Origin of the sequence: Plantactinospora soyae, from assembly GCF_014874095.1 — a bacterium.
GTDB lineage: Bacteria > Actinomycetota > Actinomycetes > Mycobacteriales > Micromonosporaceae > Plantactinospora > Plantactinospora soyae.
On record NZ_JADBEB010000001.1, the window covers coordinates 1091604 to 1322289 of the forward strand.

At 71.4% G+C, this 230686-nt stretch carries 198 protein-coding genes, 1 tRNA gene, 5 pseudogenes and 2 riboswitches (2 of these 206 only partly in view); of the genes and pseudogenes, 84 read left to right on the plus strand and 120 right to left on the minus strand.

Translation table 11 applies throughout. From position 1 onward, the window contains the following. The 6 genes in view from H4W31_RS04875 to H4W31_RS04900 are tightly spaced (at most 4 nt apart) and all read right to left on the minus strand, a layout consistent with a single transcriptional unit that may run on beyond the window. Window positions 1-200: the 5' end (the start) of a sugar phosphate isomerase/epimerase family protein gene (locus H4W31_RS04875; RefSeq protein WP_192765544.1), read on the minus strand. It extends 835 nt beyond the left edge of the window; 200 of the gene's 1035 nt are visible here — the first part of the coding sequence; the start codon lies at window positions 198-200; the stop codon falls past the left edge of the window. Then, on the minus strand, window positions 197-1207 hold the full coding sequence (locus H4W31_RS04880) for a Gfo/Idh/MocA family protein (RefSeq protein ID WP_192765545.1): 1011 nt from the start codon (window positions 1205-1207) through the stop codon (window positions 197-199). Before H4W31_RS04880 ends, H4W31_RS04875 begins: the two co-directional genes overlap by 4 nt. After that, window positions 1204-2787: a phosphoheptose isomerase family protein gene (locus H4W31_RS04885; protein WP_192765546.1), complete on the minus strand. Its 1584-nt coding sequence runs from the start codon at window positions 2785-2787 to the stop codon at window positions 1204-1206. Before H4W31_RS04885 ends, H4W31_RS04880 begins: the two co-directional genes overlap by 4 nt. Continuing rightward, on the minus strand, window positions 2784-5135 hold the full coding sequence (locus tag H4W31_RS04890) for an ROK family protein (protein ID WP_192765547.1): 2352 nt from the start codon (window positions 5133-5135) through the stop codon (window positions 2784-2786). Before H4W31_RS04890 ends, H4W31_RS04885 begins: the two co-directional genes overlap by 4 nt. Then, the gene (locus tag H4W31_RS04895) at window positions 5120-7192 is read right to left on the minus strand and encodes a 3-dehydroquinate synthase family protein (RefSeq protein WP_192765548.1); all 2073 of its coding nucleotides are present in this window, start codon (window positions 7190-7192) and stop codon (window positions 5120-5122) included. Before H4W31_RS04895 ends, H4W31_RS04890 begins: the two co-directional genes overlap by 16 nt. A gap of 4 nt (window positions 7193-7196) precedes the next feature. Next, window positions 7197-8555: a glycoside hydrolase family 5 protein gene (locus H4W31_RS04900; protein WP_225945394.1), complete on the minus strand. Its 1359-nt coding sequence runs from the start codon at window positions 8553-8555 to the stop codon at window positions 7197-7199. A 611-nt stretch (window positions 8556-9166) separates the two neighbouring features. On the opposite strand from H4W31_RS04900, the gene H4W31_RS04905 reads away from it, so the two are divergent. Then, complete coding sequence (locus H4W31_RS04905) at window positions 9167-10321, plus strand: sensor histidine kinase (protein ID WP_318783030.1); 1155 nt, start codon at window positions 9167-9169, stop codon at window positions 10319-10321. Beyond that, window positions 10318-10923, plus strand: a complete 606-nt coding sequence (locus tag H4W31_RS04910) for a response regulator transcription factor (protein WP_192765550.1) — start codon at window positions 10318-10320, stop codon at window positions 10921-10923. The genes H4W31_RS04905 and H4W31_RS04910 overlap by 4 nt, the downstream gene beginning before the upstream one ends. 28 nt (window positions 10924-10951) lie before the next feature. Here the strand turns inward: H4W31_RS04910 and H4W31_RS04915 are convergent, their stop codons facing one another. Then, window positions 10952-11395, minus strand: coding sequence for a pyridoxamine 5'-phosphate oxidase family protein (locus H4W31_RS04915; protein WP_192765551.1), 444 nt, complete (start codon window positions 11393-11395; stop codon window positions 10952-10954). Window positions 11396-11458: 63 nt separating this feature from the next. Here H4W31_RS04915 and H4W31_RS04920 point away from each other — a divergent pair, with 63 nt between their 5' ends. The 5 genes from H4W31_RS04920 (at window position 11459) to H4W31_RS04940 (ending at window position 15815) form a co-directional block, all read left to right on the plus strand. Continuing rightward, on the plus strand, window positions 11459-13312 hold the full coding sequence (locus tag H4W31_RS04920) for an Hsp70 family protein (RefSeq protein ID WP_192765552.1): 1854 nt from the start codon (window positions 11459-11461) through the stop codon (window positions 13310-13312). Between the two features lie 183 nt (window positions 13313-13495). Continuing rightward, on the plus strand, window positions 13496-13654 hold the full coding sequence (locus tag H4W31_RS04925; RefSeq protein WP_192765553.1) for a hypothetical protein: 159 nt from the start codon (window positions 13496-13498) through the stop codon (window positions 13652-13654). A 63-nt stretch (window positions 13655-13717) separates the two neighbouring features. Next, window positions 13718-14359 (plus strand): hypothetical protein, encoded by a 642-nt coding sequence (locus tag H4W31_RS04930; RefSeq protein ID WP_192765554.1) that lies wholly within the window; start codon window positions 13718-13720, stop codon window positions 14357-14359. Beyond that, window positions 14356-14877: a hypothetical protein gene (locus H4W31_RS04935; RefSeq protein WP_192765555.1), complete on the plus strand. Its 522-nt coding sequence runs from the start codon at window positions 14356-14358 to the stop codon at window positions 14875-14877. The genes H4W31_RS04930 and H4W31_RS04935 overlap by 4 nt, the downstream gene beginning before the upstream one ends. 107 nt (window positions 14878-14984) lie before the next feature. Next, window positions 14985-15815 (plus strand): tautomerase family protein, encoded by an 831-nt coding sequence (locus H4W31_RS04940; protein WP_192765556.1) that lies wholly within the window; start codon window positions 14985-14987, stop codon window positions 15813-15815. A gap of 32 nt (window positions 15816-15847) precedes the next feature. On the opposite strand, the gene H4W31_RS04945 is transcribed toward H4W31_RS04940, so the two are convergent. Then, the gene (locus H4W31_RS04945) at window positions 15848-17254 is read right to left on the minus strand and encodes an amidase (RefSeq protein WP_192765557.1); all 1407 of its coding nucleotides are present in this window, start codon (window positions 17252-17254) and stop codon (window positions 15848-15850) included. A 228-nt stretch (window positions 17255-17482) separates the two neighbouring features. Here H4W31_RS04945 and H4W31_RS04950 point away from each other — a divergent pair, with 228 nt between their 5' ends. Further along, window positions 17483-17782, plus strand: coding sequence for a hypothetical protein (locus H4W31_RS04950; protein ID WP_192765558.1), 300 nt, complete (start codon window positions 17483-17485; stop codon window positions 17780-17782). A 273-nt stretch (window positions 17783-18055) separates the two neighbouring features. Here the strand turns inward: H4W31_RS04950 and H4W31_RS04955 are convergent, their stop codons facing one another. The 5 genes from H4W31_RS04955 to H4W31_RS04975 all read right to left on the minus strand — a co-directional run bounded on the left by H4W31_RS04955 (window position 18056) and on the right by H4W31_RS04975 (window position 24377). Further along, on the minus strand, window positions 18056-19957 hold the full coding sequence (locus H4W31_RS04955) for an FtsX-like permease family protein (RefSeq protein ID WP_192765559.1): 1902 nt from the start codon (window positions 19955-19957) through the stop codon (window positions 18056-18058). A 1-nt stretch (window position 19958) separates the two neighbouring features. Next, window positions 19959-20705 carry an ABC transporter ATP-binding protein gene (locus tag H4W31_RS04960; protein ID WP_192765560.1) on the minus strand — a complete coding sequence of 249 codons (747 nt, stop codon included), beginning with the start codon at window positions 20703-20705 and terminating at the stop codon, window positions 19959-19961. A 243-nt stretch (window positions 20706-20948) separates the two neighbouring features. Beyond that, a complete protein-coding gene (locus H4W31_RS04965) occupies window positions 20949-21305 on the minus strand; it encodes a hypothetical protein (protein WP_192765561.1) in 357 nt (118 codons plus the stop codon). 471 nt (window positions 21306-21776) lie between these two features. After that, window positions 21777-22949, minus strand: a complete 1173-nt coding sequence (locus H4W31_RS04970; RefSeq protein WP_192765562.1) for a winged helix DNA-binding domain-containing protein — start codon at window positions 22947-22949, stop codon at window positions 21777-21779. A gap of 273 nt (window positions 22950-23222) precedes the next feature. Further along, a complete protein-coding gene (locus H4W31_RS04975) occupies window positions 23223-24377 on the minus strand; it encodes an epoxide hydrolase family protein (RefSeq protein WP_192765563.1) in 1155 nt (384 codons plus the stop codon). 63 nt (window positions 24378-24440) lie between these two features. Between H4W31_RS04975 and H4W31_RS04980 the strand changes: the two genes are divergently transcribed. Then, entirely contained in the window at window positions 24441-25391 is a 951-nt protein-coding gene (locus H4W31_RS04980; protein WP_192765564.1) for a helix-turn-helix transcriptional regulator, read from the plus strand. Between the two features lie 356 nt (window positions 25392-25747). Here the strand turns inward: H4W31_RS04980 and H4W31_RS04985 are convergent, their stop codons facing one another. Together H4W31_RS04985 and H4W31_RS04990 are read right to left on the minus strand one after the other, a co-directional pair. Further along, window positions 25748-27199 (minus strand): carboxylesterase/lipase family protein, encoded by a 1452-nt coding sequence (locus H4W31_RS04985; protein ID WP_192765565.1) that lies wholly within the window; start codon window positions 27197-27199, stop codon window positions 25748-25750. Window positions 27200-27429: 230 nt separating this feature from the next. Continuing rightward, window positions 27430-28191 carry an SDR family oxidoreductase gene (locus H4W31_RS04990; RefSeq protein WP_192765566.1) on the minus strand — a complete coding sequence of 254 codons (762 nt, stop codon included), beginning with the start codon at window positions 28189-28191 and terminating at the stop codon, window positions 27430-27432. 128 nt (window positions 28192-28319) lie between these two features. Between H4W31_RS04990 and H4W31_RS04995 the strand changes: the two genes are divergently transcribed. After that, window positions 28320-31490 carry a BTAD domain-containing putative transcriptional regulator gene (locus H4W31_RS04995; RefSeq protein ID WP_192765567.1) on the plus strand — a complete coding sequence of 1057 codons (3171 nt, stop codon included), beginning with the start codon at window positions 28320-28322 and terminating at the stop codon, window positions 31488-31490. A 935-nt stretch (window positions 31491-32425) separates the two neighbouring features. Here H4W31_RS04995 and H4W31_RS05000 read toward each other — a convergent pair. The 4 genes from H4W31_RS05000 to H4W31_RS05015 all read right to left on the minus strand — a co-directional run bounded on the left by H4W31_RS05000 (window position 32426) and on the right by H4W31_RS05015 (window position 36342). After that, complete coding sequence (locus H4W31_RS05000; protein ID WP_192765568.1) at window positions 32426-34282, minus strand: CocE/NonD family hydrolase; 1857 nt, start codon at window positions 34280-34282, stop codon at window positions 32426-32428. 134 nt (window positions 34283-34416) lie between these two features. After that, window positions 34417-34641: a DUF3224 domain-containing protein gene (locus H4W31_RS44675; protein WP_404825692.1), complete on the minus strand. Its 225-nt coding sequence runs from the start codon at window positions 34639-34641 to the stop codon at window positions 34417-34419. 48 nt (window positions 34642-34689) lie between these two features. Continuing rightward, on the minus strand, window positions 34690-35412 hold the full coding sequence (locus H4W31_RS05010; RefSeq protein ID WP_192765569.1) for a GNAT family N-acetyltransferase: 723 nt from the start codon (window positions 35410-35412) through the stop codon (window positions 34690-34692). A 66-nt stretch (window positions 35413-35478) separates the two neighbouring features. After that, window positions 35479-36342 (minus strand): SDR family oxidoreductase, encoded by an 864-nt coding sequence (locus H4W31_RS05015; RefSeq protein WP_192765570.1) that lies wholly within the window; start codon window positions 36340-36342, stop codon window positions 35479-35481. A gap of 172 nt (window positions 36343-36514) precedes the next feature. On the opposite strand from H4W31_RS05015, the pseudogene H4W31_RS05020 reads away from it, so the two are divergent. Continuing rightward, a pseudogene (locus H4W31_RS05020) lies at window positions 36515-37055 on the plus strand (TetR/AcrR family transcriptional regulator). A gap of 197 nt (window positions 37056-37252) precedes the next feature. Here H4W31_RS05020 and H4W31_RS05025 read toward each other — a convergent pair. Continuing rightward, window positions 37253-38845, minus strand: coding sequence for an FAD-dependent monooxygenase (locus H4W31_RS05025; RefSeq protein ID WP_192765571.1), 1593 nt, complete (start codon window positions 38843-38845; stop codon window positions 37253-37255). 280 nt (window positions 38846-39125) lie between these two features. On the opposite strand from H4W31_RS05025, the gene H4W31_RS43640 reads away from it, so the two are divergent. Continuing rightward, the gene (locus H4W31_RS43640; RefSeq protein ID WP_264084060.1) at window positions 39126-39251 is read left to right on the plus strand and encodes a hypothetical protein; all 126 of its coding nucleotides are present in this window, start codon (window positions 39126-39128) and stop codon (window positions 39249-39251) included. A gap of 513 nt (window positions 39252-39764) precedes the next feature. Here the strand turns inward: H4W31_RS43640 and H4W31_RS05030 are convergent. Continuing rightward, window positions 39765-40730, minus strand: coding sequence for a LysR family transcriptional regulator (locus tag H4W31_RS05030; protein ID WP_225945395.1), 966 nt, complete (start codon window positions 40728-40730; stop codon window positions 39765-39767). A gap of 161 nt (window positions 40731-40891) precedes the next feature. Between H4W31_RS05030 and H4W31_RS42500 the strand changes: the two genes are divergently transcribed. Together H4W31_RS42500 and H4W31_RS42505 are read left to right on the plus strand one after the other, a co-directional pair. Beyond that, window positions 40892-41590: an epoxide hydrolase family protein gene (locus H4W31_RS42500; RefSeq protein ID WP_264084061.1), complete on the plus strand. Its 699-nt coding sequence runs from the start codon at window positions 40892-40894 to the stop codon at window positions 41588-41590. Further along, window positions 41583-41978 (plus strand): hypothetical protein, encoded by a 396-nt coding sequence (locus H4W31_RS42505; protein ID WP_225945396.1) that lies wholly within the window; start codon window positions 41583-41585, stop codon window positions 41976-41978. The genes H4W31_RS42500 and H4W31_RS42505 overlap by 8 nt, the downstream gene beginning before the upstream one ends. 341 nt (window positions 41979-42319) lie before the next feature. Here the strand turns inward: H4W31_RS42505 and H4W31_RS05040 are convergent. The 4 genes from H4W31_RS05040 to H4W31_RS05055 all read right to left on the minus strand — a co-directional run bounded on the left by H4W31_RS05040 (window position 42320) and on the right by H4W31_RS05055 (window position 44805). Next, window positions 42320-42395 (minus strand) — tRNA-Arg (locus H4W31_RS05040). Window positions 42396-43213: 818 nt separating this feature from the next. Further along, complete coding sequence (locus H4W31_RS05045; RefSeq protein ID WP_192765572.1) at window positions 43214-43666, minus strand: SitI3 family protein; 453 nt, start codon at window positions 43664-43666, stop codon at window positions 43214-43216. A 15-nt stretch (window positions 43667-43681) separates the two neighbouring features. Next, window positions 43682-44068, minus strand: a complete 387-nt coding sequence (locus H4W31_RS05050) for a CdiA C-terminal domain-containing protein (RefSeq protein WP_225945397.1) — start codon at window positions 44066-44068, stop codon at window positions 43682-43684. Between the two features lie 209 nt (window positions 44069-44277). Next, entirely contained in the window at window positions 44278-44805 is a 528-nt protein-coding gene (locus H4W31_RS05055) for a DUF6244 family protein (RefSeq protein ID WP_192765574.1), read from the minus strand. Between the two features lie 288 nt (window positions 44806-45093). On the opposite strand from H4W31_RS05055, the gene pyrE reads away from it, so the two are divergent. Next, a complete protein-coding gene (pyrE, locus tag H4W31_RS05060) occupies window positions 45094-45618 on the plus strand; it encodes an orotate phosphoribosyltransferase (protein ID WP_192765575.1) in 525 nt (174 codons plus the stop codon). 146 nt (window positions 45619-45764) lie between these two features. Here the strand turns inward: pyrE and H4W31_RS05065 are convergent, their stop codons facing one another. The 3 genes from H4W31_RS05065 to H4W31_RS05075 all read right to left on the minus strand — a co-directional run bounded on the left by H4W31_RS05065 (window position 45765) and on the right by H4W31_RS05075 (window position 48895). Continuing rightward, on the minus strand, window positions 45765-46751 hold the full coding sequence (locus H4W31_RS05065; RefSeq protein WP_318783032.1) for an NAD(P)/FAD-dependent oxidoreductase: 987 nt from the start codon (window positions 46749-46751) through the stop codon (window positions 45765-45767). Window positions 46752-46937: 186 nt separating this feature from the next. Further along, on the minus strand, window positions 46938-47579 hold the full coding sequence (locus H4W31_RS05070) for a response regulator (protein WP_404825562.1): 642 nt from the start codon (window positions 47577-47579) through the stop codon (window positions 46938-46940). Next, on the minus strand, window positions 47576-48895 hold the full coding sequence (locus tag H4W31_RS05075) for a sensor histidine kinase (RefSeq protein ID WP_192765577.1): 1320 nt from the start codon (window positions 48893-48895) through the stop codon (window positions 47576-47578). Before H4W31_RS05075 ends, H4W31_RS05070 begins: the two co-directional genes overlap by 4 nt. A 109-nt stretch (window positions 48896-49004) precedes the next feature. Here H4W31_RS05075 and H4W31_RS05080 point away from each other — a divergent pair, with 109 nt between their 5' ends. The 3 genes from H4W31_RS05080 (at window position 49005) to H4W31_RS05090 (ending at window position 54268) form a co-directional block, all read left to right on the plus strand. After that, window positions 49005-49790, plus strand: coding sequence for an ABC transporter ATP-binding protein (locus H4W31_RS05080; RefSeq protein ID WP_192765578.1), 786 nt, complete (start codon window positions 49005-49007; stop codon window positions 49788-49790). Beyond that, entirely contained in the window at window positions 49787-52327 is a 2541-nt protein-coding gene (locus H4W31_RS05085) for an ABC transporter permease (RefSeq protein ID WP_192765579.1), read from the plus strand. Before H4W31_RS05080 ends, H4W31_RS05085 begins: the two co-directional genes overlap by 4 nt. 393 nt (window positions 52328-52720) lie before the next feature. Continuing rightward, a complete protein-coding gene (locus tag H4W31_RS05090) occupies window positions 52721-54268 on the plus strand; it encodes an FG-GAP-like repeat-containing protein (protein WP_192765580.1) in 1548 nt (515 codons plus the stop codon). Between the two features lie 42 nt (window positions 54269-54310). On the opposite strand, the gene H4W31_RS05095 is transcribed toward H4W31_RS05090, so the two are convergent. Continuing rightward, entirely contained in the window at window positions 54311-55285 is a 975-nt protein-coding gene (locus tag H4W31_RS05095) for an SDR family NAD(P)-dependent oxidoreductase (protein WP_192765581.1), read from the minus strand. 55 nt (window positions 55286-55340) lie between these two features. On the opposite strand from H4W31_RS05095, the gene H4W31_RS05100 reads away from it, so the two are divergent. After that, window positions 55341-55775, plus strand: coding sequence for a MerR family transcriptional regulator (locus H4W31_RS05100; RefSeq protein WP_192765582.1), 435 nt, complete (start codon window positions 55341-55343; stop codon window positions 55773-55775). Window positions 55776-55893: 118 nt separating this feature from the next. Here H4W31_RS05100 and H4W31_RS05105 read toward each other — a convergent pair whose 3' ends face one another. The 5 genes from H4W31_RS05105 to H4W31_RS05125 all read right to left on the minus strand — a co-directional run bounded on the left by H4W31_RS05105 (window position 55894) and on the right by H4W31_RS05125 (window position 60315). After that, window positions 55894-56652, minus strand: a complete 759-nt coding sequence (locus H4W31_RS05105; protein ID WP_318783033.1) for an SRPBCC family protein — start codon at window positions 56650-56652, stop codon at window positions 55894-55896. A 171-nt stretch (window positions 56653-56823) separates the two neighbouring features. Next, entirely contained in the window at window positions 56824-57432 is a 609-nt protein-coding gene (locus tag H4W31_RS05110; protein ID WP_192765583.1) for an ArsR/SmtB family transcription factor, read from the minus strand. A gap of 154 nt (window positions 57433-57586) precedes the next feature. Continuing rightward, window positions 57587-58432, minus strand: coding sequence for an NAD-dependent epimerase/dehydratase family protein (locus H4W31_RS05115; RefSeq protein WP_192765584.1), 846 nt, complete (start codon window positions 58430-58432; stop codon window positions 57587-57589). A gap of 1 nt (window position 58433) precedes the next feature. Next, window positions 58434-59438, minus strand: coding sequence for a mannonate dehydratase (locus H4W31_RS05120; RefSeq protein ID WP_192765585.1), 1005 nt, complete (start codon window positions 59436-59438; stop codon window positions 58434-58436). A gap of 52 nt (window positions 59439-59490) precedes the next feature. Then, window positions 59491-60315, minus strand: a complete 825-nt coding sequence (locus H4W31_RS05125) for an RraA family protein (RefSeq protein ID WP_192765586.1) — start codon at window positions 60313-60315, stop codon at window positions 59491-59493. A 481-nt stretch (window positions 60316-60796) separates the two neighbouring features. Between H4W31_RS05125 and H4W31_RS05130 the strand changes: the two genes are divergently transcribed. The 6 genes from H4W31_RS05130 to H4W31_RS05155 all read left to right on the plus strand — a co-directional run bounded on the left by H4W31_RS05130 (window position 60797) and on the right by H4W31_RS05155 (window position 67491). Then, window positions 60797-61141: a YciI family protein gene (locus H4W31_RS05130; RefSeq protein WP_192765587.1), complete on the plus strand. Its 345-nt coding sequence runs from the start codon at window positions 60797-60799 to the stop codon at window positions 61139-61141. Beyond that, window positions 61138-62436, plus strand: a complete 1299-nt coding sequence (locus tag H4W31_RS05135) for an RNA polymerase sigma factor (protein ID WP_192765588.1) — start codon at window positions 61138-61140, stop codon at window positions 62434-62436. Before H4W31_RS05130 ends, H4W31_RS05135 begins: the two co-directional genes overlap by 4 nt. Before the next feature lie 636 nt (window positions 62437-63072). Then, complete coding sequence (locus H4W31_RS05140; RefSeq protein ID WP_192765589.1) at window positions 63073-64476, plus strand: endo-1,4-beta-xylanase; 1404 nt, start codon at window positions 63073-63075, stop codon at window positions 64474-64476. 239 nt (window positions 64477-64715) lie between these two features. Further along, window positions 64716-65054, plus strand: coding sequence for a hypothetical protein (locus H4W31_RS05145; RefSeq protein ID WP_192765590.1), 339 nt, complete (start codon window positions 64716-64718; stop codon window positions 65052-65054). Window positions 65055-65504: 450 nt separating this feature from the next. Next, window positions 65505-66884 carry an alpha/beta hydrolase gene (locus H4W31_RS05150; RefSeq protein ID WP_192765591.1) on the plus strand — a complete coding sequence of 460 codons (1380 nt, stop codon included), beginning with the start codon at window positions 65505-65507 and terminating at the stop codon, window positions 66882-66884. 145 nt (window positions 66885-67029) lie between these two features. Further along, window positions 67030-67491: a hypothetical protein gene (locus H4W31_RS05155; protein WP_192765592.1), complete on the plus strand. Its 462-nt coding sequence runs from the start codon at window positions 67030-67032 to the stop codon at window positions 67489-67491. A gap of 43 nt (window positions 67492-67534) precedes the next feature. On the opposite strand, the gene H4W31_RS05160 is transcribed toward H4W31_RS05155, so the two are convergent. From H4W31_RS05160 to H4W31_RS05170, 3 genes are all read right to left on the minus strand, one after another. After that, window positions 67535-68155 carry a DedA family protein gene (locus H4W31_RS05160; RefSeq protein WP_192765593.1) on the minus strand — a complete coding sequence of 207 codons (621 nt, stop codon included), beginning with the start codon at window positions 68153-68155 and terminating at the stop codon, window positions 67535-67537. Window positions 68156-68381: 226 nt separating this feature from the next. Continuing rightward, on the minus strand, window positions 68382-68867 hold the full coding sequence (locus H4W31_RS05165) for an NUDIX domain-containing protein (RefSeq protein WP_192765594.1): 486 nt from the start codon (window positions 68865-68867) through the stop codon (window positions 68382-68384). 35 nt (window positions 68868-68902) lie between these two features. Further along, entirely contained in the window at window positions 68903-70294 is a 1392-nt protein-coding gene (locus tag H4W31_RS05170) for an MFS transporter (protein ID WP_192765595.1), read from the minus strand. Window positions 70295-70377: 83 nt separating this feature from the next. On the opposite strand from H4W31_RS05170, the gene H4W31_RS05175 reads away from it, so the two are divergent. The 7 genes from H4W31_RS05175 (at window position 70378) to H4W31_RS05205 (ending at window position 77975) form a co-directional block, all read left to right on the plus strand. Next, window positions 70378-70899, plus strand: coding sequence for a winged helix-turn-helix transcriptional regulator (locus tag H4W31_RS05175; protein WP_192765596.1), 522 nt, complete (start codon window positions 70378-70380; stop codon window positions 70897-70899). A 111-nt stretch (window positions 70900-71010) separates the two neighbouring features. Next, entirely contained in the window at window positions 71011-72057 is a 1047-nt protein-coding gene (locus H4W31_RS05180) for an L-dopachrome tautomerase-related protein (protein ID WP_192765597.1), read from the plus strand. Window positions 72058-72382: 325 nt separating this feature from the next. Then, the gene (locus H4W31_RS05185; protein WP_192771857.1) at window positions 72383-73549 is read left to right on the plus strand and encodes a sensor histidine kinase; all 1167 of its coding nucleotides are present in this window, start codon (window positions 72383-72385) and stop codon (window positions 73547-73549) included. Next, complete coding sequence (locus H4W31_RS05190; protein WP_225945398.1) at window positions 73539-74693, plus strand: hypothetical protein; 1155 nt, start codon at window positions 73539-73541, stop codon at window positions 74691-74693. Before H4W31_RS05185 ends, H4W31_RS05190 begins: the two co-directional genes overlap by 11 nt. Continuing rightward, window positions 74666-75349 (plus strand): response regulator transcription factor, encoded by a 684-nt coding sequence (locus tag H4W31_RS05195; RefSeq protein WP_192765598.1) that lies wholly within the window; start codon window positions 74666-74668, stop codon window positions 75347-75349. The genes H4W31_RS05190 and H4W31_RS05195 overlap by 28 nt, the downstream gene beginning before the upstream one ends. Before the next feature lie 162 nt (window positions 75350-75511). Continuing rightward, on the plus strand, window positions 75512-76465 hold the full coding sequence (locus tag H4W31_RS05200) for a hypothetical protein (protein ID WP_192765599.1): 954 nt from the start codon (window positions 75512-75514) through the stop codon (window positions 76463-76465). 208 nt (window positions 76466-76673) lie between these two features. Continuing rightward, the gene (locus H4W31_RS05205; RefSeq protein ID WP_192765600.1) at window positions 76674-77975 is read left to right on the plus strand and encodes an AI-2E family transporter; all 1302 of its coding nucleotides are present in this window, start codon (window positions 76674-76676) and stop codon (window positions 77973-77975) included. A gap of 10 nt (window positions 77976-77985) precedes the next feature. Here H4W31_RS05205 and H4W31_RS05210 read toward each other — a convergent pair whose 3' ends face one another. Next, a complete protein-coding gene (locus H4W31_RS05210; protein ID WP_192765601.1) occupies window positions 77986-78612 on the minus strand; it encodes an NADPH-dependent F420 reductase in 627 nt (208 codons plus the stop codon). A gap of 140 nt (window positions 78613-78752) precedes the next feature. Between H4W31_RS05210 and H4W31_RS05215 the strand changes: the two genes are divergently transcribed. Together H4W31_RS05215 and H4W31_RS05220 are read left to right on the plus strand one after the other, a co-directional pair. After that, window positions 78753-79688 (plus strand): helix-turn-helix domain-containing protein, encoded by a 936-nt coding sequence (locus tag H4W31_RS05215; RefSeq protein ID WP_192765602.1) that lies wholly within the window; start codon window positions 78753-78755, stop codon window positions 79686-79688. Between the two features lie 54 nt (window positions 79689-79742). After that, entirely contained in the window at window positions 79743-80153 is a 411-nt protein-coding gene (locus H4W31_RS05220; RefSeq protein WP_192765603.1) for a VOC family protein, read from the plus strand. A gap of 112 nt (window positions 80154-80265) precedes the next feature. On the opposite strand, the gene H4W31_RS05225 is transcribed toward H4W31_RS05220, so the two are convergent. Both H4W31_RS05225 and H4W31_RS05230 read right to left on the minus strand, forming a co-directional pair. Continuing rightward, window positions 80266-80721, minus strand: a complete 456-nt coding sequence (locus H4W31_RS05225) for a nuclear transport factor 2 family protein (RefSeq protein WP_192765604.1) — start codon at window positions 80719-80721, stop codon at window positions 80266-80268. A gap of 93 nt (window positions 80722-80814) precedes the next feature. After that, window positions 80815-81564 (minus strand): helix-turn-helix transcriptional regulator, encoded by a 750-nt coding sequence (locus H4W31_RS05230; protein WP_192765605.1) that lies wholly within the window; start codon window positions 81562-81564, stop codon window positions 80815-80817. A gap of 266 nt (window positions 81565-81830) precedes the next feature. Here H4W31_RS05230 and H4W31_RS05235 point away from each other — a divergent pair, with 266 nt between their 5' ends. The 3 genes from H4W31_RS05235 to H4W31_RS05245 all read left to right on the plus strand — a co-directional run bounded on the left by H4W31_RS05235 (window position 81831) and on the right by H4W31_RS05245 (window position 83894). Further along, window positions 81831-82232 (plus strand): DUF805 domain-containing protein, encoded by a 402-nt coding sequence (locus H4W31_RS05235; protein ID WP_192771859.1) that lies wholly within the window; start codon window positions 81831-81833, stop codon window positions 82230-82232. A 107-nt stretch (window positions 82233-82339) separates the two neighbouring features. Continuing rightward, window positions 82340-82822 carry a YfbM family protein gene (locus H4W31_RS05240; RefSeq protein WP_192765606.1) on the plus strand — a complete coding sequence of 161 codons (483 nt, stop codon included), beginning with the start codon at window positions 82340-82342 and terminating at the stop codon, window positions 82820-82822. Between the two features lie 367 nt (window positions 82823-83189). Beyond that, window positions 83190-83894, plus strand: a complete 705-nt coding sequence (locus H4W31_RS05245; protein WP_192765607.1) for a cytidylate kinase family protein — start codon at window positions 83190-83192, stop codon at window positions 83892-83894. Window positions 83895-83993: 99 nt separating this feature from the next. Here H4W31_RS05245 and H4W31_RS05250 read toward each other — a convergent pair whose 3' ends face one another. Both H4W31_RS05250 and H4W31_RS05255 read right to left on the minus strand, forming a co-directional pair. Next, the gene (locus tag H4W31_RS05250) at window positions 83994-84386 is read right to left on the minus strand and encodes a hypothetical protein (protein ID WP_192765608.1); all 393 of its coding nucleotides are present in this window, start codon (window positions 84384-84386) and stop codon (window positions 83994-83996) included. Window positions 84387-84423: 37 nt separating this feature from the next. Next, complete coding sequence (locus H4W31_RS05255) at window positions 84424-87603, minus strand: AfsR/SARP family transcriptional regulator (RefSeq protein ID WP_192765609.1); 3180 nt, start codon at window positions 87601-87603, stop codon at window positions 84424-84426. An 810-nt stretch (window positions 87604-88413) separates the two neighbouring features. Here H4W31_RS05255 and H4W31_RS05260 point away from each other — a divergent pair. From H4W31_RS05260 to H4W31_RS05270, 3 genes are read left to right on the plus strand one after another with little or no spacing between them, the layout of a single operon-like run. Continuing rightward, the gene (locus H4W31_RS05260) at window positions 88414-89739 is read left to right on the plus strand and encodes a ferredoxin reductase family protein (protein ID WP_318783034.1); all 1326 of its coding nucleotides are present in this window, start codon (window positions 88414-88416) and stop codon (window positions 89737-89739) included. Window positions 89740-89773: 34 nt separating this feature from the next. After that, window positions 89774-90268, plus strand: coding sequence for an FMN-binding protein (locus H4W31_RS44130; RefSeq protein ID WP_192765611.1), 495 nt, complete (start codon window positions 89774-89776; stop codon window positions 90266-90268). A 40-nt stretch (window positions 90269-90308) separates the two neighbouring features. Continuing rightward, entirely contained in the window at window positions 90309-91103 is a 795-nt protein-coding gene (locus tag H4W31_RS05270) for an FAD:protein FMN transferase (protein WP_192771860.1), read from the plus strand. A gap of 5 nt (window positions 91104-91108) precedes the next feature. Here H4W31_RS05270 and H4W31_RS05275 read toward each other — a convergent pair whose 3' ends face one another. Beyond that, window positions 91109-91801, minus strand: a complete 693-nt coding sequence (locus H4W31_RS05275) for a TIGR04222 domain-containing membrane protein (protein ID WP_192765612.1) — start codon at window positions 91799-91801, stop codon at window positions 91109-91111. Between the two features lie 39 nt (window positions 91802-91840). Next, window positions 91841-92506, minus strand: a complete 666-nt coding sequence (locus H4W31_RS05280) for a dienelactone hydrolase family protein (RefSeq protein WP_192765613.1) — start codon at window positions 92504-92506, stop codon at window positions 91841-91843. Window positions 92507-92746: 240 nt separating this feature from the next. On the opposite strand from H4W31_RS05280, the gene H4W31_RS05285 reads away from it, so the two are divergent. Next, window positions 92747-92950, plus strand: a complete 204-nt coding sequence (locus tag H4W31_RS05285) for a hypothetical protein (RefSeq protein ID WP_192765614.1) — start codon at window positions 92747-92749, stop codon at window positions 92948-92950. A 99-nt stretch (window positions 92951-93049) separates the two neighbouring features. Then, a riboswitch (cyclic di-AMP (ydaO/yuaA leader) is annotated at window positions 93050-93180 on the plus strand. Window positions 93181-93183: 3 nt separating this feature from the next. Then, window positions 93184-94209 (plus strand): coiled-coil domain-containing protein, encoded by a 1026-nt coding sequence (locus H4W31_RS05290; RefSeq protein ID WP_192765615.1) that lies wholly within the window; start codon window positions 93184-93186, stop codon window positions 94207-94209. Window positions 94210-94246: 37 nt separating this feature from the next. Here the strand turns inward: H4W31_RS05290 and H4W31_RS05295 are convergent, their stop codons facing one another. The 6 genes from H4W31_RS05295 to H4W31_RS05320 all read right to left on the minus strand — a co-directional run bounded on the left by H4W31_RS05295 (window position 94247) and on the right by H4W31_RS05320 (window position 103671). After that, complete coding sequence (locus H4W31_RS05295; protein ID WP_192765616.1) at window positions 94247-96619, minus strand: glycoside hydrolase family 65 protein; 2373 nt, start codon at window positions 96617-96619, stop codon at window positions 94247-94249. Then, window positions 96616-97380, minus strand: coding sequence for a beta-phosphoglucomutase family hydrolase (locus H4W31_RS05300; protein ID WP_192765617.1), 765 nt, complete (start codon window positions 97378-97380; stop codon window positions 96616-96618). Before H4W31_RS05300 ends, H4W31_RS05295 begins: the two co-directional genes overlap by 4 nt. Before the next feature lie 126 nt (window positions 97381-97506). Next, a complete protein-coding gene (locus H4W31_RS05305; protein ID WP_192765618.1) occupies window positions 97507-99033 on the minus strand; it encodes a multicopper oxidase family protein in 1527 nt (508 codons plus the stop codon). 302 nt (window positions 99034-99335) lie between these two features. Further along, entirely contained in the window at window positions 99336-99800 is a 465-nt protein-coding gene (locus tag H4W31_RS05310) for a DUF4442 domain-containing protein (protein ID WP_192765619.1), read from the minus strand. A gap of 165 nt (window positions 99801-99965) precedes the next feature. Further along, complete coding sequence (locus tag H4W31_RS05315; RefSeq protein ID WP_192771861.1) at window positions 99966-101279, minus strand: ABC transporter ATP-binding protein; 1314 nt, start codon at window positions 101277-101279, stop codon at window positions 99966-99968. A gap of 157 nt (window positions 101280-101436) precedes the next feature. Further along, a complete protein-coding gene (locus H4W31_RS05320; protein WP_192765620.1) occupies window positions 101437-103671 on the minus strand; it encodes a glycosyltransferase family 2 protein in 2235 nt (744 codons plus the stop codon). Between the two features lie 156 nt (window positions 103672-103827). Between H4W31_RS05320 and H4W31_RS05325 the strand changes: the two genes are divergently transcribed. After that, window positions 103828-105480 (plus strand): glycosyltransferase, encoded by a 1653-nt coding sequence (locus H4W31_RS05325; RefSeq protein WP_192765621.1) that lies wholly within the window; start codon window positions 103828-103830, stop codon window positions 105478-105480. Window positions 105481-105561: 81 nt separating this feature from the next. Here the strand turns inward: H4W31_RS05325 and H4W31_RS05330 are convergent, their stop codons facing one another. After that, entirely contained in the window at window positions 105562-106677 is a 1116-nt protein-coding gene (locus tag H4W31_RS05330; RefSeq protein WP_192765622.1) for an NAD(P)/FAD-dependent oxidoreductase, read from the minus strand. Between the two features lie 126 nt (window positions 106678-106803). On the opposite strand from H4W31_RS05330, the gene H4W31_RS05335 reads away from it, so the two are divergent. Then, on the plus strand, window positions 106804-107157 hold the full coding sequence (locus tag H4W31_RS05335; RefSeq protein WP_192765623.1) for a winged helix-turn-helix transcriptional regulator: 354 nt from the start codon (window positions 106804-106806) through the stop codon (window positions 107155-107157). A 13-nt stretch (window positions 107158-107170) separates the two neighbouring features. Here H4W31_RS05335 and H4W31_RS05340 read toward each other — a convergent pair whose 3' ends face one another. The 5 genes and pseudogenes from H4W31_RS05340 to H4W31_RS05360 all read right to left on the minus strand — a co-directional run bounded on the left by H4W31_RS05340 (window position 107171) and on the right by H4W31_RS05360 (window position 114954). Beyond that, window positions 107171-109480, minus strand: coding sequence for a bifunctional glycosyltransferase/CDP-glycerol:glycerophosphate glycerophosphotransferase (locus H4W31_RS05340; RefSeq protein WP_192765624.1), 2310 nt, complete (start codon window positions 109478-109480; stop codon window positions 107171-107173). 248 nt (window positions 109481-109728) lie between these two features. Next, window positions 109729-111723, minus strand: a pseudogene (locus H4W31_RS05345) (DUF5941 domain-containing protein); the annotation flags it as partial. Beyond that, window positions 111723-112457: an ABC transporter ATP-binding protein gene (locus H4W31_RS05350; RefSeq protein ID WP_225946175.1), complete on the minus strand. Its 735-nt coding sequence runs from the start codon at window positions 112455-112457 to the stop codon at window positions 111723-111725. The pseudogene H4W31_RS05345 and the gene H4W31_RS05350, both read right to left, overlap by 1 nt. Window positions 112458-112468: 11 nt before the next feature. After that, a complete protein-coding gene (locus tag H4W31_RS05355; RefSeq protein ID WP_192765626.1) occupies window positions 112469-113296 on the minus strand; it encodes an ABC transporter permease in 828 nt (275 codons plus the stop codon). A gap of 287 nt (window positions 113297-113583) precedes the next feature. Then, entirely contained in the window at window positions 113584-114954 is a 1371-nt protein-coding gene (locus H4W31_RS05360) for an L-serine ammonia-lyase (protein WP_192765627.1), read from the minus strand. A 274-nt stretch (window positions 114955-115228) separates the two neighbouring features. Here H4W31_RS05360 and H4W31_RS05365 point away from each other — a divergent pair, with 274 nt between their 5' ends. Next, window positions 115229-115435, plus strand: coding sequence for a PspC domain-containing protein (locus H4W31_RS05365; RefSeq protein WP_192765628.1), 207 nt, complete (start codon window positions 115229-115231; stop codon window positions 115433-115435). A 73-nt stretch (window positions 115436-115508) separates the two neighbouring features. Here H4W31_RS05365 and H4W31_RS05370 read toward each other — a convergent pair whose 3' ends face one another. The 3 genes from H4W31_RS05370 to H4W31_RS05380 form a co-directional block, all read right to left on the minus strand. Continuing rightward, window positions 115509-116324 carry a DUF4230 domain-containing protein gene (locus H4W31_RS05370; RefSeq protein WP_192765629.1) on the minus strand — a complete coding sequence of 272 codons (816 nt, stop codon included), beginning with the start codon at window positions 116322-116324 and terminating at the stop codon, window positions 115509-115511. Between the two features lie 134 nt (window positions 116325-116458). Then, window positions 116459-116653: a DUF397 domain-containing protein gene (locus tag H4W31_RS05375; protein ID WP_192765630.1), complete on the minus strand. Its 195-nt coding sequence runs from the start codon at window positions 116651-116653 to the stop codon at window positions 116459-116461. Then, window positions 116650-117426, minus strand: a complete 777-nt coding sequence (locus tag H4W31_RS05380; RefSeq protein WP_225945400.1) for a helix-turn-helix domain-containing protein — start codon at window positions 117424-117426, stop codon at window positions 116650-116652. Before H4W31_RS05380 ends, H4W31_RS05375 begins: the two co-directional genes overlap by 4 nt. A 474-nt stretch (window positions 117427-117900) precedes the next feature. Here H4W31_RS05380 and H4W31_RS05385 point away from each other — a divergent pair, with 474 nt between their 5' ends. The 5 genes from H4W31_RS05385 (at window position 117901) to H4W31_RS05405 (ending at window position 122698) form a co-directional block, all read left to right on the plus strand. Then, window positions 117901-118260 carry a hypothetical protein gene (locus H4W31_RS05385; protein ID WP_225945401.1) on the plus strand — a complete coding sequence of 120 codons (360 nt, stop codon included), beginning with the start codon at window positions 117901-117903 and terminating at the stop codon, window positions 118258-118260. Between the two features lie 8 nt (window positions 118261-118268). After that, window positions 118269-118357: riboswitch (ZMP/ZTP riboswitch) on the plus strand. Between the two features lie 28 nt (window positions 118358-118385). Further along, complete coding sequence (locus tag H4W31_RS05390; RefSeq protein ID WP_192765632.1) at window positions 118386-119279, plus strand: bifunctional 5,10-methylenetetrahydrofolate dehydrogenase/5,10-methenyltetrahydrofolate cyclohydrolase; 894 nt, start codon at window positions 118386-118388, stop codon at window positions 119277-119279. A gap of 107 nt (window positions 119280-119386) precedes the next feature. Beyond that, entirely contained in the window at window positions 119387-119890 is a 504-nt protein-coding gene (locus tag H4W31_RS05395) for a sigma-70 family RNA polymerase sigma factor (protein WP_192765633.1), read from the plus strand. Between the two features lie 13 nt (window positions 119891-119903). After that, a complete protein-coding gene (locus H4W31_RS05400) occupies window positions 119904-121325 on the plus strand; it encodes an ABC transporter substrate-binding protein (RefSeq protein ID WP_192765634.1) in 1422 nt (473 codons plus the stop codon). A 206-nt stretch (window positions 121326-121531) separates the two neighbouring features. Continuing rightward, complete coding sequence (locus H4W31_RS05405) at window positions 121532-122698, plus strand: endo-1,4-beta-xylanase (RefSeq protein ID WP_192765635.1); 1167 nt, start codon at window positions 121532-121534, stop codon at window positions 122696-122698. A 97-nt stretch (window positions 122699-122795) separates the two neighbouring features. On the opposite strand, the gene H4W31_RS05410 is transcribed toward H4W31_RS05405, so the two are convergent. From H4W31_RS05410 to H4W31_RS05425, 4 genes are all read right to left on the minus strand, one after another. Then, the gene (locus tag H4W31_RS05410; protein WP_192765636.1) at window positions 122796-123044 is read right to left on the minus strand and encodes a hypothetical protein; all 249 of its coding nucleotides are present in this window, start codon (window positions 123042-123044) and stop codon (window positions 122796-122798) included. Then, complete coding sequence (locus H4W31_RS05415) at window positions 123041-123481, minus strand: DUF1622 domain-containing protein (protein ID WP_192765637.1); 441 nt, start codon at window positions 123479-123481, stop codon at window positions 123041-123043. The genes H4W31_RS05410 and H4W31_RS05415 overlap by 4 nt, the downstream gene beginning before the upstream one ends. An 11-nt stretch (window positions 123482-123492) precedes the next feature. Further along, a complete protein-coding gene (locus H4W31_RS44135; protein WP_192765638.1) occupies window positions 123493-124260 on the minus strand; it encodes a DUF427 domain-containing protein in 768 nt (255 codons plus the stop codon). A gap of 76 nt (window positions 124261-124336) precedes the next feature. Next, window positions 124337-126121 (minus strand): glycoside hydrolase family 15 protein, encoded by a 1785-nt coding sequence (locus H4W31_RS05425; RefSeq protein ID WP_192765639.1) that lies wholly within the window; start codon window positions 126119-126121, stop codon window positions 124337-124339. 247 nt (window positions 126122-126368) lie between these two features. Here H4W31_RS05425 and H4W31_RS05430 point away from each other — a divergent pair, with 247 nt between their 5' ends. Next, window positions 126369-127385, plus strand: coding sequence for an ABC transporter substrate-binding protein (locus H4W31_RS05430; RefSeq protein ID WP_192765640.1), 1017 nt, complete (start codon window positions 126369-126371; stop codon window positions 127383-127385). Between the two features lie 33 nt (window positions 127386-127418). On the opposite strand, the gene H4W31_RS05435 is transcribed toward H4W31_RS05430, so the two are convergent. From H4W31_RS05435 to pdxH, 6 genes and pseudogenes are all read right to left on the minus strand, one after another. Continuing rightward, a complete protein-coding gene (locus H4W31_RS05435; protein WP_192771864.1) occupies window positions 127419-128582 on the minus strand; it encodes an acyl-CoA dehydrogenase family protein in 1164 nt (387 codons plus the stop codon). Window positions 128583-128670: 88 nt separating this feature from the next. Further along, the gene (locus tag H4W31_RS05440) at window positions 128671-128970 is read right to left on the minus strand and encodes a type II toxin-antitoxin system VapB family antitoxin (RefSeq protein WP_192765641.1); all 300 of its coding nucleotides are present in this window, start codon (window positions 128968-128970) and stop codon (window positions 128671-128673) included. Window positions 128971-129165: 195 nt separating this feature from the next. Beyond that, a complete protein-coding gene (locus H4W31_RS05445) occupies window positions 129166-129789 on the minus strand; it encodes a nitroreductase family protein (RefSeq protein WP_192765642.1) in 624 nt (207 codons plus the stop codon). Window positions 129790-129806: 17 nt separating this feature from the next. Then, a complete protein-coding gene (locus H4W31_RS05450) occupies window positions 129807-130748 on the minus strand; it encodes an aldose 1-epimerase family protein (protein WP_192765643.1) in 942 nt (313 codons plus the stop codon). Between the two features lie 211 nt (window positions 130749-130959). Beyond that, window positions 130960-132195: pseudogene (locus H4W31_RS05455) on the minus strand (MFS transporter); the annotation flags it as partial. A gap of 110 nt (window positions 132196-132305) precedes the next feature. After that, entirely contained in the window at window positions 132306-132962 is a 657-nt protein-coding gene (pdxH, locus tag H4W31_RS05460; RefSeq protein WP_192765644.1) for a pyridoxamine 5'-phosphate oxidase, read from the minus strand. A gap of 247 nt (window positions 132963-133209) precedes the next feature. Between pdxH and H4W31_RS05465 the strand changes: the two genes are divergently transcribed. The 4 genes from H4W31_RS05465 to H4W31_RS05480 all read left to right on the plus strand — a co-directional run bounded on the left by H4W31_RS05465 (window position 133210) and on the right by H4W31_RS05480 (window position 138028). Beyond that, window positions 133210-134316: a citrate synthase 2 gene (locus H4W31_RS05465; protein WP_192765645.1), complete on the plus strand. Its 1107-nt coding sequence runs from the start codon at window positions 133210-133212 to the stop codon at window positions 134314-134316. Window positions 134317-134525: 209 nt separating this feature from the next. Then, the gene (gene serC / locus H4W31_RS05470) at window positions 134526-135653 is read left to right on the plus strand and encodes a phosphoserine transaminase (protein ID WP_192765646.1); all 1128 of its coding nucleotides are present in this window, start codon (window positions 134526-134528) and stop codon (window positions 135651-135653) included. A 189-nt stretch (window positions 135654-135842) separates the two neighbouring features. Then, complete coding sequence (sepH, locus tag H4W31_RS05475) at window positions 135843-136910, plus strand: septation protein SepH (protein ID WP_192765647.1); 1068 nt, start codon at window positions 135843-135845, stop codon at window positions 136908-136910. A 131-nt stretch (window positions 136911-137041) separates the two neighbouring features. Then, a complete protein-coding gene (locus H4W31_RS05480; RefSeq protein WP_192765648.1) occupies window positions 137042-138028 on the plus strand; it encodes an aldo/keto reductase in 987 nt (328 codons plus the stop codon). Window positions 138029-138065: 37 nt separating this feature from the next. Here H4W31_RS05480 and H4W31_RS05485 read toward each other — a convergent pair whose 3' ends face one another. The 6 genes from H4W31_RS05485 to H4W31_RS05510 all read right to left on the minus strand — a co-directional run bounded on the left by H4W31_RS05485 (window position 138066) and on the right by H4W31_RS05510 (window position 143915). Further along, the gene (locus H4W31_RS05485; protein WP_192765649.1) at window positions 138066-138833 is read right to left on the minus strand and encodes a 2'-5' RNA ligase family protein; all 768 of its coding nucleotides are present in this window, start codon (window positions 138831-138833) and stop codon (window positions 138066-138068) included. 69 nt (window positions 138834-138902) lie between these two features. Beyond that, on the minus strand, window positions 138903-139412 hold the full coding sequence (locus H4W31_RS05490; RefSeq protein WP_318783035.1) for a hypothetical protein: 510 nt from the start codon (window positions 139410-139412) through the stop codon (window positions 138903-138905). A 135-nt stretch (window positions 139413-139547) separates the two neighbouring features. Then, complete coding sequence (locus H4W31_RS05495) at window positions 139548-140399, minus strand: maleylpyruvate isomerase N-terminal domain-containing protein (protein WP_192765650.1); 852 nt, start codon at window positions 140397-140399, stop codon at window positions 139548-139550. 114 nt (window positions 140400-140513) lie between these two features. After that, window positions 140514-141800 (minus strand): MFS transporter, encoded by a 1287-nt coding sequence (locus H4W31_RS05500; RefSeq protein ID WP_192765651.1) that lies wholly within the window; start codon window positions 141798-141800, stop codon window positions 140514-140516. A gap of 105 nt (window positions 141801-141905) precedes the next feature. Continuing rightward, complete coding sequence (locus H4W31_RS05505) at window positions 141906-142355, minus strand: MarR family winged helix-turn-helix transcriptional regulator (protein WP_192765652.1); 450 nt, start codon at window positions 142353-142355, stop codon at window positions 141906-141908. A gap of 81 nt (window positions 142356-142436) precedes the next feature. Beyond that, window positions 142437-143915 (minus strand): NCS2 family permease, encoded by a 1479-nt coding sequence (locus H4W31_RS05510; protein ID WP_225945403.1) that lies wholly within the window; start codon window positions 143913-143915, stop codon window positions 142437-142439. A gap of 153 nt (window positions 143916-144068) precedes the next feature. Between H4W31_RS05510 and H4W31_RS05515 the strand changes: the two genes are divergently transcribed. Then, window positions 144069-144272: a DUF2530 domain-containing protein gene (locus H4W31_RS05515; protein WP_225946186.1), complete on the plus strand. Its 204-nt coding sequence runs from the start codon at window positions 144069-144071 to the stop codon at window positions 144270-144272. A 36-nt stretch (window positions 144273-144308) separates the two neighbouring features. On the opposite strand, the gene H4W31_RS05520 is transcribed toward H4W31_RS05515, so the two are convergent. Continuing rightward, window positions 144309-145148: a DUF3027 domain-containing protein gene (locus H4W31_RS05520; protein ID WP_192771867.1), complete on the minus strand. Its 840-nt coding sequence runs from the start codon at window positions 145146-145148 to the stop codon at window positions 144309-144311. Between the two features lie 99 nt (window positions 145149-145247). Between H4W31_RS05520 and H4W31_RS05525 the strand changes: the two genes are divergently transcribed. Both H4W31_RS05525 and H4W31_RS05530 read left to right on the plus strand, forming a co-directional pair. After that, entirely contained in the window at window positions 145248-146963 is a 1716-nt protein-coding gene (locus H4W31_RS05525) for an MFS transporter (protein WP_192765655.1), read from the plus strand. Then, window positions 146963-147613: a futalosine hydrolase gene (locus H4W31_RS05530; RefSeq protein ID WP_192765656.1), complete on the plus strand. Its 651-nt coding sequence runs from the start codon at window positions 146963-146965 to the stop codon at window positions 147611-147613. The genes H4W31_RS05525 and H4W31_RS05530 overlap by 1 nt, the downstream gene beginning before the upstream one ends. A 118-nt stretch (window positions 147614-147731) precedes the next feature. Here the strand turns inward: H4W31_RS05530 and H4W31_RS05535 are convergent, their stop codons facing one another. After that, window positions 147732-149630: a serine hydrolase domain-containing protein gene (locus tag H4W31_RS05535; protein WP_192765657.1), complete on the minus strand. Its 1899-nt coding sequence runs from the start codon at window positions 149628-149630 to the stop codon at window positions 147732-147734. Window positions 149631-149795: 165 nt separating this feature from the next. On the opposite strand from H4W31_RS05535, the gene H4W31_RS05540 reads away from it, so the two are divergent. Continuing rightward, window positions 149796-150635 carry a 1,4-dihydroxy-6-naphthoate synthase gene (locus H4W31_RS05540; protein ID WP_192765658.1) on the plus strand — a complete coding sequence of 280 codons (840 nt, stop codon included), beginning with the start codon at window positions 149796-149798 and terminating at the stop codon, window positions 150633-150635. On the opposite strand, the gene H4W31_RS05545 is transcribed toward H4W31_RS05540, so the two are convergent. After that, complete coding sequence (locus tag H4W31_RS05545) at window positions 150596-150982, minus strand: cold-shock protein (RefSeq protein WP_192765659.1); 387 nt, start codon at window positions 150980-150982, stop codon at window positions 150596-150598. The two genes, H4W31_RS05540 and H4W31_RS05545, sit on opposite strands and share 40 nt — an antisense overlap. 36 nt (window positions 150983-151018) lie before the next feature. Continuing rightward, the gene (locus tag H4W31_RS05550) at window positions 151019-151603 is read right to left on the minus strand and encodes an HAD family hydrolase (RefSeq protein ID WP_404825694.1); all 585 of its coding nucleotides are present in this window, start codon (window positions 151601-151603) and stop codon (window positions 151019-151021) included. A 128-nt stretch (window positions 151604-151731) separates the two neighbouring features. Here H4W31_RS05550 and H4W31_RS05555 point away from each other — a divergent pair, with 128 nt between their 5' ends. Next, on the plus strand, window positions 151732-154194 hold the full coding sequence (locus tag H4W31_RS05555; protein WP_192765661.1) for a helicase-associated domain-containing protein: 2463 nt from the start codon (window positions 151732-151734) through the stop codon (window positions 154192-154194). A 112-nt stretch (window positions 154195-154306) separates the two neighbouring features. Here the strand turns inward: H4W31_RS05555 and H4W31_RS05560 are convergent, their stop codons facing one another. Beyond that, on the minus strand, window positions 154307-154567 hold the full coding sequence (locus tag H4W31_RS05560) for a hypothetical protein (protein WP_192765662.1): 261 nt from the start codon (window positions 154565-154567) through the stop codon (window positions 154307-154309). Window positions 154568-154691: 124 nt separating this feature from the next. Then, window positions 154692-155552: a L,D-transpeptidase family protein gene (locus tag H4W31_RS05565; protein ID WP_192765663.1), complete on the minus strand. Its 861-nt coding sequence runs from the start codon at window positions 155550-155552 to the stop codon at window positions 154692-154694. A gap of 150 nt (window positions 155553-155702) precedes the next feature. Here H4W31_RS05565 and H4W31_RS05570 point away from each other — a divergent pair, with 150 nt between their 5' ends. Next, window positions 155703-157382 (plus strand): DNA repair helicase XPB, encoded by a 1680-nt coding sequence (locus H4W31_RS05570; protein ID WP_192765664.1) that lies wholly within the window; start codon window positions 155703-155705, stop codon window positions 157380-157382. Between the two features lie 47 nt (window positions 157383-157429). Here H4W31_RS05570 and H4W31_RS05575 read toward each other — a convergent pair whose 3' ends face one another. The 3 genes from H4W31_RS05575 to H4W31_RS05585 all read right to left on the minus strand — a co-directional run bounded on the left by H4W31_RS05575 (window position 157430) and on the right by H4W31_RS05585 (window position 158904). After that, window positions 157430-157795 carry a hypothetical protein gene (locus H4W31_RS05575; RefSeq protein WP_192765665.1) on the minus strand — a complete coding sequence of 122 codons (366 nt, stop codon included), beginning with the start codon at window positions 157793-157795 and terminating at the stop codon, window positions 157430-157432. A 1-nt stretch (window position 157796) separates the two neighbouring features. Continuing rightward, window positions 157797-158513 (minus strand): hypothetical protein, encoded by a 717-nt coding sequence (locus H4W31_RS05580; RefSeq protein ID WP_192765666.1) that lies wholly within the window; start codon window positions 158511-158513, stop codon window positions 157797-157799. A gap of 91 nt (window positions 158514-158604) precedes the next feature. Next, window positions 158605-158904: a type VII secretion target gene (locus tag H4W31_RS05585; protein WP_192765667.1), complete on the minus strand. Its 300-nt coding sequence runs from the start codon at window positions 158902-158904 to the stop codon at window positions 158605-158607. Between the two features lie 99 nt (window positions 158905-159003). Between H4W31_RS05585 and H4W31_RS05590 the strand changes: the two genes are divergently transcribed. After that, window positions 159004-159555 carry a hypothetical protein gene (locus H4W31_RS05590; RefSeq protein WP_192765668.1) on the plus strand — a complete coding sequence of 184 codons (552 nt, stop codon included), beginning with the start codon at window positions 159004-159006 and terminating at the stop codon, window positions 159553-159555. Window positions 159556-159614: 59 nt separating this feature from the next. Here the strand turns inward: H4W31_RS05590 and ligD (H4W31_RS05595) are convergent, their stop codons facing one another. Next, the gene (gene ligD / locus H4W31_RS05595; protein WP_192765669.1) at window positions 159615-160535 is read right to left on the minus strand and encodes a non-homologous end-joining DNA ligase; all 921 of its coding nucleotides are present in this window, start codon (window positions 160533-160535) and stop codon (window positions 159615-159617) included. 14 nt (window positions 160536-160549) lie between these two features. Then, complete coding sequence (gene ligD, locus H4W31_RS05600; protein ID WP_192765670.1) at window positions 160550-161500, minus strand: non-homologous end-joining DNA ligase; 951 nt, start codon at window positions 161498-161500, stop codon at window positions 160550-160552. 168 nt (window positions 161501-161668) lie between these two features. Here ligD (H4W31_RS05600) and ku point away from each other — a divergent pair, with 168 nt between their 5' ends. Further along, window positions 161669-162703, plus strand: a complete 1035-nt coding sequence (gene ku / locus H4W31_RS05605; protein WP_192765671.1) for a non-homologous end joining protein Ku — start codon at window positions 161669-161671, stop codon at window positions 162701-162703. 77 nt (window positions 162704-162780) lie between these two features. Here ku and helR read toward each other — a convergent pair whose 3' ends face one another. The 3 genes from helR to H4W31_RS05620 all read right to left on the minus strand — a co-directional run bounded on the left by helR (window position 162781) and on the right by H4W31_RS05620 (window position 168691). Continuing rightward, on the minus strand, window positions 162781-164964 hold the full coding sequence (gene helR, locus H4W31_RS05610; RefSeq protein ID WP_192765672.1) for an RNA polymerase recycling motor ATPase HelR: 2184 nt from the start codon (window positions 164962-164964) through the stop codon (window positions 162781-162783). Window positions 164965-165207: 243 nt separating this feature from the next. Further along, entirely contained in the window at window positions 165208-166131 is a 924-nt protein-coding gene (locus H4W31_RS05615; RefSeq protein WP_192765673.1) for a DUF5995 family protein, read from the minus strand. A gap of 229 nt (window positions 166132-166360) precedes the next feature. Beyond that, entirely contained in the window at window positions 166361-168691 is a 2331-nt protein-coding gene (locus tag H4W31_RS05620) for a discoidin domain-containing protein (protein WP_192765674.1), read from the minus strand. A 331-nt stretch (window positions 168692-169022) separates the two neighbouring features. On the opposite strand from H4W31_RS05620, the gene H4W31_RS05625 reads away from it, so the two are divergent. Together H4W31_RS05625 and H4W31_RS44680 are read left to right on the plus strand one after the other, a co-directional pair. After that, entirely contained in the window at window positions 169023-170159 is a 1137-nt protein-coding gene (locus H4W31_RS05625; RefSeq protein ID WP_192765675.1) for a glutathione-independent formaldehyde dehydrogenase, read from the plus strand. Between the two features lie 55 nt (window positions 170160-170214). Then, complete coding sequence (locus H4W31_RS44680) at window positions 170215-171219, plus strand: HAD-IA family hydrolase (protein ID WP_192765676.1); 1005 nt, start codon at window positions 170215-170217, stop codon at window positions 171217-171219. Window positions 171220-171246: 27 nt separating this feature from the next. Here H4W31_RS44680 and H4W31_RS05635 read toward each other — a convergent pair whose 3' ends face one another. After that, entirely contained in the window at window positions 171247-172218 is a 972-nt protein-coding gene (locus tag H4W31_RS05635; protein WP_192765677.1) for a quinone oxidoreductase family protein, read from the minus strand. A 111-nt stretch (window positions 172219-172329) separates the two neighbouring features. On the opposite strand from H4W31_RS05635, the gene H4W31_RS05640 reads away from it, so the two are divergent. Further along, window positions 172330-172833, plus strand: coding sequence for a hypothetical protein (locus H4W31_RS05640; RefSeq protein ID WP_192765678.1), 504 nt, complete (start codon window positions 172330-172332; stop codon window positions 172831-172833). Here the strand turns inward: H4W31_RS05640 and H4W31_RS05645 are convergent. Further along, the gene (locus tag H4W31_RS05645) at window positions 172823-173236 is read right to left on the minus strand and encodes a winged helix-turn-helix transcriptional regulator (protein WP_192765679.1); all 414 of its coding nucleotides are present in this window, start codon (window positions 173234-173236) and stop codon (window positions 172823-172825) included. The genes H4W31_RS05640 and H4W31_RS05645 overlap by 11 nt on opposite strands. A 674-nt stretch (window positions 173237-173910) precedes the next feature. On the opposite strand from H4W31_RS05645, the gene H4W31_RS05650 reads away from it, so the two are divergent. Beyond that, window positions 173911-174738 carry an FkbM family methyltransferase gene (locus tag H4W31_RS05650; protein WP_192765680.1) on the plus strand — a complete coding sequence of 276 codons (828 nt, stop codon included), beginning with the start codon at window positions 173911-173913 and terminating at the stop codon, window positions 174736-174738. A gap of 6 nt (window positions 174739-174744) precedes the next feature. On the opposite strand, the gene H4W31_RS05655 is transcribed toward H4W31_RS05650, so the two are convergent. Beyond that, entirely contained in the window at window positions 174745-176505 is a 1761-nt protein-coding gene (locus tag H4W31_RS05655; RefSeq protein ID WP_192765681.1) for an acyltransferase family protein, read from the minus strand. 492 nt (window positions 176506-176997) lie between these two features. Between H4W31_RS05655 and H4W31_RS05660 the strand changes: the two genes are divergently transcribed. Beyond that, the gene (locus H4W31_RS05660; RefSeq protein ID WP_192765682.1) at window positions 176998-178023 is read left to right on the plus strand and encodes an NADPH:quinone reductase; all 1026 of its coding nucleotides are present in this window, start codon (window positions 176998-177000) and stop codon (window positions 178021-178023) included. Here H4W31_RS05660 and H4W31_RS05665 read toward each other — a convergent pair. The 3 genes from H4W31_RS05665 to H4W31_RS05675 form a co-directional block, all read right to left on the minus strand. Further along, window positions 178007-179071 (minus strand): hypothetical protein, encoded by a 1065-nt coding sequence (locus H4W31_RS05665; protein ID WP_192765683.1) that lies wholly within the window; start codon window positions 179069-179071, stop codon window positions 178007-178009. The two genes, H4W31_RS05660 and H4W31_RS05665, sit on opposite strands and share 17 nt — an antisense overlap. A gap of 80 nt (window positions 179072-179151) precedes the next feature. Beyond that, a complete protein-coding gene (locus H4W31_RS05670; RefSeq protein WP_192765684.1) occupies window positions 179152-180066 on the minus strand; it encodes an NADP-dependent oxidoreductase in 915 nt (304 codons plus the stop codon). A 112-nt stretch (window positions 180067-180178) separates the two neighbouring features. Next, window positions 180179-180928 (minus strand): class I SAM-dependent methyltransferase, encoded by a 750-nt coding sequence (locus H4W31_RS05675; protein WP_192765685.1) that lies wholly within the window; start codon window positions 180926-180928, stop codon window positions 180179-180181. Between the two features lie 169 nt (window positions 180929-181097). Here H4W31_RS05675 and H4W31_RS05680 point away from each other — a divergent pair, with 169 nt between their 5' ends. The 3 genes from H4W31_RS05680 (at window position 181098) to H4W31_RS05690 (ending at window position 183906) form a co-directional block, all read left to right on the plus strand. Further along, entirely contained in the window at window positions 181098-182231 is a 1134-nt protein-coding gene (locus H4W31_RS05680; protein WP_318783037.1) for a sensor histidine kinase, read from the plus strand. Continuing rightward, window positions 182231-182917: a response regulator gene (locus tag H4W31_RS05685; RefSeq protein WP_192765687.1), complete on the plus strand. Its 687-nt coding sequence runs from the start codon at window positions 182231-182233 to the stop codon at window positions 182915-182917. Before H4W31_RS05680 ends, H4W31_RS05685 begins: the two co-directional genes overlap by 1 nt. Before the next feature lie 236 nt (window positions 182918-183153). After that, the gene (locus H4W31_RS05690; protein WP_192765688.1) at window positions 183154-183906 is read left to right on the plus strand and encodes a DUF2306 domain-containing protein; all 753 of its coding nucleotides are present in this window, start codon (window positions 183154-183156) and stop codon (window positions 183904-183906) included. On the opposite strand, the gene H4W31_RS05695 is transcribed toward H4W31_RS05690, so the two are convergent. Beyond that, window positions 183803-185449 (minus strand): long-chain fatty acid--CoA ligase, encoded by a 1647-nt coding sequence (locus H4W31_RS05695; protein ID WP_192765689.1) that lies wholly within the window; start codon window positions 185447-185449, stop codon window positions 183803-183805. The two genes, H4W31_RS05690 and H4W31_RS05695, sit on opposite strands and share 104 nt — an antisense overlap. A gap of 53 nt (window positions 185450-185502) precedes the next feature. On the opposite strand from H4W31_RS05695, the gene H4W31_RS05700 reads away from it, so the two are divergent. Beyond that, complete coding sequence (locus H4W31_RS05700; protein WP_225945405.1) at window positions 185503-185997, plus strand: NUDIX domain-containing protein; 495 nt, start codon at window positions 185503-185505, stop codon at window positions 185995-185997. A 51-nt stretch (window positions 185998-186048) separates the two neighbouring features. Here the strand turns inward: H4W31_RS05700 and H4W31_RS05705 are convergent, their stop codons facing one another. Further along, window positions 186049-187677 (minus strand): MDR family MFS transporter, encoded by a 1629-nt coding sequence (locus tag H4W31_RS05705; RefSeq protein ID WP_192765690.1) that lies wholly within the window; start codon window positions 187675-187677, stop codon window positions 186049-186051. A gap of 97 nt (window positions 187678-187774) precedes the next feature. Next, window positions 187775-187927 carry a hypothetical protein gene (locus H4W31_RS05710; RefSeq protein ID WP_192765691.1) on the minus strand — a complete coding sequence of 51 codons (153 nt, stop codon included), beginning with the start codon at window positions 187925-187927 and terminating at the stop codon, window positions 187775-187777. 111 nt (window positions 187928-188038) lie between these two features. Between H4W31_RS05710 and H4W31_RS44685 the strand changes: the two are divergent. The 3 genes and pseudogenes from H4W31_RS44685 to H4W31_RS05720 all read left to right on the plus strand — a co-directional run. After that, window positions 188039-188713: pseudogene (locus H4W31_RS44685) on the plus strand (bifunctional heptose 7-phosphate kinase/heptose 1-phosphate adenyltransferase); the annotation flags it as partial. 324 nt (window positions 188714-189037) lie between these two features. Then, window positions 189038-189979 (plus strand): annotated as a pseudogene (rfaE2, locus tag H4W31_RS44690) (D-glycero-beta-D-manno-heptose 1-phosphate adenylyltransferase); the annotation flags it as partial. Between the two features lie 14 nt (window positions 189980-189993). Next, complete coding sequence (locus H4W31_RS05720; RefSeq protein WP_192771869.1) at window positions 189994-190905, plus strand: glycosyltransferase family 2 protein; 912 nt, start codon at window positions 189994-189996, stop codon at window positions 190903-190905. 19 nt (window positions 190906-190924) lie between these two features. Here the strand turns inward: H4W31_RS05720 and H4W31_RS05725 are convergent, their stop codons facing one another. Then, window positions 190925-192034 carry a type VII secretion protein EccE gene (locus H4W31_RS05725; protein WP_192765693.1) on the minus strand — a complete coding sequence of 370 codons (1110 nt, stop codon included), beginning with the start codon at window positions 192032-192034 and terminating at the stop codon, window positions 190925-190927. A 110-nt stretch (window positions 192035-192144) separates the two neighbouring features. On the opposite strand from H4W31_RS05725, the gene eccB reads away from it, so the two are divergent. The 5 genes from eccB (at window position 192145) to H4W31_RS05750 (ending at window position 198417) form a co-directional block, all read left to right on the plus strand. After that, entirely contained in the window at window positions 192145-193530 is a 1386-nt protein-coding gene (gene eccB / locus H4W31_RS05730; protein WP_192765694.1) for a type VII secretion protein EccB, read from the plus strand. After that, complete coding sequence (locus tag H4W31_RS05735; RefSeq protein ID WP_192765695.1) at window positions 193530-195788, plus strand: sensor histidine kinase; 2259 nt, start codon at window positions 193530-193532, stop codon at window positions 195786-195788. Before eccB ends, H4W31_RS05735 begins: the two co-directional genes overlap by 1 nt. After that, window positions 195785-196426, plus strand: a complete 642-nt coding sequence (locus H4W31_RS05740) for a DNA-binding response regulator (protein WP_192765696.1) — start codon at window positions 195785-195787, stop codon at window positions 196424-196426. Before H4W31_RS05735 ends, H4W31_RS05740 begins: the two co-directional genes overlap by 4 nt. Window positions 196427-196584: 158 nt before the next feature. Beyond that, window positions 196585-197241, plus strand: a complete 657-nt coding sequence (locus H4W31_RS05745) for a response regulator transcription factor (protein WP_318783038.1) — start codon at window positions 196585-196587, stop codon at window positions 197239-197241. A gap of 15 nt (window positions 197242-197256) precedes the next feature. Beyond that, a complete protein-coding gene (locus H4W31_RS05750) occupies window positions 197257-198417 on the plus strand; it encodes a S8 family serine peptidase (protein WP_192765698.1) in 1161 nt (386 codons plus the stop codon). A 32-nt stretch (window positions 198418-198449) separates the two neighbouring features. Here H4W31_RS05750 and H4W31_RS05755 read toward each other — a convergent pair whose 3' ends face one another. The 6 genes from H4W31_RS05755 to eccCa all read right to left on the minus strand — a co-directional run bounded on the left by H4W31_RS05755 (window position 198450) and on the right by eccCa (window position 205590). Continuing rightward, window positions 198450-199190, minus strand: a complete 741-nt coding sequence (locus H4W31_RS05755) for a hypothetical protein (RefSeq protein ID WP_192765699.1) — start codon at window positions 199188-199190, stop codon at window positions 198450-198452. 11 nt (window positions 199191-199201) lie between these two features. Continuing rightward, window positions 199202-200410 carry a WXG100 family type VII secretion target gene (locus H4W31_RS05760; protein ID WP_192765700.1) on the minus strand — a complete coding sequence of 403 codons (1209 nt, stop codon included), beginning with the start codon at window positions 200408-200410 and terminating at the stop codon, window positions 199202-199204. A 2-nt stretch (window positions 200411-200412) separates the two neighbouring features. Then, on the minus strand, window positions 200413-200805 hold the full coding sequence (locus tag H4W31_RS05765; RefSeq protein ID WP_192765701.1) for a hypothetical protein: 393 nt from the start codon (window positions 200803-200805) through the stop codon (window positions 200413-200415). Between the two features lie 9 nt (window positions 200806-200814). After that, the gene (locus H4W31_RS05770) at window positions 200815-201144 is read right to left on the minus strand and encodes a WXG100 family type VII secretion target (RefSeq protein WP_192765702.1); all 330 of its coding nucleotides are present in this window, start codon (window positions 201142-201144) and stop codon (window positions 200815-200817) included. Window positions 201145-201172: 28 nt separating this feature from the next. Next, entirely contained in the window at window positions 201173-201523 is a 351-nt protein-coding gene (locus H4W31_RS05775; RefSeq protein ID WP_192765703.1) for a WXG100 family type VII secretion target, read from the minus strand. A 74-nt stretch (window positions 201524-201597) separates the two neighbouring features. Continuing rightward, a complete protein-coding gene (eccCa, locus tag H4W31_RS05780; protein ID WP_192765704.1) occupies window positions 201598-205590 on the minus strand; it encodes a type VII secretion protein EccCa in 3993 nt (1330 codons plus the stop codon). Window positions 205591-205693: 103 nt separating this feature from the next. On the opposite strand from eccCa, the gene H4W31_RS05785 reads away from it, so the two are divergent. From H4W31_RS05785 to eccD, 3 genes are read left to right on the plus strand one after another with little or no spacing between them, the layout of a single operon-like run. After that, the gene (locus H4W31_RS05785) at window positions 205694-206290 is read left to right on the plus strand and encodes a WXG100 family type VII secretion target (RefSeq protein ID WP_192765705.1); all 597 of its coding nucleotides are present in this window, start codon (window positions 205694-205696) and stop codon (window positions 206288-206290) included. A 17-nt stretch (window positions 206291-206307) separates the two neighbouring features. Beyond that, a complete protein-coding gene (locus tag H4W31_RS05790) occupies window positions 206308-206655 on the plus strand; it encodes a YbaB/EbfC family nucleoid-associated protein (RefSeq protein ID WP_192765706.1) in 348 nt (115 codons plus the stop codon). Next, window positions 206652-208055, plus strand: a complete 1404-nt coding sequence (gene eccD, locus H4W31_RS05795) for a type VII secretion integral membrane protein EccD (RefSeq protein WP_318783039.1) — start codon at window positions 206652-206654, stop codon at window positions 208053-208055. The genes H4W31_RS05790 and eccD overlap by 4 nt, the downstream gene beginning before the upstream one ends. Here eccD and H4W31_RS05800 read toward each other — a convergent pair. The 12 genes from H4W31_RS05800 to H4W31_RS05855 all read right to left on the minus strand — a co-directional run bounded on the left by H4W31_RS05800 (window position 208025) and on the right by H4W31_RS05855 (window position 223319). Then, window positions 208025-209173 (minus strand): glycosyltransferase family 9 protein, encoded by a 1149-nt coding sequence (locus H4W31_RS05800; RefSeq protein WP_192765707.1) that lies wholly within the window; start codon window positions 209171-209173, stop codon window positions 208025-208027. The two genes, eccD and H4W31_RS05800, sit on opposite strands and share 31 nt — an antisense overlap. Before the next feature lie 21 nt (window positions 209174-209194). Beyond that, window positions 209195-209773, minus strand: coding sequence for an Hsp20/alpha crystallin family protein (locus H4W31_RS05805; RefSeq protein WP_192765708.1), 579 nt, complete (start codon window positions 209771-209773; stop codon window positions 209195-209197). Window positions 209774-209899: 126 nt separating this feature from the next. Then, complete coding sequence (locus H4W31_RS05810; protein WP_192771871.1) at window positions 209900-210406, minus strand: DUF2231 domain-containing protein; 507 nt, start codon at window positions 210404-210406, stop codon at window positions 209900-209902. A gap of 235 nt (window positions 210407-210641) precedes the next feature. After that, window positions 210642-211841: a hypothetical protein gene (locus tag H4W31_RS05815; RefSeq protein WP_192765709.1), complete on the minus strand. Its 1200-nt coding sequence runs from the start codon at window positions 211839-211841 to the stop codon at window positions 210642-210644. Further along, window positions 211838-212380, minus strand: a complete 543-nt coding sequence (locus tag H4W31_RS05820; RefSeq protein WP_192765710.1) for a sigma-70 family RNA polymerase sigma factor — start codon at window positions 212378-212380, stop codon at window positions 211838-211840. The genes H4W31_RS05815 and H4W31_RS05820 overlap by 4 nt, the downstream gene beginning before the upstream one ends. A 344-nt stretch (window positions 212381-212724) precedes the next feature. Beyond that, window positions 212725-215706 carry a glycine--tRNA ligase gene (locus H4W31_RS05825; RefSeq protein WP_192765711.1) on the minus strand — a complete coding sequence of 994 codons (2982 nt, stop codon included), beginning with the start codon at window positions 215704-215706 and terminating at the stop codon, window positions 212725-212727. 147 nt (window positions 215707-215853) lie between these two features. Beyond that, complete coding sequence (locus tag H4W31_RS05830; RefSeq protein WP_192765712.1) at window positions 215854-216924, minus strand: glycosyltransferase; 1071 nt, start codon at window positions 216922-216924, stop codon at window positions 215854-215856. Then, on the minus strand, window positions 216921-218075 hold the full coding sequence (locus H4W31_RS05835) for a 3-dehydroquinate synthase family protein (protein WP_192765713.1): 1155 nt from the start codon (window positions 218073-218075) through the stop codon (window positions 216921-216923). Before H4W31_RS05835 ends, H4W31_RS05830 begins: the two co-directional genes overlap by 4 nt. Before the next feature lie 363 nt (window positions 218076-218438). Next, window positions 218439-219815, minus strand: a complete 1377-nt coding sequence (locus H4W31_RS05840; protein WP_192765714.1) for a condensation domain-containing protein — start codon at window positions 219813-219815, stop codon at window positions 218439-218441. Between the two features lie 440 nt (window positions 219816-220255). Next, complete coding sequence (locus H4W31_RS05845; protein WP_192765715.1) at window positions 220256-221512, minus strand: type III PLP-dependent enzyme domain-containing protein; 1257 nt, start codon at window positions 221510-221512, stop codon at window positions 220256-220258. Further along, the gene (locus H4W31_RS05850; protein WP_192765716.1) at window positions 221509-223065 is read right to left on the minus strand and encodes a class I adenylate-forming enzyme family protein; all 1557 of its coding nucleotides are present in this window, start codon (window positions 223063-223065) and stop codon (window positions 221509-221511) included. The genes H4W31_RS05845 and H4W31_RS05850 overlap by 4 nt, the downstream gene beginning before the upstream one ends. Next, a complete protein-coding gene (locus H4W31_RS05855) occupies window positions 223062-223319 on the minus strand; it encodes a phosphopantetheine-binding protein (protein ID WP_192765717.1) in 258 nt (85 codons plus the stop codon). Before H4W31_RS05855 ends, H4W31_RS05850 begins: the two co-directional genes overlap by 4 nt. A gap of 385 nt (window positions 223320-223704) precedes the next feature. Between H4W31_RS05855 and H4W31_RS05860 the strand changes: the two genes are divergently transcribed. Further along, window positions 223705-224625, plus strand: a complete 921-nt coding sequence (locus H4W31_RS05860; protein ID WP_192765718.1) for a transglutaminase domain-containing protein — start codon at window positions 223705-223707, stop codon at window positions 224623-224625. A gap of 38 nt (window positions 224626-224663) precedes the next feature. Here the strand turns inward: H4W31_RS05860 and H4W31_RS05865 are convergent, their stop codons facing one another. The 3 genes in view from H4W31_RS05865 to H4W31_RS05875 are tightly spaced (each overlapping or abutting the next) and all read right to left on the minus strand, a layout consistent with a single transcriptional unit that may run on beyond the window. Beyond that, window positions 224664-227093, minus strand: a complete 2430-nt coding sequence (locus H4W31_RS05865) for a M28 family peptidase (RefSeq protein ID WP_192765719.1) — start codon at window positions 227091-227093, stop codon at window positions 224664-224666. Beyond that, the gene (locus H4W31_RS05870) at window positions 227090-230242 is read right to left on the minus strand and encodes a non-ribosomal peptide synthetase (RefSeq protein ID WP_318783040.1); all 3153 of its coding nucleotides are present in this window, start codon (window positions 230240-230242) and stop codon (window positions 227090-227092) included. Before H4W31_RS05870 ends, H4W31_RS05865 begins: the two co-directional genes overlap by 4 nt. Next, a protein-coding gene (locus tag H4W31_RS05875; RefSeq protein ID WP_192765721.1) for a type I polyketide synthase crosses the window boundary here: on the minus strand, window positions 230239-230686 show its 3' portion. The gene runs 4964 nt beyond the window's last position; the window shows 448 of its 5412 coding nt (coding positions 4965-5412); its start codon lies beyond the right edge, outside the window; its stop codon occupies window positions 230239-230241. The genes H4W31_RS05870 and H4W31_RS05875 overlap by 4 nt, the downstream gene beginning before the upstream one ends.

The following is a 230686-nucleotide window of genomic DNA, read 5'->3' on the forward strand; positions in this document are numbered from 1 at the left end:
CCGGTGTAGCCCACGCAGTGGATCGGCACCCCGTACCGCCGGCCGAGCGTCACCGCCTTGGCGATCTCGTCCTCCACCCGGGCCGGATCGAAGTGGAAGTGGACCAGTTCGATGCCGTCCCAGCCGTACCGCCGGGCGACCGCGAAGACGTGTCGCAGGGGGTACCGGCGGAACGTGTAGCTGTGCAGGACGAGTTTCATGGGTTCTGCCCTCCGCTCAACGCCAACCGCACTCCGCCGTTGGCGACGCTGCGTTCAAGCGCGTGCAGCACCCGTAGGTCCCGTAACGCGCGGGGGATGCTCACCTCGGCCGGCACCGGGGCCCCCGCCGCGCTGGCGGCGAAGGTCCGGTACTGGGCGACGTACGGGTCCACCGGCTCCGGCCGCAGCCAACGCCGTCCCTGTTCGTCGCAGACCAGCACCGAGCCGCCGGAGTTCATCGCCCACGAGTCCCGGACCACCACCAGGCCCTGCTCGCAGACGACCGTGTACCGCGAGACGCCGACACCGGGCGGCTCGGTGAACGACGACTCCAACTGCAGCCGCAGTCCGTCGCCGAACCACAGGGTCGCCTCCACGTAGATGTCGGTCCGCTCAGGATCGCCGCCCGGGTAGCCGGTGGCGCGGCAGGCCGTCGGCGCCGCGCCGAACACGTCCGTCGCGGTCAGCAGCGGATAGATGGCCAGGTCGCCGAGGCAGCCGAGTCCGCTGTCCGCGCGCCGGTTGCGCCAGTCGCCCTGTCGGTGCCCCAGGTGGCTGGCCGTGATCGACCGGGGCGTGCCGAGTCGTCCGGACCGGACCAGTTCGACGACGGCCCGGTTGTAGGCGTTGTACCGGGACATGTAGCCGACCATCGCGGGCGCACCCGAGGCCATCGCGGCCCGGAGGATCCACTGCCCGCCGTCGACGGTGTCGGCCAACGGCTTCTCGACCAGGGTCGGGATGCCCCGGGCCAGGGCCCGGCAGGCGAACTCGGCGTGCCGCCGGTTCGGGGTGGCCACGTGCACCCCGTCCAGCGGCGTACGCAGGAACTCGCGGGAGTCGGTGCCGCACCAGACCCCCGGGAAGCCGGCTGCCACCGCGCGGAGCGTCTCGGGGTCCCGGTCCAGCACGGCGGCCAGGCTCAGGTCGCCGGCTTCGGCGATCGCGGGCAGCAGTGACTGGCGGGTCAGGAACCCGGCGCCCACGATGCCGATCCGAAAGGTCATCGGGCGTCTCCCGTTCGGCCGGATCCGATCGCCCCGGCCCCGGCGTCGCCGGACGCACCCGGGCACCACCGCAGCAACAGGCTGCGTGGGGCGAGCGAGACATAAGTGGCACCGGCGATGGCGTCCAGGGTGTGCCGCTGCGCGGTCAGGGCGGCGTCCAGCGCCGGGTCGCCGGTGACCACCGGCTGGACCGGGGCGAGCAGCACCGCGACGCCGACCGAGCGGGTGTGCCAGACGAGCTGGTACGAGTGGTGGTTCCAGCCACTGCCCTCGTGCACCTCGACCCGGCGGTCGAGCCGCTCGGTCAGCCGTCCGGCCCGTACCGCCCGGGCCAGGCCGGCGCCGTACCCGACGACGTGTACGGCGGTCAGCTCCGGCCGCTCCGCCAGCCAGCCCGCGAGTACCCCGGCCAACTCGTCGACGCTGCCCACCGCCCGGCCCCCACCGGGACGGTCGGTGGCGGTCGGCGCCAGGGGCATCAGCCGCTTGTAGCGGTTCACCGCGTCGTGGGTGGCGAAGCGGAGTCCATGCCGGACCGCCACGCAGGCGACCAGGGCGGCCACGGCGTAGCTCGTGGCCATCGCGGTGGCGACCGCTCCGGCGGGACTGCCGGCGGGCCGCAGCCCCGAGATGCCCTCGGCGATGTCGACGACCACCTCCCCGGCGGCCGTGCCGTTCCGGGCGGACTGCTCCGGCGACTCCCCGACGACGTCCGATCCGGGTTCCAGGTCCGGATCGGAACCCGGGACCGGGCCCGGGAACTGCGGCGCGGCCACGTCCGGCCACGGGCGGAACCGCTCGGACTTGCCGCCCCAGCCCTGCCGGGCGGCCTGCAGGGTCCAGAGTCGCAGTCCGGGGCCGGAGCCGTGCGGTAGCCGGAACACCACCCGGGGTCCTCCGGTGGCCGGGAGCCGGCGGGACTCCTCGCCGGCCCACTCCCCGATCGCCCGGGTCGCCGTCGCGAACTCCCGGTACGCGTCGGAGAACCGTGGCCAGCAGAGCATCCGCGCGGCGAGCAACGCCGGTCGGGAGAGCGGGGTGCCGTAGAGAGCCACCTGGTCGCGGGCGCCGGTCAGGGAGAGCGCTCCGTCGCGTTCGGACAGCCAGACCGGAGGCGCCGCGCCGCTACGCTGCCCGGCCACCGCGAGGGTGGCGGCGAGCAAGCTGGTCTCCCGGGTACGCCCCGACGCACTCACCGCGAAGCCGGCCGTGTCGCCCGACCGACCCGCCTCGGCGAGTACCCGTTGGGTGGCGGCCGGGTCGAGGCTGTCCAGCACCCGGACCGTGGACTGACCCGGCAGTGCCTCGCAGACGGCTCGCAGCCCGAAGGCCCAGCCCCCGGTGCCGACGAACACCGCCCGGTGACAGCCCCGCAGCGGCGCCCCACCGCTGCGCGGCCCGAGCAGGCGGGACACCACCGGCCAGGGTGGCGCGTGCACCCACCCGAGTCGGGGCACCCCGGCCAGGCTGGCCAGCGCGGCGACCGTACCCGCCGGTCCGTGTCGATCACCACGGGCCGCCGCCCGGACGTACGCCCACAGTTCGGCTCCGGTCGGCTCCGGCCGTCGTACCCCGGTCACGGCGAACCTCGACGGCCCGGCTCCGAAAAGGCCGGCGCCACCACGGTGCCGTCGAGCCGGAAGTCGACCACCACCCGCAGCGCCGAGGTACCCGCCACCGTGCCGTGGTCGAGGAGTTCCGTCGCTACGGCCGGCAGCGCGGGCAGCGATACGAGGTGGCTGACCAGTGGGGTCAGGTCGAGCGGTGCCGGCCCGGCGGTGATCCGGATACCGGACCCGCCGTCCTCGGCCGGGGTGCCCTCGTCGGAGTCGCCTCCGGTGAGCAGGTCGCGGGCGGCGGCGAAGTCGATGCCACGACCGCCCCGGGTACCGACCACTGTGCACCGGCCACCGGCCGGGTTGTCGACGACCCGGAATCCGGCGCTGGCCCGCAGCGGCCCCGGGTCCAGGGTCAGGCCGCCGATCCGGACCGGCCGGCCGGCGTGGAATCCGCCGAACAGGTGCAGTCCCGCCCCGTCCGCCAGCGCCGGCCAGACGAGTTCGGCCGCCGCCGGGCCGGCGGCACCCGCGACCGCGATCACGGCGAGTTCGGCGCCCCGGCCGGCGGTGGCGGACCGGACCCCGGCCGCCAGTCCCGGACCGAGCGGCAGAACGGCATCCGGGGTCGGCAGCCCGCGCCGCAACGCGACCTGGAGGCGCCGGTCGGACCGGGCCGCGACGGTCACCGTACGGGCACCCCGGGCCCGGGCCACGGCGACGTGCAGCAGGGCCAGTACGCCGGCGCCGAGCACGAGTACGTCCCGACCGGCCCAGTCCCCGGCCAACGCCCGGTGGGCGCGCAGCACCGCGGCCAGCGGCTCCAGCAGTACCCACTCCGGCCCACAGCCCGGCGGCAGCCCGACGACCTGCCCCTGGGCCAGCGCCCCCAGGTCACTCACGATCACGTCCCGGAACACTCCGGGCACGTTGTGGCCCAGCTTGAGATAGTCGTCGCCCGGATGGTTCGGATTGAGTGTCACCAGGTCACCGGGGAGCGGACCGGAGACGTCGGCGCCGACCTCGACCACCTCGGCCACGCACTCGTGTCCGAGCACCCCCGGTTCCAGGCCCCGCTCGCCGCGCAGGATCTGCAGGTCGGTCCCGCAGAATCCGGCGTACCTCGGGCGGAGCAGTAACTGTTCGCGGCCGCACCGGGGCCACGGCCGGACGGTCAGCACCAGACGCGCCTCGCCGACCGGCTTGACCACCTCCCGGGCCTGCGTCCCCCGGGCCGCGAGGTAGCCGGCCATCCCGGCCAGGGTGGCGTGCTCGGCGTCGTCCGGTACGTGCAGCAGCCCGTCCCGGTCGGCCACCGGCCAACCCTGGAACCAGCCGGCGTCGACGTACAGCTCCGTGAGCCAGCCGCGCAGCGCGGCGAACCAGGGCGCGCCCATCCCGTGCGCGAAGCCGCCGACCACGACCACCACGCGCAGCCCGAGCTGGGCGCAGACCTGCAACACGGCCACCGCGAGGTGCCGGGTGGCGGCGCGTACCACGGCGAGGACGAACGGGTCGTCGTCCCGGGCCGCGTCGGCGAGTGCCCGCGCGTCGATCCGCGCCGGGTCGCCGTCGACCAGGCGGTGCAGGCGCGAGCCGGCGAACTCGGCGCCGTCGCGCCGCGCCCGCCGGATCGCGGCGCGGACCACGGCCGGTCCGGAGCTGTACGCGCAGAGGTCGGCGACCGCGCCGCAGTCGCACCAGGGCAGGTCCCAGTCGGCGAGCCGGTCCTGGGCGGCCCGGTCCCCGGCGGCGGCGGCCCGGCCGAGTCGCGCGGCACCGGCCGGCCCACCGGGCACCGTGTCGAGCAGGGTCGGCTCCACCGGTACGTGACCGATCTCACCGCCCAGGCCGGCCGGATCGGCGAGCACCTTGTCGACGCCGACCAGCCGATCGTCGAAAATCTTGACCGCCACCCCGGTGCTCACGGTGACCAGGGCGAAGCGGCCCAGGCTCCGGTAGTGCCAGGCGGCGGCGGCCACGTCGTTGAGTACCGTCACCCGGGCCCACGGCAGCCGGCTCCGCAGCGCCGCCCGCAGGTCGAAGCCGGCCGACTGGGCCCGCCACAGCACGCTCGCGTCCCGGATCACCCCGTCGGCGCCGACCACCGCACCGAACGCGACGCCCAGGTCGCGGCGGCCGACCGGCCCGGCCGCACGGTGCAGCCGGTCGGCCTCCTCGGCCACCCGGTCGAGCAGGCCGTCCCGGGCGTCGGCGAGCGAGAGTTCCTGCCGGTCGCGACGGCTGGGCGTGGCGAACCGGACCACCTCGCCGACCAGCCGATCCCCCTGCGCCAGCGCCAACCGGGTCTGGGTCCCGCCGACATCGACCACGACACTGCTCTGCGGCACCGGACTCACGACCGGTCCCACGCCCACGGCGGTACGGCCGGCGCCGCCGCCGTCCGGGTACCGACCGCCCGGGCCCGCAGCGCCGTCCAGGCCCGGCGCAGGTCCCCCGCGCCGATCTCGTCGATCGAGTCGACGAACCCGCCCACCCCGATCCCGACCGGTACGGCCAGGTGCAGTTCGCCGCCCTTGTGCGGCAGTACGTGGGTCCGCAGCGCCCGCCACAACTCCCCGGCCGCACAGCAGTCGTCGTACGTCGGCAGCCCGATCCGGCGCAGCAGCGTCTCGGCGCGGTCGGCGACGGTCCGGGGCAGCCGGCCGGCGCTGACCCCGAGGCGACAGGAGAGCGCCATCCCGATCGCGACCGCCTCGCCGTGCCGGAGCCGGTAGTCGGACCGCTCCTCCAGCACGTGGCCGAACTCGTGGCCGAAGTCCGCCAACCGGCGCAGCCGCCGCTCCCAGGGGTTCTCCTCCAACTCGACCAGCATCGCCGCGACGGCCCGCCGGAGCACCTCGTCGAGCACCGGGGCGCCGCCCGGGGTTCGCAGTGCGCGGTGGTGCTCCTCGACGAGGCCGTACAGCCGGGCGTCCCGGACCAGTGCGATCTTGACGATCTCGGCCAGCCCGCAGCGGAACTCGACGTCCGGCAGGGTGGTGAGGAATCCGGCGTCGCAGAGGCAGGCCAGCGGTGCGTGGTACGCGCCGAGCAGGTTCTTCCGCCCGTCCAGGTCGACGCCCACCTTCAGGCCCACGCCCGCGTCGACCAGTCCGACCAGGGTGGTCGGGATCCGCAGGTAGGGCGTGCCGCCGGGATGGCAGGCGGCGACGTAGCCGACCAGGTCGAGCATGGTGCCACCGCCGACGGCGAGGATCCGGTCGTCCGGTCCCAGTCGCATCCGCCGGGCCGTCCGGAGCAGTTCCTCGGCGGCGTCGAGAGTCTTGCCCCGGGGCGTACTGCGAATCGGCAGCACCGTGAAGCCGCCCAGCCGGCCCTGGCGGAACCGCGCGTCCAGGGTGTCCCGGGCGGCGGCGGTGACCTTGCCGGAGTAGTCGTCCACCACCGCCAGTACCCGGGCGCCGGCCGGCAGGTAGGCCGAGAGGGCGGGGTTGCCGGGGTCGAGGACTCCGCTGGTGAAGGTGACCCGGTAGGACACCTCCCGGATCCGGTGCGCCCGGACCGACACCCGTACCGGCGTCGCCGCCTGCAACGAGATCGACGGCTGCAACAAGAACGACGCCCGGGGCGGAACCGACCCCCGGGCCCGGCTCGGCTCGGCCGCCCGCGTCGGCGGCGGCGGCCAGACGCGCGGGTCGCCGGGGGCGTACCGGTGCAGCAGCCGGGACACCGCGCCCAGCGCCGTCCGCCGGAGCAGGGACGGCGGCGGGCGGTCCGCACCCCGGTCCAGGTGCTCGGCGAGTACGTCGTCGAAGCCGGCGAGGTGACGCAGTGCCCACTCCTCGTCGGGGCGTACCGGGGTGGTGTCGGCGAGCAGGGTGTCCAGGTCGACGAGCACGAACGGGTCCCGCCCGGGAACGGCGATCGCGGGGTCGCCGGCCACCGTCCGGGCGTCCCAGTGCAGGGCGGCCAGCAGCGCCGGCAGGTCGTCGTGCACCCGTACCGCGTGGGCGTACCGGCGGTACATGGCGGCGGCCAGCGTGGTCGTGGCGGTCGCCCGGGTCCCGCCAACGGACAGGAACGCGTCCCGGCGGCCGAGCCGGGCCGTCACGGCGGCCCGGACCACCGCCCGGACCGGCGCGGCACCGGGCAACCCGGCCAACGTCCGGCCGTCGACCGTCTGGTGGTCGTCGAGCGCGCCCCGGTCCCGCCAGTGGTCGAGGTACGCGCCGAGCCGCCGGCCCTGCTCCGGGTGGTCGCAGACGGCGAGGATCCGCCGGGCCCCGCCGAACGCCCGGAGCAGGGTGGGATTGCCCGGGCTCCACAGGTTCCGCCGGATCCGCAGTTCGAAGGTGTCGACCAGCTCGGCCCGGAACGAGTCCTTGAGCCCGTACGCGGGGCGAGCGGCGGTACGGGAAACCTCGCGGGTGCGGCCCGGAACCGTGACCGGCGTCGTCGTCGGCATCGACTCAGACCGGAGTCGGCTGGGCGCAGGCCCGTCGCAGCAGGTCGACCAGCGGCTGGCGCGGTCGGCACTGGTCGAACCGGAACGAACGCATCATCTCGTCGATCGCCGACTCGTCCATGCCCCGGAACAGCCCACCGAACTCGGGCAGCAGGGCCTCGGCGAACAGGATCTGCGGCACCAGCCGTCCGATCAGGAACTCGCTGCCGAACGGGAACGGCAGGTAGTCGGGGAACTCGGCGGCGAAGAGTTCCGTGAGCGGCCGCATGACCTGCTGGATGTGATCGTGCCGGCCACCCCACAGGTCGACGCCGAGCCGGGCCTTCTTCTCCAGCACGGGTCGGATCCGGCGCATCCAGGCACTCTCCGGGTCGACGGTCAACGGCGCCGCCACCCCGATGTCCTTGTACGGCCAGAACGCCCAGTTGGCCCGGTGCCGGGTGTAGATCTCGAACTGGTCGGCGAGCAGGTCCAGCCGCATCCGGTCGCGCTCGGCGTCCCCGGTGAAGACCACGTTGAACTCGCCGACGTAGACCGGGGTGCCGGTGCGCAGCATGTACTCGCTGCGCTTGAGATAGGTCCGCTCCAGCACGTCCGCGTCGAAGTACTGGTCGCGGGACTGGTCCGGCAGCAGGATGCCGTGCTCGTAGCCGACCCCGTCCGGCGACTCCCAGACGTGGGTCAGGTGCGCCACGCCCGGGTACCGGCCGTCCGGTACGTACCCGGGCGGCGCGTAGTCGTGGTGCGAGTAGACGACGTTCGGCAGCGGGTCGCCGTACACCTCGAAGTCGTTGGAGTAGCGGTTCCCCTCCAGTACGACGATGTGCCGGGGGTCGATCTCGCGGATCGCCTCGACCAGCCGGCGCGAGTACGGCCCGATCACCTCGCCGGTCGGGTCCGCCGGCTCGTTGACCGGGTTGTACGCGGCCACCCACGGGTTGTCCCGGTAGCGGCGGGCGATCTCCCGCCAGAGGTGTACGACCCGGTCCTGGAAGTGCGGATGCTGCCAGAACTGGGCCACGTGGGTGGGGTTGTCGCTGTGCCAGTCCTGGTTCTGCCATCCGGGCAGCGCGTGCAGGTCGATGATGGTGCGTACGCCCTGCCCGGCGAGCAGTTCGATCGCCCGGTCCAGGTGGTGGAAGCCGGACTCCTTGAGCTCGAACGGCCGCTGGTCGTCCTCCAGGTGGCGGTAGTTGACCGGGATCCGAACCACGTTGCAGCCGAGCCCGGCGATGAACCGGGCGTCGTCGGCGGTGAAGAAGTGCTCCAGGAACCGGTCGAAGAAGAACTCCGCCCGCTCGGGGCCGAGCACGTCCCGTACGGCGCCCCGCATGCCCTGCTCGTACGCCGGGAAACCGGTCATCCAGTTCTCGAAGTTGAGCCAACCGGCGAGGCCAATCCCGCGCCAGATAACCGGGCGGCCGTCGTCGTCAACTATTTGATCGCCATTGGTCCGGAGAAATCCTCCGGGGCACGCCAAAGTAAACCGGGACACGGACATGCCACCCCCTGCCTTTCCCCTAGTCGGGTGCATTGCCCGTTCGGATCGATATTGACTCAATACGATTTAAGGACAATCGTCAAGAGGTGAACCATGATCAGATGGATGCGCTCCCACGGCGTACCGTAGGAGCCTGTGGGCCACCCCGGCGAGGCGCTGGATCTCGGCGAGGTCAACCGGTCCGCTGTTGCCCCCACTGATGGAGGGCGATATTTTGCCGTGGGATGTTAGCGATCCCACCCGCCGGTCCCAACCCAGGAGTCACGGGGGGAAAAATGGTTTGGCCGAGCATGTTGAGGTCCGCCCTATCCTTCGTCCGCCGCTTGATCCGGCGCCGTCGAAGGAGCAACCCGCGCGACCCCTTTCTCTACAAGTGAACGTCGACCCGAATCCGAAAATCGGCATGCCGTCCCGCCCCGGGTCCGAGCCGCGCGCCCGGCATCGCGGCGACCCGGCGGCATAACATCGGGCGGGTGGCCAGCGACCCCGATCCGCCCGGACCCGATCCCCGGCTGCACCGGCCCCGGATCGCCACCCTGGCCGCGCTGGTCGGCACCCTGCTGACCGGTCTGGCCATGCCGGCGATCGGGCTGGCCCGGGAGTCCGATCCGACCTGGATACTGCTCGGCACGCTCGGCGTCGTGGCCTTCGCCATGGCCCAACTGGCGGCGCTGTACGTGGTGGTCACGCCCTGGCTCACCGCCTCGACCCGACACCGGTTGCTGGTCGGTTTCGCCGCGACCGCCGTCGCCTCCGTACCCCTGGTCGGCCCGGTCGGCGACGACCGGTGGGCGACCTGGGCCTGGCTCGGCGCCTCGATCGTCGGGTCCGCGCCGCTGCTGCTCCGGCGCTGGCCGGCGCTCCTGGTGATGGCGGGCACCGTCGTCGTCGCGATCGGGGTGGCCGCCTGGACCGGCGGCTCCATCCGCGACTACGCCCTGGTCACCGGCACCGTCGGCCTCGGGGTCGCCGTCGTCGGCTGGCTCCAGGTGTGGTTCTGGGATCTCCTGGTGCACGCCCAGCGTGGCCGCACCGCCCAGGCCCGGCTGGTCGCCACGCAGGAGCGGCTACGGTTCGCCCGGGACGTACACGACCTGCTCGGACACAATCTCACCGTGATCGCGCTGAAGGCCGAACTCGCCTCCCGACTCGCGCCGGTGGACGCCGAACGCGCCGGCCGGGAGGCCGCCGAGGTGCAGCGGTTGGCGCTCTCGGCGCTCGCCGAGGTACGCGAGGCGGTGCACGGGTACCGGACAATCGACCTGCGTGACCAGCTCACCGCCACCGCGCAGGTGCTGCGCTCCTCCGGCGTACGGTGCACCGTGGACCAGCCGGAGGAGGAGCTGCCGCCGGAGGTCGCGAGCCAACTCGCCCCCGTACTGCGAGAGGCCAGCACCAACCTGCTGCGGCACAGCCGGGCCAGCTGGTGCACGATCGAGCTGCGGCGGGACGGCGGAAGGATCCGGATGACGGTGTCGAACGACGGGGCGGGACCGGCCGAGCCGGACCGGCACAGCTTCGGGCTGCGTGGCCTCGCCGACCGGCTGGCCGACGTCGACGGGACCCTCCGGACCGAGCACCACGACGGCGTGTTCACGGTCGAGGCCACCGTACGGGCCGCGCGATGATCCGGGTCCTGCTCGCCGACGACGAGGAACTGATCCGGGTCGCGGTGGCCGCCCTGCTCGACCTGGAGGCCGACCTCGAGGTCGTGGCGCAGGCGGCCGACGGTCGGGCCACGGTGCAGGCGGCCCTGGCGCACCGCCCGGACGTGGCCGTCGTCGACCTGGAGATGCCGTCGCTGGACGGCCTCGCGGTCACCGCCGAACTCGCCAAAGCACTGCCCTCCTGCGCGGTGGTGATCCTGACCGGCCGGGGAAGGCCGGCACACCTGCGCCGGGCACTCACCACGGGCGCCCGGGGATTCCTGGCCAAGGGCGCACCCGGCGGCGCGCTCGCCGACGTCATCCGGCGGGTGCACGGCGGTGCCCGGTACGTCGACCCGGCGCTGGCGGCGGAGGCCCTCGTCGCGCCCGAGTGCCCACTGACCCCACGCGAGCTGGAGGTACTGCGGCTGGCCGGCACCGACACACCCGTCGGAGTCGTCGCCCGGCGTGCGCAACTGTCCCAGGGGACCGTCCGCAACCACCTGGCCGCGGTAGTCGGCAAGCTCGGCGTGACCAGCCGCGCGGAGGCGTACCGGACCGCCCACGAGAACGGCTGGCTGTAACCGGGTAGGACCGGCCCCCCGCCGTCGGTCAGTAGGAGCGGACGCGGGTGGGCGTCACCCGGATCACGGTGGAGAAGTCCGCGAAGGTCTCCTCGGGCGTCACGCCCGCCCACCGCATCGACTCCAGGTGCTTCGCCACGTAGGCGGAGACCTCGTCCGGGCTCAACGGTGCCGACCCGCCCGGTGGTGCGGGATCCAGCTCGGCGACGCCCTCGATGGTGAGGACGCTGAACTCCTCCGCGTCGGCGTCGAGGTCCAGGTGCAGCGCCACCCGGGGGTTGTGCCGCAAATTGCGGACCTTCGCTATGCCGGGTTTGCTGATGACCAGGAATTTCGTCCCGTTCCACACGTACCCCACCGGCGACGTCTGCGGTTGCCCGTCGGGGTTGACCGTCGTCAGCCAGATGACCGACTGGTCCCGAAGTCGTTGCTCGGCACGGACACCTGCCTCGGCTCCGAGGTGAGGAAGCATCCGCGCAGTTTATGGGAGCCGGGCCGATTCTCGACAGCGTGCGGCTCCCGTACGGTGATGTCCGTGGGTGGCGCAGGTGCGAGACTCGGCATCGACTTCGGCACGTCCAACACGGTCGCGGTGCTGGCCCTACCGGGCCGGGAACCCCGACAGATGCTGTTCGACGGGTCGCCACTGCTGCGCTCGGCCGTCTGCGTCGACACCGGGGAACGGATGCTGGTCGGCCAGGACGCCCTGCACACCTCGATCTCCTTTCCGCAGTCCTTCGAGCCGTACCCGAAGCGGTGCGTCGACGACGGCACCGTGCTGCTCGGCGAGCGCGAGATAACCATCGAGGACCTGTTCGCCGCGCCCCTGCGACGAGTCGCGACCGAGGCCCGGCTGACCACCGGCGAACCGATCACCGAGGCGGTGCTCACCTTCCCCGCCGCCTGGGGAACCCACCGCCGGGCCACCCTGCTGGCCGCGGCGGAGCAGGTGCTGCCGACCGTTCGCCTGGTCGCCGAGCCGGTCGCCGCCGCCAACTTCTTCGTCGAGGTGGCCGGGCGCCAGCTACCGGTCGGGCGGTGCGCGGTGGTCTACGACTTCGGTGCCGGCACCTTCGACGTCACCGTCGTACGCCGTACCGGCGACGGGTTCGAGGTGCTCGCGACCGAGGGGTTGTCCGACTGTGGCGGGCTCGACATCGACGCCGCCATCGTGGAACGGCTCGGCAGCACGATCGGGTCCGGCGACGAGTCGATGTGGGCGCGGCTGACCAGTCCGGTCACCGCCTCCGACCGGCGGGCGAGCCAGCAACTGTGGGCCAACGCGCGGGCCGGCAAGGAGATGCTGGCGCGTACCACCAGGACGGTGATCCACGTACCGCTGTTCGATGTGGAGCTGCCGCTGGGCCGCGAGGAGCTGGAGGAACTGGCCGAACCGATCATCGCGCGGACCGTGGCGACCACCCGTACGGTGCTCGGCCGGATCGAGGACGCGGAGCAGACCCTTGCCGCGATCTTCCTCTCCGGCGGCTCCAGCCGGATGCCGGCGGTCGCCTCCGCGCTGCACCGGGCGCTGGACATCACCCCGAGCGTGGTGGAACAGCCGGAACTGGTCGTGGCCGAGGGCAGTCTGCGGATTCCCGCGACAGCCACCGGATCCAGCGCCGTACCCGCTGCCGAGTCGACCTCGGTGGATGCCGGTGGAACGGCGGTGATTGCCGGCGGAACGGCGGTGACTGCGGCTGGCACGGCGGTGATTGCCGGTGGCACGGCGGTGACTGCCGGCGGAACGGACGCTCCGGCCGGAGCGTGGACGACGAGACTGCGGTCCCGGCCGGCCCGGGTCGCCGGGGTGGCCGTGGCGGTCGTCGGCATCCTCGGCGCGGTCGCCGCCATCGCCGCCCTGTCCGGCAACGACGATCGGGATCAACCCGGAATCGGCGCGGCCGGTGCGGTGGCAAGCTCCTCCCCGACCGCCACGCCGACGCCGTCGGTCACGCCCACGGTGACGGCGAGCGGGGTGGACAGTTGCATGGTCGGCGTCTGGCGCGAGGTGAGCGATCAGTCGACGATCAAGATCAACGGTCGGGACGTGCAGTTCAGCGGTGCCGGCGGCACCCTGCAGACCTACACCGCCGGCGGCAAGGTGACGCTGGACTTCAACAAGAGCAAGGACCCGGCGGCGACCGTCAGCGGCGTCAAGTGGCGACAGCGGACCCGTGGCACCGCGTCGGCCAACGTGTACCACCGCAACGGCATCGAGTACGTCAGCAACGTGCGAGCCAAGGGATCGATAGCCCTCTACCGCGGCAGTAGCCGCAACAACAGCGTTCCGCTGACACTGATCCTGGAGCCGTCCGAATACATCTGCACCGGAAACACGATGCGGTTCTTCGGCAACGGCTCCAGCGAGTGGGTCCGGGTCCGCTGACCCCGGTCGCCGAACTCAGGTCCTGAATAGGAATTGACTGCGGCGGCACTTCGCCGGACACCCGTCGCGAGCCGACAGGATCGCGGCACTCCCGCGCGTCCGACGTCCGCAGGGGTACGGCGGATGGGATCCGGGGCCCGCTCGGGGACAGCGACCGCGACCCGGGTGTTCTAGCGTTCCACCATGGTTTCCACCGGCCAGCTTCCCGAGTTGGTGTTCTCCCTGTCGCTGTCCCTGGCCTTCGCGGTGTTGACGTTCGGGGCGCTCTACTGGGTGATCCGGTTGGCGGTCCGGCACGCGATCGAGGATGCCGACCGCCGCCGGACGGGCCAGCGGAGATAAGCCGCCGCGAGGGGTCGTACCCGAGATCCCGGGCCGGTGGTGGCGGCGGTTAACCTGCCGGATATGACGGACCTCGCGGGCGTGATCCGATCCCTGCTGTTCCGGCATCCGACGGAGTCGTCGCCGGTCCCCGGTTCCGTGGAGCTGCTCGACGACGGAACCTTCCACGTCGACTACCACGATCCCGAGTACGTCTACCTCGTGACGGTGCGCCAGGTCCCACGGGTCCGGTTGCCGCTCGATCGCAGCATGCCGGTGGGCGAGGTCGCCGGAGTACCGGCAGAGCTTGTGCAGGTCAGCATCGCGAACCACGTCGACGTACTGCTCGACGCCGGACCCGGCCCGTCCCGGGACGCGGCGTCGAACGACTTCGCGGCGGCGTACCGGCAGTGGGAACGACAGGCCGAGCCGGATACGCCGCCACCCTGGCCCGGGGAACAGCTCGGGGCCATCGCTCTCGCGGTCTCCGACGACGTCGGCACCTCCTACCGCCGGGTCTCCGGCCAGACCGGAGGCCCGGGAAAGGAGTGGCAGGTACGGTGGTCGTTCCGGCCGACGCCGCCGGCAACGGCAGGCAGGCTGACGCTCGACTTCACACCCCCGGCCGGCGCAGCCGTAAGGATCGACCTTCCGCTGCCGCCGGCCAGCGACCCCGGAACCGCCGGGGCGGTACACCAGATCAACCCAGTGGGAGACGAGACGTGACACAGCTGCGTCGCAGGTTCGAGGTGACCGACGACTCGGGGTTCCTTGCCCTGGTCGACCACCACGCGTACGACGGTTTTGTGGACAAGCAGTGGACGTATGACACCTTGTTCGCGCACTTCCGCGCCGCGATGGCGCAGCGTTCCCTGCTGCTCTGGGGAACGGGGCGGGAGGGCTTTTGGACGGTGGACGTCGTGGTCGGCGAGCCGGCCCCGCAGGCGGGCTTTCGTCGTACGTCCGGACCGATCCAGGTGACGAGTGGGCAGCTGCACGTCCTCAACTACGAGTCGCTGACGATGGCCGCCCAGTTCGCCGACGTACGCCTGCCCGAACCGTACATGCGGGACCTGGTCCTGGAACTACCGACAGGGAGTTACGGCTGCGAGATCGTCCAACTCGACGATCCGGATGGCGACATTGACGACGAGTCGGAGCGCGAACGCCCGCACTTCCTCGTCACGCTGACCGCCGGCCAACAGCCTGAGCCCTGGTCCCAGCCAGCCTGGCACGACGACTAGCCGTACGGCAGATTTTTCACTTTCTCGGACCGCCGCCTGGCACGCGCCTCGGCTCGACATGATTGACAGGACGCCGCCCAGGCCATTGGTCCCAGAGAGGAGCACAAATGCCGTTCGTCAACATCTCGCTGGCCCGTGGCAAGTCGGACCGGTATCTCGCCTCCGTCTCGCAGGCGGTGCACGACGCGCTGGTCGCCGAGCTGAACATGAAACCCGATGACAACTTCCAGCTCATCCACCAGTACGACCCCGGCGAGATGGTCTTCAACCGGGGCTTTCGCGGCGGCCCACGCTCCGATGACTGGATCGTGTTCACGATCACCGGCGATCTGGACCGTGGTGAGCGGGCCAAGCGCAGGTTCTACCAGACACTGGTCCGTCTGCTCGAAGAGCGTCCGGGTGTCCGTCCCGCCGACGTGTTCGTCACCATGACCGAACTCCCGCCGGAAGACTTCTCCTTCGCTGGCGGAGTGATCGGCACCGAGTTCGCGGCCGCCGAGTCACTCGAAGCGGCGGCAAAGGCTCCGGGCACGCGCGACACGTACACCAGGGCCGAAATGACGTACGCCGTCACCCAGCTCTTCCGGAACCGCGATCGTGGCCCGATCCTCCCGATGCTGCGCGACGACGTCGTCCTCACCCTGCCCACGACGCTGCCCTACGGCGGCGAGTTCACCGGCCCTGCGGCCTTCGGCGACTTCTTCGCGAAGACCCCGGGCGGCGGCGCCGTCTGGAAGTCGTTCGACAGCGTCGTCGATGACGTCCTCGCCGCCGACGACCACGTCATCGCCCGACTCACCAACACGGCCGTGCCCAAGGCGACCGGCAAGAAGGTCGTCTTCCAGAACCTCTGGTTCTTCGGAGTCGTGGCCGGCCGGATCACCAGTGCCCAGCTCTACGCCGACACCGCCGCCACGACCAGCGGCGCACCCGGTTGATCGTGCGTGCGCCCGGCGTGGGCTTCTGGCCGTCAGAGGGCGGGATGCTGGTCGCGGACCGGGCTCAGTGACTCCAGTAGCGAGGCGAGGTAGAGGATCGTCGACTCCGCGTGCCAGTTGGCCACGAGCTGGACACCGATCGGCATGCCGTCGTTGGTCGTGCCGAAGCGCATGGACAAGGCGGGAAGCCCGGTCAGGTTGAACGGGACGGTCGTCGACATTACGTGGAAGGCCTCCACCGTCTGGCCGTTGAGGGTGAACTGCTTGAGTCCGTGCGCGTGAGCGGGGATCGTCGTCACCGGGAGCAGCAGCGCGTCGTACTTCTGGAAGTACTCGGCGAACCCGTCCCGGAGCCGTTCGATGCCCTGCTCGGCCACGACGTAGTCCTGCACGGACGTGTCGGGTGTGGCGAGCATGGTCTTCGAGTACATGAACATCTGGTCCTCGTGACCGGCGGTGGCCTCGCGCATTGCCGGTTTCATCTCCATGACGTGTTGCCGGGTGAAGAGTTCGAGAGGGTTGTCCCGTTCGAGAGCCGGGATACTTACGGCATCGACCCGGATCCCCGCTCCCTGCAGGGCGTTGGCGGCCTCCTGCACAGTTGCCGCGACCTCTGCGTCGATCGGACCCAGTCCCGAGTCGACCAGCCAGCCGAGGCGGACGGGCCGGTCCGGCGAGGCGCCGAGGCCGGCGTCGAAGTCGCGCGGGACGGTGGCGAAGCCGTCGGCACCGTCAGAACCGGCCAGCAATGAGTACGCCAGTGCGAGGTCGCGGATCGTGCGGGCCATGGGACCGACGTGCCAGTCGCGACGCGGCTCCCGCGGCCAGGCTCCTGTCATCGGGATGCGCCCGCGCGTCGGCTTGATGGCCGCGATACCGGTGTCGGCCGCCGGCCCGCGCAACGAGATGGACAGGTCGCTCCCGATTCCGAGCGGCGACATCCCGGCCGCGATCGCCGCGGACTCCCCGCCGCTCGAACCGCCGGAGCTGCGGTTCAGGTCCCAGGGGTTGTTCGTCCGGCCCGTCAGAAGGTTGTCGGACTCGATCCAGTACGCGAATTCTGGGAGATTGGTCTTTGCCAGGAGGATCCCGCCGGCGCGCTTTATCCGCGCCACGCTGGTGGCGTCCGTGTCCGGGATGCGCCCTGCGAAGATCGGCGAACCGCGCTGGGTGAGGACCCCGGCGGTGTCGAACGAGTCCTTGACCGTGAAGGGCACGCCGTGGAGCGGTCCCACCTCCGCGCCCGCCGCGAGCGACTCGTCTGCTGCCCTCGCGGCGTCCAGCGCGCCGTCTACGAGCGTGACGACGGCGTTGATCTTCGGATTCACGGCCTTGATGCGGTCGAGGTGGGCCTGAACCACCTCGACCGAGGAAACCTCTCTGGTGCGGATCAGCTCGGCGAGTCCGGTTGCGTCGAGCTTGTTGAGGTCAGTGGCCATGATGAATTCCTTTCACGGTCCGGGCTACTGAACAGACAGCACTGACCGGGCCCGGTGCGCCGCAGGTAGCGGTGGCTCGTCAGACGTGAAGGACCTCGGCGACGGATTGAGGAACCCTCAAGCATTTTGCGCAGGAGCGAATCGCGGCAAGCACGTTGAGGCCAGATTTCGCCTATATGAGTGAATGCGAACGCCCTCCGGTAGCGATGTCAGGCATGCCTTCCCTGGGTGTTCGAGGGTGCATCGCTCGGCCGGACCCGCTGGCAACGCCGCCGCACCACAGGCGTCGTGTGCACCGCGGCCGGCTGGTTCGTGGCAACGATCGAGCCGGTGGTACTCGGCGGGTTGGGGCTACCTGTCGACCGTCAGTTGCTCGATTTCGGCAAGGGTGAGCCCGGCGTGATGTGCCTCGTACGCTGCCCCCTCGGCGGTGCCGGCTGGCTCCCCACACGCCTCCTCGATCGCGGCAGCGGCACGTGCGCGCCGAAAGGCAACCGAATACGCCTCTCCGCCGCCGTCGGCGGCTAGATCCCACGCGACGACATCCAGCTGGTGGACGATGCCGCCAACTGCTTCACGTCGCGACGTCGACGGCTGGCCCGATCGGATCTCCGCGATGGCCTCACGGAGCCCCGGATGTGTGACGCCAGTATGAGAGAGCGCAGCCTCACAAACAGCCGCGCAGAATGCTCGTCGGACAGGCTCGGGCATCACGCGTAGGCGTGCAGCCAAACCCCTTCCGGCTGGGTCGATTTCAAGACGGTGCACCTCTGATCCCTCCGCCGAGGCGATCCGGAACCGCTACTCCCCCGCGCCCATCAGTGTGACCGGTGCCGGGCGGGTGGCGACCCACGAGGTGACGGCGCTCGCTGTCGCCGTCGCCGTCAGGGCGACCCCGACGACCATCGCGACGAGCGTCCACGGCAGGTCGAGGGTGGCCGTCCCGGTGATGGCCGCGGTAGTGCCCAGCACGCCGACGAACGTGGCTCCGGCGGCGAGCCCGCCGAGAACGACGCCGGCCACCGCGACCGCGAACGACTCCAGCAGCGCCGAGCGGACCACCTGGCCGCGCCCGAGCCCGGTGACGCGCGCGGTGGCGAACTCCCGTCGCCGCGAGGCCCCTCCGATCACCACCGAGTTGACGACGCCGATGAGCGCGTACAGCCCACCCAGGCCGAGCACGATCAGCATCACCTTGTCGTTGGTGGCGCCGCGCGCCTTCGCGTCGGCACGGAGCCAGGACTCCACATCGGACACCCGACCAACCGCTGCGAGTGCCGCAGCCACGGCGACCGGGTCGGCGCCGGGCGCCAGGGACACGAACGACCGCGTCGGCGCGTCGGCCAGCAGGGCGAGTGGTACGACGTCGGGCGGCAGGAGCAGTCCCGCACCGCCGCTCGACGTCTCCGGAACCGAGGCGAACACCGGCAGCGCGCCCAGGTCGGTGCCGGGGAGGCTGACCCGTACCGTTCCCCGGTCCGGCACTCCGCCGCCGGGGCCGGCGACCACACCCCGCCCACGCAGCCCGGCGACCGCGTCGCTGCCCGGGTGGGCGGCCGCGTAGGACGCGGGGTCGACGACGAGTGCCGGCACCCCCTCCGACTCGGCGTCCTCCCCGCGTCCGGTGTGGACGGTCGCCGGGATCGACGCCTCGGTGGACGCCGCTGCCACGCCGGGCACCGCCGCGACAGCGGCACCGATCGGACCGGTTCCCTCGACCACCAGGTCCGCTCGGGTCTGCTCCCGCAACTCGGCGACGGCCGAGGCCTGGAAGGACGTACCGGCACCGGCGTTGCCGAAGACCAGCCCGACGAGCACGATCAGCGGCGCGGCCACCGACGCACTGCGCCGGCGGTCGTCGCGCAGGTTCGCCCGGGCGAGTCCCGCCGCCACCCCGGCCCCGGTCGGGACGAGGCGACCGAGCAGCGGCACGAGGATCGGCGAGAACGCGGCGAGGGCCACCGCGGCCGGCATGGCGATGTTCATCACGATGGCCTGCCCGCCGGTCGCCCCGGCGCGCGGGGCCACGATCACCATGGCGGTCGCGCCACCGGTGAACAGCAGGCCGGCGATCCACCGGCTCACCGTCATGACGCGCGCGGACGCGCCGGTGTCACGCAGCGCCTCCAGCGGGCGGACCCGGCTGGCCCGCCGGGAGGCGACCAGCGCGCCTGCGAGGGCCAGCATGACGCCCGTCCCGACGGAGACGGCCAGGATCCAGGACCGCCACTCGCCGGCGAACCCGTCGGGCACGAAGCCGGCGGAGACGAGCAGCCGGGTCTGCACCGCCATCACCCCCAGCCCGGCGGGGACCCCGACCGCCGCGCCAAGGGCGCCGAGCAGTACCGCCTCGCCGAGCAGCAGGCGGCGCACCTGTCCACGGCTTCCGCCGGCCAGGCGCAGCAGCGCGAGGTCACGGCGGCGCTGCGTGACGGTGAACGCGAACGTCGAGCTGACGATGAAGCCGGCGAGGAACGTGGCGGCGCCCATCACCACGCCGAGGACCGCCACCGCCACGGTCGCGTTCTCCTCGAACGTCATCCGCTCGGCCGGGCCGAGGTCCGCCGGCGGGACGAGCGTCGCCGCCGAGATGAGCAGCAGCAGCGATGACTGCACCAGCGCCACGCCGAGAGACACCGACAGTACGGCGCCGACGAGGACGGGAAAGCGTTCGGCCACACCGGCCCGGCTCATGCCCAGCATGTCACTGCTCCAACGTCGCGAGCCGGTCGGCGACCGCGCGCGGCCCGGCGCCGACCAGCCGGTCGACGATGCGCCCATCACGGAGGAACACCACCGCGTCGGCGCGGGCGGCCGCGACCGGGTCGTGGGTCACCATCACGATGCTCTGACCGCCATCGGCCATCGCGCGCAGCAGGTTCAGCGCGGAGCGGGCAGCGGTCGAGTCCAGCGCGCCGGTCGGCTCGTCGGCGAACAGCACCTCGGGCCGGGTCACCATCGCGCGGGCGATCGCCACCCGCTGCTGCTGCCCGCCGGAGAGTTCACGCGGCCGGTGCTGGGCCCGGTCGGCCAGGCCCACCGCGGCGAGCGTGTCACGGACCACCGACCGCGACGGACGTCGGCCGGCCAGGCGCAGCGGCAGGGCGACGTTCTGTTCGGCGGTCAGCGAGCCGATGAGGTTGAAGCCCTGGAACACGAAGCCGACGCGGGTACGACGCAGCGCCGTCAGCTCCCGATCACCGGCGGCGGTGATGTCGGTACCGGCGATCAGCACCTGTCCCGCGTCGACGCGTTCCAGCCCGGCCGCGCAGTGCAGCAGCGTCGACTTGCCGGACCCGGACGGGCCCATCACGGCCGTCCATCCACCGCGCGGAAAATCGATCGTCACGTCGTCGACTGCGCGTACGGCGGCTGCTCCTCGGCCGTAGGTCCGGCTGATTCCGCGCAGCGCCACCGCTGTGGCCGTCACCGTGACAGTCGTTGTCGTCATACCTGCGAGGCTAGGGACGGACGGGGCCCGCGTCGCTGCCGCTGTCCCCCCAGCCGAGGTAGGGCTACCGGGCCCCACAGCGGTCGGGTGCGGCGGACCAACGCCGAACAGGGCCGGAGCCCCCGTCGAGCGCCGCCCCTGCCCGAAGTGCGACTGTCCGGGCCGGCCGCGCCTGCCGGTGGTGTCGATCTTCGCCGTACGCCGCTGGCCGGCAAGGCCGTACAGATGGCTGTACGACCTCGGTCACATCGCGGCGAGTTCGGCCAGCAGCTCGTCGGAGACGCGCAGCGGCGCCAGCAGATCCTGGATGTATCTACGGCGATCCTGCTCGTCCATGTTCCGCCACCATCCGCCGGCACCGGCAAGTTGGCGGCGGACCGCCTCGACACGATCCGTATGGGCTTCAGCGGCACGCCAGGTACGCCAACCACCGCCTGGATCGACCGCCTCCAGCGCATCAGCAAGACGATGCTGGATAGCCGCAATGAACGGGCTACCCGCGTGGGTGCTATCCAGATCATCGAACTTGGCCTCGAAGAGTGCGCGGTGAAGAGCGAGGATCTCGTGGTAACCCTTGACCCAGACAGGCTCGACGTCCATCCGCCAAGCTTCTCAGCAGCCTGAAGCCTCAGGAAGCTCGCCTCGTGGAATCCACGACCGGGCCGTTGTGGTCGGCATGGCGCAAGCCCTTGGACCCGGCGGGCAAACGGGTTCACTCTGCGGCAACTCAAGCCCCGGTCCGAAGCCTGGCGCGGTGACCGCGCAGGGCCGATCCCACGACGGGGGTTGGGTGACGCGGCGGTGCCGCCGGAAGTCGAATCTTCCGGCGGTGCCGGTGCGTAACCCACCCGCCGCAGCGCATGCCGAGATGCCGAGGCTTCGCGCTCACCAAACCGGGTGTCGACAGATTGCCTGTCGACACCCGGGCGGGCGATCTATCAGGCGCGGGTATGGACCATACCGCCAATGCGCGGCCGGACGAGCGTGGCCGCCCTCGACGCGGCATGTCCGGACGTTGCCGACACTCGCAGACCGATCGCCTGTGCCCAGGATCGGCTGACGCTGGCGTGCTTACGCGTGGCCGCCCACGAGCACCGTGCCGATGGTCAGCTGTGGTTTCTCCTCCAGGATCTGCCCGAGACGTTCAACCCGGTCGTCGAGCTCCCGACGCTCGGCGACGGTGAGCGGGGTAAGCGGCTCGACCGTGACGTCCAGGCTGCGTCTGGAGCGGCGCTGGTGCCACACCCCTGCGACAGTGCCGTCGATGAGCAGTACCGGAAAGTTGCCGGCCTGACCACCGGCGAGCGCGCGTTGCGCGGCGGGCCCCGGGAAGAGCCGGTTACGCGGGTGGCAGCCAACGGTGTAGGCGTCGAAGTACGGCAGTAGCTGCACCCCGTGCGGTGGCGTGGGTGGCGGCTCGGTGTCGCCGGCACGGACCCAGGCGGGGCTGCCGTCGACCTCGACCTCTTCCAGTTCGCTGGCGAGGGAGTCGAACAGTTCAGTCGCCCAGCGGCGAGGCGCGGACAGCCACTGCGCGAACTGCTGTGGTGTGGCCGGGCCGTACGCGTGCAGGTAGCGCCGGACCAGACCGGCGAGGGCGTCGGCGGCCGGGGCCGGCTGGAGTCCGGGCAGCCACCGCCGTGGGCTGGTGTAGGTGACCTTCCGCCCGCGGTTCGGGCCGAAACAGAGTGCCCCGCGGTGCGCGGCCAGGTGCATGGCCTGCCGCCAGCGTGGCCACCTGCCTCCGAAGGCCGGCACCACCGGGTCGGCGGCCCAGGGGCTGGTGCGGGCGACCACCTCTGTACTGAGTTCGTCGATGGTCAGTTCCGCGTCGGCCAGCGCGGCCGCGACGGCGGCGATGACCTCGTCGGTCTGGTCGGGGGTCAGCCGCGCGTCGGCGGGCATGGTGGTCGAAGACGGTGGGATGGCGCTGAGCGCGCCGGTCCACAGTGGCAGCTCACGGGTCGGTAGCAGGTGTACGGTGCCGCGCGGCCCGAACGTCTTGACCAGGCTACGCTCGCGCCACAACGCATCCGCGACATCGGCCCGGGTGGCACCGGCGACGCGCAGCCCGATCGACACCTCAGCGGCGGACAGCACCTGAGCGTGCGCGCCGCACATGGCGGCAACGGCATCGGCGGGTGTGCCGTCGCGTACCGGGGCGGACAGCCCGTGCCGATCAAGTCGGCGGCCACATACGTCGGACCAGGACAGCTGCGGGATGGCGGTGGAACGGTTGGTCATCCGAGCACATCTTCCGTGTCGTCGTTCGGTTCTTGGTGGTGATGGTGCGGGCACCGCGCCGGCCGACGGCAGCGCCGCCCTCGTAGGTCGCCGCGTCGTGACGGGTGAGCGGACTTTCCGGTCCGGCTGCGGTGCGACCGGTAGCAGTTGACGTGTGGTCGATCGTCGTATCCCGAACTTGTCCGGTTCTCGGACGACCGATGAACACGTCGTCTTGCTGACCCGGACCGAGCGAGTCCGGGCCAGCATCGCGTCTGCCCTAACTGGTTGCCGTCAGCGGAGGTTCCGGAAGAAGGCGCGGATGTCGGCGGTCAATGTCTCGGGTTCCTCCAGTGCGGCGAAGTGGCCGCCCCGGTCGACGTCGACCCAGCGGGTGATGGTGTTCTCGCGCTCGGCGTAGCGGCGGATGCCGACGTCATGGGCGAAAACGACCGCGGCGGTGGGTACGCCAGAGTTCGGTCTGGTGGCGCCCCAGGCGGACTCCTGGGCGTAGCCGACGTACGCCGACGAGCCGGCCGTACCGGTCATCCAGTAGATCGTCGCGTTGGTCAGCAGTCGGTCCCGGTCGATGATCTTGTCCGGTAGGACCTCGCGGGGGTGGGTCCACTCGCGGAACTTGTCCATGGCCCAGGCGAACTGGCCGGCTGGGGAGTCGGTCAGGCCGTACGCGAGAGTCTGCGGCCGGGTGGACTGGATGGCGATGTAGCCGAACTCCTCCTGCATGAACGCCTCGATCCGGCGGATCCGGTCGCGTTCGAGGTCGGACAGGCTGGCCAGGTCGTCGTCGGTCAGCGGCAGTGGCGGCAGCGGGCCGGGGCCGCCGTTGACGTGGACGCCGGCGACGCGGTCCGGCGCGACCCGGCCCAGTTGCGGGCTGACCGCGGCTCCGATGTCGCCGCCCTGCGCCCCGTAGCGCTGGTAGCCCAGCCGGCGCATCAGCTCGGCCCAGGCCCGAGCGATGCGATCGGTGTCCCACCCGGCATCGGTGGTCGGCCCGGAGAAACCGAACCCGGGCAGTGACGGGATGACCACGTGGAACGCATCGGCTGGGTCACCGCCGTGGGCGCGTGGGTTGGTCAGCGGTCCGATCAGGTCGAGGAACTCCACCACCGAACCGGGCCAGCCGTGGGTCAGGACCAGCGGGAACGCGTCCGGTTCCGGGGAGCGGACGTGCATGAAATGGATCCGCTGCCCGTCGATCGTGGTGGTGAACTGCGGAAACTCGTTGAGCCGCGCTTCAGCCGCGCGCCAGTCGTAGCCGGTGCGCCAGTAGTCGACCATCTCCCGCAGCCAGGCGGTGGGGACGCCGGTGTCCCAGTCGTCGCCGGGCAGCGCGACGGGCCAGCGGGTCCGGGCGAGCCGGTCGCGCAGGTCGTCGAGCTGTTCCTGTGGGATGTCGATGCGGAACGGGGTGATGTCTTCGCTCATGAGTTCGACCGTAGGAGGCAAAGAGGACAACTTTTGTCCTAGCCGGCTGGCAGACTTCTGCGCATGCTGGAAACCTCGGCGCGGCTGCTCCGCCTGCTGTCCCTGCTGCAGACCCCGCGCGACTGGACCGGCGCAGACCTGGCCGAGCGCCTCGAGGTCGACGTACGGACCGTCCGGCGCGACGTCGACAAGCTGCGTACCCTCGGCTATCCGGTGCATGCCACGCCGGGCGTGGCCGGCTACCGGCTCGGCGCCGGCGCGAACCTCCCGCCGCTTCTGCTCGACGACGAGGAGGCGATCGCCGTCGCCGTCGGGCTGCGCACCGCCGCGAGCGGCACGGTCGCCGGCATCGAGGAAAGCTCGGTACGCGCGCTCGCCAAGCTCGAACAGGTTCTCCCGTCGCGACTACGGCACCGGGTGAACCTGCTGCACTCGTTCACCGTGATCGTCCCCGCGACCGGCCCGACCGTCGACCCCGAGACCCTGACCGCCGTGGCGGCGGCCTGCCGTGATCATCATCGGCTCCGCTTCGACTACCGCAGCCACGACGGCACGACGTCAGTCCGCACGGCAGAGCCCCACCGGCTCGTCCACGCCGGCAGACGGTGGTACCTGATCGCCTGGGACGTCGAGCGAACCGACTGGCGCACGTACCGTCTGGACCGGCTGATGCCCCGCGTCCCGACGGGTCCCCGTTTCGCCCCGCGCGAGGCGCCCGACGTCGACCTCGCCGGGTATCTGTCTCGTGGCGTCTCGACCGCGGCCTACCGATACCAGGCACGCATCACCCTGCACGTACCCGCCGACACGGCCGCGGAGCAGATCCTCCCGACCGTCGGCGTCATCGAGGCCGTCGACCCGCAGACCTGCCTCCTACACACCGGATCGAACTCCCTCGACGAGCTGACGGTTTACCTCGGCCTGTTCGACCTCCCCTTCACCGTGCACGAACCACCCGAACTGATCGCGCGCATCCGCGCCCTCGCCACCCGCCTCACCGACGCCGTCCGCTGACCGCCGAGCAACCCCACGCAGGCGGCAAGGCAACGCAGCCTCGACCCCTGAACCACCCTCAGCGGGGTTTTCGGGGGGTGAACAGAAGGCACTATCCCGATCCCAGTGTGGGTCGGCGAGCGGAGTGATGGCGCAGGTTGATGCCCTGCCGGCCCGAACCCCGCCGCCCAGCGCGACTGCCCGCACTGTGGCCAGTCGATCACAATCGACCGCACTGCTCACCGCGCCACGGATCGCCGCAGCCGGGTGCTTGCCGGACCGCCAGACGTGCCAGGGCTGGCGCCCGATTACGGATGGGCCGTTCACGCGATGTCGCCCGGTCGAATGGCGACCGGGCGACATCGGGGCGGGTCGGGTCAGCCTGCGAGCTCTGCCCAGAAGGCGTAGTGGTGGTCGGCCTGGAAGTTCGTCCGGCCGATCCGCTCGCTCGACAGCGATTGTGTGTACTGGCCGCCGCGAGTGAACGGCGACCACTTCGGCAACCCGGCGGCGCTCGGCGCACCGTTACGGGCGAAGGCGGTCCAGTACGCGCTCATGTCCCGGGCGACTCGCTGCTGCGTCTCGTCCAGCGGCGTGATGAAGTCCACTGTGAACAGGTAGGCCACGTCGAGTAGGTGGTAGGAGCCGAGCGTGAAGCTGGGCTTGGGCAGCCCGGTCAACCACGGCGTGTCCCGCTCGGCGAAGTCGTACGTGTAGGTGGGCACGTACCGGCTGAGCATGGTGTTCGTGACCACCGCACCGTACGCGTACTCGTGGTCGGTCTGGACCGCGGCGAGCGCCTGGGCGGCGCTGGGGTAGCGACTCAGCGGGTATTCGGCGAGAACCTCGTCCGCCTGCGCGCCGAACTCGGCCCGGATGGTCGGGGCGTACTCGTCGGCAGTCATGACGTGCCCGGTGATGACCTCCGGACCGGCGACCATGAGCTGGTACTCGTCGTGGTTGGTGCCCTGCATGACCGGCACCCGGTTGAACCTTCCGGTTCTCAGCGCCTCGGTCGGGTCGATCGGAAGCACCCGGCCGCCCGCCACCGGCGGGATGAACCCATACTCCTCGTTGACTCTGAGCAGCGGGCCGAGGTCGACGGTGCGCATGCAGTTCGCGACGTCGGCCGCGGTGGCGCAGCCCAGCTTCTCGGCGACCTCGGCGGCCAGTGCCCGGCCGTCCTGCCGGGACATCGCCCAGCTCACTCCGCAGGGCGCGCTCTGGATGACGGCCCGTTGAACCAGTCCGGCCGCGCTCGGTGAGGCGAGCTGCGCGCAGGTGCTGTAACCGCCGGCCGACTCGCCGAACAGTGTGACGTTGGCAGGGTCTCCGCCGAACGCGTGGGCGTTGGCCCGTACCCAGCGCAGCGCCGCCTGCTGGTCCTGCAAGCCGTAGTCACCGGAGCGGACATCGCCGTGCGGGCCGTCCAGCGCGGGGTGCGCCAGCGAGCCCAGCAGGCCGAGACGGTAGTTGATGGTGACCACCACGACGTGGTTGGCCGCGGCGAGCCGACCGGCGTCGTACATGCTGCCCGCGCCGTACTTGAAGCTGCCGCCGTGGATCCACACCATCACCGGCAGCCGGGCGCCGCCGCCCGTCGGGTCGAAGACGTTGAGGTTGAGGCAGTCCTCGACAAGGCTCGGGACGCCGACCTCGTTGCCCCGCGCCTGCGCGCAGGCCGGTCCGGCGGTGGCCGCGTCGCGGACCGTGGTCCACGCCGAGACGGGCCGCGGAGAGGTGAACCGGGCCGCGGACGCGTACGGAATGCCCTCGAAGGAGCGGTGATCGGCGGCGACCGTACCGCGGACCGGGCCTCGGTCAGTCATCACCACGGGTGATGCGGTCGGTCGGTGAGTGGTCTCGGCTGCTGCGGCGGCACCCCCCATCGCCGTCAGCAGACCGACGGCCGCGGCAGCCAGGGCCAAGGTCGGCAAGCGCTTCATCGTGATCGTTCCTTTCGTAGATCTTCCGTGGGTGGGTTCGACAGGTGCGGATGGCGGCATTGCCACAGACGATCCGGCAACGCCAGACGGGACGCCGTCCGAACCGTCGCGGGCTACATACGCGGGCCTAGGAAGATGCCGCCGGTCGCCTCGAGCAGGTGGCCGGTGACCCAGCGGGCCTGGTCGGAGGCGAGGAACGCCACCACGTCGGCGATGTCCTCGGGCTGCCCGACGCGGCCCAGCGCGGTCGCGCCGGCGATTCCGGCCTTGGCCTCCGGCAGGTCACGCAGCCACGCGTTCATGTCGGTCTCGGTGACACCCGGCGCCACCGTGTTGACCGTGATGCCACGGTCACCCACCGTGTTGGCCAGGCTCCGACCGAGGACGTCGACCGCGCCCTTGGTCATCGCGTACGCGATCTCGGGCATCGCGATCCGGGTGGCGGACGAGGAGATGTTGATGATCCGGCCGCCGTCGCGGAGCAGCGGCAGCGCCCGCTGGATGATGAAGAACGGCGCCTGTACGTTCACCGCGAACACCCGCTCGAACAGCTCCGGCGTGGTCTTCTCGACGGGGATGGGCGCTCCGATCGCCGCGTTGTTGACCAGGATGTCCAGCGGCCGCTCGCCCAGGCCCACGGTGAGCCCGGCGAACAGCGTGTCCACGTCGCCGGGACGGCCCAGCTCGGCGCGCACGGCGAACGCCTGCCCGCCGGCCTGCTCGATCGCCAGGACCGTCTCACGCGCGGCGGCGTCGTTGCTGCCGTAGTGCACGGCGACCAGCGCACCATCGGCCGCCAGCCGCTGGGCGATCGCCCGGCCGATCCCGCGGGAGGCGCCGGTCACGAGTGCGGTCTTGCCGGTCAGGTATGCCATCTCGAACTCCTCAGCTCTTGGCGTGTCGAGACAGAGAGTCGGCGGGCGCGCTGACGGGTCGCTGACCGTGGCTGACCAGCGCTGACGGCGCTCTCCGGCGTTCACCGGTGTGGTGAAACAATGAGGTCGTGCGGTTGGGGATTCTGGGGACGACGGAGGTCCGGCTCAACGACGGAACCTCGGCGCCGATCGGCGGGCCTCGGCTGCGTGGGCTGCTCGCGCTGCTGGCACTGAACGCGGGCCACGTGGTGACCACAGAGCGGCTCATCGACGGCCTGTACGGCGAGGATCCGCCGCAGGGTGCGGCGAACGCGCTACAGGCGCAGGTGTCGCGGCTGCGGCGGGTGTTACGGTCGGCCGGTCCGGGCGAGCTGATCGAGTTCCACCCGGCCGGGTACCGGCTCGCGATCGACGCCGAGCGGGTGGATGCGGCGAGGTTCGAGCGGTTGATGGCCGAGGGCCAACGAATGTTGACCGTCGGTGACCACGAGCGAGCGGCTTCCCGTCTCCGGGAGGCGATCGAGCTCTGGCGGGGCCCCGCGCTCGCCGACGCGTTGGATGCGCCGTTCGCGCAGCCGCAGGCCACCCGCCTGGAGGAGCTGCGCGTGGCCGCCGTCGAGGACCGCGTCGAGGCAGAGCTGGCGTTGGGTCGCAATGCTGTCGTCGTGGCACTCCTACCGGAAGTGGTGGCCGCGCACCCCCTGCGCGAGCGGCCGCGAGGCCAGCTGATGCGGGCGCTGCACGGTGCGGGTCGGCAGGCCGAGGCGCTGGCCGTCTATCAGGACATTCGGGTCAGGCTCGCGGACGAACTCGGCGCGGATCCCTCGCCGGATCTGGTCGCGGCGCACCTGGCGGTGCTCCGCAGCGAGCCCGCACCCGCCACCGTGCCGGTCGGGCTCGCCGCCGGGCGGACGGCGCCACCCGCGCAGCTGACCAGCTTCGTCGGTCGGGCGGACGACCTCGTCGCGATCGGTACGCTGCTGCGGACCGAACGCCTGGTCACGCTGGCCGGCCCGGGCGGCACCGGGAAGACCCGCCTGGCGATCGAAGTGTGCCGACAGCTGGACTGCGACTCCTGTTACGTCGACCTGGCCACGCTCAACGACGGCACAGAGGTGCCGCAGGCACTCGTCAGCGCGCTCGGCCTACGCGAGTCGGGGCTGCTCCCGCCGGCCGGGGACAACGTCAACCTGATCCCGCAGCTGGTCTTGGCGCTCGCCGACCAGCGACTGCTGCTGCTGTTCGACAACTGCGAGCACGTGATCGACGCGGTCGCCCGGCTCGTGCATCAACTGCTCGCCGCCTGCGCCGAGCTGCGGGTGCTGGCCACCAGCCGCGAGTCGCTCGGCATCACCGGCGAGGCGCTGTATCAGGTGCCGCAGCTGGGCCTGGCACCGCCGGGTACCCCGCCGGCCGAGCTGCCGCGTTATCCGGCGATCCGACTCTTCGCCAACCGCGCCGCCGCCGTACGGCCGGACTTCGCCGTCGACGACACCAACGGTGACGCCGTGGCACGCATCTGCACGGCGCTCGACGGGTTGCCGCTGGCGATCGAACTGGCCGCGGCGCGACTCCGCGCGCTCACCGTGGCGGAGATCGAGACGCGGCTGGACGATCGGCTGCGGCTACTCTCGCGCGGTAGCCGGACGGCCGCGCCCCGCCACCAGACTCTTCGGGCGGTCGTCGGGTGGAGCTGGGACCTGCTCGATCCGGCCGAGCGTACGCTCGCGCGACGGCTGACCGTCTTCGCCGGTGGCACGACGCTGGAATCGGCAGCGCGGGTGTGTGGGCTGCCGGAAGACGACGTGGACGAGTTACTCGTCGGCCTGGTGGACAAGTCGTTGCTGGAGCACGACAACGGGCGGTACCGGATGCTCGACACAGTTCGGGCCTTCGGCGTCGAACGGCTCGTCGAGGCTGGTGAGGAGGACAGGCTGCGTCGGGCGCACGCGGATTACTTCCTCGAACTGACCCGGACGGCCGCACCGTACCTGCGCGACGCGCGGCAGATCGAGTGGCTGACCCGGCTGGTGCCCGAGCACCGCAACATCCACGCCGCGCTGCACTGGGCGGTCACCGCCGATTCGGTGCTGGCGCTGCGACTCGTGGCCGCCGCGACGTGGTATTGGTGGCTGCGCGGGCTGCGCGCCGACGGTGCTGCCCTGGCGGCGAAGCTGCTGGACACCCTCGGCCCGCAACCCCCCGCCGACCTCGACGAGGAGTACGTGCTGTGCGTGGCGAAAGCCGCGGTCGCGCTCGGCTCGGCGCTGCCCGCCGCGCTGGATCGTGCCGAATCCGTCATGGCGGCCATCGAACGGCCCCTGCGGCAGCCGGCCACCATGGTCGTCTGGGCAGTGGTGGGCGGCCCGGCGCGCACCAGACGCACCGCGCACGAGGAGCAGATCCGCACCGATCCGTGGTCCCAGGCAGTGGCGCACCTGGGGCAGGGGTACCAGTGCCAGTTTCGCGGCGACCTGGCCGGTGCTGAGCGAGAGCTTACCGCCGGGCTGGCCGGCTTCCGGGCACTCGGCGATCGCTGGGGCATTGCCAACGTGCTCGACGCGCTCGCCCAGCTCGCCAACTGGCGCGGCGACTGGCCGACGTTCCACGCGTACATCAACGAAGCGATCGAGTTCACCGGCCAACTCGCCGCCGTGGAGGAGATGGCGGACCTGCTGTTCCGCCGCGCTGAAGGGCTGGTGCGCAGCGGGGACCTCACCGCCGGCCAGGCCGACTACGAGCGCGCGGCCGAGTTCGTACGCCGGGCGGGCGCACGCGACAAGCTGGCCACCGCGCATCACGGGTTCGGCGAGATCGCCCGGCTGCGGGGTGATCTGGCCGAGGCGCGCCGGCATTACCAGATCGCGCTGGACGAGTGCGGCACCGGCTGGTACGGCGACCGCATCGAGCGGGTCAAAATCCACCTCGGACTCGCTCGGATCGCCGAGGCCGTTGGCCGCACGGCCGAAGCGGAGCACCACCTACACGAGGCACTCGACAGCGCACTCACCCACTCGAACATTCCGGTTGTCGCGGAGGCGGTCGAGGTGGCGGCCGGCATCGCGCTGCTACACGGCGACGGTGGGCGAGCGGCGCTACTCCTAGGCGCCAGTGTCGCGCTCCGCGGAACAGATTCACCGCGGACGGCCGACTTCATCGGGCTCAGCGAGAGCGCCCGGAACCTGGTTGGCGTCCAGGCACACGCCGCGGCCTTCGCGCGAGGTAGCGCGCTGTCCCGTGACGCCGCGGTGTCGCTCGTCAGCCGACCGCCAGCGGACGCACCCAGTCTCCAAATCTGACGTTGCCGTCAGCGCGGGCACACCGTCCCGCACAGGTAATCGGGCGGCTCGAAGCCCTGTCCGGCTTGTCAGCCAAATAGTAGGCATGGCGGCGGCCGGCTTTATCAGCCACCCCGCTCGGACAGCCACAACCAGCGGATCGAGGACGCGTTGCGAGGCTCGGATGAGTAGTCTCCTGGCACAGGACGCCAGTCCGGATCTTGGCGGCGACAGCCACTGAACTGGGCAAACATCGCCAAGATCAATTCGTGAATAGTCCGTGGGTGGCGACAAACGGCGGCTACCGGCAGCACTCCACCGCATACGGCGACCAAACGACGGAGAGCTACATCCGCTGGTCGGCTGCTGTTTTGGCTGATCTTCGAGGTGCCCCCGGCAGGATTCGAACCTGCGACACACGGTTACCAACCGTCACCCTCCCGGACTTGTCATCGGTGGTCACATCTTGGTGTTGAGCTGCACAAACATCGTCGCGCGCCGATCGTCGCTTGCCACTGGTAGTCAACTCTCGGGAGGGGTTTTCGGGGGGTAAACGGGGGCACCTTGCCCGGTGCCGTCAGTGAGCGGATGCTGGCGCAGGTTTGTCCCGGGGTTGTCTTCGTGCCAATCAACGACGCAACCGGTCACCGAGTGGGTGCCGGTGTGGCGCAAGGACGCGGGGCACCAGCGCGGGCGCGGCTTCGTCGAGGTGACGACCGAGTCTCGGCCCGCGCGAGTTCGGCACGGTCAAGCAGTAGCACGTTCGGCTACCGGCCGGGCTGGTCGGTGGCTGTACGGCCACGCGGTGGCCTTCTCGGAGAACAACGGCACAAAGCCGGCATCACCAAGGCCTGCGGTCGGCGTCGATGATGGCCTGGTGAACTCGGGACGCCTGAGACGTCATGCGTAGGGTCGGCGACCACGCTGGCCGCGACCGTACGCATAGATCGATCGTGCTATTTCCCGCTGGGCGTACCGGTGACCAGCGGCAGCGAGATCGAGGTACCGGCCAGGTCGACGGTGACCTTGGTCCCGGTGCCGGTTTCGGCGTCGGTGATGTCGTCGTTGGTTCCGGTCAGCACCATGCCCAGCCGGTGCCCTGCCTTGAACTCGTAGTCCTGCGGCAGCATCGACCAGGTGATCTGGTACGACCTACCCGGCGTCAGCGGTGTCGAGTGGCGGAGCGACGTGTGGTTCTGCGCGTCCATAAATCCTCGGGCGACCACCTGGAAGCCGGATGTCACGGTGTTGTCGGCGGCCCGGACGTAGCAGCTGTCGTCATCGGCCGTGCTCTCGCCGACGCAGTCTTCGCCGTCGATGAGCTTGAGGCCCTGCCCCATGGGGTCGGCGCCGTGGATGCGGGTGTCTTGGCCGTAGTCGACGAGCATGACGCCCAGGTTGGCGGTCGGCTTGTCCAGCGTTACCCGCAGGCTCACCGACGGCGTCCCGGACAGCCGCGTTGCGTTCCGCAGCGGTGAAGTCAGGTATGCCAGCCGGTTGGGGTTGGTTGTGCCGGGGTCGCCGGCCATCGCGGCCTCGGTCTGCAGGGTGTCGTGGTAGCTGCCGGTGCCGGTCGATGGCGTCCGGACTAGTGAGCCGTCATGCTGCGGTCGCAGGGTCACCGTCCGCGACGGCGCCGGCCAGTCGGCCTGGGTGGTCCAGCGGTCCGGGCCGAGTTGTACGTCGGCGCGCGGCTGCCGCATGATGTCGTTCGGGACGCCCATCAGTTCGTGGTCGAACCACTTGTGCAGCGTGTTGACCCACGCGTCGCGGCGGGCCCAGAACGGGTCGAGGTGCCCGTACTGTGTCACCCACACCTTGCGTTGCACATCGCGGGGCAGCCCGGCCCACCACGTGGAGAACTGGTCGGCCATCACGTTCCGGTCCTGCAGTCCCACCACTGGGAAGACACTGGCGCGCACGTTGCGTGCGTTTGACACCGGCCCGGTCCGGTAGTCGAGCTCGTGCCAGTAGGCGTTGTAGTTGCCAGTGGCATCGTCCGAGCCGGCGGTCATGCGCTGGTGCACCGCCGCGCATTTCTCGTCCGGATCCTCGTCGACCATTGTGGCCAGCCACTCCTGCCCGCCCTTGGTATCCGTGAGGGTGCCGTTCGCGCGCCACAACCCGTACCAGTTGCTCGGCGCCGCGAGCGGCACGATCGTCGCCAGCCCTCGCACCCCGGTGCCGGCGACCCCGATGGCGAGCGCTCCCTCACCGGAGTGGCCGATCATCCCGGTACGCCCGGTGGTCCAGGTGGCTCTCACCGGGTTGCCCTTGTCGTCGAGGGCCGTCGCCCGGCCGTTCAGCCAGTCGATGACCGCCTTGCCGCCCAGCACGTCGGACCGACCGCCTGAGGTCGGGCAGCCGTCCGACAACCTGGTGCCGATCATGTCGACGGACACAAACGCGTAGCCGCGCGGCACGAAGTAGTTGTCGTAGAACAGCGGGAACTTCGTCAGGTTCCCGTCCGCGTCGTAGGTCTTGTGGTCCAGCTCGAAACCGACACCCGGTGCGTCGTAATACGGGCTTTCGTGCATGATCACCGGGACCTTGAGCCCGAAGTTCGTCTCTTTCGGTCGGATGATGTCCACCCGGACCAGGTCCTTTCTGCCGTCGCCGTCACTGTCGACCGGTGACTGCACCCGGACGTGCTCGCGGATGGCGTCCTGGTAGGAGAAAACGGGCTGCGTCAACCCGCCGGAGACTTCGATCGCCGGCTTCGCCGTCGCGGACGCGGCGGGAGCACCGGCGACCACGAGCACGGTCGCGAGTGCGACCGCGGCGAAGACACCTCGCCGTTTCGAGGTTGACATGTGTACCCCTCTTTGTTGGGTCGGAGATCAGGCAGCCGCGCGGCGGATGACGATGTCGTCGAGCCACGTGCGGGCGTAGACCTTGACCTGGTTGTCGAACTCGAGTCAGGGCTTGTCGAAAGTCCAGGTGAGGGTCAAGACACCCTGACGGGCCTCAGTGGCGTGACCGGACAGCCCGGCGAGGCCCGCCGTGCCCGAGTGCGGAGCACGGTGCCGATCGTGCTCTGGTCGTCGCCGTCGGCCAGACCGCCGTGTTGGATCACGAGTGTGCCCTGCCGACCGCCCAGCATTGCGTGGATGCGTTCGGAGGCGACATAGCCGGCGCCTGTGGCGCCCTGCGCGGTGAGTACCTCGGCGATCCGGTGCCCACCAACGCGCCTCGGTAGGTCTCGCGGATCATGACCTGGTCAGCTTCGGGCCTTCGGCCGGCTCGTCGTAGGGGGACGCTCGACGAGATCGACGGCGTGGTGATGTCGGCGCCTGCGGCTTGTAGGCGGTCCTGTTCGGTTTCGATCCCGCTCACCGTGTAGGCCAGGATCAGGCCGGCGGCGTGTTACTCGCGCTGGTCGGGCGACAGGACCTCGGCGCTGCGGGCGAGCAGGACGATGTCCATCACGTCGGCGTGGGTGAGGGCGGTCGGTGGCGGCCCCAGTCTCGTCCACCTCGGACGAACCGATCAGCAGGTGCCGCAGGGTCAGGACCCGTTGGAAGTCCCGTACGGCACAGAAGGCGATCCCTGGTCCGATGTCGGCGACACTGATTATCAGGCTGCGCCGGTTCTCCACCCGGGCGGCGAGGACGGCCTGTGCCAGCAGTCGCGAGCCGACGTCACGGCGGCGCCGGTCAAGGTGGACGTGCAGCTCCATCTCGGCCAGAGTCTCCTGTCCCTGGGGGGTGAACAGCCGCAGCGCGGCGACACCGTTGACCGTGCCGTCGGGTTCGGCGGCCCGCCAGAACAGTCGGCGGCTGTCCAAACCCGTCGTGGTGCCCGGGGTGTGCACCTGCTCCAGCGTGGGCAGCGGCTGGCCGAGCAGGTCGTGCGCCAGCGACGCGGCCAGGACGGTGCGCCAGGGCCGAATGTGCTCGGCCGGCATCGAGGACAGCGCGTGGATGGTGATCGTGTTTGCCAAGGCGATTCCTTCTTGTCCTTCGGTGATCGGTACCTATGGTCATCAGGGAATGCCGATGCGAACGGGTCAGTGCGGGGCCGGAACAGCCTTTTCCGCGGCTCGGCTCACCTGTTCCCAGCCGGCCCAGGTGTCCATGCGCTGCCGGGAGATGTCGAAGGCGAGGTCGTAGACCATGCTGCCCAGCAACAGCCGCAGTGGCGGGTCGTCGCTGGCGACAAGCGTCATCACGGCCTCGGCGGCCAGCCGTGGCTCGCTGTCGATCGAGCCTTCCGCCCACTGCTTCTCCAGTTCCGCACGCAGCGAGTCGTAGACCGGGTCCGGGTTGGTCGCCGTGCTGCTGGTGTAGAGATCGGTCCAGTAGCCACCCGGTTGGACGATGGTGACCTTGACACCGAACCCGGCAGCCTCGGCGGCAAGTGCCTCGCTCATGCCCTCCAGCGCGAACTTGCTGGCGCTGTAGAGCCCGGTGCTGGGGAAGCCGCCGAGCGCACCGATGCTGGAGATCTGCACGATGTGCCCGCCGCCCTGGCCCCGCAACTGGGGCAGTACGGCCTGGCTGACCCAGAGCGCACCGAAGAAGTTGAGGTCCAGTTGAGCGCGGGCCTCGGCTTCGGTGAACTCCTCCACCATCCCGGCGAACAGCGCACCGGCGTTGTTCACCACGATGTCGAGTCGTCCGAAACGCGCGACCGCCTCGTCGACCGCCGCGAAGACCGCCGCACGGTCGGTGACATCGAGGCGTAGTGCCAGCAGGCGGTCTGGGTACCGGGCAGCGAGGTCATCGAGCGGCGCGACGTCGCGGGCCGCGCCGACGACCCGGTCACCGACGGCGAGCGCAGCCTCGGTGAACGCGCGGCCGAGACCACGGCTGGCTCCCGTGATGAACCAGACCCGGGAGACCTGCGACGTCGTGGCATCCGAGGTAGTCATGAAATCTCTCTCCTTTATGAGACGAACCGGTCCGTCTCGTTGTAGACGACAGAGTACCTCGATAGGGCAGTCCGTCAAGACGAAGCGTCTCGTCTCGTTCTTGCTAGATTGAGCCCGTGTCGATGAAGGCCGCCCCGATCCCAACCGTCGCAGCCAGGCCTCGCGGCGAGCGATCCTCGCCGCCGCCCTCGACCTCGTGGGCGAGATGGGCTACGCGAAGCTCACCATCGAGGGCATCGCCGCTGCGGCTGGAGTCGGCAAACAGATGATCTACCGCTGGTGGCCGTCGAAGGGCTCCCTGCTCTTCGACGCCTTCCTCCCGCTCGCCGGCGATGGGCAGGATGGTGCGACTGCGGGCCTACCCGACACCGGCGACCTGGAAACTGATCTGAAGCTGGTCCTGCGGACCACCGTCGCGGAACTGAACGACCCGCGCTACGACCTGCCCATGCGCGCGGCACACCGAGATCGTCCATGACCCCGCTCTGGCCGCCGACTACGCGAAACGGTTGGATGAGTCGATGCGAGAGCTGAAGAAGGAACGCCTGCGCGCCGCCCAACTGGCCGAAGACGCCAACCTCGACGTGGCCGTCGACCTGCTGTTCGGCCCCATCCTCAACCGGTGGCTGCAACGCACCGGCCCCCTGACCCCCGAATACGCCGGCCAAGTGGTGGAAACCGCACTGGGCGGACTCCGGCCACGGGAACCGTAGGCCTCGGCGTTCACGTGGGCAACGAGGAACGTTCTCCCGCCGCGACCGCCAACCCCCACCGGTGTCACCGACGAGCGCCGCGCTGACCACACGGACCAACCAGCCGTTGGTCGACAGTCCCTCTTGATTGGCCACCGCCTCGACACGTTGCTTGAGATGTGCGGATGGTGGAAAGCCCGGGTGATCTGGTTGTCGTTTCAGGGTGTGCCGAACCAGTCGGTGAGTGCTTCTCGCAGTGCGGGCGCGGCGGTGTCGGTGGGTTCATCGTTGGTTGCGGCCCAGGCGATGTGGCCGTCCGGGCGGATCAGCAGGGCGTCGGCTGGTCGCTGATCGGTTTTGGCGGTGTGGATGTCGACGCGATGCTGCCAGTCTTGGACGGTCTGGCGGAGGTCTGGGCGGTCGGCGAGGTCGAGGAGGATGGGCCGTGCGGTGCGCATGAGTTCCGCGATGCTGGTGATGCCCTGGTCGGTGTGCAGGATGAGGTTGGGGGTGAAGGTTCCGGCCAACGCATGGTGGTGGGGGCCGGGCATCGGGTAGCGGATGTCGGTGCCGGCGACGAGCGCTCCCATCCGGCGTAGCGGCTGCTCGTCGGCGAGTAGTTCCTGGAAGACTTCCCGGAGCGCTTCGGCGGCCGGGTCGTGCCCGCGCCGCAGTGCCACCTGGGCCCGGGTGTGCAGCATGGTGCGGGTGCTGGCGAGGCGGCGTTCGTCGTGGTAGGTGTCCAGCAGGCCGGCCGGCGCGTGGCCGTGGATGTCGGCGGCCAGCTTCCAGGCCAGGTTGACCGCGTCGAGCATGCCGGCGTTGAGTGCCACACCGGTGGCGGGGAACAGGTGCGCCGCATCACCGGCCAGGAGGATCCGCCCGTCACGGTATCGCTCGGCCTGCTGAGCCTTGAAGGTGAACCGCGACAACCGAATCGGTTCTCCCACGGGCAGATTCACGCCGAGCACGCGGCGGATGCTGTCCTGGAGTTCGGACAGAGTCATCGGTATGTCGTCGTCGTATTCGGTGCTCTCGTCTTCGATGGTGTAGAGCGAGATCGCTTTGGAGGCGGGCGATGAGCCGACGCCGAGGAGACCATGATCGGTCCGGGTGAAACCCGCGCGGATCGTGCCGAACTCGGGGACATCGAGATCGCCGTTGCCGAGCACGGTCACCGCGTCGGGCAAGGTGACCTGGGCCAGCCGGTTGACCTCCGGATAGGTGGTGCCCGGGAACGGAATGCCAGCCCAGTCACGGACCCGGCTGCGCGCGCCGTCGCAACCCACGAGGTAGCGGGCGATCACCCGGTACGGCCCGTCCGGGCCCCGCACGTCCACGGTCACCGCGGCGTCGTCCTGGCTCACCCCGATCACCTCGTGTCCGCGGCGGATGTCGACACCGAGTTCCTCGGCACGTTCGTCGAGCAGCAGCTCAAGCCGCGGTTGCGGCAGCGGCAGGGCGTGCAGCGGGGGGTCCGCCAGCTGGGTGAAGTCCAGATGCACACCGCCGAACGGGAATCGGGGCGCCGGGACGGGCCCGGTGCAGGCTGCTTCGAATCGTTCCAGCAAGCCTCGGTAGCGCAGCAACTCGAGGATCTGACCGCCGAGACCACCGGCCTTCGGAGTGTCTCGGCGCTGCGGCTGCCGCTCCAGTACCAGTGGTCGCACTCCGGCCAGGCGCAGTTCATTGGCCAGCATGAGGCCGGTCGGTCCGGCGCCGACAATGATCACGTCGGCGCCCGTTACTCGCGGCTCACGTCGCGGTCCTTCGTCGATTTCCAGCGCGACCTCATCGTCGACAACACGCATTCGTTACTCCACTTCCGCAGGTTCCAGCCTGGCTGGTCAGCGACCAGTCTGCCGCGCGGATCGCCCGAAGATCAACGACAGTCCCCGCAACATGGCATAACCCCCCGCTAATAGATTGAAGGGCCGGAAGCAGCACGTGCTGGCCATAACCGCGTGGTTATCGGTGCTTGCGCTCTTTGCCGTTGATCGACGTCCACACCCGCAGGGATCATGAAAGCGTCAAACGGGCCCGCACGCCGTGGGCCGCGGGCCCGAATCCATTCCTCGTGGGGGGCGGCACATGCAGTTCACACTGATCGGATTGGCGCTCGCGGCGCAGGACCCGGCCGCGAGCGCGGCGTGGTTCGCCGAGCACTTCGGGTTCAAGGTCGGCGTCGATCTGGGTTGGTACGGCCGGAGCCCTTGAAGTGTCTTGCGGCGGGCAGGCCGGGTCGGCTGACGGTGCCGGGCCGGCTCAGTAGGCAGGGCTGAGCACCCTGGACCGTACGCCTCGAAGGTGGACTCCTTCCGGTCGTACATCAGGTAGAGCGCGAGCTGGGCCAGGCCGATCTCGCTGAGCTCGGCCGGCAGGTCCCCATGCGCGGACGCCGGGCCGAGCAGGCACACCCGGTCGACGGTCCCGTCGGGAAAGGTCGGTCGAGAGGGTGCCTACTCGGCCCTGGTGTACGTCGTAGCCTCCACGGCCCGCGTCTGCCTGCCGGCCACAGGCGGCCCCACCCGCCGCACCGGAAGATCGCGGTGGGCGCGCAGAACGCCGTCACTACGCAAGGTCATCGATAGATGTCAACGCTGCACCCACGCTGGAAATCGAAACCCATGCGAGAAGAAGGCGGGTCACGACAAAGCGAGTTTCGAGGCCTCGAAGGAGGTCACTCGAATGCGCGCCAAGTCGTCATACCGATGGGACGAGCAACCGCGGTCACGTTTCCACGACCGAAGCCAATGGCGGCAGCGCAGAAGACGCCCACCTGGGTTTACCGAAGGCGCGTGGACCGAGTTGCGCGGCCGTCGCGACGAAGCTCTGCACCCGTGGCGAGGCCCCGTCCTTACGCGACAGCAGGACCCACTCGGTGACGGGCGCGTCATGGACGGGTACGAACACCACACCCGGGTGTGAGTAGTACTGCAACACGTGCTCGTTCAGCGGGCTGAGGCACTCGCCGGCAGCCACCTGGGTCAGTATTTCGTGAAACGTCGTGACGAGAGGGGCGTGCGGGATCGGCCGGCCGCTGGGTGTCCTCGCGGGCACCATCGCCTCGACCCAATAGTCCGGAACGTTTGGACCGAGATCGACGAACACCCGCCCGCCAAAGTCCTCCATCGACACCGACGCCCGGTTGGCAAGCTCATGCCCGGTCCACACGGCCAGCACCCGCGCCTCGGTCAGCAGCACCGGCCCCTCGACAAGATCCGGCTCCCGCACCGGCCGCCACAGCAAGGCCAGATCCAGCTCCCCAGCCCGCAAGGCCGCGAACGGATCACTGAAATGGATCTCGCGCAGCGCCACCTCGCAGCCGGGATGGCGGCTACGGAACAGATCGATGACATCGCGGATCTCGTGACCAACCGCCCCCATCACACCCAACCGGACGGTACCGCTGACACCCCGCGCCGACTCCGACGCCGCCGCGAGACCCTTCTGGATCGCGTCATAGCCGGCCCGCAGATCGTCGCGCAGCTGCTTGCCGACCGAGGTCAGCGTCACCGCCCGGCTCGTACGATCGAACAACGCGGCGCCGATGCGGCGCTCCTGCGCCTTGATCGCCTGACTCACCCTCGCCTGCGACACATGCAGCCGCTGCGCGGTACGCCCGAAGTGCAACTCCTCGGCGAGCGTCAAAAAAATCTCGATGTCGCGAAGCTCCACCCGAACCCCGACCTCCATAACAACCAGATTATTGATCTTAGCACCGCAGATTATCGGTCGGCTTTCGCGGAGTACCCAGATGGCGTCATGGTTGCGCCCGCTCAACGGGAGGAACAACGACCTTCTCCCCGTTCCGCATCGACGTATCCGACGAGGTACTCGACGACCTGCGGGCCCGATTGGCCCGAACCCGCTTTACGGACTGCAGCGGCGATCAGCCGTGGCAGGCCGGCGCGGACCCCGACTACCTGCGATACCTGGTGTCCTACTGGGTCGACGGGTTCGACTGGCGGGCTCGCGAGGCCGAACTCAACGCATTGCCGCATTACCAGGCCCAGATCGGCGGCCGGCGCATGCACTTCCTTCGCGTGCCCGGCGCGCGTCCGGCCGATGCACCCGCACCGCTGCCGCTGATCCTGAGCCACGGCTGGCCCAGCAGCTTCGTGGAGATGCTGCCGCTGGTCGATCGCCTAACCAACCCCGCGAAGTATGGGAACGACCCCGCCGACGCGTTCGACGTGGTGGTTCCCATGCTGCCGGGCTTCCTCCACTCGGAGCTGCCGAAGGGCCCGCTCACCCGAGCATCGATGGCGCAGACGCTGCACCTGTTGATGACCGACGTGCTTGGCTACCAGCGCTACGGCGCCTTCGGTGGCGATGTCGGCGGCGTGGTCACCGGTTGGCTGGGCGCGCTGCGCCCCGAGCAGGTAGTCGGCATTCACATGATCCACCCACCGATCCCGGCCAGCTTCGACTCCCACCCGACGTCACCGGCCGAGCAGGCATATCTCGATGCCGAAGCGGCGTACGACCAGACCGATGGCGGCTACAGCGCCATCATGGGACCCGGCGGACACCATCGCCGCAGCGTTGAATGACTCTCCAGCCTGGCTGGCCGCCTGGCTCGTCGACAAGTACCGAGACTGGAGTGACAACCACGGGGACCTGGAGAGCCGTTTCGACCGGGACACCCTGCTCGCGATCATCACCCTGTACCGGACCAGCGGCTCCATCGGCTCGTCGTTCCGGCAGTACTTCGACTTCCACCACAACAGCCCACGACCCCACATCACCGTGCCCGCCGCGTTCACGGTGAGCACCGAACCCTCGCACGCCAACTTCCCCCGCGAGATCGCCGAACGCGCCTGCACCGATATCCGGCACTGGAGCAGCCCAGGTAGGGGCGGACACTTCATGCCGCTGGAGAAACCGGACCTGCTCGCCGCCGAACTGACGCAATTCTTCACGTCGCTTCGCCCGTGCTGATCAGCAAGGGAGCCGGGTCATCCCGGCCCGGCTCCCGCTTCCGGCTACCACATAAATCGCTCGAGAAGCTACCTGTGGATGCCGCCCCTTCCACGCAGCTGCATACCGCACTCAACTCGGCACGAGCGGACGCTGGAAGCTGATCGAGCACGGAGCCCACACGTCGCGACCACGACTCACGTCAGACCGGATAGGCGCGCGGGGAGGGCGGCCGAACCCCCGGCGGGCCGGCCATAATCCGATCGCCCCAGGGTGTTACTGGGAGTTTTCGGGGGCGATTCAAAATCGCATAGATAAACGTCGAGGCCCCGACTGACTTTCTGCTGGTCAGGGCCTCATGCTGGTGCCCCCGGCAGGATTCGAACCTGCGACACACGGTTTAGGAAACCGATGCTCTATCCCCTGAGCTACGAGGGCGTCATGATCCAGGCTAGCTGGCGGCGGCTGTCAGCGTACCGCAGGGAGCCACCGGGGTGGTCAGCGCTGGCACCGCCACCAGCGGATCACACATCGACCGCACGCGACCAGGGCTTCGCCGGCCGACCGTCACCGGCGAACATGAGCCATCAACGTGACTCACCGTTGATCACCGCGCCGGAGCGCACACCGCGCACACGCGCGAAGATCATCGATACCGAGACGGTGAGCGGACCGCGAGCCAGAACGCCTGGCGGCTCCGCGCCGACCATTCATCGGCGGCGAGCCGAAGCAGGTCCACGAGTCAGAGACCTGGATGGCGTCCAGCGCACCGACGCGGGCGGTTCCGACATACGCTCCGGCGCGGCCCGGGCAGATCGCCTTCAAAGCAACACGATGAGTTACCCGACAACGCGCGCAGCGGTGTACACGGAGGACGGCATCACACTCACCACACCAACCGTCGGTCAACCGAAGTGGACCTATTGTTCGACCGCAGGCGGAGGGTGGGTTTGGGAGCGTCAGAACAGCCTGGTCAACGACACGGCAGGGCAACTCGCCGCTGCCACCCCTGCACCGGACCCGCGTATGACCTGCTGGGCAGGTGCGGGCCGGGAGGGTTCGAGCCGCGCCGGTCCGTGCTGTCGACGCGCCAAGGGGTGGGCCGGACCTGCTGGACTTTCTCAACGAGGAGCCGTAGAGGCTCTCAGGTTCGTCGCCGCGCGCCTGTAGGCAGCCGCATGATCAATCCCAGTGTGATCCTGCCGGTTCGTCCCTTCTCGCTACATGCGGCGTCGTGGGTTGTTCCAGGGGTGAGCTCATTGGCGAATGATGGCGTTGTCGACGTCATGGTGGCTCCACCACGTCGTCCTGTGTTTGCGCAGCGCCCCTCCGACACGCGTCAGCAATAGCCAGTTGCCGTTCAGGACGAGCGCCGCGTCCTCTGCCCGTTCAGTCAGCACCCGGGCCACGGCCGCCAACATGTTGGGGGTCCCTTTGTCGGTCAGGTCGTCTTTGCTCATGTGGAAGTTGATGTCGACGTAGGTGTCCGGTTCCCATATCCACTGGGAGCCGTCGTCGTCTTCGGCGTCGTAGTAGCCGTGGCCGCCAGAGGTGATGTCGACAACGTATCCGTACTCCTCGTAGAGGGGCGCGGTGAGCATTCCCTTGCCGGACATAGTCGACGTTTCGGTAGCATCCGGGGCGACCAGTTCCGCTATCTGTTCCAGGGAGATGTCACCCGCCAAGGTCAGTCGGTAATCAATAGACATGTCCATATCCTTCTCTCAGTCGGGTTTAACGATCTGCACGACCGCACCGCTCCGAGTGACCGCCACCAGTTCCTTTAACCCGTCGACAGGCCAGTCGTCGAACTGCTTTTGCAGGGCGCGGAGGTCGCCGCGCCAGTCCTCGAGATTCAGCGCCACGCGCTGGGTCTGACCCCTGTCGACCTTCTCCGAGACCGCCTTCCAGACACCCCGAACAGGCTTGGAGGAAGTGGGAGCGTAGCAATCAAAGACGTGCCCTTCGATCAGATAATCAGGTGTCTTCCCCGGGTTGCCGGTGTCGCCGGTGTTGCGCCGAGCACCGGCGATCTCTGCCTTGGTGGGGTTTTGGTGGACCCGGTAGCCCTTGCCGGCAACGATATCGGCGCACTCGTTCTCCAGCTCCAACGAACGCCGTACCTCATCGTCTTCCTTCGGCGGGATCCTGGTTCGCCGTCCGGTCGGTGACCCATCGGGGACCCCGGTGGGGCGTCTGGACCACGACGTCTCTCTGCCGTCTTCAGCGGAAACGGCGTCGTCCCTGGCAGGGACCGAAGAGGCCGGATCAGCGGTGACGGCAGGGGTAGGGCTGGCCGGCATCGAACCGCCAGCCCCGATCAGTTTCCCGATGCCCCCAGCTGCCGTGCTTCAGCGATCGTCCTGTCGACGAACTGCCGGGCGGTACCGGTCCGCTGAGCCACCTGCGCCAGGACCTGTTTGATGCCTTCCAGCACCGACAGCATCGGTCCGGGCTGCCCACCCTGCAAAGTCAAGGTGACGAGTTGCTGCGCCTCGGCGACCTGAGCCATGGTCCCGGCCACCGCGTCCCGAGCCCCGTCAACCGTGCTCTGCACGGGCGTCAGCCCCGCGATCGTGTTCTCCGGGGATGCCCCCTGCGGGACGGCCGCAGTCGCCTTCGACGCCTCACCTATCAATCCGGCGAGCTCGCCCAGCCGGCCCTGGATTCCCGTGATCGCGTCCCGCACTCGGGCCATACCCGCCGCTACGGTGACGAAGCCGGAACCAGCGGCCAGCATGGCCACCTCCCGCGCCTGATTTTCGGCGGCGGCCGCCTGCCCTTGCGCCCGCTCAACGCCCGTGAGCAGTGCACCCAGTTCACCGATGATCTTCTCGATGTTCGACACGTGTCGAGGTCCTCGATTCATATTGAAGTCGGTGAGTGCTGAAACTACCGGGGCACGCCCCGAAACCACCAGCTCATGCATAGGAGAGCGAAAGCACGGAAGCCGACGAAGGCTGGCTGGTCGCCGAAGGCGTGACGCAGTGGACCCAGCTACCACTGTGGCGGCCGGCTGGGCTAGCGAAGTCTGGAAGGACGAGACGAAGCGTGACGGCTCCCATTTGACGATCCTGAGGAGCACCGCCGAGCGCGGGATACCTGCTCGATCCAGGCGAGATGGGAGGCTGAGAGTGTGACTTACCCGCTCGCGCGCCGTGTCTATGACACCTGCCATCTGACCGGACGGTTCCGTCTCCGATCTGGGCAGGTCAGCGAGGAGTACTTCGACAAGTACCTGTTCGAGGGACAGCCGGATCTGTTGCGCGAGGTCGCCGAGGCGATGGTGGCCTTGCTGCCGGAGTGCGACGTGCTGGCCGGGATGGAGATGGGCGGTATCCCGCTCGCCACGGTGATGTCACAGCTGACGGGGTTACCCACAGTCTTCGTTCGTAAGCAAGCCAAGGAGTACGGCACCAACAAGACGGCCGAGGGCGGCCCTGTGAACGGTCGGCGGGTCGTAGTGATCGAGGACGTCGTGACGACCGGAGGTGCCCTGCTGACGTCGTGCGGTCAGCTACGGTCCATCGGCGCCCAGGTGGAGACGGTGGTCTGCGCCATCGACCGCGAGCAGGGCGGTCGGGAGATTCTGGCGGCCGAGGCGCTGCGTCTCCGCGCCGCTCTCACCCGCCGCGACCTGGAAGCCTCCCTGATGGCGTGACAGCTCTGGTGCCGCTCGACCAGCGGCAGAACCGGATGGCCGCGCGGGACGCGGCAAAACGACGCCTGCCTCAGCTCTTGACCCAGTTGGCGCAGGGCTCGGCGTCTTCATTGCCGAGCCAGACGGATACAGCCTGTCAGCCCCGTCTAGAAGCGGTCGAGACGGCAGCCCGCCAGCATCGGCTCGACGGCGCCGTCGACCAGTTCCCGCGCGACCAGGCGGCCCACGGCTGGGGCGAGGGTGACTGCGGAGTGCAGCACCGCCACGTAGAGGCCGGGCACCGGGGCGACAGGGCCGACGATCGGCTCGCCGTCGACCGGCATGGGGCGTATGCCGACCCGGGTGCTGAGCAGTTCGACGTTCGCGGCGCCGCGGAAAGTGGACCGGACGGCGGCGAGGGTCCGATCGGGCGAGTCTGCGGCGGCGAGTAGCCGGTCCTCGGCGACCTGCCGGAGATCGAAGTCCGGGTTGTTGACCACGGTGCGGACCAGACCGGCCGGAGCGCGGAACTGGAAGAGCGTCGCCGGCGACGGGTCGACCGGGACGTGTATGCCGAGCGGCGCGGCCAGTGCGGCCGTGGCCACCCCTGCCGCGAGCACCACAGTCGCACCGGAGAGGGGTCCTGCGGCCGTCTCGACCCCGACAACCCGACCCGCGGTGTTCCGGCGGACCGCGGTGACCGGGGTGTCCGGATGGAGCCGGGCGCCGTGGGCGCAGGCACCGGCGACCAGTCGCTCGGTCACGCCCACCGGGTCGACGGAGCCGTCACCGGGTGCCCAGACGGCCCACTCCGGGGGCTGCCGCAGGGTGGGCTCGAGCGTCGCCACGGTGGCCGCGTTCACAATCTTCTGTCCGGGCCCCGCCTGCGGCGCGCCGTCCGCCGCACCCCAGGACAGAGAGCCGGACCAGGTCACCGGAAGTCCCGGGAGTTCGGCCTCGAGCCGGCGGTACTCCTGTGTCGCGGTCGCCCGCAGCGCGGCGGCTGGACCGGTACGTACGCCGGACGCTCCGATCCAGGCGAACGAGCCTGCCGTCACACCGGCGCCCGGCCGCCCGGCGTCGACGAGGGTCACGACGGCACCGGCCCGGGCGGCGTGATAGGCCACCGAGGCGCCGACGATGCCTGCGCCCACCACGATGACCGTTTCCTCCGAAGTGGCGCCACCGCCAGACTGAGCGAACTGGGAGCGAGACATGGCGTGATCCATTCCTGAGCAGCAGCAATCGACTCGGCCCGAGGAGCTGGGGCAATACTGCTATGGAGATGGCGCACTGCGCTCACCCAGGACCGGACACCCCGCACTTCCCACCCAACCGGATCAGCCTTTCAGGTAGGCCAGGACCGCCCGTACCCGGCGGTGGTCGTCCTCGTCCGGCGGCAGGTCCAGCTTCGCAAGCAGGCTGCCGATGTGCTTCGCGACGGCTGCCTCGGTCACCACGAGCGTCCGGGCGATCGCCGCGTTGGACCGGCCCTCCGCCATCAGGCCGAGCACCTCCCGTTCCCGGGGCGTGAGCCGGGCCAGCGGATCGCGGCGCCGGACGAGCATCTGCCGGACGACCTCCGGGTCGACCACCGTGTGTCCGGACGCCACCCGGTCCAGCGCCTCGACGAACTCGACGACGTCACCGATGCGGTCCTTCAACAGGTAGCCGATGCCGGCCGTACCGGGCCGGGCCGTCTCCAGCAGCTCCGCCGCGTACGTCTGCTCGACGTACTGGCTGAGGACGAGGATCGGCAGGCCGGGGTCGGCACGCCGGAGTCGGATCGCGGCCTGGAGCCCTTCGTCGGTCAAGGTCGGCGGCATGCGTACGTCGGTCACGACGACGTCCGGCGTGTGCTCCAGTACGGCGTCGACGAGCGCCTCGGCGTCTCCCACCGCGGCGACGACGCGGTGGCCGAACCGGTTGAGCAGGCCGGTGATCCCCTCCCGGATGAGGACGTCGTCCTCGGCCACGATCACCCGCCGGCCGTCGATGGCAACCCCTCCCGCACAGCTCCACCCAGCACAGATCCGTCCCGCACCGACCACTCGCCACGCGGATCGTCGGCGAACTCGACCTGCAACACGGTCGGACCGCCGGCCGGGCTGGACAGGGCCACCGTTCCGTCGACGGCCGCGACCCGGTCCACCAGGCCGGCGAGACCGGTGCCGGCGGCCGGATCAGCCCCGCCGACGCCGTCGTCACGGATCCGCAGTACCAGCCGGCCGTCGACCAACGATGCCGTCACCGCCGCCCGGGTAGCCCCGCTGTGCTTGGCGACGTTCGCCAGTGCCTCCACGACCACGAAGTACGCGGTCACCTCGATCGAGGTCGGAAGGCGCCGGGCCAGCCGGATGTCGACGTCGACCGGCACCGGGGAACGACCGGCGACGTCCTGGACCGCCGCCGCAAGGCCCCGGCCGGTGAGCACCTGAGGATGTACGCCACGGATCAGTTCCCGCAGCTCGGTGAGCGCCTGCTTCGCCAGGTCGTGCGCCTTCGCCAGCGGCTCGTCGACCGGTGAGTCGGGTGCCACCTCCAGCCGGGCGAGGCCGAGCTGCATGGTGAGCGCCACCAGCCGCTGCTGGGCGCCGTCGTGCAGGTCCCGCTCGATTCTGCGCCGCTCGATCTCGAACGCGTCCACCAGCCGGGCCCGCGACCGGGTCACCTCGACCAGCCGCTCGCCGAGGTCGTCAGTGGCTCGCGGGCCGAGGATGGCCCGGGCCATGGCGGCGCGCGCACCGGCCCAGGCGGTCAGCGGGTACGGCGCGCAGGCGAGCAGCGCCGCCCCCGTCACCGCCACGGTGAACTGCTGCCAGCCCGCCCTCCCGGGTTCACGGACCGGACCCAGCAGGAACGTCACCGGGGCCCATACCACGCAGAGCAGTATGACCGCGTCCATCCAGCCCAACAGGGTGCTGGAGATGACGGCGTACCCGATTTCCCGTCGAGTGACGTCCTCGCGCAGCCGGACCACCAGCCGCTGCCGCCAGTTCCGACCGTCGAACCGCCGGTGCGGGTCGTCGATCGGGTCGCGGTCAACGAGGCGTAGCCGCCGACGTTCCAGCCCGGCGAGCCCGACGCCGCCCACGAGCACCAGCAGCGCGACGGCCAGCCCGGCCAGGAGCGCGGACGGGGTGGGACCCTCGAGAACGAGCAACGCGGCGGGGCCGAGCGTGACGCACCCGACCAGGGCGCCACCGACCAGGTAGGCGGCCGATCGCCAGGGCCAGACGCTGCGCAGGAACCGGCCGGGGCGCATCGTGAGCGCCTCCAGGGCGGTCCGGACCTGCATACCTGTCACGGTACCGGCGCCCGACCGGCGGCACGGTAGTGCTGGATATACCCCACGGACTCCACCGTGCGCCAATGTGCTCGACCTGCACACCCGGTTGGCTGGGCGCATGACGACAACGCCCACGACGGCATCGACGGCGCCGGTCGCGGCCCGCGCAACGGACGTGTGGAAGGTGTACGGCGCGGGCGAGGCTCAGGTCGTCGCCCTACACGGGGTCAGCGTCGAACTCGAACGGGGCCGGTTCACCGCTGTCATGGGCCCGTCCGGCTCCGGCAAGTCCACCCTCATGCACTGCCTGGCCGGACTCGACTCGGTCAGCCGGGGTCGGGTCCACATCGGCGACACCGAGGTCACCGGCCTCTCCGACGCGGGCCTCACCCGGCTACGCCGGGACAGTGTCGGCTTCATCTTCCAGCAGTTCAACCTCCTGCCCACCCTCACCGCCGAGGAGAACATCCTGCTGCCCCTGGCCATCGCCGGCCGAAAACCCGACAAACAGTGGTACGACACCGTCGTCGGCACGGTCGGCCTGGGCGACCGGCTCCGTCATCGTCCCCACCAACTGTCCGGCGGCCAACAGCAGCGTGTCGCCTGCGCCCGTGCCCTCGTCGCCAGACCCGAGGTCATTTTCGCCGACGAACCCACCGGCAACCTGGACTCCCGCGCCGGTACCGAGATTCTCGGCTTCCTGCGCGACTCGGTACGCGACTTCGGCCAGACCATCGTCCTGGTCACCCATGATCCGAACGCCGCCAGTTACGCCGACCGGGTCGTCTTCCTCGCCGATGGCCACGTCGTCGACGAGATGCGCCAACCCAGCTCCGAGGCCGTCCTCGACCGGCTCAAGGGCCTCGACGTCGTCCGGCACACCGGCACCGGGGCCACCCCGTGATCCGGGCCACCCTCCGAGGCATCCTGTCCCGCAGACTGCGGCTGATTCTGTCCGGCCTGGCCGTCGTACTCGGCGTCATGTTCGTCTCCGGCGCCTTCGTCCTCACCGACACCCTCGGCCGATCCTTCGACACCATGTACGCCGACGTGTACGCCGACACCGGCGTACGGGTCCGGGCCACGCCGCCGCGTACCGAGTCGGAGGCGCCCGCGACGGTGACCGTACCGGCCGGGTTGGTCGACCGGGTCGCCGCGCTGCCCGGTGCCGCCGGGGCCACCGGGCTGGTGAGCGAGGACGGCGCCCGGATGATCGGCTCGGACGGCAAGGTGGTCACCACCTTCGGTCGGCCCCGGTTGGGCACCAACTGGGTCGGCGAGACCGGCCTGACCCGGCTGCGCACCGGTCGCGGGCCGGCGAACGGCGACGAGATCGCAATCAGCGCGGCGTTGGCCGACCGTGCCGACCTGGGCCTCGGTGACCGGGCCGGGGTGCTGACGCTCGCGCCCGGACGCCAGTTCACCGTGGTCGGCATCCTGGAGTACGGCGACCAGGGGCGGGACAGCCTCGGCGGCGCGCACGAGATCGCCTTCCACGAGTCGGTGGCGGCCCAACTGATGCTGGGTCGGCCCGGCGTCTTCTCCGCGGTCGACGTACGGGTGGCGGCGGGGGTGGACCCGGTGGCGTTGCGGGACGGGTTGCGCGCCACCCTCGGCGCCGACTACGAGGTACGTACGAGCGCCGAGCTGCGCCGGGAGCAGGCTGCCGCCGCCGAGGCGGATCTCGGCTTCCTCAACGACATCCTGCTCGGGTTCGCCGGAGTCGGGCTGTTCGTCGGCGTCTTCCTGATCCTCAACACGTTCTCGATCATCATCGCCCAGCGGACCCGGGAACTGGCCCTGCTGCGGGCGCTCGGCGCCAGCCGCCGTCAGGTGATCGGGTCGGTGCTGGGCGAGGCGGCGCTGATCGGTCTGGTCGCCTCGGCGCTCGGGCTGGTCCTCGGCGCCGGCGCCGGCACACTGCTGGCCCGGGTGGTCAACCGTGTCGGCGGGGGTGCGCTGGACGTGGCCGGGTTCGGCCTGCCGGCCGCCGCCGCGTACGCCGCGTTCACCGTCGGCCTGCTGGTGACGGTACTGGCGGCTCTGCTGCCGGCGGTCCGGGCGGCGCGGATCCCGCCGGTGGCCGCGTTGCAGGAGGCGGCCACGCCGGACCGCCCGCTCACCCGGCTGACCGTGGCCGGCGTGGTCATCGGCGTGGCCGGGGTCGCGCTGCTGGGGTACGCCCTGGTCGGCGGCGCGGACGAGATACCCGTGGGGCCGGTACTCGGCGGCGTGCTGGCGGGTCTCGTCGGGGCGGCCCTGCTCACCCCCGCCGTCGCCCGCCCGACCGTGGGCCTGATCGGCCGGCTCTTCTCCTGGTCGGTACCCGGCCGGCTGGGTCGGCTCAACTCTCGCCGCAACCCGCGCCGGATCGCCAGCACCGCGGCCGCGCTCATGGTCGGAATCGCCCTGGTCACCGGCCTGAACATCGTCCTGACGTCCGCCACCGTCAGCCTCAAGGCCACCGCACCCGAGCAGATCCACGCGGATCTCGTAATCACCTGGATCGAGAGCACCGAGCGGCCCCCGACGTTCGACCGGGCGGTGTTGGACCGGATCCGGGCCATGCCGGGCGTACTGGCGGTGGTCGGCAGGTACCAGGACGGCGCGGTGGTCGACGGCGACGTTGCCAACGTCACGGCGATCGACAACGTACCGGCGCTGCCGTCGATGGTCGCGGTGACGCCGGTGGCCGGCTCGTTCTCGCTCGGCCCGGACCAGCTTCTGGTGGACGTGGAGACCGCGAACCGGCGGGGACTGCGGATCGGCTCCGTCGTACACGTCGAGTTCGGCAGCGGACGCAGCCGGGACATGACGGTGGCCGGCACCTACGCCGGTGACTGGAGCAGCGGTTGGTACCTGTCCGATTCGGTGGTCGGCGATCTGCGCGTACAGCAGCCGTCGGAGGCGTACGTGCGACTGGCCCCGGAGGCGGCCGAGGCCGACGTCCGGCGTGAGATCGCCGCACTGCTGGCCGACAACCCGGAGATCGCCGTGACGGACCCGGCCGGCGTGATGGACCTGGCGACCCGGGGCTTCGACTCGATCCTGCTGATGGTGCAGGCGCTGCTGGCGCTGGCGATGGTGATCGCCGTACTGGGAATCGTGAACACCCTCGCCCTGTCCGGGCTGGAACGGACCCGGGAACTGGGGCTGCTCCGGGCGATCGGGCTCAGCCGGCGGCAGGTGATCCGGATGGTGACCGTGGAGGCTGTGATCATCTCGACGTTCGGTGCCCTGCTCGGCGTGGTGGTCGGCGCGGGCATCGGCGCGGCCGTGGTCCGTGCCCTGGCGGACGAGGGCGTCGACCGACTCGCGCTGCCCTGGGGCTTCATCGCCGCCTACCTGCTGGCCGGCGGGGTGATCGGGGTGGTCGCCGCCGTACTGCCGGCGATCCGGGCCGCCCGGCTCGACGTGCTGCGCGCGCTGGCGTACGAGTAGGAGCAGCGCTCACCCGGGGCGTCGTCGGGGTCGCGCGCCCCGGGTGTCCGACCGGCGTGGAATCATGACGCGTCACAGGGTCGCGGAGGGGGCAGCGTGCGCTCGTATCGGTTGGTCGTCGGGGTGGGGGTCCTGTGTGGACTCGTCCTGCCGGGCACGGCGACGGGTGCGGTGCCGACCAGCCCCACCGGGCCCGCGTCCCACGTCGAGGCGGCGGTAGCGGGCGCTCGGCCAGCGGTACGACCGAGCCCCCTGACCAGCCGTGGGACGACCACCTCCGCCACGCCGACCAGACGGACCGCAACTCCCGGTACGGCGACCGGAGACACCGCGGCGACCGGAGGCACCGCGGCGGCCGATGCTCGGAGCCAGGCCGTGCCGGTGGGCCGTCCCGTGACCAAGCCGCCGCTGCCCCCACGTCCGCCCCTGCCGGCGCGTGACCTGAACGAGGTGCGCAGTGACTTCAATGGCGACGGCCGGCCGGATCTCGCCGTGACGGAGCTGCGGAAGGTGTCGACCAGCCGGCCGGTCGATGTGGTCCACGTGCTCTTCGGCGGCCCGCAGGGTGGGTTCACCGAGGTCGGCAGCCAGTACTTCGACCACACCACGCCGGGCATGCCCAACGACGACGGCGCAGCCGACCCGCACAGTGAGATCAACGACTTCGGCCGGGCCCTCGCGTCCGGCGATTTCGACGACGACGGCTTCGCCGACCTGGCAATCGGCGGCGTGCACGACCGGTTTCGAGTTCTCTACGGAGGTCCCTCGGGGCTGACGACCACCGGGGCCCGGATGATCCGGCTCGGCGACGTCGCACCGGGCGCCGACGTTCCCGGGGAGGGCATCACCGGCGAGAACCTGTTCGGCAGCGCCCTCACGGTGGGCGACTTCAACGGTGACGGCACCGACGACCTGGTGGCCGGGGCACCCCGCGCCAGCAGCCCCTGGGTCGGTGGCGTCGCACTGCTTCGTGGAACACCGGACGGGTTGAGTCCGGGTGCCGCCCAGTGGATTTCCGGTCGCACCCCGGGCCTACCCGTCAGCGTGGAGACCGACGGCTTCGGCGCGGTGCTGGCCTCGGCGGACTTCAACGACGACGGCCGCGACGATCTCGCCGTCGGCTTCGACCGCGACCACGTCGGAGCGGCGTACTTCGCCGGCTCCGTCGTCATTCTGCCCGGGGCGACGGACGGTCTGCGGATCGCCGCCGCGACGATGTTCTACCAGGACACCCCCGGCATCCCGGACGTCGCCGAGTACGCCGACAGCTTCGGCCATGCCCTCGCGGCCGGCGACATCACCGGAGACGGGTACCCGGACCTCGTGGTGGGCACGCAGAGCGAGGGCCTCAGCAGCGATTCATCGGACCGGGGCGGCTCGGTCACCGTGCTGCGTGGCTCGTCCGGCGGCCTGACCGTCACCGGCGTCCAGTACCTGACGCAGCGAACTCCGGGCGTCCCGGGTAGCGACGAGCCAGCCGCGCAGTTCGGCACGGAACTCGCCTTCGGAGACTTCAACCACGACGGCCGGGGCGACATCGCCGTCGGGAGCCCGGGGGAGACGGTCGGCGGCATCGGCGGGGCCGGCGCCATCACGGTGTTCCGGGGCAGCCCGCAGGGACTCGTCGTCACCGGCGCCGGCCGTCTGGAGTGGACGGCTCCGGACATGCCGGCCAGCGCCGCCGCCTCGTACTTCTATCTGGGCGATGTCCTGCACACCGTGCGCCAGCCGGACGGCGGTGCCAGCCTTGTCGTGGGTTCCACTAACGGGCAGGTCACCGGCGGTCCGACGCAATCGGGCCTGGTGATGGTGTTCCCCGGCACGACGGGGACCCTGGGTGCGCCCGGCGGCGTCACGGCTCGCGGCCACCGGATCTGGTCGGCGGCGGATCTGCCGGTCGGCGCCCAGGAGTCCGCGCGCTTCGGTAGGACGCTCGGCTAGCCACCTGCCACCGCCTGCTGGTCGGCAGGGACGGGCTCGCCCCTATCGCGATCGGCGTCGGGAGGCGAAGGCGTCGACGCCGGTGAGCTCGGCGGAGAGCGCCCAGAGACGTACGGCGTCGTCGGCGTCGGCCGTACCCGGCCCGGCGTCGGGTCCGGTGGCCCGGGTGTGCGGGGCGACGACGGCACAGTCCTTGCAGTACACCCCGCCCAGGCCGGCCAGTTCGGGCGAGGTGGCCGCCCAGACCTGCGTCGCCGCTCCCTGGGCCGGCGTCTTGAACTCGGCGTTGACCGGGTTGCCCTGCTCGTCGATCCAGCCGGCGTCGACCATCTCGGCCGTCGCGAGGTGGCGTTGCAGCGGGGTGAGGATGTATCCGGGATGCACCGAGTACGCACGCACCCCGAAGTCCCGACCGAGTACGTCGAGCCGCACCGCGAACAGCCGGTTCGCCTCCTTCGACTGCGCGTACGCCTGCCACTTGTCGTAGCCACGGGTGAAGTGCGGGTCGTCCCAACGGATCGGTGACTGCGGGCCGACGCCGGAGGAGACCGCCACCACGCGGGCGGCACCCGCTCCCGCGATCGCCGGCCAGAGCAGGTTGACGAGCGCATGGTGCCCGAGGTGGTTGACGGCGAACTGCGCCTCCCACCCCGGCCCGACCCGGCTCTCGGAGCAGGCCATGATCCCAGCGTTGTTGATCACGATGTCGATGTCGCGACCGGAGTCCAGGAACCGTTCGGCGAATCCACGGATGCTGGCGAGGTCGGCGAGGTCCATTTCGTCGATCTCGACGCCGACGGTGCCGTCGAGCGCCGTCCCGGCGACCTCCCGTCGCCTCGCGGGGACGACGACCCGGGCGCCGGCACCGGCGAGCGCCCGGGTCGTCTCCAGCCCCAGACCGGAATAACCACCGGTGACGACGGCGAGCTTTCCGGCGAGGTCGATCCCCCGTAGCACCTCCTCGGCCGTGCTCCGGGCGCCGAACGTCGAACCGGTGGTGGCCTGCGGCATATCCATGGGAGCGAAGCTAGATGCTAGAGCGCGGTCTAGGTCAACGCGTACGCTCCGCGCCATGTCTGACACCCCGGCGGAACTGAGCATCGGGCAGGTCGCGGAGCGGACCGGCCTGAGCGTGCACACCCTCCGGCTCTACGAACGGGAGGGCCTGCTCACCACCGAGGTACGGCGGAGGACGAACGGCCGCCGCGTCTACAGCGAGTGGGACGTGCAGTGGCTCTCGAACTGTACGAAGTTCCGCGCGTCGGGAATGCCGCTGGCCACGATCCGCCGCCTCGCCGAGTTGGTCGGCCAGGGGCCGGGCAACGAGGCCGAACGGCTCGAACTGCTGCGCCGGCACCAGCAACGGGTCCTCGACCAGATCGCGGAACTCCACGACTGTCTCGACCTGATCAGGAACAAGGTCGAGGTCTACGAGGCACACCTGTCCCGGGGTACCGCCGGCAACCTCTGGAACACCCCGTCGGCCGCGCTCGGCGACCGGGCATAGCCGCGCCAGGTCTTCCGACGCTTCAGGGCTCGCGGGAGACGCCGTGCACCTGCCGCAGTCCCGGCACCGACGGAACCCGGCCCATCCGCAGAGTACGGATGGGCCGGTTCCGTACCGGTCAGCCGATCGGCAGGCGGTTGACCCACTCCTGCCAGGCCTGCTCGGCCCGCGCCGGATCCTGGTCGTCGGCGAAGAGGTGGTGGCCGAGCACCAGGACGTTGCCCCGATCCGTTCCGGAGTGGAGGAACCGGTAGAGCGCGTCGGAGGTGCGTACCCCGAAGTAGGTCGGCAGGCCAGCGAGGTCGACGACGCCGTCGATCGGCGGCAGCCCGTCGACGTGGAGCCGGGCGGGGGTGCCCTCGGTGACGGTGCCGGTGATGCCGAACGCCGAGGCCACGGCGGCCCACACCTGATCCGGCTCACCGGCTCCGGGCCGGAAGGCGGCGACCGGTGCACCGGTCCGGCCGGGGAAGTGGGTCAGGTACGCCGCCAGGGTGGACAGGTACATGTTCCAGCCGGCCTGCATCGCCTCGTACTCGGTCTCCCAGTTGTCGCCGAGGACCCCGCTCTGCACCAGGCGCAGCACGGTGCTGCTCTGCTCACGTCCCTCGATGAGGTATTCCATCGCCATGAAGGCGCCGTCCGGCCCCGGGTCGGAGCGGTACGCGAACCGCTTGGCCGGCTCCCACCCGGTCACCGTCGTCTCCTCGGTGTATCCGGCCATGGTGAAGCTGCCCCGGCTGCCCTCGCCCGGCGCCACCTCGGTGCGGCCCATGAACCAGGAGTCGACACCGGGACCGGTGGCGATCGCCTCCCACACCTGCTCCGGAGTCGCGTCGAGCTCGATGTCCTTGCGCATCTCGAACCTGTGTCCCACGGTGACTCTCTCCAGTTCGTCTTCTCGGCGGTGCCGGCCGGCGTCCGCGCCGGTGCTGCTCGCGCGGTCGAATTCCGCGCGGTCGAATTCCGCCGCTCGGTCGGGCGCTACTCGGGCGGGTGGTGCTCGGTCGGGCGCTACTCGGGCGGGTGCTGCTCGGTCGATGCGGTGCTAGCCGGTCGGTTCGGTGTTGTCGGTGGGCGGGGTGATGTTCGGGTGCAGGGCGATCACCACCCGGTGCTCGCGGCCGCCGGACGCGGACTCGTCGTGGTACCTGCCGACCAGGTCGGTGAGGGTCGCGGCCAGTTCGTCGGCGAACGCGGCCCGGTCGGTCGCGGAGGCGAACCGCACCTGGGCGTCGATCGCGAACGTCGCGACCCGCTTCTTCGCCCGGTCCGCGCCGGTGATCAGGGAGCCGACGTCCTGGACGAGTCGGGCGGCGACCGCCAGCAGCCAGCGCGCCGACAGCCGGTCCGCCGGCTGGGCCGGACTGGGCCGGACGGCGGAGAGCGCGATCGGCGAGATGACGTACGAGGCGGCGGTGGCCCGCATCACCCGCTCGGTGACGTTGCCCTTGCGCCGCTCCTCGACCAGCTCGATCAGCCCGTGCTGTTCCAGCGCCCGCAGGTGATAGTTGACCTTCTGCCGGGCCAGCCCGACCCGGGCGGCGAGCATCGTGGCCGAGGCGGGCTCGGCGAGCTCGGCGAGCAGCCGGGCCCGCATCGGGTCCAACGACGCCTCGGCCGCCGCCGGATCCTCGATCACTGCGATGTCGAACATGACGTCAGCGTCTCACCGACAATAGAAGTTGTCAAGACAAACCAAGCCGTCGGGGAGCCGGCGCCGCGGAGACGGCGCCCCGGAGACGGCGCGTCGCACCGCCCGGGCGGGATCAGCAGGCCGGGATCAGCGGGCCGGGATCAGCGGGCCGGGATCAGCGGGCCGGGCCGTCGTCTTCGTGGCACCAGCCGAGCAGCCGTTCGGCCTTCGTGCAGTCGTACAGCGCCTGGTTGCCCCGCAGTTCGCCCCGGATCGGCACCTCCGGATAGTGCTCCCGGCACAGTTCCGCACTGGGCCTGGGATGCTGGGTCTGCGGGGCCACGATGTAGAAGACCTCGTGGCCGGTGAAGTCGGCGGTGAGGGCGAGCAGGCAGGCCCGGGCCGCCGACCGGGACAGGGTGTACCCCCACAGGTCCCGGACGGCGAAGTCGGAGTGCACCCGGGCCGGCGGAGTCGACGGCCGGGCACGCACGACGGCGTGCAGACGCAGGCTGGCGATCGTCAGGTTGGCGTACCGGCGGGCGAAGCTGTCCGCCTGGGCCTCGACGATCCACTTCGACAGGCTGTACGGATCCTCGTTGTAGCTCGGGTGCCGCTCGTCGACCGGGAAGTAGTCGTAGCGCGGGTTCCGGCTGTATCCGCCGCCGATGGCGTTGACGCTGGACGCCAGGCAGATCCGTTCGATCCCGAGTTCGGCGGCGGCCCGCAGCGCGTTGTAGCTGGCGGTCACGTTCTCGTTGTGCACCACGTGGTCGGGCTGGCCCCACGGCTTCGGGTGCGCGGCGAGGTGCACCAGGGCCTCGCAGCCGGCCAGCACCCGCTTCAGTTCCGGATACGCGGTCACGTCGGCGGGCCGGCGTACCAGCTTGGGTGGTGGTTCGGGGGCGGCGGCCGCGACCGCCGGACGGTCGATCTCCACGACGGTGTGCCCCTCGGCCAGCGCCAGCCCGACCACGGCCCGCCCGACCCTGCCGGCGCCGCCGGTCACCGCTATCCGCATCTCACCACTCCCCGTCCCGTTCGCCGACCGGCACGTCGGCGTACGCGGCCTGCTGAAGTCCGCGCAGGTAGCCGACCGCGAAGAGGCGGCCGAAGATCGAGTACCCGGGACGGTCGTTGCTGTCACCGTCCACCGTGGGCACGTGGTCGGGGCGTAACACCCCGTGGTAGCCCACCTCACGGTACGCGCGCAGGCACTCCAGCAGGTCGGTGGGTCCGTCGTCGTGCCAGGTCTCCTCGAACTTCCGCACCGTGCCCCGGACGTCCCGCAGGTGTACGAAGAAGATCCGCTCCGCGAACCGCCGGATGACGGCCGGGATGTCGTCGGTCATCAGCCGGAAGTTGCCCTGGCACAGGGTGATCCCGTTGACCGGGCTGGGCACCAGGTCGAGCAGGCGCTCGTAGTTCTCGACGCTGCGCATGATGCGCCCGACGCCCCGGATCGGCGACAGCGGCGGATCGTCGGGATGCATGGCCAGCCGCACGTTCCAGCGTTCCGCGACCGGGACCACCCGGCGGAGGAAGTACTCCAGGTTGGTCCAGAGCTCCTCCTCGGTCAGCGGACCGAGTTCGGCCGGCGGGGCGTCGGCGAGCAGGGCGTGGTCGTACCCGCTGACCAGCGAGCCGCCCCGGGACTCGATGGCGGTGTTGGTACGCAGCCAGTTGAAGTCGGCCATCCACTCGTAGCACCAGACCGGAATGCCCAGCCGTCCCAGGTTCTCGATCAGTACGCAGATCGCGTCGATCTCCTCGTCCCGACCGGGCAGCCCGCGCTTGGCCAGGTTGTACGGCGGCCGGCTCTCCAGCACCGCCAGTCGGAACCCGAAGCTCTCGTACTGCTGCTGAAGCCGGAGCAGCGGCAGGTAGTCCCAGGGCTGCTCGCCCGGGGAGAGACCGGTGGCGGGCGGCAGGCCACCGACCGCGTGCCGGACGCCGGCCTGCCGGATCACCCGCCAGAGCTGGTGTGCCGAGTGTTCCGGCGGCAGCATCTCGGCAATTTTGATCATGGCGACTCCCAGGATCGACGGCGGCCAGGGGCGACGGCTCCGGCGACCCGGTTCAGCCCGGGTCCGCGTCGCGCTTCCACTGCTGGAAGTCCTGCTCGATGTGCGCGGCCCAGCTCGGTACGTCGATCTCCGCGCTGGTGTAGGCGCGCTCGGCGAGCCGCAGCTTGCCGAACACGTCCCGGACCCGGATGTCGTCACTGATCTCGGCGACCCGCTCGGCGAGGTGCGCGGGAATGAAGCTGAGCCCGCTCGGCGTGCCGAGTACGACGTCCCCGGGCAGTACGGTGGCGCCACCGATCCGTACCGGAATGTTGATTCCGGCGAGGGTGACGTCCCGGATCGGGGTCGGGTCGACGTCCCGGAAGAAGATGTTGACCCGGTCCAGTCCGGTCAGGCCCTGGAAGTCCCGGATGCCACCGTCGATCACCGCACCGGCGCGGGTCCGGGTGGCCACCGCCGTGCCGAGGTTGTCGCCGATGACGGTCCCCTCGACGACCTTGCCGAAGATGTCGGTGACCATGACGTCGCCCTCCTGGAGGGACTCGATGATCCAGGAGTTCTGCCGGTCGGCCTCCAGATGCCCCTCGCGGGCGCCGGCCGCCACCACCATCGCGTCGTAGTCCGGCCGGTGCGGCAGGAACTGCGAGGTCACCGCCCGGCCGACCAGGATGGTGCCGGGATGCGTCTGCCGCCAGCCGCCCGCGAACTGTCGCGGATAGCCGTTGTCCAGCAGCACGCTCCACGCCTGCTCGGTGGTGGCCTCGCGCAGTCGCTCCAGCACCTCGTCCGGTACCCGGGGACGACCGTCGTCGAACCGGTCGCCCCGCCAGGCACCGGTCAGCTCGACCAGCTCCTGCCGGGTCGGGTGCACCCGCATGTCGTACCTCCTGTGCTGCCGCCCGGTTGCCGGCCGGCAACGACCGCACCCGGGTGGTTCCCCTGTGGCAGACCCGCGCTGCCGGGCTCCTGAAACGTTTAAGTTGAGGTCTTCAGAGAACCACGGGCTCCACCGGAGATCAAGATTGACATTGCGACGCGGTTCTGTTCGGGGAAGGGCACAGAAGCGACGCCACCGGGCAGAAGGGCAGGTCGGGTGGGGCAACGCGCGATCGGCAGAACCTTCGAGAATGGCTTAACCGATTCAGGCAAGCCGTCGTCGTTTTCGCCCGGGGCGGCCATTTCACCGGGCGGCCGGCGGCGGCCCACCGGTCACCCGGTACGGCGTCGATCGCCCGCCGCGCGCCAGGTCGGGCGGGCGCGCCGGAAATTCCCGGCCGGGTTGTCGATTCCCGGAGGCACCGTTCGTCGTCATCCTGTGCAGCAGCCCCGCGGCACGTGACGAGACGGAGGAGACCGGCATGAGGTACATGTTCCTGATCTACATCGACGCCACCGCGCCCGACTCCGGTCAGGCGGAGATCGACGCCTACTGGGCGTACGACAAGGCGCTGGCGGACGTCGGCGCGCTGATCGAGAGCAACGCGCTCCAGAGCACCGAGACCGCGACGACGGTGCAGGTCGGCGCGGACGGAATCCGTACGGTGACCGACGGACCGTACGCCGAGACCCGCGAGATCCTCGGCGGCTACTACCTGGTCGACCTGCCGGACCTCGACTCCGCCGTCGACTGGGCCGCCCGGTGTCCGGGCGCGCTGACCGGCAAGATCGAGGTCCGACCGATCCTGGAGTTCGAGGAGCCATGACCGGGCCCGGCGGCCGGGACACCGTCGAGGCCGGGGCGGACGGCCGGGACACCGTCGAGACCGTCTTCCGGGAGGAACACGGCCGGCTGCTCGCCAGCCTGGTGCGGCAGTTCGGCGACCTGGATCTCGCCGAGGAGGTCGCCTCGGACGCCATCGAGGCAGCCCTGCTGCACTGGCCGGTCCGGGGTGTTCCGCGCCGCCCGGCGGCCTGGCTGCTCACCACCGCCCGACGCCGCGCCGTCGACCGGCTCCGCCGCAACCGGGCGTACGCCGCCCGGCTGGCCGTACTCCAGGCCGAGGCCGCCCGGGACGGCCCGGCGGCGCCGCCCGCCGGCGACGGCGACGTTCCGGACGAACGGCTGCGACTCTTCTTCACCTGCTGCCATCCGGCGCTGGCCGGGCAGGCACAGATCGCGCTGACCCTGCGCTGCCTGGCCGGGCTCTCCACCCCCGAGGTGGCGCGGGCGTTCCTGGTGCCCGTACCGACGATCGCCCAGCGGATCGGGCGGGCGAAGCGGAAGATCCGGGAGGCCCGGATCCCGTTCCGGGTGCCGGACGTCGACGAACTCCCGGACCGGCTGCCCGGCGTCCTCCGGGTGATCTACCTGATCTTCACCGAGGGGTACGCGGCGAGCGGCGGGCCGGACCTGGTCCGTGCCGACCTCGTCGCCGAGGCGATCCGGTTGGCCCGACTCCTGCACCGGCTGCTGCCCCGGGAACGTGAGGTGACCGGGCTGCTCGCACTGCTGCTTCTGGTGGACGCGCGCCGGGCCGCCCGGACCGGTCCCGAGGGCGACCTCGTCCTCCTCGGCGAGCAGGACCGTACGCGCTGGGACCGCGAGCGGATCGAGGAGGGCCGGCAGCTCGTGGTACGCGCACTGAGCGCGGAACCGCCGTCCGGTCGGCTGCCCGGCCCGTACGCCCTGCAGGCCGCGATCGCCGCGGTGCACAACGAGGCCGCCGACGTGGCCACCACGGACTGGCCACAGGTCGTCGCGCTCTACGACGTACTGGCCCGGGTCGCGCCCTCCCCACTGGTGGAACTGAACCGGGCGGTGGCGGTCGCCCTGCGCGACGGCCCGGCGGCCGGGCTCGCCCTGCTCGACGCGCTCGACCGCGATGGTCGGCTGGACGCGTACCACCTGCTGCCGGCCGCCCGCGCCGACCTGTTGTGCCGGCTCGGCCGCCGCGCGGAGGCCTCGGTGGCGTACCGGCGGGCGCTCGACCTGGTCGGCAACGAGCCGGAACGGGCGTTCCTGCGACGCCGACTGGCGGCCGTCGAGGAAGGACACTAGGCGGCTCGGCTTGGTGGGCTAGATGCCATTCCTGGCTCTATATCGGAGTTCGCCCATGGTGGACCGATGACCGCTGGTGTGCAGTGGTTTCTGAAACTTTCGCCGAGTTACTCTCCGGCAATGTTGCGATGATTTTCGGTTACCGATCCCCTTGACCAGCCATCGCATGCCGAGGTACGGAAGGCCGGAAGCTTCCCCGGGTCCACCCAGGGCTCCTCAGGCATCGATGCGGCTACAGTGCCGTCATTGAAGTTTCGGAATGTTTCCGTTAACCTCTCAAAATCGAATGCTGTCGATGTCAGACGGTAGGATTGTCAGTGCCTGATCGGAGTCTTCTGTCAGTGGGGCGGGCTCACGTCCGGCTGGCGCCGGAGGCACCCACCTCCAGCCGGACACCGCCCCGGCGGGCGGCGCCGGGGCCGGGCCAGGCCGTGAGGAGGACCCATCGGCCGGAGGCACCCGCACCCACCCCTCGACCGTCCGGGCGACCCGGGCCGGGTCGACCACGCGGACACCGCCTGCCGGGCCGTCACCACGGCTGGCGGTAGCTCGACAGACACACCTCCACCATCAGAATCAGTAGCCGAGGAGCAGCGAGTTATGAGCAGCGAAACCGTCCACGACAGATCGCACCCGATGGCGAGACGGGGACCCCGCGCCGCGCTGGTGTCGCTCGCGGTAGGCGTCCTCGCCGCCGGTGTGGCGATCACGTTCGCCCCCTCCGCCAGCGCCGCGACGACGCTCGGTGCGTCGGCCGCGGAGCGGGGCCGTTACTTCGGCACGGCGGTGGCCGTGAACAAGCTCAGCGACACCGCGTACGCGACGATCCTGAACCGCGAGTTCAACAGCGTGACGGCCGAGAACGAAATGAAGATCGACGCCCTCGAGCCGTCGCAGAACCAGTTCAACTACGCCAACGCCGACCGGCTCGTCAGCCACGCCCGCAGCCGGAACATGCAGGTCCGCGGCCACACCCTGGCCTGGCACTCCCAGCAGCCCGGCTGGATGCAGAACATGAGCGGCACCGCCCTGCGCTCCGCGATGCTCAACCACGTCACCCAGGTGGCCACCCACTTCCGGGGCCAGGTCGTCGCCTGGGACGTCGTCAACGAGGCGTTCGCCGACGGCAACGGTGGAGCCCGGCGCGACTCGAACCTCCAGCGCACCGGCAACGACTGGATCGAGGCCGCCTTCCGGGCCGCCGACGCCGCCGACCCGAACGCCAAGCTCTGCTACAACGACTACAACACCGACAACTGGACCTGGGACAAGACCCAGGCCGTCTACCGGATGGTCCAGGACTTCAAAACCCGGGGCGTACCGATCGACTGCGTCGGCCTGCAGTCCCACTTCAACAGCGGGTCACCGTACCCGAGCAACTACCGGACCACGCTCTCCAGCTTCGCCGCGCTCGGTGTCGACGTACAGATCACCGAACTTGACATCGAGGGCTCCGGCACCACCCAGGCGAACACCTACCGCAACGTGGTCAACGACTGCCTCGCCGTCGCGCGCTGCACCGGCATCACCGTCTGGGGCATCCGGGACACCGACTCGTGGCGGGCCAGCGGCACCCCGCTGCTCTTCGACGGCAGCGGCAACAAGAAGCCCGCGTACGACGCGGTGCTCTCCGCCCTGAACAACGGCACCACCCCCACCCCGCCGACGACGACCCCGCCGACCGGCAACCCGACCACCCCGCCCACCACCCCGCCGACCACCCCGCCGACGACCCCGCCGGGTGGTGGCGCCGGTTGTACGGCCTCGGTGTCGCTCAACTCCTGGACCGGCGGCTTCGTGGCCACGGTACGGGTGACGGCCGGATCGTCGGGCACCAACGGCTGGTCGGTCGGTGTGAACCTGCCGTCCGGCGCCACGGTCACCAACTCCTGGAACGCCCAAGGCAGCGGCACCAGTGGCGCGGTCACCTTCACCAACGTCGCCTACAACGGTCGGATCGCCGCCGGGCAGTCGACCGAGTTCGGTTTCCAGGGCTCCGGCAGCGGAACGGGAATGACACCGTCCTGTACCGCTAGCTGACCCACGTACGACACCACGTACGAACCCGGGTGCGGAGGACCACTAACGGTCCTCCGCACCCTTTGATTCGCGTAATTGCGGCCGTCAGCCGGAACGCCTCACCATTTCGTGGCTCCCGCTGGCCCGGACGGCACTTGGCTCCGTACCCGTCGGATGGCGATACCAGCCGCCCGGCGGGTTTCGACTGCGTACGCTCGTGCCACCATTTTCCCAATGTCCAAGGGAATGGAGATCCGGCCATGATCCGCAGATTCCTGCTTTGGATGGCGAACATGCTCGTGGGCGGCGCGACAGTGGTGTCCGGCGTCGCACTCATTCCCGCGCAGGAGCGTGGGAGCACCGTCTTTCCGGCCCTGTTGGTGTGGCTGACAGCGGTGCTTGTCGGCGTACTCCTGAGCGCACCCTTCTTCACCGATCCGCCCGATCCGAACGGCGGCTGGATGCTGACCCTGCCGATCTACCTGTGGCTGTTCCTGATCGTATTCAGGATGATCTCGTGGCTCGGCTTCACCATCCTGCGCCTCGTCTGGATCGGCATCGACCAACTCCGGAACACGGCGAAGCCGCATACCCCGTAGCCAGTGCTCGACCGTCACCTCGTCGATCAGCCCCAGGGGATCGCCTGGTCGCCGTAAGGGTGATCTCCCAGCCCGTCACGGGGTTCATGATCGGGGTCAACCCGGAGATCACCCCGGCACCGGCGGTGAGCCCTTCTGGCTGGACCCGACCCCGTGCTCGAATGTGGCAGCTCAATCCATCATGGAATGGAGTTGCCCTTCATGGGAATACCAATCCGGACTGCCGTCGGCGTGGGAACAGCCGTCGTGGTCCTGCTCGGTTCCACGACCGCTACGGCCGCCTCCACCAGGGACGGAATCAGCCAGGCGGCCCACCTCGGGCCGAACGGTTGGCGTGCCGATTCCGTCGACTGGAGGCCGTGCCCCGATCTCCCGGACGATGCCGGCCTCCGATGCGCCACACTCGACCTTCCGATCGACTGGGCCCGGCCGGGCGGGGCGACCTTTCCGATGGCGATAACCAAACGGGCCGCAAGCGATCCCCGGGCCCGGATCGGTCCGCTGGTGTTCGGCACGGGCGGCCCCGGCCTGTCCGGGGTAAATCACGTCGCCAAAGCCGATCAGCACCTCAGCCCGGAGATCCTCCGGCGGTTCGACATCATCGGCTTCGACCAGCGCGGTGTGGCGCGGAGCAGCCCAGCGGTCTGTTCCAACTCGCTACTCGCCCAGCAACCTTCTCCCGTACCGGCCGACGAGGTGGGGTACGCCCAGCGAATCTCCTTCAACCACCGGCTCTACGACAACTGCCGGGCACACACCGGACCGCTGTTCGACCACGTCGACACGGGAAGTGTGGCCCACGACGTGGACGCCCTCCGGGCCGCCCTCGGCGAGCGGCGGATCAGCTTCTACGGCGTGTCCTACGGCACCCTCCTCGGCCAGGCGTACGCGGAGCGTTTTCCGGACCGGGTCCGGGCGATGGCGCTGGACAGCGTCATGGACCACAGCGTGGGGACGGCGACATTCCTGCGTGACCAGGCAGCCGGTGTCGAAGACTCGTTCGACGAGTTCGTCGCGTGGTGCGGCCGGACCGGGTCCTGCGCGCTACACGGCCGGGATGTCGGTGCCCTCTACGACAACCTGATGCGCCGGGCCGAGACCGGCGCCCTGGTCGATCCGGGGCGCGGCGCCGGGCTGTCGTGGTTCGACCTGAGCCGCGGGACGTTCGGCTACCTCTACGGGCCGGACTGGCCCGGTCTGGCCGGTTGGCTGGACACGCTCGACAGGTCCACGTCGCCATCCGCCGAGGGTGCGTGGAAGGCGCCCGAGGCCGGAACGGCGCCCTCGGCACCGGCGCCCGGCCCACCGGTGACCGACGAGGTGACCCAGCACCCCTTCCCGGTGTTCTGCCAGGACTGGTCCCTGCCCGTCGACAACCACGCCGAACTGGCCCGGTACCTCGACATGTCCAGGGATACCGCACCTCATCTGCGCGTGTCGGTGGGCGCCGTCGTGCCCACGATGTTCTGCGCCGGCTGGGACGGCAGGGTGCACAACCCGCAGCACCGGCTGCGGGTGCGCACCTCGGTGCCGCTGTTGCTGATCAACTCCAGGAACGATCCGGCCACCCCGCACCGCTGGGCGATGAACGTCGCCGACCAGTTGGGCGGCAAGGGCCGGCTCGTCAGCTACGAGGGCGCGGGACACGGCGCCTATCTGCGTACGCCCTGCACCGTCGGCCACGTCGACCGGTACCTGATCGACCGGAGGCTTCCTTCGGTCGGCGCGGCGTGCCGGGCTGCGGCACCACCGGTGCAGCCGGCCGTGGCGAGCCGGGATGCGTCGTCCGCCCCACCGGCCGGCCCAACCTGGTCGGGCGCCCGCTCCTGACTGTCCGTGGCGGTGCGAGGGCCAGCGGCTGAGCCGACTTCACGATGACGCGACCGAGGCCGCGTGTGGTGTTTCCCGGTGCCGTCCGGGGGTAGCCGTGGCACGAGCGGCGGCGGGTAATCGGCGGTCGCGGGGAGGAGCCGAGGTGACCGACCCACGACGGTGGCATGGCCTTGCGACGGCGGTGGCGCGTGGTGGCGCCCGTGGCGGCGTCGCGGCGATGGCCATGTCCGGCTTCCGGCAGGTGACCACCGCCTTCGACCTCGTACAGCGGACGCCACCCGAGGCAGTGCTGCTGCAGACCGCGCCGAACCTGTTCCGCCGGGTGCCGGTAGGACGCCGCCAGGCCCTGGTCGAACTCCTTCACTGGTCCTACGGCGCTGCCGGCGGGGTGCTCTTCGGGCTGTTGCCCCGGCGCGTCCGCCGGCAGGGCTGGATCGGCCCGGTGTACGGCTTCGCCTTCTGGGCCGTGTTCGAGGCCGGTGTCTCCCCGGTGCTCGGCATCGACCAGCGCCGGCACGGAATTCGGGAACAACTGGCCCTGCTCGCCGACCACCTGCTGTACGGAACGGTGGTGGCTGCCGCACCATCGCTGGACGCGGACTGACCCTGTCCAGGGGGCGCCAGCGAGGCGTCGGGCCGCCGGCGCGTCACCCCCGGGCGTCCCGGTGACGCCTGCGCCGGCGCACCGTCCACCAGATCACCAGGCCGATCACCACCAGCGCGGCGAGCCCGGCACCGGCCTCGCCGACATGGTCCTCCAGGCGGCGCCAGGAGGCACCGGCCAGGTAACCGAGCATCACTACGGTGGTCGCCCAGGCCGCGCCGCCAAGGGCGTTGAAGAGCAGAAACCGGCGGTACGGCATCCGGTTCATTCCGGCCAGCGCCGGTACGAGGGTCCGCAGCACCCCGACCCACCGGCCCAGCAGCACCGCCAGCGGTCCGTGCCGGGCGATGAACTGCTCCGCGCGGGCCCAGCGCCGCTCGCCCACCCAGCGGCCGAGGCGACTGCGGCGCAGCGGGGCGCCGGTCCAGCGCCCGATCTCGTATCCGACGCTGTCACCGGCGATCGCGGCGACGACCGAGACGATGACCATCGCCGGAAGGCTGACCTGACCGGTCGCGGCGAGCGCGCCGCCGAGCAGCAACGCGGTCTCACCCGGCAGGAACAGCCCGATGAACGCGGCGGACTCCCCGAAGGCGAGCGCGGCGACCACCAGCAGCGCGGGCCACCCGGAGAGTGCGCTGAGGGTGTCGACGACGCCGTCCAACCGGGCCGCCCGTCAGGCGGCGCCGACCAGCCGGCGGTGTGCGGGCTGTCCGGCCGTTGCGGGTTCCACCTGGTCATCGTGCCCGAGCAGCTCGGATGAAACGCCGGAAATGCCCGACCTGGTGTTCCCGGCGGCCGGCCCGCTAACCGGCGTGGCCGCCGCCGCTGATCGAGGCGACCTCGAAGGAGAAGGCCTGCGGAGTCCGGCCGGGAGGATCCCGATCCGCTCAGGCAGGGCCTGACGTGGCGGCCCCGAGCTGTCCGGTGGCCCGGAGGACCGCCCCGGCGAACCGGCTCAGCGGAAGATCGGAGAGCTCCCGCCGCTCGAACCACCGGACCTCGGTGAGTTCGTCGCCGTCCGCAACCGGGGTTCCGGCGACGATCTCGGCCTCGTAGGCGGCGGTGACGTACGCGACCCGATCGCCGTTCGGATAGCTCACCTCGTAGTCCGGGCCACCCAGTACGTCGAGAAGTCGGCGCAACCGGACTTCGACCCCGATCTCCTCCCGGGCCTCCCGTACGGCCGCCTCGGCGGGCGACTCGCCGAACTCGACCGCGCCGCCCACCAGCCCCCAGCCGTCGTGGTGTCCGCGATGCCGGACCAGCAGCAGCCGGTCCGCCGCGTCGACGGGCAGGACCGAGGCGGACGGCAGCAGCAGTAACTCGGACCCGACGGCGGCACGTAACCGGGCGATGTGCGGGGGAACAGGCATACCCGCAACCGTAGGGCCGCCGGACCGGTCCGGGTTCAGTGTGCGGGTACCGCCTTGCGACGGCGTTGCGTGGCGGCGAGGATGGCGCCGAGCACCGCGAGGACCGCGCCGGCACCCATCGCCACGTCGGCCGGGTCGCCGAGCCGGAGGCCGCCGGACGCGACGGAGACGACCAGGGCGAGTCCGAGCGCCGAGCCGACGTACCGGGCGGTGTTGCTGGCGCCGGATCCCATCGCGATGTGGTCGGACGGCACGCTCTCCACCGCCAACCTGGCCAGCGTCGCGTTCAGCACACCGCTGCCGATGCCGGCCACGAACAGGCCGGGTAGCGCCCGCAGCCAGGTGCCGGACGCCACCAGGCCGAGCAGTGCGAGATCACCGGCCGCCGCGAGCAGCAGGCCGAACACCAGCAGCCCCCACAGGGCCCGGCCGGCGGTGAACCGGCGCATCTGTAGGGAGACGACGAACGACGTACCGGCCCAGACGGCGAAAACCCCGGCGGTGAGCAGTGGTCCCAGTCCCATCGACCGTTGCAGCAGCGTGGGCAGGAAGCTCATCGGACCGATCACCGCCAGGCCGGTGCTGAGGCCGCCGAGGATGGAGAGCCGGAACAACGGCGAGCGGAACAGGGCGAGTTCCAGCATCGGCTGGCGTCCCCGGTGCTCGACCAGGACGAACGCCCCGAGCAGCAGTACCCCGGCCGCCAGGGGGATCCCGACGGCGGGACGTAGCCAACCGCTCCGCGCGGCGGTGAAGGCGACCAGCAGCAGGGTCACCCCGACCGCCAGGGTCGCGGTGCCCGACCAGTCGATCCGGCGCGACCGGGTCGACCGCGACTCGCTCATGCTCCGGACACCGAAGATCGCCACGCCGGTGGCGGCGACCGCCGCCAGCACGTAGTACGCCCGCCAGCCGCCGACGACGGCCAGGCCGGCCGAGGCGAGCGGGCCCAGCGCGATTCCGGCGCCGAGCGTGGCACCCCAGCGGCCGGTGGCTTTCGCCCGGTCCGGTCCCGATGGGAAGGCGTGGCCGAGAAGTCCGAGTCCGGCCGCGATGATCGCCGCGCTCGCGGCACCCTGGAGCACTCGGGCGGCGATGAAGAGCACCGGCTCCTGGGCCACGGCGCAGCCGACGCTGCCCAGGGCCAGCAGGGCCGTACCGACGGCGAAGATCCGTCGCCGGCCGTGGTTGTCGGCGATGCTCCCGACCACCAGGAGCGTCGCCGACAGGCCGAGCGCGATCCCGTTGAGCAGCCAGACCTGCGCGCCGGGCCCGGCGCCGAGACCGGCCGCCGTCTGCGGCAGCACGATCATCGGGGCGGTGTAGGTCATCAGGGCCAGCAGGGTGCCTGCGCAGACCACGAGCAGGGTCGCGAGGTCCCGCCGGGGTTCGGTCCGGTACCCGGGAACGGTCGCCAACACCGCCATCTCCACCTCCTGGTTCAGTCAACGAACTCGTACCCTACCAGCTAGATTCACTGAACGAACTGACTCCGCGGTAGGATCGGTCCGTGGCCCTAGGGAAGAACTACGAGCGTCAGGACTGCTCGTTCGCCCGCGCACTGGAGTTGCTGGGCGAGCGCTGGACCCTGCTCCTGGTCCGGGACGCCTTCTACGGCGTACGCCGGTACGCCGACTTCCTCGCCCACCTGGACATCCCCCGGGCGGTGCTGGCCGAACGACTCCGCACCCTGACCGAGGCCGGCGTACTGGTCCGGCAGCGCTACTCGGACTCGCCGCCCCGGGACGAGTACCTGCTGACCGATCGGGGCCGGGAGCTGTGGAGCGTCTTCTACCCTCTGGTCCAGTGGGGCGAACGGCACCTCTCGACCGCCGGTCCCCGGCGGCTGTTCGCGCACGCCCCCTGTGACGAGTTGCTCGACCAGACCGGCGCCTGCCGGGGATGCGGCCGACTCGCCCCGCCGGACGAGGTCGAGGTGCGGCCCGGGCCGGGCGACCAGTCCGACCTGCGCGACGATCCGGTGACCGAGGCGCTGCGCCGGCCACACCGACTGCTCGAACCGCTGCTCTGAGCCCCCTGCCGCCCGGTCCCGCCTCGGACGACAGGGCGAGACCGGAACGGACTGGTCGACAGGTACCCGAAACGGTCTTTCCCGGGCTTGTCCGGCGATAGGCTCGGCGACGTGCGCGCCAGCATCGACGAGGATCCCCGGCTGCGCCCGGTGACCGCCGCGGACCGGGTCTGGACCGGCGTGACGACCACGGGCGACGGCCGGGTGTTCGTGAGCTTCCCCTCCGCCGACGGCCCCGGGGTCCAGGTCGGGGAGGTCGTCTCCGACGGCCGGATCACCCCGTTCCCGAACGAGGCATGGAACGAGGTACGGGCCGACCACGACCCGGACGGCGCCTTCGTACACGTGAACGGGCTGCGGATCGGGCCGGACGGCAACCTCTGGATCATCGACGCCGGCAGCCCGGGGATCGGCCTGCCCGTCGTACCCGGGGGCCCGCGGCTGATCGTGGTCGACACCGACACCGCGACGGTCGTCCGGATCTACGATCTCGCCCCGGCGCTGCGGGAGCGCAGCTACGTCGACGACCTCCGGTTCAACGGTCGGATGGGTTACCTGACCGACGCGGGCGCACCCGGTCTGCTCGTGCTGGACCTGGAGACCGGGACGTGCCGGCGGCTGCTCGACGGGCACCCCAGCACCGTCGCCCGCCGCCCGCTGCGGGCCGACGGGGAGATGCTGCGCGACATGGACGGCAAGGAGCTGCGGATCCACGCCGACCAGTTGGAGGTGTCGCCGGACGGCCGATACCTCTACTACCAGCCCGCGTCCGGGCCGATGTACCGAATCGAGACCCGCTGCCTCGACGACCCGGCCATTCCGGCCGAGGTGGTGGCCGAGCGGGTCGAGCCCTGGGTGGACACCCCGACCACCGGCGGCACCGCGATCGACGCCGCCGGGGTGATCTATCTGAGCGATGTGGACCGGCGCCGGATCCTGGCGATCGGGCTCGACCGACGGATGGAGACGCTGGTGACCGACCCCCGGCTGGTCTGGGGCGACGCGATGTGGCTCGACGGTACGGGGCAGCTCTGGATCCCGGCCGCCCAGCTCAACCGGACCCCGGGCCTGGCCGGCGGCCGGTCCAGCGTCGACTACCCGGTCTGGGTCTACCGGCTTCCGGTCAACGCCGTGCCACCGGCCAACGACCACAGCTGACCGGGCTCACAGCCGACAGCGACGCCGGCTACCGCCCGACCCGGTGGGGCGGCACGCCTCCACTCCCGCCGGCGCGACCCGACGGTGACCGGATGCGATCCGCCAGAAACCGGCCGTTATGCCTCTGCTATTCTTCTGCTTCGATATGTAGGGGTACGGTCCAGTTCGGCGTGGCTCTGCCGTAGTGGCGAAAGTGGCACTGCTGTGGCGGACTCGACGGGGAGGGTCGGGGCGTATGTCTGTCGTGCCCGCTGCCCGAACGCCGGAGCCCGTGGAACCGTCCCCGGCGGTGTCGACGGACCCGCCCCTGCCGCTCGTGACGGAGATGCCGGCGGCCAGCGCCCTCGACTGGGTGTTCACGGTGTTTCCCGCCATGCTCCGGCTGACCTGCGCGGTCGCCTGCGCGCTGGCGGCACTCGCGGTGCGTACCCCGCCGGTCTCCACCCCGCTGCTGGTCGTCGTGGTGACCCTGCTGACCGGCTGGTCACTGCTCTTCGCCGCCTGGATGGTGTGGCGCGACGCCCGGGGTCTCGTGATGGCCGTCGACATCGGCCTGACCGTCGGCACCTGCCTGCTGATCCGGCACCTGGTGGCCAGCGAGGTACTCCCCGGCGAGGTGAGCTGGGTGGCCATCCAGGCCAGCACCTCCGTCATCATCGCCCAGTTCGTCCTGCCGATGAGCCGGTCGATACCGGCCGGTCTCCTGGTGGCCGCCGCGTACGGCCTGGGCGCGCACCTCGCGGGCAACGACGACGAGGCGATCGGCCACCTGGTCACCCTCACCGTGCAGACCGGCGCCACCGCCGCCCTCGCCAACGTGGCCCGGCGCAGCAGCCGGCTCGCCGACGCCGCGTTCGCCGGCTACCAGCAGGCGGCCGGGGCGGCCCTGTCCGCGCGGGCGGCCCGGGAGGCCGAGCGCCAGCAGAACCGGGATCTGCACGACACCGTCCTGTCCACCCTGACCGTCGTCGGGCTCGGCGGGGTCGGCGGGCAGACGCCGCTGTTACGCAAGCGGGCCGCGTCCGACCTGCGTACTCTTGCCGCCCTGGCCGGGAGCCGGGAACCGGCGTACGTGCCGTCGCCCGCTGCCGACCCGCTCGGCGGGGGCCGGGTCATCGCCCTCGACCAGCGGCTGCGGCTGCTCCTCGGCCGGCTGCCGGAACTGCGCGCACACGTCACGCTGGAGCCGTGTGAGGTGCCCGCACCGGTCGCCGAGGCGATCGCACACAGCGCCGCCGAGGCGTTGTCCAATGTGCTGCGGCACGCCCCAGGCGCCACCGCCTCGGTGCGGCTGACCCGGGCCGGTCAGGCGGTGTCGGTCGAGGTGGCCGACGACGGCCCCGGCTTCGACCCGGAAACGGTGCCACGGCACCGGTACGGCCTACGCGAGTCCGTACACGGCCGGATGGCGACTGTCGGCGGCCGGGCCGAGGTCGAATCCGCGCCCGGACGCGGCACCCGGATCCGGTTGGAGTGGTCCGATGTCGACTGAGCTGGCCGGACGGGCCGCCGGTGAGGTCGCCACCACCGTCGAACGGGGACCCCGGATCGCGGCGGTGGTCATCGCCTTCGGCTGGCACGTCGTCATCAACCTGCCGGCCGTGCTGGCCCAGTGGCCGGACTACCGGCTGCCCTGGGTCGTCGGCGCCGGCTGGCTGCTCTTCAGCCTGGTCGGGCTGATCGCCGCGGCGAACCTGCTGCACGGCACCCCGGCACCGACGTGGCCACTGATCGGGGTACTGCTCCTGGTCGACGTGGCGGTCTTCGCCTGCACCCCGGCGTCGGCACTGTTCGACTCCGCGAACTTCGGCTGGGCCACGCTCGGCTGGTTCGTCGTACTCCTGCTCTGGAGTCGCCGGATCCCGGCGCTGGTCGCGGTGCTGGCCGTCGGCGCGGCCATCGCCCTGGTGGCGGTGCTGGCCGTCCGGGGCGACGACCCGGCCGACCTGAGCCGGTACGCCATGTACGTCTACGGCACCGCCACGCTGCCCATCGCGATGATGATCGCCGTGAACCTGCTCAGCACCCTGGCCGGCAGTACGGCCCGGGCGGCGGCCGCCCGGACGGCGATCGAGACCGAGCGGGCCGCCGCCGGTCTGGTGCACCGGGCCCGTCGGGACCGGCTGGCCGCGCTGGACCGGACCGCCGGCGCGATCCTGGTCGAGTTGGCCGAGGGGCGGGCGGACCCGGCGGATCCGGCCGTCCAGCGACGGTGTGCGTTGGAGGCGTCCCGGCTGCGGCGGCTGATCGCCGAGTCCGACGACGTACCGGATCCGCTGCTGCACGAGCTGCGGGCCTGCGTCGACGTCGTGGAACGCAACGGCGTACCGGTCGACTTCGTGGCCGTCGGCACCCTTCCGCCGCTGCCGGTGGAGATCCGCCGACAGCTCGCCGAACCACTCACCACGACCCTGGCCGCCGCGACCCGGTGGGCCCGGCTGACCGTGGTGGCCCAGCCGGAGGAGGTCGTGGTGAGTCTGACCACAGCCGGCACGTCAGCGATGCCGTCCGAGCCGGCCGGCGGCGTCGGTGACACCATCGGGATGCCCGGCGGCGACCAGCCCGGCGGCGAGGTCGAGTACGTCTACGAGGAGAACGAGGAACTGGTATGGGTGCAGACCCGGTGGCGGGCGTGACCCCGGAGGGATCGCGGATCACCGTCGCGATCGTCGACGACCATCCCGTGGTCATCGAGGGAATCCGCTCGTGGTTGGCCACCGAGTCCCGGTTGGCGGTGGTGGCGACCGGCGAGGACCCGGACCTGGTGCTCGCCGCCGGTCAACCGCCGGCCGACGTGATCCTGCTCGACCTGCGGCTGCACGGGCGGATGGTGATCGACAAGGTCGCCGAGCTCAGCGGCGCGGGCCGACGGGTCGTGGTCTACTCCGAGCACACCGACTCCGACACCATCCTCGCCGTCCTCGACGCGGGCGCGGTCGCCTTCCTGGCCAAGCACGAGGGGCGGGAGCACTGCGTACAGACCGTTCTCGCGGCGGCGAGCGACCGCCCGTACGTGCCTCCGGCGCTCGCCGGTGCGATCGTCGGCGACCGGCGCTCGGGTCGGCCCGTACTGTCCGACAAGGAACGTGAGGCGTTGCTGCTCTGGTTCCAGTCGATGTCGAAGGCGTCGGTGGCGCGGCGGATGAAAATCAGCGAGCACACCGTCAAGCAGTACGTCGACCGGGCCCGGATCAAGTACGCCCGGGCCGGAAGGCCGGCCGCGACCAAGGCCGCCCTGCTCGCCCGGGCGATCGAGGACGGTCTCGTCCGGGCCGATGAGATAGGCAACTAGCGGTTTCGTAGTGCCCGCGCGGCCAGTAGATCCACCCTGCATCGCCCAACGGTCACCCCCCGGATCGGCCGAGCGTCCGACCCCCTAACAACCGTCGTGACAGGCGATCCGAAGTCCGCCAGCCTTATTGGTAAGACGTCCCGAAACGGGAGGCCCCCCGCAATGACCGAGAACGCGTCCCCGTTCTTCATCCGGCCCTACCGCTTCGACGACCCGGACCCCGACGACACCTACTTTCCCCGCCTCGACTGGCACCGTCGACTCGTACTGGACGCCGACGAGCAGGTGCTGTGGCACGACCAGATCGAAGTCGCCGGGTACCTGCTCACCCCCGGCGGCGGTGTCGACGAACTGGCCTGGACCCTGCCCCGGCAGGCCGAGGTCGTGGTCACCGACCGACGACTCACGTACGTCTGCGCGGACTGCCACATCGGACCCGCGCCCGGCTTCCGGGCGGACCCGCGACACCGGCGCCGCAGCGGTCCGGTCGGCACCCGGCTGGTGACCGGACAGATCCGTTGGCAGTGGCCGTCCGCGCTCCGGATCGTCCGTCCGGTGGACGAGGCCGGCGGCGCACCCGTACGGGACGACGCCGAACGCCTGCTCGTGGTCTGCGACGCGGTACGCGCGACCGGCCGGCCCGCCCTCGCGCTCTCCGGTGGTCCGCTCGAATCGGCGCAGGGCATACGGCGGCTGGCCACCGTGATCCGGCGAGCGGTGGCCGGGTTCCGGCTCGCCAACCCGGCCATGGTCGAACTCGCCCCACCGGAGTGGGACGCACTGATCGCCCGGGCCGGAATGGCGCTGTTCGCCGATGCCCTCGCCGACCCTCGCCGGGGCATCGACCTGCCCGGCGCGCTGCCGGTCGAGTTCGCCCACCGGGACGACTACTACCGCCGATCGCTGCGGCGCCGCAACGCGCCGGCACCGAGCCGGAGCACCTCGACGCCCGGGGCGAATTCGGCGGCGCCGGGGGCGAACACGACGGTACCGGGGACGAACTCGCCGGCACCGAACCGGAACCAGTCGCCAGCGAACCGGAACGCCTCGGCACCGGGGCGGCTCAGCGCCGCGCCGAGCCGTCGGCCGGAACGGCAGCCCGGCTCCGCCTCCTGATCCGGACACCGCAGCCTTCCGATCCGGGCACCGCAGCCTCCTGATCCGGACACCACGGCCTGCCGATCCGGACACCGTGGCCTCCTGATCCGGACACTGCGGCCTCCGGCGACCAGCGCCACCCGAACCGCCGACATCGGCGTAAGCCGGTAGGTGTCGCCGGGGCACCGGCTGGGTACCCGGGGACGCCGACGTCGAGGAGGCGGACATGGACAAGCCGGCCGACCGGTCGAACGGGTACGGCCGCCCGCTGGACCGTCTCCCCTGGCTGCTGCGCTGGGTCGTACTGGCCAGCGCCTGCCTGCTCATCGTCACCGCCGGGGCGTACGTCCTGGCGCAGATCGCGATCCGGCTCGCCCCGCTGAGCATCGCGCTCGCCGCCACCCTGTTCCTCGCCGCGCTGCTCGACCCGGTGTCCAGTCGACTGCGCCGGCACCGGGTACCGCCCGCGCTCGCCGCGCTCGCCGCCCTGCTGCTGTTGCTGGGCCTGCTCGGCGGTGCCGTGGTGCTGATCTGGCGGCTGACCGCCGATCAGTTCTCCGACCTGGCCCAGCAGTTGGACCAGGGACTGGACCGGACCCGGGACTTCCTCACCTCGGCGCTGCCGGTCAGCCGCGAGCAACTGGACCAGTGGGCCGAACGCGTCAGAAGCGGGTTGCAGAAGTCCGCTCCCGATCCGATCAGCGGCGCGGCCACCCTCGCCGAGGCGGCCGGCGGACTCCTGCTCGTCCTGGTGCTGTTGTTCTTCCTGTTGAAGGACGGCCGCCCGATGTGGCGGTGGGTGCTGAAGTGGACCTCCGACGGGGCCCGTCGGCGGACCGAGGCGGCCGGCCGCGCCGGCTGGCATACGTTGGGCGCCTACACCCGGGGCACGATGTTGATCGCCGCGATCGACGCGGTCGGGATCGGGATCGCCCTGGTCGTGCTGCGGGTGCCGCTGGCCCTGCCGCTCACCGTGATCACCTTTCTCGGCGGCTTCGTGCCGATCATCGGTGCCACCGTCGCCGGCAGCATCGCGGTGCTCGTCGCGCTCGCCGCCAAGGGGCCGACCACCGCGCTGCTCGTACTGGCGGCGGTGATCACCGTCCAACAACTGGAGGGCAACCTCCTCGAACCGCTGATCATGAAACGACAGGTCCGGCTCCACCCCGTGGTGGTGTTGATCGCCGTCACCGCCGGCACGCTGCTCGGCGGCATCGTCGGCGCGTTCGTCTCGGTGCCGATCACGGCGGTGATCTACAACGTGGTCAGCACGATCGCCATGGATCGCCGGTCCAGAGCCGCGCCCGGCACGCCCGGCGGCGCCGACGACCCCGACGGCGTTGACAAACCCGACGGCGCCGACAACTCCGACGGCGTTGACAAACCCGATGGTGCTGACGAACCCGACGGAAACTCCGACGATCGCGGAGACTCTGACAATCGTGGAGACTCCGGTACCGCCGGCTCCGATGGCGTCGACTCCGGGACCGGGGCCGCCGGCCGGAAGAGGTCCGACGGCGCCGATTAGGGGGTTCGGGTCAGGGGGCGCCGAGCCGCTCGTGCAGTTCGCCGCCGGTCAGGTCGGCCAGGTAGAGCGGGGAGCCGGGCTGCTGCCGGCGCCCGTCGGCGAGGCCCCCGGCGTCGACCGGCTCGAACCCGACCTGCTCGATCAGGGCGGAGACCCGCCGTTTCGCGTCGACGTCGTCGCCGGAGACCGGCATGCCGTACCGCTGCATGGCGGAGGACTGTCGGCCGTACTCGCGCAGGTGGTCCCAGCGCATCGTGTTGAACGTCTTGACGAGCCGGGCGCCGCCGAGATGCCGCTGGAGCAGTTCACTGGAGGTGGTCCGGCCCTCGTCGAGTTCCGGATAGTGTCCGTCCCGCTCCGGGTAGTAGTTCCCGGTATCGATCACGGTCTTCCCGGACATCGGATCGGCGGGCACCTCGGTGTGGCGCCCGAACGGCACGGAGACCACCACCACCTCGCCGAACCGGGCCGCCTCCTCGACGGTGGCCGCCCGCACCCGCCCGTCCAGTTCCTCGGTCAGCCCACGAAGCGTCTCCGGTCCCCGGGAGTTGGCCACCACCACCTCGTGGCCGGCCTTGCTGAACAGCCGGGCCAGGGTGCCCCCGACGTGTCCGGTGCCGACGATGCCGATCCGCACGACCGCCCCTCCCTCCGCCGTCCGGGCGGCTACCCGGGCAGGCACCCGTCAAACGCCGGCGCCCCGGTCGGCCCGCCCGGCGCATAGGCTCTGAGCAGTACCGCAGTACCGCAGGCCTGTGCAGGCCGAGGGGGTGACCGATGGCGACCGAGCCGAGTTCGCAGTTCGTCGCGTACCGTCCGGCTCCGGCGCTGCGCCCGTTCCTCGCCGGGTACGTCGGATACCGGGAGGTGGGGATTCCCCCGGGCCGGCATCGAGGGCTGCCGTCGCCGTACCTGACGATGATCGTCACCCTCGACGAGCCGCTCGTCATGGCCGCCCATCCGGACCCGGCCACCCCGCCGGGCCGGTACGACACGCTCGTCGGCGGCCTGCACACGGCACCCGCGCTGGTCGAGCACGACGGTCGCCAGTCCGGCGTCCAACTGGCGCTGTCACCGCTCGGCGCCCGGGCGTTGCTCGGTCTGCCGGCCGGCGAACTGACCAACACCGACCTCGATGCCGGTACCCTGCTCGGTCCGCTCGCCCGCGAACTGCACGAACGGATCCGGGCCGCCCCGACCTGGGCCGAGCGGTTCGCGGTGCTGGACCGGCTGCTCCTGCGGCGCCTGGATGTCGAGACCCGTCCCCGCGACGAACTGATGTGGGCCTGGCGACGGCTACTGGCGACCGGTGGTGGCGTATCAATGTCGGAACTGGCCGGGGAGGTCGGCTGGAGTTCCCGCTACCTCAGTCGGTGTTTCGGGATGGAGATCGGATTGAGTCCGAAGCGGGCCGCCCGGGTGGTGCGGTTCGACCGGGCTCGCCGGCTGCTCCAACGCCGGGCCGGCGCCGGCCGGGCCGGCGGACTGGCCGAGGTGGCCGCCACCACGGGCTACTACGACCAGGCGCACCTCGACCGGGACTTCCGGGCCTTCGCCGGTTGTCCGCCGAGCCGCTGGCTCGCCGAGGAGTTCCGACTCGCCGACGAGTTCCAGGACGTCGAGGAGTTCCCGGCCGTCGACGAGTTGTCGACCAGCGACGAGTTCCCGACCGTCGAGGAGTTCCAGGCCTTCGACGGATCCTCCGGCCGTTGACGAGTTCCGAAACGTCCAAGCCGGGTCGGCGGCCGGAGCGCCAGACTCGGCGGCATGACAGTTGATCCGCCACCGCCACAGGTCTGGCCCACGGTTCGCGCCCGGGACGCCCGGAAACTGATCCGGTTCCTCGTCGACGCCTTCGGCTTCGAGGAGGTCATGGTCAGCGCCGAGGGCGACCTCGTGCACCACGCCCAACTCCGCTGGCCGCCCGGCGGCGGAATCATGCTGGGCAGCGTCCGCGACGATCCGGAGGACCGGTGGCCGCTCCAGCCGGGCACCTTCGGCGGCTACGTGGTCACGGACGACCCGGACGCGCTGTGTACCCGGGCGATCGCGGCCGGCGCCGAGCTGGTCCAGGAGCTACGGGACACCGACTACGGCTCGCGTGAATTCCTGGTACGGGATCCGGAGGGCAACCGCTGGTCGTTCGGCACCTATCGCGGCGAGCCGTACCGGTCCTGATCGCCACGGGCCGTACGGGCCACGCCGAACGGATCGACGCCGATCGGGGGCGAGCCGGCGCTGATGACCCGGGGCGGGGTGGGCAGTTCCCGCGCCCCGCCCCGGGTCGCCGCTACGCGGCGCTGTACGCCAGGCAACGCTCCAGCTGGTAGCTGTCGTCGTGTCCCCAGTACTCGGCGATCCGGTCGCCGTCGATCCGGATGATGTCCACTCCGCAGGCCGTCCCGTCGACCCGCCGATGTGCACCGATGGGACCGTCGCCTCCGTCGTCGGTACGGGTCCAACGGCCGGCGATCAGGTCGGGCCCGATGATGGGGCCGACCCCGACGGTCAGCCGCGCGTCCGGATGGCGGTCGTGTCGCGCCGACAGCCAGCCGACGAGTGCCTGCCGCCCGTCGAGGTGTTCCGGGCCGTCAGCGGTTGCCGGCAGGTGGGCTGCCACCGTGGGGGCGAGGATCTCCTCGACGAGCGACAGGTCGCCGTTGCGCAGCGCCATCCAGTTCGCCCAGAGCATCGGCCGGAAGTCGACCGGGGCGAGGGCCGAGCTGTGGTTGGTGTTGATGGTCATCGCGAGAATTCCTCCCGTGGGCGGTGGTCCGACCCGGCTCACCGCTACGGCGGTGACTCGAGCCGATCTCGTCAGCACCATTCTCGTAGGTGGTCAGGACAGCATCCTGTCCGCTTTTCTCGACGAATCCGCACTTCCGGGCAGCCGGAGGCGGGTCGCCGGCAGGTCGAGTCCCGCCTGCCAGACCCGGTCGATCGACCTGCGCGGCGCGACCTCGTCGGTGACGGCCGCCTGACGCATCCGGTCCAGCCGGAATCCCCGCACCTCCTGCCGGAGCCGGCACCAGCCGACGAGATACCACAGGCGGCCGGCGCCGAGCAGCTCCACCGGCTCGATGAGCCGGGAGGACGCCGTTCCGTGCCGGTCCACGTACTCGATCGACAGCACCGTACGGCTCAGCACCGCGTCCCCGGCGGTCCGTAGCACCTGCCGGGCCGGCGCGGGCTCCGGCCCGGACGGGGTCAGCCGGATCCGGTCCGCGACCTCGCGTACCGCGTCCACATCAGACTGCGACATCACGGCGAGGATCTTGCAGAGCACCGAACGCGCCGCGTCGAGGAACGGGGTGTCGACCATCGTCTCCAGCGCGACGGCCGCGGCGATCGCCTCGCGCGGGGTGATGTTGACCGGCGGTAGCGTGTAGGTCCGGTCCAGCGCGTAGCCGCCGCCCCGCCCGAGCTCCGGATAGATGGGTACGCCGGACTCCTGCAGGGCACCGATGTCCCGCCGGATCGTGCGCGCGTCAACCTCGAAACGTTCGGCGAGCCAGCGCGCGCTGCGCGGTCTGGGTGCGACCGCACGCAACTCTTCCACCAGGGCGTAAAGCCGATCGGTACGGTTCACCTGCCGACTCTATCGATGGGGTACGACGTTTCCGCCGGCCCTTTCCACCGGCTGTGGCTACCGGACCGGCAGGTCCGGCCCGACCCCGCCGAGGTGGTGCCGCCGGTGCCAGCGCGTCCAGTCGCGATGATGTCCGGTCGCGCCGACGAGCGGACGGCGCTGGGGCTCGCAGTTCCTTCGCATCCGGTTTGAGCTGGCTGGAGGAGTTGCTGCTGCCGCGTACCCTGACGTCGCGCCTGGCCTCACTTCGAGACGCTGGAGTCGTCATGTCATTCACCGCTGCTGTTCGTTCGGTGCTCTCCCAGTATGTCGGGTTCGGCGGGCGGGCTCGCCGCGCCGAGTACTGGTGGTTCTTCCTCTTCTCGGTCCTCGTCGGCATCGTGACCTCGATCCTCGATTCCGTGCTGGGCACCGACTTCGAAGGGTCGAGTACGTCAGGTGGCCTTCTGAACCTGATCGCCAGCCTGGCGCTCTTCCTGCCGTCGCTGGCGGTCGCCGTGCGGCGCCTGCACGACACCGACCGTTCCGGCTGGTGGATTCTGATCGGCCTGATCCCGCTTGTCGGTGCGATTGTCCTGCTGGTGTTCTTCGTGCAGGACGGCACGTCCGGTCCGAACCGCTTCGGTCCCAGCCCGAAGTACGACCCCGTACCCGGCTGGGCCGCCTGACGATGATGCCCGCGTGTCGGTGGTAGTTGGTGGCGTCAGCGCGCGGAACAGTCCGGCCGCATGTTCCGTGCTTGAGCCTCCGTGCTCTGTACCGTACGGTCGCCGGCATGTTGGGCGTGCACTTCGCCATCACCACAGAGCAGGAGCACTCACTGCTTGCGGCTGACGGCGATAACGACACGGTGAGCGAGCTCCTCGATGAGATAGAGGAGTCGTGGAGCGATGGCCGGTTGAAGGTCGATACCGACAAGGCTTGGGACGCCATCCATCGCTGCCTGACCGACGGCACGCTGGGCCCGGACGCCGGCGAGTATCCGCTGTCCCACGTGGTCCTCGGCGGGCGGCATCTCCACGACGAGTACCACGTCGTATACGTCAGTGCCCGCGAGGTCCGGAGCGTGGCCGATGCCCTGCTGCCTGTGGACCGAGCGTGGCTTCGCGGCCGGTTCGATGCGATCGACGACACCGACTACGACGGCACACATGACGACGCAGATTTCGAGTACACCTGGGACAACTTCGTCGATCTCCAAGCGTTCTATGATCGAGCCGCTGCCGCAGGACGCGCGGTGCTCTTCACCGCGACCTGAGCCAGAGTCCGGTGCGCTCGTCTGCCACGCGGAGGGCGTTGACATTGACTATGTGTGGTCACGCACAGTGAGGTGTAACTACCTATCACGCCTCTGGCCCCAGTCCCGCCTCCGCTGATCGTGTCATTCTCCGTGCGGTGGTAGCCGCATACCTGGGCCGGTAGTGCGGTGACACGCGCCTACACACCCAGTCCGACCTGCGCGTCTACCTGACCTGGTGCACCAATCACGACTTGGAGCCGCCAGCTGCTGCGCACAGCGGACATCGATCACTGCGGGAACAAGAGCCTCAACTCCATGTATCGTCTCGATATATCGGTCCGATACTTGAAATGCAGTGCGCTAGGCGCACGGATAGGGGCAGACGATGGAACACGGCACCCGCGACGATCTCCTTGGCCGGCTGGCCGAGGAGATCGGGTCCGCCACGACCAACCACCCGCTACGGGTCGCCATCGACGGGCCGCCGGCCGCCGGCAAGACCACGCTGGCAGACGAACTCGAAGTCGTCCTCCACACGCAGGGTCGCGAAGTCATCCGCGCGACGATCGAGGGCTTTCTCTTCCCCCGGGCACAGCGCTATCGACGCGGCCAGTACTCGGCAGAGGGCTGCTACTTCGATGCCCACAACCGCGACGCCATGTGTCAGGTGCTGCTCGATCCGCTGGGCCCGGACGGAGACCGAAGGTTCCGGACAGCGGTCTACCACCGGGAAACGGACACCACACTGTCCCTCCCAGTCGCCACGGCCCCCGCGGACGCCGTGCTGCTCTTCGACGGCGTCTTCCTCCTACGTCCAGAGCTGATCAACCGATGGGACCTGAGCATCTTCATGTCCGTCACGTTCGATCGGACACTGGATCGCGCCCAGGCCCGAGGCACGGCACTCGCCGGACTCGCCGCCGACACAACCGAGATCGAGCGGTCCTGGCGCAACCGCTACATCCCCTCCCAGCAGCTCTACTTCACGCAGGCCCGCCCGACCGACCACGCGGACATCATCGTGAACAACGACGAGCTCCAGCAGCCCGCCTGGGAAGTCAGACCGCACGGATCGGTACACAGGAATTGACCCGGATCATCCGTCGGCGATTACAAGGCCCAGGCGCCTGACAACCGGCATCCAGGAATGCCTCACCAAGCGCATCCCGTCACACTCGCTGATGGTGGACTACTCGCCGAGCCACGACAGGGACGTCGCTGGCCGTTCGTCCATGGACCCATCACGGACCCGCCACACGGCGGCCCCGCCGCGTTCGTCGGTGATCAGGAACAGTCCGACAGGGCGATCACCGTCATCGTCGACCGGCGGCATCCCGGCCAGCTCGGTGACCTGTTCACGAAGCCAGGGCAGCTCAGCTTCGCGGATGTCACCGCCGTAGAAGAGGTACAGCGTCCAGTTGAACGGCGCTGCCGGAAAGGCCCAGCCACCGGAGTAGAGATTGTGATGGTGCCGCCGGACGATCCCTTCAGCGGTGCTGCGCTGTTTGAAGTCGAGCTGCAGCCAGCCGCGGGCCGACGCGTACATCCCCATGTCGCCCCACTGTAGGACTAGGTACCGCATCCTGATCTCCGCACCGGCCGGTACGCCGATCCGGCGCTCAGGACGGTCCCGCGCTGCCCACCAGACCGGGTGCGTCGGCCAGCCGCAGCACGATGCTCGCCAGCGCGGGCGTACGGGTGTCCCGGGGATCGCTGAGAATGTCCGCCCAGAACCGGGCGTCCCGCGCGGCGTCGGCGTTACCGACCTCGTCGTACGCCCGGGCCAGCATGGCGAGGGTCGCCGCCCGCGCCGACGGCATGCTCATCTCCTCGAAGGTCCCGGCGCAGCGGCGCAGTACCTCGACGGCGGCCTCGGCCCGCCCCTCGCCGATCCAACTGACCGCGAGGTCCCGGGCCAGTCCGGTGGCCCACGGCCGGTCGCCCAACTGCACCGCCAGGTCGTGGCTCTGCTGGAGCCGGTGCACCGCCTCCGCCCGCCGGCCCAGGCAGACCGCTGCCGAGGCGAGATGACGCAGCGCCGCCAACAGCACGTACCGGTCGCCCACGGTCCGGAGCAGGTCCACCGCCCGCTCGGCGGCGGCGTACGCCAGCGACGGCTCGCCGCGCAGCAACCGGGTCACCGCGAGCGCGTTCAGGCACCGCGCCGTGACGATCTCCGCAGCGCCCAGTTCACCGGCCTCCTCCACCGCCGCCCGGTCCACCTCCAGGGCCTCGTCGAGCCGACCCAGCCCCCGGTAGGCGGCGGAGAGGACCGGGGCGGCCAGCAGGGCACCCAGCGGATCCCCCTCGGCCCGGAACAACTCGACCGCCCGTCCGGCCGTCCGCGCGGCGTCCTCGGCCTGGTTCTGATAGTCGTGCAGCACCGCCTGGTCACTGAGCAGGCAGGCCAGGCCGTGCCGGTCGTCGAGCCGCTCGAACCGGGCCCGTCCGCTGCTCAACCGCTCGGCCGCGCCGAGCAGGTCGCCCCGGGCCAGCCGCAGCACCCCGGTGACGAACTCGGTACGCGCGACCGTCCGATCGTCGCCGCACCGCTCGGCCGCCTGTCGGGCCAGCCGCTGCACGACCTGCAACTTCGTCCAGTGGCCGTGCACCCAGAGGAAGGGCGCGAGCCGCCTGGCGAGCACGATCGCCTCCCGGTCGGCGGCACCGTCCCACGCCTGGCCGAGCAGACCGAGCAGGAAGTCGAGTTCGGCCGTGAGCCAGCCGACCGGATCGACGGCGATCCGCTCGGTGACGTTCTGGCGGGACCGGACCGGCTCCGGCGGTTCCTCCAGCCGGGCCCAGGTCAGGGTCCGGGGCAACCCACGGGCGGCGATTCCCGCGAGGGCGATGGCCGCCGCCAGCACGCGACGCCGGGCCCGCGACCGCCGCCCGTCCCCCACACCGTCCCGGGTCGCCGACCGGTCCCCCACAGCCGAAGCCGACCGGTTCTCAGCAGCCGAAGCCGGCCGGTCTCCCGCGGCCGAAGCCGACCCGTCCCCCACAGCCGAAGCCTGCCGGTGCGACCCGTCCGTGCCGGCGAGTTCCTCGGCGTAGACGCGCAGCAGATCGTGCAGGCGGTAACGCGGCTCGGCGCCGGGCACCGAACGGTCCACCTCCAGCAGGCTGGCCTCTACCAGTTCGTCGAGGACCCGGTCGACGTCGGCGTGGTCGAGCAGTTCGGCGACCGCCCAGGACGCGAAGCTGACCGGCCCGAGCGAGCCGAGCAGGCCGAACGCCTCCCGGGTTGCCGGCGGGAGCGCCTGCACACTGAGCGCGAGGCTGGCCCGTACCTGCTGGTCACCGGCGGCCAGTTCGTCGAGGCGCTGCCGTTCGTCGTCGAGCCGGTCCGCCAGGATCGCCAACGGCCAGGATCGGGTGACGAGCCGAGTACCCGCAATCCGTACCGCGAGCGGAAGGTTGCCGCACGCAGCGGCGATCCGGGCCGCCTGGCCGGGCTCCTCCGCCACCCGGTCCGATCCGACGACGTGGGCCAGCAGCGCCCGCGCCTCCTCGTCGGTGAGAGGACCGATCGGCAGGTGCCGGGCGTCGATCAGGCCACTCAACCGGCGACGGCTCGTGGTCAGCACGGCGCTGCCCGGCGTACCCGGCAACAGGGGCCGGACCTGCGCGGCGGTCGCGGCGTCGTCCAGCACGACGAGCACCCGCCGGTCGGCGAGCCGGGCCCGGTAGGCCGCGGCGAGGGCGGAGAGGTTCTGCGGCAGGGCCGATCCGGGTACGCCCAACACCCGCAGCAGGTCGGCCAGGACGGCGGCGGGATCCCGGGGCGCGGCCGAGGCGCCGGTGAGGTTGACGAAAAGCTGCCCGTCCGGGAACCGGGCCCGGAGCCGGTGCGCCGTCACCACCGCCAGGGCGCTCTTGCCCACCCCGGGCTGACCCGACACCGCCACCACCGGTACGCCGCCGGCATCCGCCCGCAGCAGTTCCTCGATCCGGTGCAGGCTGCCGGTACGGCCGACGAACCCCGACAGTGCCGGAGGCAGCTGGCAGACCGGAAACGGTGACCGGGCGACCGCCCCGGACCGGTTCGGGCGGGAGATGGAGGGCTCCTCGCCGCGCAGGACCGCCTGGTGCAGCCCGCGAAGCTGCGCGCCCGGCTCGATACCCAGCTCCGTCACCAGCGTCTCGCGGGCGTGCTGATAGGCCGCCAGCGCCTCGGCCCGGCGACCGGCCCGGCACAGCGCGACCATCAACTGCCCGTGCGGCCTCTCCCGCAGCGGCTGTTCGGTCACCAGCCGGTGCAACTCGGCGAGCACCGGAGCGAGGTCGGCGTCGGCGGCGAGGTCGGCGTCCACACAGTCCTCCTGTGCACCGACCCGCTCCAGCTCCCAGCGGGCGAGTTCGGGCTCCAGGGTCGGCACCGACAGATCGGCCAACGGCCGTCCCCGCCACTGCCGGAGCCCGCGCCGGAACCGCTCCGCCGCGGTGACCGGATCGCCCGCCGCTAATGCCGCCCGCCCGATGGCGACCTCGCGCCGGAACACCAGCACGTCGACGTCGTCGGTGTCGACCCGGAGCAGATAGCCGTCGCTGCGGTGTTCGATGACCACGCCCGGCAACCGGTCCCGCAACCGGGAAACGTACGTCTGGAGGTTCGACGCGTACGAGGCCGGTGGTCGGTCCGTCCACAATGCTTCCACGAGGCGGTCGACCGTCACCACCTCTCCGGCGCCGACCAGCAGAACGCCGAGCACCGTCCGCTGGTGCCGACTGCGCAACACCAGTTCGGCGCCGGTGTCCGCGCAGACCCGCAGTGGTCCGAGAACCCCGAACTTCACTCGCCGTCTCCCCGCACCGCCGTCGGCAAATCACGGACATGGAACCGTACTACGGGCCCGAACAGGGATCCGACCCGTCGGAGCCGGGCGGCTGGCGTACCCGTGTGGTGACTGTGTGGCGGGCCTGCCCAAGCTGCTAGAGGCCCACACGGGGGACGGGTCGGCCGACGGGGGCGGAACCGAACAACGGGGAGGCGGGACCGCCCTCGCGGCGGCCCCGGCCGGTTGGGTTGGGCGGCCCGTCGGGGGGCGGGCCGCCAGGTCAACGGGGGGCGTGGTGACCGACCGGGCGCAGGCCCGGGCGGCACCGCGCGGCCCCACTCTCCGCAGCCGCCGCAGCCCGGATCCCTCAACGGTTCCGGCCCGGATCTGGCAACGGCTGCGGCCCGGATCTGACCACGATCGCGCCCCGGATTTTCCCGCCGTTTTGGCCCGGGTTCCTTAGCCGTCTACGAAGCGATTCTTAAGACTCGGCTAAGCGGGCCGCTCAGACTGGTATCCCGCGCGGTAAACCTGTACACCTTGTCCGTGACTCGTCGTCGGGATGTCGATACGGCGGAGCCGCTCACCGAGTGGGTGACGGGTCTGCTGCCAAAGGTGTCGTCCGAAGATCCCTACGACCGGCCGGCGGGGGGACGGAGCCGCGACCCCGAATTCGAGCCGTACCCATCGCCCGAACCACCCCGCCCGGGTGGCGGGTGGTCGACGACGGAGCGGAGCCGCGAGCCGCGTTCGTACGCCCAGGACGCCCCGGACCACCGTCCCGGGCCCGGCGGTGGCCTGGATGCCCGCCACCGGGAGACCGCGGAGGTGGAGCCGTACGACCGCAGTGGTCGGCTCTTCTTCCACATCGTCTTCTGGTCGGCGCTGGCCACCAGTGTCGAGCTGTGGTGGCTGAACACGCCGTCCGAGTCGATCAGAACCACCGCCGACATCCTGATCGCCGGTGGCCGGCTCACCGGCATGGTCGGCGGCTTCCTGCTGCTCGCCCAGGTGCTGCTGATGAGCCGGGTACGCTGGCTGGAACGCTGGATCGGGGCGCACTCGCTGCTCATCTGGCACCGGGAACTCGGCGCCTTCCTGCTCCTGGCCATCCTCGCCCACGCCGGACTGATCGCCGTCGGCTACAGCAAGCTCACCAACGAGCCGGTGGTGGCCGGCACCTGGCGGCTGCTGAACACGTACGAGGACATGCTCAGCGCGACGTTGGCCACCGGCATCCTGATCGGGATCGCGCTGCTCGCCATCCGGGCGATCCGCCGGATGATGAACTACGAGCTCTGGTACTACCTGCACCTGAGCACCTACCTCGTGCTGCTGTTCGGCTACGGCCACCAGTTCGCCGCCGGGCAGGAGCTGTCCAAGCCCGGCTTCGGCCGGTACTTCTGGGCCGGCCTGTACTTCTTCGTCATCGGGTGCGTCCTCTGGGGACGGATCATCTCGCCGATCGCCTTCAACATGCGGCACCGGCTGCGGGTCGAGGACGTCGTCCCGGAGGCACCGGACATGGTGTCGATCTACATCTCCGGAAATCGGCTCGACGAGCTCGACGCCCGGGCGGGGCAGTACTTCCGCTGGCGGTTCCTGACCAAGGGCGGCTGGTGGCAGGCGCACCCGTTCTCGCTCTCGGCGGCCCCGAACGAGCAGTGGCTGCGGTTGACCGTCAAGGTGGTCGGCGACCACACCGAGTCCCTCCAGTACCTGGAGCCCGGCACCCGGATCTTCGCCGAGGGGCCGTCCGGGGTGTTCACCGCCGACCGTGCGATCCGGCCCAGGGCCCTGCTCATCGCCGGTGGCAGTGGCATCGCGCCGATCCGGGCCCTGCTGGAGGACCTGCCCGAGCACACCGTGGTGATCTACCGGTCCCGCAGCGAGGACGAGCTGCTGTTCCGGGACGAGCTGGACTGGCTGGCCCGGGCCCGCAACGCCCAGGTCTGGTACGTCATCGGTTCCCGGGAGGACCCGGCACCCCGGCACCTCTTCACCGCCAAGGGCATGCGGGAACTCGTCCCGGACGTACGTCGGCGGGACATCTACCTCTGTGGACCTCCCGGCCTGGTGGACGTGTCGATGCGTACCATGCGCAAGCTCCGGGTCCCGCGTCGACAGATGCATCTCGACCCGTTCGAATTCTGATCCTTCCGCCCCACCCCCTACGGAGGTAGATCCCGTGCGTCGCGCCGCGTTCGCCGTACTCGGTACCGCCATCGGCACCGTCCTGCTGATCGGTGCCAAGCTCGGCACCCCGACCTCAGGTGCCGACACCCAGGTCGCGCTGGAGGAGACCGCCGACGAGACCGCCGCCACCCCCACGGCGACCGCCAAGGCCCCGGCCGGCAAGAAGACCACCCCGCCGCCCGCGAAGAAGCCGCCGGCGAGTGGACTGGTCGACGGCACCTTCGCCGGAGCCAACGCCAAGTACGACTACGGCACCATCAAGGTCACCATCACCGTCAAGGCCGGCAAGGTGTCGGACGTCGACGCCAGCTACCCGGACGAGGACCCGACCAGCGCCGGGATCAACGAGAACGCGATTCCGAAGCTGCGCCAGCAGGTGCTCGCCGCGCAGAGCGCCGCCAAGATAACCACGGTCTCCGGGGCCAGCCTGACCAGTGCCGCGTACAAGGCGTCGTTGCAGTCGGCGCTCGACAAGGCGAAGGCCTGAGCCGATGGGTGCCGCAGGGCTGCGCCGGGTCGAGCAGATCATGGGTACGCCGATCAGTGTGCAGCTCACCGACCCACTTCCGGCACGCCGGCTGGAGGAGTTGGCCGAGCAGACCTTCGACTGGTTCCGCGAGGTGGACCAGCGGTTCAGCACCTACAAGGAGGACAGCGAGGTCAACCGGTTCGACCGGGGTGAACTCGCCCTCGCGGACGGCTCCGCCGACCTGCGGCTGGTCGTCGAGGCCTGTGCGGACCTGTGGCGGGACACCGACGGCTACTTCGACGCGTACGCGACCGGGCGGTTCGATCCGTCCGGTTTCGTGAAGGGCTGGTCGGTGCAGGTGGCCTCGGACCGGCTGCTCGCCGCCGGCTGTCGCTCGCACTGGATCAACGCTGGTGGGGACATCCGGGCCCATGGCGGCCCCCGTCCCGGTGAGCCGTGGCGGATCGGGGTCCGGCACCCGTGGCAGCCGGACAAGGTCTGCTGGGTGCTGGGCAGCACCGACTTCGCGATCGCGACCTCCGGCACCTACGAGCGGGGATTCCACGTCATCGACCCGTACCGGGGCGAGCCGGCCACCGGGCTGACCTCGGTGACCGTGGTCGGCAAGGATCTCGGCCGGGCCGACGCGTACGCCACCGCCGGGGTGGCGATGGGGCGGTCGGGGCTGCGTTGGCTGGCCGAACTGCCCGGCTACGAGGTCGGCATCGTCACCTCCGACGAGCTGAGTTACCGCTCGGACGGCTTTCCGGTGCTGCCGGGCGAACCGGCGGGACCGGCACCGCTGCCGGGCCGGTCCGACCTGGCGGACCAGCCCGTACCGAGGATCGGGTAGCGCCCTCAGGCGTGGCCGGTGACGCCGTCGGCCGCCAATGGGGAGCCGTCCAGCCGCGGGTCGCCGAGGAAGCGTGACCAGCGACCGCCGCCGAGCAGGCCGCCCTCCCGGGCGAACTGCGGCACCGTGGTCAGCAACCCCTCGGTGCCGTACAGCGCCGCCGCCAGCCCCGGTTCCAGCGTCCGCTCGCCGGTGGGAAACGGATGCTGGCGGTGGGCGGCGCGGAGCAGCCGGGCACCGCTCACGGTCCGGCGGGGCAGGAACCAGCTGGCGATTCCACCGAACGCCAGCACCATGACCAGTCCGGTGCCGACGCCGACCAGGTCACCGGCGACCAGCCGGGTGACCAGCATCGGCGGCACCAGCACCAGCATCGCCGGCAGCAGGAACCGGTGCCAGGCCGGGCGGAGCAGGCCGAGCCCGATCAGGCCCTCGCGCTGCTCGGCCAGGGCCCGCCGGACCCGGTGCTGGTTGGCCACCTCGCGCGGTGCCATCGAGCCGTAGAGCGCGCCGAACAGCGCACGTTCCAGCGGCTCGACGCCGGCCGGCAGGACGCCGGTCCGCCGGAGCCCACCGGGGCGGTCGGCCACCACCAGACCCCGGACGTGCAGCTTGACCAGCGCGGTCCGGACGGCGGCCCACGCGCCACCGCTCAGGTAGCCGAGGTCCGTCGTGCTGGCGTCCGATGGATCCGTCATACCTTCCAGTATGGAACCCCCGCGCACCTGGTTTGTCGGCTACCTCGCCGGACCGCCGGGCAGGTGGGCGCCGAACCACTCCGCCGCCTCCCGGGCCACCTGTTCCAGGGTGCCGGCCTCGGCGAACAGATGGGTGGCACCGGGTACGACCCGCAGCTCCGCGGGGCTGTCCAGCGCGGCGAGCGCCTGCTCGTTGAGTCGGAGCACCTCGTCGTCGAGCCCGCCGACCAGCAGCAGTGTGCTGGCCCGTACCCGGGTCAGGTCCGGACCGGCCAGGTCCGGGCGTCCGCCCCGGGAGACGACCGCGTGCACCTGATCCGGTCGGGACGCGGCGGCGGCCAGCGCGGCGGCGGCGCCGGTACTGGCACCGAAGAGTCCGATCGGCAGCGGCCCGGCCGGGGCGCCGCTGCCCAACCAGTCGACGATGCCCACGAGCCGGCCGGTGAGCAGGCCGATGTCAAACCGCAGCTCGCCGGTCCGGTCGTCGACCGCCTCCTCGTCCCGGGTCAGCAGGTCCACCAGCAGGGTGGCCAGGGACGCCCGGCCCAGCGCGTCGGCGACCAGCCGGTTGCGGGGGCTGTGCCGGGAGCTTCCGCTGCCGTGCGCGAACAGTACGATCCCGCGCGCGCCGGCCGGGACAACCAGGTCACCGGTCAGCTCGACGCCCCCGGTCGGGATCGTGGTCTCGGTCGTCCGGGTGTCCATCCGGCTGCCTCCCCTGCCTGTCGCGGGCCGGACGCTCCCTGCGGCGGTACGCCGGGACCGGCCTCCGGTGTCGGCCTACCCTGCGGCGGCGGGGTCAACCCCGCGACGTGCCGTGCTCGGCCCGCGCCGGGGCCGCCGGCCGTCGGGTTTGCCGGGATGGACCCGGGGAAGGCCGCTACTACGCCCGACCAGCCACCGGATGGACGATGTGCCAGCCGGCAGACGAAGGTGAGGGATGTTATGGGCCGCCAGAAATCCGGCAAGTCGAAGTCTTCCCAGACCAGCGCCACTGAGGTCGGGGAGCGGACGCCCGATCTGAGCGAGTGGACGGACGAGGCGGCCAAGGCGAGGACGATCGACGACCCGCGCCGGATGCCGCCGCGCGACTCGACCGGACTGCCCTCCAGCGGCGACCGGTACACCGAGGACCCGCGCGACCGTTAGCTGGAATTTCCAACCCGATCGGCGCGACTTCCACCGCAATGGGGTGGTTAGTCCGGTAGGCTGACCCCGGTTTCGCCCGGTGGCGTCCCCTCCGTGCCGGCGCGACCGCCGCCGAATCACCCTCGGGTGAGCCGGGGACCCAGGTAGGTGGGGTGAGTCCGCGACCGCGGTAGGGACTTGTTCCGTCCCGAACCCGTCAGCTAACTCGGTAGGCGGCCGACGGAGGGACATGCATGACGGGATCCAGACGTCGGCGGTTACCGCTGGTCCTGGCACTGCTCGCGGTGGTCGGTGCGCTCGCCGGACCGGGAGGCCGACCCGGCGCGGCGGCCCTGGACCCCGCCGCCCTCGGTGACGAGGGCGGCACCCCGCTGCTCCGCGACGTGCTCGGGTCCACCGGACGGGGCTACGTGCAGGCCAGTAACGCACTGGCCAACGCCAAGGCCCGGCAGGCGAAGCTGGCCGCCGAACTCGTCCGCGTCGAGACCCGGATAGCCGAACTGCGGCCGCAGATCGAGCTGGTCGCCCGCAACGCGTACCAGACCGGTCGGATCGGCCCGGTGCTGGCGCTGCTGCACGCCGGATCGGCCGACGAGTTCCTGGAGCGCGCCCGGGGGCTGGAGACCGTCGCCCGGCGGGACAACGACACGCTGCGCCGGCTGGGCCAGGCCCGGGACCGGGCCGCCCGGGCGAAACTGGCGCTCGACGCCGAGGTCGTCGAGGAACGCAAGCAGCTCACCATCATGCTCCGGCAGAAGCAGGCGGCCGAGCGGGCGCTGGCCCTGGTCGGCGGCGCCTCGACCGGCGGCTTCGTCGTCGCCAGCTCACCGGTCGCCCGGTCGGCGCCGCGCAACGGAGACGGCTCCTGGCCGCCGCAGTCCTGCAACCGGCCCGATCCGACCACCCCGGGCTGCGTCAGCCCACGGACGCTGCACGCGTTCAACGAGGCCCGCCGAGCCGGCTTCACCCGGTTCACCTCGTGCTACCGCTCTGGTGGGCCGTACGAGCACCCCAAGGGTCGGGCCTGCGACTTCTCCGCCCAGGCCGGCGGGTTCGGCGGGAACGCCAAGGGACCCGACCGGACGTACGGCAACAACCTCGCCGCCTTCTTCGTCCGCAACGCCGACCGGCTGGGCGTGCTCTACGTCATCTGGTACCGGCAGATCTGGCTGCCGACGACCGGTTGGAAGTCGTACGGCGGTGCGCACGGCGACGCGTCCAGCGACCACACGAACCACGTACACCTGTCGCTGCTCTAGGGCGTTCTCGCCCTGGCCGGCGGTCCGGCCGGTCGGCCTACGGCTCGCGCTCCGGGGTCCGCCGCACGGGTGCCCGACCGGCCGGCTGCGCCGGTTGTGGTCCGGACGATTCGATCGGCGGCACCGGCCGGGTCACCGGATTGTCGCAGGTGACCCGCAGCAGCTCACCGTGGTGCAGCAGCTCCATGACGTCGTCGGGGTCACCGTCCCGCAGCACGTACGTCGCCGCGTCCGACCGCACGTCCACCCGCAGGTGCACGCCACGCCAGCGGAGCGAGAACTCCAACCGGTCGATCCGGCTCGGCAGTCGAGGGGTGAAGGAGAGGGTTTCGGTGTGGTCCCGCAGCCCGCCGAACCCGGCCACCAGGGCGATCCAGGCGCCGGCCAGCGAGGCGACGTGTACGCCGTCCCGGGTGTTCTGGTTCAGGTCGTGCAGGTCCATCAGGGCCGCCTCGCCCAGATAGTCGTGCGCCAGCTCCAGGTGCCCGACCTCGGCCGCCAGCACCGCCTGGGTGCACGCCGACAGCGACGAGTCGCGGACCGTACGCCGCTCGTAGTAGGCGAAGTTCGCCGCCTTCTCCTCGTCGGTGAACGCGTCCCCGCGCCAGTGCATCGCCAACACCAGGTCGGCCTGCTTGATCACCTGTTTCCGGTACAGGTCGAAGTACGGGTAGTTGAGCAGCAACGGGTACTGCTCCGGTGGCGTACCGGCGAAGTCCCACTCCTGGAACCGGGTGAACCCCTCCACCTGCGGATGCACCCCGAGCTCCGGGTCGTACGGGACGTGCATGTCGTTCGCGGCGTCCCGCCAGGCGGCGGTCTCCTCGTCGTCGACGCCCAACCGGTACGCCTGCTCGGCGTGCCGGGCGACGGCCTCGGCGGCGGCCAGCAGGTTCCGCTGGGCCATCAGGTTGGTGTAGACGTTGTCGTTCTTCACGGCGGTGTACTCGTCCGGACCGGTCACCCCGTCCAGGTGGAACTTGCCGTGCCGGTCGTGGTGGCCGAGCGAGCGCCAGAGCCGGGCGGTCTCCACCAGCAGTTCGAGCCCGGCCTCCCGCTCGAACTGCTCGTCCCCGGTGGCCTGCACGTACCGGCGTACCGCGTCGGCGATGTCGGCCGCGATGTGGAAACCCGCCGTGCCGGCCGGCCAGTACGCGGAGGTCTCCTGGCCCCGGATGGTCCGCCAGGGGAAGGCGGCGCCCTGTAGCCCGAGCGTCCGGGCCCGCTCCTGGGCCAGGTGCAGCGTGGAGTGCCGCCAGCGCAGCGCCGAGGCGACCGCCGACGGCAGGGTGTACGTCAGCACCGGCAGCACGAAGGTCTCGGTGTCCCAGAACGCGTGGCCGTCGTAGCCCGGTCCGGTCAGGCCCTTGGCGGCGATCGGTCGCAGCTCAGCCCGGGCGCCGGCCTGGAGCACGTGGAAGAGCCCGAACCGGACCGCCTGCTGCACCTCCGGGTCGCCCTCCACCTGCACGTCGGAGTCGTTCCAGAAGGTGTCGAGGTAGCCGCGTTGCTCGGCGCAGAGCCCGTCCCAGCCGGAGAACCGGGCGCCGGCCAGCGCCGCGGCGACCTGATCGCGCAGCCCCGGCCGGGACCGCCGGCTCGACCAGCCGTACGCGACGTACTTGACCACCCGCAGCCGCTCGCCCGGCTTGAGTACGCAGGTGACGGTGGTCCGGGCCCAGTCCTCGTACGCCTCGTTGCCCACCACCTTGCGCTCCGGCCCGTGCACCTCGTGGCTCATCGAGACGGCCAGCCGCAGCCCGCTCGCCTTGGTGCGGTGGACCAGCAGGGCACCGTCGCTGTTCACCAGGCGTTCCTCGGCCTGCAACGGCGACTCCAGTACCGCCGCCACCCGGGGATCGCGGCTCTGCGTCGGCAGTTGCTCGTTGGCGACCAGTTCCGACTGCACGATCAGCCGCATCGGACCGTCGACCGGCTCCACCCGGTACTCGATCGCCGCTATCGAGCGCTGGGTGAACGACACCAGCCGGGTGCTGCAGATCCGCACCGTACGACCGGCCGGCGAGCGCCACTCGACCGACCGTTGCAGGGTGCCGGCCCGCAGGTCGAGCACCCGCTCGTGGTGCAGCAGTTCGCCGTACCGGACGTCGAACGGTTCGTCGTCGACGAGCAGCCGGATCGGCTTGCCGTTGGTGACGTTGACCAGCGTCTGACCGGACTCGGGGAAGCCGTACCCGGCCTCGGCGTACGGCAGCGGGCGCAGCTCGTAGAAGGAGTTCAGGTAGGTCCCGGGCAGGCCGTGCGGCTCGCCCTCGTCCAGGTTGCCGCGCAGCCCGATGTGTCCGTTGGAGAGTGCGAACACCGACTCGGACTGGGCCAGCACGTCCAGGTCGAGCCGGGTCTCCCGGACGTGCCACGGCTCGACCGGATACGCCCGTTCCCGGATCATCTGTTTCCGCCTTCGGTCCGTGGCCCGGGCAGCAGCTCGGACAGGTCCTGGACCACCACGTCGGCCCCGTGTTCGCGCAGCGCGTCGGCCTGGCCGACCCGGTCCACCCCGACCACGAAGCCGAACTTCCCGGCCCGACCCGCCTCGACCCCGGCCAGCGCGTCCTCGAACACCGCCGCCTGCTCGGGGCGTACCCCGAGTTGTTCGGCGGCGGCCAGGAAGGTGTCCGGGTGGGGCTTGCCGCGCAACGACCGTTCCCGGGCCACCACACCGTCCACCCGGACCTCCACCATCGGCGCGAACCCGGCCGCCGCGATCACGTCACCGGCGTTGGCGCTGGCCGAGACGACCGCCCGGCGCAGTCCGGCCGCCGCCGCCGCGTGCAGGTAGTCCACCGATCCCTGGTACGCCTGCACGCCGTCCCGCCGGATCACCTGGAGCAGCAGCACGTTCTTCCGGTTGCCCACCCCGTGGACCGTCTCGGCGGTCGGCGGGTCGTCGGGTTGCCCCTCGGGCAGGACGATCTGCCGGGAGGCGAGGAAGGTGCGTACGCCATCGGCACGGGGCCGACCATCGACGTACCGGTTGTAGTCGTCCCCCGGGTCGTACGCCCGGAACGGCTCGCCGGTCTCCGCCGCGCGCCGCCGGAGGAAGTCGTCGAACGTCTCCGCCCAGGCCGCGTTGTGCACCCGGGCGGTCTGGGTCAGCACACCGTCCAGGTCGAACAGGCAGGCGGTCACCTGCGCGGGTAGCCCCAACACGCCTAACAACCTATCCGCACCGCCACCAACCGGCACGGTTAAGCCCCCGGGCCACGCCGGAGCGGAAAGGAAGGGCCCCTTCCTATCGTTTTCTGTAGAAGAAGGGCCCCTTCCTAACACCCCTGCCTAGCCGTGCCCGCTGTGGGCGGGCGGGCGGCCCGGCGACTGGCCCGGTTCGACCACGACGAACTGGCCCATCATTCCCTGGTCCTCGTGGTAGAGCAGGTGACAGTGGAACATGTACGGGATGTTCGGGTCGGCGTAGTCGGCGAACCGGGCGATGATCCGGATCGGGCGGTTCGCCGTCACCAGCACGGTGTCCTTCCAGCCCCGCAGCTCGGGCGGCGGCTCCCGGCCGTCCACCGAGAGCACCTGGAACTGCACGTCGTGTACGTGCAGGTTGTGCGGCGTACCGTCCTGTTTGGCGATTTCCCAGATCTCGGTGGTGTCCCGGGTGACCGCGAAGTCGATCCGCCCCGGGTCCATCGCCCGGCCGTTGATCTTCCGGTCCGAGAGTTGGAACCGGCGGGTGGTGGCCGCCGTCGCCGGGTCCAGCCGGTCGATCGGGACGAGCCGGGCCGGCACCTCGGGCGTCGGCGCGAGCTCACCGGCGGCGCGCAGTTCCAGCACGTCGAAGGAGTCGTCTCCGCCGCTGAACCTGCTGCTGAAGAAGTCGACGCCCGCGTTCGGCGGGTAGCTGCGCAGCACGACCCGCTCGGCCGGCCGCATCGTCACCACGATTTCGGCCCGCTCGCCTGGGGAGAGCCGGATCCGGCCGGTCTGGTGCGGGCTGGCGAGCAGCCCGCCGTCGGTGCCGATCAGGGCGAAGCCACGGCCGTCGGCGAACCCGAAGTCGTACGACCTGGCGTTGGAGCCGTTGAGCAGCCGCAGCCGGACCCGTTCCGTGCTGACGTCGAGGTACGGCCCGACGGTGCCGTTGACCAGCAGCGTGTCGCCGAGGATGCCGACCCCGCCGAGCAGGCTCCGGCCGTCGTCGAACTGCCCGTCGGAGTCGAACCGGCGGTCCTGCACGATCACCGGGATGTCGTCGACGCCGTACCGCCGGGGTAGCGCCAGCGCCGCCGACGGCTCGTCGTCCAGGATGAACATCCCGGCCAGTCCCCGGTAGACGTGCTGCTCGGTCTCGCCGTGCGGGTGCGGGTGGTACCAGAGGGTGGCGGCGGGTTGGTCGACGGTCCAGTGCGGCGACCAGGTCGCGCCCGGCCGGACCATCTGGTGCGGCCCGCCGTCCATCACCGCCGGCAGGTGCATGCCGTGCCAGTGCACGCTGGTCGGACGGTCCAGTCCGTTGACGACGTTCACCAGTACCTTCTCGCCGCGCTTCGCCCGCAGCGTCGGGCCCAGGTAGTCGCCGTTGTAGCCCCAGGTACGGGTCTGGCCGCCCTGGCCGAGGTCGCGCCCGCCGGTCTGCGCGCGCAGGTCGAACACCCGCCGGCCCTGGGCGTCGATCCTGGACTCGGCCAGTGGCGGTACGGCCAGTCGGTGGACGAAGTCGACCTTCCCGGTGGTGTCGACGACGGTGCCGGTCCACGCCCAGGTGCCCAGCGCGACGCCACCGCCGCAGAGCAGCAGTACCCCGGAGAGCACTCCGACCAGCACTCTCGTCCAACGCCGCGATCCCTCGCCGGCCATTTCCGACACCTCCCGATAGCTCCGACAGCTACATGTAGCGTGCCTTCATATCGGGGCGGCGTCCATGCCGGACGGCGGAACTCAGGGACGGCTCAGGGGGACCCGTACCCGGGGCCCAGGGTCGCCCCCCGGCAGCGACCGGCGCACAGATCGGCCGGGCCAGCCACCGCGTGGGCGGACGACCCGGCGCGGCGGTCTGCCGACGGCGGCGGGAAGGGAGCTGACCCGGCGCGGCGGCCCACCGGCGACAGCGGGACGGCGGCGACAGCGGGACGGCGGACGACCGCGAGACGGGCGAGGAACTACCGGCGCTTCAGCGTCCAGAGCACCGTCATCTCGGTGGTCACCTCGCCGTCCTCGGTGCCGATCTCGACCGACACCGGGAACTCCGGCCGGGTCCCGGCCTCGAACTCGGCGATCACCTCGGCGGCCGGGCGACCCAGCCGGGCGGTCGCCCGCACCGCGCCCATCGCCAGTCGCCGGTAACGGATCTCGGCCTGCGCCGCCAGCGGCACGGCGCGGTCGAAGAGCTGGCCGAACGTGCCGAGTACGACCGCACCGGAGGCGGTCTCGCCGAGCGTGAACAACGCGCCGGCGTGCGGACCGCCGACATGGTTGTGGGCCGGTGGCGAGTCGGGCAGCCGGACGACGGCGCGTACCCCACCGGTCTCGTCCGGGGTCACCTCGACGAGTTCGAAGCCGAGGGTCCGGGCGAACGGTACCGAGCCGAGCAGGCCAGCGGCGATCTGCCGCGCGTCGGGAGACATGGCCGTACGCTACTCGCTGGTAACTTACCCCGGCAAGCCTCCACCGAACTGGGAGCTCACCCCGGCAAGCCCCGACCGAACTGGGAACTCACCCCGGCAAGCCCCGACCGCACCCGAGCGGGCTTCCCGGGGTGCGCAGCCGAGCCGGCGCACCGACCGGGTGGGTCAGCGCCATCCCACGTCGATCCGGTCGCCCCGCTCGTCGAAGAAGTGCACCGCGTCCATCCGTACCGAGACCGCCATCGGGTGGCCCGTGGTGACGGCCGGGTACGGGGCGAGCCGTACCGCCAGTTCGGCCGGTCGCCGATGGTGCCGCCCCGGATCGTTCAGAACACTGGTACGCCCACCCCGGTCCTCGGGTGCCGGTTGCCCCGAACCGCCGGTCGCCCGGCCGGTCAGCCGCTGCATCACCTGCCCCAGTCGACGGAGCCCCCGGCCCGCACCGGCGGACCGCTCCTCGGTCACCGGGCCGCCGAGATCGTCGACGACGATCGCGGTCGCACCGATGTCGAGGAACGCCAGGGACTCGTGTCCGTGATGCTCCAGATAGCGGATCCGCCCCTGGAGTACGTCCCCCGGGGTGTCCGGCGCCACCGGGGTCAACGCCTCCGCGCGCATCCCGAGCACGATCCGCTCACCGTGGTAGTGCGCCACCGCCCGCGCCCGGATGTCGTCCCAGGGCAGGTAGAGCGCCTGCTCTCCGAGGTTGAGCGTGACGTACCGGTCCAGGTGCACGTAGACCGTGGCCTCCAGCAGGTTCATCCTGGGACTGCCGAGGAACGCGGCGACGTACAGGGTCGCCGGTCGGCCGTATACCTGGGTCGGCGTGCCGACGTCCTGGAGTACGCCCTTCCGCATGATCGCGACGCGGTCCGCCATGGTCAGCGCCTCGGCCTGGTCGTGGGTGACGTAGACCGTGCTCACCCCGAGTTCGCGGACCAGTCCGGAGATCTCGGCGCGCAGCTCCGCCCGCAGTCCGCTGTCCAGGTTGGACAATGGCTCGTCCATCAGGAAGAGCCCGGGGCGCCGGACGATCGCCCGGCCCATCGCGACCCGCTGCCGCTGACCGCCGGAGAGCTGGCTGGGCTTGCGCCCGAGTACGTCGCCGATGCCCAACGCGCTCGCCACGTCGGCCACCCGTTCGCCACGCGGTCCTTCCTCCACTCCCGACAATCGGAGCGGAAAGGCTATGTTCGCCCCGACGGACATGTGCGGATACAACGCGAAATCCTGGAACACCATCGCGATCCCGCGTTCGCGCGGCGGCAGGTCGTTGGCGAGTTCGCCATCGAGCAGCACGGCGCCACTGGTCGGATCCTCCAGCCCGGCGACCATCCGGAGCACGGTGGACTTTCCGCAGCCCGAGGGGCCGAGCAGCACCATGAACTCGCCGTCGTTGACGTCGAGACTCACCTTGTCGACCGCCACTGTCCCGTCCGGGAACACCTTCGTGACGTCTTTGAGCGCGACGGTGGTCACCGTCACCTCCCCGCAGCTTAATGGCCGGCCCCGGAATGACTGTGACTAGGATCATGGCCTAAGCCCATCGGGTAAACGTGCCATGTTCACGTTGTGACATGACGGTTACCAGACTCGGTGCGACAGGCGACGCGCCCTGTGCCAGGGCCGGCGGACCTCAGAGTAGTCGACAGTGACCGACCGTGCTGCCACCCCGACGCCGCGGGACGTCGTCGTCGGCACCGGGCGACGCCGGGAAGCCACCCCGGGGCGGCCGGGACGAATCCGCGCGGGTCAGCACGGGTCCGGCCGGGCCACGACCGGACGGCAGCGGACCGGCCGGACCGGCGGTGGCGAGATCCGGTGTGCTCTCCCGGACCGACGCGGTGCCGAACTCAGCGTGCCGGGGCAGGCCGGACCACTGCGCGCCGGCGTCCCGCAGGAAGTACTCCAGCCCCGGATCCCAGGTGTGTCCGGCCGACCGTCGCTGGTAGACGTAGCCGAGCGGATGGGTCCGGTAGATCAGTCCACCGGCCCGCCGGACCCGGTCGATCAGTCCCCGGTCGACCGATCGGGGCACCGGCCGCCAGCCGCCGACCTCCTCCAGGTCACCCCGGCCGATCAGCATCGTGCCGCCGGCGACGACCGGGGCGAAGCTCTCCGGCGCCCCCGCGTCCCGCCGGACCGTGGTGCCCAGGGTCTCCACGTAGACGAACTCGGCCGGCTTGCCGACCAGCGTCGCCCCGGAGTGGTGCCGGGCGAGCACCAGGTCCCAGACGTGCTCCGGTCCGTACGTGTCGTCATCGTCGAACTTGGTCACCAGGCTGCCCCGGGCCCGGGCGGTGGCCGCGCCGACCGCCTCGCCGAAACTCTGCCCGGCCGGCACCTCGACGATCTCCAGTTGTCGGGTGCAGCGCGCCAGCCGGGTACGCAGGTCGGCCGGCAGGCCCACGCCGTGCAGGCAGAGCACGATCTCCAGCTCGGGATAGCTCTGCGCCTCGATCGCGGCGACCGCGTCGAGGACGTACGCCAACCGACGGGTGACCAGCAGGGCGGAGACCGAGGGCAGCCGCCCGAAGCCCGGAAAGGCGTCCACCGTCAGCCGGGGCAGCGCGAACTCGCGGCCGTGCCGGCGCATCGCGGCACGACGCTGGCGTACCGCCCGTGCCTCCCAGTCCAGGTCCGCGTACCGGGCGGGCGCCGGACCGGGCCGGTCGGGCAGCGGCCCGGCGAGCAGTTCGACCAGCTCGTCGGCCAGGTGCGCGGCACAGGCCGGCGGCAGTTCCGGCGCGTGGACCAGTACGCCGGCCAGCACGAGGTGCAGCAGCAGCGCCGCCTCCGCCTCCGGGTACCGCCCCGGAATCGCCCGGCAGTCGAGCACGCCGATCCCGTCGAGTGCCGCCCGGACCTCCTCGGCCGGCCACCGCCGGTCCAGCCGGCCGCCACGGTCGAGCCCGTCCGGGCCGACGATCCGCCAACCCCGACCGTCCGGATCGGAGGGAAAGGTCAACTCCGCTCGGGGCGCGGCGGGACCGAAGGGTCCGTAACGACCGACGGGTACGGCGTGTTCGAGGTCCAGCAGCACCGACGTCCGGCCCACGCCGAACCCGTCGCCGACCGGGGACGCGGCACCGTACCGGTCGACGGTGCACACCTCCCGGTACGACGGACCGGTCGCGCCGCCCGCCGTACCCGGTGCGGCGTCGCCCGGCCGGAGCACGATGTCGTACGGGCGGATGTCGTCGCTGCCGGGCAGTTCACCGGCGATCGCGTCGAGGCGGGGGCCCGCGCCCAGCCACTCGGGGAAGACGTCCTGGGCGGTCACCTCGGGACCACCCGGCGTCGGCATCGGGCGTACCGGAAGAAGCAGCGGCAGGACGGCGACCAGCACCGAGCGGAGTGGGACGGACCACCTGACCTCGATCTCGACCACCACCCGGCCCCGGTCGTCCCGGGGTGTACGGACCCGCTGGGTGAGCAGGTGCGGCAGTGGACCCAACCGCCCGGACCAGCCGCGCTGGGGGATCTGCCACTCCTGCACCACGACGGTGACCCGGCGTACCCGGGCCAGCGAGACCGGATGGTCGAGCAGCCGTCGCAGCCGGTCCACCGAGCCGGCGGTGACGACCATCCGGCCGACGAAGACCTGGTGCCACGGCCCGACCGGTCCCCGGCGACGCCCGGCCCGCCCGGGACGGCTTCCCGGCGGTCCGGTCCGGGTTCCCCGCTCCGGCAGTCCCGGCGCGGTGCCGTCGTCCGGCAGCTCGGTCAGACCGGAGCCACCGTCGTCCGGCAACTCGGTCAGGCCGGAACCGAGCAGGGCGAGCGGCCACCGTCGGTGCCGCCGGTCAGCCGGATCACCGATCCGGACCCGCCAACGGAGGTACTTCTCCGGGCGTTCGCTGCCTGGCACGTCGATCCCTCCATCGACTGAGGACGAACCTCAGGCTACGTGTCGCAATCGCGAAGACACTTACCGTAGCCGCATCCCGTGGCGATTTCATCGGACATCGCACGCATGTCGCGTCGAATATCAGCACTGGGCGATCGGATGACTACACTGTGCCGCGTGTCCAGTCGCGCCCGGGCCACGGCGGCCCGTTCCCAGGTCCGGTTGTTCCGGAACGACTGGAGTCCACTGCGCCCGCCCGACCTGGACGACTGGCGACCGACCCGGTCGGTCTCGCTGGTCATTCCGGCCCACAACTGCCAACGCTCCCTCGACCTCACCCTGGCCGCGCTGCGCCACCAGACCTATCCGGCGGAGCTGTTCGAGGTGGTGGTGGTCGACGACGGCAGCGATCCACCCCTGACCCTGCCGGCCATCCGGCCGGAGAACTGCCGCGTCGTACGGATGGCCGACCACTCCGCCGGCTGGGGACGGTCCGCCGCACTGGACCTCGGGGCGCGCAACAGCGGCGGCGAGATCCTGCACTGGCTCGACGCGGACATGGTCGTCTTTCCCGAACACGTCGCGGCGCAGGCCCGCTGGCAGCACGTCAGCGACGAGGCGGTGACGCTGGGATACAAGCGCTTCACCGACGCCGACTGGCCCGATCCGGAGCAGGTCGCCCAGTGTTGCGCCGCCGGCACCGTCGACCGGCTCTTCCGGTTCGAGGAGACCGAGCCACACGAGTACGTCGAGCGGCTGATCGACGACACCGACCAGCTCCGGGCCGGGGACCATCTCAACTTCCGGGCGCACGTGGGTGCCACCGCCGCACTTCCCCGGTCGCTGTACGAGGAGACCGGCGGACTGAACCCCGAGTTGCGGCTCGGCGAGGACACCGAGTTCGGCTACCGGCTCGCCCAGGCGGGTGCCGTGTTCGTGCCCGAGCCCCGGGCCCGGAGCTGGCACCTGGGGCCGTCGCACATGATGACCAGGGGCGAGTCGCTGCGCCGGTACAACCGCCCGTTCCTGGCCGACCTGATGCCGCAGCCCCGTTATCTCCGGCCGGCCGCACACCGAGGCTGGGCCGTACCGCTGGTCGTCGCGGTGGTGCCGGCCGGCGGCCCGTACGAGTTGGTCCGGACGTGTGTCGACCGGTTGCTGGCCGGCGACCAGACCGACCTGCGGGTGTTGCTGGTGGCCGACTGGGCGGAGCTGTCCGACGACCGCCGTTCGGTGCTCGCCGATCCCCTGTTGGACCGCCGGCTCCTCGCCGCCACCTACCGGTCCGAGCCCCGGGTGCAACTGGCCGGACAGGCTCCGGAGACCGCGTTTCCGGCGCCGTACCTGCTGCAACTCGCCCCGCATCTCGGCGTCGACGCGGACAGCGTGCGGCGGCTGGTGGCGGTCGCCGACCAGTGGCAGGTCGGCCTGGTCCGGCTGCTGCCGCCCGGGGCGGTCTCGCCCGAGGACGGGATGTCGCTCTGGCGCACCTCGGCACTGTCCCGGGCCCGACGGGTCCGCCGACCCGGCGAGCAGCTCGACGAGGTGGTGGCCGAGGTGGCCGGCCGGCGCTGGGTCAGCGGGAACGACTTCGGCGTACTCGACCTGCGGCTGTTGCCGGAGAACCAGTGGGTGGCGCCGCGCCCCCGCCTGGTGGTCCGGCCCGCGAAGCGGTCCCGGCGGGCGGCGACGCTCGGGGTTGAGACGATCCCGGTCGGCGGGATCCGGTCCCTCGCCAACGCCACCCGGTTCGTCGCCGGCCGGTACGCCGGACTGGCCGCCGACCGGGTCCGCCAGCGGGTACGCCGACCGCCCCCGACCGCCGACTGAAGCACGGTCCACCGTCGTACACACGTTCTATCCACAGCCTGTGGATAGAACGTGTGTACGACCGATCGGGCTGGACAACCGTCAGCGGCCCTCGGCGGGGTCGGCGTCGAACAGCACGCTGAACCTCTCGGAGAGCAGGTTCCGGCCCTTGTACTCGGCGGCGAGTTCCGGACCGGCGATGCCGTCCATTCCCGGAAGCTGTCCGGCGCCGCCCTCCGGCCCGAGCGGCACCAGGATGACCGGCGGCATCGGCTGGTACTCGCCGACCTCGCCCTCGCCGGTGATCGTGGCCTTGATGTTGGCCGCCACGACCTCCGCCTGGGCCCCGGCCCGGCCGGCCATGTTGTAGTCCGCGTCGGAGACGTCGCCGATCGCGTAGACCCGGTCCTGGCCGACGATCCGCAACTGCCCGTCGACCCGCAGGTAGCCCTTCTCGTCCCGCACCTGTGCCATCGGGCCGTTCAGGTAGTCGCTGGCCGGGGCGACCCCGAAGCACCGGTACCAGACGTCGGCGGTCAACTCCTCGCCCGCCTCGGTCTGCACCGAGATCGGTGCCCGGGTGGCCGGCGCGGCGTCGGGCAGCGCCCGCAGCGGGCTGCCGAGCGCGAGTTCGACGCCAAGCTTGTCGAGCTGGCGACGCAGCTCGTCCCGGAGTTCCTGGTCGAACGGGCCGGGCAGGATGTCCGGGGAGACGTCCGCGATCGTCACGTGCTTGTCCGGATAGAACGACTTGATCTCACCGGCCAGCTCCAGGCCGGACGGGCCGGCGCCGATCAGCAGTACCCGCTCGGCGTCGAGCAGGACCGAGTGCGCCTCCCGGAACCGGGCCCGCGCGGTGTCGACGGTGATCTCGTCGACCTTCGCCGGGAACGGGTAGGACGAACCGGTGGCCAGGATCAGGTAGTCCGGCTCCAGCCGTACGCCGGAGGCCAGGGTGACCCGCCGACCGTCGACCGCCACCGCCCGGTCCCGTACGAAGCGCCCGTGCTTGAGCAGCCGGTCGTACGGCATGAAGATCCGGTCCAGCCACTCCGGCTCTACCAGCGCCCGCCAGGCCGCCACGTTGTGCGTGAACGCCTCGGTCGGGTCGACCAGGGTCACCTCGGCGACCTCGTCCAGGGCCTTGGCGGCGTTGATCCCGCCGTATCCGCCACCCACGACCACCACGCTGGGCCGGGGGTCAGTGTGCTCAGCCATGAAATCTCCTCGTACGGAAAGTAGAAGCGGTATCCGAATCAGTAGCGACACCTAACTTAGGAGTCGCACTGTCCAGGCTAGCAACTTCTAAAAGACTAGCGACATTCCCGTTGGTAGTATGGAGGGGTGGCGGCCAGGACGAGTGCGGAGACCCCCGAGGCCTGCGTACGCAGCGACGCCGCCCTGACCCGGGCCTTCACCGTGCTCGGCAAGCGCTGGACGGCGGTCGTACTCGGCAGCCTGAGCGCCGGGCCGGCCGGATTCCGCGAGCTGTCCCGTGCCGTCGGCCGGGTGAGTGACTCGGTGCTTTCCGACCGACTGTCGGAATTGACCTGTAACGGGCTGGTCGCCCGGACCGTCGACGAAGGGCCCCCCGTCACGGTCTCGTACCAACTGACCGACCGTGGGCTGGCGCTGATGCCGGCGCTTCACCAGATCTCGGTGTGGGCCGCCGAACACCTGCCCGCCGAGGAGGCCTGACCCCCGTCCAGCGTCAGCCGGGCTCGTCGAGCAGGGTCCGCCGGACCACCCGCTCCGCCGCCCGGCCGTCGTCCAGCGCACAGAACCGGTGCCGGAAACGCGCGCGGGCCCCGGACGCCTCGGCGCCGTCGACGGCGCCGCCGTCGAACAGGTCGAGCAACTCCGGCAGGCTCGTCGCCGCCACCCCGGGCCCCTCGGCGAGGACGTCCAGGTAGACCCCGCGCTCCCGGCGGTAGTCGTCCCAGTCCGGGGCGTAGATCACGATCGGCCGGTCCAGCGTGCCGTAGTCGAACATCGCCGACGAGTAGTCCGTGACCAGTACGTCGGCGGCCAGGTACAGATCCTCCACCGACGGATGACCGGTCACGTCCGTCACCCGGTCCCCGACGTCCGGCGAGCCCACTGAGGCCGGCGTCCCGGAAGCGCCACCGCCGGCGGCCACCGCACCGGGATCGAGGTAGTGGCCCCGGATCAGCAGTCGGCCGGCCGGCCCGAGGACGTCGAGCAGCGCACCGGGATCGAACGGCGGCCAGTAGCCGGGATGGTGCTCCCGATGGGTCGGCGCGTACAGCACCACCCGGTCGCCGGCTGCGATGCCGAGCCGGTCCCGGACGGCCCCGATCTCCTCGGGCCCGGCGTTCACCAGCCGGTCGTTGCGCGGATAACCGGCCTCCAGGGTCAGGTAGTCCGCCGGATAGGCACGCTCCCACCTCTGGGTGGAGAAGGTGTTCGCGGTGACGCTGTAGTCCCAGCGGTCGATCCGGCGCAGCAGTCCGGGAAAACTCAACCCGGCCGCACCGCGCGGATAGCGCTGCTGGTCCAGCCCCATCACCTTTACCGGGGTGCCGTGGTGGGTCTGCACGTGCACCGAGCCGCGCCGCTTCACCACGTAGTCGGGGAAGTTGACATTGTTGATCAACCAGTGCGCCCGGGCCAGCGCCCGGAAGTACGGCCGGCTCCCGGCCACCACGTACGGCACTCCGGGCGGCAGGCTCGACACCCGGTCCCGCCGTACCACCCACACGCCCCGGATCCCGGGGGCGAGTTCGCGCGCCTTGGCGTAGATCGCCGCCGGATTACAGGCGTAGCCCCGGTACCAGTACGACGCGTACAGGGCCAACGTCGGATCGAGCGGAGCCCGCAACTGGGCGTGGTAGTAGCCCCGCAGCAGCGCCGCCCGGGTCAGCCGGCGGGCCCGGGAGAGCACGGCCGGCAACTGGACGGGCCGGGACAGCGGCGCCGGCAGCGGCGGCCGGACGCCCCGGGAAGGTGGCACGGCCAGCCGGGCGGCCCGGACCAGCGGGCCCGGCAGCGGCCGACGGGCGAGTCGGCGGGCGCTGCCCCGGGACCGGTGCACAGCGCGGAGCAGGACGTACGCCCGCCAGTGGCCGCCGGCCACCAACCGGTGCTTCAGCCCCTCCACCCCGCCCGGCACCCGGTACCCGTCCGGCGGCAGCCAGCGGCGGTAATCCGCGGCCACCTGTTCGAAGAACGCCCTGCGCAGCTGCGGCGAGACCCGCCGTCCGTTGCCCAGCACGATCAGGTAGTGCCAGACCATCCGCTCGAAGATCATCGGCCGGAGGTCGTCGTACTCCGGCCCCCACCGCCGCATCAGATCGAACACCCGTCGCCAGTGCGGGAAGACCTCGAAGTGCCGGTCGTCCAGGGTCCGGGTGATCGCGCCCGAACGCCGCTGCCGGTAGTTGACGCAGACCACGTCCAGCACGCTGATCCGGCGCGCGGCGAGCAGCGCCGGATAGCTGAACGAGACGTCCTCGTACCAGCCGGGGCCGAAGCGCAGGCCGAGGTCGACCAGGAACCGGCGGTGCACCACCTTGTTCCACGCGGTGTGCAGCACCCCGATCACCTCGGGCCGGTCCCGCACCCCGAAGACGGCGTCGCCGGAGTCCCCGATCGTGTCGTCCAGGCCACTGCCGAGCGTCCGGTTGTTCCAGTACGCCCGCACATGGTCGACGACCAGCACCTCCGGCTCGACCCGGCGCAGCCGCTCGGCCACCGCCACCAGGCAGCCGTCGACCAGCCAGTCGTCGCTGTCCAGGAACCAGACGTAGTCCCCGGTGGCCAGGTCGAGGCCGATGTTGCGGGCCTCGCCCAGCCCCACGTTCTCGTCCAGGGTCACCACCCGGACCCGGTGGTCCCGGGCGGCGTACTCGGCGACGATCTCGCCGCAGCTGTCCGGCGAGCAGTCGTCGACCGCGACCACCTCGACGTCCCGGACCGGCTGGTCGAGGATCGAGTCGAGGCAGTCGCGCAGGTAACCCTGGACCCGATAGACCGGCACGACGAAGCTGATCAGCGGCATCGGCGCCGGTCCCCCGCTGGCAGCGTCATCCGTTCCTCTCCCGCGCCGCCAGTCGGGGGTGGCCGATCACCCCGGCAGCGGCGTCATCCGTCCCGGTCCCGTTCCGCCGGGGAGGCACCCCGGTCCCATTCCCCGGAAGCCGGGACGTAGCCCTCGCGGGCCCCGGCGACCGCGAGCGCGTCGTCGGATCCGGGCTGTCCGTCCGTCCTGGTCTCGACAGCGGTCGGCTGTCGTGGGCCGGGGACGTCCCTGGGTACCCAGCCACGGAGCGCGTTCACCACGAAAATCGCCAATAGGTACCCGGCGAGCAGCAGCAGCACGATCCGGCCGGCGGGCGGGCCGACCAGTACGGCGACGGAGAGCACGATCAGCCGTCCGTCCCAGCCCAACCCGAGGGAGCCGAGCAGGGGCGCGCGCTCCCGCTTCTCCAGCCGGGCGGTGAGGTCGTAGTGCCGCAGCGCCAGCGCGAAGAGCAGCGCGAAGATCACCGCACCGTCGGCGTCGATCAGCACGCCGGCCGCGATCACCAGCAGGTACTCGGCGGCCCGCAGCGCGGCCGGCACCAGCCAGTCCAGCGCCCCGGCGTGTGGCACCGCCGCCGGCAGCCCGGCGAGCAGCACCACCAGGGTCGCCAGCGGCACCGCCCAGCGCGCGTGCCCGCTGCCCAGCCCGGCCAGGCCCGCGCCGAGCAGGGCCGCGCTGGCCACCGCCGCGAGCACGGCCAGCGGCAACGGCCCGGACAGGCCCGCGTTCCGACCGAGCACCGCCAGCCAGCGCGCCGCCGGCCCGTCGTCGCGGTGCAGCATGGTGTCCACCCGGGTCAGCACCGGAACCCGCATCGACCGGGCCCGCAGGGTACGCAGCGCCAGCGTGTACGCCGCCGCGAGCCCACCCCAGACCAGTACGGCGACCAGGCTGACCAGCGGACTGAAGATCGCCACGGTCAGCGCGATCAGGGCCCACCGTTCACCGATCGGAAAGACCACTGTCCGTTTCAGCCAGTACGTCAGCGAGCCGGTGTCGGCCTGCACCCGGTTCGACGCCTGACTGAGCCGGTCACCCAGCCCACCCGTGGCGCCCGGACCGGCGGCGGTACGGGGGCGCTTGGCCGCCTCGTCGTGCAGTGCGCCGTACCAGGTGTCGGTCATGTGCCGGACGGTTTGCAGGGTGATCGCGGCGATGCCGAGCGCCCAGCCGGGTCCACCGGCCCGCTCGACCCCGACCGCGAGGCCGGCGTAGACCAGGTACTCCTTGGCCCGGTCGGCGATGGTGTCCAGCCAGCCGCCCCAGGGACTGAAGTGCCGGGTGTAGCGGGCCAGCTGCCCGTCGACGCAGTCCAGCATGAAGCCCAGGTAGAGCAGGATCGCACCGGCCACCAGCGCCGGCCGGCCGCCGAGCGCGAAGAGCACCGCCGCCGCCACCGCGAAGGCCACCGAGATCGCGGTCACCCCGGTCGGGGTGAGCCGGAGTCGGGCGCTCAGCTTGGTCACCCATGGCGACCAGGTGCTGACGAAGTACGTGGTGAAGAAGTCGTCCTTCTCCTTCACCGAGAGCCGCAACTCGGCCCGGTCGGAGTCGACCGCGGCCACCGCCGCCTCGGCGTCGGCCAGCTCGGCGGGATCGGCGACCCGACGGGCGACGAGCAGGCGTACCCGGGAAGCGAAGATCGTGATCCCCGACCCGGCGGCGGAGTCCGGCCGGGCCAGCTCCGCGAGGAGCCGGTCCAGCACGGTCGACGTACCGCCGGGGCTGCCGACGGCGACGGCGCCGGCGGCAGGGGTGTGGATGCCGGTGCGGGCTTCCGCCTCGGCGACGGCGTGGGCCGCCGCGACCAGGGCGGGAAGGTCGGCCACGCCGACCCGTACCGCCCCGCCGGAGGCGCCCGTGGGGGCGGCGCCGAGGGTGTCGGCGGGCCCGGCGGCGACCACCTGGCCCCGGTCCTCGAGCACCGCGACCGGCCCGGCGTCCGGGTCGGGCAGCACCAGGGCCACCGTCCCGGGCATCGGGCTGGTGCCGAGGTGACGCAGTACGGCGGTGTGCGCGACCAGGTCGCCGGAGCAGAGCAGCACCGGCTCCCGGACGGTACCGGCCAGCACGGCCAGCTCCGCCAGATCATCGGTGAGTACGACGTCCCGGGCACCGGCCGCGCGCAACTGCTCGCGCAGTCCGGCGGCGAGTGGCTTGCCGCCGGCGAGGGTGAGGGGTGGGCCGGGCCGGGTCGGGGTGAGCAGGATCGCCAGCATCACGGCCTGACCACGTCGTGGTATGCGTCAAGTGCCTCGCGTATGGTGCCGTCCACCCGTAATCGTCCTCCGTCGAAATAGAGTCCCCGGGTACAGAACCGGGTGAGATCGTTTTCATTGTGTGAGACCAGCATCACGGTACGACCCTCGGCGATCAGTCCGTCGATGGTGTCGTAGCACTTCTTCCGGAAGTCGGCGTCGCCGACCGCCGTCACCTCGTCCATCAGCAGGATCGGATGCTGGAGCTGGGCGATCACCGAGAAGCCCAGCCGGACCTTCATCCCGGACGAGTAGTGCCGGACCGGGGTGTCGATGGCGTTGGCGATCTGCTCACCGGCGAAGTCGATGATCTGGTCGAAGTGCCGCCGGAGGAAGCTCGGGCTGAGTCCGTGCAGCGAGCCCACCAGGTGGACGTTCTCCCGCCCGGTGAGGTCGTTGGAGAAGCCGGCCGAGAGTTCCAGCAGCGGGGCCACCGCGCCGCGTACCCGGATCTCGCCCTCGTCGGGGATCAGCACCCCGGCGATCAGGCGCAGCAGCGTGCTCTTGCCGGTGCCGTTGCGGCCGATGATCCCGACGGTGTCGCCGGCATTCACCTCGAACGAGACCTCGCGCAGCGGCCAGAACACCCCGGCGGCCGGCTGCCGACCGCCCCGGTGGATGAACATCTCCCGCAGCCGCAGGTTGCGCCGCCGGTTGCGGACGAACCGGATGCCCAGGTTGTCCGCCTCGATCATCGCCCCGCCCACTAGAGCTCCTTGAGTACGGCGGGTTCGAGCCGGCGGAACACCCACCAGCCGGCGAGCAGGACGAGCAGGCTGCCACCGGCGGCCACCCCGAGCAGCCGCGCGTCGGGGAACTCGTCCGGGTACCAGACCGCGTGGTGGAGCTGGAAGATCCCGACCAGCGGGTTGATCTCGTACGCGATCTTCACCCAGTCGGGCATCGAGGATTCCCGGACCAGGGTCAGCGGGTAGATGATCGGGGTGGCGTAGAACAGGACCCGGGTGACCAGCCGCATCAGCCGCTCGATGTCCCGCATCAGCACGTTGAGCGAGGAGAGCAGCAGTGCGACGCCGATCAGCAGGGTCGCCTGGATCAGCACCGCGAGCGGCAGCGCGAGCAGCGTGACGCCCAGATCGATCTTTCCGAGCGAGGCGTACACGATCGCGACGGCGGCCAGGATCGGCAGCCCGGCGACGTACTCGGCGAACCGGCCGGCGACCCGGCCGATCGGGAACACCTCGCGCGGCAGGTTCATCGTGGTGATCAGCCGGGCCTGCCCGGTGAGCGCGTTGGTCGCCTCGCCGATCGCCGAACTGGTCCACATCCAGGCGAAGATGCCGGTGATCAGGAACAGCGGGTACGAGTCGGCGGCGTCGCCGAGGTGCCGGTTGGTGGCCGACTTGTAGAGCAGTCCGAAGACGAAGAAGTAGATCGCGCCCATCCCGAGCGGCTCGATCAGCGACCAGAAATAGCCCAGCACCGACTGCTGGTACTTCACGGCCAGGTCCCGCCGGACGAGCAGCCGGAGCGTGTTGCGGTGCGACCACACCGCCACCACGCCAGACGTCACAGCCGCCTCCCGCTCGTTCTGGTCGAGCCGCTCCGGCGCAGCCGCCGACGCGCCATAGGGTACCAGTCGGGAAAATCCCTAGAAAAACGACTAACCGGACTCGGTGCCCGCTCCGGCTTCCGGCCACGGACCCGCAACCCGACGAGGGCCCAACGCTACCGGACGCCCACCGCCGCGCCAGCTACCAGACACCCACCCGCCATCCGCCGCTCTCCATCGACCACGGGCAGTCCGGCCGCCCGGGGTCGCCGGGGTCGGCCGGACGTCAGGTGGTCAGGTGCGGGCGGTCAGCACTCGATGACGTTGACGGCGAGGCCGCCCCGGGCGGTCTCCTTGTACTTGACCTTCATGTCGGCGCCGGTCTCCCGCATCGTCTTGATCACCTTGTCCAGCGAGACCGCGTGCTCACCGTCGCCCCGCAGCGCCAGCCGGGTCGCCGTGATCGCCTTGATGCTGGCGACCGCGTTCCGCTCGATGCACGGGATCTGCACCAGTCCACCGACCGGATCACAGGTCAGACCCAGGTTGTGCTCCATGCCGATCTCCGCCGCGTTCTCCACCTGGGCCGGCGTACCGCCCAGCGCCTCGGCCAGCCCGGCCGCGGCCATCGAACACGCGGAACCCACCTCGCCCTGGCAGCCCACCTCGGCACCGGAGATCGAGGCGTTCTCCTTGAACAGCACGCCGATCGCCGCCGCGGCGAGCAGGAACCGGACGACGCCGTCGTCCGACGCCGACGGCACGAACCGGGTGTAGTAGTGCAGCACCGCCGGAATGATCCCGGCCGCACCGTTGGTCGGCGCGGTGACCACCCGGCCGCCGGCCGCGTTCTCCTCGTTGACCGCGAGCGCGAACAGCGTCACCCAGTCCATCACCCGGAGCGGGTCGGTGGCTCCCGGATCGGCCTCCAGGCCGCGGCGCAGTTCGGCGGCCCGGCGCCGGACCCGCAGCCCGCCGGGGAGCGTCCCGTCCCGCAGGCTGCCCCGCTCGACGCACTCCTGCATCACCCGCCAGATCTCCAGCAGCTCGGTACGGATCTCCGCCTCGCTCCGCCAGGACCGCTCGTTCGCGAGCATGATCCCGCTGATCGACAGCCCGGTCTCGGCGGTCAGGGCCAGCAGCTCGGCGCCGGTGGAGAACGGGTACCGCACCCGGGTCGTGTCCGGCTTGATCCGGTCCGCGCCGGTCGCGGTCTCGTCCACCACGAACCCGCCGCCCACCGAGTAGTAGGTCCGGCTCCGCACCGGTTCACCCGCCAGGTCGTACGCGGTGAAGGTCATCCCGTTGGGATGGAACGGCAGCGAGCGACGGCGGTGCAGTACCAGATCGCGGTCGAAGTCGAAGTCGACGCCGTGCGCCCCGAGTACGGCCAGCCGGCCCTCCGCCCGGATCCCGGCGACCGTCTCGGCGACCCGGTCCGGGTCGACCGTCTCCGGCGCCTCACCGAGCAACCCGAGCAGTACCGCGGGTCCACTTCCGTGCCCGTGCCCGGTCGCGCCGAGCGAGCCGAAGAGTTCGGCGTGCACCCTGGCCGTGCCGGCGAGCAGGCCATCGGCCTTGAGTCCGGTGGCGAACGTCCGGGCGGCCCGCATCGGACCGACGGTGTGTGAACTCGACGGACCGATCCCCACCGAAAACAGGTCGAAAGCGCTGATCATCGATACCCCTCCCGAGCCGGCGTCGTTGCCGGCCTTCGGCCCCGGCGACTCCGCCGATTACCCCCAGCATCGCCCCTGAGCTGCCGATCGGCGAGCCTACCCGGAGCCGGACGGCAGGTATCGGGGGCGGCCCGCCCGGGTACATACCTACGGGTACGGCATGTCCGGATCCCCCTCCGGACCGAGGGCGCCCGAGCGTGGCGTTCCTACCGTTGAAGACAGCCGCCGTGGAACCCGATGTGGTGGAGTTCCGGCGCCGAGTGAGGAGACGACGATGAGTCGCAAGCTGACCCGCCCCCGGGACAACCGAATGATCGCCGGTGTCTGCGCCGGCCTCGCCCGTCGCTTCGGCATGTCCGCCGGGATGATGCGGCTGCTCTTCGTGCTGTCCGTGCTGCTGCCGGGCCCGCAGGTGATCGTCTACCTGGCGCTCTGGATCATCATGCCGAACGAGGACCGCTACCTGGCCAACTCCCACTGACGCACTCCTTCCCCGAACATGAACAGTGCCGCCGGGTCCGCGACGGGACCCGGCGGCGCTGTCAGTTGGGCGGCTACGGCTGGGTGTAGGTGACGGTCACCTTCTCGTAGCCGAGCGAGCGGAGCAGCCCCTCCAGCATCTTGCGGGTGTTCTCCTGGGCCCGCTCGGTCAGCCCGCTGCTCTTGGCCGAATCCGCGATCTTCTGCTCGGCCTTCAGGTAGACCTCGCGCTGCCGGTTGGGGTCACCGCCGAAGACCTCCCCGAGCTGGTTGAGCACGCCGCGCTTCTCGGCGAAGACGTAGCTCCGCTCCAGGTCCAGGTTGATCTCCCCGAGCTGCGGTGCCGGAAGCTTGATCTCCACCGACTTCCGGTCCGCCGACTCGACCACCGCCCCTTCGGCGATCTTCCCGAAGTCGACGTACGAGTCGACGGTGCCCGCGCCGACGAACAGGGTGCGCTCCCCGAGCAGGAACTCCGGAACGTACTTCCGGTTCTTCTCCAGGTCGACGACGACCTCGAAGTTGCCTTCCGCCGCCACGTACCGGCTGAGGTCCTGGATGGACTTCAGCAGCGGCGGCTGGCTGCGGTCGGTCTCCTCCTTGGCGAACGGGTTCCGCAGGTCGGGCAGGAGCCCGCTGACCTGTACGCCGAGCACCAGTACGACCGCCAGGCCGATGATCCCGGCCAACAGCACCAGGCCCCGGCCCCGGTTGCCGCCACCGGCGGGCTCGGGACGGGACGTCTCCGGGTGCGAGGCGTCGGTCTCGAACGGCTCCGCGTGCTCCCGGTCGTTGCCCGCCCACGGATCGGCCGGGCCGGGTGTGGCCTGCCCCTTCGCGTAACCGGGGAACTCACGCGTGGGGTGGTTGACATCGCCTTCTCGGGACATCCGCCCTCACCGTCCTTGTCTCAGAAGCACCTGAATAGAACGGTACGGCCCGGGTACGACAGGCGCGAGTCGAGCCGTACCGACCCGAGGCGTACTCACGTCGGTGCAGGTCAGAGCGGTATTGCCGAGTACGGCTACGGCCGGCTGGCGAGCCCGGCGACGAACGAGCGCCAAGCGTCCGGGGCGAACGTCAACGCCGGTCCTGGCCGGTCCTTGCTGTCCCGGACCAGCACCCGGCCGGGCAGGTTGTCGGCGACCTCCACGCAGGTGTTTCCGCCGTTGCCGGACCGGGTGGAGGTGCGCCAGCGGGGGGTGGGATGAGTGTTCACAGTTCACTTCCCAGCTTCTCGATCAGCTCCAGGGAGGCGCGCTCGGGCAGGGCTTCGCCGAGCAGCACGTCCCACATGCGCCCCACGATACCGACGGCGTCCGGTCGGTCCATGACCTGACCGAAGACCCCGTCGATGTGTGCCACCTCGTCGCCATCCGGCAGGGTGGCCAGGACGAAACCGCCGGCCATTCCGGCGTGCCCGCCCGCGTCGGCCGGGATCACGTGCAGCCGGATGTGCGGCTGGGCGGCCAACTCCACCAGCCGGCCGAGCTGGGCTCGCTGGATGTCCCGGCTGCTGACCACCCGGCGCAGCGCGCCCTCGTCCACGATCGCGGTGAAGAGCTTGGGCTCCTCTTCGGTCAGCAGTGCCTGCCGTTCGAGTCTGGTCGCCAGCAGCCGCTCGACCTCGTCCGGCGTGTGCAGCCCGCTACCGGTCAGCACCGCGCGGGCGTACTCCTCGGTCTGCAACAGTCCCGGCACAAGCAACGGCTCGAACGTTCGCAGCCGGGTCGCCTGTTCCTCGATCGACCGCCACGGCGCGAACCAGCTCGGCGACTCCTGCCGATTCGCCGCCGCCAGCAACTCGGCCAGCAGGCCGGCGGTGCCCAACGCCTGATCGGCGGCCATCGCGAATGGCATGGTCGGCCGGCGCCTACCGGTCTCGATCGCCGCGATGGTGGACGGGCTGTAGTTGATCATCGCGGCCAGGCGTTCCTGTGAGACCTCGGCGCTCGCGCGGGCCGCCTTCAGGGCCCGGATCCACATCTCCATGTGCACACACTTACCTCTCCTGTAAGTACTCGACTGCGCTGTGTAGTACGCCCTGGCAGTCTGCCGTGCGGCGGCCCGGCGGTCCAGATTGGAATCAGCCGGACCGCGCGGACCCGATATCGACCAGGACGGGCGGACCGCGCGGGGACCGTCCCGGTACGCCTTCCAGCCGCGACGGCCCCCGCCTCCACGACCCGAAGGGAGGTCGCGGCAGATGACCTGGCCACGACGTACGCAGGAAGCACACCGACCGGACTGGCTGCGACTGTGGCGGTACTGCCGGTGCGGCCGGCGCCGGGACTGCCCCGGCGCGACTCCCACGCCGCCATCGCCGCCATCGCCGGCTCGCGGCCAGGACCGGCCGACCAACCCGGGACACTTCCGGGTCGGGAATCCCCCGCCTGGCCAGCCCGGTGCCGGCCGCGCCGATCGGCTCACCCCCGCGCAGACCCACGACGGACGGGGTGCCAGCCGATGACCGCCACCGCACCGGACCCGGAATCGCCGGGCCAACCGCCGACCAACGACACAGGCCCGCAGGAGCTGGAGCCGAACCAGCTTCCGCACACGCCACGGCGCCCGATCTGGCTCTGCGGGACGTGCGCGACCGAATGGCCCTGCCTGACCGTCCGGACCCTGCTGCCGCTCGACTATTACGACAGCCCTACCGCACTGCACGTGTACCTCGCCACCCTGCTTCAGGAGGCGGTCGAGGACCTGACCCGACTCAACCCTGACCCGGGGCCCGACCCGCAGCGGATGCACGCCCGCTTTCTGGGCTGGGTGAAGCCCTGGCTGGACATCACCCGACGACGGGCCGGCGGGCCGGACTAGGCTGGTCGGCGGCGGTCCGCGACTGGCGTCGGGTGGAGCACCACCGGGAAACGGTCCGCCGGGCTCGACTCCGTCGCCGTACGCCTGGGTGCCGGGGCTTTTCCCGCGACAGAGGTGGAAGCCCCGTGACCAGTACTGGTACGCCGCGCACCGCCCGGCTGCTGCCCGGTGGACCCGTCGCCGAAGCGGTCCTCGCCGACGTGGCCGCCCGGACCGCCGCACTGCGCCGGGCCGGTGTGGTACCGAGCCTGGCGACGATCCTGGTCGGCGACGACTCGGCCAGCGTCGGATACATCCGGATGAAGCAGCAGCGTGCCACCGAACTCGGCTTCGCCTCGCCGCACACCCAGTTGAGCGGTACGGCCAGCCAGGCGGACCTGGTCCGGGCGATCAGCGCCTACAACGACGACCCCGGGGTACACGCCATCCTGGTCCAGCACCCGACCCCGGCGCAGATCGACTACCCGGCCGCCATCTCGGCGATCGACCCGGACAAGGACGTCGACGGGCTGCACCCGGAGAACCTGGGTCGGCTCGCCACCGGGCAGCCCGGCCCGGTGCCGTGCACCCCGGCCGGCATCGAGGCGCTGCTCGCCTTCTACGAGGTCCCGGTAGCCGGCCGCGACGTGGTGGTGCTCGGTCGGGGTACGACGCTCGGCCGTCCACTCTCGCTGCTGCTGAGCCAGAAGCGATCCACCGCCGACGCGGCGGTGACCCTCGTGCACAGCGGCGTACCCGGCTGGGACCGGCACACCCGGCGCGCCGACATCGTGGTCGCCGCCGTGGGCGTACCCGGAATCGTCCGGCCGGAGCACCTGCGGCCCGGCGCGGTCGCGATCGGCGGCGGCGTCCGGTACGCGGGTCGCCGGCTGCTGCCCGACCTCGACGAGACATGTGCCGAGGTGGCCGGCGCGATCACCCCGCGGGTCGGCGGGGTCGGTCCGACCACTGTGGCGATGTTGTTCCGGAACGCCGTCGAACTCGCCGAACGGCTGACCGCCCGGTCAGCACAGGTCTGACCGGAAGGCCGACGGCGCACAGCGGTGATGTACCGGTCCGCAGCCGATAGGTTCGACCCAACGGATTGACGACATTCGGCGTCCGGCGTACCGGAGGGGGGACCTTGATGGCCCGTGGTGCGTTCGGCGACGCCGAGGAGTTCGCTCGGGCGCGCCTGGACGCGCTGCGGCGGTTCGCGTACCTGATCAGCGGCAGCGCCGCCGAGGCGGACGACCTGGCCCAGATCGCGGTGGTCGAGGTCTGGCAGCGGTGGCGCAAGGCCGGGGACAACCCCGAGGCGTACGCCCGGCAGGTCATCGTGACCCGGAACGTGAGCCGGTGGCGACGGTCGCGCCGGGAGGTGCCGAGCGACGAGGTCGACCACCGGCCCGACGATCCGGCCGGAGCCGTGGTGACCAACGGCGCGCTGTGGCAGGCGTTGCAGGAACTCGGCAAGCCCGAACGCACCGTCGTCGTGCTGCACGTGCTCTACCGGTACACCTTCAGCGAGATCGCGGCGATCTGTGGCGATCCACCGGGCACGGTTTCCAGCCGGTACGCGAGGGCCAGACGGGCCCTGCGAACACATCTGGCAACCACCCAGCCGGCGATTCGGAGCGCACGTGGCTGACAAGATCGGGCCTGTGGAGGATGGGAGGCTCGCCGAGGAGGTCGTCGCCACCCTCACCCAGGCGCAGGCCGCGCTGCCACCGGCCGCTCCCGGCGCCATCGCGACGATCCGCGAGCGCTACCGGCGCAGACGGCGGCAGCGCGCCGGGCTCGCCAGTGCGGCGGTCGCGATCCTGGTCCTGGCGGTCACCCTGACCGGGGCGGAACTGACCCGGGGGCGGGGGCTGTCTCCGGTGCCCCCGGCGAACGGCGGTACGGCGACGATCCGGGTGTGGGCCATCACCCCGCCGGGGCAGGACTCGGCCCTGCGGCAACTGGTGGACCGGTACAACAGGTCGGCCGAGGCCGACGTCGAACTGTTCACCTTCGGCAACGACGACTACAAGGAGAAGCTGCGTACCTCGGTCGACTCGTCGGACGGCCCGGACGTCTTCGTCAGCTGGGGCGGCGCCACCCTCGCCCGGCTCGCCCGTGCGGGTCGACTGGCCGACCTGGCCGGGCCACCGGCCGCCGTCGACCGGTTCCTGCCCAGCGCCCTGGCCGGCGGCATGGTCGACGGCCGGCAGTACGGACTGCCGATGAGCGGTACGCATCCGACGGTGCTCTTCTACAACAAGGACGTCTTCACCCGGTCCGGGCTGACTCCGCCGCGCAGTTACGCCGACCTGCTGTCCCTGGTGGACGAGTTCAAGTCCGACGGGATCACCCCGTTGGCGCTGGGCGGCGCCCAGGGCTGGACGGAGCTGATGTACGTGATGTACCTGGCCGAACGGATCGGCGGCCCCGGGACCACCGCCGACATCGTGGAAGGCCGGCCGGGCGCCTGGTCGAAACCGGCGGTGGCGCAGGCGTTGCTGGCCGCGCAGGATCTCGCCGAGCGGGGCGCGTTCGGTGACGACTTCTCCTCCCTCGGCTACGACGACGGCGGCGCGCCGCGCCTGCTGGCGACCGGGCGGGCCGCGATGCAGCTGATGGGAACCTGGGAGTACCCCACCCAGCTGGCCCAGAATCCGGACTTCGTCCTCGGCGGCCGACTGGGCTGGGTGCCGTTCCCGAGCATGGCCGGCGGGGCGGGAAACCCGGCGGACCTGGTCGGGATTCCGGCCCAGTACTTCTCGGTCACCGCCGCCAGCCGACACCGGGAGACCGCGATCGAGTTCGTCCGGGACGTCACCGCCGACGCCTACCTCGACGACCTGGTCACCGACGGCGAGGTGCCCCCGGTCACCGACGCCGCCGACCGGCTGCGGAGTACGGACCACGCCGGGTTCGCCGTCTCCGTGCACGAACTGGTGGCGCGGGCGCCGTCGTACAGCCTCGCCTGGGACCAGGCGCTGGAGCCGGGCACCGCGACGAGGTTGAACGCCAACCTGCAACGGCTGTTCCGATCGGAACTCACCCCGGAGCAGTTCGCGGCGGCGATGGCCGGCGGCTGACGTACGGCCACATAGCACCATCGACGACGTTCGAGAAGGCCACGACCGCGATCGATTGGTGTCGGATCTCCGACAGCACGACGTGCAGCAAATCGATGCCCGGCTCGCGTTCCGGGAGGGATGCACGCGCACCCGTCCCCCGTGCGTGACAACGCCGGCCCTGCCGGCAACTGGCTACGAACCACACCCGTGGAGGTTTCGAACGGATGAGAAAGTTTCGGATCGTTCTCGTCGGCGTACTGGCCGCCGGTTCGCTTTACTCGATCGGACCATCGACCGCCACCGCCGCGCCGACGAAGGTGACCGGCGGGATCGCCGCGCAGGTGGCGACCGGAGGCAGCGTCGCGCACGTACCCCCGGCCCCGTCCACGGACCTGCCGCTGCGGACGCTGGCCCGCGAGCACGGCCTGGGCATCGGCACCGCGGTCGACATGACCGCCCTGGACGCCGACCCCGAGTACCGCTCCCGGGTGGCCCGGGAGTTCTCCGCGGTGACCGCGGAGAACGTGATGAAGTGGGAGTCGCTGGAGCCGGCCCGGGGTGAGTACAACTGGGCGCCGGCCGACGAGCTGGTCGACTTCGCCCGGCGCAACGGGCAGAAGGTGCACGGTCACACCCTGCTCTGGCACAACCAGCTTCCCGCCTGGCTGACCCAGGGCGTCGCCGACGGCTCGATCAGCCCCGCCGAGCTGCGTACCATCGTCCGGAACCACATCACCACCGTGGTGAAGCACTTCCGGGGCAAGATCCGCGCCTGGGACGTGGTCAACGAGGCGTTCACCGACGGCGACAGCCCGGTACTGCGTGACACGATCTTCCGGCAGCACCTCGGCCCGAACTACATCGCCGACGCCCTGCGCTGGGCGCACGCCGCCGACCCGAGCGCCAAGCTCTTCCTGAACGACTACGCGACCGACAACATCAACCCGAAGAGCACCGCGTACTACGAGCTGGCCAAGCAACTGCTCAAGCAGCGGGTCCCGCTGCACGGCATGGGCTTCCAGGGCCACCTGGACCTCCAGTACCCGCTGCCGATCGACGCGCCGGAGAACCTGCGCCGGTTCGACCGGCTCGGCCTGCAGACCGCGTTCACCGAGGTCGACGTGCGGTTCTTCCTGCCGGTCGACACGTACAAGACGGCCGGACAGGTGGGCAGCTTCAACACGCTCCTCCAGGCCTGCCTGCTCACCCCGCGCTGCGTGATGTTCACCGTGTGGGGCTTCAGCGACAAGTACTCCTGGGTTCCCGGCTGGTTCGACGGCCAGGGCTCGGCCACCCCGATGGACGAGAACTTCCAGCCCAAGCCGGCCTACCGGGGCCTGCAGCAGGTACTCGCCGTCGCCTCGGACCCGAACAGTAGGCGCGGCTTCTAAGGAACGGTCGGGAACGGGCACGCGGCGATGCCCGGCCCCCGACCACCAGCGGCCCGCCGTCGAGCCCCACCTGCTCGATGGCGGGCCGCGCCCCCACTCACTGTCCGGCGTCCGGTGGCTGGCGCGGCCTCAGCAGGACAGCCGAGACCACCTGGCGGAGCAGGACGATCACCGCGGCACTGGCGAGATCGATCCAGCCCTGCGCGGCGGCGAGCCGGATCAGGCCGGCGGCGGTCAACAGGTCGAGCAGCACCCGGATCGCTACCCGCCAGGAGCCGGTCGTCAGCAGGACCACCGCCGCCGAACCCAACGCCAGGGCGGTGACCAGGGTGCCGAGCGGCTTCATCGATGGTCCGTCGCGCTCTCGGATCGCCGATCGGCCGCCGGATCGCCGGGGCGCCGGTCAGCGGCCGGATCGCCAGCTCGCCGGTCAGCGGCCGGGCCGCCGAGTTGTCGCTGTTCCGAGCGGATCTCCCGGCCGAGGAAGTAGTTCAGCGCGGTCCGGATCGTGGCGATCGCGGCCAGCCGGCCGAGTTGCCCGAAGCTCGGCGAGACGGCGGTACGCAGGATGTCCGCGGCGAGCTGGAACTCCAGCCCCAGCGTGAGGAACCGGCCCAGCGACAGCCGGATCGGGGTGAAGACGGCGGCGGAGCGGTGCCGGATCCCGGTCACCACGAACCGGGCGGCCGTCCAGACCGCTCCAATGAAGATCACCGCCGCTCCCACCGCCTCGACGATGGTGACCAGCACCTGGACGACGCGCCCCAGCCACTCCTCGGGCAACGCGGACCCGCCTACCTCGACCAGCGGGTCTGTGGCCGGGTAAGCCGCTCACCGTCGACGATCAGGTCGGTCCGCTCGTTGAAGAAGCACACCATTCCGGCGATCGGCTGCAACACGTGACTGGGGAAGTCGTACGCCCAGGCGACGTCCTGGTGGGTGGTGCCGTCGGTCCGGACCGACCAGTAGTTGCTGGTCCTCCCCTTGTACGGGCACGCCGTGATGGTGTCCGTGGCGGTCAGCCGGCCGAGATCCACCTCGGTCCGGTTGAGGTAGTAGCGGACCGGTACGCCGGTCTCGAACACCAGCACGGGTGACCGGGTCTCGGCCAACAGCGTGCCGTCGAGTTCGACCCGTACGTGCCGGGTCGAACGCAACGCCTCCACCCTCGTGTACGGGTCGCGGGGATGGACGAAGACCTCCTCGTCCTCCTCGAACCAGGCGTCGAGGGCGTCCCACTCGAAGCGCACCATGTCCGGCAGCCCTTCGATGGACTTCTCGGTGTGCACCCGGACCACGCCCGGGTGGTAGGTGTCACCGACCCGGAGACCGTACTGGCGGGCCGTTCCCCGGCTGTACTGCTCGACGTCCTGCTCGTCGACCAGCATCTCCTGGTTCACGTCCACGAACGGGATGTAGTAGTGCGGGTAGTGCGGCCACTCCCAGACGTACCGGGCGTTCCTGGTGTCCAGCACCATCTCGCCGTTGAGGACGGCGCGGATCCGTCGGGCCGCCGGCTCGACGTGGTCGATCGGAACGATCGTGCGTGGATAGTCGTTCACGGAACTCTCCTGTCGCCACCGGATCGGCACGTACTGGTCGGGGTTCGGTCGGTCGGGCCCGGTCGCTCCACGGCGGTCACACCGCGGCGGGCTCGGTCGTGGTGAGCTCCCAGGCCGCGATGATCAGTCCGATGTGCGAGAACGCCTGTGGGAAGTTGCCGAGCTGCTCGCCGGTGCCCGGATCGACCTGCTCGGCGAAGAGCCCCAGGTCGTTCGCGGTGCCGGCGATCCGGTCGAACATCGCGGCGGCCCGGTCCCGCTCGCCGGCCAGGGCGAGGCAGTGCACCAGCATGAACGAGCAGAGGGTGAAGGCCGCCGGATCGGTGTCCCAGCGCCGGAGCAGGCCGTCGTCGGACAACTCCTCCTCGACCCGCCGGATGGTGGCCCGCATCCGGTCGTCGGTCGCCGGCAGGAAGTCGACGATCGGCATGATCAGGACGCTGGCGTCGAGCTTGTCCGAGCCGAACGCGCCGGTGTACGCACCCCGGTCGGCGTTCCAGCCCTCCCGCAGGATCGTCTCCCGGGCCTCGTCCCGGGCCGCCGCCCAGCGGGCCAGGTCGGCGGCGTCCCCGATCCGGTCGCCGAACCGTACCGCCCGGTCCAGGGCCGCCCAGCAGAACACCTTGGACGACAGGTAGTGCCGCTGCGCGTCACGCGCCTCCCACATCCCGGCGTCCGGCTCCCGCCAGCTCGTCGCCGCCTGGTCGGCGAGGGAACTGAGCAGGTCGCGTACCTCCGGCGGCAGCGGGTCGAGGTAATCGCGCAGCCGCCAGGCCGCGTCCATCACCTCACCGAGTACGTCGAGCTGCCGTTGCCGCCACGCCTCGTTGCCGACCACGACCGGCGAGCTGCCGGCGTACCCGCGCAGCGTCTCGATCCGCCGCTCGGTCAGGTCCCGCTCCCCTTCGACCCCGAACATGATGGGTACCGGCTGCCCGTCGACCTGGCCGACCGCCGAGGCCACCCAGCGGAACAGCCGGGTCGCCTCGTCCGGGCAGGCCGCGACCCAGAGCGCCCGCAGGGTCATGCTGAAGTCCCGCAGCCAGGCGAACCGGTAGTCGTAGTTGCGGTCCCCGCCGATCCGCTCCGGTAACGAGGTGGTCGCCGCCGCGATGACGGCGCCGCTCGGCTGGTAGGTGAGCCCCTGCAACACCAGGGCGTTGTGCCGGACCAGGTCCGGATAACGCCCCTGGTAGTCGTGCAGGCCCGTCCAGGACCGCCAGCCCTCGACCGTGTCGCCGAGTGGGTCCCGGGCGTCGAGCCCAGCCGGTGGTACGTCGTGGTACGTCGGCCGGTACGCGAGGACGAACGTCCGCCGCTGCCCCGCGTCGATCGCGAACCGGGCCGACGCGTCCGGGCCGGAGCAGGTCAGCGGCACCGGGCTGGTCATCGTCAGGGTGGTCGGTCCGGCCGTCGCGACGAGCGTGCCGTTGCGTGGGAGGAGGTAGGCGGTGCGGCGGCCGTACTCGAACCGGGGGCGGTACGTCAACGTCAGCGGAACCGTTCCCGATCTGCCCTCCACCACCCGGACCAGCACTCCCGGGGACCGCCGGGCGATCTGGTGTCCCCGGGAACCGGGTTCCAGCACGAGTCCGTCGGTCACCGACACCTCGCCGTGCGCGGTGCTGAAGACCGTACGCAGCACGAGCGTGTCGGGCAGGTACTCGCGTCGTACCTCGAACCGGTCGTCGCTCGGGCGGATGGACCAGTGGCCGCCGTCGGAGTCCAGCAGCCGGCAGAACACCGAGGGCGCGTCGAAGCGCTCCGGGCACCACCAGTTGACCGAGCCCTCCCGGTCGACCAACGCCGCGCTGCGCCCGTCGGCCAGCAGCCCGTGATCGGCGATGGCGGCCTTACCCACGGGACGGGCTACCCCCGGTCGGCAACTTCAACCCCGTCCGGGGCGGAACGGTGATCGAGGTGGCGGGAGCGGGGTCCGGGCGCGGGCGGACCGCTGCGGGGCCGGGGCCGCACGGTTCGGACGAGGACGGCGCAACTTGACAGGCTGAACTTAGGCCAGGCTAACCTAATGCCGCCGGGTAGGTTCGTCACCCGGCGTCGATCGGTCAGCCAACGCTCCCCCGAGCGCCAGTCGAGGAGTCCCCGCCATGCCCCAGCACCGTCACCTCACCCGCCGGAACCTGCTCGGCGCGGCCGGCGTACTCGGCCTCGGCGCCCTGCTGAGCGCCTGCGGGCAGGACGACCCCGGAGCCGGCCCGGCCGACGACGGCGCCTGGAGCTTCACCGACGACCGGGGGCAGACGGCGTCCACGGCCAGCCGGCCGTCCCGGGTCGTCGCGTTCGTCGGCACCGCCGCCGCGCTGCACGACTTCGGCGTCACCGACCGGCTCGTCGGCGTCTTCGGCCCGACCAGGCTGGCCGACGGCCGCCCCGACGTCCAGGCCGGCAACCTGGACGTCGCCAGGGTCGAGGTGATCGGCAACACCTGGGGCGAGTTCAACATCGAGAAGTACGTCTCGCTGCGGCCCGAACTGCTGGTAACCCACGAGTACGAGAAGAACTCCCTCTGGTACGTGCCGGACGAGAGCAAGGACAAGATCACCCCACTGGCACCCACCGTCGCCCTGGTCGCCTCCCGGGCTCCGCTGGACAAGGTGATCGACCGGCACGCCCAGCTCGCCGCCGCGCTCGGCGCCGACCTGAACGCCGCGTCGGTGACCGAGGCGAAGACCCGGTTCGAGAAGGCCGCCGAGGGAATCCGGCAGGCCGCCGCAGCCAACCCGGGCCTGAAGGTGCTCGCCTGCTCGGCCGCCCCCGACCTCTTCTACGCCTCGAACCCCGGCGTCAACGCGGACATCCTCTACTACAAGCAGCTCGGCCTCGACGTCATCGTGCCGGACAAGGTGGACGGCCTCGGCTACTTCGAGAGCCTGAGCTGGGAGAACGCCGGCAAGTACCCGGCCGACGTCCTGCTGCTGGACAACCGCAGCTCCACGCTGCAACCGAAGGACCTGACCGGCAAGCCGACCTGGGGTCAGTTGCCCGCGGTCAAGGCGAACCAGATCGTCGGCTGGAACAGCGAGCCGCTCTTCTCCTACGCGGCCAGCGCCGCCGCCCTGGAGACGCTGGCCACCGCCATCCGGTCCGCGAAAAAGGTCGCCTGACCGCCCCCTCGCCCTTGCCGGGCGGCGTCGCCACTATCCGCCGAACGCGGCCAGGCCGGTCAACCGTTGCCCGATCACCAACTGGTGGATCTCGGAGGTGCCCTCGTAGGTCAGCACACTCTCCAGGTTGTTGGCGTGCCGCAGCACCGGGTACTCGCCGCTGATGCCGTTGGCGCCCAGGATCGTCCGGCACTGCCGGGCGATGTCGATCGCCTCCCGGACGTTGTTCAGCTTGCCCACGCTGACCTGCTCCGGGCGCAGCGTGCCGGCGTCGGCCAGCCGGCCCAGGTGCAGGGCCAGCAGGTAGCCCTTCTGCAGCTCGACCGCCATGTCGGCCAGCTTCGCCTGGGTGAGCTGGAAACCGGCGATCGGCCGGCCGAACTGCTCCCGGCTGGTGGCGTAGTCGATAGCGGTGTGCAGGCAGTCCCGGGCCGCACCCAGCGCACCCCAGACGATGCCGTACCGCGCCTCGGTCAGGCAGGAGAGCGGAGCCTTCAGCCCGGTCGCCGTCGGCAGCAGCGCGTCCGCCGGCAACCGGACGTCGTCGAGCACGATCTCCCCGGTGGAGGAGGCGCGCAACGACATCTTGTGCCGGATCTCCCGCGCCGTCACCCCGGGCGTCGCCATGGGTACGACGAAGCCGCGTACGCCCTCGTCGGTGCGGGCCCAGATCACCGCGACATCGGCGACGGGAGCATTGGTGATCCACATCTTGCCGCCGCTGAGCACCCAGTCGGTGCCGTCCCGCCGGGCCCGGGTGGCCATCGAGGCGGGGTCGGAGCCGTGGTCGGGCTCGGTCAGTCCGAAGCAGCCGATCAGTTCACCGGCCGCCATCCGGGGCAGCCACTGCTGCTTCTGCTCCTCGGAGCCGTACCGCCAGATGGCGTACATCGCCAGCGAGCCCTGCACCGAGACCAGTGACCGTACGCCCGAGTCGCCCGCCTCCAGCTCCAGGCAGGCCAGCCCGTACGCGACCGCCGAGGCGCCGGCGCAGCCGTACCCGGTCAGGTGCATGCCGAGCAGGCCGACCCGGCCGAACTCCACGGCCAGTTCCCGGACCGGGGCCTGACCGATCTCGTACCAGCGGGCGACGTGCGGCCGTACCCGGGTCGTCACCAGCTCGGCCACGACGGCGCGGATCTGCCGGTCCTCCTCGGGAAGCAAGCCGTCGAGGTCGAGCAGCTCCAACGGCGAGATCCGGGCCCGATCCGTTTGTCCACTCATGCCGGCACTCCGCTCGCTCATGACCGCCACCCTAGCGGCTGATCATCGCGCACCCGCCGGCTCAGGACGGCGGCAGCACCAGCACCCGGGCGTGGATCTGGTTCCGCTGTTGCAGGGCGGCCCGGAGCGCGCGGTGCAGCCCGTCCTCCAGGTAGAGGCCACCGCTCCACTGCACCACGTGCGGAAAGAGGTCGCCGTAGAAGGTGGAGTCCTCGGCGAGCAGCTTGTCCAACGCCAGTTCCCGCTTGGTGGTGATGAGCTGGTCGAGCCGCAGCGGACGTGGCGGGATCTCAGCCCACTGCTTCAACGTGAGCCCGTGGTCCGGGTAGGGACGCCCGTCCCGAACCGCTTTGAAGATCACGACGGCACGCTCCCTCCCCATGGCCGTGCTGGCCTGACCCCTTGCTTCACTACCCCCTGCGGCATGCCACCCCGCAACCGCACCGTACCAATGACGCCCGTCAGCCTAGCGACCTCCGACGACCTCTTGGTTTGTCCGCGGATGTCAGTTTCGTTACTACCTTCGGAGGCAACCTGACCGGACCCGGTCAGGTTGTCAGCCCCACCGACCCCGGTGTACGACCTCGTCGACCGGGCGACGACCGCGACGCAGTGACGGTGACCGATGGTCGGGTGCCGGATAACCGATGGTGAGCGCCCCGATCGGCATGAACTCGCCGGGCACTCCGAACTCGTCGCGGAACGACTCCGTCCGCTCCGGCGGAATTCCGAAGAAGCAGGCGCCAAGCCCCTCGTCCACCGCGGTCAGCAACATCAGCAGGGCGGCGAACCCGCTGTCGACGTACCAGTACGGCACCGGCCAACGGTTCTCGTCGCGATCCGTCCAGCCCTTGTCCGGCTCGGCGTACCGGTCCAGGTACGCCGAGCGGTTCGCGTGCGGAATCACGATCAGCGGCGCCCGCCGCATCCCGGTGAGCCAACGGCTCGCGGTGACCGCCGCCGGGTCGCCTCGGCCGGCGCTCGGGCTGGTCGCCGCCCAGAACCGCTCCCGGTCCGCCGCCTCCTCCAGCACCAGGAAGGCCCAGCCCTGCGAGAAACCGGCGGACGGCGCCCGGACCGCGTGGTCCAGCAGCCGGTCCACCAGTTCCGCCGGTACCGGCCGGTCCGGGTCGTAGTTGCGCACCATCCGCCGCCGCCGGACGACCGTCGAGAACTCCATCGTCTGCCTTCCGGACCTCAGGCGCCGGGACGGATGCCCCAGGTGCCCTGCCAGGTCTGTCCCGGTTCGAGCACGATCACGTCCCGACCCGAACGGAACGCGTCCGGCGGGCAGGTCATCGGCTCCACCGCCACCGAGCGCCGGTGCCGGTCACCGGTCAGGGTGTCCCCGGTGAACACCTGCCACCAGCCGAACGACGGATCGGCCCAGATGCTCACCGCGGCGGCGGAGTCCGGGCTGGACAGCGTGACCGAGGAACCCTCCTCGTCGACGAACGCCGGGTCCAGGTCCCCGAAGGCGACATCGAGGACGGCCGCCCCGATCCGGCGCGGCTCGGTGAAGTCGTACTCGCCACCGGTCACCTTCGCCGCCCCGATCGGCAGCAGCCGGCCGTCCAGCAGCAACCGGCTCCGACCCGGTACCCGCAGCAGCAGGTCGTCCACGGCCACCCCGGGCAGCCGCAGGTACGGATGCACCGAGAAGCCGAACGGGCACTCCGCGCGGCCGACGTTGGTCACCCGGTGGTGCGCCCGCAGCCCGTCCGCGCCGATCCGCCACTCGGTCTCCAGCGCCAGCGGCCACGGGTAGCCGATCTGCGCGGGCATCTCGCACCCCAGCACCACCGCGTCGGGCTGCTGGGAGACCAGCCGCCACGGCAGCCAGTTGACCAGACCGTGGATCGCGGTGTGCCGGTCGGGCTCGGTCAACGACAGCTGCAACGCCTGTCCGGCGAAGGTGTACTGGCCGTCACGGATCCGGTTCGGCCAGGGCGCCAGCACCTGGCCCGCGCTGCCGGCCGGAAGTTCGTCCTCCCCGTACCCGTCGATGTAGTCGACGCCATCCGCCCGGTACGCCCGGAGCCCGCCACCGACCTCGACCACCACGGCCTCCTGGCCGGCGGCAGAGATCGTCCACTGTGCACCAGAGAGCGGCCGGGTCGCCGTCTTGACGTTGTCCATGCCGGGACCATAGCCGTTACCCGGACGCGCCGCCCGGCTGACCGGACGCCGCGCCGGAACCGGCCCTGGCCACCGGCCCTGTTCCGGTCGCTCCGGCCGGCTCGGCCGACCCCGTCGCGGTGCCCGGCGCCGGGCCGGCAGCCGAGCCGGAACCGGAACCGGAACCGGAACCGGAACCGGAGTTGAGATCGGAATCGGAATCGGCGTCGGAATCGGCCTCCACGGCCGGCGCCCGGTAGCGGAGCAGGGCCGGGAAGACGAGCACGAGCACCACGGCGAGGATCGCCGCGGCCACGCCGCCGCCCACCCAGGCGAACCCGACTCCGAACCCGGCGGCGGTCATTCCGGCCCGCAGGTCACCCAGGCGTGGGCCACCCGCGACCACCATGATGTTCACGCCCTGCAACCGCCCACGCATCCGGTCCGGCGCGTAGACCTGCAACATCGACTGTCGGAAGACCGCGCTCACCAGGTCGGCCGCCCCGGCCACCGCGAGCAGCCCGACCACCAGCCAGAGTTGTCGTGCCAGGCCGGCGGCGGCGATCGCCAGCCCCCAGCCGACCACCGCGACCACCAGGGCCACGCCCTGCCGGCGGACCCGGCTCATCCAGCCCGAGGTGAGCCCGCCCAGCACCGATCCGATCGCGATCGCACTGAACAGCCAGCCGACCGCCGCACCGCCGCCGAACCGCTCCTCGGCCACCTCCGGGAAGAGCGTCCGGGGCATGGCCAGCACCATCGCGATGATGTCGACGGCGAAGGAGAGCAGCAGCACCGGTGTGGTGGCCAGATAACGGAACCCGTCCACCACGCTGGCCAGGCCGGCCCTGCGGGGAACACCGGTCCCGTCGTCGATCGGCGGTACCGGAGGCAGCCGGTAGGTGGCCCACAACGAGACGGTGAAGAGCACCGCGTCCACCCCGTACAGCACCGGCAGCATCGCCTCGACCGATCCGACCGAGAAGACCAGACCCGCGGCGAGCGGCCCGAGCACACCACCGGCGGTGGAGGTGGTGTAGCCCAGGGTGTTGGCGGCCGGTACCAGCGAGGTGGGTACCAACCGGGCGATGATCGCCTGCCGGGCCGGTGAGCTGATCGCGAACGCGGTCGTCTGCACCGCCACCAGTCCCAGCAGCAGCACCGGGCTGCCGACCTGGAACACCGCCTGGAGCAGCAGCCCGAGGGTGGACAGCCACATCAGGACGGAACTGGCCAGCAGCAGCCGGCGACGGTCGATCGCGTCCGCGACGGCGCCGCCCCAGAGGCCGAACACCACCAGCGGAACGAACCCGGCGATCCCGAGCAGGCCGACCCAGAGCGACGCGTCGGTCAGCGCGAACATCTCCACCGGTACGGCGACGGCGGTGAGCTGGAACCCGAACATCGAGACGCCGTTGCCGATCCACAGCCGCCGGTACGCCGGCACCCGCAGCGGGCGTACGTCCATCGCCAACCGCGCGAACCTCCCGCCCGGTGCGGCGGCGCCCCCGGTCGACGTGGCGGCAGTCCTGCCCGGCGGACCGGCCGTCGGCCGGTCCGCGTCCTTGTCACTACCGGTCAAGGCGCAAGCCGCTCAATGATCCAATCTCCCGCACCGGACCGACGGTAGCGCAGCCGATCGTGCAGCCTGCTGGCCCGTCCCTGCCAGAACTCCACCGTTCCCGGCACCACCCGCAGGCCACCCCAGTACGGCGGCGCGGGCACCGGCACACCGTCGGGAAAGCGCTCGTTGACGGCCTGGAACCGGGCATCGAGTGCCGCCCGGTCGGAAAGCACCGCCGACTGTGGGCTCGCCCACGCGCCGAGCTGTGAGCCGCGGGGCCGGCCGGCGAAGTACGCCTCGGTCTCGGCCCGGTCCACCGGCCCGATCGTGCCGCAGATCACCACCTGCCGCTGCATCGGAAACCAGGGCAGCAACAGGCTGGCGTACGGGTTCACCCGCGCCTCGGCACCCTTGCGCGACTCCTGGTTGGTGTAGAAGACCAGCCCGCGCTCGTCGTACCCCTTCAGCAGGACGGTCCGGGTGCTGGGCCGGCCGTCGGCGTCGGCGGTCGCCACCACCATGGCGTTCGGTTCGGGCAACCCGGCGCCGACGGCGTCGAGGAACCACTGGTGGAACTGGGCCCACCAGTCGGCCGCCAGGTCGGCTCGGGAGAGCCCTTCCACCGACTCGTACTCCCGGCGCAGCCCGGCCGGCGGAACTGTGTCCCGCATCACGTCACATCCTCGTCGGTCGACAGAAAGTAGGCGAACCAGCACCGGAGCGCGGTGGTCCACCGGTACGGGCGCCACCCACGGTCGCCCGGCCGGTACGTGTCGCGTGTAGCACAACCGTGACCTCTCGCAAAGTTAGTTACCCACCAGGCAAGATGGCACGAATACATCCCTGAGTTAGCCAAGGGCTCTTGCCGGACACGCCGGATGAGCACCGAGTGCACGGACAACCGATCCAGGAGCGCAGATGTCCGACTTCAAACCGGGGCTGGAAGGCGTGATCGCCTTCGAGACCGAAATCGCCGAGCCTGACAAGGAAGGGGGGTCGCTGCGCTATCGGGGGGTCGACATCGAGGATCTGATCGGTCAGGTCTCGTTCGGCAACGTCTGGGCGCTGCTCGTGGACGGCCGGTTCGGTCCCGGCCTGCCGCCGGCCGAGCCGTTCCCGGTGCCGGTGCACTCCGGCGACATCCGGGTCGACGTGCAGTCCGCGGTCGCGATGCTCGCCCCGTACTGGGGACTCTCCCAGTTGCTCGACATCTCCGACGAGCAGACCCGCGAAGACCTCGCCCGGGTCTCGGTCACCGCGCTGTCCTTCGTCGCCCAGTCGGCCCGTGGACTCGGCCTGCCGGCCGTACCGCAGAAGGAGATTGACAAGGCGGAGACCATCGTCGAGCGGTTCATGAAGCGCTGGCGGGGTGAACCCGACCCCCGGCACGTCAAGGCCGTCGACGCGTACTTCATCTCGGCCGCCGAGCACGGCCTGAACGCCTCCACCTTCACCGCCCGGATCGTCGCATCGACCGGTGCCGACGCCGCCGCCTGCATCTCCTCCGGCATCGGCGCCCTCTCCGGCCCGCTGCACGGCGGCGCGCCGTCCCGGGTACTGCACATGATCGAGGCGGTCGAGCGCAGCGGCGACGCCGAGGGGTACGTCAAGGGCGTACTGGACCGGGGCGAGCGGCTGATGGGCTTCGGCCACCGGATCTACCGGGCCGAGGACCCGCGCGCCCGAGTGCTCCGGCGTACGGCCAAGGAGCTCGGCGCCCCCCGCTTCGAGATCGCCGAGGCGCTGGAGAAGGCCGCCCTGGAAGAGCTGCACGCCCGCAAGCCCGACCGGGTACTCGCGACCAACGTCGAGTTCTGGTCCGCCGTGGTGCTCGACTTCGCCGAGGTGCCGGCGCACATGTTCACCTCCATGTTCACCTGCGCCCGGATGGGTGGCTGGAGCGCCCACATCCTGGAGCAGAAGAAGCTGAAGCGGCTGGTCCGGCCGGCCGCCCGGTACACCGGCCCGGCCCCCCGCAAGCCCGCCCAGGTCGAAGGCTGGGACGCCGTCCCACACGACGTCTGACAGCTGCAAGGAAGGGCCCCTTCTTATCGTTTTTTGTAGAAGAAGGGGCCCTTCCTAACGCCTCAGACATGTGGGCGACGACTCACCCGCCGCGATGGGATCGCGGGGTGGCCCCCGTGGTCGAGGTGCGAGGATGGGTGGGCGGCAGCGTCGCCGGATAAACCGCTCGGCTCCAGGGCCCCCGGCCCACCGGAAGGATCTTCGTAACCGTGGCTGACGTATCGACCATTCGGATTCCTGACGAGATCAAACCCGCTGACGGCCGGTTCGGCTGCGGCCCGTCCAAGGTGCGTCCTGCGGCGGTCTCCGCACTGGCCGACGTCGCCACGACGTACCTCGGCACCTCGCACCGGCAGAAGACCGTCCGCGACCAGGTCGCCCGGCTGCGCCGGGGCATCGCCGAGTTCTTCTCCCTTCCCGAGGGGTACGAGGTCGTGCTCGGCAACGGTGGCGCCACCGCCTTCTGGGAGGTCGCCGCCTTCGGGCTGGTCCGCGACCGGGCCCAGTTCGCCAGCTTCGGCGAGTTCGGCGCCAAGTTCGCGAAGTCGGTCAAGGACGCGCCGTTCCTCGGCGAGCCGACCATCCGCAAGGCCGATCCGGGCACGGCACCGTCGCTGGTCGCCGAGGCCGGCGTCGACGTCTACGCCACGCCGCAGAACGAGACCTCGACCGGAGTCGCCGTACCGCTCCGCCGGGTGGCCGGTGCCGACGACGACGCGCTGCTGCTGGTCGACGCGACCTCCGGCGCCGGCGGCCTGGAGGTCGACGTACGGGAGACCGACGTCTACTACTTCGCCCCGCAGAAGTGCTTCGGCTCCGACGGCGGGATCTACATCGCGTTGATGTCGCCGGCCGCGCTGGCCCGGGCCACCGAGATCAAATCCTCGGGTCGGTACATCCCGGCCTTCCTCGACCTGGTCACCGCGATCGACAACTCCCGGTTGGAGCAGACCTACAACACCCCGGCGCTGGCCACCATCTTCCTGGCCGCCGAGCAGACCGACTGGATGAACGCGCAGGGCGGGCTGACCTGGGCGGCCAAGCGCACGGCCGAGAGCGCTTCCATCGTGTACGGCTGGGCCGAGCGGTCCGCCGTGGCGACCCCGTTCGTGACCGACCCGGCACTGCGCTCCAATGTGGTGGCCACGGTCGACTTCGCCGACGGTGTGGACGCCACCGCGATCGCCAAGGCACTGCGCGCGAACGGGATCGTCGACACCGAGCCGTACCGCAAGCTGGGCCGCAACCAGCTGCGGGTCGCCCTCTTCCCGGCCGTGGAGCCGAGCGACGTCGAGGCGCTGACGGCCTGCGTCGACTACGTGGTCGACCGGCTCTGAGCCGCCTGGTCGATCGGGTCGGGCCGCTCGGACGGGCGACCCGACCCGATTGATCAATTAACCCAGCTCACCCGCGACATGCGGGCGTGGCTCCCCCCAAGGGATGACGGACGGGCGTACCGTGTATCGAGGACGCCGGGGTGTCTGACCTGTGGCGTGGGGCCAGCGAGGCGGGACGGAGGCTACGCGATGCGGCCAGTACGCTTCGTCGCCCTCTCCGAGGACGGCCAAGCTATGGTGCTCACCGACGAGGTGGGCCGTCTTCTCGCGCTGCCGATCGATGAGCGGGTCGCGACAGTCCTGCACACCGAACCGGGCAGCGCTCCACTGGTCACGGCCAGTCCCGGCACCGAGCCGGTGCCCTCGCTGTCACCCCGGGACATCCAGGCACGGATCCGGTCGGGCGAGTCCGCCGAGGACGTGGCCCGAATCGCCGGAGTGCCGGTCGACCGGGTCCTCCGGTACGCGGGTCCGGTCCTTCAGGAGCGGGCGATGCTGGCCCAGCACGCCCGGCGTACCCGGCTGAGGAACGCCGAGAACCCGACCCCGCTCGCCGAGATCGTCGACGGCCGGCTCTCCCAGCACGGCATCGACACCGAGAAGATCTCCTGGGATGCCTACCGACGTGACGACGGGACGTGGCGGATCGTCGCGACCTGGCCCTCCGGCAAGGCCACCGCCCAGGCGATCTGGGACCTCGACAAGGCGCGCCAGTCGGTGACGCCGCACGACGACATGGCGCAGTACCTCTGCGCCGAGCGGCCCGCCCCGCTGATCGGCCAGGAGCCGGCTCCGGAGCGGAGTGGTCGCTCCCTGCCCGGCCCGTCCCGGATGGAGCCGGGCCGTGGCGGGCACGGCCTGCCGGCGGCGTCCGGCGAGCACGCCCGACCCGGCCGCGACCCGATCCGGGCCGGCCGCGACGCGCTGCTCGCCTCGCTCGACCGGCCACTCGGTTCGACCGCCGGTCGTGGGCTCGACCCGGCCGCCTCGATGGCGTCTCCGGACACCCCCCGGCAGCGTCCCGTGGCCGGTGGCGCCGCGGCACTGCTCGGCGGCGGTCCGGGTTCGGCCTTCGACGACGACGCCGACGCGCCCAAGGAGGTCCCGGCCGTGCCCTCGCTCGCGGTTCTCCGGCCGCGCCGCGCCACCGCTCCGGCGGCCGAGCCGGCAGACGCGTCGGGCAAGCCGCGCAAGCGCCTGCCGAGCTGGGACGATGTTCTCTTCGGCGGCGGCCCGGCCGCCCGTGACGGGTCCTGAGTCCCCCGTACCCCGATCGGCCCGGCTCCTCGATCCGTCGTACCCCGGTCGGCCCGACACCCTCCGCCGTGCCATCGGTCCCGCGCTCACCATGATCGACATCTGGCGGATCCGCGTGGCAGGGTGGGGGGATGGAATATACGAATCTGGGCCGGACCGGCCTGTCGGTGAGCCGGCTCTGTCTGGGCACGATGAACTTCGGGCCGGAGACCACTGAGCCGGACAGCTTCGCCATCATGGACCGCGCGCTGGAACACGGCATCAACTTCTTCGACACCGCGAACGTCTACGGGCGGAAGACCGGAGAGGGCGTCACCGAGAACATCATCGGCCGCTGGTTCGCCCAGGGGAACGACCGGCGGGAACGGGTGGTCCTGGCCACCAAGGTGTACGGCCGGATGGGTGACTGGCCGAACGAGCAGGGGCTCTCCGCCCGGCACATCGTCCGGGCCTGCGACGAGTCGCTGCGCCGGTTGCAGACCGACTGGATCGACCTCTACCAGATGCACCACATCTCCCGGACCACTCCGTGGGAGGAGATCTGGCAGGCGATGGAAACCCTGGTCAGCCAGGGGAAGGTGCTCTACGTCGGATCGTCGAACTTCGCCGGTTGGCACCTGGCCCGGGCGCAGGAGTCCGCGACCCGGCGCAACTTCCTCGGACTCGTCTCCGAGCAGTGCATCTACAACCTGATGACCCGGCACGTGGAGTTGGAGGTGCTGCCGGCGGCCGAACAGTACGGCCTCGGCATCATCCCGTGGTCGCCGTTGCAGGGCGGACTGCTCGGCGGCGCCATCCGCAAGCTCGCCGAGGGCGGCGCGGGACGGACCCGCAGCGAGCACGCCAGCAAGCTGCTGGCGGAACGCCGGCCCGCCATCGAGGGGTACGAGAAACTCTGTGCCGACCTCGGTCACGACCCGGCGGACGTCGCGCTCGGTTGGCTGCTGACCCGGCCCGCGGTGACCGCGCCGATCATCGGACCCCGGACGGTGCAGCAGCTCGACGCCGCGCTCGGCGCGCTCACGGTCGAACTGGGCGACGACACCCTGACTCGGCTGGACGAGCTCTTTCCGCCGGTCGGCAAGGGCGGTCCGGGGCCGGAAGCCTGGGCCTGGTAGGTCGGGGAGCCGAATCCGGTCGGATCGGCGGCAGCCCCTACAGGGGCCAGGTCGCCAGCCGGTCGTACGTCGGCCGGGGGCCGAGGTGGCTGCGGACCAGCACCAACTCGGTCGCCGGCCAGGACGGGCCACGGTAGCCGTCGAGGATACGCAGGTCCTCGTCGAGACTCGCCCGGTCCAGTCGCTCGCCGGGCCGGGCCAGGGTGAGGTGTGGCCGCAGCGGCCGGGAGTCGTGTGGCACCCGGGCCCGCCGCAGTTCCCGCCGGGTCGCCGCAGCCAGTCGGCGTACGGCGTCCACCTCGCCGAGCAGACCGACCCAGAGCACCGTGAACGGGCCCCGGCCGAACCGCCCACCGCCGCCGAGTCGCAGCCGGGGCGCGGCCGGCCCGGACTCCGCCGCCCGCTCACCACCGGGTACCGCCAGCCCGACCGGAACGGCCGGCTCGGCACCTACCGCCGGCTCAACGGGCACGGCCGGCTCGGCACCTACCGCCAGCCCGACCGGAACGGCCGGCTCGGCGGGGAGGGTGATCCCGCGTCGGCGTCCGGCCCTGGTCCCGCGTTGCTGTGTGGCGGGCGGGTGGCGCCAGTCCTGGACGGCGCGGGTGAGGGCGTCCTCCACTCTGCCCAGACGATCGTCGGCGACCTCACCGAGGAACGCGACGGTGACGTGCAGGTTCGACCGGGGCGCCAGCCGGACGTTGATCCCGGCGCCGGCCGCCGCCCCGATGCGAAGCCGCTTCGTCTGCTCGGCGATGTCCTCCAACGCCTCCGGCGACGGGTAGATGGCTACGAAGAGCCGCACGGCGGCACCCCGTCCAGAACCACCCCGAGCCGTACGGCGGAACCGGCGTTCACGTCGGTCGGCATCCGCTCACGCGCTGCCGTGGCGGGGGCCGGCGTGTGGAGCCGGCAGGATCAGCCCGGCGGCCTGCAACTCCCCCTCGACCCGGACCCGTTCGATCTCCAGGTCGACTCCGTCGAGGTCACCGAGGTGCTCCGCCACCCCGAGGCACCGACTCGCCAACCGCAGCCGGTCGTCGTACGCCTCCAGGACCGCGTTCTGCCAGAGCCGTGACCGGCCGGCGACGCCGAGCCGCTGGCCGCCCAGTCGGCGCAGGTCCGCGGCGATCCGTTCGAAGGCCGGATGATCCACCCGATCGAATTCGGTGAGATCGACCTCTCGATTCAGCGAATCCACTTCGAACGTCCGGTCGAGTCGGTTGATCGCGCGACGCAGCCGAGCGGTTTCCCTCCGGTCCGCGATCCAGCAGACGAAACGGTCGATCAGCTCGTCCGCGCAGATCAGTGCCGCAACGACCGCCGGCAGACAGACCACGGCGAGAATTGCCAGCGGCAGCGCGAAAGCATGCACGATGGCCACATCCTCCGACGCTAAACGGCGGTAACCCGCCTCGCCACCCGTTTTGCAATCAACGAATATTCATGTCCCTGAGCCGCCGATCCCAACATCACGGCGCCTCCGGGCCGGACTGTCGCCGAGCTGCCGGGCAGGCTGTCACTGGGTCGCCGGGCCGAGCGCCAGGCGGAGCCGGTCCACGGCCGCCCGGTCGCCGGTCCAACTGACCGCGTCCTCGGCCGAGCGCCGCCAGAGCCAGCGCAACAGCTGGTCCGGAGCGGCACTGATCGACGCGGCCGGGCCGGCACCGTCATCCTCCACCCCGGACGCCCGGGCGCCGGTCGACTCCGTGGCCGGCGCGGCCCGCTGCCCGGGGGTGACCCGCGACTCGGGGAACGCCGGCACGGCGTCGGTCGGAACGGACTCGACCTCCACAGCGTCCGGCCGGAGTCGGATCAGCCAGTTCGCCGGCCCGGCCGCCGCCCGGACCAGTACGGCCGACGTGGGCAGGACCTCCGAGAAGTCCTCCGGCCAGCGTCGGGTCCCGTAGGCCAGGAAGATCCGGAGCACCTCGTCGATGCCGTCGATGGCGAGGTCCGGGGGAACGTCGGTGACCGGTTGGCCGGTCGCCAACTCCGCGTCCAGCCGGTGGATGACCGTCTCCTGCGTCATCCGACGGATCCAGAAGCCGACGGTCTGGTTCGGGTCGTACCAGGTGGGTGCCGCCGCGGCCGCGTCCCGGCTGTCGAACTCGCCGCGCAGCGCGCGGTAGGCACGGTCGAGCACGGCCACCGGCTCCTCGCCGGACAGGTCCGGCGGCCAGTCCTCCGGCGCCCGCCCGGACCGCATGCACTCCACCTTGTGCAGGTAGACCACGGCGACGTGCCGAACCAGGTCTTCGACATTCCAGTCCGGACAGCTCGGCACGGCGGCGGTCAGGTCGGTCGACGCTACCTGCCGTAGCCGGGCCTGGTCGGCGGCCAGGCACTCCAGTAGTCGGACTCGCAGCATTCCACCACCTAACCAGACCCGTACGACTTCCACCGGCCGCCGATCCGTCGCCCGGCCGAACCGGGTTAAGAAGGGGCCCTTCCTATACAGAAAGCGATAAGAAGGGGCCCTTCCTTACACCTCGGCGGGGGGCACCACGTAGAAGCGCGGCAGGGGGAGGATGCGCAGTCGCAACCGGGTGCCGGTCCGGTGCAGTTGCCAGACCAGTGCCACCACGGCGGTGGTCATCGAGATCAGTCCACCGATCCAGATGCTCGCCCCGGCGCCGAACCGCTCGGCGATCCAGCCGATGATCGGTGCGCCCACCGGGTTGGTGCCGAGGAACACCAGCACCCACAGCGACATGACCCGGCCCCGGAACGCCGCGTCGACGCCGAGCTGCACCCGCTGGTTCGAGGCCTGGGCGAAGAAGACCATGAAGAACCCGGTGAACGGCAGCAGCGTCAGGACCAGCCAGTACGTCGGAGCGAGCCCGACCAGGGTGCCGAACACACCGGTCGCCACCGCGGCACCCAGCACCGTCCACACCGATGGTCGGCTGCGCCGCCCGCTACCGGCCAACGCCCCGGCCAGCGCGCCCACCGCCAGCGCGGTGCTGAACAGGCCGAACGAGGCGGCGCCGGTGTTGAACACGGTCTTGGCCAGCGCGGCGAGGGTGAGCTGGAAGTTGAACAGGGTCATCCCCATCACCGACATCAGGGCCATCGGCAGCACCAGGTCGGAGCGGCGGGCGACGTACCGCAGACCGTCGATCACCCGGGCCGAATCACGGTCCTTGACCGGTGGCAGGTCGTCGCGGTGCAGCTCGGCGGGGCGAATCCGGATCATGCTGACCAGCGGGGCGATCGAGCCGACCGCCGCGATCATGAAGACCGGTCCGACGTCGAAGAGGGCGATCGCCACCCCGGCCACCGCCGGGCCGATGATCCGGGCGGAGTTGAACGTCGCGGCGGAGAGCGCCAGCGCGTTCGGCAGCAGTGGCGTACCGACGAGTTCGGAGACGAACGACTGCCGTACCGGGGTCTCGACCGCGTTCGCCGTACCGAGCAGGGCGGCGAAGACGAAAACGTGCCACAGCTGCACCACGCCGGTGATCACCAGCGTGCTCATGGCCAGCGCCAGGATGCTCCAGGTGGTGTTCGCGACGAAGAGCAGGATCCGCTTGTCGTACCGGTCGGCCAACCGGCCGGAGAGCAGGGTGAGCAGGAGCACCGGGGTGAACTGCAACGCGACGACCACGCCCAGCGCGGTGGCCGAGTCGTCCGACAGATCGAGGACCAGCCAGTCCTGTGCGACGAACATCATCCACACGCCGATCAACTTGATCAGCTGGCCGGTGGCGAAGAGTCGGTAGTTGCGAATCGTCATGGACTGGAAGGTGGTGCTCAGCTTTGCCCGCACTCGGGGTGCGCCTCCTCGGGTCGTACGCGTCATCCGTCGATCCCCGGCCTCCGCGTTGCGGCCGGGAGTCCTGGTGGACGAAGCGGACCCGAAGCTGTGCGGCGGTCAGTCGCGCGCCACCTTCTGCAGGATCTCCGCGGCACGCTGGAGCGCGTCGCGTTCTTCCAGGGTCAACTCGGCGAGCCGGCTCGCCAGCCACTCGTTGCGGGCCCGGTCGAACTGGGCCAGCACCGCGCGGCCGGAGTCGGTCGCCGCGAGGATGACCTGGCGGCCGTCGGTCGGATGGGGGGTGCGCTGTACGAGACCGCGCTCCTCCAACTTCGCGACGATCTTGGTCATCGTCGGCGGCTGGACCCGTTCGGTGTCGGCCAGCTCACGCGGCGTCAACGCGCCGGCCAGCTCCAGGCTGGTCAACGCGGAGAGTTGGGTCGCCGTGAGGTCGCCCACCGGTCGGGTCTGCCGTACCCGTCGGTTCAGTCGGGTGATCGCGTCGCGCAGCAACGTCGCAAGCTGCGCCGGTGGCATGCGCTTCGCCATCACCGTCCACTCCGTCACGATCGTTAGCCTAACTAATAAGCCAGGCTAACGACCACTCGTTATGACCACCGTCACCGCCCGGGATGGGCGGTTCGCAGACTAGAACAGCAGGGTCTCGATCGGGCCGCGCAGGAAGTACAGCACGAAGAGCGCCGCCACCCCGTACAACAGGGGGTGCACCTCGCGGGCCTTGCCCCGGGCCGCCTTGACCAGCACGTAGCTGATCACGCCGGCCCCGATGCCGTTGGAGATGGAGTAGGTGAACGGCATCAGCACGATGGTGAGGAACGCCGGGATCGCGATCTCGTAGTCGTTCCAGTCGATGGTCCGCACCGCGGTCATCATCAGGAAGCCGACGATCACCAGCGCCACGGACGCCGCCTCGAACGGCACCACCACGACCAGCGGCGCCAGGAACATCGCCAGCAGGAAGAGCCCGCCGGTCACCAGGTTGGCCGCGCCGGTCCGGGCACCCTCGGCGACCCCGGCCGCGCTCTCGATGTACGACGTGTTGCTCGACGTGCTCGCCGCACCGCCGGCCGCCGCGGCGACCGAGTCCACGAAGAGGATCTCCCGGGTACGCGGCAGCATCTTCCGCTCGTCGAGCAGATCGGCCTCCTGCCCGACGGCGACCATCGTGCCCATCGTGTCGAAGAAGTCCGTGATCAACAGCGTGAAGACGAACATGATCGCGACGAGGACGCCGGCCCGCTGCCAGGAGCCGAGCAGGTCGAATTCGCCCAGCAGGGACAGGTCGGGGGTGTCCACCACCTTCTCCGGCAGCGCCGGAACGTTCAGCGACCAGCCGGCGGGGTTGGGCCGCCCGTCCACCATCGACGGGCCGACCTTGGCGATCGCCTCGACCACGATCGCCAGCACCGTCGAGGCGAGGATGCCGATCAGGATCGCGCCCCGGACCCGACGTACCACCAGCACGAGCGTCACCAGCAGGCCGAGCACGAAGACCAGGGCCGGCCAGGTCACCAGCTTGCCGCCGATGCCCAACCCGACCGGCACGGTGGTGTTGGCGGCGTCGGGCAGCCGCCGGACGAACCCGGCGTCCACCAGCCCGATGATGGTCAGGAAGAGCCCGATGCCCACCCCGATCGCGGTCTTGAGCTGCGTGGGGACCGCCCGGAACACGGCGGTACGCAGCCCGGTGAGCACCAGGATGGCGATGATCACACCCTCGATCACCACCAGGCCCATCGCGTCGGCCCAGGTCATCTGCGGCGCGATCTCGTACGCCACCAGCGCGTTCACTCCGAGCCCGGCGGCCAGCGCCAGCGGGAACCGGCCGACGACGCCCATCAGGATCGTCATGATCCCGGCCACCAGCGCGGTCCCGGCGGCCAGCGCCGGAATGGCCAGCTTCGCACCGTCGCCGTCGACGGCGTTGCCCAGGATCAGCGGGTTGAGCACCACGATGTAGGCCATCGTGAAGAAGGTGGCGAGGCCGCCCCGCATCTCCCGGCTCAGCGTCGAGCCGCGTGCCGTGATCTCGAAGTACCGGTCGAAGGCGTTACGGGGGGCGGGCCTGTCGGCCCGGGAGGCGGGCTCGGCCGGGCTGTTGTCCATCGGATCCTCGCGAGGGTTATTCGAGTTTGATCCGCGCATCGTCCCAGATCACCGGTTACCGACCAAGACCTGCCCGGTTACCAACAACGACCCGCGCGGCCGTACGCTGGAACGGTGCCCGAGGAGCCGCAGATCGAGCCGCTCGACCCGCCGATGGTGCCGTTCGCCGTCGCCGGGATCGTCGCCTGGGCCGTGGTCGGACTGGTGCTCCTGGTCTTCTTCCGGGACTGGCTCACCGACCGGGGACACGAGAACTGGCTCTGGACCTGCCTCGCCGGCTTCCTGGTCGGCTTCCCCGGGCTGGCCGTGATGCTCCGGCACGACGCCAACCGCCGACGCCGGCGCGGCGCGGCCTGAACCCCGCCGGTACCGCGACGTACCGGAAGCCACCGCTCAGCCGTGCCCGTACGGCTCCGCCGGCTCGGCGGCGTCGACCGAGCCGGGTGCCCGGCTGACCGCGATCGCCTCCACCTCGCTGTCGTCGTAGATCGTCGGCAGCTCGTCGACCGGCGTCTCGGTGGCCTCCAGCATCGTCTCGGAGTGCGCGCCACAGCCGTGGTCGGCGCTGACCGCCCGGCCGTCGTCGGGAGCGAAGAAGTTTCCGCAGACCCCGAACGCCTGGCGCATGGCGCCGGCCAGCGGCAGGTAGAAACCGCACGTTCCGCAGCGCGCGGTCCGGGGCGCGGCGGCGGCGATCGGCGCCGTCGGGCCGTGATCTCCGTCGTACCACCGCTGGGCGGTCTCCATCCGCCCCTCCCGGGACATCACCCGGGGCCGGCCGAGACCGAGTTCCCAGGAGGTCTCCTCGACGGCGGGATCGTCGGAGAGCAGGTAGCCGGGAACGAGCCGATCGTCGTCCGGCATGGTGGGCAGCAGGTCGCCGACGCCGAGATCGCCCGGCTGGAGCCGCTCCTGCCACGGCAGCCAGCTCGGCGCCATCATCGCGTCCGGGCCGGGCAGCAGGAAGGTCTCGCAGACCGTGACTTGCCGACTGCGCGGCACCCGGGTCACCGTCACCGCCCACCGCCAGCCCCGGTAGCCGGCCAGCTGGCACTCGAAGAGATGCGTCACCAGGCGGTCGCCCTCGGCGATCGCACCCAGATGATCGCCAATGTCCGTCGAGTCGACCTCGGTGATGCCATCCCGCGCCACGTCGACGGCGCTGGCGCAAACCTGGTCGAGACGGGCCGCGCGAGCGGCGGTGCTCCTGGTCACCCACCCATTGTTGCCTATCCTTGACGACGGGTCGGCGGCACTCCCCGGCACCGATCGGCCAGAGATACTTCGGCACAGATCCGACCGTCGTCGACCGGATGGGCGAGGATGGTGCTCATGCCGCTGTTCACCCGCTCTGGGCGGTCGGTCCCCGGGCGCCTCGTCGGCACCGTCATCCGGGCCGTCAGGCTGCTGTTTCGCGGCTCACTGGGCAGCGCACGCTGGACGACCCGCCGGGTCGCCCGGGTACGCGAGAAGGGCGCCGGCGGGGAGACCGGCATGGTCCGGCTGTTCGACCTGCACGCCGCCTCCTGTGCCGGCGACACGTTGATCACGATCGGCCTGGCCGGAACGATCTTCTTCAACGCCCCGCTGGGCGAGGCGCGCAGCAAGGTCGCGCTCTACCTGTTGATCACCATGGTCCCCTTCGCACTCCTCGCCCCGGTGGTGGGGCCGCTGCTCGACCACTTCCGGCACGGGCGCCGCTACGCACTGGCCGCCACCATGCTCGGGCGGGCCTTCCTCGCCTGGCTGATCTCGGACTACATCCACGGCTTCGGGCTCTACCCGGCCGCCTTCGGCGTACTGGCGCTGTCCCGGGCGTACGGCGTGGCCCGCTCGGCGGCCGTACCCCGACTGCTGCCGGAGCGGATGGGGCTGTCCCAGGCCGGCGCCCGGGCCAGCGTGTACGGCTCGATCGCCGGTGGCCTGGTCGCCCCGATCGGACTGGCCGCCTTCTGGTTCGGTCCACAGTGGCCGCTACGGGTCGCCTCGGTGATCTTCCTGATCGGCATGGTGATCGCGCTGCGCCTGCCGCCCCGGGCCGACTCCGACCCGCCGGAGGTCGTACCCCGGGCCTTCCAGGCGTTCCGGAAGGGGCGGAACGGGCGTGAACGGGCGCTCGGCCGGGGTGGGCCGGCCGGCCGGCTGGTGATCGGTGCCCTCGTCGGCAGCGCCACCCTGCGCGGCCTCTACGGCTTCCTGCTGCTCTTCCTCGCCTTCGCCATCAAGGCCGGCGACGTGGACACCGACCTGTTCGGCCGGCGGCTCAGTGACGAGGCGGCGCTCGGGGTGGTCGGCGGCGGGCTCGCGATCGGCACGTTCCTGGCCACCGCGGTCGGCACCCGGCTGCGCATCCACCGGCCCGTGGCGTTGCAGGCCGCCGGCCTGGTCGTGGTCACCGCCGTCGGGGTGCTGGCCACGCTCCGGTTCTCCCTGCTGCTGGTCGCACTGCTCTGCCTGGTCACCGCCGTGATCAGCGGCATCGCCAAGCTGGCCGTCGACGCCTCCATTCAGGAACGGGTCCGGGAACGGCTTCGAGCGACCGCGTTCGCCCACTCCGAAACCGCCCTGATGCTCGCCTTCGTCGCCGGGGGTGCCCTGGGCCTGATCCCGGTCGACGGCCGGGTCGGGATCGGCGTACTGACCGGGATCGCGGCGTTGGCCACGGTCCGGGCCCTGATCGTCGCCGGGCGGCTACGGAACGAGCGGCTGTCCGGACGGGCCATGGCCGACAGCGACCAGCCGGACGGCGACGTACCCGACACCGACGGACCCGACGACGGACGGCCCGGACCGGACCGACCGGCCCCGGACCGGGCCGGACCGGAGCAGCCCGGTGCGCGGCGGCCGACCGACGAGGACCCCACGCCGGTCTCGCCGGCTCCGCCGGTCGACCCGCCGACCGCCGGCCCGGCCAACGGCGGACCCGACGACGGCGACGAGGATCCGGATCTCGCGCCGCCCGGCTACCACATCTACCGGCCGTCCTCGGCGGTCACCGGCCCCGGGCCGGGCGACGAGGGCTCCCGCCGGGAATCCCGGGGGCCGTAGTGGACGACGGGGTACTTATCGTCACGGCCGTTCCCGCCGAGGCCGACGCGGTCCGGGCCGGGCTGGTCGGCGACGCGGTGACCGTCGAGCCGGTCGGGGTGGGTCCGGCGGCGGCCGCCGCCGGCACGGCCCGGCTGATCGCGCTGGCCGAGGCGGCCGGACGGCCGTACCGGGCGGTGCTCAGTGCCGGGATCGGCGGCGGATTCCCCGGCCTCGCCCCGGTCGGATCGATCGTCGTCGCGACCCGCAGCGTCGCCGCCGACCTCGGCGCCGAATCACCGGACGGCTTCCTCACCCTGGACGAGCTGGGCTTCGGCGCCACCTCCGCCCCGGCCGACCCGGCCCTGCTGGAGATCCTGCGCAGCGGACTGCCGCACGCGGTCACCGGCGCGGTCCTCACCCTCGGCACCGTGACCGGAACCACGGCGACCACCCTGGCCCTGCTCGCCCGGCACCCGGACGCGGTGGCCGAGGCCATGGAGGGGTACGGGGTGGCCGTCGCCGCCGCCGGTGCCGGGTTGCCCTTCGCCGAGCTGCGGGCCGTCTCCAACCCGATCGGCCCGCGTGACCGGTCGGCGTGGCGGATCGGCGACGCCTTCGCCGCCCTGACCGCCGCCGCGACCGTACTCGGCAAGGAACTCGCCGGATAGCCGTCGGCGGAGAACCGGAGCGGGGAGCCGATGGCACGGCCGGGAGGATCCCGGTTCGGGCAGCGACGGTCCGGACGCCCAGGCCGGTCAGCCGGCGTGCCCGGACGTCTTGGGCCGGTCAGCCGACCAGGTTGTATGCCGCCGCCACCCCGAGCAGGGCGACGGCCGATGCCGTGACCCCGGTGTAGCCGATCCGGCCGGCCCGGCGCCACCAGCCACGGACCCAGGCGGACACCGTCGCCGCGAGCATCGCGGCGGTGGTCACCGCCGCGACGACCGGGAGGACCAGCGCGATCGTCAGCAGCGACGAGTCACCGAGGAAGATCCGCTCGTCGAGGCCGGCGCTGTCGCCGAGAATCATGCCCAGCACGGCGACGAAGGCCACGAGCAGTCCGGCGGTCGTCCAGCCGGCCAGGACGGCCAGCCTCGGCACCACGCCCGACCGGCCCCGCCGACGCCGGACCAGTGCGGCGATCGGCCACCAGAGCAGCCCGACCAGCAGCACCAGCACCGCGCCCACGGCCACGGCCATGTGCAGGGTGGGCTGGGCGTACCAGGACAGCTTCTGGTAGGCGACGGTCGGGTTGGCGGTGCTGAACAGCACGCCGTCCCGGAAGGCGATGCGCTCCCGGCCGTCGGTGAACAGACCCGGCTCGACCTGCCGCCAGTGCTGCTCGGTGAGCGCCGGATCAGCGGACAGCCCGGTCGTGGTCAGTTCGTCCCCGTCGACACCCACCGTCACCGCCGTGGTCAGGGTGGCGAGCTTGGTGAAGTCGGTGTGGCTGTAGCGGGTCGTCCGGTACGTGCCGGCGAAGGCGTCGAGTCCGGTACCGGCCGTCGTCGGTGCCTGCCCGCTGGACGGGTACAGCCGATCGACGATCCGGTCGACCAGGTCGTGGGCCGCGAAGTTGGCCGCGCTGCCCAGGCCGTCACCGTTGTAGGCCACGTAGATCCCGAGACCGGTCTCGGGCAGCAGCGCCATGATGTCGTGGAACCCGGGAACGTCACCGTCCTTGTTCACCACGGCCTGGCCCGCGCGAGGGTGCTGCTCGTAGCCGTACCCCATGCCGGGGAGCCGGGGGTCCTGGGTGCTGTGCTGGGCGGTGAGCGGATTTCCGGGCCGGAGTGCGGCCAGCATGAACCGGCCCATGTCGGCGGGTGTGGTGACCACACCGGCGCCGGTCGGGCTCATCGCCCCGTACTGGCCTCGGGCCTCGACACCGTCCGCCCGGTAGCCACGGGCCAGGGTCGCCCGCACCCCCTCGGGAGTCGGCTGGGCGAAGGTGGTGCCGGTCATGCCCAGCGGGCGCAGGATCTGCCGGTCGACGTAGCTGGCGAAGTCCGTCCCCGCGACGGTCTCGACGATGTGGCCGGCGAGGGCGAAGCCGTAGTTGTCGTACGCGGCGAGGGTGCCCGGCGGGCGTACCCGGGGCGGCTGGTTGTCCCGCAGCCACGCGCCGAGCGGCGCCACCCCGGCCGGGTCGGCCACCGCGACCCCCAGCGGGGTGTCGGCGAATCCAGAGGTGTGGGTCAGCAGGCGGCGGAGGGTCACCGGCCGGCCGGGATAGGTGTCTTGGATCCGCAGGTCGGCGAGGTAGCGGTTGACGTCGACGTCCAGGTCCAGGCGCCCCGCCTCGACGAGCTGCTGCACCGCCTCGGCGGTGAACACCTTCGCCACCGAGGCCATGAAGAAGCCGGTCCGGTCCACGGTCACCGGAGTGCCGGCCGACACGTCGGCGACCCCGTAGCCCTTGCCGAAGACCTGCCGGCCGCCGGACACCACGACGACGGCGGCCCCGGGGATCTGGTACTCGGTCAACTGCCGTGCGACCACCTCGTCGACGACGGCGCCGACCTGGTCCGCGACCTTCGCCCGGGGCGGCACGGGCACCTCGGCAAGGGCCGGCGCGGCCACCTCAGCGCGGGGCGGCACGGGCACCTCGGCGCGGGCCGGCGCGGCGACCACCACCAGCCCGACCAGCACTGACAGGACGATCGCGAGCAGGCGTTTGATCATAAGAAAACGCTATCGACCTGGCGATCGGCGGTCGATCCGGTGAGCTGGCCGGCACCGGGTAGGGCACGCCCTACCGGCCACCGGCCGGCTGGTCCCACTGTGACGCAGCCGGCCCCGCCGGGTCCGCCGTCATCCCCGGCCGGACGGCGTGGCTACGGTGGGGACGTGGCGCTCTCCCTGGCGATCTCGCCCTGCCCCAACGACACCTTCGTCTTCCATGCCCTGGTGCACGGGCTGGTGCCCGGCGCTCCGCCGATGGACGTGACCTACGCGGACGTGGACGTCACCAACACCGCCGCCGAGCGCGGGGCGTACGACCTGGTGAAGGTGAGCTACGCGGCGCTGCCGTGGCTGCTCGACGACTACCACCTGCTGCCCTGCGGCGGCGCGCTCGGCCGGGGCTGCGGCCCGCTGGTGCTGACCCGGGGCGGCGGGACCGGCAGTACCGACCTGACCGGGGCGACCGTGGCGGTGCCCGGTGACCGGACCACGGCGTACCTGCTGTTCCGGCTCTGGTCCGCGGACCGGCCCCCGGCGAAGATCGAGGTGGTGCCGTTCCACGAGATCATGCCGGGAGTGGCCGCCGGCCGGTACGACGCCGGCCTCGTCATCCACGAGGCCCGGTTCACGTATCCCCGGCACGGCCTGACCGCCCTGGTCGACCTCGGGCAGTGGTGGGAATCCGACACCGGGCTGCCGATCCCGCTGGGCGCCATCCTGGCCCGCCGGGGCACGGTGGACCCGGAGGCGGCGACCCGCTGGATCCGCGACTCGGTACGCCAGGCCTGGGCCGACCCGGCCGTCAGCCGCGAGTACGTGCTCCGGCACGCGCAGGAGATGGAGCGCGACGTGGTCGACCAGCACATCGCGCTCTACGTCAACGAGTTCACGGCCGAGTTGGGCGTCGACGGCCAGGCGGCGGTCGACGCGCTGCTCGGCCGGGCCGCGGCGGCCGGGCTGACCCCTCAGATCTCCAGTTCGCGGGCGACCGCGTGGACCAGCTGAGCGACGGTCAGCGCGGTCTTCTTGTCCGGGAAGCGACCCCGGCGCAGGTCCGGCTGGATCTTGGCCTCAAGCACCTTGATCATGTCCTCGACCAGGCCGTGCAGCTCCTCGGCCGGCCGGCGGCGAAGCTCCGCCATGGACGGTGGGGCGTCCAGGAGCTTGACCCCGAGCGCCTGCGCACCCCGGCGACTGTCCACGACGCCGAACTCGACCCGCTGGCCGCCCTTCAGGTCGGTGACACCAGTCGGCAGCGCGCCCTTCGGCAGGAACACGTCGCCACCCTCGTCACTGGTGACGAACCCGTATCCCTTGGCCGCGTCATACCACTTCACTCGACCCGTCGGCACCTGTTGACCTCGACTCCCCTGATGAGATTGCTGTCCTCACAAGGCTAGCCGCATCAGCCGCCCGAGCGCCTCCGGGAATCCGGTAAGGTCCGGCAGCACCAGGTCGGCACCGGCCGATCGCAGCTCATCTGCGTCGCAGGGCCCGGTGGTGACGCCGAGTCCGGGCACCCCGGCGGTCCGTGCGGCCACCATGTCGGCCACGTGGTCGCCCACGTACAGCCCGGCGCCGTGCGCGGTCAACGCGGTCGCCTTCTCCGCCGCGAACAGGTCGCCGGCCAACTCGTCGACCTTCAGCCCGACGTGTTCCAGGTGCAGCCGGGCCAGCCGGCCGTGCTTGGAGGTGACCACCATGACCCGTAGCCCCCGGGCCCGGACCTCCGCCACCGCCGCCAGCGCGCCGGGCAGCGGCAGGGAGGTGGTGATCGCGTACTCGGGATAGAGCGCCCGGTACGTCCGGACGGCCTCCTCGACCTGGTCCTCCGGGAACCAGCGCCGGATCTCGGTCCGCAGCGGCGGCCCGAGGCGGCTGACCGCGGCGTCCGCGTCGACGTACACGCCGGTCTTCTCCGTCAGCGCCCGCATGGCGGCGGCGATTCCGGGCCGGGAGTCGATCAACGTCATGTCCAGGTCGAATCCGACCGCGGCGGAAGTCACGCCGGCCATCGTCGCACGGTCTTAACGGCCCACCCGAGTCAAGCCGGACGACCGACGCGCACGACCGGCACCTGTCCGGCTAGCGTGGAAAGACGATGACGACACTCGCCGACAATCTCCGGGCCCTGCCCGACGAGGCGCTGGCCGCCCTGTTCCGGCTGCGTCCCGACCTCGTCGTGCCGGTACCGACCGATCTGTCCGCCCTGGCGGTCCGCGCGCAGTCCCGGGTGTCGGTGGCCCGCGCCCTCGACGGCCTCGACGAATTCACCCTGCGGATCCTGGACGCGGCCCGGCTCAGCCGTGATCCGGATCACGGGGAGACCTCCACCGAGACGATCACCACTCTCGCCGTCGGCGCCTCCCGAAGCGGGGACCGGGCCGGGGTGCGTACCGCGATCGACCGGCTCCGGGCCCTCTTCCTGCTGTACGGGCCGGAGAGCGCCCTGCGGGTCGCGGCCGGGGTGGACGAGGTCTGCTCGCCGTACCCGGCGGGGTTGGGCCGACCGGCGGCGGAACTCGACCCGGACACGGCCGCGCTGGTCGCCGACCCGGCCCTGCTGCGCCGGACCCTGCTGGCCGCGCCGCCCGCGGCCCGGGCGATCCTGGACCGGCTCGCCGCCGGACCTCCGGTGGGTACGCTGCCGGCCGCCGCGCCGCCCGGCGAAGGCGCCGCCGCGCCGGTCTCCTGGCTCGTCGACAACGGCCTCCTGGTGCCCATCTCGGATGCCGGCGGCGTGCCCGGCACGCCGACCGCCGTGGAGCTGCCCCGGGAGATCGGGCTGCTGCTGCGCCGCGAGTCGGGGCCGCTGGGCCCGCTGCGCCCCCGGCCGCCGGCGGTCACCGGTATGGCCCGGGAGCCGAAGGCCGCCGACTCCGCCGGAGCCGGCCAGGCCATGGAGGCGGTACGACACACCGAGGCGCTGCTCGAACAACTCGCCGCCGAGCCCGCCCCGGTACTCCGCTCCGGCGGACTGGGCGTACGCGACCTGCGCCGGCTCGCCCGCGCCACCGGCGTCGACGAGTCGACCACCGCGCTGCTGCTGGAGGTGGCGTACGCCGCCGGGCTGACCGGCGAGGTCGACCTGCCCGGCGCCGCCACCACCCGGAACGGGGCGGACCAGCAGATCATGCCGGCGGCCGGTTACGAGGGCTGGCGGGACGGTTCGCTGGCCCACCGATGGGAACACCTCGCCCGGGCCTGGCTGACCATGACCCGGCAGGTCGGGCTGGTCGGCCAGCGCGACGACCGGGACCGCCCGATCGCACCGCTCTCCCCCGAGGCCGAGCGGGCCGGGGTGCCGGCCATCCGGCGGGCGGTGCTCGACGTGCTCGACGGCCTCGACCCCGGCGCCGCGCCGACCCCGGACGAGGTGACCGAGCTGCTCGGCTGGCGGGCCCCACGGCGGAGCCTGGGCCGGGAGGCCGGCCAGCGCGAGGTGCTGACCGAGGCGGCGCTGCTCGGCGTCACCGGACTCGGCGCGCTCACCTCGTACGGCCGACTGCTGCTCGCCCGCTGGACGGCCGGAGACACCCGGCTCGGCGAGAGCGCCGACGATCCGCTCGGCGTCCGGCCCGACGCGGACGGGGCGGCCGGCGGGGGTACCGCCGCGGTCCGGGCCCTGGACGCACTGCTGCCGGCCCCGGTCGACCACTTCCTGCTCCAGGCCGACCTGACCGTGGTGGTACCCGGACCACCCGAGCCGACGCTCGCCGCCGAACTGGCCGTGGTGGCCGAGCACGAGTCGGCCGGCGGAGCCAGCGTGCACCGGGTCACCGGGGCGAGCGTGCGCCGGGCCCTGGACGCCGGGTACGCCGCCGAGGACCTGCACACGCTCTTCAAGCGCCGGTCCCGTACGCCGGTGCCGCAGGGGTTGACGTACCTGGTCGACGACATCGCCCGCAAACACGGCGGGCTCCGGGCCGGTTCGGCCGGGGCGTACCTGCGCAGCGACGACGAGGCACTCCTGTCCGAGGTGCTCGCCGACCGCCGGCTCGCCCCGATGTCGCTGCGCCGGCTGGCGCCGACCGTGCTGACCACCCCGCATCTGGCGGGGCGACTGCTCGGCGCCCTGCGCGACGCCGGGTACGCCCCGGTCTCCGAGGACGCCACCGGGGCGACCGTGCTGGCCAGGCCCAAGGTCCGGCGGGCGCCGGCCCGGGGCTCGGTCGCCAACCGGGTGACCGACCCGCTGGCCACGCCGAGGCTGAGCACGCCCCGACTGCTCGGCATCGTCGAGCAGATCCGCCGGGGCGACGCCGCGGCCCGGGTCGCCCGTCGGGCGCCGAGCACGGTCCGGGACGCCGGCCGGTCCGGTGGGGCCGGTCCGGCGATGCCGGCGGGACACGCGCACACCCAGGCGCTGGCCGTACTTCAACAGGCGGTCCGGGACAAGGCCCTGGTCTGGGTCGGGTACGTCGACGCGCACGGCGCGACCGCGTCCCGGCTGGTCCGGCCGGTGTCGATCGGCGCCGGTTACCTGCGGGCCGAGGACGAGCGCACCGAGATGCTGCACACCTTCGCGCTGCACCGGATCACCGCCGCGGTGCTCGAGGAGTGAGGTGCGCAAGGCGCCCGCTGCGCCCGCTGCGCCCGCGGCATTAGGCGTTAGGCGTTAGGCGTTAGGAAGGGGCCCTTCTTATACAGAAAACGATAGGAAGGGGCCCTTCCTTTCACTGCCGGCGGTGCTGGCGGACCGTACCGACGACGGAGACGATGAGCAGCAGCGTGAAGGCGGCGCCGAGTCCCTCACCGAGCGAGGTCACGAAGCCCTGCCGCTGCACCAGCCAGCCGAAGAGCACCCAACTGGCGAGCACCACCGCGACCGCCGCGTACGCGAACACGGTGGCCCGGGAGACCGGCGCCGGGGTGGTGGCCGGTGGTGCTGCGGCCGGAGGGCCTGTCTCGGACCTCAGCTCGCCGTCGACCGTCATCTGCGAACCTCCCACCGTGGGGCTGCGCGGAAGTCTCCAGACTCGCATCCGATCGGCCGATATGACAGGCTCCGCGACCCCGAGTCGCCCCGGGCGTACGCCTCCGGCCGGCCCCGCGTCGGGCTCAGGTGCCGGGACGTCGGCCGATCACGTGCACCCGGGTACCCACCTTGCCCAGCGCCCACATCCGCCGGGCGTCGCTCGGCAGCAGGTTGACGCACCCGTGTGAGCCGATCGACTTGTTGTGCAGGTAGGTGGTCGTCTGGTGGAACCCGATGCCGCCGATGAAGCGTTGCCAGTACGGCAGCCACACCTCGTACGGGTCGGACCACTCCTTGGTGTTCCGGAAGTTGACCTTGTACGTGCCGGTTGGTGTGCGGAAGCCCGACATGCCGGTCCGGGTGACGGTGGGAGCCATCACCACCTTTCCGCCCCGCATCGCCCATACCGTCTGCAAGGTGAGGTCGACGCAGAAGGTCGTACCGCTGCCGTCGGCGCACTTGTCCGTATCGGTGCTGGCCAACCGGCGGGCGACGTCGGCGGTGGTCGGTCCGGCCCGGCCCTCCGCCGGTCGGATGTCGTACCGGCGCTGGAACCGCTTGATGGCCGCGCAGTCGGCGGCCGACTGCCGGCCGTCGACGGTGACCGCGCCGAACCCGCCCAGCCGGGCCAGGTACGTCTCCACGTCGCGCTGCCGGTCGCCCTGCGGACAGCCGCTCGGCGGCTTCGGTGAACTCGGCCGGGCTGGTTTCCGGGGTGGCGCGGTGGTGGCCGGCGGTCGTGGTTTCGTGGTCGCGGGTACGGGTGTCTTCCCCTGATCCGGCGCGGGCGGCGCGCTCGCCCCCGTTGCGTTCTCCGCTCCGACCGGCGCGAGCCCCCCGGCTCCCGACTGGTCTGTCTGCGGATCAAACGCGCACGCACCGGCGCCGAACAGGGTGACTGCCACCAGAGCAACGAGACGGATGCCAAAACGCACGGTTACCATCTGGTCCTCCCCAGGAGCCGTCGACTGCTAGACGCATGGGAATACCGGTTCGGTTGCACCAGTTGAAAGATTTTTTCGGTTCGTTATCCAACGTGCAAGACTGAAGTGTCGGTGCGTGGGACGCCCGACCTGGGACGGGAGGGTGTGGGCGTGAGCGGCGGACCACTTATCGTGCAGTCGGACAAGACCCTGCTGCTGGAGGTCGACCATCCCGACGCGCTGGCCTGCCGGATGGCGATCGCGCCGTTCGCCGAGCTGGAGCGCTCCCCCGAGCACGTGCACACCTACCGGCTGACCCCGCTGGGCCTGTGGAACGCCCGGGCGGCCGGCCACGACGCCGAGGGCGTGGTCGACGCCCTGCTGCGCTTCTCGCGCTATCCGGTGCCGCACGCGCTGCTGGTCGACGTCGCCGAGACCATGGACCGGTACGGCCGGCTGCAACTCGTCGCCGACCCCACCCACGGGCTGGTGCTGCGGGCGCTGGACCGGATGGTCCTGATCGAGGTGGCCAAGAGCAAGAAGCTCGCCGGGATACTCGGGGCGAAACTGGACGACGACACCATGATCGTCCATCCGTCCGAGCGCGGCCGGCTCAAGCAGGCGCTGTTGAAGCTCGGCTGGCCGGCCGAGGACCTGGCCGGGTACGTCAACGGCGAGGCGCACCCGATCGAACTGGCCACCACCGGTTCCGACGGCAAGCCCGCCTGGGACCTGCGGTCGTACCAGCGGGAGGCGGTGCAGAGCTTCTGGGCCGGCGGGTCGGGCGTGGTGGTGCTGCCCTGCGGGGCCGGCAAGACCCTGGTCGGAGCCGCCGCGATGGCGGAGGCGAAGGCGACCACCCTGATCCTGGTCACCAACACCGTCGCCGGCCGGCAGTGGAAGCGGGAGCTGATCGCGCGCACCTCGCTGACCGAGGAGGAGATCGGGGAGTACTCCGGCGAGCGCAAGGAGATCCGGGCGGTCACCATCGCCACGTACCAGGTGCTCACCGCGCGCCGGGGCGGCGCCTTCACCCACCTCGACCTGTTCGGGGCCCGGGACTGGGGTCTGGTGATCTACGACGAGGTGCACCTGCTGCCGGCGCCGATCTTCCGGTTCACCGCCGACCTCCAGGCCCGGCGACGGCTGGGGCTGACCGCCACCCTGGTCCGCGAGGACGGCCGGGAGGGCGACGTCTTCTCGCTGATCGGCCCGAAGCGGTACGACGCGCCGTGGAAGGACATCGAGGCGCAGGGCTGGATCGCCCCCGCCGACTGCACCGAGGTACGGGTGACGCTGACCGAGGCCGAGCGGATGACGTACGCGGTCGCGGAGCCGGAGGAGCGCTACCGGATGGCAGCGACGGCCCGGACCAAGTTGCCGGTGGTCAAGGCGCTGGTCCAGCGGCACGCCAACGACCAGGTGCTGGTGATCGGCGGCTACATCGACCAGTTGCACGAGCTGGGCGAGGTGCTCGACGCGCCGATCGTGCAGGGCTCGACCACCAACAAGGAGCGCGAGCGGCTCTTCGACGCGTTCCGGGCCGGCGAGATCTCCACCCTGGTCATCTCGAAGGTCGGCAACTTCTCCATCGACCTGCCGGAGGCGGCGGTGGCGATCCAGGTCTCCGGCACCTTCGGCTCCCGTCAGGAGGAGGCACAGCGGCTCGGCCGGGTGCTGCGGCCGAAGGCCGACCGGCGGCAGGCGCACTTCTACACCGTGGTTTCCCGGGACACCATCGACACCGAGTACGCCGCCCACCGGCAGCGCTTCCTCGCCGAGCAGGGTTACGCGTACACCATTGTGGACGCCGACGACGTGCTCGGCCCCTCACTGCCCAGCGTGGACTGACCCGGACCGGCGGGTCCGGTTCCACGCCCGCGCCGGGAACACCTGGGCTACTCGTCCGGGTGGTCCCGGCGCCACCGCTCACGCTCGCGGCGCTCCCGCTCGATCCGCTCCCGGGACGCCGCGAAGTCCGCCTCCCCGCGCGCGGCCAGTTCCGCCTTCTCCTCGTCGGAGAGTTCCTCCCAGCGCTGCGCGAAGCGTTCGACCTGCGGGTTGAGCGCCCGGTTGAAGACCGGCGAGGTGGCCGCGTCCCGCAGCCCGCGCCGGCCGGTCAGGATGTCGTCGGCGAGTCGCCGGAACTCCGGGTCGTCGCTGCGCTCGCGGAGCAGCTTGAGCGAGTTGCGCAGGTGCTGGGAGAGTGCCGGGTCACCCCGGGCCACGTCGAGCATCGGCTCCTCGTCGTTCGGCCGGGTCATCTCAGACTCCCGCGTGGTCGTAGGCGCCGGCCGGAAGCGGATGCGCGTCCAGGCCCTGCAAGCCGCCGAGCAGACCGGCGACGACGCCGGTGAAGCCCTGCACCGCGGTCCAGACGTGGTTGTGCACCTCGATCATCTGTCCCCAGACGCCGATCGCCTTGGTGACCGTGACCGCGGCGGCGGCACCGGCGAGGATCGGGCCGATGACCGTCCAACTGGACGCCGCGGCGGCCGCCGCCTCGATGCCGATCGCGATCAGCAGGTCGGTCAGGGTCTCCAGCAGGCCCTTGATGGCGTTCGCCGACTCGTACATGCCGACGGCCATCGAGTTGAACTGGCCGCCGAGCGAGTTGAGCGAGGAGACCTGCTCCTGGAGGACCTTCACCAGCCCGTTGAAGTACTCGGCGGCGCTGTCGGCGGCGTTGCCCTGCCAGTCGTACTTCACGGTGGTGACGGCGGAGTTGATCGACCCGGCGTACGCGGTGTTGAACTCGCCGAGGTTCTTCACCGCCACCCCGGCCTTCTGCACCGCACCCCAGTCCCCGGCGTACTGGTCGGCGACCCACTGCCAGGGGTTGGTGCCACAGACCTGCTCCGCCGCCCAGCCCAGCCAGTACGACGGACTGATGTACTGCGGAAAGCCGACGATGTTCTCGACGAGGTCCGGAATCGGATCACTGCTGGTCGGCGCGGTCAACTCGGCCGAGGGGGAACCCATGGTCGTCCTGCCCTTTCTTGTCCGACCGGTGGCCGGCGGCTCCGTCGCGGCGTGGACGCGCGGCCGTCACCCACCCGTGGCCCGGAGCGGATCAGTAGGTACGGTCGAGCCGCTCGGCGGCGGCCGCGTCCGTGGTCTGGTAGAACTTCGCCGCCTTGTCGACCTCCTGGGCGGAGGCCGAGGTCAAGGTGTGAAGTCGGTTGTAGAGCTGCTGCAACTGCTCCCGGGCGTTGCTGACGCCCTCGACGACGGTGACGAACATCCGGCCCTCGGCGTAGCCGATGCCGAGATGTTGCTGCACGTACTTCCCGGCCGCGTCGGCGTCGTCGGTCAGGTCAGCGACCGCGGTGCCGAACTCTCGGATGCCGGTGTGGTCTGCCTTGAAGGACAACCGTCCCACCCCCAGGTCTTCCGTCGCCCCCGGAGCCGGCTGCCCGGACGCCACTGCCCGGATACCATACACATTTACGCATCCCGACAGGATTGCTAAATGGACACGTCTTTCGCTCTACCGGTCAGTGCGCTGGACGCCGTTCTGCCCCAGGTGGACCGCTGTGCCCGGCACGGGCTGCCGTCCGCCCGGCGGGTCGACTTCGCGTTGCAGTCCCGGCCGAAGCTCACCGGGAGCAACCCGGCGCTGGGTGGCAACGTCCTGGCCACCGCCGGACGGGTCGCCGAGCACGCGGAGAAGGTCCGGGTCACCCGGATCGCCGGCTGGCCGCTCTGCGACCGGTGCGTACGCACCCGCCGCTGGTGGCTGCTGATCGCCTCCGTCTGCTTCTGGGGCGGCCTCGCGCTCCTGATCGGCGCGATCGTGGCCCGGATCGTCGCCGGGCAGTCGGCCGTACTCGGCATCCCGATGATCGGCGGGATCGTGCTCGCCATCGCCGCCCCGGCCCCGTTCGTGCTGGCCAGCCTGCCCCGGATCACCAGGGCCCGGACCTCGGACGACGGCGGCGCGGTACTGGTCCGCGACGCGCACCCCGAGTTCGCCACCCAGGTACGGAGCACGGTCGACCGGCTTCCCCAGCACCCCGGCTGAGCCGGGCGCCGGCACTGGGGTTCCGCGCTATCCGGCCGGGTACGCCCTCTGTCGGCGGCTCAGCGCGCCGGAAGTCTCGGGCCGGCGTCGAGCAGGTCGACCATCAGGTCGCCGTACTCCTCGATCCGGGACAGCACCTCGGCGGCGGGGAACTGGCGGACGGCGCCCGGCTCCCCCTCGGCCGCGGCCTCGACCTCCGCCCAGGTCAGCGGCGTCGAGGCGGACGGAACGGGCTGCGCCCGCAGCGAGTACGGCGACACCGTCGTCTTGGCCGCGTTGTTCTGGCTCCAGTCGATGAACACCTTGCCGGGCCGGAGTCGCCTGGCCATCTGCGCCGTGATCGACTTCGGTACCTCCCGGGCGAGTTCCTCGGCCACCCGCCGGGCGTACCCGGAGACCACGTCGGCGGACTGCCGGCCCGAGATCGGGCAGCTCAACTGCATGCCCTTGCGGCCCGACGTCTTCGGGTAGCTGGCGATGCCGTCGACGTCGAGCCGGTCCCGGATCAGTAGGGCGACGCCGCAGCACTCGGCCAGCCCGGCCGGTGCGCCCGGGTCCAGGTCCATCACCATCAGGTCCGGGTCGGCCCCGACCCGCCACTGCGGAACGTGCAGTTCCAGCGCGGCCAGGTTCGCCAGCCAGACCAGCGTCGGCAGGTCGTCACAGACGACGTAGTCCAGCACCTCCCGGTCCTTCGACGAGCCCGGGGACGGCAGCCGCTCCAGCCGTACCCAGTCCGGGGTGCTGGCCGGGGCGTTCTTCTCGAAGAAGAACGACGCGTCGACGCCGTTCGGGTAGCGGATCCGGGTCAGCGGCCGGTTCCGCAGGTGCGGCAACAGTGCCGTCGACACCCGGGTGTAGTAGTCGATCACTTCGCCCTTGGTGAACCCCGACGCGGGATAGAGCACCTTGTCCAGGTTGGACAGCTCCAGCTCCCGGCCCTCGACCTCGACCCGCACCACCCGCCGCTCAGCCGGCATGATCGGCCCCCTGGTCAGCCGGCATCGACGTCCGCCGGACCCTTGTCGGTACGCAGCCGGCGTACCCGGGGGAACCGCAGTCGGCCGTCCGGCGTGCGCTGGCCGTACTTCACCTCCACCACGACCTCTGGTCTTACCCAGATCGCGCCCCGGGCATCCTCCCTGGGCACCGCGGCGACGAACGGTGACCCGGCGCTGCGCAGCGGCTCCAGGACGGCGAGCAGTTCCCGCTCGATCGCCGCGCCGATTCCGCCGCCGACCCGTCCCCGGTACACCAGCCCGCCGTCCGGCGCCGGTACGCCGACCAGCAACCCGCCGATCCGGCGTACCCCGGGGCGCCAGCCGCCGACCACGAAGTCGTCGGTGACCTCCAGTTTCACCTTCAACCAGTCCGGTGACCTGACTCCGGGCCGGTAGACCGAGTCGACGCGCTTGGCAACCACGCCCTCCAGGCCGTGCTCGCCGGCCGCCTGGTAGGTGGCGAGACCGTCCGGGAAGACCGGCGGCACCGCCCAGCGCGGTCCGCCGAGGCCGAGGGACTCCAGCGCCTCCCGGCGCCGCTGGTAGGGCCATCCGGTCAGGTCCTCGCCGTTCCGCCGCAACAGGTCGAAGATCATGTACGTCACCGGCAGGCTGACCGCCAACCGCGCGGCCCGACCCGGATCCCGGACGTGCATCCGCTCGGCGAGGGCGGTGAACGACGGCTGCCCCTGCTCGGTCAAGACCACCACCTCACCGTCCAGCACCGCGTCGTCTACCCGCTCCGCCAGTTGCCGGCCGAGCGCGGCGAGCTCCGGATAGGCGGCGGTGATCTCCACTCCGGAACGCGCGTACAGCCGCAGGGAGTTCGCGGCGAGGTCGCCGACCGCCCGTACCCCGTCCCATTTGAACTCGTACAGCCAACCGGGGACTGTGGGCAGCTCCCCGGTGGTCGCGAGCATCGGCTTGACCGGCGTGCCGGGCACGTTCCCCACTCTAGGTCCGCCCGGAAACCCTCGCGTCCGGTTCGATCCGATGCGATCCTGGATCTCAACTGGTCGTCCATACCGGTCTTGGCGGAGGTACCGGCTGCTCAGGGGGGTTCATTCACTCGGCTGGGTGAATATCCGCCCGGCTGGGGGAAGGTACGGATCATGCGGGCTATCTGGCGAGGCGCCGTCTCGTTCGGGCTGGTCTCCATCGGGGTACGGGTCTATTCCGCCACCGAGGAGAAGGACATTCGCTTCCACCAGGTGCACCGCACCGACGGCGGCCGGATCAAGTACAAGCGCACCTGCTCGATCGACGGCGAGGAGGTCAGCTACGACGACATCGCCAAGGGCTACGACATCGGCGGCGGCGAGATGGTCATCCTCACCGACGAGGACTTCGCCGAGCTGCCGCTGAGCACCTCGCACGCGATCGACGTGCTGGAGTTCGTACCGGCCGAGCAGGTCGATCCGATCCTCTACAACAAGGCGTACTTCCTGGAGCCGGACGGTGCGGCGGCGAAGCCGTACGTGCTGCTGCGGGACGCGCTGACCGACTCGGAGCGGGTGGCCATCGTGAAGGTGGCGCTGCGCCAGCGGGAACAGCTCGCCACGCTCCGGGTACGCGAGGGGGTGCTGCTGCTCAACACGATGCTCTGGCCGGACGAGATCCGCCGCCCCGACTTCGGGTTCCTGGACGAGGACATCTCGGTACGGCCACCGGAGCTGGCGATGGCGAGTTCCCTGATCGACTCGATGGCCGGGGAGTTCGAGCCGGACGTCTTCACCGACGACTACCGGGCCGCGCTCCAGGAGGTCATCGACGCGAAGGTCGAGGGCCGGGAGGTGGTGCAGCCGGAGGAGGTCGAGGAGGCGCCGGCCGCGGCGGTCGACCTGATGGCCGCGTTGCGGGCGTCGGTGGACCGGGCCCGCGCCGCCCGTGGCGAGGAGCCGGCCGGCGCCGGTGCCGGGAAGCCCACCCCGATCTCGTCGGCGAAGTCCGCCCAGAAGGCCGCGGCCTCGAAGAAGGCGGCGCCCGCGGCAAAGAAGGCGGCCAAGAAGGCGGCGGAGAAGTCCACCGGGGCCAAGAAGACCGGCACGACGACGAAGGCCACCGAGGCGAAGAAGACCGGCGCGGCCAAGAAGACCACCGAGGCCAAGAAGACCGCCGCGAAGAAGGCCCCCCGCAAGTCCGCCTGAGCCGCCCCGGGCGGCACGACGAGCGGGTACGGGTCGACCCGTACCCGGTGGTCGTGCCGCCGGGGCCCTCATGATCGTCAGTCGGCGGTCACCGCGCCCCGGCCGACGTCGGCGCTCGTGAGGAGAACGAGTTGCCGGGTCGCCCGGGTCATCGCGACGTAGCGGTCGACCGCTCCCTCGATCCCCTCGCCGAACGCCTCGGGATCGACGAGGACGACCAGATCGAACTCCATCCCCTTCGACAGCTCCGGGGTCAGCGACCGGACCCGGGGCGTCGCCCGGAAGGTGGGATCGCCGATGACACAGGCGATCCCCTCGGCGTGCGCGGCGAGCCAGGCGTCGAGGATCGGGCCCAGATCCGAAGCGGATCCGTGTACGACGGGTACGCCGCCGCTGCGGATCGAGATCGGCACGTTGGCGTCCGGAAGCACCGCCCGGATCACCGGCTCGGCTTCCGCCATGACCTCCTCCGGGGTCCGGTAGTTGATGCCCAGCGAGGCCAGGTTGATCCGGCCGAGTCCGATCCGTTCGAGCCGTTCCTGCCACGACTCCGTGAACCCGTGCCTGGCCTGGGCCCGGTCCCCGACGATGGTGAAGCTCCGGGACGGGCAGCGGAGCAGCAGCATCTGCCACTGCGCGTCGGTCAGTTCCTGAGCCTCGTCCACCACGATGTGCGCGAACGGGCCGGCGAGCGAGTCCGGGTCGGTACGGGCCAGTGCGGTCTCGTCGACCAGAGCGTCCCGCATGTCCTGCTGGCGCAGCATCGTCAGCAGACCCTCGCCGTCGTCGTAGACGTCGGCGTCGAGCAGGTCGTCGACGACCCTGGCCATCCGCTCGCGTTCGGCGGCGAGAACGGCGTCGTCCCGCCGCTTGCGCCGGGACGCCTCCGGATCGCCGAGCCGCTGCCGGGCCGCGTCCAGGAGCGGCAGGTCGGACACCGTCCAGGCTCGCGGGTCAGCGCGCCGCAGCTTCCGAACGTCGTCAGGGCTGAGCCAGGGAGCGCACCTGCGCAGGTAGGCGGGTACCGACCACAGGTCCGCGACCAGGTCGGCCGCCTCCAGCAGCGGCCAGGCGCGGTTGACGGCCGTGTGCAGCTCCCGGTTCCGAAGCAGCGACGTCCGGAGCTGGTCGGTCGGGACGTTGGCGTCGTGCCGGTCCATCAGGATCGTGAGCAGTGCCGTCAATATCTCGTCACGCGCCTCGTTGTGCGGAATGCCGGGCTCTGGCGCATCGAACGCCTCGGCCCAGTCGTCGGCGCTCAGCCAGATGCTGGACCAGGGGGTCGTGACCTTCATGCCCTCGGTGGGTGGCTCCTCGTAGAACCTGACCGCCGCCTCGATCGCCTTCACCAGGTCGGCGGACGACTTCAGGCGCGCCACGTCCGGGTCGGTCTCGACGGTCGCCGAAGCTCCCTCGGCGACGAGATCCCGCAGGGTGCAGGTCTGCACGTCCTCCTCGCCGAGGCTTGGCAGGACGTCGGAGACGTACGCCAGGTAGGGCTGGTGGGGACCGACGAACAGCACGCCGCCCCGGCGGTGGTGCAGGCGAGGGTCGGAGTAGAGGAGATAGGCGGTGCGGTGCAGCGCGACGACGGTCTTCCCCGTACCCGGACCACCGTCCACGACGAGCGCGCCGCCGGATCCGGCTCGGATGATGGCGTCCTGGTCGGCCTGGATCGTGCTGAGCACGTCCCGCATCCGGGGCGACCGGCTGCCGCCCAGGCTGGCGATGAAGGCCGACTGGTCGTCGAGCGCGGCGTGCCCTTCGAGCCCTTCCGAGGTGAACACCTCGTCCCAGTAGTCGCTGATCCGACCACGGGTCCAGCGGTACCGGCGGCGGCTGGTCAGACCCATCGGGGTCGCGTGGGTCGCGCCGAAGAACGGCTCGGCGGCGGGAGAGCGCCAGTCGAGCAACAGCCGGCGCCCCTCGCTGTCGACCAGGCCCTGCCGCCCGATGTACACGGGCTCGGAGTCGCCGGCCGGGACCATGTGTCCGAGGCACAGGTCCAGACCGAAGCGACGCAGGGCACGCAGGCGAGCGGTCAGCCGGCGGACCTCCTGGTCCCGGTCCACCGCCTGCCGGCCCTTGCCGCCGGGCGCCCTGCGCGCGGTGTCGAGGCGGTCGGACAGGTCGGCGATGGTCCGTTCGAGGCTCTCCGCGATGGCCGCGAAGTGCTGCTCGTCGTCGGCGATCAGCGTCGGGTCGGCCTTGGCGAGCAGGGAGTCGGGAAGGTCGAACACGCTGGCGGTCCGGGAATTCAATTCAGCATTCCAATCCGATGTCGCTGGCAGCCCTCGGGCGAAGCAGGGCGGTCTCGGCCTTGACCAGCGATTCTGCGGCATGACCCGGGTCTTGCCACAAGCCCCCCGGTATGCTATATGTTTGAAATGGAAGGGAGTGGGTTCCTCCCCCCTTTCAACCCTCTTTATCGCCCGCCATGGATGCCTCGCCGTGGATGCACAGCCTCCTCGCGGCCCCGGCTCGCCCGATCGACGGAACTCGCCCTAGTACGCCGGAGGCAGCCCGAACGGGTAGGCCAGCGTCGGCGCGGTGGCGTGCTGTGCCGCACAGTGCACGCTCCGGGGGCCCGGTCCGGTGAACGGCGGGACGTAACCGGTCAACGTGGCCAGTCCGGCCGCGACGGTGGCGGCGCCGGACTCGATGTCGAACTCGACCAGGGCCCGGGTGAACGGGTTCCGGGCGTTGGCCAGCCGTACGGCGTTCCGCCAGGCCTGCTCGCGCCAGGCGACGATCACGTCGAGCACCGTGCTGTTCGGGATCCCGGTGTCGAAGCCGTACGGGTCGAACCGGGTCAACAGCTCGGCCAGCAGCGGGTCCATCACCTCGGCCAGAATCTCGTTGACCTTGTCGTGGTCCGGTTTCCGGCTGCTGCCGTCGGGCGCGGTCAGTCCGACCCGTTCGAGGACGTACGGCAGGTCCCGGTTGATGTGCGCGTTCATCCCGAGCATCAGGTCACCGGCGCCGGTCAGTCGACGGGACCGGGCCGCGTCCAGGGCGGCCAACCAGGCCAGCGGCACCGAGGAGCGGCGACCAGCGGCCCAGTCGTCGTACGCCCGGTAGTAGTACTCGGCGAACAGCGCCCCCTCGCGGTTCACCCAGTGGTTGTCGGCGAAGAAACCTTCCTGGTCCCGCCCCCACTTGAAGCCCTGAGTGGTCCGTAGGTACGCCAGCGCGAAGGTGCTGTGGTGGTCGCAGGACCGTCCCAGCGACGCGAACCGCTCGCGGAGTTGCGCGATGGTGCCGTCCACGCACTCGTTCCCGCCGTGCGGGCAGGTGTCGGGGACGACGGCAGCGGTCGCCACCCCATCCGAGTTCGGCCGGGCGAGCGCCGGTGGCGCGAGTGCCAACGCCCCGATGACGCCCAGCACGGCGGCCAGTAGCGCGCGTATTCGGGCCAGTCTTCCCATATCCGCCCCCAGAGATGATGATCGACGTCAATGTCGAACATCATCCCCAACTTGAGTGACGAGTCAGGAATATCGGTCCGATAGCCGACTTGACCAGCTATGACAGCCAGTTCGGTTGCTACCCTGTCGATCCTCACCGCCGACCCAGCGAGGGCGTGTCGTCCACCGGGCTCAAGCGCCGGCCCGCCCCGACCAGTCAGCGGCGCAGCGGACCGGCCGGCGGTGACGGTCAGCGGTTTCCGCGTACCGCCACCTCGGCCAGGCCGGCCCGGGCGTACGGCAACTCGGGCAGGTCGGTGAAGGTGACCCGGACGTGCCGGCCGAGCCCCGTGAACAGCGCCTGTTGGGTGGCGGCGGTCAGGTCGTTGGCGGTGCGGTCCAGCACCCGTACCCAGTTCTGGCCGTCCGTGGAGGTCTCCACGACGTAGCCGTACCCGAACTCGGTGCCGTGCGGGTCCCCGGCCGGTACGTCGGCACACTGGCCGGCCGACCGTCCGCCGACGGTGTTCGGCTCGCCGCCGCGTACCGGTGCCGGCTGGTTGGCGGCGCAGGCCAGCACCCCGCCGACGGCGTTGTCGGAGACGACGACCGGGGCGCTGCCGGTCCGGTTGCCGACCAGGCTGACCGGTCCGGTCAACTGGTTGCCGGTGAGGACCAGCCGGCCGGTGCCGCCGACGAGCGACACCGCGCCGCCGATCCGGGACCCGGTCACCTGCACCGCCCTGGCCCCCAGCGCGGACAGCGGCCCGCCGACGGTCGCGTCGGTGGCGGCCAGCGCCGCGCCCGGCAGCACCGTGACCGGCCCGGTCACGGTCGCGCGGTCCAGGCAGGTCACCCCGGCGAGTACGGTCAGCGGCCCGGCGTGCCGGCCGGTGACGGTCCGGGTGCAGGCGTTCCGGAGGTCGGTGGCCGGGAAGGTCAGCTCGATCCCGGTCAGCGTGTACCAGCGGCCCAGGTCGACCTGCCAGCTCTGCCCGGCGCCATCCGTGGCGGCCCGCCAGGCGGTGGCCGGGTCACCGTCGACGGCGAGCCCACCGGGCTGGCCGGCCAGCGCGCTGGTCGTACCCGTCGGGCGGCCGGTGGAGAGCGTGACCGGGCTGTCCCCGGCGGTGTAGCGGGTGTAGTTGTACAGCCGCTTGGCCTGCGGAAGCGGGTGCCCGGTCACCTTGGCCGCCAGGTCGCAGGGGCCGTTGCTCTTGATCGTCAGGGACCGGCCCTGGATGTACTCGACGACCTCCTCCCGGTCGTCCCCGCAGAAGTCGGCGTGCCAGAGCCGGGCGGTCGAGTCGAGGGTGCTGATCACGTCACCGGCACCGTTCATGATGGTGGTCGGTTCGCCGCAGCCCCGGTTCCACACCATGATCAGGTCGCTGTAGTCGCCGGTCCAGTTGTGGATCGGCTCCGGGATCGAGCCCCAGCAGCCGCGCGTCTCCCGGGCCTCCCGCCAGACGTGCTGACCGTTGACGTCGAGCAGGAAGAGCCCGTCGTAGCCGTTCGCGGTCCGGTCGATCCGGTCCAGGCCGAGGGACTCCAGGCCCGGCCGCTCGGGCAGGTAGTCGCCGGTCATGATGTTCTGGGTCTCGACGATGTCGCTGTTGCGCCAGATCTCCGCCCCGGTACGCCCGTCGTGCGCCACCGCGGCGTCGCCGCCGAGCATCAACTCCAGCTCGTCGTTGCCGGTGATGTCGGCCATCCACATGGTGTCGGCGTGCCCGTCGCCCTGGTGCCGCCAGAGCAGCTCGCCGTCCGGGCTCAGCATGTCGTAGCCGATCATGATTTCCTGGCGCCCGTCGCCGGTGAAGTCGTACGGCCACGGGTAGTGGCCGGTGTTGCCCACGTGGGTCCAGAGCACGGTGCCCTGGTTGTCCAGCGCCCAGGCCGTGTCGTAACGATCCTTCAGGACGATCTCCCGGGCGGTGTTCCCGCCGCTCAGGTTGGCGAAGATGATCGCGTCGTGGGCCAGCCGGTCCGGCAGGGCGAAGTCCCGGACGAGTTGACCCGTCCGGCCGTCGAAGATCATGAAACGTCCCTCGACAGCGGTGTTCCCGCCCGGGTGCATGACCGCGACGACCTCGTTGTCTCCGTCGCCGTCGACGTCGTGCACCTGCGCCGGGATGTCGCTGCCGTTGTTGCGCCCCCGGGGGTCGACGGTGCCGGCCTGCCAGAGCCGGGTGCCGTCGAGGTCGTACGCGGTGAGCGCGGCTACCAACGCTCCCTCGTACCGGTCGTCGGCGGTGTAGTGGGGCTGCATCATCACGACGTCCAGCCGGCCGTCCCCGGTGACGTCACCGAGCAGTGGCCGGGCCCCGCCACCGGCGGCGCTGGTGTCGAAGCTGGTGACCACGGTCGGCTCGATCTGCGCGGCCGCCCGGTCGGTCGCACCGGCCGCCGCGACTGTCCCGCCCTGCGGCCCGAACTCGCCGACGCCGTGCCCCGCCGCCCGCTCCCGCGCGCCGGCCGGACCCGCCGGACCGGCCACTGAGACCAGTGCGACCAGTGCGACGAACGCGGCGCCGGCTCCCAGCGCCCGACGGTGCCTCGTCGATGGCTTCCGCGACATGGCGCGACCTCCGGTTCGAACCCCGTGGTGAATCGTTTCAAGACGCGCCCGCCAAGATATCGGCACCGATGCATCGCTGTCAATAGCCGCCGCGACGTGCACCCCGAGCACCCTCGGTCGTCCCACCGCCGTCCTCGACCCGGCCACCGCAACCCCAGCGACACGATCGTTTCAACGGAGTTGGTCGCTGCGATCGATGGTGCGGCCGGACGCCCGGCCGGCGACAACCGACGACGGCACGATTCGCCCCTTATCCGATGATCGTCGGCCTAGGCTGAAACCGGGGAGGCAGTGCGGGGCGAGGGGCAGCGCGGGGCCGAGGGGGAACAGCATGAGGGCAGTGGTCTACCACGGGCCGCACAACGTCGCGGTGGAGAACGTCGAGGACGCCCGGGTGCAGGACCCCAACGACGTCGTCGTCCAGGTGACCACCAGCGCGATCTGCGGCTCGGACCTGCACATGTACGAGGGCCGGACGGCCGCCGAACCGGGCATCGTCTTCGGCCACGAGAACATGGGCATCGTGGTCGACGTCGGCCCCGGAGTCGTACACGTCAGGCGGGGCGACCGGGTCTCCATGCCGTTCAACGTCGCCTGTGGCTTCTGCAAGAACTGCACCGCCGGCAACACCGGGTACTGCCTCACCGTCAACCCCGGCTTCGCCGGTGGCGCGTACGGCTACGTCAACATGGGCCCGTACCGGGGCGGGCAGGCCGAGTACGTCCGGGTCCCGTTCGCCGACTTCAACTGCCTCAAGCTGCCCCCGGGCAACGAGCACGAGAACGACTTCGCGATGCTCGCCGACGTCTTCCCCACCGGCTACCACGGGGTGGCCATGACCGAGCTGCGTCCCGGGGAGAGCATCACCGTGATGGGCGGCGGCCCGGTCGGCCTGATGGCCGCGTACTCGGCGGTGCTCATCGGTGCCGCCAAGGTGTTCCTGGTGGACCGGGTGCCGTCCCGGCTGCGACTCGCCGAGTCGTTCGGCGCCATCCCGATCGACTTCACCGGGGGCGATCCGGTCGAACAGATCCGGGACCAGACCGACGGCGACGGGACCGACCGGGGCGTCGACGCGGTCGGCTACCAGGGCACCGGCCCAGGTGGACAGGAACAGCCGGCGGGAGTGCTGAACAGCCTGGTGGAAATCGTCCGGGCCACCGGCCGGATCGGCGTGGTCGGACTCTACGTACCGCACGACCCCGGAGCACCCGACCCGCACTCGCAGAACGGCGAACTGCTGTTCCGGGTCGGCAAGTTCTTCGAGAAGGCGCTCCGGATGGGCAGTGGACAGACGAACGTCAAGGCGTACAACGCGTATCTGCGTGACCTGATCATCGCCGGGCGGGCCCGGCCGAGCCTGGTGGTCAGCAAGGAACTGCCGCTCGACGCCGCGCCAGAGGGCTACCAGCGGTTCGACCGGCGCGAGGAGGGGTACTCGAAGGTCGTACTCAAACCGGCCGCCTGAACACCGCGGGTCGACGGGTCCGACCCCGGCCCGCCCTTTGCGGCAGGATGGAGCCGTGGTGGATGCGGTGATCTTCGACCTGGACGGCGTACTGGTGGACTCGGAACCGGTGTGGGAACGGGTCCGCCGACGGTACGTCGACACCAGAGGCGGCCGATGGCAGGCCGACACCCAACGCCGGCTGATGGGGATGAGCACCGGCGAATGGGCCAGCTACCTCGGCGAACTCGGCGTGCCCGGGACGGCCGACCAGATCGCGGCCGGGGTGATCGACGAGATGGCCCGGGAGTACGAGGTCCGGATACCGGTCGTGGACGGTGCCCCCGAGGTGGTTCGCCGGATCGCCGGGCACTGGCCGCTCGGGCTGGCCAGTTCGTCGCCGCCCCGGCTGATCGAGGCGGCGCTGGCGGCCACCGGGCTGACCGACCTGTTCCGGGTGACGCTCTCCACCGAGCAGGTGGCCCGGGGCAAGCCGGCGCCGGACGTGTACCTCGCCGTCGCCGACCGGCTGGGCGTGGCGGCCGACCGCTGCGTGGCCGTCGAGGACTCCAGCAACGGGGTACGCTCCGCCGCTGCCGCCGGCATGCGGGTGGTGGCGGTGCCGCACGCGTCGTACCCGCTCGACCCGGACGCCGAACAGCTCGCGGCGCTGGTCATCCCGGACATCACCGAACTGACCGAGGAGACGGTGCCGCCCGCCCGCTCACCCCGGATCCTGGAGATCTCCTGGGGCCGGATGCTGGTGGACGGGCTCGGCGAGGAGAAGGACTTCAAGCTGTATCCGGGTGGCGGGCGGCCATGGGACTGGTCCGAGACCGGTACCCGGCACGAGCCCGGAATCCAGCCCGCCGACGTCGAGGAGCTGCTCGCCAACGGGGCGACCCGGGTGGTCCTGTCCGAGGGCTTCGAGGGACGGCTCCGGGTCGACCCGGCGACGCTGCGGTTCCTGGCGGACCGGGACGTCGAGGTGCACGTGGCGCCGACCGAGCGGGCCGTCGAGCTCTACAACACGCTCGCCGTCCGGGAGCCGGTCGGCGGGCTGTTCCACTCCACCTGCTGACCGGCGGTGTACCCGGCCGGTGGCCGGTCAACGGGGCAGCAGGAGCAGCTTCCCGCTGGTACGCCGGCCCTCCAGGTCGGCGTGCGCCCGCGCCGCGTCGCCGAGCGGATAGGTCGCGCCGATCCGGATCGAGAGCCGCCCGGCGGCGAGCCACTCGAACAGGTCGCCACTGCGGCCGAGCAGGTCCGCTCGGCTCGCCACGTGCTGCGGCAGGGTCGGCCGGGTCAGGTAGAGCGATCCTCCGCTGGCGAGGCGTTCGGTGTCGAGCGGCGGCAGCGAGCCGCTGCTGGTGCCGTACGCGACAATCAGGCCGCGGAGGCGCAGCGCCGCCAGGCTGTCGTCGAAGGTGGCCCGGCCGACGCCGTCGTACACCACCGCGGCCCCGGCGCCCCCGGTGACCCCGCGGACCACCTCCGCGAAGTTGTCGTAGCGGGCGGTGTGGTCCGCCCCCGCCTGGCGGGCCAGGTCGGCCTTCGCGTCGCTGGAGGTGGTGGCGACCACGACACCGCCCCTGATCTTGACGAGCTGGGTGAGCAGCAGGCCGACCCCACCGGCGGCGGCGTGCACCACGACCACCTCGCCGGCCGCCACCGGATGGGTGGTGTGCGACAGGTAGTGCGCGGTCAGGCCCTGCGTCATCACCGCCGCCGCGGCCGGGAAGTCGACGCCCTCCGGCACCGGTACGGCCCGGTCGGCGGGCACCAGGACCTGCTCCGCGTAGCTCCCCGGAACGCCCATCCAGGCGACCCGGTCCCCCTCGGCGAAACCCTCGACCCCCGGCCCGAGCGCCGCGACGGTACCGGCGCCCTCCTGCCCCGGGACCGCCGGCAGGTCGGCCGCGTACGGCGCCACGCCCTGCCGCTGGTAGACGTCGGCGAAGTTGACGCCCACGGCGGCGACGTCGACGAGGAGTTGACCCGCACCGGCCTTCGGAGCCGGGACCTCCATGACCTCCAGGACCTCCGGCCCACCGTGTTGTCGCAGCTGCACCACCCGCATTCGCCCATCCTCCCCGTACGCCGGTGGCCTTGACCGGGATTTCTAGGATTGCGGTTCATCGGTGACGGTCGAAGTTCCAGATCATGGCCCGGGAAGCGGATCGGAGTAGCCGTGTCATCCATCGACGCCCAGGCACTGGCAACCACCTTCGCCGGCATCGGTCTCTTCCTGCTCGCCGGCTCCACCTGGCTCCAGTACCGCGAGAGTCGCAAGAGCCGGAGCCTGATCGAGTACCAGATCAACGCCGATCTGTCGGACCGGATCCTGAAACTGGTGCCGGAACTGACCGGAGTCCTCAGCCTGCCCGAGGACAGCATCGACCGGGAAGAGCGCGGCGCGCTGGTCGACCTGTTCCTCATCTACGCCCAGGCGCGGAAGGCGGATCGGTTGGGCCTGTACCGCGACCCGGCCTGGGACGGGCTCCGCGACGAACTCGCGTTCTGGGCCAACCAGCCGAAGGCGGTCGCGGCGTTGGCCGAATTCCGGCGCTCCGGCGAGGGTTGGCCACCCGGATTCTTCGAGTTCGTGGACTCCGAACTCGACGCGTTCCGAAGCCGGAAGGCGGCCCGTACGCCCGTTTCCGAGGCGGACGGGGGAAATCCGGCTACCGCGTGATGCCGGTGTCGTGCTGGGCGCGCGCCTCGCTGATGGTGGACCGGTTCGCCACGGCCCACTCGCCGAGTGCCACCACCAGCGGCAGCAGCGACCGTCCCAGCGCGGTCAGCGCGTACTCCACCCGGGCGGCGGTACCCGACCCGGGGGTACGACTGACCAGCCCGTCCCGGACCAGGGCTCCCAGCGTACGGGTCAGCATCCGACGACTCAGGCCGTGCACCGCCCGGTCCAGTTCGTTGAAGCCGTAGCCACGCTGGCTCAGCAGCGAGAGCACCAGCACGCTCCACTTGTCACCGACCCGGTGCAGCACCTCCGAGGCCGAGCAGGCCGCCCGGTCCGCCAGGGTCACCGGCACCCGGATCCCGACCGCCGTACCCGGGGCCGCGTCGTCGCCAGGGGACATTGATGTGCCTTCTTTCGCCACTTCGCCACCAGCGGAAAGGATCAGATTATCCGCTGGCGAAAGAGGGGACACCCGATGAGGACCGTGGTGATCACGGGTGGCACCAGCGGCATCGGCGCGGGCCTGGCCCGGCGACTGCTGGCTCCGGGACACCGCGTCGCGCCTGCACCGGGTGCTGGCCGGGTTGGTGTCCGAACGGCCGGCTGAGCCGTTCCGGAGCGTGTCGGCTATCCGTCAGCGACCGGCCGGACCGGGGGACGTCGTGCAGGTCGGGGCGGTCGACGAGCACCTCGGCGGCACCGTGCCGGGCGGGCTGCGCCGGAGGGCGAAACACCATCCGGCAAAGGCGTCCGCGCACCGGGAAGCCGGCTCCGGTCCCGTGCCGCCGTACGCCGTTCTGGTCCCGTTTTACCTAATCCGAAACGGTTCCGCGTATTATCTCGCTCCGTATCAAGACTGTTGCTCTAGGTAATTGTCTGCGTAACATGCCCGATGAGCAGGCCCTACTGGAGGAGGTCGCTGGAGGGCGAGGCGTGGAGCGGATCCGCCGGCCAGTCCGGGTGGAGGCCCACATCGCCACAGACTTCGCTGGCATCGTCGTCGGCGCCACGGGACGCCCCGCAGGCCGGTCGACGTGCGAGAACCCCCGACGATCCGCGAGAACGGTCAACCGTATGCCAACTTTTCGATCGACGCTGCGCCGTGCCTTCCATCAGTCCGGTGCGCAGCACGTCCGTCGGGCCGCCCATCGGATAGCCCTGCGCACCCGGGCCGGAGCCTTCCGCAACGAGATCGGTGTGGTGCTGCACGCCGACCACACCGACATCCGGGGCACCGAGCTCGCCGTCTACAAGGGCAACCTCGATCGGAACGCGGTCGCCGCCTGGCGCCGGCTGGTGGGCGAGGTCCGGCCGACGGTGGCCATCGACGTCGGCGCGAACTACGGCGAGGTCGCCTTCTCGACCTCCTACTACGGGCTCCGGGAACTGCACCTCGTCGAGCCGAATCCCGCCGTACTCCCCTGGCTGCGTAAGACGATCGCGGCGGCCACCGGCGACTATCCGGGTACCGTGCTGCACGCCGGCGCGGCCAGCGACCGTTCGGCGACCGCCCGGCTCTACCTGCACGAGCACACCGGCGTCGCGTCGCTTCGGGTTCCGAACGACCGGGGTGTCGAGGTGGAGTGCTTCCGGCTGGACGAGCGGATCCGCCTCCGCGACGACGACTCGCTACTGTTCAAGATCGATGTCGAGGGTCACGAGCAGGCCGCGCTGGAGGGGATGGCCGGGCTGTTCCACAACCGGAGCGTCGCCGGAATCTGCGAGGTGCTGCACGCCGACGACGCACTGCTCGGCTACCTCTGCGCCAACTTCACCGTCGCCCTCCAGTACGCCGGGACGGAACGCCCGGTGGACGAGTTCGCGCTCCGCGACACGGTGGCCAAGGCGCGCGAGAGCGGTTGGGGCGATCTCGGCAAGGACGTGGTGGTGCGGTCGCGCTGACCCGGGCTACGGAGAGCAGACGAACCGCGGGTCGGCCCAGACGCCCACGGCGCCGCCCGACGGGCTACTGGTGACCAGGTCGACGAAGCTGGCCCGGGTGACGTCCACGTCGATCTGCTCCGCCTGGTCGGACCGGCTGCGTACGCCCGACTCGAACACGAGTACGTCGTCCGCCCGTACCGCGAAGGCGACCTCGGCGTCGTCGGCGCCGACGTCGATGACGGCCCGCAGCCGCCCACAGCCGGCCGGTGGCTGCACCCGGAGCCGGCTGGGTGCCGCGGTGAGCACCGCACGCGGATAGACCTCGCCGTGCACGGTCACGGCGCCCGGCGCCGCCGCGACCGTCGGTGACAGTGGCGCCGACGACGGCGTCGACGTGCCGTCGACCAGCATGGGCAGGTCGGACAGGTGGTAGGTGACCTCCTGCCGGGCCACCTGGGCCGGGCTGCGGGTCGTCACTCCCGGCCAGAGGTTGAGCGCCATCACGGCCAGGCCCACCGCCAGCACCGCGACCACCGATGCCATCGCCCGATGCCAGCCGCTACCCGAGCCGGGCGCCACGGCGATCCGGGGCACCGCCTTGCGGGGCACCGATTCGACCGCGCCGGACCCGGCCGGTACCCGGGACGGTCGGGTCCGGGCCGGACTGACCCGGGCCGGGACGAGCGCCGGCCGTCGGCGGGCCGCCAGGTCCTCGATCCAGCCGAACAGGGCGACCGCCACCGCGACGAGTACCCAGACGCCGGCCAGCCGGACGGCGACGGTGGCCACCCAACCGGATACCGGGACCGGCGCGAGCAGCGCCCCGGAGAGCACCCCCGCCGGCAGGTGCCACAGGTAGATGGTGACCGCGCGGGCGTTCAACAACTCGATCAACCGGTCCAGCGGTCGGATCCGGCCCAACCAGTCCAGTCGGGGCCGGAACCGCAGCACCGTCGCGACGAATGCCATCGACCACAGGGTGTTGCCGCCCGCGACCCGGTTCAGGTCGTAGTTCCCGCTCGACCAGCCCACCACCAGCACCCAGGCGGCGCCGGTCACCGCCAGCGCGGCCACCGCGATGGCGTACCGCCGGGCGGGGATCCGGCGGAGCAGCCCGTCGTGGTGCGCGAACCCGAGCAGCCAGCAGGCCAGGTACGCGCTGACGTTGGTGGCCTGCTCGTTGAAGTAGCCGCCGACGTTCACCACGTTGAACCGGAAGGCGATCGGCAGGGCGATCGCCAGGGCCAGGCTCTGCCACGGCCAGCGGCGGAAGACGGCGAGCAGGACGGGCGAGAGCAGCACCAGCCAGAGATAGGTGACGATGTACCAGAGCACGACGTTGTACGCCCAGGCCCAGGACTGGCCGCCGACCGGTGGGGTCCGGGCCGGGAAGATCCACCAGACCATCTCGCCCCAGCCGAGCGCGGCCGTCGGAGCGGCCCGCCAGCCCGTGACCAGCAGCAGCGTCACCGCCACCGCCGCGAACCCCCACAGCGGCGGCAGCAGCCGGCGCAGCCGCCGGCCCACCGCGCTGTTGCCGGTACGCCCCAGCGAGCTGGCCATCAGCGACCCGGCCAGGGCGAACATCAGCCCCATCGCCGGGAACAGCACGGTCAGCCAGATCCAGCCGAGTACGTGGTACGTCACCACCCGGACGAGCGCCGCCGCCCGCCACATGTCGAGGTACCGGTCCCGCCCTCCCGAGCCCGAGCCCGAGTCCGGCGCGTCACCCGCACCCCCGGCTACGGCCGCAGCCGTAACCACGGTGTCAGGCGACGTCGTCATCGGTGTCTCCAGATCTCCGGTCGGACGCCGCCCGACGTTTGCTGATGGGTGACTCGTACGCCGTCGCCTCACGGGGTGGTCCGGGCCACTCCGCCTCGGCGACCTCGTACCCCCCGGCGCCGCTCCGCCCCCCGCCGGCAGGTCGGGGACGGGCGGTGTCGACAGACGGACCTTGCCCATCAGTCCTACCCGACAAACCTGAGCGATTCCTGGCCAGAGCTCATATCGGGTCCGTCGTCACGCTGCCGGGCTACCCCGGTGACCACCCGAGGGCCCCGTCGCCACCGTATCTCCCCATGATCATCGCGTGGTTCGGCGCGCTCCGCTGGCGGATCGTGAGATCCCACACCCGCGTCCCCGAGCCGCCCGAAATCCCGGCGGGCCGCCCCGACCCGCAGCAGGATGGTGATCGACCGGGGAGCGTGCGACGCTCGACCGGCGTGTCGCGACAACAGGCGACCGGGTGCGGCAGCACCGGGTGAGGAGTCGATCATGAAGGCAGCCGTCTACCAGCGCACCGGCGATCCGGCAGTGCTGGAGGTGATCGACCGGCCGGTTCCCGAGCCGGGTCCGGGCGAGGTACTGGTCCGGGTCGCCGTCTCCGGAGTCAATCCCACCGACTGGAAGGCCCGGCAGGGCGACGGGTCCGGCACCCCGCTCCGGCAGGGCTGGCAGATCCCGAACCAGGACGGCGCGGGGATCGTCGAGACCGTCGGCACCGGCGTCGACGCGAAGCTGGTCGGCGAGCGGGTCTGGATCTGGGAGGCCGCCTACAAGCGCCAGTGGGGGACGTCGGCGGAGTACACCGTCGTACCGGCCCGGCAGGTGGTACGGCTCGGTGCCGCCTCCTTCGACCTCGGTGCGAGCCTCGGCATCCCGTTCATGACCGCGCACCGTTGCCTGACCGTGGGCGAGACGATGCCCGACCGCCTCGACGTCGGCGCGCTCACCGGCCGTACCGTGCTGGTCCAGGGCGGTGCGGGTGCGGTCGGCAACGCGGCGATCCAACTCGCCCGCTGGGCCGACGCCACAGTCATCACCACGGTCAGCAGCTCGGAGAAGGCGCAGCTCGCGGTGGCGGCCGGCGCGTCGTACGTGATCAACTACCGGGAAGAGGACGTGGTCGCCGAGACCAGGAAGATCGTGCCGGACGGTGTGGACGCGATCGTCGAGGTGGATGCGGCCAGGAACGCGGAGATCGACTGTCGGGTCATCGGCGCCAACGGCTCGGTGGCGGTGTACGCCGGCAACAGCGACTCGAAGGTCACCCTGCCGGTCCGGTCGCTCATGACGCCGAACGTGCGGTGGCAGTTCGTACTGGTCTACACCCTGCCGACGGTGGCCAAGGCGCACGCGGTCTTCGATGTCGCCGCCGGAGCGGCGGCCGGTGCGCTCCGGGTCGGCCTCGACGCCGGTCTCCCACTGCACTACTACCCGCTGGCAGAGGCCGCCGACGCGCACGCCGCCGTGCAGAACTCGGCGGTCGGCAAGGTGCTGGTGGTCACGAGCGATCAGTGACCGAGGACCCGGTCCCGGACAGGATGGCCGCGAGCCGGGGGCCGAACCGGGCGAGGGTGGCCCGGGTCTCGATCGCCGACAGGCCGAGCACGGTCGAGCGGGCGACGACCACCGCGCACTGCCGGCCGGCGGCCACCCCCAACTCGACCGTCCGATCCGTTGCCTTCCGCGACGCCGCTTCGGCGAGCACCGCCGCGTCTTCCGCGCTGGCGGCCTCGGCCAGGAACACCAGTAGGACGTGCTGGTCGGTGATGACCGCCGCCCCGGCCGGCTCGGCGTGTACGGACGCACAGCCGGTCAGCCGCCGCCGGGCTCCGGCCACGGCCGACGTCCCGGCGCCGGCCAGCCAGATGTCGGGCAACTCGGCCGCCACCGACACGTGGCCGACCCGGTAGTCGTCCCGTTCCAGCATCGCGGCCACCTCGAAGGCCAGCCCGGCCAGGTCGGTCTCCGGCGCGTAGTCCGCGCCCTCGTCGTCGACGAGTACCCGGCCGGTCGGCGTCTCCAGCACCCGGTAGCCACACTCCTCCACCAGATCGATGCTGTCCGCCGTGACTTCCCTGAGCAGGGCCGCGAGCTCCGGTTCCGCGCGACCGGCGGCACCGCGTACGGTCTCGGCCGGGATCAGGCCGAGCCGCTCCGCCGCGTACGACGTGAGGGCGGTGCTGACCCAGATGTCCCGCCAGTCGATCCGGTTCAGTTCGATCGCGGAGAGCGCGTCGAACGCGACCCGTACCTCGGCCGGCACTCCGGTACGGATCGCGGCGAACGCGCGGCGGCGGGCGAAGGTCGCCAGCGTGTAGAGGTCGTCCGGGCACAGCCGGGACCGGAGCGCGTGCCGAGCCTCGGCGGCCAGTCCGGCGTACCCGGTCACGATCGTCGACACCGTCGCGTCCGCCGGTGCGTCGACCCAGCGCCACAGACACTCCGCCGCCGGGTCGTAGTCCACCCCCCACAGGGGTGACTCGGCCACCGGCCCACCGTCGAGAAGCCCTTTGCCGGCGTCGTCAGCGGACGCCGCGCGGCCTTCCGGCCACGGGTCACTCATACCCGTCGACGGTAGCCCATCCCGCCCAACATCGGCGGGCTTCCATGGAATACCCGTCGGATCCCCGCCGGGGCGGCCAACTACGGAACGAGGACGATCTTTCCGCGCAACCGCCCGGCCTCGACCAGCCGGTGCGCGTGGGCCGCCTCCGCCAGCGGCAACGAGGCCGCGACCCTGGTCCGCAGCCGCCCGTTTGCCACGTCCGCCATCAACTCGGCCAGCATCGACCGGTCGAGCCGGACCATGACCGTGTGCTGGCGTACACCCCGGGCCGGGTTCAGCGGTGGCACCGGACGGGTCGTCACCAGCGTGCCGCCGTCGGCGACCGCCGCACCGGCCGCCGCGCCGAGAGGCACCGCGTCGAGCACCGCGGGCATCGGCCCGAGCCCGGCCAGGTCGGCCGACCGGGGCACCACGTCGGCGACGCCGAGGCCGCGTACCCACGCCTCGTCGTCGTGGCTCGCCACCGCGACCACCCGATGTCCGGCCCGGACCGCCAACTGGGCGGCGAAGCCGCCGACCCCGCCGCTGGCGCCGGTCACCAGCAGCGTCGACCCGGGAGCGAGCGGCAGCAACGCAAGGGCCTGCCGCGCGGTCAGCGCGTTCAGCGCGATGGTCGCCGCCGCCGCCATGTCCATCCCATCGGGTACGCCGACCAGCCACTCCCGGTCGGCCACCACGAATTCGGCGTACGCGCCGGAGGTGCCCCGGGTCAGATGCCACGGCACCATTCCCGCCACCCGGCCACCCGGCCGGTGCTCGGTGACGTCGTCGCCGACCGCCACCACGTGGCCGGCGAAGTCCCAGCCGAGCAGGAACGGCGGTTCGATCGGGCCACCGGGGATCAGCCCGACCCGTGCCGCCACGTCGGCGGGCTGCACGCCGGCCGCACGAATCCGGACCAGCACCTTTCCCGGGCCGACAACCGGGTCCGGTCGTTCAACCACCCGCAGCACACCGGGACCGCCCAGCGCCGTCACCGCCACCGCTCGCATCGCTCGCCCCTTCCGCGTGGCCAACATCCTTCCCGGGCTCACATCCGGTTGGCAACGGGTCGGCTACCGGTTGTCGGCAACGGATCGGGAACGACCTCGGGCGGCGTACGGATCACCGACGGACGGCGTCGATCCGCAGGCGTACGTAGTCGACGACGGGTTCGGGCAGCCGCCGCGCGACCGCCCGTACGAAGGGTCGGCGCCGCTCGGCCGGCAGTTCGCGCAGATGCGCGCCGAGTACGACGGTGCCGAGGAACGCCTCCAGCGGCTCGCCGGGCTCCAGTCGGGCCGGATCGGGCACCAGTTGGACGTCGATGTCGGTGAACCCGGCCCCGCGTAGCCGGGCGACGGTGTCGTCGACGCCGGAGAAGTTCCAGAAGCGTGCCTCGTCGGTGCCCCCGCTCACCTCGGCGAGGGCGCGGAGGACGCCGGCCACGTTGCCCCGGCCGCCGGCCTCGGCGACGAACCGGCCGCCGGGCCGGAGCGCGGCGCCGACGCCGTGGAACACCAGGTCGTGGTCGGGCAGCCAGTGCAGGGTGGCCACGCTGAACGCGGCGTCGACCCGCTCCGGCAGCCGCAGCGGTTCCCGCAGGTCGGCGTGGAGCACGGTGAGTCGGTCGCCGGCCCCGGACAGCCGCTCGCCCAGCGCGGCGAGCATCCGCCGCGAGCCGTCGAGCGCGAGAACCCGCCCCGCCGGCAGGGCCGCGAGCAGCCTCTCGGTGTCCCGCCCGGTCCCGCACCCGAGGTCCAGCACGGTTTCGGTGCCGGCGAGGGGCAGCCGGGCCAACAGGTCGGTGCCCCAGTGCCGGTGCGGCAGCGGTAGTGCGTCGTAGCTGCGGGCGTCCCACTCCAGCAGATCCATGCTCGTCCTCGACTTCCCATCGCCGTTCCGACCTGGGCCGACACTAATCCCGCGTTCCGCATTCTGGTACGACGGTACCAAAATGCGGGAGGACCGGCGCGGGCAGGTCTCGCCCGACTCGTACTTTGGGCCGATCTGGGCGCGGCATCGACACTCGTACGATTGGTTGGTGCCCAACCTCCTCCGCTCCGGGTGGGACGAGCCGCGTCCGCCGCACCCCCCGCGCCGGATGTGGCAGGACTGGGCGCTGGTGGGGCTGCTCATGCCGGCCGCCGCGCTGGAGGGGATCCTGCGGCCCGACGTCCCGTGGCGGGTCCTCTCGGTGGTCGTCGCGGTCGGGCTGGTGCCCACGCTGTTGTGGCGGCGGACCAGACCCCTGCTGATGGTCGCGATCGCCTTCGGCACCTGTGGACTGGCCGCGCTCGTGGTCGGCGCCGATGTCCAGCTCGACACGATGGTGTACCTGCTGCTCCTGGCGTACTCGTTGTTCCGGTGGGGGTCCGGCCGGGACATCGTGCTCGGCTCGGCGATCGTGGTCGCCCGGATCTGCCTCTCGATAGCCCTGGGCTCGCTCAGCCTCCCCGACGCGATCGGCGGATTCGCCGTCCTGTTCTCGGTCACCGCCCTGGGCGCGGCGTTGCGCTACCGGGCCCGGTCCCGGAGCCGCGAGCTGGACCAGGTCAAGCTGCTCGAACGCGAACGGCTGGCCCGGGACCTGCACGACACCGTCGCCCACCACGTCTCGGCGATGGCGATCCGGGCCCAGGCCGGCCTCGCGACGTCGACCTCGCAACCGGGCGCCGCGACCGACGCGCTCCGGGTGATCGAGGCCGAGGCGTCGCGCGCCCTCACCGAGATGCGCGCCATGGTGCGGGTCCTGCGCCGGGACCAGCCCGCCGACCTCGCGCCCAACCCACGCGTCGGCGATCTCGGACAACTCGCCGGCCGATCCTCCTCCGGCCCGTCCGTCGAGGTGGAACTCGTCGGCGACCTCGACGACCTTCCGCCGTCGGTGGGAACCGCGATCTACCGGCTCGCCCAGGAGTCGGTCACCAACGCCCGCCGGCACGCGCGGCACGCGACCCGGATCGAGGTTCGGGTCGCCACCGACGCGACCTCGGTGCACCTGCGGGTGAGCGACGACGGCGACACCGCGTCCGTCCGCCCGACCCCGTCGCACGGGTACGGGCTGCTCGGCATGATCGAACGCGCCGACCTGCTCGGCGGCACCTGCGAGGCCGGTCCGAACCCCGGTCGGGGCTGGACGGTGACCGCCGTACTGCCCCGGGACGCGTCGGCCTGATGAGCATCCGGGTGGTCGTCGCCGACGACCAGGAGATCGTCCGTACCGGGCTGACGATGATCCTCAACGCCCAACCGGGGATCGAGGTGATCGGCGAGGCCGCCGACGGGCGGCGGGCGGTCGAACTCGCCCGGCGGCTCCGACCCGACGTCTGCCTGTTCGACATCCGGATGCCCGGCGTCGACGGCATCGAGGCCACCCGTACCCTCGCCGGACCGACCGTGGACGACCCGCTCGCCGTCGTCGTCATCACCACCTTCGACCTCGACGACTACGTCTACGCCGCCCTCCGGGCCGGCGCCCGGGGCTTCCTGCTCAAGGACGCCGGGCCGGACCTGCTCGCCCAGGCCGTCCACGCCGCCGCCCACGGCGACGCGCTGATCGCCCCGAGCATCACCACCCGGCTGCTCAAGGCGTTCGCCGACGCCGGGCCCACCGGACCACCGAGGCAACCCGTCGAGGCGCTCACGGACCGCGAGGAACAGGTCCTCGCCACCGTCGCGCGTGGACGGACGAACGGTGAGATCGCCGCCGAGCTGTACATCACGCTCAGCACCGTCAAGACCCACATCGCCAGCCTGATGGCCAAGCTCGGCGCCCGGAACCGCGTCGAGATCGCCATCTGGGCCTACGAGACCAACCGGGTCAGGAACGGGCCCGGCCGGGGCGGCAGTCCCCGCCGTTGACCGGCTTCCGGCGGACGTGCCGTTCCCGGCCTTGACCACGGCCCACGCCGAAAGTACGGCCCGTCTCCCGGACCATCGACCGGGAAGGCTCGGGCCCATCTGCCGATGAGCGCTCACCGGCCCGGCCGGCACCATCGAGTTCTGACGACGGACCACGACACGGGTGGTTCCCCGTCCCCACGCCTCGCCCCGCGGCGACCGGCCGACGGACCGCCAGAACCGACGAAGGGAACGCCGTGACCTCCTCCGCCAAGTCGACGTGGCTCGTGCCCACCCTGCTGATCATTCTCACCGCCGTTCCGGTGGTCGCCGGTGCCGTCCGGGTGGCCGAACTGACCGGCGGCGCGGAGGTAACCCCGGAGAACGCCCGGTTCGTCGCCGCTCCGGTACCCGTGCTGCTGCACATCGTCGGCGCCACCCTGTTCTGCGTCCTGGGTGCCTTCCAGTTCGTTCCCGGGCTCCGCCGCCGGAAGCCCGGCTGGCACCGGATCGCCGGGCGGGTGCTGGTACCGGCCGGACTCGTCGCCGCCCTCTCCGGCCTCTGGATGACGCTGTTCTATCCGCAGCCGCCCGGCGACGGCGAACTCCTGACCGGGTTCCGGCTCCTGTTCGGCTCCGCGATGGCGGTCTGCATCGTCCTCGGCTTCGTCGCCGTACGACGCCGGAACTTCGCCAGGCACCGCGGCTGGATGATCCGCGGTTACGCCATCGCCCAGGGCGCCGGGACCCAGGCGTTGACCCACCTGCCCTGGATGCTGGTCCTCGGCACCCCCGGCGAGACCGCCAGGGCGCTGCTGGTCGCCCTCGGCTGGGTGATCAACCTCGCCGTCGCCGAGTGGATCATCCGTCGCCGGCCGACCAGGGCGAGCCGGTCCGCCGGTGGCGTCAGTCGGCCAGCTCGACGACGTCCAGCGCGCCCGAGCCGTAGCTCGCCCGAACCCGCTTCTTGTCGAACTTCCCCACCGACGTCTTCGGTACCGTCTCGATGAACGCCCAGCGCTCCGGCAACTGCCACCGGGCCACCCGCTCGGCGAGGAAGTCGCGCAGTTCCTCCGCGCTCGCCGTGGCGCCCTGGTGCAGCACCACCGTCGCGAGTGGACGCTCGTCCCAGCGCGGGTCGGGCACCCCGACAACGCACGCCTCCAGCACCGCCGGATGCGCCATCAGCGCGTTCTCCAGCTCGACCGAGGAGATCCACTCTCCGCCCGACTTGATCACGTCCTTGGCCCGGTCGGTGAGGGTGATGAAGCCGTCCGCCGAGAGGGTGCCGACGTCCCCGGTACGCAGCCAGCCGTCCCGGAACTTCTCCGGGTCGGGTTCGTCGTCACCGACGTACCGGGCGGTCACCCAGGGCCCCCGGACCTCCAGCTCGCCGACGGCCTGGCCGTCGGCGGGCAACTGCTCGCCCAGCGGGCCGACGATCCGGGCCGCCACCCCGGCCGGCACCCGCCCCTGGCTGTAGCGGTAGCGCCAGGCGTCGTCCCCGCTCGCGCCGGCCGGCGGCCGGGCCACCGAGCCGAGCGGCGACATCTCGGTCATTCCCCAGGCGTGGATCACGTCGATCCGGTGCCGGTCGGCGAAGGCGTGCATCAGCGCGGGCGGGCAGGCGGAGCCGCCGACGATCACCTCGGTGAGCGAGGAGGTGTCCACCTCGTTGGCGTCCAGGTGGGTGAGCAGGTCGGTCCAGATGGTCGGCACCGCACCGGCCAGGGTCGGCCGCTCGGCGGCGATCATCTCGGCGATCGGGGCGCCCTGGAGGAACCGGTCCGGCATGATCAGCGAGGCGCCGGACATGAACGCCGCGTAGGGGATGCCCCAGGACATCGCGTGGAACATCGGCACGATCGCGAGTTCCCGGGTGGTCGGGCCGAGCCCGAAGGACTCCGGCAGGCAGATCTGCACCGAGTGCAGCCAGATCGACCGGTGCGAGTACGCGACGCCCTTCGGGTTGCCGGTCGTACCCGAGGTGTAGCAGAGCGCCGCCGCGTCCCGCTCGTCCAGCTCCGGCCAGTCGTACCGGACCGGCTTGTCCCGGACCAGATCGGCCCACCGGTGTACGGCGATCCGCCCGCCGCCCGCCGCCAGCAGCGGGGCCGGGTCACCGGGCCCGGCCACCACCACGTGCTCTACAGTGGACATCTCGGGCAACGCCTTGGCCAGCAGCGGAATCAGGGTCGAGTCGACCAGCACCACCCGATCCGCGGCGTGGGTGGCGATGTAGGCCACCTGATCCGGAAAGAGGCGGATGTTCAGCGTGTGCAGCACCGCACCCATGCTCGGCACCGCGAAGTAGGCGACCAGGTGTTCGGCGTTGTTCCACATGAAGGTGGCCACCCGCTGATCGCCGGTCACCCCGAGTTCGTCGCGCAGCGCGTGCGCGAGCTGGGCCGCCGCCGCTCCGACCTCGGCGTAGGTCATCCGCCGGGAACCGTCTCCGACCCAGGTGACCACCTCGGCGGCGCCGTGCACCGTACTGCCGTGTTCGAGGATCCGGGAAATCTGCAGGGGCGCGTCCATCATCGTGCTACGCATGGGCAACAACCTAGTGTCGCAGTTCACAACCTGACCACCCTTGGAGTACCCCGATGACCAGTATTCCGTGGGCCGAGTCGTACCTCGGCCAGCTCCGGGCGCTCGCCGGTGACCGGACCTTGATGTTCGTCGGAGCCCGGGCGGTGGTCCGGGACGCGGCCGGCCAGGTGCTGCTGATCGAGCGCTCCGACAACGGCTACTGGGCGCTGCCGGCCGGTGCGATGGAACTCGGCGAGTCGATCTCCCAGTGCGCCGTCCGGGAGGTCTGGGAGGAGACCGGACTCACCGCGAGCGCGGTCACCCCGTTCGCCATGCACACCGGCCCGGACCGCACCTTCACCAACATGTACGGCGACACGTACCAGCTCTTCGTGGTCGCCTTCCGGGTCGACGCCTGGGCGGGCGAACTGGTCACCAGCACGGACGAGACCACCAACGCCGGCTTCTATCCGGCCCGGGCGCTGCCGGCACCGGTCTCCGGCACCGTGCTGGAGACCCTGGACGACCTGGCCACCTTCGAACAGACCGGTCAGGTAGTGCTGAAGTAGCCGGCGGCGCCCGGAGCAGGGGTGGCGGCGGTGGCGGCGGTGGCCGGAGCCTCAGAGCATCGTCTGGGCGTTGGCTTCCATCTCGGCGGCCGCGTCGCCCTTCCGGTCCCTGGCCAGGCCCTCGCCCGAGGCGGCCGGCGGACCACCGCGCAGTTCCCGGTTCGGCATCGCCAGGGTCACCGCGACCGCGATGATCGCGATCAGCCCGGCCACCAGGAAGACGACGTGCAGCGCGCCGACGAAAGACTCCTGGATGGCGTGCCGCACCGGCTCCGGCAGCGCCAGGATCCGGGACGGCTCGTTGATCGAGAATTGCATGGTGGTGTTGGCGAACTGGCCCCGCTGCTCCGGCGGCAACTGGGCGATCGCCCCGGGCAGCCGGTCGGCCAGCCCGCTCGCCAGCCGGGCCGACAGCACCGCGCCGAGGATCGCCACCCCGAACGAGCCGCCCAGCGACCGGAAGAAGGTCGCCGCCGACGTACCGGCACCTAGGTCGCGCACCTCGACCGCGTTCTGCACGGCCAGGACCAGCGACTGCATGCACAGGCCGAGCCCGACACCGATGATCACCATGTAGATGAACGAGACCCAGAGCGGCGTGTCCACCTGCAACTGGGTGAAGAGCAGCATGCCGGCGACCAGCACGATCGCCCCGGCGACCGGGAACCACTTGTACCGGCCGATCCGGCTGATCGCGCGTCCGGAGAGGACCGACGTGACGATGATGCCGGCCATCATCGGCAGCATCAGCAGACCGCTGTCGGTCGGCGAGGCGCCCTTGACGATCTGAAGGTAGAGCGGGATGAAGATGATCGACCCGAACATCACCAGACCGAGTACGAAACCCGCGGTGTTGGCCAGTGCGAAGGTGGACCGGCGGAACAGCTTGAGCGGCAGGATCGGCTCGGCCACCCGCGACTCCTGGAGCAGGAAGAGGATCGCGAGCACCGCACCGGCCACGAACAGCCCGATGATGAGCCCGGAGCCCCAGGCGTACTCGTTGCCGCCCCAGCTCAGCGCGAGCAGCAGGGCGCTGACCCCGGCCACCAGCAGGCCGGCGCCCAGCCAGTCGATCGCGTGCTGCCGCCGCTCGAACGGGATCAGCCGCATCACGTGGTAGCAGACGATGATCGCGACGATCGCCAACGGCACGTTGATGAAGAAGATCCACCGCCAGTCGTGCTCGGCGAAGTACCCGCCGACCAGCGGTCCGGCGACCGAGGAGATGCCGAAAACCGCGCCGAACAGGCCCTGGTACCGACCGCGTTCCCGGGGCGACACCACGTCGGAGATGATCGTGAAGGCCAGCGTCATCAGACCACCGGCACCGAGCCCCTGGATTCCCCGGGTGATGATCAGCTGGGTCATGTCCTGGGAGAACCCGGCGGCCAACGACCCGACCAGGAACGCGCCGATGGAGAAGAGGAAGACCGGACGCCGCCCGTACAGGTCGGCCATCTTGCCGTACAGCGGGGTGGAGGCGGTCGACGCGAGCAGGTACGCGGTGACCACCCACGAGTAGTGGTTGATTCCGCCCAGTTCACCCACGATGGTCGGTAACGCGGTACCGACGATGGTCTGGTCCAGCGCGGCCAGCAGCATCCCGGTCATCAGACCGGTCATGAGCAGGCGGATCTGCCGACGGGTCAGAGTCGGCCGCACGTCGTCAGCGGTGGTCATAGTGCCTTCTCCCCCTGCTGGCACAGAAAATACCTACCGGCAGTCTCGACCTGCACGATCAGCACCGGCCGGGGGCGCCGGACGGATGTGACACCGATCATGGGCGGCTCCCCGGGGCGGGCCCCGAGGGCTGCCGGTCACGCCGCTCCGCGCGGAACGCCGGCAGGTCGTCCGGCTTGCGGCTGGTCACCAGCCCGTTGTCGCGGTACGGCGGTGTCACGCCGAACAGGCAGTACCCGAAAACTGACATTCCCGGTACGCCAGAGACCAAACGCCCCGGGCCGGCCGCCGCCCGGACACCGCACCCGGGGGCTCGGCCGGGGCAGGTTTGGCCGGCGTGGCACCGGGGACCCGCAGCGGCATGGCGACAGACGCAGCGGAACAGCGCCGCCTGGCCGCAGTGGTGGAGAGCTGGCTCGGACGCGGCGTACTGGTGGTCGGCGACGCGATGTTGGACGAGTGGCGGTTCGCCGAGTCGGATCGACTCTGTCGGGAGGCACCGGCACCGGTACTCACCCTGCGCCGCCGACTCTGCGCGGCCGGCGGTGCCGCGAACACCGCCGTCAACCTCACCGCGCTCGGTGGCCGGGCCACCCTGGTCGCCCCGGTCGGCGCCGACGTCGCCGGTGACGAACTGCACGACTGTCTCGACCGGGCCGGCGTCTGGGACCGGACCATCAGTCAGCCCGGCCGCCCCACCCCGGTGAAGCGGCGGCTGCTCGCCGCCGACCAGATCCTGCTGCGCGAGGACGAGGGCGACGCCGACGAGAGCCTGCCCGAGGAGGGCGTACGCCGGTTGTTGAGCGCGCTCGCGCACGCCACCGAGGAACTACGGGTGGACCAGGACGGTCAACCGCCGACGCTGGTGGTCTGCGACTACGGGCTGGGCGCGCTGCCCGAGGCGGTACGCGACTGGCTGGTGGAGCATCGCGACCGCTTCGCGACGGTGGCCCTGGACGCCCACGATCTCGCCCACTGGCGCGGACTGGCGCCGACCGTGGTGACCCCGAGCTTCGCCGAGGCGACCCGGCTGCTCAGCGGACCGACCCCGGACGGGGCCCGGTCCCGGCCGTCGTCGGCGGTCGCCGGTACCCGGGTCAGCGTCGCCGAGGACGGCACGACCAGTTCCGTCGGCGGACGGGACGTCCACGCCGGTGCCGGAGACGACGACTCCGGCGACAGCGGCGGTGACCGGACCGGACCGCCCACCTCCGACGGTGGGTCGTCGGGCTCCGACGGTGGGTCGGGTGGCGACGGCATCTCGGTGACCAGTGACGAGATCGGAGTCTCCGGCGACGACATCGTGGTGGCCGGCGACGAGACGTCGAGTGCCGCCGGGGGGCGACCCGTCGCCGACGGGGGCGCCAGCCGGGCGGTCGTCGCGCAGGCCCGGCTCGCCGAGTTGCGCGAGCGTACCGGCGCCGACGTGGTGGCGGTCACCCTGGACACCGAGGGTGCCGTGGTGGGCGGCGCCGACGGCCGGTCCCGGCGCAGCCACGCCACCCCGGTGCCGGCCAGTTACGCCGTCGGCGCCGGCGACGCGTACCTGGCCGCCATGACGCTGGCCCTGGCCGCCGAGGCGCCGCTGCCCACCGCCGCCCAACTCGCCCAGCTGGCCGCGACCATCACGGTCTCGGACACCGGCACCTGCGTCTGCCTCCGCGAGGACCTGCTCGCCGCGCTCGGCCCGGCGCGGGACGACCGGCCCCGGATCGTGCTCGGCCAGGACGCCCTGATCGAACTCGTCGGCCGGCGCCGGGCCGAGGGGCGCAGCATCGTCTTCACCAACGGCTGCTTCGACGTGCTGCACCGGGGACACGTGCGCTATCTCGACCAGGCCCGCAGCCTCGGCGACCTGCTGGTGGTCGCGGTCAATTCCGACGACAGCGTGCGCCGGATCAAGGGCACGGACCGGCCGGTGAACTCGGTGGAGGACCGGGTGGCGGTGCTCGCCGCGCTGTCCTGTGTGGACCACGTAGTGATCTTCGAGGAGGACTCGCCGGCCGCGCTCATCGAGGCCGTCCGCCCCGACCTGTACGTCAAGGGCGGCGACTACCCGCCGGAGATGGTTCCGGAGGCACCCCTGGTACGTCGACTCGGCGGCGAGGTACGCACCCTCGGCTACGTACCCGACCGCTCCACCTCGGCGGTCATCGACCGGATCCGGTCACACGGCGACGACCGGCGTCCGGTCCTGGCCGACGTCGCCGAGCACGCCGCCCCGGCCGGCGCCCCCGAACCGGCCGACACCGGCGGTACGGCGGACGCCGAGGCGGTGTCGGCGCCGAGCCACCGGGCGTGAACCGGCCGGACCCGATCACCCGGCCCCTCGACCCGGGCAGCCGGGACGACTTCCGGGCGCCGAGGCTGCTGGACGTGCTCATCCCGACCCGGAACCGGCCCGCCGAACTGGCCGTCACCCTGGCCGGTCTGGCCGGACAGCAGCACGGCGCTGCCGGTTTCGGAGTGGTGGTCAGCGACCAGTCCGACGGCGGGCCCGGCTGGGCCGAACCGGCGGCGGCCACGATGGTCCGGGTACTGCGCCACCGGGGTCATCCGGTCCTGCTGACCCGGCGGCTTCCCCGGCGCGGCCTGGCCGAACACCGGGCGTACCTGCTCGACGCCTCCGTCGCCCGGTACGTCCTCTACCTCGACGACGACGTCTGGCTCGAACCGGGCACCATCGACCGGCTGCTCGCCGCGATCGAGGAGCTGGACTGCGGTTTCGTCGGCAACGCGGTGCACGGGCTGTCCTATCTCGACGACGTACGCCCGGAGACCCACCGGCACTACGTCGAGTGGCCGGGGCCGCCGAGCCCGGAGCTGCCCCGCCCCGGCACACCGGAGTGGGACCGGGCGCAGATCCATTCGGCCGCCAACCTGCTGCACGTCACCGCGGCCCGTCGCCTGCCGCCGGGCCAGTGGCGGGCGTACAAGGTCTCCTGGATCGGCGGATGTGTGCTCTACGACCGGTCCCGGCTGCGCGACGCCGGCGGGTTCGACTTCTGGCACCGGCTCGACCCGGGGCACCAGGGCGAGGACGTGGCCGCCCAACTCGCGGTGATGAGCCGGTACGCCGGGGCCGGCGTACTGCCCAGCGGGGCGTACCACCTGGAGGCGCCGACCACGGTCACCGAGCGGACCGAGGAGGCCTGGGAGGCCGTACTCGCGGACGGCTCGGGCGTGGGGCCGGCCGTCGACCGGTCGCCACCGGCACAGCCCGGCTGAGTCGACCGGCGCCCCGGGATCAGGCGAGCGGGAGGGTGGCCAGGACGTTCTCCCGGTGCCGGCCGTCGGTGGCGATCAGCCGTACGCCCAGCTTCGCCGCCACCTGCCCCGGGGTGTACGGGGCGCTGTTCGGCAGGCCGATCCGTACGGTCGTCGTCGCGGTGACCCGCCCCTGGGCGGTACGCCGCAACGCGTACGCCGTGCAGGTGAAACTGGCCCCCGGTGCGCAGAGGCCGATCAGGGGTACCTGGTCCGCCGCCGAACGTGGGGTGAAACAGGCCTGGCGTACCTCGCCGACGGACCAGTCCCGCCAGCTCTCCACCGCGTGGTACCGGCTGCCGCTGACCGCGCCCCGGTCGGCGCCGATCGCGACGAACAGCGCGTGGTACAGCTCCGGCGTGTCCAGCACGGTGCTCGGATATCCGGCGTCGGCGAGATCGCTCCTGAGCCGCTGGGCGGCACTCGCGGCGGCCCGTCGACCACCGGCCGCGCCACCGCCCCGGGCCAGCGCGGGCCACGGCGCGTCGGCGTACCGGTACCGCAGGGCCAGCCAGTAGACCCGGACCGGTGCCGGACCGACCGGCGCGGCCCACCCCACCAGTCGGGCCCCGCTGACCGGATTGTCGGCCCGGTCGAAGGCCTGGTGCAGCACCGAGACCAGCCTCGCCGAGTCGGGCTGCGCGGTCGGGGCGATCTGGACGACGACGGTGTACCCGGTGTCGTCGCCGACGGCCGCGACACCGGCCCGGTTCCCCGACCGGTCCGTCTGGGTCTGCACCAGGAGCCGGGGCGCGAGGCTGTGCACGGCGGTCGGGGCCGGCTGGTCGGAGGTGCCGCGACGGCGCCGCCGGTAGCGGACGAATATCACCGCCCACTGGTAGGCGCACTGCCCGCCGATCCGGACCGAGGTCGCGGCGAGCAGCAGGGTGGCGAGCAGCAGCACCGCACCCGTCGGCAGGTCGAGCCGGAACCCGGTCGCGAGGACGGCCAGGGCGGCGAGCTGCCAGATCGCCACCCGGCCGACGCCCACCGGCAGCAGCCAGCCGACCCGGGCGCCGAGGCGGGATGTCCGGGTGAGCCGGCGGGTCGCGTCGGTGCCGGGTCGGATCGGAACTGCGGTGACTGTCATCGGTGAGCACCGCCAAGCGCACGATGTCGCGGGACAGGACGGAAAGCGACGGACACTCGGTATTATCGCCGTTGCCTGACGTTTCGCCAACAGTGTGTGGGAGTCGTCGAGTGTGGACGCAGAAGGATCGGATCCAGGCGTACCAGTTCCTCCGCCGTCGCCTGGTGTCCGCCCTGGTCTCGGCTGACGCGGATCATCCCGTCTCGCCGTCCAAGCGGCTGCTGCTCGGCACCGCGCTCGGGCTCGCCGTCGCCCTTCTGGTCTCCGCCGTGTTCGGCATCATCGGGCTGCTCGCACCGACCCGGGCGCAGGCGTGGCGCCAGGGTGGACAGGTGATCGTGGAGAAGGAGACCGGAGCCCGGTTCGTCCTCGGCGAGGACGACGCGCTGCATCCGGTACTCAACTACGCGTCGGCCCGGCTCCTCGCCGGCGGCGACGGCACCAAGACCGTGACGGTGCCGGCGAAGGCGCTGCGCGACGTCCCCCGGGGCGCCGGGGTCGGTATCGCGGGTGCGCCGGACTCGCTGCCACCGGCCAACCGCCTGCTCACCGGCCCGTGGACCAGATGCACCCGACAGTCGCCGGACCGGCCGGCCCGGGACGCGCCGATCTCCTCCGTCCTGCTCGGCCAGCAGCCCGGCGGGGTGGAGTTGCGGCCCGGCCAGGCCCTGATGGCGCTGCTGCCCTCGGGGGAGCGATTCCTGGTCATCGACGGGCAGCGGCACCGGGTGCCGGACCGGACGGCGGTGGTCGCCCTCGGCTTCGCCTCGGCCGACACCGTCCAGGTGGCGCCGGCCTGGCTGAACACCCTCGCGGCCGGCCGGGACCTGCGTACCTTCGCGGTCAACGGCACCGGGCGACCCGGCCCGACGGTCGGCGCGGTCCGCACCAGGGTCGGGCAGGTCCTGACCACCGGCGCGGAGGAGCTCTACCTGGTACGCCCGGACGGGCTCGCCGTGATCACCGACACCGAGGCCCGGCTGGTGCTCGGCTCGCCGGAAAGCGCGGCGGCGTACCCGGGCGCGCTGCCCCGGCCGCTGCCGGTCGCCGCGCCCGACGTCGCCGCCGCGCCCCGTTCCCCGGTCAGGACCGAGGGCTATCCCCGGCGCCGGCCCGAGCCGGTGCCGATCGGGCCGACCACGACGGTGTGCGTGGACGGCACCCGGATCACCCTCGACGACGGGCTTCCACTGCGCGGCGCGGAGCCGATCACGACGGCGTCGGGCTCGACGGCCGGCGCGGTCGCCACCGAGGTGTACGTCCCGGGCGGCGCCGGCGCGCTGGTCGCCGAGGAACCGGCGCCGGGAGCGCCATCCGGGACCGTCTACGTGATCACCGACACCGGTACGAAGTACCCGGTCGCGGGCAACGCGGTGATCTCGTCGCTCGGCTACGGACGGGTACGCCCGCACGGCGTGCCGGCCCCGGTGCTCGCGATGTTCCCGACCGGAGCCACCCTCGATCCCGCCGAGGCGCGCAGAACGACGCCGCGCTGATGGGCTCGGTCGAGCGGGGGCTGCTGCGGCAGGGCCTGCGCTACTCGCTGGGACTCCGGCTCGTCGTGGCCGCCGCCGCGAGCTTCGCGGCGCTGCTGCTGGACACTCCGCGGGAGCCGGTCCCGGCCGCCGCGATGGTGCTGCTGCTCAACGCCTGGAACGTCTACTACGCCGTCCGCACCCTGCGTGGTGCCCCCCGCTGGCTGATTCCCGCCGACGTGGCGGTGGTGTGTGCGGTCTGCCTCCTCCAGGTCTGGCCGGCGCCCACCGACGTCGGTTCCGGGAGCACGATCTGGGTGTCGGCCGCCGCGGCGATCATCGTGGTGACCTATCCGTGGCAGCTCGGCACCCGGGCGCTCGCCATCGCGACCGTCGCCGTCATGCTGGCCGACATCGGCGGTGCCGCGATCGCCAATCCGGACGGCTGGCTCGCGGGCCTGGGGTTTGCGTCCATCCCGATCCGGCTGTGGCTGGTGGCGGAGGTCGCGCTCTCCTGGAGCCTCTACCGCCTGGTACGACGCAGTGCACGCGCCGCCGACCAGCTGGTGGTACGGGGCGAACGGACCCGGCGGGAGGCCACGATCGCCTCGGCGCGGCGGATGGACGAACGCGAGTACCTGGCCGCGCTGCACGACACGTCCTCGGCCACCCTGCTGATGGTCGGGGCCGGGGTGGCCGCCGGACGCGAGCGGTGGCTCGCCGAACAGGCGTCCCGGGACCTCGAGGTGCTCAGCGGCCCGGCGGTGGTGTCCCAACGCGAGGTGGATCTGGTCGGCATGCTGCGGGAGGTGCTCCGGCACGTGCCGCTGCGGGTGAGCTGGCGGGGCCCGACGGCGGTGCCGATGCGTGCGGTGGACGCGGCGATGCTGTGCCACGGCACCCGCGAGGCGTTGACCAACGTGGTCCGGCACGCCGAGACCGATGCCGCCGAGGTCGCCGTCTCGGTGGCCGGCGACTCGGCCGGGACCGTGGTGGTCGAGGTCGTCGACTCCGGCCGGGGCTTCGCACCCGACCAGGTCTCCGACCACCGCTACGGCGTGGCGCGCTCGATCGTGGAGCGGATGACCCGGATCGGCGGGCGCGCGACGATCGACAGCAGCCCCGGCCGGGGCACCACCGTACGGATGGAGTGCCCCCGTACCGCACCGGACTCCGGGGACGACGACGTCGAGATGATCGCCACCCGGTTCCAACGGGGCCTGCTCTGGGCGACCGTGGCGATCAACCTGGTCATCCTGCTCCTGCTCGACCTGCCGAAGCTGCTGGCGAGCCACGACACGTACCGGTCGGCCACCGCGCAGTACCTGGCGATGGGCGGGTTCGTGCTGCTGACGTTGGTCGTCGCGGCCGGCCTGCTGCGGGGGCGCGGGATCGGCAGGTGGCGGTGGCCGCTGGTGACCCTGGTGTTCGTACTGTCCGCGATCGCCACCGCCGCGGTGCCGCCGGACCAGCGGCTCGGGTACGCGCACTGGTCGGAGGGGAACGCCGGGTGGACGGTCGTGCTCCTGCTGCTCGACACCAGGCCGCTGGTCTTCGTGGGGGTGCTCGCCGGCCACTACCTGATGACGTTCGCGCAGACGGTGCTCGGTGGGGACGCCGCGATCACGTTCGCCGCCTCGGTGAACGCGACAGTGCTCGTGCTGGCCTTCCAGCTCGGGGTCGGCATGATCGCGATCGTGCTGCGCCAGCTCGCCATCACCTCGGCCCGGGTCGCCCGAGCCGAGGAGGAGGTACGGACCACCGAGGCGGTCGCCGCCCAACTGGCCCAGGACCGGCGGGAGCGCTACGCCGAACTCGCCGAGACTGCCGTGCCACTGCTGTCCGGCCTGGCCAGTGGCGAGTTGGACCCCGGAGCGGAGTCGGTACGCCGGTCCTGTGCGATCGAGGCGGCCAAGATGCGCCGGCTGTTCGCGGAGGACGCCACCGTGCCCGATCCGTTGCTGCACGAGCTGCGGGCGTGCATCGAGTTGGCCGAGCGCAACGGGGTCTCGGTGGCCTTCGCCGAGCTCGGCGACCGGCCGGCCATTCCCACCAAGGTCCGGCGCCGGTTGACCGAGGCCCCGATCTGGGCCCTGGTCACCGCACGTGGCAAGGTACGACTCACCGTGGTGGGCGCGGACGGAGCGGTGACGGTGAGCGTCGTCGCGGCCTGCCCGCCGAAGGCCGACCCGTTCCCGGAGGGGGACGGCGTGCACACGTCGACCACCATGGACGGGGACCGGCTGTGGATCCAGTCGAGTTGGCAGGGGAAGTCATGATCTCCGTCGTGGTCGTCGACGATCATCCCGTGGTGATCGCTGGAGTACGGGCCTGGTGTTCTCTCGCCGACCCGCCGATCGAGGTGCTCGACGCCGGCCCGACGGTGGCCACCGCCTGGCTGCCGCCGGGCAACGGGGCCGACGTCGTGGTCTTCGACCTGCAACTCGACCTGACCGGCCCGGCGTACGGCGACCTCAAGCGGTTGGTGGACGCGGGTCGCCAGGTGGTGGTCTACAGCATGCGGGCGGACCGGGAGACCGTACTGAACTGCCTCGACATCGGGGCGTTCACCTACCTGACCAAGGCAGAGGGCGAGGACCACCTGGTCGCCGCCACCCAGGCCGCCGCGCAGAACGTGCCGTACCTGCCGCCGATGCTCTCCGGCGCGTTCGGCACCGACAACCGGCCGGACCGGCCGAAGCTGTCGCCCCGGGAGACCGAGGTACTGCTCGAATGGTTCCGCAGCGAGTCGAAGGAAATGGTCGCCAAGCGGCTCAACCTGACCGTACGCCGGGTCAACGCCTGCCTGGAACGGGCCAGGATCAAGTACGCGAACGTCGGCCGTCCGGCGCCGACCAAGGCCGCACTGGTCGCCCGGGCGATCCAGGACGGCCTGGTCCAGGCCGACGAACTCTGAGCCCGACGAGTTCCCGAGCCACTGGAACCGGCGCCGAACCGACCGCCGGCATGGTGGACGAACAACCATCACCGCCGCTCCCGTCCCGCCGATACGGTCGAACCGCCGGGTTCGGACGGGAGGCTCTCTCCCGAACGTGCTGTGGGAAGGGGTGCGGGGTGGCTGCTGCGGGCATCACGGTCGGGGTCGTCGAGGACCATCCGCTCTACCGGGCCGCCGTGGTCGGGCTCCTCGACGCGGCGCCCGATTTCGCGCTCTGCACGGCCGCCGGATCCGTGGCCGAGTTCGCCACCACCCGACGGTGTCCGAACTGCGTGGTGCTGCTGGACATGGAACTGCCGGGAGTCCGGGGTGCGGCGGCGGTACGCGCGGTGACCGGGCTCGGCCACCGGGTACTGGTGCTCTCGGCCCAGGCCGGCCGACCCGAGGTACGCGGTGCGATGGCCGCCGGTGCGGCGGGCTACCTGTCCAAGCGCGCCGACGGCGACGAGATCCTCCGAGGGCTCCGGCAGGTCGCGGCTGGACACCGCTACGCCTCCGCGACGCTGGCGTCGGTGCTGACCGACGACTGCGTCGGGCGCACCGCTCAGCCCGAGCTGTCCGACCGGGAGATCGACGTACTGTCCTGGCTGGCCGCCGGGGAGCGGGACGAGGACATCGCCCGGACGCTGAAGATCAGCGTACGGACCGTGCGGTCCTATCTGGACCGAATCCGGGACAAGACCGGGCTGCGTCGACGGTCCGCGCTCACCCGGTACGCCATCGAGCACGGGGTCGCCGACTTCAGTACCACCGGCGGCAGACTCTCCGCCTGAATCGGGAAGCCGGACATGACCAGTTCCCGTCGCCCGATCGCCCTGGCGGTCGCGCTCGGCATGCTTCCGCCGCTGCTCGCCCCCGCCGTACCGGCCGGTGCGGCGGCCCGCTGCGCGACCCCGGCCGGGGTGTACCGGGACGCCGCCGGCTGGGCGCAGCGGATCACCGACCCGTCCCCGATCTGGCCGCTCAGCGACGGCGCCGGAGAACTGCTCGCGGTGCTCGGCACCGGGGTCGACGCGGACAACGGGCAGTTCCGCCGGGGACAGGTGGTGGCCGGCTCGGACACCACGGACTGCGACGGGCGAGGCACCTTCGCCGCCGGCATCGTCGCCGCCGCACCGGATCCGGCCACCACGTTCAACGGCATGGCGCCGGGTACCCGGATACTCGGCCTCCGCTACACCCAGTCGACCGATGGCGGCGCCAGCACCGACGAGCCCACTCCGAACGCGCTGGCCGAGGCGATCGACCGGGCCGTGGACGCCCGGGCGGACGTGATCCTGGTGGTCGTACCCACCTCGCGGACCAGCCGGGCGCTGGACTCCTCGGTACGCGACGCCGTCGGCCGGGGCGTGGTCGTGGTCTCGCCGGCGGTGGCCGACCGACCGGGCACGTTGTCGTACCCGACCAGCCTGCCCGGGGTGATCGGGGTCGGCGCGCACAACCAGGCCGGCGCGCCGGTACAGGGCGAGGCCGGCGACCACCTGTGGATCGCGGCGCCGGGCGAGGGGCTGGTCAGCACGGCAGCGGGGGCACGCGGCGGGATCGGCCAGCGCTGGGGCGTCGACGACCCGACCTACGCCGCCGCGTACGTCGCCGGGGCCGCCGTGCTGATCCACGGGTACCGCCCAGCGTCGACGCCCGCCCAGATACGGGACCGGCTCGCCGCGACCGCGAACCGGCCGCCGAGCGGGAAGCGTGATCCCCGACTCGGCTGGGGCGTGCTGGACGTCCGGGCCGCGGTGACCGCCGAACTTCCCGGCCCGACGGCGTCCGGCCGGCCCGCCGAGGTGGCGGCACCGGCGGTGGTGGTGGCTGCCGGTCCGGCGGATCCGCCGGCCCGGCAACGCCTGCCGGGGATTCTCGCCCTGCTCGGCCTGCTCGGCGCCGTGCTGTCGGTGCTGACCGTGACCGTGGTCCGGCGCGGTCGGGCCCGGGGCTGGCGTCCCTGACCGGTTCGCCCCGCCGGGAGCGTCCCGGATCGTCACGGCGACATTGGGAAGATCCGGTGCTGCGCATCCTCCCGGAGGGCCGGCGTCAGTTCCGTGAGCCAATCGGCACGGGAACTGAGCAGATAGCCGTAGCGCCAGTCCGGACCCATCGTCATGCCGAGATAGCTGCCCCGGCCCGAGTACCAGAACTCCGTCTCCGTTCTGGCGAGTTCGAGCAGGTTCGCATCCGTCGGCGGCTTGCCCAGCAGCTCGCGTACGTCCTTGTCGTAGTGGTCGCCGATCTGACCGGACTCGAAATTACGCAGCCACATGACCTCTTCGAGCTGGTTCCGGGCGACGGCGGCGACGCTGATCGGGTTCTTCGCCTCGATCTCCTTCAGTACGGCCAGCGCCTTGTCCCGCTGACCGGGCGGATATTCCACCTGGGCGAGCTGCTGGTTCTGCTCCTGCTGCTTCTTGGTCTTCGCGTCGTCGAAGGCCCGGGTCCCGGTGCTGGTGGCCTGCATGCCACCGATGATGTTGTCGAGCCGGCCGCCCGCCGCGGTCAACTGCCGGACGCTCTCGGCGATGTTGCCGGCGTGGCCCGTGGCGGCCGTCTGTGATCCGGGGACCTGCCCGAGCCACTCTGCCGGCACCGAACGGGCCGTCAGGGTCTGGCGGGTCTGGCCGAGCGCGGCGACCTGGTTCGGCAGCGCCCTGGCGGCGGCGTCGACCGCGTCGAACTGCACCTGCATCCGCTGCCCGGCGGCAGAGCTTGCCTCGGGAACGTCCATGACACACCTTCCTAGTACGGGAACTCCAACGGCTGGTGCCGGTCGTCCGGCGGGTCCTCGCCGAGCACCGGCGGCGTGATGATCGACGACTCGCCCCAGACGTCCTCGGTCTCGGTCAGCCAGGGCGGAGTACGACGGGATCCGCCCATGTCCCCGCCGGTGGGGGCGAACGGCATGAACGGCATCATCGGCATCATTCCGGCGCCCATCCCGGCCGCGCCGGTGGCGGCGCGGAGGGCCGCGGCCGACTGGCCGACCGCCGACCCGGCTCCGGTCAGGCCGCTGTGGGCCGCCGGAACGGCCGGCTGACCGGACCCGCCGACACCGCCACCGACCCCCGTCACGCCACCGCCGCCCAGTCCACCCAGGCCAGCGGAGCCGGTGCCGACGTCGGCCCGCCCGGCGGCGGACGTACCCGCGCTCTTGTCGGCCTTCTTGTTCTTCGCCCAGCCCGGCACCGGCGGAACGATCCGCGCGCCGAGCCGCCCGGCGGTGGCCGCCGCGGCGGCGGCGACTCCGGCGGTGAACATGGTGCCGAAGACCGGCCTGCCGGTGCCGCTTCCCGGGTCTGCCCCGGCGGCGTCCACCTGCCCCCACCCCGACGTGCCGTCCCCGTCGGCCGGCACGCCCGCCGCACCGGCGGCCTCGGGCGGAACCGGGATGCCGCCCTCGGCCATCTGGTACGCGACGGCCAACTCGTTCATCACCGCCACCGCCCTGGCGTGCGCCGCGTCGGACGCCTGCACCGCCTGCTGGTGCCGGAACAGTTCGGTCGCCGCGTCGGACTGTCGCTGCCGCAACTGCGCGACCTCCTGGCCGGACGCGAGCGGATCCACCGCCTGCGGTGTGGTCGCCAGGAACACCGTCAGAGCGGAGACCTCCGGCACCTCGACCGGAACCGGCATCCAGGCCTTCGCCTTCACCAGCGCGTCACCGGCGTCGTGCGCCACGTCCCGGACGGCGAACGCCGCGTCCCCGATCCGCCGCAGCCCGGTGCTCAGATCACTGATCATCAGTTGGTACTGCTCGGCGGCGCCGCCCTGCCACTGCTGCCGGAACCGGGCGAGCTTGATCTCAAGATTGCTGGCCTGTTCGTGCAGCCGGGCGCCGATGCCGTCCCAGGAGTCCGCGATCGCGCGCGTGGTCGCCTCGTCGCCGTGGTGCAGCATCTGGTAGAGCTGCCCGTGGCTGTAGCGGGAGAAGTCGGTACGCGGACGCATGCTCAGGCCCTTCCGGCACCGGCCCCGGTGATCGGCCCGGTCAGACCGGTCACCGTTCCGTCCACGATGGAGGTCAATCCACCGGTGACGGTGTTGACCGCGCCCGCCACGGCGCTGTCGTAGTTCTGGTAGGCGTCGTTGACCATCACGGTCACCTCTTTCGCGAAGTCGATCGCATCGCGCGCCTGGGACACCAGGGTGTGCAGGTCCGTCCGGGCGACACCGTGCCGCTCGCCGAGGGACTGCGCCTCACCGAAGGCACCGAGCCGCAGTTCGCGTTCGGTGAGGGCGGTCAACTGGCCGAGCGGATGGGCCATCCCGGTCAGTTGAGCCGCCAACTCCTGCGCGAACTCGGTCAGTGAACGCAGCTCCACCGCGAAGGATTCGCCGCTCATGGGTGCTCGCTAGCCGACCTGGAACCGGTTGCCGAGCGAGCTGTCCAGTTGGGCTGCCTCGGCCGCCGACGTCTTGAGCAGGCCGCCAAGGTTCTGGATGATCGTGCTCATCTCGGTCAGTGCCGCCCGTAGATTCTGCTCCGCGATCTGAGCCTGGGCTCCCGAGGAGCTGCCGGAGTTGTACCAGGACTCCCGTACCGGACTCAGTGCCCGGTCCAGGTCGCCGAGCACCCCACTGATCGCCCCGGCCGAGTTGACCAACTGGTCACCGGCCGCACCGACCGCGCCGAAGTTCACCGCCACCGTGCCGCTGGACAACCCGCCGCCGAATGCCGTCATGATCGTTGTCTCCCCTCGACCCGGCCGGTCAGCCGTTGAGTCCGCTGACGATGGCGCCCGAACTGCCCGCGCTCACCTGGTTGATCGATCTCGTACGCTCCTGGTCCTGCTGCGTGTGCGTACCCATGACGGTCCGGAAGCCCTGTGCGATCTCGGCGAGCGCGAGGTTGGCCTTCTGGATCTTCTCGTTCAGCAGGATCCGGTTCTGGTCGAAGGCGAGCCGCGCGGAGCCGTTGAAGGCCTGGGCGGCACCGACCGTGCTGTTCACGTTGTTGTCGAGCGTCCTCATCAACGCCCTGATGCTCTCGGCCGTGCCCTCGAAGTCGGTGGCCGCCTTCGCCATCACCGACTCGTCGACTAGAAACCCCTGGGAAGCCATGATGCGCCCTCCTTTCCGGGTTCCAGGCTATGGCCGGACGGCGGAGCCCTGTACGGCACTTTTACCCACACCGGTCATTCGACCGGCGGCGTCCAGGCGACCTGGACCAGCATCGGACCGGTACGCCGACGTACCAGCGTGCCGCGCCCGGCCGGCTGCGGGCCGGACTTGACGTCGCCGATCAGCGCGCCCTCGTCCTTGCTGCCGGACATCACCAGCCCCGGCGAGCCGAGTTCCCGGATCCGCTGGAGTACCGGGTCGAACATCGCCCGGGCCGCACCGCCACTGCCCCGGGCGACCACCACGTGCAGGCCGATGTCCCGGGCGTGCGGCAGGTACTCCAGCAGCGGCTGCAACGGATGGGTGAGCTTTCCCGGCGTGGCGACCAGTTCGTAGTCGTCGATCAGCAGAAACAGCTCCCGGCCCTGCCACCAGTCCCGGCGGCGCAACTGTTCCGGGGTGATGTCCGGGCCGGGCAGCCGGTCCCGCATCGCCGTCGCCACCTGGCCGACCATGTCCAGCAGGGCCGGCTCGGAACTGGCGTACCCGAGCAGGTGTTCCGGGCCGACCAGGCCGAGCAGGCCACGCCGGTAGTCCGCGATGATGATCCGGGCCTCGGCGGGGGTGTAGCGGCGGGTGATGCCCTGCGCGATCGTCCGCAGCAGACCGCTCTTGCCGCTCTCGACGTCGGCGAAGGCCAGGAAGTGCGGTTCCGCGTCGAAATCGAGGCTGACCGGTCCGAGGTCGTCCTCGGCAATGCCGAGCGGAATCCCGCGCCCCGGGATGGCGAACTCCCCGGCGAGGCTGTCCAGCGGCACCATCCGGGGCAGCAGCCGTACCGGTGGGGCCGGCGGGCCGGGCCAGGCCGCGGCGACCCGGGTGACCAGGTCCGCCGCTCCCACGCCGAGGGTTCCGGGGTCCTGGTCACCGTCCATCCGGGAAAGTGCGCCCAACATCTGTAGCCGCTGTGCCGTGATCCCGCGCCCCGGGGCACCGGCCGGTACGTTGTGCGCGGCCCGCCGGTCGATCATCGAGTCGCCCGGATCGCCGAGCCGCAGCTCCACCCTGGTGCCGAGGCTGTCCCGCAACGGGGTCGGCACGTTCAGCCACCACGTCGTCGAGAGCAGCACGTGGATGCCGAAACCCAGCCCACGGGTGGCGATCCTGATGATGGCGTCCTCGAGGTAGTCGTACTCCTGGCGGATCGTGGCCCAGTCGTCGACGACGAGGAACACGTCACCGAACTCCCGCTCATCGGCGTCTGCCCCGGCGTTCGCCGTACGCCGCTGCCGGAAGGTGGCGACCGAGTCGATGCCCTGTTCGGCGAAGTACTGCTCCCGCTCGGCGAGCAGCGTGCCGACCTCGGCGACCACCCGACGGCACCGCTCGACGTCGCGCCGGACGGCGTGGCCGCTGACGTGCGGCAGTCCGGCCATCGGACCGAGCGCGCCGCCACCCATGTCGAGCAGGAAGAACTGCACCTCGCGCGGGGTGTGGGTGAGTGCGAGGGCGCCGACGACCCCGCGCAGGAAGGTGCTCTTGCCGCTCTGCGGGGCGCCGATCACCAGGACGCTGCCGGCCGCGCCGGTGAGATCGAACCACAGCTCCTCGCGGCGCTGCTCGAACGGCCGGTCCACCAGGCCCACCGGCACCACGAGCCCGCCGTTGCCGGTCCAGTCCCGGGGGCAGAGCCCGCGTTCCGGGTCGACCCCGAGCGGCGGCAGCAACTGGTCGAGGGTCGGCGGCTCGTCCAGCGGGGGCAGCCAGATCTGGTGCGCGGCCGGCCCCTTTCCGGTGAGCCGGGAGAGCATCGCCGTCATCGTCGTCTCGCCGGTGCCGACCGGTACCGGTGCGCCCGGGATCGGGACCGGCGGCGGAGGTGGCGGCGGGATCGCGGGTACGACCCGGGCCAGGGTGAACGGCAGCACCCGGCGGCCCGGCAACGCGATCGGCCCCGGGCCGGTGTCCCGGGGCGGCAACTCGCCCGAGACGTACGCGGCCTTGAGCCGCTGCAACGTGTCGGTGTCGGTCTTCAGGTACGCCGATCCCGGCACCGCCGGCAGTTGGTACGCGTCCGGCACCCCGAGCACCGCACGGCTCTCCGACGCGGAGAAGGTACGCAGCCCGATCCGGTACGACAGGTGCGCCTCCAGCCCGCGCAGCCGGCCCTCCTCCAGGCGCTGCGAGGCGAGCAGCAGGTGCACCGCGAGGCTGCGCCCGAGCCGGCCGATCTGCACGAACAGGTCGATGAACTCGGGGCGGCTGGAGAGCAGTTCGCTGAACTCGTCGATGATCACCAGCAGTGCGGGGAGCGGCGCCAGTTCGGCGCCGGTCTCGCGGGCCCGTTCGTAGTCCCGGACGGAGGCGAAGTTGCCGGCCGACCGGAGCAGTTCCTGCCGGCGTACCAGCTCGCCGTTGATCGCGTCCGCCATCCGGTCGACCAGCGCCAGGTCCTCGGAGAGGTTGGTGATCACCGCGCAGGTGTGCGGCAGTTCGGTCATCCCGGCGAACGTCGCGCCGCCCTTGAAGTCGATCAGCGCGAGGTTCAGCGTCTCCGAGGAGTGGGTGACGGCCAGGCCGCTGACCAGGGTGCGCAGCAGCTCGCTCTTTCCCGAGCCGGTCGCGCCGATCACCAGGCCGTGCGGCCCCATCCCGTCCTCCGCCGACTCCTTCAGGTCGAGTTCGACCGGTCGGCCCTGCGGATCGAGGCCGAGCGGCACGCGCAGCCGTTGCCGGGGGGAGCGGGGCTGCCAGGTGATCGCCGGGTCGGTGTCCCTCGGATCGCCGAGGCCGAGCAGCATGGCCAGGCCGAACGTGCTCGACAGCGGGGTCTCGGCGGCCGGGGCCGCGCTCCGGAACCTCGGGGCCAACCCCCTGGCCATGGCCTCGGCGGCGGCGGCGTCGAGCCGGTCCGGGGTGCCGAGGAAGCTCAGGCTGGTGGTCGCGGCCGAGTCGGCGAGCATGCCGAGCCGGTCGTCGGCCACGTGCAGGAACAGCACGTTCGGCACCGTCTCGGTCGGCGCCGTCTCGGCGATCTCGATGATGGTGACGCCGTGCAGGCCGGTCTCCGGGGCCAGCCGGGTGGCCCCGTGGGTACGGCCGGAGTCGACCACGACCACGAGGTGCGGTACGTCGAATCCCATGCCGGCGCGTCGGGTGAACGGCGGCCGGGTGCCGAGGTCGGCGCCGAACAGTTCGGCGAGGGCGTCGAGGTCGGACGCGACCAGCCGGACCGGCCCGACCGCGTCGCTGTGCACGGCGTGCTGCACGTGCGGGAGCCACTTGGCCCAGTCCCACTCGGCGGCGCGGTCCGGCGCCGGGCACAGCCCGATCCGGAGGTCGCCGGGCGAGTGGAAGGTGACGAGCTGGGCCAGCAGTGCGCGGACGAGACCGAGCACCCCGGCCCGGGGGCCGCTGATGCCGATCCGGGTGAACGCCCGCAGCGAGATCGCCACCGGCAGGTCCGGCACCGTCGAGTACGCCCGGATGAAGTGTCGCAGCGCGGTGGACGAGACCGGGTCGAGGTCCTCCAGCGGTGCGGTCTGCGGGGAGCGCAGCGGGGTGGCCAGCCGTTGCGGACCCATCCCGATCCGTACCTGGGCGAAGTCCGGGTCGGAGCGGCGCCGTTCCCACAGCCGGGGGCTGTCGGCGAAGGTCCAGAGGTCGGCCGGGTCCAGCTGGCCGAAGGTGCTCGCGGCGCGCTGCCGCTCGGCCACGTCGTGGACCTTCCGGCGCAGCCCGGCGAGGTAGCGCTGGTAGTCCCGGCGCTCCTCGTTGATTTTGGCCTTGGACGCCTGCCGGCCGCTCGCCAGCGCCATCACGATCATGCCGACCATCACCAGAACGAACAGCCCGCCGAACAGGTACGTCATCACGCCGCCGGCACGTCCGATGTAGACGAAGGACATGCCGCCCATGCCCAACATCATCGGCACCATGAAGAGCAGGTGCATCATCGCCTGGGCGTTGCCCTTCACCAGGCTGGGCGGCGACTCCAGGACGATCTCGCCGGACGGCGCCTGGGGCGCGGCGACGCGACGGACCCCCGGCAGCGACAGCTCGCTCATCACCGAAGTCTGCCGAACGCCCTCCACCGGCATGGTGGGTAATTTTGCCGTCCGCCACCCCGGCCGGGCGGACCTAGGCTTGCCGGGAACGAAAGGCGCGGCTATGAACACAGGTCAGGTGACGGCGATCATCCAAGCCGGGTTCTTGTTGCTGGCCGAGGCGACCAAGGACGTCACGGGGTCTCCCGGCGAGTTGCGGACGAGGGCGAACGAGTGTTCCCGGTGTGCCGAGGAGACCACGTCCACCGCGAACAGCATCCGAGAGACCATCGCCAGGCTGGGACAGACCTGGAACGGTCAGGCGTACGACAGGTGCAACCAGTCCTCGACGGACCTCACCCAGCAGCTGCTCAACATCCTGCGGCGCGACCTGGAGCAGGAGAGCCAGCGGCTGAACAGTGCCGCCACGGCGCTGACCCAGGCGAAGAGCGCCGTGGACCAGCAGAAGCAGAACTTCACGTCACAGGCGAACAGCATCATCCAGACGATGATGCAGGAGATCGCCAGGGCCAGGGCCCTGCCCTCGCCGGCGGACCGGATCATGATGATGCTGGCGATTCTCAAGGCCGTCCAGGCGGCGCTGTCCGCCAAGCAGAGCGCCCAGTCGGCGTCGGACACGACGAAGAACCAGCTCAGCGGCGTGTTGTCGACGCTGTTCAGCAGCACCGGCGCGGCCAACCAGCTGGTAGCAACCCGCTGATGAGCCCGGAGGTGCGGATGAGCGTCAGACCGGACGACGGTACCGAGATGCCGCCGGAGATCGCCGAGGCGATCGCGCAACTGGAGCACCAGCGACACGAGGCCGACCGGATCCGGCAGGCCGTCGACCAACTGGTCGTCAAGGGGGCGTCCCGGGGCAACGAGGTGGTCGCCACCGTACGGGGCACCGGCCGGATCACCGAGGTCTCGATCGAACCGGAGGTCCTGCGCCGCTACGACGCGTACGACATCGGTGTGCTCGTGACCGAGGCGGTCAACAACGCCCAGGACCGGCTCGCCAAGGCGACCGAGGCCCGGTTCGCGCCGTTGCTCGCGGCCGCCGACCGGCTCGTCTCCTCGGTGTGAGCGCGCCGTCCGCGGTGCCACCGAACGGGGCGGTCTCCGGGCTGCGCCGGGTCACCGTGGTCGCGCCGCGCGCCCGGATGGACGTCGGGCTGCCGGTGCAGTGCACCCTGGCCGAGCTGATCCCGCAACTGGTCCAGCTGGCCGGGGCGGCGACACAGCCCGGGCCGGAGGGCGCCGGCTGGGCGTTGTCCCGGATCGGTGGACCGCCGATCCCGCCCGGGTTGACCGTCGCCGCCGCGTCCCTGACCGACGGCGAGATCCTCCAGCTCAGCGCCCGCACTGGGTACGAGACGCCACCGCTGTACGACGACGTGGTGGACGCGATCGCCAGCGCCGCCCGGACCCGGCGGGGCGCCTGGCGGCCGAGGGTGGGACGGCGACTCGGCCTGGCCACGGCCTCGGTGCTGTTCACCGGTACGACGGCACTGGTGCTGGCCGGGCTGTCCGGGCAACCCCAGGCACCCGTCGCCGTCGGCGTGATCGCGGTGGCGCTGCTGCTCGCCGGCGGCGCCCTCGCCAGGGCGTACGGGGACGTGGCGGCGGCGAGCGCCTGCGCCGGTGCGGGACTGGTCGCCGCCGGACTCGCCGGGATCACCGCGTTGGCGCCGCACGAGGTATGGCCGGTCGGCTCCGGCTCGCTCGCCATCGGGCTCGGCGCGTTGACGCTGTACGCGGCGTTGACGGTGGCCGTCGTGCACCGGCATCCGTGGTTCGTCTCCGTACTCGTCGCCTCGGCGGCCGGCGCCCTGGTCACCGCGAGCGTGCTGCTCTTCGGCACGAGTGCGCCGAACGTCGCGGCGATCGGGGTCACCCTGCTGACCGGCGCCACCGCGCTCGCCCCGATGATCTCACTGCGCCTGGCCCGGCTGCCGCTGCCGAGCGTGCCGGAGGACATGGAGTCGTTCCGCGAGGACGAACGCCCGGCGCTCGGCTCGGAGGTGCTCGACGCGACGTCGGCGGCGGCCGGGCTGCTGACCGCGTTGGTCGCCGCGCTGGGCGTGGCGGTGGCCGGCTGCGCCGCCGTGGTGCTCGGCGAGGGTTCGGTGTGGTCGTCGATCCTGGTCGGGCTGGTCGGCGTCGCCTGGCTGCTGCGGTCCCGGTCCTACGCGGGGGCGGCGCAACGGGTCTGCATGGTCGTGGTCGGGCTGGTCGTGCTGGCCGGTCTGGGCTGGCGACTGCCGTCCGTGCTCGGCCCCAGTTGGCTGTTCGCCGTGGCGGTGGTGGTCGCGGCGGCCGGCGCGCTGTGCCTGGTCTACGCCGACCGGGTGGTCCGGAACATCCACTCGCCGTTCACCGGGCGCTGGCTGGACATCTGCGAATACCTCGTGCTGATCTCGCTGATCCCGGTCGCCGCGGCGATGGCCGGCGTCTACAACGCGGTACGGGACGCGGTCGGCTGACCTCCGTCTTCCACCCCGGGCGGCCGGGTCAGATCCGCCACCGCCTCCAGCACCTCCACCACCGGTACGTCGGTGACGAACGAGACCCGGTGTGGACAGGCCTCGCCGCCGCCCCGGGCCGGATAGAGCTCCCGGCTGCAGTCGACGCCGCAGACCGGGCAGTGCAGGGTCCAGGAGCCGATCGGCCGGTGCCGGCCCCGCAGCGGTACGGCGCAGTTGATCAGGTTGCCGACCCAGAAGATGCCCACCGTCGGGACGTCCAGTGCGGCGGCGACGTGCACCGGTCCGGTGTCGTTGGAGACCACCACCGCGCAGCCCGCGAAACAGCCGATCAGGCCGCCCAGCGTCAGCTCCCCGACCAGCGAGCGCACCGGAAGCCGGGCCGCCGCGACCACCCGCTCGGCGAGTTCGCGCTCGTCCGGCGTACCGGTGACCAGCACGTCGTACCCGTCGGCGACCAGCTGGTCGGCTACCTCGGCGAAGCGTTCGGCCGGCCAGCGTCGGCGCGGGTCGCTCGCACCGGGATGCAGCGCGATCCTCGGCCGGTCCGGTTCGCCGAGCACCGCCCGCGCCTCGGCCAGGTCCGCGTCGGTCGCGGCCAGCCGGGGCACCAGACCGGTCGGGCTGGCGCCCACCAGACCGGCGACCTCCTGGTAGCGGACGATCTCCGGCTGGTAGTAGACGTAGCGCAGCCAGCGGTCCAGCGGCGGGGCGTCCTCGGCCCGCAGCCCGGCGGTCACCCGGGCACCGAGCCCGGCGACGAGTGGATTGGAGTTCGCCCCACCGCCGTGCATCTGTAGGGCGATGTCGAACCGCTCCCGGCGGGCCGCGTCCAGGAACCGGCTCATCGACTCCGCCGATGGTGCCGGCTCGTCGGGTCCGGCGACCCGGATGCCGTGCGCGGGCGGCACCACCAGGACCCGGTCGACGGGTCCGGGCCGGTCCCGGAGCAGGCGCTCGTGCCAGGGCGCGCCGATCAGCACCAGTTCGGCGCCCGGATAGCTGGCCCGCAGCGCATCCAGGGCCGGCAGCGCGAAGATGAAGTCGCCGAGCGCGTTGGCCCGGAGTACGGCGATCCGCTCGACGTCACCGACCAGGTCGCGCACCTTGCCGATCATGAAGCGGGTACCCGGGGCCGGTCAGCCGGTGAACCGGGGCGCCGGAGTGCCCACGGCGGTGTCCGGGCGGTGCAGTTCCCGGTCGGCGGCCGGGTCGACGGCGGGCCGGGAGCCGGTCGTACCCCCAGAGCGCTGGCCCGGGTCGTAGCGTCGGGTGCCGATGGTGATGGTGCGGCGGCCGGGCCGGGCCGCCTTGCGCAGCGTGACGGTGAGGAGTCCGTGGTCCATCACGGCGTCGATCCGGTCCGGGTCAACCGGCGCGGGCAGCTGCACCCGGTGCTCGAACGAGCGGGTCTGGGTTCCGCTGCCCGCCATTCCGTGATCCGCGTTCACCTCGGCCTCGGACCGGGCCCGGACACACAGCTCGCGGTCGTCGAGTTCGAGTGCCACCTCCTCGGGGGCGACCCCGGGCAGCCGCGCGATCACGGTCCAGCCGTCGTCGGCCTGGTGCAGCTCGATGTCGGGCGAACTGCCCCGGCCACCCACCGCGGAGCCCACCAGCCGGCGCAGCTCCGCTCGCAGCGCCTGCAACTCGCCGAACGGATCCCAGCCCCGATCTGCTCCGCCACGGTCTCCCCCGCCACGTCCTGGCTCACCCATGGCTCCGCGTTCCCTCCTGTCGTACGGTGACCGCCTGTCGGCGGTCCGGCGCGTTCGGTCGCGTCCCGGACCACGGCACCGCCAGATCCCTTCCGGCGCCGGTCCGGGACGTCGTCGTCCGTTCCGTCAACGAATGTCGCCCAGCTGGCGGTCGGCGGCCCTGGGGCGGAGCGAGCTGGAGGCGTTGAGGTCGGCGTCCGGGTCCACCCCGACGCCCAGCCGGTCCACCAGTTCCCCGCCGAGCCAGGCACCGAGCGCGGCGCCGGCGATCGCGACCACCTCGATCGCGACCAGTGCGCCGCCGGCGGCCCGGTCGTCGGCGGCCATCCGGACCGCCCAGATCGCGGCGAAGAGCAGCAGCACGGCGATGTTGGTCGCGGCGTGCGCGACACCGACCCGCTTGGCCCGGGTCCCGGACGGAATGGCCAGCAGGTCCACCGCGCCGGCCACCACCGCCAGTACCCCGCCGATCAGGCCGACCAGGATGTTCCAGTACGCCAGCTCGCCCAGGAAGCCAGGTCCGCCGGCGACGTCGATGACGTCGAAGATCACCGCGGCCACGAAGAGGGCGATCGGGAACATCACCAGCATCGGATGTACCGGGTGTCCCAGTACCTTGATCCGGCTCTCCATCATGGTCGCCTCCCGGGCTGAGCGCTCTTCGACGCTGCTGGGTGCAGTACCCGAATTGTCCGGCCTCAAACCTCCATCCGGGGCCTCGACACGGCCGGCTACCTCGTACGGCGACCACGTTCCCGGTTTCCGTCCCCCGCCCATTCGAGCAGGACGGCCCCGCCCATTCGAGCAGGACGGCCGACGGGCCCGCCGGCGATGCCGACGGGCCCGTGACGGCGGGTGTCCGGACGGGTCAGCCGGTCGTCAACCCGGGCTGCCACTCGGCCTTCTCGCCGGCCAGCCGGAGCTTCTCGAACACCCCCTTGGTGCCCTGCTTGTCGAGCACCCCGTGGTGCGCGTCGATCCCGATCGTCAGCCCCATCGCGTCGTAGACGGTCAACAACTCGGAACCCGGCGCCCCCGCATTCGGGACGAAGTACGCCGAGTGCCCGTCGATGGTGGTGTTCGGCGCCGGAGGCAGCTTGGCGGTCGGATCGGCGCGCTCCTCGTCCCGAATCACCCGGTACGGCAAGAGCTCGATCCGCAGTGCCTCGCCCCGGCGTACGGCGTCCTCGGTGGTGGCGGGATCGGCGTAGTCGATGCCGGCGAACCAGCCCTCCGAGTCGACCAGCGGCTCGGTGAGGGTGATCCGGACCGGTCGCAGCTCCTTCGGCACCGCCGGTTGGACCGGAATCGGCAGCGGCACCGACTCGGTGACGCTGAGCTTCAGTGCCTGGGCCACCCGCAGGGCGACGTCCTGGACGTCCAGCCCGCTGCTCCAGGACGAGACCCGGATCTCGGCCCAGCCGGTCGGCGCGTACTCCCAGCGCAGGAACACCTCGTCGGTCGGCGCCCCCGGATAGCGGACGAAGCTGGCGGTACCGCCCCGTACCGGCGGCGCGGGCACCGACTCGGTGAGCGTGACCGGTTCGCCACTGTCCCGTTGTGGCGCGGCCGGGGCCACCCCCTTGGGATAGAGCCGCAGCGACACCCCCTGCCAGTGGTCGGGTGTCGGGCCGGGAAGTTGGGCGCCGAGAAGGACGCCGGAACCGTGCTGCAGCAGGCCCGCGTGGTAACTCACCGAGCCCAGGCCCGACGGCAGCCAGCCGAAGCGCGCATACAGGATGCTCGGGTCGACGGTCTCCAGCGCGGCCGGGATCCTGGACGGATCGGCCGGCGGCACCTCGCCGGTGAACGGCGCCAACGGTTGGTCGCCGGGGGCGAGCAGGCCCTGGCCCGTCGCCGTGGTGGGTCCGCCCTTCACCAGGCCGGGCACCGTCGCGACGCCGACGACCAGCGCGACCACTGCCAGGGCCACCCCGGCACCCTGGCGGTACCGCCGCTGCCGGCGGCCGCCGCGCATCGCCCGGTCGATGTCCAGCCGGGTCGACGGCCCCTCGGCCGAGTCGACCTCCGCGCGCATCAGGCGCGCCACTTCCGCTTCCTCGATCATGATCGTCTCCCCGTGGTCAACGCGTCGGTCTCCGCCGGAGCGAGCAGGCGACGCAGCGTCGCCAGCCCCTTGGCGGTCTGGCTCTTGACCGTGCCCGGCGCGCAGTTCAGCACCTGCGCCGTCTCCTCCACCGTCAGGTCCTGGAAGAACCGCAGCACCAGGACAGCCCGCTGGCGGGGCGCGACCTGGCGCAACGCCGCCACCAGGTCCAGCCGGTCGGCCGGATCCGGCTCGGCGGGTGCCGGACGGTCCGGTAGCAGATCGGTGAGGCGTACCCGGGCCCAGCCCCGCCGCCGGTCGTCGATCAGCCGCCGCAGCAGCATCGTCCGGACCAGGGCGTTCAGGTTGTCGGCACGGCGGGCACGCGGCCAGTTGCGGTACAGCTCGGTCAGCACCCGCTGCACGATGTCGTCGCCGGAGTCCCAGTTGCCACACATCAGGTACGCCGTCCGGCGCCACTGCGCCAGCCCGCCCCGGACGTACTCGGTGTATTCGGCGTCGACCGCCACCCGATCGGCGGCCCGCCAGTTCAGTGACATCCTCGCATCCACCCCACTGGTAATCGCCCGCACACTCGCCCACCCGACCCTTCGTCTTCGCGGCATCCGCTACACCGCTAAGTCGTGGTCGGACCGGCAACCCGTTGCCCGGCACACCCACGATTCCGGCGCCGGGGTCCCGCTGGGGTGCCAGATCACCGTGGGACACCATAATCACGGCGGGTTCGGCGCACGGCGGCCAGCCGGAATCTCCGTAATCACGGCGATGGCTTCGGGAAGCGGTCCCGACACCGGAGGCGGCCGCACCGACCTCGGAGAAGGCGAAGCCCGGGTCGCCGACCCGGGCTTGGACACCGGGCCGGCAACCCTCGCGCGCCGGGGTCTCAGCCCCGCAGCTGGGACCAGTCCAGGAAGTCCGCGCCCAGGTCCCGGACGGAGCCGAGCAGACCGAGCCGGGCCGCCCGGACCTGCGGCTCGTCGGCCATCACGAACACCTCGTCGAAGAAGGCGTTGACCGGGGCCACCAGGCGGCCGGCGACGCGCCGGAACGTCTCCAGGTCGGCCTCCGGGTCCAGTTCGGAGCGGACCTGGGTGAAGGTCTCGTGCAGGCGGTGCTCGACCGGCTCCACGAGATCCTCGGGCCGGTAACCGGCGGGGTGGCCAGCGGGAACGATGCGGCTGCACCGGCCGATGGCCATCGCCAGAGCCCCGAAGTCCTCCTCGGCCACGGCGGCGGCGAGCTGCTTCAGCGTGCGGTCGGCGAGCCATGGCCGCCGGGCCCGGACGGCGACGGCGCGGGCCAGCTCGGTGGGGGTGCCCGCCTCGGTGAGGCTCTGTTCGTAGCGCCGGGTGATGAACTCGAGCACCTCGTCGAGCTTCTCCGTCGCGATCGCGACCGGCTGCTGGTCGGCCGCCAGGGCGAGGGCGGCACGGACGTCAAGGGCGGCCAGCGCGGGCTGGGAGCGCAGCACGGCGAGCGCACCGAGCACCGCCCGCCGGACCGCGAACGGGTCGCTGGATCCGGTGGGCAGGCCCGCCGTGGCGGCCAGGCCGACGATCAGGTCGAGCCGGTCAGCCAGGGAGAGCAGGGCCCCGGGCAGCGACGCCGGCAGGGCGTCGCCGGAGGCCCGAGGCATCTCCGCCTCGGCGATCGCGACGGCGACCCCTTCCGGTTCGCCGCCGTGCCGGGCGTAGTCCTCCGCCATGATGCCGGCCAGGCTGGTCAGCTCGGTGACGAGCTGCGAGCCCTGGTCGAACTTGACCAGGCCGGCCGCCCGCTCCAGGGTCTTGCGCTCGTCGTCGGTCATGGTGACCGGATCAGCCAGGCGAATGCCCAGCGCGCCGACCCGGGACGCCCGGTCCGCCATCGAGCCGAGTTCCTCGGTGAAGGTGAGGTTCTCCAGACGGTCACGCAGCTCGGGCAGCGGCACGCCCCGGTCCGCGCGGTAGAAGAACGCCGCATCCTCGTACCGGGCACGAAGTACCGCCTCGTTGCCGGCGCGGACCCGGTCGACGTCGACCGGGCCGTTGGCCACCGCGACGAACGAGGGCATCAGGCGGCCGTCGGCGTCCCGGACCGGCAGGTAACGCTGGTGTTTGCGCATCACCGTGGTGAGCACCGCCTCGGGCAGTTCCAGGTACCGCTCGGCGAACGCGCCCAGCAGCGGCCTCGGACGCTCGACGAGGTAGTTGATCTGGTCCAGCAGCCGCGACTCGCCGGCCAGGTCCACCGCGCCGCCGACTTCGGCGGCGAGTTCGGCGCACCGCTCGCCGATGAGCCGCCGGCGCTCGACCGGGTCCGCCACGATACCGGCGGTGGCCAGCACGTCCAGGTACTCCTCCGCGGTGGCGACGGGCACGACCGGCTGCTCACTCGTACGGAGCAGGTGGGTCTGCCGGCCGGCGGCGAGACCGGAGACCGTCATCGGCACCACGTCGGGGCCCCAGAGGGCCAGCAGCCAGCGGATCGGCCGGCTGAAGGTGAGGGACGGGTCGTTCCAGCGCATGTTCTTGGCCGACCGCAGGGTGCCGACCGCCCGGCCGGTGACCTCGCCCAGCACCTCCAGGGCGGATCGGCCCTGCTCCTGACGGGTGACCGCCAGGTACGTCACGCCGTCGATCTCCATTCGGCCCAGCGCGGAGACCTCAAGGCCCTGCGAGCGGGCGAAGCCCTTCGCGGCGCCGGTCGGTTCACCGCTCTTGTCGTACGCGGCGGCCAGCTTCGGCCCCTTCGCCGAGCGGGTGAAGTCCTCCTCCCGGGGGGCGACGTCGTCGACCACGACGACGAGCCGGCGCGGTGTCGCATACACCCGCGTCGTGCCGTGGGCGAGCCGGGTGGCGTCGAGCCGGGTCGCCACCTCACGGCCCAGCGCGGCGGCTGCGGCGGGCGCCTCGGCGGGCGGCAGTTCCTCGCAGCCGACCTCCAGCACGAGTTGGCGGGCCGAGGACGTCTCGGTCTGCACCGTCGCGACCGGGACGGCGGCGGTGACCGCCGGGGCGACGCCGAGCGGGTATCCGAGTTCCTCGCGGCGAGTGATCCAGAGCTCGGCGATGCGCCGGGAGAGCCGACGCATCCGCCCGAACTCGGTCGCCCGGTCGGCGGTGGAGACCGCGCCGCGCGCGTCCAGCACGTTGAACGCCTGGGAACTCTTGAGCAGGTAGACGTGTGCGGGTACGGGCAATCCGAGATCGAGCAGCCGGCTCGCCTCGGCCGTGTACAGCTCGAGGAGTGCGCGGTTGGTCTCGATATCGGCGTCGTCCAGGTAGTACCGGGACATCTCGTACTCGGCCTGACCGATCATCTCGCCGTAGCGGACGCCGGGCGCGTACTCGATGTCCTTGAACGAGGCCACACCCTGCAGGGCCATGATGATGCGCTCGATACCGTAGGTGATCTCCACCGCGGACTGGTCGAGGTTGATGCCACCGGCCTGCTGGAAGTAGGTGAACTGGGTGATCTCCAGACCGTCCAGCCAGACCTCCCAGCCCAGGCCCCACATGCCGAGCGCCGGAGAGGTCCAGTTGTCCTCGACGAAGCGCACGTCGTGGGCGGCGACGTCGATGCCGAGCGCGGTGAGGCTGTCCAGGTAGAGCTGCTGCGCGTCGCCCGGCTCCGGCTTGAGTACGACCTGGAACTGGGTGTGCGTCTGGAGACGGTTCGGGTTGTCGCCGTAACGGGAGTCGTCGGGACGTACCGACGGTTCCACGTACGCGACCCGCCAGCGCTCGGGACCGAGGGAACGCAGGAAGGTGGCCGCGTTCCAGGTGCCCGCCCCGACCTCCGTGTTCATCGGCTGGACAGTCAGGCAGCCCTGCCTCGCCCAGTACTCGGCGAGCCGTGCGAGCGCGTCTTGCATGGTCAACATCGAGCTACTCCGTCCGGCGACAACAGCCCCAGAGCCTATCCGTCACGCACCGGGAGCACGTTGTGCCGGTGGGAATTCCACATCCCTGGAACCGACGCCGGAGGTGCCGCCGGTGACTGGGGCGATCCGGCCGTGGTAGCGCACCGCTCAGCCCCCGTACCGCTTGGCGGGTTCGCGGTCCCAGACGAACGCGGGGTCGTCGGTCCAGCCGAAGCCGGTGAACAGCCGGTCGGGGCGGCCCAGCCGCCAGGCGGCGATGAACTCGCCGAGGTCGAAGCACCAGTCGAGCCCGGCGCAGCTGAGCGACTCGACCAGCGCCGGCAGCGTCGGGGCGTCGTCGCCGAGGCGCTCCTTCGTGTCGACGGCGAGCAGGACGGCGGCGACGGCGGGCAGGAGCAGCAGCCCCGCGCCGCCCGCCACGGGCGCGGTCGCGACCCCGACGAGGGCGGTCGCGGACAGGGTGCTGACCCGGTTGAGCTTCGGACGGCTGCGGTGCGGGTGGACGTCGAGAAGCCACTGGCCGGACTTGCCGTACGTGACCAGCCTCCGGCACACCGTGGCGAGGCTTTCGATGCTGCTCTTGTCGTGCACGACGACGGCCTCGGGGTCGCAGACGATGCCGTGCCCGGCCTCGGTGAGCCGCAGGCCGAGGTCGACGTCCTCACCGCCGACGACGGTCAGCGGCCGCTCGGCGAAGCCGCCGACGGACTCGAAGGCGTCGCGGCGCACGGCCAGGTTCGAGGTGGTCGCCCAGCCCACCCGGGTGGCCTGCGCGGGCCACTCGAACGCGGAGTTGAGCAGCTTGGAGCGGGCCATGATGCGGAACACGGTGTTCTCGGCGCCCTGCACGACGGTCGGGCCGGCGACAGCGCCGACGCCCGCGCCGGCGTCGCGCAGGGTCTTGGCGTGCCGCTGGAGCAGTTGCGGGGTTGCCAGGCAGTCCGAGTCGACGAACAGGACCAGGTCGTAGGCGGCGGCCCGGACGCCGTCGTTGCGCTTGGCGCCCACATGCTTCGGTCCGCGCAGGTACCGGGCCTGGAACGCGGCGCAGCTGTCCTGGTGGGCCTGGGCGTCGACGGGTTCGGAGTCGTCGACGACGAGGATCTCGACGGCTTCCTCGCACGCCGTTGCCGCCTCCCGCAGGCTCTCCAGCAGCCGGCGCAGCTGCGGCACCCGGCCCTTTACCGGGACGACTACGGACAGTCCGGTGTCGCTCATACGGCCTCCAGTGCGTTCATGGCGACCGTCTCGAAGGCGTCCATGACCGCAGGAATCGGGACGGCGACGAGCGGGGGCCCGCCGGCCGGGCCAGGCACGGCGCGGCCGATCGTGTCGAGCAGGACCATGAGCACCTCGCCGGGCGCACAGGGGCCGTACCCGCGCTTGTTGTCGGCGGCGAGTACGGCGCGGATCGCGTCGCGGTCGAGGCCGTCGAGGCGGGCGGCCGCGTCCGGCAGGTCGAGCAGGGACACGAGTCGGTGGTGGGCGGCGACGTCGTCGGTGGCGAGGCCGTGGCGGCGCCGGGCGACCTCGGCGGCGATGAGCATGCCCCAGGCGACGGCTTCGCCGTGGCGGATCTCACCGCCGCTGACGAACTCGATGGCATGACCGGCGGTGTGGCCGTACTCGAAGATGAGCGCACCTTCCCGCTCACGGGGATCGGCGGCGACGTACGGCGCCTTCGCCTCCACCCCGACCTCCAGCAGCGCGCGCAGCGCCGCCTGCGGGTCGAGCGTCAGCTCGTCGATCGCCCGGATCAGCTTGGTCTCCAGGCCGGGCGCGGCCACGAGGACGTTCTTGACCATCTCGGCGAGGCCGGTGAGCATGTCGTGCCGCGGCACCGTGGACAGCCACGCGAGGTCACAGGCGATGAGCGCGGGTACGAAGTAGGTGCCGACCAGGTTCTTGCCGGCGCTGAGGTTCACGCCCTGCTTGAGCGAGACCGTGGCGTCGAACGCCGCGACCGGCGTGGTCGGCAGGTGGACCAGGCGGGTGCCCCGGAACAGCAGCGCCGCGGCGAGTCCGGCGATGTTGCCGACGGTACCGCCGCCCATCGCCACCACCGCCGAACGGCGGGTCAGCCCGCGGGCCACCGCCGTCTCCAGCAGGTGCTGCACGACGGGCAGGACCTTGTGCCGCTCGGCCGCCTCGACCGGCACCAGCTCCACCCGCACCCGGCGGGCCAGCTCGGCGGCGACCGCGTCGGCGTGCCCGCGCACCCCGCTGTCGGCGGCGAACAGGATCGCGTCGACGTCGCCCAGCCGGTCGACGATCGCGCCGGCGAGCGCGGGCGCGCAGTCCATGCCATAGAGGTACGGCACCCTGGCCTCGCCGAAGGCGAGCCCCAGCTCCTCATACGGGGAGCGCATCGTGGTCCACCTTCCCGTTGGTCCGGCCCGGCAGCCGGTCGATTGCGTCACCCGCACGGCGCCGCGGCGACCGCGGACCCGGAGTGCCGTACCAGCCGAGGCGCGGCTGTCGCAGTGGTCAACAAGCGCCGTCGACGCGCTGCCCTGGCCCGTGCTACGACGACGTCGCAGCTGATGCAGTCCGGCGCTGACTGTGCGTGCTCTCGCATGGCCTCGGTCAGTCGACGGCTCACCGCCGCTGAGCTGGTGCAGGCGGCCAAGGAGCAGGACCGGTCGTTGACGGGCCCGAACGGGCTGCTTGTTCCGCGGGCCATCACGGGTACGCCAGGGAGCCAGTGGCAGGACACGTGCGACGGCACCGGCTTACATCTCCGCCACCCGTCGGCCGGGATCGTCCAAGAAGGCGGACAGCGTTCGCAGGTATCCGGAGACGATCTCCGCCACCGTCTCGACAGAGTAGAACCTGGGACTGTGAACGACGAAGCCGCCGCTTCCGTCGCTGTTCACCATCACCGCAGGGGCTCCACGCTTCATCCACACCGGGAGCCGAGCGGGCGCGTCCGCGCTCATGCTCCACGCCTGCTTGCCCGCCGGCGCCGCTTGGGGACTGTAATTGGCAGTCACCTTCTCGACCGCGAAGCCCGGGAACTCCGGATTCCGATCCGGCACGAGTTGCTGGAACCAGGCATCGTAGAGATGGAAGAAGGGCCAGGGCCTCTCGTCGCAGAATTTCGGGTTCGCCGCCGACGCGATCGTCTTGAAGGAGGCGACGTTCCGTACGGCCAGCCGAAACTCGTTGGCCACCTGCCGTACCGCCTCTCCCACCGTAGCGCCCGGCCGCACCTCGGCGCGGACATAGACGTTGTTGGTGAACTGGCCCACCAGGTACTGGCTTCCGGGAAGGTCCCGGCCCCCCGTGACGGTCCCTATGACCAGATCGTCATGCCCCGTCCTCAGGGCCAGTGAGACGGCATACGCACCGAGCAACGCGGCGAACGGCGCGATCCGCGCCCTCAGGGCTACCGCCGGTAGGACCTCGACCATCCTCTGTGGGAACTCGAATGGATACATGGCTTCATGGGTCAGCGCCGTTTCCGCACCCGAGCCGGTGACCGGAAAGATGAGCCGCGCGTCCCTGCCGGAGAGCCGGGAGCGCCAGTACTCCTCTTTGCCGCCCTGCCCGGACTGTCCCGCGGCCTGCTCCCGCGCCAGGTCGACAAAGCCCACCGAAAGCTCGGGCGGTGCTTGTTTGCGGCCCGCTCGGTGCAGGTATGCCTCCCGTATGTCGCCGAGGAGCACGCCGAGCGACGCGCCATCCGCGATGGCGTGCGAGAGGTTGACGGTGAGGATGTACGTCGAATCCGCGATGCGAACGAGGACGACACTCCACAGCGGACCGACGACGAAGTCGAACAGCCGGTAGCGCTCGTCATTTATCAGCTGCCAGACGTGCAGGCGCTGTTCCTCACCGCTGAGGTCGCGGACGTCCACGCTGGTGAACGGCACTTCGGCGCCGCTCGCCAGATACATTTTCGGGTTGCGGCTCAGGTCGGCAAAGCGTAACCGCAGGGCATCCTGCCGCCAGGCCGCGTCGGTCACGGCACTCGCCAGAGCCGCAACGTCGAGGTCCCCCTCGATCCGAAACGACTCCATGAGGTTGATCCGCGCGTCCGCCGGATTGTCAGGAGAAAAGTAGGACATGTATTCCCACAGCGTCTCCTGGCTCGGGGCCAACGACATCCCGATCCCCGGGGCCGTCATTGACCGCCCCGGACGGGAACGACAAGTGGGCCGGCCGCAGGCACGCGTTCGCTGTCCGCGATGCCTTGAGTCAAGGCCATCCTCCCTGGCTCGGCCGCCGTCTGTCACCCAGTCGCTCTGACACGACGATCCGGGGATCGGCTCGGTTAAAGCGGTCTCAAGGGACAGCAGCTGAACGCGGCGCGCTACGCGGTACAGCTGATCTGATCTAGCCGAAATCGTAACTGATCGTTGTCTAAGTGACCAGAGCGACCGAGGCGAAGCCCGAAGCTCAGCCACGTGTACGGCAGCGTCCTCGACTGCCCGGGACACCGGCCCCGTGTACCGGTCCGCCGTTGTCGGGACCGGCCGGTGCGCGACGGGTCCCCGGCTTCGGACAGCTCCGCACTCCGCCGGCTCAGGGTGGCGGTCCGCGGATCTCACCGAACTGCCGGCGGCACCGGGTGGCCGCCTCCGTCGCGGTCAGGCAGCGGGGTTCTCCGCAGCTCGACGCGGGATGCCGAGCGCACCCGGCCGCCCGCGACGACGACTTCCGCCGCCACCGGGTGACCGAGAAATCCGAGGAGGCTGGCGGTCAGCCCGTAGGCGCCCACGTTCGGGATGGTCAGAACATCGCCGACCGTCACATCAGGCAGGCCGAGGCCACGGCCCAGCATGTCCAACGGCGTGCACAACGGTCCGGCCAGAGACACCGGCGTGCTACCGGGATCGGCGACCGCCTCGGCCGGCTGGGCCGACATCGGCAGCAGCCGCCGCAGGCCGGACAACCCGCCCAGCTGGTTGATGCCCGCATCGAGTACGGCAAACCTGCTGCCGTAGCTCTCCTTGATGTCCAGCACGGTGGTGAGCAACGTACCGGCGCCAGCGACAAGGTACCGTCCGCTCTCGACGGCCACTTGGGGGCGGCCGTCGCGCCAGCCGTCGAGGCCGGCGTCAAGCTCGGCGACGAGGGCCTCGCCCAGTGCCGGATAGCCGACCGGGTGGCCCGGGCGGGCATAGGGCGCGGCGAAACCTCCCCCGATGTCGAGTACCTCGAGGGGCAAGCCCTGGTCGCGCAGCCACAGCGCGGCCCGGATGCTGCCACGCAGCTCCGTGCTCAGCCCTTCTTCGCTCGAAGCGTTGGAGATCGAGTAGAAGTGCGCCCCGCGGATCCTGACGCCTCGATGCTCAGCCGCCGTACGCACGAGCGCCGGAACCTCGGCTATGTCCACACCGAACTGGCTCGCCGTCCCGGTCATCCGCAGGCCCGAGCCGCCCGCCGCGAAGCCGTTGACACGGATCAGGCACTGCGCCTCGACGTCCCGGGCCCGGGCGGCCGCGGCCAGGCGACGCAGATCGGTGCCGGACTCCACGGAGAAGAACGTCACGCCCCGGTCGAGGGCATAGTTCAGCGCCTCTGCGCTCTTGCCGGGCCCGGTGTAGAGGCAGTCCGTGGCGTCGACTCCCGCGACGAGCGCGACGTCCACCTCGCCGGAAGAGGTGATCTCGGCGTGGCACCCGGCGGCTGACAACGCTCCTACCAGGTCGGGATGGGGGTTGGCCTTCAGCGAATAGTAGATGCGGGTGCCGTTCGGCAGGGCCGCCCGGAGCCGGTCGGCCGACCTCGTCACGGAATCCACGTCGTACACGTAGGCCGGCGTGCCGAACCGGCTCGCGATCGAGGCGAAGTCGATCATGCCGTTGCCTCCTCGGTCATCCGGAGCAGGGCCTTCCGATCGATCTTGCCGTTGGGTGTCATCGGAAGCTGTGCGAGGACCCGGCAGGCGTCCGGTAGACGAGCCACGTCGAGCCATCCGGCGAGCCGGCGAATCAGGTCATCGGGATCGACCGGACCGGTCACGCAGGCGACGAGCCGGTCGCCCTCGGGCTGGTGGACCACCGCGCACTCGCGGACATCGGGAACCGCGCCGACGGCCGACTCGATCTCGGTGAGACTGACCCGCATCCCACGTCGTTTGACGATGTCGTCTCGCCGTCCGGAGAAGTAGAGATGCCCATCGTCGTCCAGGTATCCGTAGTCGCCGGTATGCAGGCGGCGTTCGCCGGTACGAGGCTCGGCCCGGAAGCGGCCCGCAGTGAGGTCCGGAGCCTGCCAGTAGCCGGTCATCACGTGCGGCCCACGCACGACGATCTCTCCCACCGTCCCAGGCGGCACGGGCACGCCGGCCTCGCTCAGGATCAGCACCTCGGTGCCGGGCAACGCTGTGCCGACCGATCCGGGACGCACCAGATCGCCGTCGGGCTCGAGGATACTCACGCGCTTGCACTCGGTGATCCCGAACATCAGGCAGATGGACGCCGCCGGATAGGCGGCGCGCAGTCGGGCGATGAGCGCAGGGGCGAGCACCGATCCGGTGTTCGTGAACAGTCGCACCTGGCTCGGCGGTTCAGCACCCTCCGCGGCTCGTCGCCGGTCGGCCAGTTTGACGAGCGTAGCGGCGATCGACGGGACAAGCGGGACGACGGTGGCCCCGGAATCACGGATCTGGCGGGCCAGCGTGAAGTCCGGGGACGAGTCGTTGAAGACGAGTGCCGCGGTACTCAGCGCCGCCAGGAAGACCTGGTACAGCCCGTAGTCGAAGGAGAGCGGCAGGCGGACGAAGACGACATCGTCCGGCCGGTAGCCGAGCCGATCCGCGATCGCGGTGGTGGCGAAGACGACCTGTGCGTGGTTCGACACCACCGCCTTGGGCCTCGAAGTACTTCCCGAGGTGTAGATCATCAGGCAGGGGTCGCAGGAAATGCCGGCCACCTCGCCCCCGGTCGCGCGACTGCTCCCGGCAAGACCGTCGAGTTCGTGCCAGAGGCGGGTCACCCCGACACCGGGCCGTCCGTCGAGGGCACTCCAGCAGTCCTCGTCGTCGTCATGGAGGATCGAGAGAACCGGATCGGAATCCGCGATGAGATCCCGCAACATGAACTGTTTGATGTCGCGGTGCACCGGTACGACGATCGCCCCGACGCGCGAGGCGCCGAAGATCACCGCAACCTGCTCCCGGCGATTGGCCGTCCGCAGGAGCAACCGGTCACCGCGGCCAACACCGCGGTCGCGCAGCCAGGCCGCAACCCGACGGCTCTGAGCGGTCAGTTCCGCGTACGACCAGACGCCCCGCTCGTCGCGGACCGCGACGGCTTCCGGCCGGCGGCGGGCAGCATCGTCGATCAGGCCGTGGAGGCGGACCTGCCCTCGGCCGGTCCGATCGGATGCGGCCTCGCCCCGGCTTGTCATCCGTCGATCCCTCGCAGCCGCGAGACCACACCCCACAGGTTGCCCGCGGTGGCGAAGGTCTCGAGGTTCATCGAACTGTCCGGGAACTCGATTTCGTAGAGCGTTTCGAGATCGACCAGCAACCCGACCATTCCCAGCGAATCGAGACCCAGATCCACGAGGCTCGCGTCCGCCTCGAGCGGCGAGTCCCCGAGAAGAAGTTTCACGTGCTTACGTAGCTCCGACTCGAATTCCGGATCCCAGGCAAGCGACACCGTTCACCCCGCAAGAAAATTGAACTGAAACTGAAGACCGTCATCGCGTGTTCTGGAATCTCGACGCATTGAAGCCGAGCCAAGGGTACGAGAGAACGGCATTACCCACCAAAGTGACAGAGATCACTTAGCAACTCGCAAGGGCCGCTCGGCCCACTTGAGCATTGACCGTTACAGGCTCACATGATATATACGATCATCACACCTTCAAGGCTCTTGACATTACTGTCGTTAATGGACGAGGATCCCACGAAGGGTGATATCGGCGCCTCGGCGCGTCACCTTTATCTGTCGCAATCATCGCGACGTCGAAAACAGATGTCCATGGGTCGTTGGGATTCACTCCGTGCGGGCGTACCCACGGCGAAAAACGGGGGTTGCATCGATGGAGAACACTCGGGCAGCTGTGATGGAGCGCGTACGACGCGTGCCGAGCGCGCTTCGTGTCTTCACCACGCCTGCGTCCGAGGCCCAGCGCCGGTTCGCCTTCGACGATGCGCTGCTGGCCGATCTGATCGAGCAGGGGCTTCCCCACGTGGCCACCGGGCCGGAGCTCATGTTCGACCAGTTCGACCTGGACAACATAAGCACCGGGCTCGGTCTCGCCTCGCCGCAACGCACCATCACGAAGCGCTGGACGAAGTCGCTCGAGGCTCAACTGGGACATGACCGCGGCCATTTCGAGCTGCGGCTCTCCTGGCGATGCCCGCTCCCCGGCCACGCCGGTGCCTGCGAATTCCTGCTGGAACCGGCGATCACCGGCTCCAGGAAGGACACTCCGACCGGCAGCACCATGACGATCCTCGCCGAACCCCTGGCCGAGGATCACGACTTCGGCCCCGACCTCGACCCGGTGGTCGCCGAGGCCCGCAGCTTGTTCTTCTACTCGATCCCCGACAGCCTCGCCACCGATCTCGATTTCGCCCGGCACGCCAGGCTTGCCGATTGTCGCCTCGCCAGCCGCTATCTCGCCACGGTGGCGGCGGAGGCCGGGCTGACCACACGCGTGGCTTCCGGATTCTTCGTCGGGGTGCCGTTCCCGGCCCCGCATGCCTGGCTCGAGATAGCCGTCGGCGACCGGTGGGTTCCGGTCGACCCGTTCTTTCTCAACACCCTTCATCGCTGGGACTTTCTGTCGGTCGACGCCGAACGGCTGCGGAGGTCGCCGCGCAACGTGTTGTGGCGACTGGGCACCTCGGCCGGACTCGGCTCGCCGCTCGTCCGGCATCGCCGGCCGGACGATGAGGACGCTGTCAGCGCGCCGTTCGGCCTCGCTGCACAGTGGCATCCACACCCCCTTCGCTGAGCCGCGCGAAAGCAGCCGAAGCGGTGGCCTCCCGCCGCTCACCACTGGTACGTCCGGCTCGCGAACGCCAGTCCCGAGCCTTCCGCGGCCCAGGTCCGGTCGGCCGGCAGCGGCCGGTCCAGCGCCTGCGCGGGGATGGCCGGCGCCTGGGCCAGGGCTAGCACACGTACCGGGCCGTCCGCCCGCACACGCAGGCTCACCTCGAACCCGGCATCGGGCGGGGCGGCGACCATGACGCCCCACTTCCACACCGCCGGCGCCAGGGGCACGTTACGCCCGCTGCTCAGGGCACCGCCGCCCGTCGGCAGCCCGGCGATGGTGGCGTCGAGGACCGTCGCCGACGAGGTGTCCAGGTACAACGCGAGCAGGATCGGCCGACCCGATTCGGCGGACACCTGGAGGCGTAGCCGCCGCAGAGTCCCGTCGCGCTCGTCGCCGACGGACCGCACGACCGGGCGGGGCAAGGCCGCCACGGTCGGTGCGTCGCCCACGCGATATCCGCCCGCCGGCCCCCACAGGTTCGGAAACCGATCGGTCACCGGCATCCGGCGCGCGGTCACGTAGTGGCCGACCCAGCGGTCCGGGTCGGCGTCCGCGGACATCCACTGCGCTTGCCCGGTGTCGGCGTCCAAGGCATACATCAGGCTTACCGGAAGCGGATGCGCCGGATCGAACCGGTCGACCGCCGCGCCGACGCTCATCAGGAGCACCCCGGCCAGCGCCAAGGTCGCCGTCAGGATGCGGGCGCGCCGGAGCACCGGCTTCACATCCACCGCGAACAGCACACCGACCAGCAGCGGGACCGTCATCAGCGGGGCGGCGGCAGTGCCCAACCCGACGGTCCGCAGCAGCACCGGCAGCAGCGGCGCCAGGAGGAGGACCAGCGGCAGTGCCGACGACGCCAGGAGAACCGGCCGCCACGGCGCGATGCCGGGCAGCCTCGCGGCGGCCGCGAGCCCGGCCGCTCCGGTCAGCGCCGCCCAGGTGAACAGGTACGCCGCGCCGGGCACGCTCACCGCGGTCAGCAGCGCGGCGGCCGACAGCCAGACCAGCAGGCCGGCTGCGGCCTCGGTGGCCGTGACCCGGCGGCGGACCAGCACCAGCCACACCCAGGCGACTGCGGCGGCGAGCACGACCAGGCCGGTGGAAGTCGCAGCGGTGCGATAGGGATCGCCGTACAGGAACCGGCCGTATTCCGGTTTGGCGAAATCGAGCAACCTCCAGGTCGCCCAGCCGACTGCCCCGGCGGCGACCATGGCCAGCGGGAACGTGGCCGCTGCCACCCCGGCACCACGCAGCCCCAGTGCTCGACGACGCCGGGCGTACCAGCAGGCAGCAACGGTGGCCGCCACCGCGAGAGCGGCCAGCGGCAGCACCATACCGGCCGGATAGCGCACCAACCACGGGCCGATGCTGAACCAGGTCGCCTCGCCCGAGGAGGCCACTCCGGACAACCGCCTGTCCCCCAGTTCCCGGGTGGCGGCCAGGACGGTGTCCCCCATGTCCTGAACGCTGCCCCGGTCGACAGTGGCGAGATTGTCCTGGGCCGTGTGGTACCGCGCGCTGCCACCGATCACCGCGAAGTTCATGCCGGCGTACCCGGCGGTCTTGAATTGGGTGAAGTCGGTGTCGTTGGGTAGCCGCCGGTAGACCTCGGCGGAGAACGAGGTAGCCATTGGCACCCGGCCGCTCAGCGCGCCCACCACACCGCCGCTGCCCGGGCCGGTCTCGAACATGACCACCCGGCCGCTGGTACCCCTGGCCTCCAGGTTGAGCACCACCGTGTCGCGGGGCGTTCCGGGCGGCCGGTCGCGCAGTAACGCCCCCGCACCGAGCTGACCGAACTCCTCGCTGTCGGTGAAGACGAGCGTGACGTCGTTGCGCAGCCCGGGGCCCTGGCGCAGCGCCCGGGCAATCTCCAGCAGGGCGGCCACGTTCCGGCCGTCGTCGGAGGCCCCGTGGCTGATCGCTGTCGAATCGGTGTGCGCCATGAGCACCACACGCCCGCGGGCGCCGGTGCCGGCGCCGGTGCCCGGGACGGTCGCCACCACGTTGTGGACTCGCCCGGCGAGATCGGCCCAGCCGTCGGCAGCCCGGTGCGCCATCGTGTCCTGCTCCTCGGGGCGCAGCCCCAGCGCGGTCAGCTGAGCGATGACGTACCCCCGCACCGCGTCGGCCTCGTCGGTGCCCGAGGGATGCGGTGCCCGGCCGATCCGCACCAGGTGCTGGTAGGCGCGGTCGGCGGAGAACTGGTCGGCCGCCGCGTCGGCACCGGCCGCTGACGGTACGGAGGTCGACCAGAACCCGATCAGGAGTGCGATCGCCACCAGAACGGCACCCGCCGTGAACGCCGGAAGATGCGACCGCGCCGCCGACCGGACAGCACCCGCCGCGCGGTCCGGCCGCGCGGCCGGCGGTACGGGCGCTTCGGGGGTCAGCTCGTCCGCCCCACCCATCAGCCCGGTCACCGTGCCTCCTGCGATCGCAGCCGCGCCACCAGGCTTGCCACCTCACGCACGGTGCGGTAGTTGAACAACTCGTCCGCTCCGATCTCGCGATCCAGTTCCGTCTCCAACCGGGAAGCCAGCCGCAGCGCCCGCAACGAGTCGCCGCCAAGTGCGAAGAAGTCGTCGTCCGGTCCGACCTCGGGCACCTCCAGCACCTCCTGGAAGAGCTTGGTGATCTGAGCGAGCGGCACGTCGTCCTGGTCCGCGGCGGGCGCGGCGCCAGGCCCGGACACCGCCGTCCGGGCCGGCGGATCGGGCAGCGCGAGCAGGTCCGTTTTTCCCGCGAGAGTCATCGGCAACTCATCCAGGGCCACAAAGGAATCCGGGATCATGTACGTCGGCAGCAGCCGGCGCAGAGCCGCCCGCAACTCGTCGGGGGTGGGCGGCGCGGCCGGGTCGGCGGCGACCGTGTACGCCACGAGCCGATCGCCGCGGACCGTCACCGCTGCTCCCCGTACCGCCGGATGACGGAGCAGCACACTCTCGATCTCGCCCGGCTCGATCCGATACCCGTTGAGCTTGAGCTGCCGGTCGATGCGGCCGAGCACCTCGACCCGGCCGTCGGGCAGGTAGCGTGCGTGGTCGCCGGTTCGGTACATCCGCCCTCCCGTGCTAAACGGGTCGGCCACGAAACGCTCGTTGGTCAGCTCCGGCCGGCGCCAGTAGCCCTCGGCCACTCCGGCAGCACCGATGCACAGCTCGCCGACGCACCCGTGGGGTACCGGACGGCCGGCCCGGTCGAGCACGTACAGCACGGTGTTGGAGATCGGGCGGCCGACACTGACCCGGGTGGTATCGGCCCGGATCTCCTCGACGCTGGAGTAGACGGTGGTCTCGGTGGGGCCGTACATGTTCCACACCGACGCACCGCGGGCGGCGAGCGGCGCCGCGAGGTCCGGCGGAAACGCCTCACCGCAGCTGTAGAGCCGGGGCCGTGTCTCGCCCTGCCAGCCGGACTCGATCAGGATCCGGTACCGCGACGGTGTGGCCTGCAGAGCCGTGATCCCGTGTGCGCGGATGTACCGATCGAGTTCCCGGCCGGACAGGCCGAGCGCACTACCGCCCACGTGCACGGTCGCGCCGACCGCCAGCGGTACCAGCAGTTCGGCGAGCGAAGTGTCGAAGGTGAGCGTGGTCAGCGCGAGGAACCGGTCGTCCGGGCCGAGCCCCGGATGACGGCGGGCCAGGCTGTCGACGAGGTTGGCCAGCGCGAGGCGTCCGATCGACACACCCTTCGGCCGGCCGGTGGAGCCCGAGGTGTAGATCACGTAGGCGAGGGCGCCCTCGACACGCCGCGGCGGCACCCCGCCCGGTGACTCGGGGTGGTCGAGCCATGCCTCGTCGGACAGGTCCAAGGTCGGACCGGTCCAGCCGGCCGTGGCCGACGCACCGGTGGTGTCGATCAGTACCAGGCTCGGGTCGGCGTCGTCGAGGATGTACCGGCTGCGCTCGGCGGGGTGGGTGGGATCGAGGGGAACGAAGGCGGCACCGGCGCGGGCGATGCCCAGCAGTGCCGTCACCAGGTCGGCCCGTCGGCCGAGGCAGATGCCGACTCGATCGCCGGGGCCGACCCCCGCGCGGGTCAGCCCGGCCGCCAACGCGTCGGCACGATCGTTCAGCGCCCGGTAGGTCAGCACGGTCCGCTCGTCGACCACCGCGGGATGATCCGGCCGGGCGGCCACCGCGTCGTCGATCAGGGTGGCCAGACTCGCCCGGGGTTCGGTGCGATCGACGAGGCTGCCGTTCCAGTCGTCCAGCAGCCGCGACCGCGCTACCGACGGCAGGTCGAACACGGCCGACACGGCTTGGCCGGGGTCGGCCGCGAGCCGGCGCAGCGCGGTTTCAAGGTGCAGCAGCAGCGCTTCGGGCTCGCCGTCGCCGAACTTCGCCGCATCCACCACCAACTGCAATCGCATGACGGAACCGAGCCGGACCACAAGGGTGATCGGATAGTTGGTGCGGGTTTCGTACCGCACGTCGGTGACCAGCGGTCGCCGGCCGCGGGACCCGGAAGTGTCCTCGCCGAGGGTGGCTGGATCGGGGTAGTTCTCGAACGCGAGAACCGCCTCGAACAGAGCGCTACCCGGCTCGACGCCGGCCCACCGCTGGATGTCGGTGAGTGGGGTGTGCTGGTGCTCGAGAACACGATGCCGGCCGGCGGCGTGATGGGTCAGCCAGGCGTGTGCCGGCTCGGCGTGCGTCAGCCGGACACGGACCGGGATGGTGGTGATGAACAATCCGACCATTTCGTTCGACCGTGGTATCGCGGCCGGCCGGCCGGCCGTCGTGACCCCCACGACCACGTCGTCCCGATCGCAGTAGCGGCCCAACGTGCCGGCCAGGGCGGCCTCCATCAGGCTTCCCAGCGTGGTGGAAGCGGCGACGGAGAGGGCACGCAGGCCGCCGATCACCTCGGCCGGCAGCTCGGTGACGACCGTGTGATACCGGCTGGAGGGGCGGCCGCCGGGACCGAACCCGGGCAGGGTGAGGCTCGCCGGTTCCCGGTAACCCTCCAGGTACGCGGTCCAGAATGCCTGGTCGGCGGAACCGTCACGGCGGTGCAGCCAGGATATGTACTCCCGGTACGGTGGCGGCGCCGGACGGTCGGTGACGATGCTGCCGTCCCCGGCGAGCGCCGCCGTGACCTCGGCCAGCAACAACGCCGACGACCAGCCGTCGAGCAGCAGGTGATGGTAGGCCCAGGCGATCAGGTAGCCGTCCGGCAATTGGAGTACGGCCAGGCGCATCAGCGGCGGCCGGGTGAGGTCGAACGGCTGCGAGCGCAGCTGGGCCAGCGTCGCCTCGACCACGGCGGCTCGGTCGGCCTCCGGCAGTCCACGCAGATCGTGGTGTTCCACCGGAAGGTCGGCCCGGGTCAGCACCACCTGCTGCGGGGTGCTGATATCGGCGGAGACAAATGCCGTGCGCAGCACGGGGTGCCGGTTGACGGCAGCTTGCCACGCCTGGAAGAACCGGGACACCGACAGCTCGCCCTGGATCCCAAAGGTGGTCAACTCCACATAAAGGCCCTGCTCAGCCGCGGTCAGCGTATGAAACAGCATGCCTTCCTGGGTGGGTGAAAGGGGATAGATGTCTTCAACGTTCGTCACTGTTCTTCCCCTCTGGCGTCGAACAGGGCCAGCACCCGGGCCACGTCGGACGGGTCGAGGTCCGTGTCCGGAAAATCTCCGCGGGCCGCGGCCCGGGCCTCGGTGTCTTCCCCGTCCGGCACGACCGCATCGGGCCGCGGGAGATCGGCTGCCGGCGGCCGGCTGGCACGCACGTGCGCGGCAAGCCGTGCGACCGTCGGCGCCGCGAATATGTCGCCCGGCGAGACGGCGATCCCGATCTTCTGCAGTTCCGCGGCGATCTGCACAATCAGCAGCGAGTCGCCGCCAAGCTCGAAGATGCTGTCGTCCGGCCCCGCCTGGGGTACGCCCAGCAGCCTGACCCACACCTGCGCGATGGCCCGCTCGAGTGCGCCGGCATCGGACACATCGATGCCCGGCCGGTCGACGGCAGCCACGCCGGACACCTCCGCGCCGGACAGGTCG

Coding starts and splice junctions, on each gene's coding strand:
- H4W31_RS05305 (WP_192765618.1), bottom strand. CDS start 99,033: ATGGCCGGCGAGGGATCGCGGCGTTGGACGAGAGTGCTGGTCGGAGTG.
- H4W31_RS05235 (WP_192771859.1), top strand. CDS start 81,831: ATGTCATTCACCGCTGCTGTTCGTTCGGTGCTCTCCCAGTATGTCGGG.
- H4W31_RS05195 (WP_192765598.1), top strand. CDS start 74,666: ATGGGTGCAGACCCGGTGGCGGGCGTGACCCCGGAGGGATCGCGGATC.
- H4W31_RS05525 (WP_192765655.1), top strand. CDS start 145,248: ATGCCGCTGTTCACCCGCTCTGGGCGGTCGGTCCCCGGGCGCCTCGTC.
- H4W31_RS04960 (WP_192765560.1), bottom strand. CDS start 20,705: ATGACGACAACGACTGTCACGGTGACGGCCACAGCGGTGGCGCTGCGC.
- H4W31_RS05380 (WP_225945400.1), bottom strand. CDS start 117,426: ATGGAGATGTGGATCCGGGCCCTGAAGGCGGCCCGCGCGAGCGCCGAG.
- H4W31_RS05310 (WP_192765619.1), bottom strand. CDS start 99,800: ATGTCTCCCGACGCGCGGCAGATCGCCGCTGGCCTGCTCGGCTCGGTA.
- H4W31_RS04965 (WP_192765561.1), bottom strand. CDS start 21,305: ATGGACGTCGAGCCTGTCTGGGTCAAGGGTTACCACGAGATCCTCGCT.
- H4W31_RS05285 (WP_192765614.1), top strand. CDS start 92,747: ATGGGCCGCCAGAAATCCGGCAAGTCGAAGTCTTCCCAGACCAGCGCC.
- H4W31_RS05590 (WP_192765668.1), top strand. CDS start 159,004: ATGGACACGTCTTTCGCTCTACCGGTCAGTGCGCTGGACGCCGTTCTG.
- sepH (WP_192765647.1), top strand. CDS start 135,843: ATGCGGCCAGTACGCTTCGTCGCCCTCTCCGAGGACGGCCAAGCTATG.
- H4W31_RS05635 (WP_192765677.1), bottom strand. CDS start 172,218: ATGCGGGTGGTGCAGCTGCGACAACACGGTGGGCCGGAGGTCCTGGAG.
- H4W31_RS05095 (WP_192765581.1), bottom strand. CDS start 55,285: ATGGATATGCCGCAGGCCACCACCGGTTCGACGTTCGGCGCCCGGAGC.
- H4W31_RS05165 (WP_192765594.1), bottom strand. CDS start 68,867: ATGCCTGTTCCCCCGCACATCGCCCGGTTACGTGCCGCCGTCGGGTCC.
- H4W31_RS05200 (WP_192765599.1), top strand. CDS start 75,512: ATGACCGAGAACGCGTCCCCGTTCTTCATCCGGCCCTACCGCTTCGAC.
- H4W31_RS05135 (WP_192765588.1), top strand. CDS start 61,138: ATGACCGGGCCCGGCGGCCGGGACACCGTCGAGGCCGGGGCGGACGGC.
- H4W31_RS04930 (WP_192765554.1), top strand. CDS start 13,718: ATGACGGACCTCGCGGGCGTGATCCGATCCCTGCTGTTCCGGCATCCG.
- H4W31_RS05810 (WP_192771871.1), bottom strand. CDS start 210,406: ATGGAGAGCCGGATCAAGGTACTGGGACACCCGGTACATCCGATGCTG.
- H4W31_RS05620 (WP_192765674.1), bottom strand. CDS start 168,691: ATGTCGCGGAAGCCATCGACGAGGCACCGTCGGGCGCTGGGAGCCGGC.
- H4W31_RS05150 (WP_192765591.1), top strand. CDS start 65,505: ATGGCGATAACCAAACGGGCCGCAAGCGATCCCCGGGCCCGGATCGGT.
- H4W31_RS05170 (WP_192765595.1), bottom strand. CDS start 70,294: ATGGCGGTGTTGGCGACCGTTCCCGGGTACCGGACCGAACCCCGGCGG.
- H4W31_RS05280 (WP_192765613.1), bottom strand. CDS start 92,506: ATGGACACCCGGACGACCGAGACCACGATCCCGACCGGGGGCGTCGAG.
- H4W31_RS05535 (WP_192765657.1), bottom strand. CDS start 149,630: ATGATCAAACGCCTGCTCGCGATCGTCCTGTCAGTGCTGGTCGGGCTG.
- H4W31_RS05860 (WP_192765718.1), top strand. CDS start 223,705: ATGGAGAACACTCGGGCAGCTGTGATGGAGCGCGTACGACGCGTGCCG.
- H4W31_RS05015 (WP_192765570.1), bottom strand. CDS start 36,342: ATGACTACCTCGGATGCCACGACGTCGCAGGTCTCCCGGGTCTGGTTC.
- H4W31_RS05615 (WP_192765673.1), bottom strand. CDS start 166,131: ATGGGAAGACTGGCCCGAATACGCGCGCTACTGGCCGCCGTGCTGGGC.
- H4W31_RS05515 (WP_225946186.1), top strand. CDS start 144,069: ATGGTGCCGTTCGCCGTCGCCGGGATCGTCGCCTGGGCCGTGGTCGGA.
- H4W31_RS05770 (WP_192765702.1), bottom strand. CDS start 201,144: ATGACGGCATTCGGCGGCGGGTTGTCCAGCGGCACGGTGGCGGTGAAC.
- H4W31_RS05330 (WP_192765622.1), bottom strand. CDS start 106,677: ATGGCTGAGCACACTGACCCCCGGCCCAGCGTGGTGGTCGTGGGTGGC.
- H4W31_RS05395 (WP_192765633.1), top strand. CDS start 119,387: ATGGCCCGTGGTGCGTTCGGCGACGCCGAGGAGTTCGCTCGGGCGCGC.
- H4W31_RS05240 (WP_192765606.1), top strand. CDS start 82,340: ATGTTGGGCGTGCACTTCGCCATCACCACAGAGCAGGAGCACTCACTG.
- H4W31_RS05560 (WP_192765662.1), bottom strand. CDS start 154,567: ATGACGGTCGACGGCGAGCTGAGGTCCGAGACAGGCCCTCCGGCCGCA.
- H4W31_RS05565 (WP_192765663.1), bottom strand. CDS start 155,552: ATGGTAACCGTGCGTTTTGGCATCCGTCTCGTTGCTCTGGTGGCAGTC.
- H4W31_RS05080 (WP_192765578.1), top strand. CDS start 49,005: ATGACGACAACGCCCACGACGGCATCGACGGCGCCGGTCGCGGCCCGC.
- H4W31_RS04895 (WP_192765548.1), bottom strand. CDS start 7,192: ATGCCGACGACGACGCCGGTCACGGTTCCGGGCCGCACCCGCGAGGTT.
- H4W31_RS05850 (WP_192765716.1), bottom strand. CDS start 223,065: ATGACAAGCCGGGGCGAGGCCGCATCCGATCGGACCGGCCGAGGGCAG.
- H4W31_RS05750 (WP_192765698.1), top strand. CDS start 197,257: ATGACCAGTTCCCGTCGCCCGATCGCCCTGGCGGTCGCGCTCGGCATG.
- H4W31_RS05825 (WP_192765711.1), bottom strand. CDS start 215,706: ATGTTGACCATGCAAGACGCGCTCGCACGGCTCGCCGAGTACTGGGCG.
- H4W31_RS05250 (WP_192765608.1), bottom strand. CDS start 84,386: ATGCGGTACCTAGTCCTACAGTGGGGCGACATGGGGATGTACGCGTCG.
- H4W31_RS05000 (WP_192765568.1), bottom strand. CDS start 34,282: ATGTCAACCTCGAAACGGCGAGGTGTCTTCGCCGCGGTCGCACTCGCG.
- H4W31_RS05800 (WP_192765707.1), bottom strand. CDS start 209,173: ATGATCGGCAAGGTGCGCGACCTGGTCGGTGACGTCGAGCGGATCGCC.
- H4W31_RS05205 (WP_192765600.1), top strand. CDS start 76,674: ATGGACAAGCCGGCCGACCGGTCGAACGGGTACGGCCGCCCGCTGGAC.
- H4W31_RS05575 (WP_192765665.1), bottom strand. CDS start 157,795: ATGACCCGGCCGAACGACGAGGAGCCGATGCTCGACGTGGCCCGGGGT.
- H4W31_RS05495 (WP_192765650.1), bottom strand. CDS start 140,399: ATGCTGCGAGTCCGACTACTGGAGTGCCTGGCCGCCGACCAGGCCCGG.
- H4W31_RS05245 (WP_192765607.1), top strand. CDS start 83,190: ATGGAACACGGCACCCGCGACGATCTCCTTGGCCGGCTGGCCGAGGAG.
- H4W31_RS05365 (WP_192765628.1), top strand. CDS start 115,229: ATGAGTCGCAAGCTGACCCGCCCCCGGGACAACCGAATGATCGCCGGT.
- H4W31_RS04900 (WP_225945394.1), bottom strand. CDS start 8,555: ATGACCGGTTTCCCGGCGTACGAGCAGGGCATGCGGGGCGCCGTACGG.
- H4W31_RS05350 (WP_225946175.1), bottom strand. CDS start 112,457: ATGATCGAGGCGGACAACCTGGGCATCCGGTTCGTCCGCAACCGGCGG.
- H4W31_RS05385 (WP_225945401.1), top strand. CDS start 117,901: ATGACCGCCACCGCACCGGACCCGGAATCGCCGGGCCAACCGCCGACC.
- H4W31_RS05790 (WP_192765706.1), top strand. CDS start 206,308: ATGAGCGTCAGACCGGACGACGGTACCGAGATGCCGCCGGAGATCGCC.
- H4W31_RS04910 (WP_192765550.1), top strand. CDS start 10,318: ATGATCCGGGTCCTGCTCGCCGACGACGAGGAACTGATCCGGGTCGCG.
- H4W31_RS05370 (WP_192765629.1), bottom strand. CDS start 116,324: ATGTCCCGAGAAGGCGATGTCAACCACCCCACGCGTGAGTTCCCCGGT.
- H4W31_RS05830 (WP_192765712.1), bottom strand. CDS start 216,924: ATGAGCGACACCGGACTGTCCGTAGTCGTCCCGGTAAAGGGCCGGGTG.
- H4W31_RS05140 (WP_192765589.1), top strand. CDS start 63,073: ATGGCGAGACGGGGACCCCGCGCCGCGCTGGTGTCGCTCGCGGTAGGC.
- H4W31_RS05215 (WP_192765602.1), top strand. CDS start 78,753: ATGGCGACCGAGCCGAGTTCGCAGTTCGTCGCGTACCGTCCGGCTCCG.
- H4W31_RS05580 (WP_192765666.1), bottom strand. CDS start 158,513: ATGGGTTCCCCCTCGGCCGAGTTGACCGCGCCGACCAGCAGTGATCCG.
- H4W31_RS05275 (WP_192765612.1), bottom strand. CDS start 91,801: ATGACGGATCCATCGGACGCCAGCACGACGGACCTCGGCTACCTGAGC.
- H4W31_RS05555 (WP_192765661.1), top strand. CDS start 151,732: ATGACGACACTCGCCGACAATCTCCGGGCCCTGCCCGACGAGGCGCTG.
- H4W31_RS05845 (WP_192765715.1), bottom strand. CDS start 221,512: ATGATCGACTTCGCCTCGATCGCGAGCCGGTTCGGCACGCCGGCCTAC.
- H4W31_RS05670 (WP_192765684.1), bottom strand. CDS start 180,066: ATGCGAGCGGTGGCGGTGACGGCGCTGGGCGGTCCCGGTGTGCTGCGG.
- H4W31_RS05030 (WP_225945395.1), bottom strand. CDS start 40,730: ATGGAGGTCGGGGTTCGGGTGGAGCTTCGCGACATCGAGATTTTTTTG.
- H4W31_RS05665 (WP_192765683.1), bottom strand. CDS start 179,071: ATGAGTGACCCGTGGCCGGAAGGCCGCGCGGCGTCCGCTGACGACGCC.
- H4W31_RS04915 (WP_192765551.1), bottom strand. CDS start 11,395: ATGCTTCCTCACCTCGGAGCCGAGGCAGGTGTCCGTGCCGAGCAACGA.
- H4W31_RS05655 (WP_192765681.1), bottom strand. CDS start 176,505: ATGACGACGTCGCCTGACACCGTGGTTACGGCTGCGGCCGTAGCCGGG.
- H4W31_RS05625 (WP_192765675.1), top strand. CDS start 169,023: ATGAGGGCAGTGGTCTACCACGGGCCGCACAACGTCGCGGTGGAGAAC.
- H4W31_RS05225 (WP_192765604.1), bottom strand. CDS start 80,721: ATGACCATCAACACCAACCACAGCTCGGCCCTCGCCCCGGTCGACTTC.
- H4W31_RS05405 (WP_192765635.1), top strand. CDS start 121,532: ATGAGAAAGTTTCGGATCGTTCTCGTCGGCGTACTGGCCGCCGGTTCG.
- H4W31_RS04945 (WP_192765557.1), bottom strand. CDS start 17,254: ATGGCCACTGACCTCAACAAGCTCGACGCAACCGGACTCGCCGAGCTG.
- H4W31_RS05710 (WP_192765691.1), bottom strand. CDS start 187,927: ATGTCAGTTTTCGGGTACTGCCTGTTCGGCGTGACACCGCCGTACCGC.
- H4W31_RS04975 (WP_192765563.1), bottom strand. CDS start 24,377: ATGAGCGAAGACATCACCCCGTTCCGCATCGACATCCCACAGGAACAG.
- H4W31_RS04880 (WP_192765545.1), bottom strand. CDS start 1,207: ATGACCTTTCGGATCGGCATCGTGGGCGCCGGGTTCCTGACCCGCCAG.
- H4W31_RS04970 (WP_192765562.1), bottom strand. CDS start 22,949: ATGACCAACCGTTCCACCGCCATCCCGCAGCTGTCCTGGTCCGACGTA.
- H4W31_RS05820 (WP_192765710.1), bottom strand. CDS start 212,380: ATGTCACTGAACTGGCGGGCCGCCGATCGGGTGGCGGTCGACGCCGAA.
- H4W31_RS05510 (WP_225945403.1), bottom strand. CDS start 143,915: ATGGACAACAGCCCGGCCGAGCCCGCCTCCCGGGCCGACAGGCCCGCC.
- H4W31_RS05145 (WP_192765590.1), top strand. CDS start 64,716: ATGATCCGCAGATTCCTGCTTTGGATGGCGAACATGCTCGTGGGCGGC.
- H4W31_RS05190 (WP_225945398.1), top strand. CDS start 73,539: ATGTCGACTGAGCTGGCCGGACGGGCCGCCGGTGAGGTCGCCACCACC.
- H4W31_RS05130 (WP_192765587.1), top strand. CDS start 60,797: ATGAGGTACATGTTCCTGATCTACATCGACGCCACCGCGCCCGACTCC.
- H4W31_RS05045 (WP_192765572.1), bottom strand. CDS start 43,666: ATGTCTATTGATTACCGACTGACCTTGGCGGGTGACATCTCCCTGGAA.
- H4W31_RS05760 (WP_192765700.1), bottom strand. CDS start 200,410: ATGCGTCCGCGTACCGACTTCTCCCGCTACAGCCACGGGCAGCTCTAC.
- H4W31_RS05110 (WP_192765583.1), bottom strand. CDS start 57,432: ATGTTCGACATCGCAGTGATCGAGGATCCGGCGGCGGCCGAGGCGTCG.
- H4W31_RS05840 (WP_192765714.1), bottom strand. CDS start 219,815: ATGTCGTTGGCCCCGAGCCAGGAGACGCTGTGGGAATACATGTCCTAC.
- H4W31_RS04980 (WP_192765564.1), top strand. CDS start 24,441: ATGCTGGAAACCTCGGCGCGGCTGCTCCGCCTGCTGTCCCTGCTGCAG.
- pdxH (WP_192765644.1), bottom strand. CDS start 132,962: ATGCGGGACACAGTTCCGCCGGCCGGGCTGCGCCGGGAGTACGAGTCG.
- H4W31_RS05815 (WP_192765709.1), bottom strand. CDS start 211,841: ATGATCGAGGAAGCGGAAGTGGCGCGCCTGATGCGCGCGGAGGTCGAC.
- H4W31_RS05410 (WP_192765636.1), bottom strand. CDS start 123,044: ATGAAGCCGCTCGGCACCCTGGTCACCGCCCTGGCGTTGGGTTCGGCG.
- ligD (WP_192765669.1), bottom strand. CDS start 160,535: ATGCCGGCTGAGCGGCGGGTGGTGCGGGTCGAGGTCGAGGGCCGGGAG.
- H4W31_RS05550 (WP_404825694.1), bottom strand. CDS start 151,603: ATGACGTTGATCGACTCCCGGCCCGGAATCGCCGCCGCCATGCGGGCG.
- H4W31_RS05360 (WP_192765627.1), bottom strand. CDS start 114,954: ATGATCAGCGCTTTCGACCTGTTTTCGGTGGGGATCGGTCCGTCGAGT.
- H4W31_RS05785 (WP_192765705.1), top strand. CDS start 205,694: ATGAACACAGGTCAGGTGACGGCGATCATCCAAGCCGGGTTCTTGTTG.
- H4W31_RS04940 (WP_192765556.1), top strand. CDS start 14,985: ATGCCGTTCGTCAACATCTCGCTGGCCCGTGGCAAGTCGGACCGGTAT.
- H4W31_RS43640 (WP_264084060.1), top strand. CDS start 39,126: ATGCAGTTCACACTGATCGGATTGGCGCTCGCGGCGCAGGACCCGGCC.
- H4W31_RS05125 (WP_192765586.1), bottom strand. CDS start 60,315: ATGCGGGTGCACCCGACCCGGCAGGAGCTGGTCGAGCTGACCGGTGCC.
- H4W31_RS05765 (WP_192765701.1), bottom strand. CDS start 200,805: ATGAGCGGCGAATCCTTCGCGGTGGAGCTGCGTTCACTGACCGAGTTC.
- H4W31_RS05700 (WP_225945405.1), top strand. CDS start 185,503: ATGACCAGTATTCCGTGGGCCGAGTCGTACCTCGGCCAGCTCCGGGCG.
- H4W31_RS05295 (WP_192765616.1), bottom strand. CDS start 96,619: ATGATCCGGGAACGGGCGTATCCGGTCGAGCCGTGGCACGTCCGGGAG.
- H4W31_RS05450 (WP_192765643.1), bottom strand. CDS start 130,748: ATGGACAACGTCAAGACGGCGACCCGGCCGCTCTCTGGTGCACAGTGG.
- H4W31_RS05025 (WP_192765571.1), bottom strand. CDS start 38,845: ATGCGTGTTGTCGACGATGAGGTCGCGCTGGAAATCGACGAAGGACCG.
- H4W31_RS04990 (WP_192765566.1), bottom strand. CDS start 28,191: ATGGCATACCTGACCGGCAAGACCGCACTCGTGACCGGCGCCTCCCGC.
- H4W31_RS05220 (WP_192765603.1), top strand. CDS start 79,743: ATGACAGTTGATCCGCCACCGCCACAGGTCTGGCCCACGGTTCGCGCC.
- H4W31_RS05120 (WP_192765585.1), bottom strand. CDS start 59,438: ATGATCAAAATTGCCGAGATGCTGCCGCCGGAACACTCGGCACACCAG.
- H4W31_RS05835 (WP_192765713.1), bottom strand. CDS start 218,075: ATGCGCTCCCCGTATGAGGAGCTGGGGCTCGCCTTCGGCGAGGCCAGG.
- H4W31_RS05775 (WP_192765703.1), bottom strand. CDS start 201,523: ATGGCTTCCCAGGGGTTTCTAGTCGACGAGTCGGTGATGGCGAAGGCG.
- H4W31_RS04985 (WP_192765565.1), bottom strand. CDS start 27,199: ATGACTGACCGAGGCCCGGTCCGCGGTACGGTCGCCGCCGATCACCGC.
- H4W31_RS05705 (WP_192765690.1), bottom strand. CDS start 187,677: ATGACCACCGCTGACGACGTGCGGCCGACTCTGACCCGTCGGCAGATC.
- H4W31_RS05290 (WP_192765615.1), top strand. CDS start 93,184: ATGACGGGATCCAGACGTCGGCGGTTACCGCTGGTCCTGGCACTGCTC.
- H4W31_RS05650 (WP_192765680.1), top strand. CDS start 173,911: ATGCCAACTTTTCGATCGACGCTGCGCCGTGCCTTCCATCAGTCCGGT.
- H4W31_RS05270 (WP_192771860.1), top strand. CDS start 90,309: ATGGGTACGCCGATCAGTGTGCAGCTCACCGACCCACTTCCGGCACGC.
- H4W31_RS05480 (WP_192765648.1), top strand. CDS start 137,042: ATGGAATATACGAATCTGGGCCGGACCGGCCTGTCGGTGAGCCGGCTC.
- H4W31_RS05075 (WP_192765577.1), bottom strand. CDS start 48,895: ATGCAGGTCCGGACCGCCCTGGAGGCGCTCACGATGCGCCCCGGCCGG.
- H4W31_RS05115 (WP_192765584.1), bottom strand. CDS start 58,432: ATGCGGATAGCGGTGACCGGCGGCGCCGGCAGGGTCGGGCGGGCCGTG.
- H4W31_RS05185 (WP_192771857.1), top strand. CDS start 72,383: ATGCCGGCGGCCAGCGCCCTCGACTGGGTGTTCACGGTGTTTCCCGCC.
- H4W31_RS05735 (WP_192765695.1), top strand. CDS start 193,530: ATGGGCTCGGTCGAGCGGGGGCTGCTGCGGCAGGGCCTGCGCTACTCG.
- H4W31_RS05755 (WP_192765699.1), bottom strand. CDS start 199,190: ATGGACGTTCCCGAGGCAAGCTCTGCCGCCGGGCAGCGGATGCAGGTG.
- eccCa (WP_192765704.1), bottom strand. CDS start 205,590: ATGAGCGAGCTGTCGCTGCCGGGGGTCCGTCGCGTCGCCGCGCCCCAG.
- H4W31_RS05465 (WP_192765645.1), top strand. CDS start 133,210: ATGTCCGACTTCAAACCGGGGCTGGAAGGCGTGATCGCCTTCGAGACC.
- ku (WP_192765671.1), top strand. CDS start 161,669: ATGCGGGCTATCTGGCGAGGCGCCGTCTCGTTCGGGCTGGTCTCCATC.
- H4W31_RS05740 (WP_192765696.1), top strand. CDS start 195,785: ATGATCTCCGTCGTGGTCGTCGACGATCATCCCGTGGTGATCGCTGGA.
- H4W31_RS05645 (WP_192765679.1), bottom strand. CDS start 173,236: ATGTCCCCTGGCGACGACGCGGCCCCGGGTACGGCGGTCGGGATCCGG.
- H4W31_RS05430 (WP_192765640.1), top strand. CDS start 126,369: ATGCCCCAGCACCGTCACCTCACCCGCCGGAACCTGCTCGGCGCGGCC.
- H4W31_RS05445 (WP_192765642.1), bottom strand. CDS start 129,789: ATGGAGTTCTCGACGGTCGTCCGGCGGCGGCGGATGGTGCGCAACTAC.
- H4W31_RS05340 (WP_192765624.1), bottom strand. CDS start 109,480: ATGCCGCTGATCAGCTTCGTCGTGCCGGTCTATCGGGTCCAGGGTTAC.
- H4W31_RS04925 (WP_192765553.1), top strand. CDS start 13,496: ATGGTTTCCACCGGCCAGCTTCCCGAGTTGGTGTTCTCCCTGTCGCTG.
- H4W31_RS05805 (WP_192765708.1), bottom strand. CDS start 209,773: ATGGGTGAGCCAGGACGTGGCGGGGGAGACCGTGGCGGAGCAGATCGG.
- H4W31_RS05695 (WP_192765689.1), bottom strand. CDS start 185,449: ATGCGTAGCACGATGATGGACGCGCCCCTGCAGATTTCCCGGATCCTC.
- H4W31_RS05685 (WP_192765687.1), top strand. CDS start 182,231: ATGAGCATCCGGGTGGTCGTCGCCGACGACCAGGAGATCGTCCGTACC.
- H4W31_RS04955 (WP_192765559.1), bottom strand. CDS start 19,957: ATGCTGGGCATGAGCCGGGCCGGTGTGGCCGAACGCTTTCCCGTCCTC.
- H4W31_RS05725 (WP_192765693.1), bottom strand. CDS start 192,034: ATGACAGTCACCGCAGTTCCGATCCGACCCGGCACCGACGCGACCCGC.
- H4W31_RS05100 (WP_192765582.1), top strand. CDS start 55,341: ATGTCTGACACCCCGGCGGAACTGAGCATCGGGCAGGTCGCGGAGCGG.
- H4W31_RS05660 (WP_192765682.1), top strand. CDS start 176,998: ATGAAGGCAGCCGTCTACCAGCGCACCGGCGATCCGGCAGTGCTGGAG.
- H4W31_RS05675 (WP_192765685.1), bottom strand. CDS start 180,928: ATGGATCTGCTGGAGTGGGACGCCCGCAGCTACGACGCACTACCGCTG.